Source organism: Bradyrhizobium lablabi (genome assembly GCF_018129385.1).
Classification (GTDB): domain Bacteria; phylum Pseudomonadota; class Alphaproteobacteria; order Rhizobiales; family Xanthobacteraceae; genus Bradyrhizobium; species Bradyrhizobium lablabi_C.
Genome location: NZ_JAFCLN010000009.1, coordinates 1 through 230,686, shown reverse-complemented (window position 1 = coordinate 230,686; position 230,686 = coordinate 1). Strand labels below are relative to the sequence as shown.

194 protein-coding genes, 1 tRNA gene, 1 pseudogene and 1 riboswitch (1 of these 197 cut by a window edge) are annotated in these 230,686 nt (G+C 63.2%); of the genes and pseudogenes, 91 read left to right on the top strand and 105 right to left on the bottom strand.

The features are described 5' to 3' along the window. A protein-coding gene (locus JQ628_RS19175) for an aspartate aminotransferase family protein (RefSeq protein WP_212224489.1) crosses the window boundary here: on the bottom strand, nt 1–1,088 show its 5' portion. It extends 121 nt beyond the left edge of the window; 1,088 of the gene's 1,209 nt are visible here — the first part of the coding sequence; the start codon lies at nt 1,086–1,088; the stop codon falls past the left edge of the window. 467 nt (nt 1,089–1,555) lie between these two features. Between JQ628_RS19175 and JQ628_RS19170 the strand changes: the two genes are divergently transcribed. Both JQ628_RS19170 and JQ628_RS19165 read left to right on the top strand, forming a co-directional pair. Then, on the top strand, nt 1,556–2,065 hold the full coding sequence (locus tag JQ628_RS19170) for a GcrA family cell cycle regulator (RefSeq protein WP_212224487.1): 510 nt from the start codon (nt 1,556–1,558) through the stop codon (nt 2,063–2,065). A 429-nt stretch (nt 2,066–2,494) separates the two neighbouring features. Next, the gene (locus tag JQ628_RS19165; protein ID WP_212224485.1) at nt 2,495–2,779 is read left to right on the top strand and encodes a DUF1127 domain-containing protein; all 285 of its coding nucleotides are present in this window, start codon (nt 2,495–2,497) and stop codon (nt 2,777–2,779) included. A 106-nt stretch (nt 2,780–2,885) separates the two neighbouring features. Here the strand turns inward: JQ628_RS19165 and phoB are convergent, their stop codons facing one another. The 10 genes from phoB to JQ628_RS19115 form a co-directional block, all read right to left on the bottom strand. Beyond that, on the bottom strand, nt 2,886–3,593 hold the full coding sequence (gene phoB / locus JQ628_RS19160; protein WP_212224483.1) for a phosphate regulon transcriptional regulator PhoB: 708 nt from the start codon (nt 3,591–3,593) through the stop codon (nt 2,886–2,888). A gap of 14 nt (nt 3,594–3,607) precedes the next feature. After that, nucleotides 3,608–4,324, bottom strand: a complete 717-nt coding sequence (gene phoU / locus JQ628_RS19155; RefSeq protein ID WP_212224482.1) for a phosphate signaling complex protein PhoU — start codon at nt 4,322–4,324, stop codon at nt 3,608–3,610. 133 nt (nt 4,325–4,457) lie between these two features. Then, entirely contained in the window at nt 4,458–5,273 is an 816-nt protein-coding gene (pstB, locus tag JQ628_RS19150) for a phosphate ABC transporter ATP-binding protein PstB (RefSeq protein WP_212224481.1), read from the bottom strand. Beyond that, nucleotides 5,270–6,115, bottom strand: coding sequence for a phosphate ABC transporter permease PstA (pstA, locus tag JQ628_RS19145; RefSeq protein ID WP_212224480.1), 846 nt, complete (start codon nt 6,113–6,115; stop codon nt 5,270–5,272). The genes pstB and pstA overlap by 4 nt, the downstream gene beginning before the upstream one ends. A 3-nt stretch (nt 6,116–6,118) precedes the next feature. After that, the gene (pstC, locus tag JQ628_RS19140; RefSeq protein WP_212224537.1) at nt 6,119–7,108 is read right to left on the bottom strand and encodes a phosphate ABC transporter permease subunit PstC; all 990 of its coding nucleotides are present in this window, start codon (nt 7,106–7,108) and stop codon (nt 6,119–6,121) included. Nucleotides 7,109–7,323: 215 nt separating this feature from the next. After that, the gene (pstS, locus tag JQ628_RS19135; protein ID WP_212224479.1) at nt 7,324–8,334 is read right to left on the bottom strand and encodes a phosphate ABC transporter substrate-binding protein PstS; all 1,011 of its coding nucleotides are present in this window, start codon (nt 8,332–8,334) and stop codon (nt 7,324–7,326) included. Nucleotides 8,335–8,478: 144 nt separating this feature from the next. Further along, a complete protein-coding gene (locus JQ628_RS19130) occupies nt 8,479–9,777 on the bottom strand; it encodes an ATP-binding protein (protein ID WP_212224478.1) in 1,299 nt (432 codons plus the stop codon). A gap of 96 nt (nt 9,778–9,873) precedes the next feature. Beyond that, the gene (locus JQ628_RS19125; protein WP_212224476.1) at nt 9,874–10,941 is read right to left on the bottom strand and encodes a lysylphosphatidylglycerol synthase domain-containing protein; all 1,068 of its coding nucleotides are present in this window, start codon (nt 10,939–10,941) and stop codon (nt 9,874–9,876) included. Nucleotides 10,942–11,338: 397 nt separating this feature from the next. Beyond that, nucleotides 11,339–11,635, bottom strand: a complete 297-nt coding sequence (locus JQ628_RS19120; RefSeq protein WP_212224474.1) for a hypothetical protein — start codon at nt 11,633–11,635, stop codon at nt 11,339–11,341. Between the two features lie 16 nt (nt 11,636–11,651). Further along, entirely contained in the window at nt 11,652–13,046 is a 1,395-nt protein-coding gene (locus JQ628_RS19115) for an OmpA family protein (RefSeq protein WP_212224473.1), read from the bottom strand. A gap of 166 nt (nt 13,047–13,212) precedes the next feature. On the opposite strand from JQ628_RS19115, the gene JQ628_RS19110 reads away from it, so the two are divergent. Both JQ628_RS19110 and JQ628_RS19105 read left to right on the top strand, forming a co-directional pair. Further along, complete coding sequence (locus JQ628_RS19110; RefSeq protein WP_212224472.1) at nt 13,213–14,271, top strand: polysaccharide deacetylase family protein; 1,059 nt, start codon at nt 13,213–13,215, stop codon at nt 14,269–14,271. Nucleotides 14,272–14,482: 211 nt separating this feature from the next. Beyond that, complete coding sequence (locus JQ628_RS19105) at nt 14,483–15,286, top strand: SDR family NAD(P)-dependent oxidoreductase (protein ID WP_212224471.1); 804 nt, start codon at nt 14,483–14,485, stop codon at nt 15,284–15,286. A gap of 174 nt (nt 15,287–15,460) precedes the next feature. Here JQ628_RS19105 and boxB read toward each other — a convergent pair whose 3' ends face one another. From boxB to JQ628_RS19080, 6 genes are all read right to left on the bottom strand, one after another. Further along, the gene (gene boxB / locus JQ628_RS19100; protein WP_212224536.1) at nt 15,461–16,897 is read right to left on the bottom strand and encodes a benzoyl-CoA 2,3-epoxidase subunit BoxB; all 1,437 of its coding nucleotides are present in this window, start codon (nt 16,895–16,897) and stop codon (nt 15,461–15,463) included. A 133-nt stretch (nt 16,898–17,030) separates the two neighbouring features. Then, on the bottom strand, nt 17,031–18,719 hold the full coding sequence (boxC, locus tag JQ628_RS19095) for a 2,3-epoxybenzoyl-CoA dihydrolase (protein WP_212224470.1): 1,689 nt from the start codon (nt 18,717–18,719) through the stop codon (nt 17,031–17,033). A 204-nt stretch (nt 18,720–18,923) separates the two neighbouring features. Further along, nucleotides 18,924–19,169: a DUF6894 family protein gene (locus tag JQ628_RS19090; RefSeq protein ID WP_212224469.1), complete on the bottom strand. Its 246-nt coding sequence runs from the start codon at nt 19,167–19,169 to the stop codon at nt 18,924–18,926. 106 nt (nt 19,170–19,275) lie between these two features. Beyond that, the gene (locus tag JQ628_RS34535) at nt 19,276–19,479 is read right to left on the bottom strand and encodes a hypothetical protein (RefSeq protein WP_249128090.1); all 204 of its coding nucleotides are present in this window, start codon (nt 19,477–19,479) and stop codon (nt 19,276–19,278) included. A 156-nt stretch (nt 19,480–19,635) separates the two neighbouring features. Next, complete coding sequence (locus tag JQ628_RS19085; RefSeq protein ID WP_212224468.1) at nt 19,636–20,451, bottom strand: alpha/beta fold hydrolase; 816 nt, start codon at nt 20,449–20,451, stop codon at nt 19,636–19,638. 154 nt (nt 20,452–20,605) lie between these two features. Further along, complete coding sequence (locus JQ628_RS19080) at nt 20,606–22,138, bottom strand: benzoate-CoA ligase family protein (protein WP_212224466.1); 1,533 nt, start codon at nt 22,136–22,138, stop codon at nt 20,606–20,608. A 125-nt stretch (nt 22,139–22,263) separates the two neighbouring features. Between JQ628_RS19080 and JQ628_RS19075 the strand changes: the two genes are divergently transcribed. Together JQ628_RS19075 and JQ628_RS19070 are read left to right on the top strand one after the other, a co-directional pair. Continuing rightward, entirely contained in the window at nt 22,264–23,151 is an 888-nt protein-coding gene (locus tag JQ628_RS19075; protein ID WP_249128088.1) for a helix-turn-helix transcriptional regulator, read from the top strand. 128 nt (nt 23,152–23,279) lie between these two features. Continuing rightward, a complete protein-coding gene (locus JQ628_RS19070) occupies nt 23,280–23,564 on the top strand; it encodes a GYD domain-containing protein (protein WP_212224462.1) in 285 nt (94 codons plus the stop codon). Between the two features lie 3 nt (nt 23,565–23,567). Here JQ628_RS19070 and JQ628_RS19065 read toward each other — a convergent pair whose 3' ends face one another. After that, the gene (locus JQ628_RS19065) at nt 23,568–23,945 is read right to left on the bottom strand and encodes a glyoxalase superfamily protein (RefSeq protein WP_212224461.1); all 378 of its coding nucleotides are present in this window, start codon (nt 23,943–23,945) and stop codon (nt 23,568–23,570) included. A 30-nt stretch (nt 23,946–23,975) separates the two neighbouring features. Next, nucleotides 23,976–24,755, bottom strand: coding sequence for an IclR family transcriptional regulator domain-containing protein (locus JQ628_RS19060; protein WP_212224460.1), 780 nt, complete (start codon nt 24,753–24,755; stop codon nt 23,976–23,978). A gap of 194 nt (nt 24,756–24,949) precedes the next feature. Between JQ628_RS19060 and JQ628_RS19055 the strand changes: the two genes are divergently transcribed. Next, entirely contained in the window at nt 24,950–26,308 is a 1,359-nt protein-coding gene (locus JQ628_RS19055) for an aromatic ring-hydroxylating dioxygenase subunit alpha (protein ID WP_212224459.1), read from the top strand. Between the two features lie 109 nt (nt 26,309–26,417). Continuing rightward, a complete protein-coding gene (locus JQ628_RS19050) occupies nt 26,418–27,854 on the top strand; it encodes a glutamine synthetase family protein (protein ID WP_212224458.1) in 1,437 nt (478 codons plus the stop codon). 352 nt (nt 27,855–28,206) lie between these two features. On the opposite strand, the gene JQ628_RS19045 is transcribed toward JQ628_RS19050, so the two are convergent. From JQ628_RS19045 to JQ628_RS19010, 8 genes are all read right to left on the bottom strand, one after another. Then, entirely contained in the window at nt 28,207–28,935 is a 729-nt protein-coding gene (locus tag JQ628_RS19045; protein WP_212224457.1) for an ABC transporter ATP-binding protein, read from the bottom strand. Beyond that, nucleotides 28,928–29,695 carry an ABC transporter ATP-binding protein gene (locus tag JQ628_RS19040; RefSeq protein ID WP_212224456.1) on the bottom strand — a complete coding sequence of 256 codons (768 nt, stop codon included), beginning with the start codon at nt 29,693–29,695 and terminating at the stop codon, nt 28,928–28,930. The genes JQ628_RS19045 and JQ628_RS19040 overlap by 8 nt, the downstream gene beginning before the upstream one ends. Then, nucleotides 29,688–30,635 carry a branched-chain amino acid ABC transporter permease gene (locus tag JQ628_RS19035; RefSeq protein ID WP_212224455.1) on the bottom strand — a complete coding sequence of 316 codons (948 nt, stop codon included), beginning with the start codon at nt 30,633–30,635 and terminating at the stop codon, nt 29,688–29,690. The genes JQ628_RS19040 and JQ628_RS19035 overlap by 8 nt, the downstream gene beginning before the upstream one ends. After that, entirely contained in the window at nt 30,632–31,549 is a 918-nt protein-coding gene (locus tag JQ628_RS19030) for a branched-chain amino acid ABC transporter permease (protein WP_212224453.1), read from the bottom strand. Before JQ628_RS19030 ends, JQ628_RS19035 begins: the two co-directional genes overlap by 4 nt. Before the next feature lie 161 nt (nt 31,550–31,710). Beyond that, nucleotides 31,711–32,889 carry an ABC transporter substrate-binding protein gene (locus tag JQ628_RS19025; protein ID WP_212224451.1) on the bottom strand — a complete coding sequence of 393 codons (1,179 nt, stop codon included), beginning with the start codon at nt 32,887–32,889 and terminating at the stop codon, nt 31,711–31,713. A 298-nt stretch (nt 32,890–33,187) separates the two neighbouring features. Beyond that, entirely contained in the window at nt 33,188–33,850 is a 663-nt protein-coding gene (locus tag JQ628_RS19020) for a flavin reductase family protein (RefSeq protein WP_212224449.1), read from the bottom strand. A gap of 16 nt (nt 33,851–33,866) precedes the next feature. Further along, entirely contained in the window at nt 33,867–34,778 is a 912-nt protein-coding gene (locus JQ628_RS19015; RefSeq protein ID WP_212224447.1) for a fumarylacetoacetate hydrolase family protein, read from the bottom strand. Between the two features lie 8 nt (nt 34,779–34,786). After that, entirely contained in the window at nt 34,787–35,914 is a 1,128-nt protein-coding gene (locus JQ628_RS19010; protein ID WP_212224445.1) for a cupin domain-containing protein, read from the bottom strand. 67 nt (nt 35,915–35,981) lie between these two features. On the opposite strand from JQ628_RS19010, the gene JQ628_RS19005 reads away from it, so the two are divergent. Continuing rightward, nucleotides 35,982–36,761, top strand: a complete 780-nt coding sequence (locus JQ628_RS19005) for a GntR family transcriptional regulator (protein WP_212224443.1) — start codon at nt 35,982–35,984, stop codon at nt 36,759–36,761. Nucleotides 36,762–36,763: 2 nt separating this feature from the next. Here the strand turns inward: JQ628_RS19005 and JQ628_RS19000 are convergent, their stop codons facing one another. Both JQ628_RS19000 and JQ628_RS18995 read right to left on the bottom strand, forming a co-directional pair. Beyond that, nucleotides 36,764–37,630 (bottom strand): sigma-70 family RNA polymerase sigma factor, encoded by an 867-nt coding sequence (locus JQ628_RS19000; protein WP_212224441.1) that lies wholly within the window; start codon nt 37,628–37,630, stop codon nt 36,764–36,766. Beyond that, the gene (locus tag JQ628_RS18995) at nt 37,630–37,938 is read right to left on the bottom strand and encodes a hypothetical protein (protein ID WP_212224440.1); all 309 of its coding nucleotides are present in this window, start codon (nt 37,936–37,938) and stop codon (nt 37,630–37,632) included. Before JQ628_RS18995 ends, JQ628_RS19000 begins: the two co-directional genes overlap by 1 nt. Before the next feature lie 227 nt (nt 37,939–38,165). Between JQ628_RS18995 and JQ628_RS18990 the strand changes: the two genes are divergently transcribed. Further along, on the top strand, nt 38,166–39,440 hold the full coding sequence (locus JQ628_RS18990) for an NAD(P)/FAD-dependent oxidoreductase (protein ID WP_212224438.1): 1,275 nt from the start codon (nt 38,166–38,168) through the stop codon (nt 39,438–39,440). Nucleotides 39,441–39,539: 99 nt separating this feature from the next. After that, nucleotides 39,540–40,061: a MarR family winged helix-turn-helix transcriptional regulator gene (locus JQ628_RS18985; protein WP_212224436.1), complete on the top strand. Its 522-nt coding sequence runs from the start codon at nt 39,540–39,542 to the stop codon at nt 40,059–40,061. On the opposite strand, the gene JQ628_RS18980 is transcribed toward JQ628_RS18985, so the two are convergent. Beyond that, complete coding sequence (locus tag JQ628_RS18980; RefSeq protein WP_212224435.1) at nt 40,058–41,923, bottom strand: feruloyl-CoA synthase; 1,866 nt, start codon at nt 41,921–41,923, stop codon at nt 40,058–40,060. The genes JQ628_RS18985 and JQ628_RS18980 overlap by 4 nt on opposite strands. A gap of 169 nt (nt 41,924–42,092) precedes the next feature. Here JQ628_RS18980 and JQ628_RS18975 point away from each other — a divergent pair, with 169 nt between their 5' ends. Continuing rightward, the gene (locus JQ628_RS18975; protein WP_249128087.1) at nt 42,093–42,611 is read left to right on the top strand and encodes a MarR family winged helix-turn-helix transcriptional regulator; all 519 of its coding nucleotides are present in this window, start codon (nt 42,093–42,095) and stop codon (nt 42,609–42,611) included. Between the two features lie 199 nt (nt 42,612–42,810). After that, the gene (gene atzF / locus JQ628_RS18970) at nt 42,811–44,607 is read left to right on the top strand and encodes an allophanate hydrolase (RefSeq protein WP_212224433.1); all 1,797 of its coding nucleotides are present in this window, start codon (nt 42,811–42,813) and stop codon (nt 44,605–44,607) included. Between the two features lie 106 nt (nt 44,608–44,713). Here the strand turns inward: atzF and JQ628_RS18965 are convergent, their stop codons facing one another. From JQ628_RS18965 to ugpB, 9 genes are all read right to left on the bottom strand, one after another. Next, the gene (locus tag JQ628_RS18965; protein ID WP_212224432.1) at nt 44,714–45,451 is read right to left on the bottom strand and encodes a GntR family transcriptional regulator; all 738 of its coding nucleotides are present in this window, start codon (nt 45,449–45,451) and stop codon (nt 44,714–44,716) included. An 18-nt stretch (nt 45,452–45,469) separates the two neighbouring features. Then, the gene (gene hpxZ / locus JQ628_RS18960) at nt 45,470–45,862 is read right to left on the bottom strand and encodes an oxalurate catabolism protein HpxZ (protein WP_212224431.1); all 393 of its coding nucleotides are present in this window, start codon (nt 45,860–45,862) and stop codon (nt 45,470–45,472) included. Nucleotide 45,863: 1 nt separating this feature from the next. Further along, nucleotides 45,864–47,258: an AtzE family amidohydrolase gene (locus JQ628_RS18955; protein ID WP_212224430.1), complete on the bottom strand. Its 1,395-nt coding sequence runs from the start codon at nt 47,256–47,258 to the stop codon at nt 45,864–45,866. 7 nt (nt 47,259–47,265) lie between these two features. Beyond that, entirely contained in the window at nt 47,266–47,448 is a 183-nt protein-coding gene (locus tag JQ628_RS18950; RefSeq protein WP_212224428.1) for a DUF4089 domain-containing protein, read from the bottom strand. 22 nt (nt 47,449–47,470) lie between these two features. Continuing rightward, nucleotides 47,471–49,255: a dipeptide ABC transporter ATP-binding protein gene (locus tag JQ628_RS18945; protein ID WP_212224426.1), complete on the bottom strand. Its 1,785-nt coding sequence runs from the start codon at nt 49,253–49,255 to the stop codon at nt 47,471–47,473. Between the two features lie 95 nt (nt 49,256–49,350). Continuing rightward, the gene (locus JQ628_RS18940; protein ID WP_249128121.1) at nt 49,351–50,187 is read right to left on the bottom strand and encodes an ABC transporter permease; all 837 of its coding nucleotides are present in this window, start codon (nt 50,185–50,187) and stop codon (nt 49,351–49,353) included. A gap of 158 nt (nt 50,188–50,345) precedes the next feature. After that, on the bottom strand, nt 50,346–51,359 hold the full coding sequence (locus tag JQ628_RS18935) for an ABC transporter permease (RefSeq protein ID WP_212224424.1): 1,014 nt from the start codon (nt 51,357–51,359) through the stop codon (nt 50,346–50,348). Nucleotides 51,360–51,364: 5 nt separating this feature from the next. Next, nucleotides 51,365–52,984, bottom strand: coding sequence for an ABC transporter substrate-binding protein (locus tag JQ628_RS18930; RefSeq protein ID WP_212224423.1), 1,620 nt, complete (start codon nt 52,982–52,984; stop codon nt 51,365–51,367). 293 nt (nt 52,985–53,277) lie between these two features. Then, nucleotides 53,278–54,585, bottom strand: coding sequence for a sn-glycerol-3-phosphate ABC transporter substrate-binding protein UgpB (gene ugpB / locus JQ628_RS18925; protein WP_212224535.1), 1,308 nt, complete (start codon nt 54,583–54,585; stop codon nt 53,278–53,280). A gap of 232 nt (nt 54,586–54,817) precedes the next feature. Between ugpB and JQ628_RS18920 the strand changes: the two genes are divergently transcribed. The 14 genes from JQ628_RS18920 to JQ628_RS18855 all read left to right on the top strand — a co-directional run bounded on the left by JQ628_RS18920 (nt 54,818) and on the right by JQ628_RS18855 (nt 68,212). Further along, complete coding sequence (locus JQ628_RS18920; protein ID WP_212224422.1) at nt 54,818–55,813, top strand: TRAP transporter substrate-binding protein; 996 nt, start codon at nt 54,818–54,820, stop codon at nt 55,811–55,813. Between the two features lie 94 nt (nt 55,814–55,907). Then, nucleotides 55,908–57,899, top strand: a complete 1,992-nt coding sequence (locus tag JQ628_RS18915; protein WP_433996145.1) for an ATP-binding protein — start codon at nt 55,908–55,910, stop codon at nt 57,897–57,899. Beyond that, nucleotides 57,869–59,608: an ATP-binding response regulator gene (locus JQ628_RS18910; protein WP_212224420.1), complete on the top strand. Its 1,740-nt coding sequence runs from the start codon at nt 57,869–57,871 to the stop codon at nt 59,606–59,608. Before JQ628_RS18915 ends, JQ628_RS18910 begins: the two co-directional genes overlap by 31 nt. Next, a complete protein-coding gene (locus JQ628_RS18905) occupies nt 59,605–60,345 on the top strand; it encodes a response regulator (RefSeq protein ID WP_212224418.1) in 741 nt (246 codons plus the stop codon). Before JQ628_RS18910 ends, JQ628_RS18905 begins: the two co-directional genes overlap by 4 nt. Before the next feature lie 299 nt (nt 60,346–60,644). Next, nucleotides 60,645–61,256: a sigma-70 family RNA polymerase sigma factor gene (locus JQ628_RS18900; RefSeq protein WP_212224417.1), complete on the top strand. Its 612-nt coding sequence runs from the start codon at nt 60,645–60,647 to the stop codon at nt 61,254–61,256. A 173-nt stretch (nt 61,257–61,429) separates the two neighbouring features. Next, nucleotides 61,430–61,630 (top strand): hypothetical protein, encoded by a 201-nt coding sequence (locus JQ628_RS18895; protein WP_212224416.1) that lies wholly within the window; start codon nt 61,430–61,432, stop codon nt 61,628–61,630. A 184-nt stretch (nt 61,631–61,814) separates the two neighbouring features. Next, the gene (locus tag JQ628_RS18890; protein ID WP_212224415.1) at nt 61,815–62,294 is read left to right on the top strand and encodes a hypothetical protein; all 480 of its coding nucleotides are present in this window, start codon (nt 61,815–61,817) and stop codon (nt 62,292–62,294) included. 106 nt (nt 62,295–62,400) lie between these two features. Continuing rightward, nucleotides 62,401–63,090, top strand: a complete 690-nt coding sequence (locus tag JQ628_RS18885) for a cytochrome c biogenesis CcdA family protein (RefSeq protein ID WP_212224414.1) — start codon at nt 62,401–62,403, stop codon at nt 63,088–63,090. Between the two features lie 24 nt (nt 63,091–63,114). Then, nucleotides 63,115–63,681 carry a thioredoxin family protein gene (locus JQ628_RS18880; protein ID WP_212224413.1) on the top strand — a complete coding sequence of 189 codons (567 nt, stop codon included), beginning with the start codon at nt 63,115–63,117 and terminating at the stop codon, nt 63,679–63,681. Between the two features lie 132 nt (nt 63,682–63,813). Then, nucleotides 63,814–65,223: a cytochrome ubiquinol oxidase subunit I gene (locus tag JQ628_RS18875; RefSeq protein WP_212224412.1), complete on the top strand. Its 1,410-nt coding sequence runs from the start codon at nt 63,814–63,816 to the stop codon at nt 65,221–65,223. Then, nucleotides 65,220–66,230 (top strand): cytochrome d ubiquinol oxidase subunit II, encoded by a 1,011-nt coding sequence (cydB, locus tag JQ628_RS18870; protein ID WP_249128084.1) that lies wholly within the window; start codon nt 65,220–65,222, stop codon nt 66,228–66,230. Before JQ628_RS18875 ends, cydB begins: the two co-directional genes overlap by 4 nt. After that, nucleotides 66,227–66,358: a DUF2474 domain-containing protein gene (locus JQ628_RS18865; RefSeq protein ID WP_212224410.1), complete on the top strand. Its 132-nt coding sequence runs from the start codon at nt 66,227–66,229 to the stop codon at nt 66,356–66,358. Before cydB ends, JQ628_RS18865 begins: the two co-directional genes overlap by 4 nt. 162 nt (nt 66,359–66,520) lie before the next feature. After that, nucleotides 66,521–67,114: a L,D-transpeptidase gene (locus tag JQ628_RS18860; protein WP_212224408.1), complete on the top strand. Its 594-nt coding sequence runs from the start codon at nt 66,521–66,523 to the stop codon at nt 67,112–67,114. A 57-nt stretch (nt 67,115–67,171) separates the two neighbouring features. Continuing rightward, nucleotides 67,172–68,212 (top strand): amino acid ABC transporter substrate-binding protein, encoded by a 1,041-nt coding sequence (locus JQ628_RS18855; RefSeq protein ID WP_212224407.1) that lies wholly within the window; start codon nt 67,172–67,174, stop codon nt 68,210–68,212. 160 nt (nt 68,213–68,372) lie between these two features. Here the strand turns inward: JQ628_RS18855 and JQ628_RS18850 are convergent, their stop codons facing one another. Continuing rightward, nucleotides 68,373–69,512 carry an acyl-CoA dehydrogenase family protein gene (locus JQ628_RS18850; RefSeq protein ID WP_212224406.1) on the bottom strand — a complete coding sequence of 380 codons (1,140 nt, stop codon included), beginning with the start codon at nt 69,510–69,512 and terminating at the stop codon, nt 68,373–68,375. Nucleotides 69,513–69,688: 176 nt separating this feature from the next. Continuing rightward, nucleotides 69,689–70,873: an acyl-CoA dehydrogenase family protein gene (locus tag JQ628_RS18845; RefSeq protein WP_212224405.1), complete on the bottom strand. Its 1,185-nt coding sequence runs from the start codon at nt 70,871–70,873 to the stop codon at nt 69,689–69,691. A gap of 164 nt (nt 70,874–71,037) precedes the next feature. On the opposite strand from JQ628_RS18845, the gene JQ628_RS18840 reads away from it, so the two are divergent. Then, a complete protein-coding gene (locus tag JQ628_RS18840) occupies nt 71,038–71,583 on the top strand; it encodes a carboxymuconolactone decarboxylase family protein (RefSeq protein ID WP_212224404.1) in 546 nt (181 codons plus the stop codon). A 135-nt stretch (nt 71,584–71,718) separates the two neighbouring features. Beyond that, nucleotides 71,719–72,213 (top strand): VOC family protein, encoded by a 495-nt coding sequence (locus JQ628_RS18835; RefSeq protein ID WP_212224403.1) that lies wholly within the window; start codon nt 71,719–71,721, stop codon nt 72,211–72,213. A gap of 9 nt (nt 72,214–72,222) precedes the next feature. On the opposite strand, the gene JQ628_RS18830 is transcribed toward JQ628_RS18835, so the two are convergent. Continuing rightward, nucleotides 72,223–73,074 carry a class I SAM-dependent methyltransferase gene (locus JQ628_RS18830; protein WP_212224402.1) on the bottom strand — a complete coding sequence of 284 codons (852 nt, stop codon included), beginning with the start codon at nt 73,072–73,074 and terminating at the stop codon, nt 72,223–72,225. 74 nt (nt 73,075–73,148) lie between these two features. On the opposite strand from JQ628_RS18830, the gene JQ628_RS18825 reads away from it, so the two are divergent. Next, a complete protein-coding gene (locus JQ628_RS18825) occupies nt 73,149–73,568 on the top strand; it encodes a helix-turn-helix domain-containing protein (RefSeq protein ID WP_212224401.1) in 420 nt (139 codons plus the stop codon). Here the strand turns inward: JQ628_RS18825 and JQ628_RS18820 are convergent. The 3 genes from JQ628_RS18820 to JQ628_RS18810 form a co-directional block, all read right to left on the bottom strand. Then, the gene (locus JQ628_RS18820) at nt 73,565–74,791 is read right to left on the bottom strand and encodes an MFS transporter (RefSeq protein ID WP_212224399.1); all 1,227 of its coding nucleotides are present in this window, start codon (nt 74,789–74,791) and stop codon (nt 73,565–73,567) included. The genes JQ628_RS18825 and JQ628_RS18820 overlap by 4 nt on opposite strands. A gap of 256 nt (nt 74,792–75,047) precedes the next feature. After that, nucleotides 75,048–76,292 (bottom strand): MFS transporter, encoded by a 1,245-nt coding sequence (locus JQ628_RS18815; protein ID WP_212224398.1) that lies wholly within the window; start codon nt 76,290–76,292, stop codon nt 75,048–75,050. 101 nt (nt 76,293–76,393) lie between these two features. Further along, nucleotides 76,394–77,059 (bottom strand): DUF938 domain-containing protein, encoded by a 666-nt coding sequence (locus JQ628_RS18810; protein WP_212224397.1) that lies wholly within the window; start codon nt 77,057–77,059, stop codon nt 76,394–76,396. A 122-nt stretch (nt 77,060–77,181) separates the two neighbouring features. Between JQ628_RS18810 and soxC the strand changes: the two genes are divergently transcribed. The 10 genes from soxC to JQ628_RS18760 all read left to right on the top strand — a co-directional run bounded on the left by soxC (nt 77,182) and on the right by JQ628_RS18760 (nt 85,146). Beyond that, on the top strand, nt 77,182–78,468 hold the full coding sequence (gene soxC, locus JQ628_RS18805) for a sulfite dehydrogenase (RefSeq protein WP_249128082.1): 1,287 nt from the start codon (nt 77,182–77,184) through the stop codon (nt 78,466–78,468). Continuing rightward, nucleotides 78,452–79,117 (top strand): c-type cytochrome, encoded by a 666-nt coding sequence (locus tag JQ628_RS18800; protein ID WP_212224396.1) that lies wholly within the window; start codon nt 78,452–78,454, stop codon nt 79,115–79,117. Before soxC ends, JQ628_RS18800 begins: the two co-directional genes overlap by 17 nt. A gap of 34 nt (nt 79,118–79,151) precedes the next feature. Next, nucleotides 79,152–79,502 carry a sulfur oxidation c-type cytochrome SoxX gene (soxX, locus tag JQ628_RS18795; protein ID WP_212224529.1) on the top strand — a complete coding sequence of 117 codons (351 nt, stop codon included), beginning with the start codon at nt 79,152–79,154 and terminating at the stop codon, nt 79,500–79,502. Nucleotides 79,503–79,521: 19 nt separating this feature from the next. Further along, a complete protein-coding gene (gene soxY / locus JQ628_RS18790) occupies nt 79,522–80,004 on the top strand; it encodes a thiosulfate oxidation carrier protein SoxY (protein WP_212224395.1) in 483 nt (160 codons plus the stop codon). A gap of 20 nt (nt 80,005–80,024) precedes the next feature. Next, nucleotides 80,025–80,336 (top strand): thiosulfate oxidation carrier complex protein SoxZ, encoded by a 312-nt coding sequence (gene soxZ / locus JQ628_RS18785; protein WP_212224394.1) that lies wholly within the window; start codon nt 80,025–80,027, stop codon nt 80,334–80,336. Then, a complete protein-coding gene (gene soxA / locus JQ628_RS18780) occupies nt 80,333–81,196 on the top strand; it encodes a sulfur oxidation c-type cytochrome SoxA (protein WP_433996144.1) in 864 nt (287 codons plus the stop codon). Before soxZ ends, soxA begins: the two co-directional genes overlap by 4 nt. Before the next feature lie 2 nt (nt 81,197–81,198). After that, nucleotides 81,199–81,501, top strand: a complete 303-nt coding sequence (locus JQ628_RS18775) for a hypothetical protein (protein ID WP_212224527.1) — start codon at nt 81,199–81,201, stop codon at nt 81,499–81,501. A gap of 136 nt (nt 81,502–81,637) precedes the next feature. Beyond that, complete coding sequence (gene soxB, locus JQ628_RS18770; protein WP_212224392.1) at nt 81,638–83,386, top strand: thiosulfohydrolase SoxB; 1,749 nt, start codon at nt 81,638–81,640, stop codon at nt 83,384–83,386. Beyond that, nucleotides 83,383–83,838, top strand: a complete 456-nt coding sequence (locus JQ628_RS18765) for a hypothetical protein (RefSeq protein WP_212224390.1) — start codon at nt 83,383–83,385, stop codon at nt 83,836–83,838. The genes soxB and JQ628_RS18765 overlap by 4 nt, the downstream gene beginning before the upstream one ends. Before the next feature lie 267 nt (nt 83,839–84,105). After that, nucleotides 84,106–85,146, top strand: a complete 1,041-nt coding sequence (locus JQ628_RS18760; RefSeq protein ID WP_212224389.1) for an MBL fold metallo-hydrolase — start codon at nt 84,106–84,108, stop codon at nt 85,144–85,146. Nucleotides 85,147–85,283: 137 nt separating this feature from the next. Here JQ628_RS18760 and JQ628_RS18755 read toward each other — a convergent pair whose 3' ends face one another. Genes JQ628_RS18755 through JQ628_RS18745 form a run of 3 tightly spaced genes read right to left on the bottom strand, consistent with a single transcriptional unit; the run spans nt 85,284 to nt 87,921 of the window. Beyond that, nucleotides 85,284–86,108, bottom strand: coding sequence for an ABC transporter substrate-binding protein (locus JQ628_RS18755; protein WP_212224388.1), 825 nt, complete (start codon nt 86,106–86,108; stop codon nt 85,284–85,286). After that, on the bottom strand, nt 86,105–86,881 hold the full coding sequence (locus tag JQ628_RS18750; RefSeq protein WP_212224387.1) for an ABC transporter ATP-binding protein: 777 nt from the start codon (nt 86,879–86,881) through the stop codon (nt 86,105–86,107). Before JQ628_RS18750 ends, JQ628_RS18755 begins: the two co-directional genes overlap by 4 nt. Further along, complete coding sequence (locus tag JQ628_RS18745; RefSeq protein ID WP_212224386.1) at nt 86,878–87,921, bottom strand: FecCD family ABC transporter permease; 1,044 nt, start codon at nt 87,919–87,921, stop codon at nt 86,878–86,880. The genes JQ628_RS18750 and JQ628_RS18745 overlap by 4 nt, the downstream gene beginning before the upstream one ends. A 117-nt stretch (nt 87,922–88,038) precedes the next feature. Next, nucleotides 88,039–88,237, top strand: a riboswitch (cobalamin riboswitch). Between the two features lie 114 nt (nt 88,238–88,351). Here JQ628_RS18745 and JQ628_RS18740 point away from each other — a divergent pair. The 4 genes from JQ628_RS18740 (at nt 88,352) to JQ628_RS18725 (ending at nt 92,258) form a co-directional block, all read left to right on the top strand. After that, nucleotides 88,352–90,628, top strand: a complete 2,277-nt coding sequence (locus JQ628_RS18740) for a TonB-dependent receptor (RefSeq protein WP_212224385.1) — start codon at nt 88,352–88,354, stop codon at nt 90,626–90,628. Between the two features lie 126 nt (nt 90,629–90,754). After that, entirely contained in the window at nt 90,755–91,759 is a 1,005-nt protein-coding gene (locus JQ628_RS18735) for a DUF6925 family protein (protein ID WP_212224384.1), read from the top strand. A 98-nt stretch (nt 91,760–91,857) separates the two neighbouring features. Beyond that, entirely contained in the window at nt 91,858–92,019 is a 162-nt protein-coding gene (locus tag JQ628_RS18730; protein ID WP_212224383.1) for a hypothetical protein, read from the top strand. Between the two features lie 29 nt (nt 92,020–92,048). Next, nucleotides 92,049–92,258, top strand: a complete 210-nt coding sequence (locus tag JQ628_RS18725) for a hypothetical protein (RefSeq protein WP_212224382.1) — start codon at nt 92,049–92,051, stop codon at nt 92,256–92,258. Between the two features lie 76 nt (nt 92,259–92,334). On the opposite strand, the gene JQ628_RS18720 is transcribed toward JQ628_RS18725, so the two are convergent. Both JQ628_RS18720 and JQ628_RS18715 read right to left on the bottom strand, forming a co-directional pair. Continuing rightward, nucleotides 92,335–93,579, bottom strand: coding sequence for an ATP-grasp domain-containing protein (locus tag JQ628_RS18720; RefSeq protein WP_212224381.1), 1,245 nt, complete (start codon nt 93,577–93,579; stop codon nt 92,335–92,337). 16 nt (nt 93,580–93,595) lie between these two features. After that, nucleotides 93,596–94,012 carry a hypothetical protein gene (locus JQ628_RS18715; protein ID WP_212224380.1) on the bottom strand — a complete coding sequence of 139 codons (417 nt, stop codon included), beginning with the start codon at nt 94,010–94,012 and terminating at the stop codon, nt 93,596–93,598. A gap of 203 nt (nt 94,013–94,215) precedes the next feature. Here JQ628_RS18715 and JQ628_RS18710 point away from each other — a divergent pair, with 203 nt between their 5' ends. Continuing rightward, nucleotides 94,216–95,457, top strand: a complete 1,242-nt coding sequence (locus tag JQ628_RS18710; RefSeq protein ID WP_212224379.1) for an MFS transporter — start codon at nt 94,216–94,218, stop codon at nt 95,455–95,457. A 28-nt stretch (nt 95,458–95,485) separates the two neighbouring features. Here the strand turns inward: JQ628_RS18710 and JQ628_RS18705 are convergent, their stop codons facing one another. Continuing rightward, the gene (locus tag JQ628_RS18705) at nt 95,486–95,938 is read right to left on the bottom strand and encodes a hypothetical protein (RefSeq protein WP_212224378.1); all 453 of its coding nucleotides are present in this window, start codon (nt 95,936–95,938) and stop codon (nt 95,486–95,488) included. Nucleotides 95,939–96,268: 330 nt separating this feature from the next. Then, entirely contained in the window at nt 96,269–96,490 is a 222-nt protein-coding gene (locus JQ628_RS18700; protein WP_212224377.1) for a hypothetical protein, read from the bottom strand. A 241-nt stretch (nt 96,491–96,731) separates the two neighbouring features. On the opposite strand from JQ628_RS18700, the gene JQ628_RS18695 reads away from it, so the two are divergent. Then, nucleotides 96,732–98,471 carry an N-acyl-D-amino-acid deacylase family protein gene (locus tag JQ628_RS18695; protein ID WP_212224375.1) on the top strand — a complete coding sequence of 580 codons (1,740 nt, stop codon included), beginning with the start codon at nt 96,732–96,734 and terminating at the stop codon, nt 98,469–98,471. Nucleotides 98,472–98,591: 120 nt separating this feature from the next. Here the strand turns inward: JQ628_RS18695 and JQ628_RS18690 are convergent, their stop codons facing one another. After that, nucleotides 98,592–99,863: an MFS transporter gene (locus JQ628_RS18690; RefSeq protein ID WP_212224373.1), complete on the bottom strand. Its 1,272-nt coding sequence runs from the start codon at nt 99,861–99,863 to the stop codon at nt 98,592–98,594. Between the two features lie 209 nt (nt 99,864–100,072). Here JQ628_RS18690 and JQ628_RS18685 point away from each other — a divergent pair, with 209 nt between their 5' ends. The 8 genes from JQ628_RS18685 (at nt 100,073) to JQ628_RS18650 (ending at nt 109,841) form a co-directional block, all read left to right on the top strand. Then, a complete protein-coding gene (locus tag JQ628_RS18685; protein ID WP_212224371.1) occupies nt 100,073–100,726 on the top strand; it encodes an ABC transporter ATP-binding protein in 654 nt (217 codons plus the stop codon). After that, on the top strand, nt 100,723–103,182 hold the full coding sequence (locus JQ628_RS18680) for an ABC transporter permease (RefSeq protein WP_212224369.1): 2,460 nt from the start codon (nt 100,723–100,725) through the stop codon (nt 103,180–103,182). Before JQ628_RS18685 ends, JQ628_RS18680 begins: the two co-directional genes overlap by 4 nt. After that, nucleotides 103,172–104,254, top strand: a complete 1,083-nt coding sequence (locus JQ628_RS18675) for a lipocalin-like domain-containing protein (protein WP_212224367.1) — start codon at nt 103,172–103,174, stop codon at nt 104,252–104,254. The genes JQ628_RS18680 and JQ628_RS18675 overlap by 11 nt, the downstream gene beginning before the upstream one ends. A gap of 154 nt (nt 104,255–104,408) precedes the next feature. Continuing rightward, the gene (locus tag JQ628_RS18670) at nt 104,409–104,888 is read left to right on the top strand and encodes a class I SAM-dependent methyltransferase (RefSeq protein WP_349628088.1); all 480 of its coding nucleotides are present in this window, start codon (nt 104,409–104,411) and stop codon (nt 104,886–104,888) included. Between the two features lie 580 nt (nt 104,889–105,468). After that, a complete protein-coding gene (locus JQ628_RS18665; protein WP_212224522.1) occupies nt 105,469–107,106 on the top strand; it encodes a porin in 1,638 nt (545 codons plus the stop codon). A 186-nt stretch (nt 107,107–107,292) separates the two neighbouring features. Beyond that, nucleotides 107,293–107,733 (top strand): GlcG/HbpS family heme-binding protein, encoded by a 441-nt coding sequence (locus JQ628_RS18660; RefSeq protein ID WP_283815809.1) that lies wholly within the window; start codon nt 107,293–107,295, stop codon nt 107,731–107,733. A gap of 80 nt (nt 107,734–107,813) precedes the next feature. Further along, complete coding sequence (locus JQ628_RS18655) at nt 107,814–108,830, top strand: Gfo/Idh/MocA family protein (RefSeq protein WP_212224363.1); 1,017 nt, start codon at nt 107,814–107,816, stop codon at nt 108,828–108,830. Between the two features lie 27 nt (nt 108,831–108,857). Further along, the gene (locus tag JQ628_RS18650; RefSeq protein WP_212224361.1) at nt 108,858–109,841 is read left to right on the top strand and encodes a Bug family tripartite tricarboxylate transporter substrate binding protein; all 984 of its coding nucleotides are present in this window, start codon (nt 108,858–108,860) and stop codon (nt 109,839–109,841) included. Between the two features lie 69 nt (nt 109,842–109,910). Here the strand turns inward: JQ628_RS18650 and JQ628_RS18645 are convergent, their stop codons facing one another. From JQ628_RS18645 to JQ628_RS18630, 4 genes are all read right to left on the bottom strand, one after another. Continuing rightward, nucleotides 109,911–111,104, bottom strand: a complete 1,194-nt coding sequence (locus JQ628_RS18645; RefSeq protein WP_212224360.1) for an ABC transporter substrate-binding protein — start codon at nt 111,102–111,104, stop codon at nt 109,911–109,913. A 249-nt stretch (nt 111,105–111,353) separates the two neighbouring features. Next, nucleotides 111,354–114,515 carry an efflux RND transporter permease subunit gene (locus JQ628_RS18640; RefSeq protein ID WP_212224359.1) on the bottom strand — a complete coding sequence of 1,054 codons (3,162 nt, stop codon included), beginning with the start codon at nt 114,513–114,515 and terminating at the stop codon, nt 111,354–111,356. Continuing rightward, nucleotides 114,512–115,627 carry an efflux RND transporter periplasmic adaptor subunit gene (locus JQ628_RS18635; protein WP_249128077.1) on the bottom strand — a complete coding sequence of 372 codons (1,116 nt, stop codon included), beginning with the start codon at nt 115,625–115,627 and terminating at the stop codon, nt 114,512–114,514. Before JQ628_RS18635 ends, JQ628_RS18640 begins: the two co-directional genes overlap by 4 nt. Before the next feature lie 306 nt (nt 115,628–115,933). Next, a complete protein-coding gene (locus JQ628_RS18630) occupies nt 115,934–116,932 on the bottom strand; it encodes a LacI family DNA-binding transcriptional regulator (RefSeq protein WP_212224357.1) in 999 nt (332 codons plus the stop codon). Between the two features lie 107 nt (nt 116,933–117,039). Between JQ628_RS18630 and JQ628_RS18625 the strand changes: the two genes are divergently transcribed. The 12 genes from JQ628_RS18625 to JQ628_RS18570 all read left to right on the top strand — a co-directional run bounded on the left by JQ628_RS18625 (nt 117,040) and on the right by JQ628_RS18570 (nt 131,565). Next, nucleotides 117,040–117,909, top strand: a complete 870-nt coding sequence (locus JQ628_RS18625; protein WP_212224356.1) for a phytanoyl-CoA dioxygenase family protein — start codon at nt 117,040–117,042, stop codon at nt 117,907–117,909. Between the two features lie 152 nt (nt 117,910–118,061). Continuing rightward, the gene (locus JQ628_RS18620; RefSeq protein ID WP_212224355.1) at nt 118,062–119,408 is read left to right on the top strand and encodes an MFS transporter; all 1,347 of its coding nucleotides are present in this window, start codon (nt 118,062–118,064) and stop codon (nt 119,406–119,408) included. A gap of 78 nt (nt 119,409–119,486) precedes the next feature. Further along, a complete protein-coding gene (locus JQ628_RS18615; RefSeq protein WP_212224352.1) occupies nt 119,487–120,350 on the top strand; it encodes a sugar phosphate isomerase/epimerase family protein in 864 nt (287 codons plus the stop codon). A 416-nt stretch (nt 120,351–120,766) separates the two neighbouring features. Beyond that, a complete protein-coding gene (locus JQ628_RS18610) occupies nt 120,767–121,888 on the top strand; it encodes a matrixin family metalloprotease (protein WP_212224351.1) in 1,122 nt (373 codons plus the stop codon). Nucleotides 121,889–122,079: 191 nt separating this feature from the next. Continuing rightward, nucleotides 122,080–123,234 (top strand): iron-containing alcohol dehydrogenase, encoded by a 1,155-nt coding sequence (locus tag JQ628_RS18605; RefSeq protein ID WP_212224521.1) that lies wholly within the window; start codon nt 122,080–122,082, stop codon nt 123,232–123,234. 71 nt (nt 123,235–123,305) lie between these two features. Further along, nucleotides 123,306–124,856, top strand: a complete 1,551-nt coding sequence (locus JQ628_RS18600) for an AMP-binding protein (RefSeq protein ID WP_212224350.1) — start codon at nt 123,306–123,308, stop codon at nt 124,854–124,856. 35 nt (nt 124,857–124,891) lie between these two features. Then, nucleotides 124,892–125,779: a TauD/TfdA dioxygenase family protein gene (locus JQ628_RS18595; protein WP_212224349.1), complete on the top strand. Its 888-nt coding sequence runs from the start codon at nt 124,892–124,894 to the stop codon at nt 125,777–125,779. A gap of 209 nt (nt 125,780–125,988) precedes the next feature. After that, a complete protein-coding gene (locus JQ628_RS18590) occupies nt 125,989–127,584 on the top strand; it encodes an ABC transporter substrate-binding protein (protein WP_212224348.1) in 1,596 nt (531 codons plus the stop codon). A gap of 45 nt (nt 127,585–127,629) precedes the next feature. Continuing rightward, the gene (locus JQ628_RS18585) at nt 127,630–128,577 is read left to right on the top strand and encodes an ABC transporter permease (RefSeq protein WP_212224347.1); all 948 of its coding nucleotides are present in this window, start codon (nt 127,630–127,632) and stop codon (nt 128,575–128,577) included. An 89-nt stretch (nt 128,578–128,666) separates the two neighbouring features. Further along, on the top strand, nt 128,667–129,560 hold the full coding sequence (locus tag JQ628_RS18580) for an ABC transporter permease (protein ID WP_212224346.1): 894 nt from the start codon (nt 128,667–128,669) through the stop codon (nt 129,558–129,560). Continuing rightward, entirely contained in the window at nt 129,560–130,576 is a 1,017-nt protein-coding gene (locus tag JQ628_RS18575; RefSeq protein ID WP_212224344.1) for an ABC transporter ATP-binding protein, read from the top strand. Before JQ628_RS18580 ends, JQ628_RS18575 begins: the two co-directional genes overlap by 1 nt. Then, nucleotides 130,573–131,565: an ABC transporter ATP-binding protein gene (locus tag JQ628_RS18570; RefSeq protein ID WP_212224342.1), complete on the top strand. Its 993-nt coding sequence runs from the start codon at nt 130,573–130,575 to the stop codon at nt 131,563–131,565. Before JQ628_RS18575 ends, JQ628_RS18570 begins: the two co-directional genes overlap by 4 nt. Here the strand turns inward: JQ628_RS18570 and JQ628_RS18565 are convergent. The 10 genes from JQ628_RS18565 to JQ628_RS18520 all read right to left on the bottom strand — a co-directional run bounded on the left by JQ628_RS18565 (nt 131,537) and on the right by JQ628_RS18520 (nt 143,623). Continuing rightward, nucleotides 131,537–132,346 carry a hypothetical protein gene (locus JQ628_RS18565; RefSeq protein ID WP_212224340.1) on the bottom strand — a complete coding sequence of 270 codons (810 nt, stop codon included), beginning with the start codon at nt 132,344–132,346 and terminating at the stop codon, nt 131,537–131,539. The two genes, JQ628_RS18570 and JQ628_RS18565, sit on opposite strands and share 29 nt — an antisense overlap. A gap of 264 nt (nt 132,347–132,610) precedes the next feature. Then, nucleotides 132,611–133,510, bottom strand: a complete 900-nt coding sequence (locus tag JQ628_RS18560) for a PHP domain-containing protein (RefSeq protein WP_212224338.1) — start codon at nt 133,508–133,510, stop codon at nt 132,611–132,613. Between the two features lie 78 nt (nt 133,511–133,588). Further along, entirely contained in the window at nt 133,589–135,559 is a 1,971-nt protein-coding gene (locus tag JQ628_RS18555) for an acetyl/propionyl/methylcrotonyl-CoA carboxylase subunit alpha (protein WP_212224336.1), read from the bottom strand. 6 nt (nt 135,560–135,565) lie between these two features. Then, nucleotides 135,566–136,594, bottom strand: coding sequence for a biotin synthase BioB (gene bioB / locus JQ628_RS18550; RefSeq protein WP_212224335.1), 1,029 nt, complete (start codon nt 136,592–136,594; stop codon nt 135,566–135,568). Between the two features lie 86 nt (nt 136,595–136,680). Continuing rightward, nucleotides 136,681–138,297 (bottom strand): acyl-CoA carboxylase subunit beta, encoded by a 1,617-nt coding sequence (locus JQ628_RS18545; RefSeq protein WP_212224334.1) that lies wholly within the window; start codon nt 138,295–138,297, stop codon nt 136,681–136,683. Between the two features lie 164 nt (nt 138,298–138,461). Continuing rightward, on the bottom strand, nt 138,462–139,328 hold the full coding sequence (locus JQ628_RS18540) for a 3-keto-5-aminohexanoate cleavage protein (RefSeq protein ID WP_212224333.1): 867 nt from the start codon (nt 139,326–139,328) through the stop codon (nt 138,462–138,464). A 98-nt stretch (nt 139,329–139,426) separates the two neighbouring features. Beyond that, nucleotides 139,427–140,245, bottom strand: a complete 819-nt coding sequence (locus JQ628_RS18535) for an AraC family transcriptional regulator (protein WP_212224332.1) — start codon at nt 140,243–140,245, stop codon at nt 139,427–139,429. 118 nt (nt 140,246–140,363) lie between these two features. Beyond that, the gene (locus JQ628_RS18530; protein ID WP_212224330.1) at nt 140,364–141,020 is read right to left on the bottom strand and encodes a glutathione S-transferase family protein; all 657 of its coding nucleotides are present in this window, start codon (nt 141,018–141,020) and stop codon (nt 140,364–140,366) included. A 148-nt stretch (nt 141,021–141,168) separates the two neighbouring features. Further along, nucleotides 141,169–142,332 (bottom strand): acyl-CoA dehydrogenase family protein, encoded by a 1,164-nt coding sequence (locus tag JQ628_RS18525; RefSeq protein WP_212224328.1) that lies wholly within the window; start codon nt 142,330–142,332, stop codon nt 141,169–141,171. 136 nt (nt 142,333–142,468) lie between these two features. Further along, complete coding sequence (locus JQ628_RS18520; protein ID WP_212224326.1) at nt 142,469–143,623, bottom strand: acyl-CoA dehydrogenase family protein; 1,155 nt, start codon at nt 143,621–143,623, stop codon at nt 142,469–142,471. Between the two features lie 229 nt (nt 143,624–143,852). Between JQ628_RS18520 and JQ628_RS18515 the strand changes: the two genes are divergently transcribed. Next, entirely contained in the window at nt 143,853–145,052 is a 1,200-nt protein-coding gene (locus JQ628_RS18515; protein ID WP_349628089.1) for an ABC transporter substrate-binding protein, read from the top strand. A 1,031-nt stretch (nt 145,053–146,083) separates the two neighbouring features. Then, on the top strand, nt 146,084–147,634 hold the full coding sequence (locus JQ628_RS18510) for an acyl-CoA synthetase (protein WP_212224322.1): 1,551 nt from the start codon (nt 146,084–146,086) through the stop codon (nt 147,632–147,634). Between the two features lie 147 nt (nt 147,635–147,781). On the opposite strand, the gene JQ628_RS18505 is transcribed toward JQ628_RS18510, so the two are convergent. Both JQ628_RS18505 and JQ628_RS18500 read right to left on the bottom strand, forming a co-directional pair. After that, a complete protein-coding gene (locus JQ628_RS18505) occupies nt 147,782–149,281 on the bottom strand; it encodes a flavin-containing monooxygenase (RefSeq protein WP_212224320.1) in 1,500 nt (499 codons plus the stop codon). A 115-nt stretch (nt 149,282–149,396) separates the two neighbouring features. Next, nucleotides 149,397–150,182: a S1 family peptidase gene (locus tag JQ628_RS18500; protein WP_249128073.1), complete on the bottom strand. Its 786-nt coding sequence runs from the start codon at nt 150,180–150,182 to the stop codon at nt 149,397–149,399. An 84-nt stretch (nt 150,183–150,266) separates the two neighbouring features. On the opposite strand from JQ628_RS18500, the gene JQ628_RS18495 reads away from it, so the two are divergent. The 3 genes from JQ628_RS18495 (at nt 150,267) to JQ628_RS18485 (ending at nt 153,358) form a co-directional block, all read left to right on the top strand. Beyond that, nucleotides 150,267–150,899: an HAD-IA family hydrolase gene (locus tag JQ628_RS18495; RefSeq protein WP_212224318.1), complete on the top strand. Its 633-nt coding sequence runs from the start codon at nt 150,267–150,269 to the stop codon at nt 150,897–150,899. 122 nt (nt 150,900–151,021) lie between these two features. After that, complete coding sequence (locus JQ628_RS18490; protein ID WP_212224316.1) at nt 151,022–151,969, top strand: AAA family ATPase; 948 nt, start codon at nt 151,022–151,024, stop codon at nt 151,967–151,969. A gap of 6 nt (nt 151,970–151,975) precedes the next feature. After that, complete coding sequence (locus JQ628_RS18485) at nt 151,976–153,358, top strand: vWA domain-containing protein (protein ID WP_212224314.1); 1,383 nt, start codon at nt 151,976–151,978, stop codon at nt 153,356–153,358. A 28-nt stretch (nt 153,359–153,386) separates the two neighbouring features. On the opposite strand, the gene JQ628_RS18480 is transcribed toward JQ628_RS18485, so the two are convergent. The 3 genes from JQ628_RS18480 to JQ628_RS18470 are packed head-to-tail and all read right to left on the bottom strand — an operon-like array spanning nt 153,387 to nt 158,158. Then, complete coding sequence (locus JQ628_RS18480) at nt 153,387–154,484, bottom strand: DUF2235 domain-containing protein (RefSeq protein ID WP_212224312.1); 1,098 nt, start codon at nt 154,482–154,484, stop codon at nt 153,387–153,389. Nucleotides 154,485–154,515: 31 nt separating this feature from the next. Then, the gene (locus JQ628_RS18475) at nt 154,516–155,739 is read right to left on the bottom strand and encodes a hypothetical protein (RefSeq protein ID WP_212224310.1); all 1,224 of its coding nucleotides are present in this window, start codon (nt 155,737–155,739) and stop codon (nt 154,516–154,518) included. 13 nt (nt 155,740–155,752) lie between these two features. Further along, nucleotides 155,753–158,158 (bottom strand): S8 family peptidase, encoded by a 2,406-nt coding sequence (locus JQ628_RS18470; protein ID WP_249128070.1) that lies wholly within the window; start codon nt 158,156–158,158, stop codon nt 155,753–155,755. A 200-nt stretch (nt 158,159–158,358) separates the two neighbouring features. On the opposite strand from JQ628_RS18470, the gene recQ reads away from it, so the two are divergent. Next, entirely contained in the window at nt 158,359–160,227 is a 1,869-nt protein-coding gene (gene recQ, locus JQ628_RS18465) for a DNA helicase RecQ (RefSeq protein ID WP_212224309.1), read from the top strand. Here the strand turns inward: recQ and JQ628_RS18460 are convergent. The 4 genes from JQ628_RS18460 to JQ628_RS18445 all read right to left on the bottom strand — a co-directional run bounded on the left by JQ628_RS18460 (nt 160,179) and on the right by JQ628_RS18445 (nt 165,934). After that, nucleotides 160,179–162,533 (bottom strand): molybdopterin-dependent oxidoreductase, encoded by a 2,355-nt coding sequence (locus JQ628_RS18460; protein WP_212224308.1) that lies wholly within the window; start codon nt 162,531–162,533, stop codon nt 160,179–160,181. The two genes, recQ and JQ628_RS18460, sit on opposite strands and share 49 nt — an antisense overlap. A 153-nt stretch (nt 162,534–162,686) precedes the next feature. Further along, a complete protein-coding gene (locus tag JQ628_RS18455; protein ID WP_212224307.1) occupies nt 162,687–163,697 on the bottom strand; it encodes an amino acid ABC transporter substrate-binding protein in 1,011 nt (336 codons plus the stop codon). Between the two features lie 15 nt (nt 163,698–163,712). Continuing rightward, nucleotides 163,713–165,062 carry an aspartate aminotransferase family protein gene (locus tag JQ628_RS18450; RefSeq protein ID WP_212224306.1) on the bottom strand — a complete coding sequence of 450 codons (1,350 nt, stop codon included), beginning with the start codon at nt 165,060–165,062 and terminating at the stop codon, nt 163,713–163,715. Nucleotides 165,063–165,067: 5 nt separating this feature from the next. Next, nucleotides 165,068–165,934, bottom strand: coding sequence for a MurR/RpiR family transcriptional regulator (locus JQ628_RS18445; RefSeq protein ID WP_212224305.1), 867 nt, complete (start codon nt 165,932–165,934; stop codon nt 165,068–165,070). Between the two features lie 131 nt (nt 165,935–166,065). Here JQ628_RS18445 and JQ628_RS18440 point away from each other — a divergent pair, with 131 nt between their 5' ends. The 4 genes from JQ628_RS18440 to JQ628_RS18425 all read left to right on the top strand — a co-directional run bounded on the left by JQ628_RS18440 (nt 166,066) and on the right by JQ628_RS18425 (nt 170,649). Next, nucleotides 166,066–167,214, top strand: coding sequence for an amino acid ABC transporter permease (locus JQ628_RS18440; RefSeq protein ID WP_212224518.1), 1,149 nt, complete (start codon nt 166,066–166,068; stop codon nt 167,212–167,214). A gap of 3 nt (nt 167,215–167,217) precedes the next feature. Continuing rightward, a complete protein-coding gene (locus JQ628_RS18435; protein WP_212224303.1) occupies nt 167,218–168,348 on the top strand; it encodes an amino acid ABC transporter permease in 1,131 nt (376 codons plus the stop codon). 118 nt (nt 168,349–168,466) lie between these two features. Then, entirely contained in the window at nt 168,467–170,218 is a 1,752-nt protein-coding gene (locus JQ628_RS18430) for a flavin-containing monooxygenase (protein WP_212224302.1), read from the top strand. 158 nt (nt 170,219–170,376) lie between these two features. Next, entirely contained in the window at nt 170,377–170,649 is a 273-nt protein-coding gene (locus JQ628_RS18425) for a PilZ domain-containing protein (RefSeq protein ID WP_212224301.1), read from the top strand. 47 nt (nt 170,650–170,696) lie between these two features. Here the strand turns inward: JQ628_RS18425 and JQ628_RS18420 are convergent, their stop codons facing one another. Next, entirely contained in the window at nt 170,697–171,710 is a 1,014-nt protein-coding gene (locus JQ628_RS18420) for a 1-aminocyclopropane-1-carboxylate deaminase (protein WP_212224300.1), read from the bottom strand. A 160-nt stretch (nt 171,711–171,870) separates the two neighbouring features. On the opposite strand from JQ628_RS18420, the gene JQ628_RS18415 reads away from it, so the two are divergent. Beyond that, the gene (locus tag JQ628_RS18415; protein WP_212224299.1) at nt 171,871–172,335 is read left to right on the top strand and encodes an Lrp/AsnC family transcriptional regulator; all 465 of its coding nucleotides are present in this window, start codon (nt 171,871–171,873) and stop codon (nt 172,333–172,335) included. Between the two features lie 15 nt (nt 172,336–172,350). Here JQ628_RS18415 and JQ628_RS18410 read toward each other — a convergent pair whose 3' ends face one another. The 6 genes from JQ628_RS18410 to JQ628_RS18385 form a co-directional block, all read right to left on the bottom strand. Beyond that, nucleotides 172,351–174,519: an SLC26A/SulP transporter family protein gene (locus JQ628_RS18410; RefSeq protein WP_283815811.1), complete on the bottom strand. Its 2,169-nt coding sequence runs from the start codon at nt 174,517–174,519 to the stop codon at nt 172,351–172,353. A gap of 91 nt (nt 174,520–174,610) precedes the next feature. Continuing rightward, on the bottom strand, nt 174,611–175,558 hold the full coding sequence (locus tag JQ628_RS18405) for an SGNH/GDSL hydrolase family protein (protein WP_212224297.1): 948 nt from the start codon (nt 175,556–175,558) through the stop codon (nt 174,611–174,613). A 114-nt stretch (nt 175,559–175,672) separates the two neighbouring features. Beyond that, nucleotides 175,673–176,923: an aminotransferase class III-fold pyridoxal phosphate-dependent enzyme gene (locus JQ628_RS18400; protein WP_212224295.1), complete on the bottom strand. Its 1,251-nt coding sequence runs from the start codon at nt 176,921–176,923 to the stop codon at nt 175,673–175,675. A gap of 48 nt (nt 176,924–176,971) precedes the next feature. Then, complete coding sequence (locus JQ628_RS18395; RefSeq protein ID WP_349628086.1) at nt 176,972–178,840, bottom strand: dihydroxy-acid dehydratase domain-containing protein; 1,869 nt, start codon at nt 178,838–178,840, stop codon at nt 176,972–176,974. A 277-nt stretch (nt 178,841–179,117) separates the two neighbouring features. Continuing rightward, nucleotides 179,118–179,501: a hypothetical protein gene (locus JQ628_RS18390; RefSeq protein ID WP_212224293.1), complete on the bottom strand. Its 384-nt coding sequence runs from the start codon at nt 179,499–179,501 to the stop codon at nt 179,118–179,120. Between the two features lie 140 nt (nt 179,502–179,641). Next, a complete protein-coding gene (locus tag JQ628_RS18385; protein ID WP_212224291.1) occupies nt 179,642–180,631 on the bottom strand; it encodes a Gfo/Idh/MocA family protein in 990 nt (329 codons plus the stop codon). A 308-nt stretch (nt 180,632–180,939) separates the two neighbouring features. Here JQ628_RS18385 and JQ628_RS18380 point away from each other — a divergent pair, with 308 nt between their 5' ends. Both JQ628_RS18380 and JQ628_RS18375 read left to right on the top strand, forming a co-directional pair. Further along, complete coding sequence (locus JQ628_RS18380; RefSeq protein WP_212224289.1) at nt 180,940–182,133, top strand: LysM peptidoglycan-binding domain-containing protein; 1,194 nt, start codon at nt 180,940–180,942, stop codon at nt 182,131–182,133. Between the two features lie 215 nt (nt 182,134–182,348). After that, nucleotides 182,349–183,053 (top strand): hypothetical protein, encoded by a 705-nt coding sequence (locus tag JQ628_RS18375; protein ID WP_212224288.1) that lies wholly within the window; start codon nt 182,349–182,351, stop codon nt 183,051–183,053. 110 nt (nt 183,054–183,163) lie between these two features. Here the strand turns inward: JQ628_RS18375 and JQ628_RS18370 are convergent, their stop codons facing one another. After that, nucleotides 183,164–185,692: an FG-GAP-like repeat-containing protein gene (locus JQ628_RS18370; RefSeq protein ID WP_212224287.1), complete on the bottom strand. Its 2,529-nt coding sequence runs from the start codon at nt 185,690–185,692 to the stop codon at nt 183,164–183,166. A 482-nt stretch (nt 185,693–186,174) separates the two neighbouring features. On the opposite strand from JQ628_RS18370, the gene JQ628_RS18365 reads away from it, so the two are divergent. Next, nucleotides 186,175–186,786, top strand: coding sequence for a biliverdin-producing heme oxygenase (locus JQ628_RS18365; RefSeq protein WP_212224515.1), 612 nt, complete (start codon nt 186,175–186,177; stop codon nt 186,784–186,786). 202 nt (nt 186,787–186,988) lie between these two features. Further along, nucleotides 186,989–189,358: a TonB-dependent hemoglobin/transferrin/lactoferrin family receptor gene (locus JQ628_RS18360; RefSeq protein ID WP_349628085.1), complete on the top strand. Its 2,370-nt coding sequence runs from the start codon at nt 186,989–186,991 to the stop codon at nt 189,356–189,358. Between the two features lie 182 nt (nt 189,359–189,540). Here the strand turns inward: JQ628_RS18360 and JQ628_RS18355 are convergent, their stop codons facing one another. Genes JQ628_RS18355 through JQ628_RS18330 form a run of 6 tightly spaced genes read right to left on the bottom strand, consistent with a single transcriptional unit; the run spans nt 189,541 to nt 195,935 of the window. Next, nucleotides 189,541–190,479: an acetamidase/formamidase family protein gene (locus tag JQ628_RS18355; protein WP_212224285.1), complete on the bottom strand. Its 939-nt coding sequence runs from the start codon at nt 190,477–190,479 to the stop codon at nt 189,541–189,543. Between the two features lie 31 nt (nt 190,480–190,510). After that, a complete protein-coding gene (urtE, locus tag JQ628_RS18350) occupies nt 190,511–191,209 on the bottom strand; it encodes an urea ABC transporter ATP-binding subunit UrtE (protein ID WP_212224284.1) in 699 nt (232 codons plus the stop codon). Further along, a complete protein-coding gene (locus JQ628_RS18345; protein WP_212224282.1) occupies nt 191,206–191,931 on the bottom strand; it encodes an ABC transporter ATP-binding protein in 726 nt (241 codons plus the stop codon). Before JQ628_RS18345 ends, urtE begins: the two co-directional genes overlap by 4 nt. After that, nucleotides 191,931–193,022, bottom strand: coding sequence for an urea ABC transporter permease subunit UrtC (gene urtC, locus JQ628_RS18340; protein ID WP_212224280.1), 1,092 nt, complete (start codon nt 193,020–193,022; stop codon nt 191,931–191,933). The genes JQ628_RS18345 and urtC overlap by 1 nt, the downstream gene beginning before the upstream one ends. Next, entirely contained in the window at nt 193,019–194,626 is a 1,608-nt protein-coding gene (gene urtB / locus JQ628_RS18335; protein WP_212224278.1) for an urea ABC transporter permease subunit UrtB, read from the bottom strand. Before urtB ends, urtC begins: the two co-directional genes overlap by 4 nt. A 58-nt stretch (nt 194,627–194,684) precedes the next feature. Continuing rightward, nucleotides 194,685–195,935, bottom strand: coding sequence for an urea ABC transporter substrate-binding protein (locus JQ628_RS18330; protein ID WP_212224276.1), 1,251 nt, complete (start codon nt 195,933–195,935; stop codon nt 194,685–194,687). Between the two features lie 299 nt (nt 195,936–196,234). On the opposite strand from JQ628_RS18330, the gene JQ628_RS18325 reads away from it, so the two are divergent. The 4 genes and pseudogenes from JQ628_RS18325 to JQ628_RS34530 form a co-directional block, all read left to right on the top strand. Beyond that, on the top strand, nt 196,235–196,615 hold the full coding sequence (locus tag JQ628_RS18325; RefSeq protein WP_212224274.1) for a transposase: 381 nt from the start codon (nt 196,235–196,237) through the stop codon (nt 196,613–196,615). A gap of 858 nt (nt 196,616–197,473) precedes the next feature. Further along, a complete protein-coding gene (locus JQ628_RS18320) occupies nt 197,474–199,636 on the top strand; it encodes a TIGR02594 family protein (protein ID WP_212224272.1) in 2,163 nt (720 codons plus the stop codon). A 78-nt stretch (nt 199,637–199,714) separates the two neighbouring features. Then, nucleotides 199,715–200,146 carry a peptidoglycan-binding domain-containing protein gene (locus JQ628_RS18315; protein WP_212224270.1) on the top strand — a complete coding sequence of 144 codons (432 nt, stop codon included), beginning with the start codon at nt 199,715–199,717 and terminating at the stop codon, nt 200,144–200,146. Nucleotides 200,147–200,293: 147 nt separating this feature from the next. After that, a pseudogene (locus JQ628_RS34530) lies at nt 200,294–200,644 on the top strand (SOS response-associated peptidase family protein); the annotation flags it as partial. Here the strand turns inward: JQ628_RS34530 and JQ628_RS18310 are convergent. The 6 genes from JQ628_RS18310 to JQ628_RS18285 all read right to left on the bottom strand — a co-directional run bounded on the left by JQ628_RS18310 (nt 200,625) and on the right by JQ628_RS18285 (nt 214,434). After that, a complete protein-coding gene (locus JQ628_RS18310) occupies nt 200,625–201,302 on the bottom strand; it encodes a LuxR C-terminal-related transcriptional regulator (protein WP_212224268.1) in 678 nt (225 codons plus the stop codon). The pseudogene JQ628_RS34530 and the gene JQ628_RS18310 sit on opposite strands and share 20 nt — an antisense overlap. Nucleotides 201,303–201,437: 135 nt before the next feature. Continuing rightward, nucleotides 201,438–201,734 (bottom strand): hypothetical protein, encoded by a 297-nt coding sequence (locus tag JQ628_RS18305; RefSeq protein WP_212224266.1) that lies wholly within the window; start codon nt 201,732–201,734, stop codon nt 201,438–201,440. Between the two features lie 61 nt (nt 201,735–201,795). Further along, entirely contained in the window at nt 201,796–203,151 is a 1,356-nt protein-coding gene (locus tag JQ628_RS18300) for an HlyD family type I secretion periplasmic adaptor subunit (protein ID WP_212224264.1), read from the bottom strand. Nucleotides 203,152–203,171: 20 nt separating this feature from the next. Next, a complete protein-coding gene (locus JQ628_RS18295; RefSeq protein WP_212224262.1) occupies nt 203,172–205,454 on the bottom strand; it encodes a calcium-binding protein in 2,283 nt (760 codons plus the stop codon). Beyond that, nucleotides 205,451–207,280, bottom strand: a complete 1,830-nt coding sequence (locus JQ628_RS18290; protein WP_212224260.1) for a type I secretion system permease/ATPase — start codon at nt 207,278–207,280, stop codon at nt 205,451–205,453. The genes JQ628_RS18295 and JQ628_RS18290 overlap by 4 nt, the downstream gene beginning before the upstream one ends. A gap of 86 nt (nt 207,281–207,366) precedes the next feature. Then, the gene (locus JQ628_RS18285) at nt 207,367–214,434 is read right to left on the bottom strand and encodes a peroxidase family protein (protein WP_249128098.1); all 7,068 of its coding nucleotides are present in this window, start codon (nt 214,432–214,434) and stop codon (nt 207,367–207,369) included. A 663-nt stretch (nt 214,435–215,097) separates the two neighbouring features. On the opposite strand from JQ628_RS18285, the gene JQ628_RS18280 reads away from it, so the two are divergent. Together JQ628_RS18280 and JQ628_RS18275 are read left to right on the top strand one after the other, a co-directional pair. Beyond that, the gene (locus JQ628_RS18280) at nt 215,098–216,486 is read left to right on the top strand and encodes a sensor histidine kinase (protein WP_212224258.1); all 1,389 of its coding nucleotides are present in this window, start codon (nt 215,098–215,100) and stop codon (nt 216,484–216,486) included. Nucleotides 216,487–216,695: 209 nt separating this feature from the next. Then, nucleotides 216,696–217,382 (top strand): response regulator, encoded by a 687-nt coding sequence (locus JQ628_RS18275; protein ID WP_212224257.1) that lies wholly within the window; start codon nt 216,696–216,698, stop codon nt 217,380–217,382. Between the two features lie 192 nt (nt 217,383–217,574). On the opposite strand, the gene JQ628_RS18270 is transcribed toward JQ628_RS18275, so the two are convergent. The 3 genes from JQ628_RS18270 to JQ628_RS18260 form a co-directional block, all read right to left on the bottom strand. Then, entirely contained in the window at nt 217,575–217,778 is a 204-nt protein-coding gene (locus JQ628_RS18270; RefSeq protein WP_212224256.1) for a hypothetical protein, read from the bottom strand. A gap of 669 nt (nt 217,779–218,447) precedes the next feature. Further along, nucleotides 218,448–220,238: an adenylate/guanylate cyclase domain-containing protein gene (locus JQ628_RS18265; RefSeq protein WP_212224255.1), complete on the bottom strand. Its 1,791-nt coding sequence runs from the start codon at nt 220,236–220,238 to the stop codon at nt 218,448–218,450. 471 nt (nt 220,239–220,709) lie between these two features. Beyond that, nucleotides 220,710–220,799 (bottom strand) — tRNA-Ser (locus JQ628_RS18260). A gap of 193 nt (nt 220,800–220,992) precedes the next feature. On the opposite strand from JQ628_RS18260, the gene JQ628_RS18255 reads away from it, so the two are divergent. Beyond that, nucleotides 220,993–221,328: a hypothetical protein gene (locus JQ628_RS18255; protein ID WP_212224254.1), complete on the top strand. Its 336-nt coding sequence runs from the start codon at nt 220,993–220,995 to the stop codon at nt 221,326–221,328. Between the two features lie 86 nt (nt 221,329–221,414). On the opposite strand, the gene otsA is transcribed toward JQ628_RS18255, so the two are convergent. The 3 genes from otsA to JQ628_RS18240 all read right to left on the bottom strand — a co-directional run bounded on the left by otsA (nt 221,415) and on the right by JQ628_RS18240 (nt 225,476). Further along, nucleotides 221,415–222,869 (bottom strand): alpha,alpha-trehalose-phosphate synthase (UDP-forming), encoded by a 1,455-nt coding sequence (otsA, locus tag JQ628_RS18250; RefSeq protein ID WP_212224253.1) that lies wholly within the window; start codon nt 222,867–222,869, stop codon nt 221,415–221,417. Nucleotides 222,870–223,121: 252 nt separating this feature from the next. Then, entirely contained in the window at nt 223,122–223,931 is an 810-nt protein-coding gene (gene otsB, locus JQ628_RS18245) for a trehalose-phosphatase (protein ID WP_433996143.1), read from the bottom strand. A 48-nt stretch (nt 223,932–223,979) separates the two neighbouring features. Beyond that, a complete protein-coding gene (locus JQ628_RS18240) occupies nt 223,980–225,476 on the bottom strand; it encodes an MFS transporter (protein WP_212224252.1) in 1,497 nt (498 codons plus the stop codon). A 180-nt stretch (nt 225,477–225,656) separates the two neighbouring features. Here JQ628_RS18240 and JQ628_RS18235 point away from each other — a divergent pair, with 180 nt between their 5' ends. Next, nucleotides 225,657–226,025: a DUF3175 domain-containing protein gene (locus JQ628_RS18235; protein ID WP_212224250.1), complete on the top strand. Its 369-nt coding sequence runs from the start codon at nt 225,657–225,659 to the stop codon at nt 226,023–226,025. A gap of 268 nt (nt 226,026–226,293) precedes the next feature. After that, nucleotides 226,294–227,532: an acyltransferase family protein gene (locus JQ628_RS18230; RefSeq protein WP_349628083.1), complete on the top strand. Its 1,239-nt coding sequence runs from the start codon at nt 226,294–226,296 to the stop codon at nt 227,530–227,532. 88 nt (nt 227,533–227,620) lie between these two features. On the opposite strand, the gene JQ628_RS18225 is transcribed toward JQ628_RS18230, so the two are convergent. The 3 genes from JQ628_RS18225 to JQ628_RS18215 form a co-directional block, all read right to left on the bottom strand. Further along, the gene (locus JQ628_RS18225; protein ID WP_212224249.1) at nt 227,621–228,130 is read right to left on the bottom strand and encodes a methyltransferase family protein; all 510 of its coding nucleotides are present in this window, start codon (nt 228,128–228,130) and stop codon (nt 227,621–227,623) included. A gap of 381 nt (nt 228,131–228,511) precedes the next feature. Beyond that, nucleotides 228,512–229,066, bottom strand: coding sequence for an RNA polymerase sigma factor (locus tag JQ628_RS18220; protein WP_212224248.1), 555 nt, complete (start codon nt 229,064–229,066; stop codon nt 228,512–228,514). After that, nucleotides 229,063–229,269: a YgaP family membrane protein gene (locus JQ628_RS18215; protein WP_027558682.1), complete on the bottom strand. Its 207-nt coding sequence runs from the start codon at nt 229,267–229,269 to the stop codon at nt 229,063–229,065. The genes JQ628_RS18220 and JQ628_RS18215 overlap by 4 nt, the downstream gene beginning before the upstream one ends. Nucleotides 229,270–229,578: 309 nt before the next feature. Between JQ628_RS18215 and JQ628_RS18210 the strand changes: the two genes are divergently transcribed. Then, nucleotides 229,579–230,532 carry an alpha/beta hydrolase gene (locus JQ628_RS18210; protein ID WP_212224247.1) on the top strand — a complete coding sequence of 318 codons (954 nt, stop codon included), beginning with the start codon at nt 229,579–229,581 and terminating at the stop codon, nt 230,530–230,532. The last annotated feature ends 154 nt before the right edge of the window (nt 230,533–230,686 follow it).

Below are 230,686 nucleotides of genomic sequence, written 5' to 3'. Positions count from 1 at the left end.
TTGTCGCCGGCCCCGACCGTGAGCAGCTTCTGGTCACGCAGCGCATTGACGAGATCGCCCGAGGGCACCACGGCCTTGACGCCGATCAACAGCCCCTCGCCGCGCACTTCGGACAGCACGGCGGGATAGCGGTCGACCACCGATGCCAGCTTCTGCTTGAGCAGCAGCGACATCTTCTGCACATGGTCGAAGAAGCCGGGCTTCAGCATGACGTCGAGCACGGCATTGGCCGAAGCGATGGCCAGCGGGTTGCCGCCAAACGTCGAGCCGTGCGAGCCGGGCGTCATGCCGCTTGCCGCTTCCGCAGTGGCCAGACACGCGCCGATCGGAAAGCCGCCGCCGAGCGCCTTTGCCAGCGACATGATGTCGGGCGTCACGCCGATGCGCTTATAGGCAAAGAGATCGCCGGTGCGGCCCATGCCGGTCTGCACTTCGTCAAAAATCAGCAGCAGCCCCTTTTCGTCGCAGAGCTGGCGCAGCGCCTTGAAGAAGGCATGCGGCGCACTTCGCACGCCGCCCTCGCCTTGCACCGGCTCGATCAGGATGGCGGCGGTGTTCGGGCCGATCGCCTTCTTCACGGCTTCGAGGTCGCCATGCGGCACCTGGTCAAAACCGTCGAGCGGCGGGCCAAAGCCTTCGAGATATTTTGCCGAGCCGGTGGCAGCTAACGTGCCGAGCGTGCGGCCATGGAAGGCGCCTTCGAAGGTGACGAGACGATAGCGCTCGGGATGGCCCTTCATGGCGTGATAGCGGCGCGCAACCTTGATCGCACACTCCATCGCCTCGGCGCCGGAATTGCAGAAGAACACGAAGTCCGCAAAGCTCTGCTCGCACAGCCGCGCGGCGAGCCGGTCACCGTCGGGGCTCCTGAACAGGTTCGACATGTGCCAGAGCTTTGTCGCCTGCTCCTGTAGCGCCTTGACGAGGTGCGGATGCGCATGCCCCAGCGCATTCACCGCGACGCCCGAGGTGAAGTCGAGATAGCGATCGCCGTTGGTGGCGACCAGATAAGCGCCCTCGCCGCGCTCGAAGCCGAGATCGACCCTCGCGAAGACGGGGAGCAGATGCGACGTGGCACTGTCGGTCATGGCAATCACTGACGGTTGGAGGCCGGCCGGGATGCTGCGCATTGCACTGATAGCATCGACGACGAAGCGCTCGGAAAACAAAACGTGCCGCCTTTGGGAGGCGGCACGTGGGAACATTCTAGGCGCGCCGCGATGGCTGTCAACATGCCATGAAGCCGCCAACGTGCACTGCAAAAGCCGCTTTTTCCGTAGGATTCCGGTGAACGGTGCATGAGCGACGGAACATGTGGACTTGGCCGCGCGGACTCTTGCGCGGGAGTCACGGCATATTGTAGCGTTCTGGCTGTCGGGTACGACATCTCGTGCGGCGGTTCTGATCCCTTAAGTACCTTTTGTTCGGCGTAACGTTCGGGCAGCGCTTTTCGCGCCCGGCGAGGGCTAAGGGATTCTGTCCGCAGGGATATTTGAGATTTGACATCGCCAGCGCCGCCCCTTTTTGGCCGGCGTGATGCGAAGGGAAGAATGCGATGACGGTTTTGACCTGGTCCGACGATCGCGTCGAGCAACTGAAGAAACTCTGGGAAAACGGCCTCTCCGCCAGCCAGATTGCCGCAGAGCTCGGCAATGTCACGCGTAATGCCGTGATCGGCAAGGTGCACCGGCTGGGCCTCTCCGGCCGCGCCAAGAGCCCGTCCACGGCGGTGCCGCGGCCGCGCAAGGCGCGGCCTGCGCAGCAGATGGTGCGGGTGTCGCGCCCGATGTCGCGCGGCAACACGGCGCTCGCGCAGGCCTTCGAGGTCGAGATGGAGCCCGATCCGATCGCCTACGACAATGTGGTGCCGATGAGCCAGCGCCTGTCGCTGCTCGAATTGAACGAGGCCACCTGCCACTGGCCGGTCGGCGATCCCGCCAGCCCCGAATTCTTCTTCTGCGGCGGCAAGGCGCTCACCGGCCTGCCCTATTGCGCGCATCACTCGCGCGTGGCGTATCAGCCCGCGGCGGACCGCCGGCGCCAATCACCGAAGACGACGCGGTAAGGTCCGGTCATAAAATCTCAAAGTTGGAGAAATCCCGGCCACACAGCCGGGATTTTTTTACGACTGTTCCGCTGCTCGTCATACCCCGCCACCGGGTCGCGCGAATGCGCTCCCGATGACAGGCTCCGCGACGAAGCAATCCAGCTTTCTTCGTGGAGCAAAGCTGGATTGCTTCGCTTCGCTCGCAATGACGGCTGAGGCGTCGCGGCTCATGCGACGGCACGACGTCCAGGGATCACGCGGCGATAACGCATTCGTGCGACGCGCGTGAGCTGAAAACCGCACGAAATCGCCTGCAAATCAGCGTCTCAGGCGCACCTCAAGCTCATCTCAAGGAAAAATCCCGCGTATCTGAAAGTCTTCGACAGGCGCTGCATGCATGGTGCAGGCGGGGAAGCAAACCTGCCTCTTCGAAGGATGAGAACTACCATGAGCATGTTGAACACGTTTTCGGACTATTCCACGACGCCGGTTGCGGTCCGCAGATCGATCCAGATTCTCGCACGCGGATTTTTCCGCGCCGTCCACGACGCATTCGCGGCCATCATCGCGCAGCGCGAATACAGGGCGAACCTGGAAATCCTGCGTCGCTTCACCGACCGTGAACTGAGAGACATCGGTCTCGACCGCGGCCGGATCGGCGCCGGCCTCGCTCAGGCAGCCAAGGAGCGTGCACTGAACCAGCTCTCGCTTACGCGCCCGTCGCGGAAATGACGCCGGGTTCGGCGCGAGAGTGCAGCTCACCCCTTGCAAAGGGTCAGCAAAAGAAAAATCCCGGCTGCAAGGCCGGGATTTCTCATTGGTCGGGCGTCGTGGTTTCCTACTGCGGCTCCGCTTTCGCGAAGCGGTCGTCCAGCGCGTAACCGGCGCCGCGCACGGTGCGGATCGGATCCTGCTCGCGGCCCGGATTGAGCAATTTGCGCAGGCGGCCGATATGCACGTCCACGGTGCGCTCATCGATGTAGATGTCGCGGCCCCAGACGCTGTCGAGCAATTGCTCGCGGCTGAAAACCCTGCCCGGATGCTCCAGGAAGAATTCCAGCAGACGATACTCGGTCGGGCCGAGATCGATCGGCCGGCCGGAGCGCGCCACGCGGCGCTTTTCCCGGTCGAGCTCGATGTCGCCATAGGTCAGCACGGTGGCGAGCCGTTCCGGGCTCGCCCGCCTGAGCAGGCCTTTCACCCGCGCCAGCAATTCCGGCACGGAGAACGGCTTGACGATGTAGTCGTCGGCGCCGGTCGCAAGACCACGCACCCGTTCGCTTTCCTCGCCGCGGGCGGTCAGCATGATGATCGGCAATTGCCGCGTCTCAGGCCGCGCCCGCAGGCGCCGGCACAGCTCGATCCCGGAAAGACCCGGCAGCATCCAGTCCAGTACGATCAGGTCCGGTACGCGCTCCTTCAGTCTCGTGTCGGCATCGTCGCCGCGTCCGACTGTTTCGACATCATAGCCTTCGGCGTCGAGGTTGTAGCGCAACAGCGTTGTCAGCGCCTCCTCGTCTTCCACCACCAGAATGCGTGCGCTCATGAGCGTTTGGATTCCTAGTTATTGGGGACCGTCGTGGCAAAGGTCGTCATGTCGCCCTTCGGGCGCTTGTCGAGGATCTGCTGACCCTCGATCATGTAGAACACGGTTTCGGCGATATTCGTGGCGTGATCGCCGATACGCTCGATATTCTTCGCGCAGAACATCAGATGGATACAGAACGAAATGTTGCGCGGGTCTTCCATCATGTAGGTAAGCAACTCACGGAACAAAGAGGTACAGATGGCGTCGACTTCCTCGTCGCCCTTCCAGACGTTCATCGCCGCCGGCAGGTCGTGCGAGGCATAGGCGTCGAGCACCGCCTTGACCTGCGACTGCACGAGGTCGGTCATGTGCTCGAGGCCGCGGATCAATTTGAGCGGGTGGAAATCGCTGTCCAGCGCCGCGACGCGCTTGCCCATGTTCTTGGCAAGATCGCCGATCCGCTCGAGGTCGGTGGCGACGCGCATGGCGCCGACGATCTCGCGCAGGTCGACGGCCATCGGCTGGCGGCGTGCGATGGTCAGCACCGCGCGCTCCTCGATGGTGCGTTGCAGATTGTCGATTTCGACATCGGAAGCGACCACGCGTTTTCCCAGCGCGACGTCGCGGCGGATCAGCGCGTCGACGGAATCGGTGATCATGCGCTCGACCAGGCCGCCCATCTCCGCGACCAGCCGGGTCAGTTCCTGCAAGTCGGTGTCAAACGCCTTGGCGGTATGTTCAGTGACCATTTGTGTTCTCTCCTCAGACCACGATCCAACTGGATGCAGTCACGAACTCGTTTCCTTGTTTGAGCATGATCCCTCGGGTCGAGCCCGAGGGCATGCTTTTCAAAAACCGGTGCCCACTTTTCCGGATCATGCTCTAGCCAAAGCGGCCGGTAATGTAGTCCTGGGTCCGTCGATCACTCGGCGAGGTGAAGATCTTGTTGGTGTCGTCGAACTCGACCAGTTCGCCCAGATACATGAACGCGGTCTTGTCGGAGACGCGCGCCGCCTGTTGCATGTTGTGGGTGACGATCGCGATCGTGTAGTTCTCGGACAGCTCCTGGATCAGCTCCTCGACCTTGGCGGTCGAGATCGGATCGAGCGCCGAGCACGGCTCGTCGAACAGGATCACTTCGGGCCGCACCGCGACGGTGCGGGCGATACAGAGGCGCTGCTGCTGGCCTCCGGAAAGGCTGAGGCCGCTGGCATTGAGCTTGTCCTTGACCTCATTCCACAGCGCGCCGCCGCGCAGCGCCTTCTCGACCCGGCCGTCCATCTCCGACTTGGAGATCCTTTCGTAGAGGCGGATGCCGAAGGCGATGTTCTCGTAGATCGTCATCGGAAACGGTGTCGGCTTCTGGAACACCATACCGACCCGCGCGCGCAGCAGGTTGAGGTCGAGCTTGGGGTCGAGGATGTTGGTTTGGTCCAGCATCAACTGGCCGGTGGCCTTCTGGCCCGGATAGAGGTCGTACATCCGGTTGAAGATGCGCAGCAGCGTCGACTTGCCGCAACCGGACGGGCCGATGAAGGCGGTGACCCGGTTGGTGCCGAGCGACAGGTTGATGTCCTTCAGGGCGTGGTGCTCGCCGTAATAGAAGTTGAGACCACGCGCGGTGACTTTGGGTGCGGCGTCGGGCAATACCGCATGAGCGGGGGTGCCTGCACTCACGGAAACAGAAAGATCGTTCATTTTGCGGCCCTTTCGGCACCAAGGATGCGTGCGCCAATGTTCAAAGCAAGAACGGTGAGAGTGATGAGCAGTGCACCGGCCCAGGCAAGTTCCTTCCAGTAGGCGTAGGGGCTCTGCACGAAATTGTTGATGGTCACCGGCAGGTTGGCCATCGTCCGGGTCAGGTCGAGGCTGAAGAACTGGTTGGAGAGCGCGGTGAACAGCAGCGGCGCGGTTTCGCCGGCGACGCGCGCGGTCGCCAGCAGCACGCCGGTGATGAGGCCGGCACGCGCGGCGCGATAGGCGATCCGCTTGATCACCAGCGAGCGCGGCAGGCCGAGCGCGGACGCCGCCTCACGCAGCGGTCCCGGCACCAGCAGCAACATGTCCTCGGTGGTGCGCAGCACGACCGGGATCACAATCACGGCCAGCGCCAGACAGCCGGCGATCGCCGAGAAGCCGCGCATGGGCACTACGACGGCACCATAGATAAACAGGCCGATGATGATCGAGGGAGCGCTGAGCAGGATGTCGTTGATGAAGCGGATCACCGAGGTCAGCTTGTCGTGCCGGCCGTATTCGGCGAGATAGGTGCCGGCGAACAGGCCGAGCGGCGCGCCGATGCCGACGCCGATCACCGTCATGATGATCGAGCCGACGATGGCGTTGAGCAGGCCGCCCGTGGTCGATCCCGGCGGCGGCGTGCTTTCGGTGAAGACCTGAACGGAAAGCCCGGCCAGGCCGTTGTAGAACAGCGTGAACAGGATCAGCGCCAGCCAGGTGACGCCGAAGGCGGCAGCACCGAAGCAGAGGGCACGGATGACGATGTCGTAGCGGCGGCGGCGTGCGTAGATCGGGTTCATGGCTTATTTCCCCGCCTTGGTCTCGAGACGCATCAGCATCAGCCGGGCGCAGGCGAGCACGATGAAGGTCAGCACGAACAGCAAGAGGCCGAGCAGGATCAGGCCCGATTGATGCAGGCCGTCGCTTTCGGCGAATTCGCTAGCGATCGCCGCCGAGATCGTGGTGCCCGGCGCGAAGATCGAGCCCTGGATCCGGAACGAGTTGCCGATGATGAAGGTGACCGCCATGGTCTCGCCGAGCGCGCGGCCGAGCGCCAGCATGACGCCGCCGATCACGCCGACCCTCGTGTAGGGGATCACGACGTTCTTGACGACTTCCCAGGTGGTGCAGCCGACGCCGTAGGCGGCCTCTTTCAGAACCGCCGGCACGGTCTTGAACACGTCGACCGAGATCGCGGTGATGAAGGGGAGCACCATGATCGCCAGGATCAGCGAGGCGTTGAACAGGCTGAGATAGGACGGCGGACCCGCGAAGATCGTGCCCAGGATCGGAACGCCGTCGAAGATGCGGATCATGAACGGCTGGAACGTGTTGGCGAGGAACGGCCCCAACACAAAGAAGCCCCACATGCCGTAGATGATCGACGGAATGCCGGCCAGCAGTTCGACGGCAATGCCGATCGGACGGCGGGCCCATTGCGGGCAAAGCTCGGTGAGGAACACCGCAATGCCGATACCGACGGGAATCGCGATCAGCATGGCGATGAAAGAGGTGATCAGCGTTCCGTAGACCGGGCCGAGCGCACCCAGCACCGGCGGATCGGCCGACGGCGCCCAGCGTTGCGTGGTCAGAAATGCGAAGCCATATTCCTTCAGCGCCGGCCAGGCGCCGATGATCAGCGAGATGATGATGCCGCCCAGGATCAGCAGGACCGAAATCGCGCTGGCGCGCGTGATCCAGTAAAAGGTGATATCTCCGAGCTTGAAGGCGCTGAGCGCCTTGGCGCGATCGTAAGGCCCTGCAGCTTCCATTACGTCGCCCTGAACGGCCATATCTGCCACCGTTATCCCCTCTCTCTTAGTTCAACGCCACCTGAACCGCCACGATCCCGAAGCGATCTGCACGACGATTTTCTCGTCTTGTGAGTTCTTGGCGCCGCGAGGCGCCGGGCCGGATTCCATTGCAGCGTTGCGAGAATGGATTCCGGACCCGTCGATCACACCGGTGGCCGCGGCCGGAGCCGCAGCCACCGAAACGCACGTCAGACTTAGCTCTTGATGTCCGAGGACCAGGTCTTCTCGATCAGCTTGACGACCGGCTCCGGCATCGGGATGTAGTCGAGTTCTTCAGCCATCTTGCCGCCCTTCTCGAAGGCGTACTTGAAGAACTTGATGGCTTCCTGCGAGGCCTTCTTGTCGGTGGCATCCTTGTGCATCAGGATGAAGGTCGCCGCGGTGATCGGCCAGGAGGCATCGCCCGGCTGATCGGTGAGGATCACGTAGTAGCCGGGAGCCTTGGCCCAGTCGGCATTCGAAGCGGCAGCCTGGAAGGCTTCCATGGTCGGCTGCACGGGCTTGCCGGCCTTGTTGATCAGACCGGTGTGGGTCAGCTTGTTCTGCTTGGCGTAAGCATATTCGACGTAGCCGATCGCGTTCTTGGTCTGGCCGATGTTGCCTGCAACGCCTTCGTTGCCCTTGGCGCCGACGCCAACCGGCCATTCAACGGCGGTACCGGTGCCGACCTTGCTCTTCCACTCGGCATTGGTCTTGGAGAGGAAGTCGGTGAAGTTGAAGGTGGTGCCCGAGCCGTCGGAGCGGCGGACGACGGTGATGGCGTCGGAGGGCAGCTTCACTTTCGGATTGAGCTTGGCAATCGCGGCATCGTCCCACTTCTTGATCTTGCCGAGATAGATGTCACCGAGCACTTCGCCCGAGAGCACGAGCTCACCCGGCTTGACGCCTTCCAGGTTCACGACCGGCACGATCGCGCCCATCACCATCGGCCACTGAACGAGACCGTCCTTTTCGAGCTGCTCGGCCTTGAGCGGCGCGTCGGTGGCGCCGAAGGTCACGGTCTTGGCCTGGATCTGCTTGATGCCGGCGCCCGAACCGATCGACTGGTAGTTCAGACCATTGCCGGTCTCCTTCTTGTAGGCGTCAGCCCACTTCGAATAGATCGGGAACGGGAAGGTCGCGCCCGCACCAGTGATATCGGCGGCGAAAGCCGAGGTCGAAGCCGCCACCAAGCTGGCCGCGACGATCGTTTTAATGAAATTCATGGGGTGGTCTCCATTTGGGTGAGCGAAGCGCCAGACGCGCCCGATCGCGCTCACCGCCGGTCCATCTAGGAGCGGTCGGTGCCGGTTTTATAAAGGTTTGATGACAGTTGGATGACACAGCTAAGCGATTGAAATCGCTTGCATTCACCCTGCGACGGAAGGTCTCACCTGGGGAAAGCAGGCGGTGAACGTTGCCCCGTTTCTGGGCACGCTTTCGATCAGCAGACGGCCCCGATGGCGGGCCAGAATGTGCTTGACGAGGGACAGGCCGAGCCCGGTTCCGCCCTGGTTGCGGCTGTCGCCGACGTCTACCCGGTAGAACCGCTCGGTGAGCCGCGGCAGGTGCTCCGGGGCGATGCCCGGGCCGAAATCGCGCACCATGACGCGATATTCCGGCGCGCCTTCGCCGGAACTTGCCGAGGAGAGCGAGACGATCACCTTGCCGCCCGAGGCGCCATATTTCAGCGCGTTCTCGATCAGGTTCTCGAACAGGCGCAGCAATTCCTCGCGATCGCCGGCGATCGCCACCGGCGTCTCCGGCAGGTCGATCTGGATCACCACCTGGCGTTCGCGCGCCAGCGGCTCGAGGCCATCGGCGACCTGGCGGATGATCGGCACGAGATCGATCAGCGTGTCCGGGCGGACATGGGCTGACAGCTCGACGCGCGACAGCGACAAGAGATCGTCGATCAGGCGCGCCATCCGGGTGGCCTGGGTATGCATGATGCCGAGGAAGCGCTCGCGCGCCCGCGCGTCGTCCTTGGCCGGCCCCTGGAGCGTGTCGATGAAGCCCGACAGCGCCGCCAGCGGCGTGCGCAGCTCGTGGCTGGCATTGGCGACGAAATCGGCGCGCATTTCCTCGACCCGCCGCAGCGGCGTCTGGTCGTGGAAGGTCATCAGCATGCATTTTTCGGCGCCGCCGAACAGCGTCGGCACCGGCACCGGCGTGATGATCAATTCCATCCAGCGATCGACCGGTACCTGGTCGAGATAGCTGGTGCGGCGCGGTTCGGAGGTGGCGATCGCCTCACGCAGCGCGGTGATGATCTCGGGCGAGCGCAGCGCGAATTGCGCCAGCTCGTTCTTGCGCAGGGCCGGCGCCAGCTGCGCCGCCGCCGCGTTGAGGTGGATGACGCGGCCAGCGCGGTCGAGCAGCACGGCGGGATCCGGCATGCCGGCCACCACGGCGCTGACGGCGGCGGCCTCCACCGGATTGCCGCCGCGGACGTCCTCGTGCGAGGCCGCAACATGGTGCAGCCGCCACGGCACCAGCGCAGCGGCAGCGATGCAGGCAAAAACCATGGCGGCGCCGATCGGCGGGAATTCGCCGAATGCCACCAGCACGCTCAGCGCGAGGCCTGCGGCCAGCAGAATAATGGCCGAATGCCGCAACCGCTCCGGCCATGGCGAGAAAAAGGAAGAGGGAGAGTCGTCTATCGCCATTGCGCCGGTCTTCTCCAGATCACTCCTTGCAGGTCTTCCCTTGGAAGGTCGTCCATCGACGCATCCATTGCGCGGACCGGCACCCGCTTCGCCTGGTCAGGCGCTGCCGTCTCTACGCTCCCGCACATAGACGGCTTCGTGCCTCGGTTCGGCCATCGGCTGAACGTCGGCAGCCGACGCCAGCCGTTGCAGCCGCTTGGATCGGGCGCCGATGATAATCTCCCGAAGCGTCAGCAAGATTACAGATAGGACAAATGGCGTAATATAATAGAGGACGCGAAACAGCAGCATTCCGGCCAGCAGTTCCTCCCGGTCCATCTGCCAGAGCCCGACCAGCATGGCGGCGTCGAACACGCCAAGACCGCCGGGCGAGTGGCTGGCGAATCCGAGCAGGGTCGCCGAGACGAAGATCACCGCAACCACGACGAAGCCGACGTTCGGCTCGTCGGGGGTCAGCATGTACATCGCCAGCGCACAGAAGCTGAGGTCGACGATCCCGATCCCGATCTGGAGCAGCGTGAGCGGCCCCCCCGGCAGCGTCACGGTCCACGGGCCGCGGCCGACCCCGCGCGGCTGCACCCAGACCCAGGCGACATAGCCGATCAGGCCGAGAATGATCGCAAATGCCGCCGTGCGGTTGAGCCAGACCGGAAGCTGGTCGATCGAGGCCGCCGCCTCCGGATGATAGGCGATGCCGAGGCCCAGCACCGCGGCATTGCCGAGCCAGAAGGTCAGGCCGGCGAGAAAGCAGATCTTGGCGACGTCGATCGCGTTCAATCCCCATGCCGAATAGATGCGGTAGCGCACCGCACCGCCGGTGAAGACGCTGGCGCCGACATTGTGCCCGATCGAATAGGAGGTGAAGGCGGCAAGCGCGTTGATGCGATAGGGGACATCGGTGCGGCCGATCGCGCGGACCGCGAACCAGTCGTAAAAGGTCAGAGTGAAATAGCCGGCGGCCACGAACAGCGCGGCGAGCACGATCTGGCGCGGCTCGGTGCCCTTGATGGCGTCGATGACCTCGTTGGTGTCGATGCCGCGCAGCATGTGATAGAGCACGTAGCAGGCAACGGCGATCACCGAAATGCTGATCACAACGCCGAGCTTATGCAGGACTTGCTTCTGGCGCAGAAACGAGATCGCCCTGCGTATTGCTTCCAGCATCTAGACCCTCGAATATGATCCAGCAGCGATGGCATAGGTTGAACCCGCCGCTGCCGCCGCTGCGCTTGCTCCCTGCCCGATGTGGTAGCGCGTTTCGGGCCGGAGTGGAATTCACCTGACGGAGAATAAAACGCGATTCTTCAACATATTAGGTGACGTTCATGACCGCGAATGCACAGATTTGCTGCATTGGCGCCACCCCGACAAACTACGGACATATCCGCAAGAAGCCGCCGGCGGCGGAATCCGACGGCGGATTTAGCGCCAAACGCCGCAAAAACACAGATCGAATTTTCGGACGGCCGCCAGCGAGGCGGCCGGGATCGCGACCAATGCCGGGCGGCGGACACCGTTCCTGCCGGGTTGCCGGGCGGCGACTGAGGGTCTGGCGTCCGGTTCAGGCCCGCGGCAGGCCGCGCGAAACGACCCAGTCGCGCAGCCACGACCCGATCGCGCATCCGATCAGATACAGCGCAAACATGATGAGGCCGAGATCGAGCCAATAGCCGTAACGGCCGGGGACGATGCGCGCCAAAGCCGCCGCCAGCAGCGCGGCAACCAGCACCGAAAGCCAGAGCGCCAGGCGCCGGGATACCGCCGGGCCGCGGTGCACGACCGCGATCCAGCCCATGGCAAAGCCGAGCAGCAGCGACGTCAGCAGCCAGCCCCAGAAGAATGTCGCAAGATAAGCCATTTCCATTTCGTCCTGGCTATTTCACCACGAAATCGATGCGGCGGTTCTGTGCCTTGCCCTCGTCGGTATCGTTGCCCGCGAGCGGCTGGCTGGCGCCATAGCCGACCGCGGTAAAGCGGTTCGCGGGCAACCCGGCGCGCACCAGAAAATCCATCACGGTCTGCGCGCGCTTTTCCGACAGCGCCTGGTTGGCGGCCGGATCGCCGTCGGCATCGGTATGGCCGGCGATCTCGATATTGGCGTTCGGGCAGCGCATCGCCGTTTCAGTCAGGCGATCGAGCAGGCCGAGCGAATCCTGCGAGAGCTCGGCACTTCCGGATTCGAAACGGATCCGGGCCTTGGTCAAAAGGTCGGCGAACAATTGCTGGCACACGGTGGCGTCGACCGCCGAGGGCTGCGGCTTGACGGAGATTTCGGCCTTGAACTGCCAGCCCTGCGGAAAATCCTTGCCCAATCCGGCACGGATTTGCTGCGCGGCCGCGTCATAGAGCGCATCGCCCGAGAGCTTGACCTCGCGGTCCGACACCACCAGCGTGCCGGTCGAGAGCCGCGACAGCGCGCCGAGCGCCGGCACCACGGCTTGAGCGAAACCGGCGGGCGCACCGACGCTTGCCTTCAGATTGTCGACGACCTTCTCGCTGAAGAATTTGCGGCCCGCATTGGCCACCAGCGCTGCGTGGACATTGTTGTCGGGGACGTTGCCGGTCAGCGTCAGCGTCGACGCCACCGGATCCTTGTAGGCCTGGAACACATAAGGCGGCGCCTTGATGTCGTTGGCCGCGACCGAAAAGCCTTCCGGCAGATTGCGCAAGGCGGCTGCGATCGCTTCACGGCCGCCGAGCTCGCGCGCCATGCCGGCAAGACTCACTTTGGTGTCCGACAGCGTGATCTTGCCGTCCTTCAATTTTGCGATCTGGTCGATCAGCAGCGCAGCCGCGTTGTCGAAACGCGGCGGCGCGCCGCGCGCGAGACTCATCTGATCGGCGACTTCAACGCCGCCAAGCGCGTTGCGCGCGGTTTCCAGCAAGCGCGTCTTGCTCGCCGGCAGCGGCGCGGAGCCGCCGAGCGTCACGCGCGCCACGTCGCGCTCGGCCGACCACACGAACGGCTTTGCTTCGGGAACGAGCCGGGTGTTGTCGTTGACGAGCCGCACGCCCGGCACCGCCGCGACCGACCCTACCGCGTGCAGCCTGCCTTCCTCCGAAAAGGCCTCGGCGGACAGGCCGACGTCACGGCCAAGTACGGAAATCCGCTGCTTGTCGAGGACGGTATCCTTGAGTGCGGCATTTGAGCGCGCGGCCAGATCGGTTTCCAGCGGAATCGTGCTCGTCCAGGCGGCGAAAGCCCAAAAGACGACCAGCGGAATGACGCCCGGCCACCATTTGCTGCTCCACCTGAAAAGTCCGTGCATCCGAGTTCCCGCGGCCTCTGGGAGCGCAGAGAAAACAAACCCTTGCCGGGCTGTCAAACCCGAAATAACACCAAATGGTAAGGGTTCGGGCAGACGACGGACTAATGGTTTGTTCAGCGGTCTGTCGCTAACGTCGAATCGGAATGAACCGGTCTTTCGCCCCCCGATGAAGCAACTTCGCTCTGCCGTCATCCGCGCCGGACTCGAAGCGCTCTACTTTTCCGGTGCGCACTACCTGATGCGTCCGATTTTCGCCGGAGTCGGGGCGATTTTCATGCTGCATCACGTCCGCCCGCGGCGCGCGGACGCGTTCCAGCCCAATTACCACCTCGAGATCGCGCCGCAATTCCTGCGTGCGATGCTGTCGCATCTGCGCGCGCACAAGGTCGACATCGTCACGCCCGACGAAATGCACCAGCGGCTTTCCGAACGGAATTTTTCGAAGCGCTTCGCCTGCTTCACGCTCGACGACGGCTATCGCGACAACCGCGATCACGCACTACCCGTATTCCGCGAGTTTGACGCGCCCTGCACGGTCTATGCCGTCAGCGATTTCGCGGAAGGAACGGGACGGTTGTGGTGGGTGGCGCTGGAGCGGGTGATCGCGAACACCAATTCGATCGAGGTCAAGATCGGCGGCGCGGCGGTTCGCATCGACGCGTCTTCCCCGGCCGCCAAGCAAGCCGCGTTCGACCGATTGCACGAGTGGCTGCGTGTGCTGCCGGGCGAGCATGACGTCCGGCGCGAGATAACGGCGCTGTGCGAGCGGCACGGCGTCGACGAGACGGCGATCTGCCGGGAGCTCTGCCTGTCCTGGGACGAGCTGAAATCGTTCGCCGACGATCCGCTGGTCACGATCGGCGCGCACACGATCACGCATTGCAATCTCGCCAAGCAGAGCGAGGACGTCGCGCTGCACGAACTGACTGAAAGCCGCAAGCGCATCGAGCAGGCGATCGGCCGCGAGGTGCTCCATCTCGCCTATCCCTACGGCGACAAGATCGCCGCCGGCACGCGCGAATTCGCACTGGCGAAGGCGGCCGGCTTCAAGACCGCGGTCACCACGCGGCCCGGCATGATCTTCCCCGAGAGCGCCGACCACCTGACCGCGCTACAGCGGGTCTCGCTCAACGGCAATTACCAGGAGGCACGCATCCTGCCCGTGCTGACCTCCGGCGCGGCCACCGCGGTATGGAACGGTTTTCGCCGGATCGATGCGGCGTGATCCTGCCTTCTCCCCTTGTGGGAGAAGGTGGCGCGAAGCGCCGGATGAGGGGTTGCCAGCCTCAAGCACTGCCGTTGCGGAAACAACCCCTCACCCGTCCGCGATGCTGCGCATCGCGTCCACCCTCTCCCACAAGGGGAGAGGGGAAGAGCCCCTTCCTTGACTCGCTCTCTTCCCCGCTTCACACAGAAGCCAAATCAGGGAGAAACGCATGTTCAAGGATCTGTTCTCGCTCAAAGGCCGCGTCGCGCTCGTGACCGGGGGATCGCGCGGCATCGGCAAGATGATCGCGGCCGGATTCCTCGCGCAGGGCGCCGCCAAGGTCTACATCACCGCGCGAAAAGCCGGGCCTTGCGAAGCGACCGCAAAAGAGCTCTCCGCCGCCTGTGACGGCGAGTGCATCGCGATCCCGATCGACATGTCGACGGTCGAAGGCTGCGACAAGCTTGCGAGCGAAATCATCAAGCGCGAGCCGAAGCTCGACATCCTCGTCAACAATGCCGGCGCGGCCTGGGGCGCGGAGTTCGATGAATTCCCGGAAAGCGGCTGGGACAAGGTGATGGACCTCAACGTCAAGTCGCTGTTCTTCCTGACCAAGGCGCTGGCAAAGCCGCTGCGCGCGGCGGCAAGCGCCGAGAAGCCCGGCAAGGTCATCAACATCGCCTCGGTCGACGGCATCTTCGTCAATCCCGGCGAGACCTATTCCTACGCCGCGAGCAAAGCCGCGGTGATCCACCTGACGCGGCGCATGGCGACCAAGCTGATCAAGGACCACATCAACGTCACGGCGATCGCACCGGGCGCGTTCAAGTCGGACATGAACCGCGCTGCGCGCGATCATGCCGATGATGTGGCCAAGCGCGTACCGGCCAAACGCATCGGCACGGATGAGGATATGGCGGGGATTGCGATCTATCTGGCGTCGCGGGCCGGCGATTATGTGGTCGGCAACACCATCGCGGTCGATGGCGGCGTGGTGTATGCGAATGCGGGGCTGGCGATCGCGAGCGAGTGACGCTCGCTCTGGCGGAGAGCTCGGCTCGCCGTTTCGCCCTCAGTCGTCATACCCCGCGCATGCGGGGTATCCAGTACGCCGCGGCCTCTCGATTCCTGCCGCACGGCCTCTGGAATACTGGATCACCCGCCTTCGCGGGTGATGACGGCCGTGGGTGCCGCGCGCGTCAGCGCCTCACGTCTCGATCTTCACGTACTCGAAGTCGCCGGGCTTGTTGTCGATGCCGACTTTGGGCGGCGAGATCCAGGAAGCGAACTGGCCGATTTCTGTCACCGGCTTCATCAGCGAAGCGATGAAGTCGCCGTCGGAGGTCGACGGCAGCCATTCGCCCTTGCGCTGATTCCAGGTGGCGTCGTCGATCAGCACGCCGTCGGGCGTCGCGTGCACATCCTTGAACTCGCCGATCTGGCGATGGAAGGCAACGTTCGGCAGCGTCAGCTTGTACTGATAGCCGGCGGTGGAAATGATCTTGTTCCAGCGCAGCATGCCCTTGACGCAGTCCTGGGTGTAGTCGTCGCGCAGGCGCATGTTGAGCGCGGTCAGCGCCGGCTCGTCGACGCGCTTGACCTCGCCGTTGACCAGCTTGAGCACCGGATAGGTCGCGTTCTTGAGCTGGTGATCGTCGTCGATCTGGGTTTCCTTGTAGCGGCCCTTGATGCCGGCGTTGAAGGCGTTCGCCGCGTTGGTCGAGACTTCCGATCCGAACAGGTCGAGCGACAGCGAATAGTGCAGATTCAGCTTCTTCTGGATGGTCGGAAGGTCAATGACGCCGAGCGCGCGCACTTTTGCGATGTCGGTGGGATCGGTGATGCCGGCTTCCTTCATGGCTTCACAGGTGCGCTGCACGACGCGGCTGATGCCGGTCTCGCCGACGAACATGTGATGGGCTTCCTCCGTCAGCATGAAGCGGCAGGTGCGCGACAGCGGATCGAAGCCGGACTGCGCCAGCGAGTGCAACTGCATCTTGCCGTCGCGGTCGGTGAAGTAGGTGAACATGAAGAACGACAGCCAGTCCGGCGTCGCCTCGTTGAAGGCGCCGAGCATGCGCGGGGAATCCGCATCGCCCGAGCGGCGGCGCAGCAACTCGTCGGCCTCCTCGCGGCCGTCGCGGCCAAAATACTTTTGCAGCAGATACACCATCGCCCAGAGATGGCGGCCCTCCTCGACATTGACCTGGAAGAGATTGCGCAGGTCGTAGAGCGAGGGCGCGGTCTTGCCGAGATGGCGCTGCTGCTCGACCGAGGCCGGCTCGGTGTCGCCCTGGATCACGATCAGGCGGCGCAGCGTGGCGCGGTGCTCGCCCGGGACTTCCTGCCAGGCCGGCTTGCCGTAATTCTCGCCGAAGGGAATGACGCGGTTCTCTTCCTGCGGCGCCAGCAAAATGCCCCAGCGGTATTCCGGCATCTTGACGTAGTCGAACTTGGCCCAGCCGCGCGGATCAACCGAATAGGCGGTGCGCAGGTACACCAGCGACTGCTGAAAGCCCTCCGGCCCCATGTCGCTCCACCAGTCCATATAGCCGGGGTGCCAGCCTTCGAGGGCCTTGAGCACCTGGCGGTCCTCGGACAGATTTACGTTGTTGGGAATCTTGGTGGAGTAATCGACGTTCATGTAATTCATGGCGTGCTCCTCTGGAGGCATCTTCCGTCATGCCCGGGCTTGTCCCGGGCATCCACGTCTTGCTTTCATCGAGCGAAAGACGTGGATGGCCGGGACAAGCCCGGCCATGACGCAACAAAGATTGTCAAACCCGCGTCATATCGAACTGCGCCTTCTGGCCGGTGCCGTAGCGGCGCAGCGCGCCCTCTTCGCCGACTGCGTTGGGGCGCTGAAAAATCCAGTTCTGCCACGCCGTCAGGCGCGAGAAGATTTTCGATTCCATGGTCTCCGGCCCGACGAAGCGCAGGTTTGCTTCCATGCCGGTGAGGCCGTCGGGCGAGAAGCTGGTGCGCTCTTCCAGGAACACCCGCACCTCGTCGTCCCAATCGATGTCGTCGAGCGCGAAGGTGACGAGCCCGAGCTCTTCGGCCTCTTCCGCGTCGAGCGCAGTGCCGATGGTGGCCTCGGCGCGATCGAGGTCGGACGGATCGGCCTGGAAGCGCGACTGGAGCCGCGTCAGCCCATGGCTCATCGGATAGGGTCCAAAGTTCATCGCGGTCAGCTCGATCGCCGGCGGCGGGCGGTTGTCGCCCTGGCGCGTGCCGATCAGCATGTAGGAGCGGTCGGCGGCGAACACGAGTTCGGCCAGCGTGCCGGCAAAGCAGGAGCCGGGCTCGACCAGCGTCACCAGCGTGCGCGAGGTGACGTCGATGCGCTTCAACACTCGCTTCCAGTAGTGCCTGATCTCGTTGACCAGCCAGTGCGCCTTGTTGGCTTCGAGGAAGCCGTCATAGGCCAGCACGTTGGCGCGCTCGCCATGCGACTTGAACACCAGCATCGCGATCTCGAGCTCGTTGATGCGCAGATGCAGGATCGCATCGTCAAGCTCGCGCGCGACCTGCAACGGCCAGAACGCGGCGCCCTGCCCGATCAACCCATCGATGTCGGCCGGCGGTGCGCCCTCGGGCGCCTTGATCGAGATGGTGGCGATGCGCGCGGCGCGATCGATGTCGACGCCGACAAATTCGTATTGAACGCTGTTTTCGTCGATGGTGCGCTTGAGCGGCGTCAGCGCAATCCCCTTGCCGTTGCCGTTGCGCTTCGAAGAGCCGGCGAATTCCTTCGCCCGCTCGGCGATCTTCGCTTCGAGCTTGCTATTCGGCGCGATCTCGTCGACCAGCCGCCAGGCGACGGCGCGCTTGCCCTTGATGCCTTCCTCGATGGTGCAGAAGAAGTCGGCATGGTCGCGGCGCACCTTGCGTTTATCCACGACGCGCGTCAGCCCGCCGGTGCCAGGCAGCACCGCCAGCAGCGGCACTTCCGGTAGCGCGACGGCGGCAGCGCCGTCGTCGGCGAGGATGATGTGGTCGGTCGCGAGCGCCAGCTCATAGCCGCCGCCCGCCGCCGTGCCGTTGACGACGGTGATGAAGCGCTGGCCGGAATTTTCCGAGGAATCCTCGATGCCGTTGCGGGTCTCGTTGGTGAACTTGCAGAAATTGACCTTGTGGGCGTGGGTCGAGCCCGCCAGCATGCGGATGTTGGCGCCGGCGCAGAACACGCGGTTCTTGCCGGAGCGCACCACCACCGCCTTCACCTCGGGATGCTCGAACCGCAGCCGCTGCACGGCGTCGGCGAGTTCGATGTCGACGCCGAGGTCGTAGGAATTGAGTTTGAGCTGATAGCCCTCGAACAACCCGCCGTCCTCGTCGACGTCCATGGTGAGGGTTGCGACCTCGCCGGCCACATCCAGCTTCCAGTGCCGGTAACGCGACGGATCGGTCTGAAAATCGATGTACTTCGCGCCGCCTGCGAGCGCGCGATCTTCACCAGCCATGGGCCACCCTGGGTCTTTTTGATCTATCTCGTTGATCTATTTCGACATGCACAATAGTGCATGTTTTGGAGCGCGTCTAGTCCCAAACGCGAGAACATGCATTTTGTTGCACATTGCCATCCCTAAGAATTGTCATCCCTAAGAAAGCAGGGCCCGCGCCAGTCGAGAACGGCCTGACCTGGAGGCGAGCCAATCGGGGCTGCCCTACTGAAGGCGCTTAAGCTCGAACAAGAATTTGGCGTGCAATACCTGACCGCCGCCGTCGCGAACTTCGATCACCAGGTGGCGTGCGAGGGGGTTACCATTGGTGGCCCTCACTTCGTCCCTCAGCATGTCGGCAAGCGCGTAGGCTGCTTCGTTTTGCACGTCATCCATCGAGGAAAGGTCTGTTCCCTCTTCGTCGGCGGACAGTTGGTCCCCATTGCGCAGATCAAAATAATAAAGGGGCATGGCTGCGCTCCTTATCGAGGCGGGAGCGCAAGGTCTCTCAGCCACCGACGCCTGCGGGTCGCGTGCCGGTGATGAGAGGTGAACGAGCGCGGCGCTGACTTCGTTCCTATCGCGGCGGCTGTAGACCGGGAGATCGCAGCCACTCGCTGATGTGGGAACCCGTTTCGCACTGCCGGGCCTTCCGCAAGACTTGCTCGCGGGTAGTGCCGGGTGGAAGCAGTTTCGCTTCTTCACGCAAGCGTTTCGCCTCTTCAGCGAGACGTTCTTCCAGGGGATCGGATTGTTTGAAACGGCGGCGGTGTTGTGACATCGCGCTGCTCCATTCCGCAAGAGGAAGGCGGGAGCGCGATTGGTCTCTCTGTCACCGATAGCTGCCAAAGACCGCGCGGTGATAGCCGAAGTGTGCGCCTCAAAAAGCCGGAACGCGAGTCAATTATTCAACAGCACAGGGGACGATTCTCACCCCCTACGCGGCCCGTCCGCGCGAGCCTTCGTCATCGCGCAAAACGGCGTTTGCGAAATCCGAAATCGCATTCAGCGTCGCCCCGGGCGCTTCGCGATGCGGCGAGTGGCCCGCCCCCAGGACCTCGGTCACATCAACCGGACAATAGCATTCCTCCCTTGCGACCTCGATCTGGCGCATGGTGCCGTATTCATCATCCGCTCCTTGCAGGATCGCGATCGGCACGCGGATATAGGCGAGGTATTCCGAAATATCCCAGTTGCGGAATTTGGGGTCGAGCCAGGCGCCGTTCCAGCCGTAGAAGGCGTTGTCGACATCCTTGTGCCAGCGCGCCAGCTTGGCCTTCAGCTCGGTGGTCTCATAGGCCGACTTGATCTTCGCGATCGAGGCCACCGAAATATCCTCGACGATGAAATGCGGGGCGATCAACGCAATCCCCTGCACGCGGTGATCCTGGTGGCTGCCGGCATAGATCGCCGCGATCGAGGCGCCGTCGGAATGACCGACCAACAGGCCGCGGCGGAAACCGATGGCGCCAAGCAGTTTTGGCAGCACATCGAGCGCTTCGATGTGCATGTAGTCGACCGGCCGCGGCAGTTTTACCGGCGTGGAAGCGCCATAGCCGGCGCGCGAATAGACGAACACGCCGGCGCCGGTGCCGGCCTGGAGCTTCTCCGGAAAATCGCCCCACAGGCCGACCGAGCCGAGGCCTTCGTGCAGCATGACGATGGTCGGCGCCTTGTCGGGCGCGGGGCCGATCATGCGGTATTCGAGATCGGATGCGCCGATGCGCAGGAAGCCGGTAGGGGCGAGGGTCATGCTCTTCAATCTCCACTCTCGCGTCGTCCCTGCGAACGCAGGGACCCATACTCCGCGGCAGATGTTACGGAGCGGGGATGGCCGACAGCCTTCTCAAACAATGAAGGCCGGTGGTTATGGGTCCCTGCGTTCGCAGGGACGACGATAGACTTTTCTAGTTCGCGCCCTCGCGCAGCTTGAAGCGCTGGATCTTTCCGGTCGCGGTCTTCGGCAGCGTCTCCACGACGTCGATCCAGCGGGGATATTTCCACGGGCCGATCTTCTGCTTGACGTGCTCCTTCAGCGCATCGTGCAGGCCGTCGGTCTTGCAGTCGGCGCGCAGCACGACAAACGCCTTTGGCTTGAGCAATCCTTCCGGATCGGCTTCCGGCACCACGGCCGCTTCCAGCACCGAGGGATGCGTGATCAGCGCGCTCTCGACCTCGAACGGCGAGACCCAGATGCCGGATACCTTGAACATGTCGTCGGCGCGGCCGCAGAAGGTGAAGCGGCCTTCGGCATCCCTGATGTACTTGTCGCCGGTGCGGGTCCAGTGGCCCTCAAAGGTCTGCCGGCTCTTGCTGCGCTGATTCCAGTAGCCCTCGGCGGCAGAAGGCGCATCGACCAGCAACTCGCCGACCTCACCATCCGCCACATCGGCGCCTGCTTCGTTCACCAGCCGCACCTTGTAGCCCGGGACCGGACGGCCGGACGAGCCGTATTTGATGTCGCCGGGCGCATTGGACAGGAAGATGTGCAGCAGCTCGGTCGAACCGACGCCATCGAGAATGTCGACGCCGAAGCGCGACTTCCAGCTATTGCCGACCGATTCCGGCAGCGCCTCGCCGGCCGAGGTGCACATGCGCAATTTTGCGCCCGCACGCTCGTTCCTGGCGGTCTCGTCGTTCAGCATCGACGCGAACAATGTCGGCACGCCGTAGAAGATCGTCGGGTTGTACTTGTTCAGAAGCTCGAACATCCGCGCCGGTGTCGGCCGGTCGGCATTGAGCACCGTGCTGGCGCCGACCGACATCGGAAAGGTCAGCGCGTTGCCGAGGCCATAGGCGAAGAACAGTTTTGCCGCGGAAAGGCAGAGATCGTTCTCCCGGATGCCGAGCACCTGGCTCGCATAGGTTTCCGCGGTGGCCTGGAGATTGGAATGCAGGTGGCGCACGCCCTTGGGCATGCCGGTCGAGCCTGACGAATAGAGCCAGAACGCCGGCTCCTCGGCATGGGTGTCCGCCGTGACGAAGGAATCATTTTCCTTCGCGAGCTCTTCGGAGAGCAGCTTGTGGCCGAACGCATTGTTGCCGGATACCACGACGCATTCGAGATCCGGCATGCGGCCGACGATATCCTTGACGACGGGATAGAGCGCCTCGGAAACGAACAGCACGCGCGCGCGGCAGTCCGCCAGCACGTAGGCATACTGATCCGTCGTCAACAGCGTGTTGAGCGGCACCGGCACAATGCCGGCGCGGATCGCGCCCAAAAACACGACCGGAAAATCGACCGTATCGAGCATGATCATGGCGACCCGCTCCTCGCGGCGGACGCCGAGACGGCGCAGCATATTGGCGGCGCGGCGGCTCTGGCGTTGTAGATCGCCATAGGTCAGTTCGGAAACGGTGTCGGTGAAGGCGAGCTTGGCGCCACGGCCCTCGTCGACATTGCGGTCGAGCAGCCAGGTCACTGCGTTGTAGATCATGCCCCGCTCCCAACACGCGTCACGGCGCTTCCCCTTGCTTCAGAATTATAATTCATACAAAGACCACCGCATCGGCTTGCTGTCAATCCTCTCCGGCACTATGTTTCCTAAATATGACGACTCAGATGGGCGATCCCGAAGACACCTTTCTGGAACAGCTCGGCCAGCGCGTCCGCACCATGCGCGCGCTGCGCGGCATGTCGCGAAAGGTGCTCGCAAAAGTTTCCGGAATTTCGGAGCGCTATATCGCGCAGCTCGAGAGCGGCAAGGGCAATGTCTCGATCGTGCTGTTGCGCCGCGTGTCGAACGCGATGGGCGCGCATCTGGAAGATCTCATTCCCGACGGCGAGCCCGCACCGGACTGGCCCGTCATCCGCGATCTCCTGCGCAAGGCGACCGCAAACCAGATCGCACAGGCCAAGGACATTCTTGCCGGCCACGCCGTCTCCGCCGCGCGCCGGCCGTCCTTTGCCGGCATCGCGCTGATTGGGCTGCGCGGCGCCGGCAAGTCCACGCTCGGCAGGATGCTGGCAAAAAAGGTCGGCTGGAGTTTTGTCGAGCTGAACAAGGAGATCGAGGCGCAGAACGGGCTGTCCGTCGCCGAGATCATTGCGCTCTACGGCCAGGAAGGCTTTCGCCGCATGGAGCAGGCCGCGCTCGGGCAACTATTGGCGCGCAAGGAATTGATGGTGCTGGCGACCGGCGGCGGCATCGTCTCCGAGCCGCTGACCTTCGACCTGATCCTGTCGTCGTTCTACACCATCTGGCTGAAGGCCGAGCCGGAAGAGCACATGATGCGCGTGCGCAAGCAGGGCGACCTTCGCCCGATGGCAGACGACCGCTCCGCGATGGCGGAGCTACGCAACATCCTCGTCAGCCGCGAGCCGCTGTATTCGCGCGCTTCGGCAGTCGTCGATACGGCGGGACTGTCAGTGGATGCGGCCGCCGCCCGCCTGTTCAACGCGGTGACGCCGGTGCTGGAGCAGGACGCGCGAATGTTCGCGCGGGGCTGACGCCTCCACACTTCTCATACCTCGACTCCTGTAGTTCCGTGCGCGGAACGGCATAGGCACTGCGCGCTGGAAGGCGTATAATTTCGGGGTCCTTCGCGGAAAATGACCAACGTGACGTGGAGGTGGCCATGAAATATGTGCTGCTTGGTAATTTGAGCCCGGAGTGGGCGAGCAAGCAATCGGACCGGATCGGCAAGGCCAAGACAAAGCTCGACAAGCTGGGCATCAAGATCGAGTCGATCCATTACACGCAGGGCTACTACGATTTTATCGACATCGTCGATGCCCCCAATCCGGAGGCCATGCTCGCGTTCTCCGTCTGGTACGCGACCCAGGGCATGGGACGGATCCAGAGCATGCCGGCCTTCGATGCAAAGAGTTTTGAGACCGCGATCAAGGGCGCCGCGGGCTAGCGCTTAAGGCGCTTCGATCCGCTCGCAGAAGCGGATGCGATTGCTGAACGGATCAGTCACGCCGGTCTCCAGCGTGCCCCATGGCGTCTTTTCGAGTCCCGGTCGCATGTAACCGTAGCCCTTGGCGCTGATCTCGCGATGGAAGGCTTCGACACCCTGCATCATCACCCTGATTTGGGCGCCCGGACTGCAATCGCCGTGATGCTCGCTCAAGTGCAGCAGCAGGCCGCCGCGCGAGACCTGGCGATAGAGCGGCAGGCCCGGCTCGAAGCGATGATCGAAGTCGACGGAGAAGCCGAGAAAGCCCAGATAGAATTCGTCCGCCTTTGCGATGTCGAAGATGCGCAGAATGGGGATGACCTGATTGAAACTGATTTCCATGGCTTTCGAACCCCAAGACATTCTTCGGTTTCACAGCAACTGGTCTTTGACGTCCTCCGCCCCCTCCCGCAGCAGCGGCAGGAAACGGTCAGTCAATTCGCGCGCCGGCACGCGATCGACATGGGCGCCCATGTTGATGGCGGCGACGATGGTGCCGTCGTAGCGACGGACGGGGACCGAGATCGAGCGGAAATGCGCCTCGGCCTCGCGGTCGACTAGCGAATAGCCCTGCTTGCGGTCTGCGATAATCGCGGCAAGCACGCGCTTCGGATCGGTTACGGTGTGGGGCGTCAGCGCCTCGCGCCGCATTCCCTTCAATCGCTTCGCAAGATCGGCGTCATCGAACTGGCCGAGCATGGCGCGGCCGACGGAGGTGCAGAACGCCGGCAGGCGATAGCCGACATCCAGCCCGCCAAACATCCGTGCCGGCGTGCCGCGGGCGATGAACACGACCTCGTCGCGGTCGAGCAGCGCCAGCGAACTGATTTCCTGCGCCGCACCGGCTATGCGGTCGAGCACCGGCTGGAGCACCGCCACGATCTGGTTCGAGCGGAGGTAAGAGCCGGCAAGCGTCAGCACATGCGGCGTCAGCGAAAACAGCTTTCCGTCGGTCGAGACGAAGCCGCCATGCGCCAGCGTGAACAGGATGCGGCGCGCGGTGGCGCGCGGCAGATCGGCGGCGCGCGCGATGTCGCTCAGCGTCATCGGCCCGGCGATGTTGCCGAAGGCTTGTAGCAGCCGCAGGCCGCGGTCGAGGCTCTCGACGAAATCGGTGGCGCGCTCCTCGCCTTCGCGCTTCAGCTTTGGCATATCTGTGTCTCGTTAGTTTGAGCGTGACCTCCGCGCAAACGCTCCGCGCTTGTCGCGAGGGAAAACCGGTCCCCACTTTCCGGGTCGCGCTGTCTCGAACCGTTCAAAATTGTGCTTGGCCGTCAAATCCAGACATGGCATAATTCGCACATTCGTTCAATAGACGAACAAATTTGCAAGCGGGAGATGCCACCATGATGAGCCAGGAGCAGAACGACCTGATCACCCGCACCTCGCGCAAGGACCCATGCGGCAGGCTGATGCGGATGTACTGGCAGCCGGCGGCGCTGGTCGACGAGCTACAGGGCGAACGCCCGGTGCGGCCGGTGAAATTGCTCGGCGAAAACCTGGTGCTGTTCCGCGACGAACAGGGCCGCTACGGCCTGATCGACCGCCATTGCGCGCATCGCGGCGCCGACCTCGCCTTCGGCCGACTGGAGAATGGCGGCTTGCGCTGCGCGTTTCACGGCTGGCTGTTCGACACCTCAGGCCAGTGCCTGGAGACACCGGCCGAGCCAAAGGGCTCGCAGCTCTGCAAGGGCATCAGGCAACGCTCTTATCCCGTGATCGAGAAGAGCGGCATCCTCTGGGCGTATCTCGGCGAAGGCACCCCGCCCGCCTTTCCGGAGATCGACTGCTTTGTCGCGCCCGACAGCCATACCTTTGCGTTCAAGGGCCACATGAATTGCAACTGGCTACAGGCCCTCGAAGTCGGCATCGACCCCGCGCATGCTTCCTTCCTGCACCGCTTCTTCGAGGACGAGGACACCTCCACCGCCTACGGAAAGCAGTTCCGCGGCGCGTCAGCCGGGTCCGAGATGCCGATGACAAAGATTTTGCGCGAGTACGACAACCCGATCATCAATGTCGAGCACACCGAGTACGGCCTGCGGCTGATCGCGCTGCGCCAGATCGACGAGGAACGCACCCACGTGCGGGTGACCAACCAGCTTTTCCCGCACGGCTTTGTCATTCCGATGAGCACGGAGATGACGATCACGCAGTGGCACGTGCCGGTCGATGACGAGAACTGCTACTGGTATGCGATCTTCACCTCCTACACGGCGCCGGTCGACAAGAAGAAGATGCGCGACCAGCGGCTCGAGCTCTACGAGCTGCCCGACTACAAATCGCGCAAGAACAGGAGCAACGATTACGGTTTCGATCCGCACGAGCAGGCGACCGAGACCTACACCGGCATGGGCACCGACATCAACGTGCACGACCAGTGGGCGGTGGAATCGATGGGCGCGATTCAGGACCGCACCCAGGAGCACCTCGGCCAGAGCGACAAGGCGATCGTGCAGTATCGCCGCCTGCTACGCGCCGAGATCGAAAAGGTTTCGGGCGGCGAGAAACCGATGCTGTTCCTCGATGAGGCGCATGCGCGCAGCATTCAGGGCCCCGCCACCATGGACGGCATCGGGCCGACGTTAGGCTGGGAGCTCTACTGGATGGAAGTCGACGTCAAGCGCCGCCGCGGCGCGCCATGGGCCGCGCCGGTGCCGAAGGAGATTTCCGGGAAGATCCATCATCTGACGGCGGCGGAGTAGTAGTTGCCGTCATTGCGAGCGAAGCGAAGCAATCCATCGTGCCTCAAGGGAAGTGTGGATTGCTTCGTCGCTTCGCTCCTCGCAATGACGGATACATTGGGGGACAGCGTTGAGTTTTGTCGAGCGTCACGGCCTGTGGTCGGATGAACAAAGGGAGGCCGCCGGCCGCCTCCGCAAGATCGTCGAGGAGAAAAAACTCGAGGTCATCCGCCTCTCCTTTCCCGACCAGCACGGCATTTTGCGCGGCAAGACGCTGATCGCGAGTGAAGCGGTCAGTTCGCTCGAAAGCGGCTGCTCCATCACCACCACCATGCTCGCCAAGGACACCTCGCACCGCACGGTGTTTCCGGTGTTCACGTCCGGCGGCGGTTTTGGCATGAAGGAGATGGAAGGCGCCGCCGATGTGCTGATGGTGGCCGACCCCACCACCTTCCGCGTGCTCCCATGGGCACAGAACACTGGCTGGCTGATGTGCGACCTCTATTTCGCCGACGGCCGCCCGGTGCCGTTCGCGACGCGCAACCTCTATCGCGGCGTCCTCGATCGACTGGCCAAGCGCGGCTACGACTTCGTCGCGGGGCTGGAGGTCGAATTCCACCTGTTCAAGCTGGAAGATTCGCAGATGGCGCCGGAGCACGCCGGGCAGCCCGGCACGCCGCCGGCGGTCAGCCTGCTCTCGCACGGCTACCAGTATCTCACCGAGCAGCGCTACGACCAGATGGAGCCGGTGCTGGAGATCATCCGCCGCGACGTGCTTGCGGTCGGCCTGCCGCTGCGCTCGGTGGAAGTCGAGTTCGGTCCGAGCCAGTGCGAATTCACATTCGCGCCGACCAGGGGGCTGGCGCCAGCCGACAATATGGTGCTGTTCCGATCGGCGGTGAAACAAATCGCGCGGCGGCACGGCTATCACGCCACCTTCATGTGCCGGCCAAAGCTGCCGAACGTGTTCGCCAGCGGATGGCATCTGCACCAGTCGCTGGTGTCGCGCACGACAGGCGAGAATGCGTTCATGGGCAAGGAAGGCGGTGAGCCACTGAGCCCGCTGGCGCTCGGCTACCTCGCCGGCCTGCTGGAGCACGCCCGCGCCTCCACCGTGTTCACCACGCCGACCATCAACGGCTACAAGCGCTACCGCTCCTATTCGCTGGCGCCGGACCGCGCGATCTGGGGCCGCGACAACCGCGGCGTCATGATCCGCGTGCTCGGCGGGCCGAACGATCCGGCGACACGGCTGGAGAACCGGATCGGCGAGCCCGCGGCCAATCCCTATCTCTACATGGCCTCGCAAATCCTCTCCGGCCTCGACGGCGTCGACCGCAAGCTCGATCCGGGTCCGTCAGCGGATACGCCCTATGAGACCAAGGCGGCGCTGTTGCCGAAGAGTCTTCGCGAGGCTGTGTTCGCACTGCACGACGATCCCTTCTTCCGCGAGACGCTGGGCAAGGAGTTCGTCGACTACTACGTTCACATCAAAAATGCCGAGATCGACCGTTTTCAGGCCGAAGTGTCGGACTGGGAGCACCGCGAATATTTCGAGATGTTTTGACGAAGCTCTCTCCTCGTCATTGCGAGGAGCGTAAGCGACGCGGCAATCCAGAGTCCCGCACGTGACTCTGGATTGCTTCGCTTCGCTCGCAATGACGGTTGAGGCAGTTCGGCCTCGATCCTTCGAGACGCCGCTTCGCGGCTCCTCAGGATGAGGGGATAGTGCGACGGCTGAGACAGACTATGACCCTCATGGTGAGGAGCGCGGCAACGCCGCGCGTCTCGAACCACGAGGCCCGGCTATATCTCCGTCATTGCGAGGAGCAACGCGACGAAGCAATCCAGCTTTCTTCGCTCCGGCAACAAAGCTGGATTGCTTCGCTGCGCTCGCAATGACGGTCGAGAGAGCTGGGCTAAATCCCCAGATACCGGTGCTGTAGCTCCGGCTCGGCGATCAGCTGGTCCGACGTACCGTTCCACACGGTGCGGCCGCGCTCGATCATGTAATGGCGGTCGGCGATGCGGGTCAGGTTGCCGACGTTCTTGTCGATGACGAGCACCGACTGGCCCTGCCCTTTCAGCATCGACAGGCAGCTCCAGATTTCCTCGCGGATCAGTGGCGCAAGGCCTTCGGTGGCCTCGTCGAGGATCAGGAGTTTCGGATTGGTCATCAGCGCGCGGCCGATCGCCAGCATCTGCTGCTCGCCGCCGGAGAGCGTGACGCCCATGTTGTTCGAGCGCTCGGCGAGGCGCGGAAACAGCGCGTGGATCTTGTCGATGGTCCAGGGATCGCGCGCGCCCTGCCGGTTGCCGGAGGCGGCGACGAGGTTTTCGTGAACGGTGAGATTGGGGAATATCTGGCGGCCCTCGGGCACCAGCCCAATGCCGAGCTGTGCGATCTTGTAGGACGGCAAGGTGCGCACGTCCTGCCCGGCGAAGCGGACGGTGCCGGCGCGCGCGGGCGTCAGGCCCATGATGGAGCGAATGGTGGTGGTCTTGCCCATGCCGTTGCGGCCCATCAGGGCGACCATCTCGCCGGAATGGACTCTTAGCGACAGGCCGAACAGCACCTGGCTGAGGCCATAGCAGGTCTCGATGCCGTCGATTTCGAGCAGGGTTTCAGCCGTCCTGGTATCAGCCACGGCGCGTCACCGCATGCTGGTCGCCGAGATAGGCGCGCTTGACCTCTTCATTGTTGCGGATTTCGTCCGGTCCGCCCGAGGCGATGACGCGGCCATAAACCAGCACCGTGATGCGGTCGGCGAGCGCGAAAACCGCCTCCATGTCGTGCTCGACAAGCACGATGGTGACTTCCTTGCGCAGCTCCTTCAGCAGGCCGACCATGCGGGCGGATTCGGTGACGCCGAGGCCGGCCATCGGCTCGTCCAGCAGCAGGAGTTGCGGTTTTGTGGCGAGCGCCACCGCCAGCTCCAGTTCGCGCTGCTCGCCATGGCTGAGCTCGGAGACGACGACATTGGCGCGCTTCTCCAGCCCGACACGCCTGAGCGCCGACAGCGCGGCCTCGCGCAGGTGCTGTTCCTTCCGCGCATCGCCCCAGAACCGGAAGGAGTGGCCGTCATGCGCTTGCGCTGCGAGCGCGACGTTGTCGATCGCGGTGAAATTCGGCAGCAGCGAGGTGATCTGGAACGAACGCGCCAGGCCCAGCCGGCTGCGGCGGTACGCCGGCAGCCGCGTGACATCCATGCCGGCGAAATGGATGGTGCCGGAATTCGGCGTCAACTGCCCGGTCAGCTGGCTGATCAGCGTGGTCTTGCCGGCGCCGTTCGGGCCGATAATGGCATGCAGCTCGCCCGGAATGACGTCGAGCGAGAGGTTGTCGGTGGCGAGGATGCCGCCGAACCGGCGCACGAGATTTTGCACGCGCATCAGGGGTTCAGCCACGTGAAAACCTCCCCAGAATACCCATGATGCCGCCGCGCGCGAACAGCACGATGAGGAGCAGCAGCGGCCCCATGATCAGCGCCCAGTATTCGGTGAATTGCGACAAGAACTCTTCCAGCAGGAGAAAGGCGATGGCGCCGATCACGGGCCCGAACAGCGAGCCCATGCCGCCGAATATCACCATCACCATGAGATCGCCGGAGCGGGTCCAGTACATCACGGCGGGGCTGACGAAATCGGTGTTGTTGGCGAGCAGCGCGCCGGCGAGGCCGCAGATGGTGCCCGAGATGACGAAGCAGACCAGACGATAGCGATAGGCAGGAAAGCCGATCGCCTGCATGCGCTGCTCGTTGGAGCGCACGCCCTGCACCACCATGCCGAAACGCGAATTAACGATGCGCCAGATCAGATAGACGCCGCCGAGCAGACAGGCGAGGCACACATAATAGAACTGCACGCGATCGGAAAGATTGATCAATCCGCCGAAATCACTGCGCTTGTAGATGGTCAGGCCATCGTCGCCGCCGTAACGCGACAGGCCGGAGGCGACGTAATAGGCCATTTGCGCAAAGGCGAGCGTGATCATGATGAAATAGACGCCGCGCGTGCGAAGCGAGAGCGAGCCAATCACCAGCGCGAACAGCGCGGAGGTGATCAATGCAACCGGCCACTGGATGAAGCCGGAGCCGATGCCCTCATGGGCGAGGATGCCTACCGCATAGCCGCCGATGCCGAGATAGGCGGCATGGCCAAAGCTCATCATGCCGCCATAGCCCATGATGAGGTTGAGGCTGGCGGCGGCGAGCGCAAAGATGATGATACGGGTGAACAGCGTCAGCACGAATACCTTGCCTGACAGCGCCGAATAGACCGGCAGCAGCAACAGGCCGGCAATCACCAGCACGACGACGACATTACGCGCGTTGAACGAAAGCTTCATCGCTTGGCGGCCGGGAACAGCCCCTCCGGCCGCACCACCAGGATGATGGCCATCAGGAGGTAGATTAGCATCGAGGACAACGCAGGTGCGGCGGTGGAGGCCGCGGTGGAGCTCAACACCTTGCGCAACAGGTCCGGCAGGAAGGCGCGGCCGAGCGTATCGATCATCCCGACAAAGATCGCGGCCATGAAGGCGCCGCGGATCGAGCCGATGCCGCCGATCACGATGATGACAAAGGCGAGGATCAGGATGTTCTCGCCCATGCCGATCTGCACGGTGAGGATCGGCGCCTGCATCAGGCCGGCAAGGCCTGCGAGCGCAGCGCCGAGGCCGAATACCAGCGTGAACAGCAGCTTGATGTTGATGCCGAGCGCGCCGATCATCTCGCGGTTGGAGGCGCCGGCGCGGATCAGCATGCCGATCCGGGTGCGCATCACCACGAAATAGAGCATGGCCGCGACTGCCAGCGCGACGATGATGATGGAGAGACGATAAGCCGGATAATACACACCGGGCAGGATCTGCACCGGCACCGTCAGCCAGGAAGGCAGCGGCAGCGCGAGGCCCGCCGGTCCCCAGACCAGCCGCACCAGATCATTGAAGAACAGGATCAGGCCGAACGTCGCCAGCACCTGGTCGAGATGGTCGCGACCGTAGAGATGTCTCAGCGCCACCGATTCCAGCAGTATGCCGAGCAGCAATGTGGCGCCGAGCGCCAGCACTACGCCGAGCACGAAGCTCCCGGTCCAGGCGACGAAGGTCGCCGCGAAATAGGCGCCCATCATGTAGAGCGAGCCATGGGCGAGGTTGACGAAATCCATGATGCCGAACACCAGCGTCAGCCCTGCCGCCAGCAGGAACAGCAGCAGGCCGAACTGCAACCCGTTCAGACATTGTTCGACAACGACCAGCATGACCCCTTCAAGCCTTTGCGCCTGATCCTACCGGAAAACCGGCACCCACTTACAAAACAGCGGCAGCGCGAGCCGCGCCGCCGCCTATTGTTGTTGGGCGCATCAACTCCTGCAAGCTCTCTAAGGTTTAAGCTCTTGCAAGAATCATGCGCCGATAGAACTCACTTCATCGGGCACTTGCCGGCAAAACCGTCCTGCGCGTCCTTGACGATGGTCGCTACGGTCTTCAGCGCAAGCTGGCCTTCCGAATCCTTCACCACGTCCTGTAGATAGAAGTTCTGGATCGGGATGTGGTTGTTGCCGTACTTGTAAGGGCCGCGCACCGACTTGAAGTTGGCCTTCTCCATCTCGGCCTTCATCGCGTCCTTCTTGGTCAGGTCGCTCTTGACCGCCACGACGGCGCTGTTGATCAGGTTGGCGGCGTCATAGGACTGCGCACCGTAGAAAGTCGGGCGCAGGCCGGGATACTTCTTGCGGTAGTCGGCGACGAATTTCTTGTTTTCGTCATTCGGCAAATCGTTGACCCATTGCTGAGCGCCGGGAACACCGAGCGCGTTGTCCTTCTGGAGCGGCAGCGACAATTCGTCGATGGTGAAGGCGGTGTAGAGCGGAATCTGCGCCTTGATGCCGGCCTGGGCGTACTGGTTGAGGAACTGCACGCCCGCCGCACCCGGATAGAACACGAAGATCGATTGGGCGCCCGAGTTCTTGGCCTTGGTCAACTCGGCGGAGAAGTCGAGCTGGCTCGGCCACACCGTGTATTCCTCGCCCTTGACCTCGCCCTTGAAGGTACTCTTGACGCCAGCCAGCATGTCCTTGCCGGCGGCATAATTCGGACCGATCAGGAATACCGACTTCACGCCCTTCTGGTTCATGTAGAGGCCCATGGCCTGCGGCGTCTGGTCGTTCTGCCAGGAGGTCGAGAACACGTAAGGCGAGCAGAGTTCGCCGGCGAGCTGCGACGGGCCGGCATTGGCCGAGATCAGGAAGGTCTTGCTGTCGACCGCGGTCTTCAGCGAGGCCAAGAGCACGTTCGACCAGATGTAGCCGACGATGAAATCGACCTTGTCGGACTGGATCAGCTTTTCGGTCTTCTGCTTGCCGACGTCAGGCTTCTGGCCGTCATCCTCGTAGATCACCTCGACGGGCTTGCCGTCCATCTTGCGGCCGAGATGGTCGAGCGCGAGCTCGAACGAATTGCGCATGTCGTTGCCAATCGCAGCGGTCGGGCCGCTGAAGGTCGAGACGAAGCCGATCTTGATGGTGTCGGCCGCGAGCGCAGGCTGCGCCACGAATGCCAGCGCGGTGACGCCCGCCAGCCAGAATGCCGTTTTTCTCATATTCAATCCCCTCCTGAATGATCGAATTGTTCGTGCCCGGCCGGTTGTCCGGCCGTGCACGGCGCGCCGATCGCGGGCCCTCTTGGTGGCTGTTTTGTGCGCGAAATCGCCAGCCCGCAGCAAGCATGAACCGATGGGTCTTGCTTAGAACCTTCGGCCGATGCTTTCGACAGCCTGAACCATAATTCGCCACCGCTGGGGATGGCAAGAATTATAGTGCCGGTTGCCGGGGCAACAAATGTCGCAGTTGGAGGGCGGCGGGAGTGGCGGCCCGGCAACGAAGGGCTTGCGATGGCGGTCATGGCGTTTCGCCTGCTGCAAGGCGGCTCGCGGCGCCGTTGCGCTGCCATTCCGCCCAGGTCGGCCGGTCCATCTGAAACAGGTCGCTGCTGCGGGCGTACCAGCCGCTGCCGTGCATGCGGCCGATCAGGCGCAGGCCTTGCGTATCGATGTGACAGCGCTCACTGTCCTGCACGAAGGCATCCTCGACATGGGCGCAAACGATGCGGCCGATCACGATGGTCTGGCGCGGCCCCGTCACCATCGAGGTCAGGACGCGGCACTCGAACGAAACGGGGGATTGCGCGATGCGCGGCGGCCGCACGGCGTGCGAGCGCGCCGGCTTCAGGCCGGCCAGCGCCAGCTCGTCGATCTCGGGCGGCGCATCGATGCAGGTGACGTTCATGGCCTCGGCGTTTTGCTCCGACACGAGATTCACCACGAATTCGCCTGTAGCAAGGATGTTGGTCGCGGTGTCCTTGAAGCGGTCCTTGCCGGCGAGAAGCCCGAGCGCGAGCGTCGGCGGCTCATGTCCCAGCACGTTGAAGAAGCTGTAGGGCGCCGCATTGATCACGCCGTCTTCCGACAAGGTCGTCACCCAGGCGATCGGCCGTGGCGTCACGGTGGCGGTGAGTACCTTGTAGCGGTTTTGCGCTTCCATCCACTCCATGTCGAACAGCATTGCCGGCCTCGCTGCCTCAGACCGCCACCACCGGATGACGCAGCCGGCCGATGCCGGACACTTCAGCCTCCACGACATCGCCCGGCCACAGCCATTCCTGCGGCGTGCGTCCCGCGCCGACGCCGTCGGGCGTGCCGGTAGCGATGATATCGCCGGGCTCGAGCGTGATCGCGGCCGAAATATCGGAGATCAGCAGCGGCACCTTGAACAGCATATGCCGGGTGTTGGAGCGCTGCTTCTCGACGCCGTTCACCGTCAGCCAGAGATCGAGCGCATGCGGGTCTGCGATCTCGTCCGATGTGACGATGCAGGGCCCGAACGGCGCGTAGGTGTCCTGCCCCTTGGAATAGATCCACTGGCCGGCGCGGCGGTTGTCGCGGGCGCTGACGTCGATCATCACGCTATAGCCGAACACGAAATTCAGTGCTTCTTCTTCCGATACGCGCCGCGCGGTCCGACCGATGACGACGGCGAGCTCGACCTCCCAGTCGAGCTGCCGGGTGATCGCCTTGTTGTGCTCGATCGCGTCGTCCGGGCCGATCACGCTGGTCGGCGGCTTGGAGAAGATCACCGGCTGCTTCGGCAATTCCTTTGCCGTATCGAGCGTGCGGGACGATTCCGCGACGTGCTCGACATAGTTGAGGCCGATGCCAAAAATGTTCTTGCGGGGCCGCGGAATCGGCGCGAGCAGTTTGACGTTAGCCAGCGGCAGCGCGGCGCCGACCGGCCAATAGTCGTTGCGGTCGCCGAGGATCTTCTTCAGAGCAACCAGGGCTACCGGCCCCAGATCGATGAAGGCCAGCATCGAGGAAGGCAGCGAAACCCCGGCATGCGCGCCGATCTTCTCGACGTCGATGACGAGGTCATCGACAACGGCGCCAAGGCGCGCGGCGGCTTCGATGGAGTCGCGGTAAGTTACAAGACGCATCTTAATTCCTAGGAAGCGAGCGGCTGCCGCCCCTCATTGTCGCCGAATGCTTCCTCGCGGTGGAGGCCGAGCGAGTGCATCACCGGCAGGTCGTTGAAGGCGAACAGGCAGGCGTCGTCGCTACCAGAGGCGTTGGCGTGTTCGTGCCAGGCCCAGGACGGCACGCAGAAGATGTCGCGCTCCTTCCAGTCGAAGCGCTTGCCGTCGATGATGGAGTGCCCGCTGCCCTTGGCCACCTGGTAGATGAAGCTGCCGGTGTGGCGGTGTGCGTGCGTCGCCTCGCCCGGCCGCAGCATCTGCATGGAGGCGCCGATCGTCTGCATGACAGGCCCGCCGGTGACGGGATTGACGTAGTTCATCAGGAGGCCGTCATAGGGCGAACCGGCGGAAGCCTTGGCGTAGCGCTGCAAGGCCTCGTAGGTCGGGCCCCATTCGTATTTCAGGAGCGGCGAATAGCCCTTGCTCCATTCGGCGCCGGCCGGCCGCAGGCCGGGAGCGCCCCAGGCATGCGACATGTCGTCGACCGGATGGCCGACGGTCTGCTGCATGTTCGGATGCACCGCGTAGAAATTGGCTTCGAGGCAATTCACCAGCGGAATGTCGAGGCCGTCCTGCCAGATGCAGGGCGTGCCGTCGCCGGAAACGCCATGCTCGTGCCAGGTGCCGTTCGGCGTCAGCACGAAATCGTTGGCGCCTAAGGTGAGCTTATGCCCGTCGACGATGGTGTAGGCGCCCTCACCTTCCATGATGAAGCGCAGCGCGGACGCCGAATGGGCGTGCGCAGAGGCGACTTCGCCGGGATGCATCACCTGTAGGCCCGAATAGAGCCAGCCAACGGCGGCGGCATGGTCGCGGCGGCCCGGATTGTTCAGATAGATGACGCGGCGGCCGGCCTTCTCCGGCGACACCAGCTCGACGGAGCGCAGCACATGCTTGCGCAAATCCTCATAGCGCCACAGCACCGGCACGGAAGAAGACTTCGGCTGCCACGGCTCGATCTTGTTGGCGACCGTCCACAAGGCGCCGGCATCGAGGCCTTCCAGCTCATCGTAATAGGCAAGCAGTTCGGGCGTGTCCTCGACATTGGCCCGGCCTGCGACGTTTTCCCGATGGTTTTCGCGACGTGCTGTTGCCATCCCGCTCTCCCTGTAGGATGATATAAAATCATTCCTTCGTTGGAAGCAATCGGAAATTTTCGAAAATATGGCAGTTCATCGAAAGGCGGGCCGAAATGCTTCAGCCGCGGGCGGCGAGCGCGGGGCGGCCGGCGAGAGCGCCAGTGGACCGGCGACGCTGGGCGAAGCAGCCTATCAGCGTTTGCGCGCCGACATTGTCGTGGGCGCTTTCAAGGCCGGAGAGCCGCTGCGGCTCGAGGCGCTGCGTCAGCGTTACGGCTTGAGCTTTTCGCCGCTTCGCGAAGCCCTGATGCGGTTGCAATCGGAGCGATTGGTAGCCTCCACGGCGCTGCGGGGCTTCTCGGTCGCGCCGTTGTCGCGCGAGGAGATCGAGGACGCGACCGAAACGCGCATCCTGATCGAAAGCGAGGCGCTGCGCCGCTCCATGCGCAACGGCGACGATGATTGGGAAGCGGGCATTGTCGCCGCCTTCCATGCGCTCAGCCTACAGGTCGAACGGCAGTCGAAAGTTGCGGGCTCGGTGGCGACGGCCGACCTGTTCGCGATGGAAGAGCGGCATCATCATTTCCACCGCGCGCTGATCTCGCATTGCAGATCGCCGCGCCTGCTCGAACTCGCGGAGCGGCTTTACGTCGAGACCCAGCGCTACCGCCTGCCGAACTATTTCGGCGGAGTGCTGGGGCAGCGGCGGCGCGATGCCACGGCCGAACACCGCGAGATCATGGACGCCACACTCGGCCGGAGCGAAGAGGCCGTGCGCCTTTTGGCCGACCATTACCGGAAGACGGCTGCGATCATCGAAGCTTCGATCGAGTGGCCGCCGGTCTCCGGCAAGGCCGCGCGATAGGATCAGATACGGTACTCCGCGCCCTCGATCGCATAGGGCGCGTAGCGAAAATCGCGGATGGTCGCGACCTTCTCCCCGTCCCATGCGAGCAGCATGAAATATTTCGGCGGCCCGTCCGGCGTATTCGGATCGAACACCAGGATGGCGGCACGGCCCTCGACCAGGCCCGGCACCAGGTGCCAGTCGCCGACGCCGGAATAATTGCCGAAATAGCGTGACACCTCCAGCTTGCCGCGCATGCGGGTCTTGTTGACGAGTTCGAGTCTGACGTCGTCAGCAATCATGTCGCGGATCGCGTCGAAATCGCGCGCATTGAAGCGCGCGACATAAGCGGAAAGCCGCGCGCGGTCGGCATCGGACAGCGCCGGTACCGGTGCATCTTCCGGTTCGCCGGAAAATTCGCGCAATTGCGTGCGCCCGCGATGCAGCGATGCCTTCACCGCGGGCAGGCTGACATCCATGATCTCGCACACTTCCTGCAAGGAGCAGCCGAGCACGTCGCGCAGGATCACGCTCGCGCGCTGCGCCACCGGCAGCCGCATGAAAGTGCGCAAGGATGCGCTCGCAATCTGACGGCTCAAAACCGCATCGAGCTGATCGGCCACCATGTCCACCTCGCTTTGCGAATGCAGCGCCTCCTGCCGGCTTCGGCGGCGCAGGAAGTCCAGCGCCGTGTTGTGCGCGATCCGGAACAGCCAGCCCTCGGGATTGCCGATCAGACCGGCGGAAAGGAACGCTTCCACCGCCTTGATCAGGGCGTCCTGCACCACGTCCTCGCCATCGATGACGGAGCCCACCATGCGCGCGCAATAGCGATGCAGCTTGGGCCGCATCGCAATCAACAGGCGTTCGAGATCGATCTCCGGCATCACGTCTCGTTCAGCATGCGATAATTACCGACAACAACCGCCGCGCGGGGCATCGGCGGCTCCGCGCAGCGGTCGCGAATCCCGCTCTGAAAAGCCTGGAACGCCGCCAGCTTCGGCAACGGGCTCGATCCGTCCTCGGCCGAGGTTTCGACCAGATGCACAAAACTGTCGTCTTCCAGCCGCAGCGTAAGATAGCGCACGCCGTCAGGCTTCGTCGCCTTCAATTCGGCAAACACCGCGGCCACAAGTTCGGCATTCTTGTCGGCGGCTTCCGGCCGGGCTTTGTACCTGATCAGGGTCCGTCTCATCGCTCTCTCCATTGGTCTTGCGTTGCGTAACCTCTCCATGACGTCTGTGCAGGCATGAAAGATTCGGGCTTAGAGGAAATATTTTTGGCAGCGCCGCAATTACCAATGGCAGGACAGGCGCAGTCGATAGGCGTCCGCTATCGATCGATTGGCGAATTCGCCTTGGATCGCATGCGCGAAATCACTAGATAAACCGAAGCGGATATATTCACGGAAAGGCCCATGCCATGACCGATGCCCCGGCAAAACCTCACCGCGTGGTGATCGTTGGCGCCGGCTTTGGCGGCCTGGAAACCGTCTTTGGGCTGAAGGGCGCCCCGGTCGAGATCACGCTGATCGACCGCCGTAACCACCATCTGTTCCAGCCGCTGCTCTACCAGGTCGCAACCGCCTCGCTCGCGACGTCCGAGATCGCCTGGCCGATCCGCCATGTCCTGAGCGACCGCAAGGATGTCACGACCCTGTTCGCCAATGTGAACGGCGTCGATGCCAAGGAAAAGCGCGTGCGGCTCGAGGACGGCGAGACCATTCCCTACGACACGCTGGTGCTCGCCACCGGCGCGCGCCACGCCTATTTCGGCCATGACGAATGGGAGCCGTTTGCGCCCGGGCTGAAGACGCTGGAGGACGCCACCACGCTGCGGCGGCGCATCCTCGTCGCCTTCGAGCGCGCCGAGCGGGAAACCGATCCGCAGCGCCGCGCGGCGCTGCTCACCTTCGTCATCATCGGCGCCGGGCCAACCGGCGTCGAGCTCGCCGGCACCATTGCCGAGCTCGCAAAGCACACGCTGCCGCCGGATTTCCGCCGCATCGACACGCAGAAGGCGCGCGTGGTGCTGATCGAGGCCGGCCCGCGGGTGCTGGCGGGCTTCGACGAGAATCTGTCGGCCTATGCGCAGCGCGCACTCGAGGACAGCGGCGTCGAGGTGGTGCTGGGCCAGCCCGTCACCGAATGCACCGCCGACGGCGTCACCTATGGCGGCCAGCAGCTCAACGCCCGCACCATCATCTGGGCGGCGGGCGTACGCGCCTCGCGCGCGGCCGAATGGCTCGGCGCACCCGCCGACCGCGCCCATCGCCTCAAGGTCAATCCCGATCTCACCGTGCCCGGCCATCCCGATGTCTTCGCGGTCGGCGACACCGTGACGATTGCGGGGCCCGACGGCAATCCGGTGCCGGGCATCGCGCCGGCAGCGAAGCAGGAAGGGCGCTATGTGTCGAAAGTCATCAAGGCTCGGCTCAACGGCACGACGGTCGGCCCGTTCCGCTACAACCATTCCGGCAGCCTGGCGCAGATCGGCAAGCGCAAGGCCATCATCGATTTCGGGCGGATCAAGCTGCGCGGCACCATCGCCTGGTGGATCTGGGGCATCGCCCACATCTACTTCCTGATCGGCCTGCGCCACCGGCTCAGCGTTGCCCTGAGCTGGCTCTGGGTTTATGCGCGCGACCAGCGCGCCGCCCGGCTGATCACGCAGGGAAGCAGCAAGGTGACGGGGTAAAGCCGCAATCGGACCTTGCCGAACCGCAGGCCCTGTCTCTATCACTGCTTGAGGCCGCCGGAGCGGATTCGGCGCGCGGAATCGGGGCGGTTCACCGGCATGGGCAGAGCGAGGCAGGCACGCGGGACGCCCTCGGGCAGAACGGGCAAGGGCGGCGGCAAGATCCTCGATCTCGACCGCTATGTGCCGGCCCTCATCACCTTCATCGGCAACAAGCTCTCCAACAGCGCGACCGTGACCTACCAGAAGCGGTTTGGCGTCAACGTCACGCAGTGGCGCATCCTGTCACAGCTCGCGATCGAGCCCGGCATCTCCGCCTCGCGCATCTGCCAGGTCATCGGCTTTGACAAGGGGCCGGTCAGCCGGACGCTTGCGGTGATGCAGGACGAAGGACTCGTCAGCATCAAGCCCGGGCAGGACGGGCGCACGCATGCGATCTCGCTGACATCGAAGGGGTGGACGACCCATGATCACGTCATCAAGGTCGCGCTCGAACGCGAACGGCGCCTGTTGTCCTGCCTGAGCAGGCAGGAGCGCGACACGCTGATCGGACTGCTGCAACGAGTTCACGGCAACCTCGATGCCGTGAAGGGCGTTGGCGACGGGGCGGACGAGGATTAGCCCGCGCAGCCGATCCACGCGGCGGATTTGTGGTCATCCAGAATCGCCACCGCAGCGGCCCGCCGCGTCAGCACCGCGCGCTGGTTGATGTAGCCCTTGTCGGTGATCTCGCCGCCGTCGACCGAAGCCGGCTCGGCGAGCAGCAATGCGCGCGTGGCGTGGCCCGACGAGTTGCCGCTTTGCGCCTTTAGCCTCGCAAGCCCCTGCCCGATCGCGCTGCGGACCTTTTCGTGCGCGATCGCCTCATCCGCGCTTGCGCTCTCGGGCAAGCCTGCATGCGCGCGGCAGGCGACGATGTTCGCAAACACCAGGAAGCGCACCTCGTCGCCGCCATGGCCGGTCACGACGATATCCTGCGCCAGCGGCGCCAGCGCGGCGATGCCGGCCACCCGCAGCGTGCCGACGCTGACCCAGGTGCCGGAATTGAGCTTGAAGTCTTCCGCGACGCGGCCGTCGAAGAACAGGCCTAGCCCGGGCCGCATGGGGTCCGCGAATTTCACGGCATCGCCGATCAGATAAAATCCCTCTTCGTCGAACGCCTGCGCGGTGAGCTCCGGCGCCTTCCAGTAACCCGGCGTGACGTTGGGCCCGCGCACCCGCACTTCCAGCTTATCGCCCGATGGAACCAGCTTCAGCTCGGTGCCCGGAATCGGCACGCCGATATTGCCGGATCGCTCGGCCAGGAAATGGCAATCGGCCGCCAGTGGTGAGGTCTCGGTGGAGCCCCAGGCCGACACCATCGGCAGCGCGCGGCCGACGGTCTTGATCGAGAGTTCCTCCAGCGCGTCCCACAGATTCTGCGGCAGCGCCGCGCCGGCATAGAAGGCGAACCTCACCTCGGCGAAAAACTTCCGGCGTAGTTCGTCGTCGCCCCGCAGCGCCGCGATCAGCATGTCAAAACCGCGCGGCACGTTGAAATAGACCGTCGGCGTCACGCTGCGCAGATTGGCGAGCGAGGTTGCAAACAGCCCGGGCGCCGGCTTGCCGCCGTCGATATAGAGCGAGCCGCCGTTGCGCAGCACCAGGTTGAAATTGTGGTTGGCGCCAAAGGTGTGGCTCCATGGCAGCCAGTCGAGGATCACGAGATCGTTGTGCGACGCATCGAGGAATGACCACGTCTGCGCCTTGGCCTGCTGGCTCGAGGTCAGCATGCGCTGGGTGTTGATGACGGCCTTCGGCGTGCCGGTCGAGCCCGAGGTGAACAGGAATTTTGCGATCGTATCAGGCGTCACCGCCGCAAAGGCTTTTGCGACGTCGGGTGTCTCCGGCGTTGAAGCAATCGCGGCGAATGGGATGGCATCATCATCGCCGGCATTGCCGCTGACGATCTTTGCGTGATGCAGTGGCTTGATCGCCGCCAGTGCCGATGCGAACGGCTTTATGCCGGAAACATAGATCGCGCCCGGCTCGAGCAGGCCGATCATGCTCTTCAGCTTGTCGAAGTCTTTGGACATCAGCGAATAGGCCGGCGAGATCGCGGCCGAGGGCACGCCGGCGTGCATCGCCGCCAGCGCCAGCAGCGCGTGATCGATGCTGTTGTCGGAGAGGATGACCAGCGGACGTTCGGCGCTCAGTCCTTGCGCCAGAATCCACGATGCGATCGAACGCACCTGCCGCAGCGTGTCCCGGTACGAAACGGTCGTCCATGGCGTATCGATATTGCCGCGCTCGCCGAGAAAGACCCGATCCGGCGTTTCGCGCGCCCAATGCTCCAGCCAGTCGCCGACGCATCGCGCGTATTCGCCGAGCGGCACCGTCGAGCGCAGCAAGATGCTGCCGTCGGCGCGGCTGATAGCCACGATCGAGGGCGTTGCGAACGGCGTGTCGGAATTGTCGCGGCTGACAACGGCTGATGTCGTCATCGGGCTTCCTCCTCGTGCTCCTCAATGACCGCAGGCGGTGCAGCCATCGTCGCAGCCTCTTGCGGGCCGCTCCGGGCATATTGTTCATTCGAACAATTGTTGTCGTCAGCAACAATCTTTCCCTCTTCGTCCTGCTCCGCTACATTGGATGCGATGCTGGAGAAATGATTTGTCCAACCGGGCGACCCAGGCGACGTTGAAAATCCCGAAAAACTCCGGCGCAAAACGTCGGGCGGGCGGCAAGCCTCGTCCGACGGACAACAGCAGCGCGATCGAACTCGACGGGCTGCTTGGCCATGCCGGCTATGCGGTGCGGCGCTTCCAGCTCTGGATCTTTCAGGATTTCATCCGCACGCTCGCCGCCGTCGACATCACGCCGACGCAATATTCAGTGCTGACGGTGATCGGCGCCAATCCCGGCCTCAGCCAGATGGCGGTGGCGCAGCGGCTCGGCATCGAGCGCGCCCGGCTGGTGCATCTGCTCGACAGCCTCGAAGACCGCAAGCTGGTGAAACGCATCCGCTCAAGGACCGACCGGCGATCGCATGCGCTGCATTTGACCGCGCAGGGGACCGTGTCGCTGCGGCAGTTCAAACTGCTTGCCGCCGAGCACGAGCGGCATGTCGCCGAGAAGATCGGCAAGGAGAACCGCGAGCAATTGCTGCGGATTCTCTCCGGCTTTACCTGAGCCAGGGGCTGCCGGCCTGCTCTGCTGAATAATTGTGCAAGCATGCTTGCGGAAATGCGCGCGGCGCGTGCCATTTTTTCTGATAATTGGCTGTAAAGTCTGTCTTATTTGACAAATCCGGTTTCGCTCTATCGATGTACACAATGGCACATCGCTTGCTTCGTTGATCAGGCAAGATTCCGCGTTGAAGGGGCGTTCATTGACCGAGACCGTAGCCGAGATTATCGCCGCCCACCGCGCCGGTACCGCGTCGCCCGTAGAGACCGTGGCGCGCAGCTTTCAGCGCATCCGCGACCATAACGATCCCGCGATCTTCATTTCGCTGCGCGATAAAAAGGACGCGCTGGCGGAAGCCGAAGCGCTGGCGAAGAAGGATGCCGCAACACTGCCGCTGTTCGGCGTCCCCGTTGCGGTCAAGGACAATATCGACGCGCAAGGTCTTGCGACCACCGCAGCCTGCCCGGCCTTCTCCTACATGCCCGCGCAGGACTCGACGGCGGTGGCAAAACTGCGCGCGGCCGGCGCCATCGTCATCGGCAAGACCAATCTCGACCAGTTCGCCACCGGCCTCGTCGGCGTGCGCTCGCCCTATGGCATTCCCAGGAATCCGATGCGCGGCGATCTCGTTCCGGGCGGATCGAGTTCGGGATCGGCCGTCGCGGTGTCGGCGGGCCTCGTGCCGCTCGCGCTCGGCACCGACACCGCGGGAAGCGGCCGCGTGCCGGCGATGCTCAACAACATTGTCGGCCTCAAGCCGAGCCTCGGCCTGATCTCGAACGCCGGGTTGGTGCCGGCGTGCCGCACGCTCGATTGCATCTCGGTGTTCTCGCTCACCGTCGACGATGCGATGGCCGCGCTGAAGGTGATGGCCGGCTCCGACAAGGCCGATCCGTTTTCGCGCGAGCGGCCGCTCGCGGAAATGACGGCGTTTCCTGCAAAGCTCCGGCTGGGCGTTCCCCGCAACGGGCAACTGATTTTCTTCGGCGACAAGCATTCGGAGAAGGCCTATGGCGAAGCGATGAAGCGCTGGGCCTCGCTCGGCGCGGAGTTGGTCGAGTTCGATCTCGAGCCGTTCTATGAAACGGCGCGGCTGCTCTACGAAGGTCCATGGGTCGCCGAGCGCTATCTTGTCATTCGCGACCTGCTGGCATCGTCGCCCGATGCAATCCATCCCGTGACGCGCGAGATCACCGCGGCAGGCTCGCGGCTGACAGCAGCCGACACCTTTGCGGCGCTCTATCGCCTGCAGGGGCTGCGGCAGACCGCCGAACGCACGTTTGCCGGTATCGATGCGATCGTGCTGCCGACCGCGCCGACCGCCTATTCCACCGCGCAGGTGCTGGCCAACCCAATCGAGCTCAACAGCCGGCTTGGCACCTACACCAATTTCGTCAACCTGCTCGATCTCTGCGGCCTCGCATTGCCGGCTTCGATCCGTGCCGACGGCATTCCGTTCGGCATCACACTGCTGGCGCCCGCCGGCAAGGATGCCATGCTCGCCGGCATCGGCCGAGCGTTCCACGCCGGCACGGGACTTCCGGTCGGCGCCAGGGGCGTGAAGCAACCAATACTGGCGCCGCTACCGAACGCGGCCCATGACGACGAAATCGCGATCGCGGTGGTCGGCGCGCATTTGTCAGGCATGGCGCTGAACGGTGAATTGCTGGCGCTTGGCGGACGGCTGCTGGAAGAAGCGAGCACCGCGCCCGATTACAGGCTCTACGCGCTCGATACGACGCCGCCAAAGCCCGGCATGCTGCGCGTCGAGCAAGGCACGGGCTCGACGATCAAACTCGAACTCTGGGCGCTGTCGGCGGCTGCGTTCGGAAAATTCGTCGCCGCGATACCGCCGCCGCTGTCGATCGGTACGATCAGGCTGAGTGATGGCCGCGGGGTGAAAGGCTTTATCGTCGAGCCCGCCGAGATCTACGGCGCTCGCGACATTTCCTCCTATGGCGGCTGGCGCGCGTTCATGAAGGAAAAGGCGGCGGTGTAGCGTCAGCCGTCATTGCGAGCGAAGCGAAGCAATCCAGCTTTATCTCCGCGGCGAGAAAGCTGGATTGCTTCGTCGCTATGCTCCTCGCAATGACGGAGAGAAACACCTACACCGACACCGCGTAGATCTCGTACTCGCCGCGCACCAGCTCGATATGCGCGCGCATCGCAGCCGCCGCGCCGGTCTTGTCGCCGCGCATGATGGCGACCACGACGCGGTCGTGCTCGGCGTGCGATTTGGCGAGACGCCCGAGATTGCGGAACTGGGCGCGGCGGAAGGGTTGCACGCGCACGCGCGTCGCCAGGGTCATTTCGGCGATATAGGCGTTCTGCGAGCCGGCATAGATCGCATTGTGAAACCGCTCGTTGACCTCGTGGAAGCGTTCGGGATTGCCGGCATGGCTCAGCACGCGCAGTTCCTCGTGGATCGCCTCCAGCCGCGCGCGATCGGCGGCCGGCATCCGCTCGGCGGCCAGCGCAGCACAAATCGCCTCCAGCTCGGCCATCGCCTCGAACATCCCGGTCAGCCGGTCCAGCGTCGGCCGCGCCACCACCGCGCCGCGATGGGCGCGCGCTTCGACGAGCCCGCTCGCCGCGAGCTGCCGCAGCGCCTCGCGCACCGGCGTGCGCGATACGGAAAAACGCCGCGCGAGGTCGGTCTCGTCGAGCGGCGCGCCCGGCGCCAGCGTGCCACGGACGATTTCGTCGGCAAGCTGCAACCGCAACTCTTCGGCGCGGGTGATTTTTGCCTGCTGCGGAGAGGCACGGTCGACGCGACGGACCACCGGATCGGCCGCTGCGCCGCTCCGTTGCAAACTGCCTGCCGGGAGGTCGTCGAGACTCATGCCTTGCGATCCCTGCCCTCAGGTCTTCGGTTCATCGATGATGCTGACATGGGCGGCGACGATCCGCCATCCTTCGGCAAATCGTATCCAGGTCTGCATCTGCCGACCGACTTTGCTGCCGGCCCACGCGTCGCGATAGAACAGCGTTGAAGCCACTGCCGTATCGCGGCCATAGGTCGTTATCAGGGTCTTGTCGGTCTTGCGCATCAATCCAACTGGCGATCGCGCTGCGCGGAAGGCCATGATGGCCTCATAGCCGTAGAGATTTTCGCCGATGCCGTAGCGCAGCGTTCGCTTGTCATTGCGAAAGAGCTCGTCGAGCACGGCAACGTCGTTACTGACGAGCGCCGCCTCATAGCGCGCGAATTGCGCGGTGACTTCGGCGAGCACGTCGGGCAGGTCGATTTCCATTTCAAATTCCTCGCGGCGCCGGCGCTGCGGCCACGCCCATCTTTTCCAGCGCATGCGCCGCGCGCAGCGCGATGTCCTCGCGCCAGGGCGCAGCAATGATCTGCACACCGATCGGCATCGGCTCCAGCGGCACCGGCACGGCGACCACCGGCAGGCCAATGAAGGAGATCGGTTGGGTGTGAATGCCGATATTGGCGCGCACCGGCAGTTCGACGCCGTCGAGCACGAAGTTGACCTGCCCAAGCTTCGGCGCGACGCATGGCGTGGCGGGCGCCACGATCACGTCTACAGACTTGAAGATTTCCAGCACCTTGGCGCGGTACCAGCGGCGGAATTTTTGCGCCTTGTCGACATAAACCCCCGGGATCATCGCGCCGGCGATAAACCGGTCGCGCACCGCCGGATCGAAGTCGTTCGGCCGTTTTCGCAGGCGATCCAGATGCAGCGAGGCGCCTTCGACCGTCGTGATGATGTAGGCGGCGGCGCGGGCGCGCGCAGCCTCGGGAAGTTCGATGGTGTTGGTAGCACCGAGCGCCTTCGCGACGCGCGCAACGGCCTCCTGCGCTTCGGGAAACACGTTCTTCTGGAAATAGCCGCCGGCCACCGCGACGCGCAGACCGCCAACGCCTTGCGCGAGCTGCGCCGTCACCGGCTCGACCGGCCGCGCGGAGCAGGCAGCATCAGCGGCGTCCGGGCCCTGCATCGCGTCATAGGCGAGCGCGAGATCGGCGACGTTGCGCGCGAACGGGCCGAGGTGATCGAAACTGCCGACGAAGGGATAAGAGCGCGCGCGCGACAGCCGCCCATAGGTCGGCTTCAGGCCAAAGATGCCGCAGAACGACGACGGCACCCGGATCGAGCCGTTGGTGTCGGAGCCGAGCGCGAGCGGCACCAGCGCACCGCCGACGGCGCTGCCGGAGCCGCCGGAAGAGCCGCCGGTCATCCGCGTCGTATCGTGCGGATTGCGCGAGGGACCGTCATGCACGTTCTCGCCGGTGAAGTCGTAGGCGTATTCGCCCATGTTGAGCGCGCCGACCAGTACGGCGCCCGCCGCCTCCAGCCGCTCGATCAGCGTCGCATCGCGCGGCGAAGGCGGCAGGTCGCGGTTGATCTTTGAGCCCGCGCGGGTGGAGAGGCCCTTTACGTCGAACAGGTTCTTGACGGCAAAGGGCACGCCCGCGAGCGGACCGACGCTTTTGCCGGCCGCGATGGCAGTATCGATCGCCCGCGCCGCGGCGCGCGCACGATCGGCGGTGACGTCGGTGAAGGAATTGAGAACGGAATCGTGCTTGGCGATTCGCGCCAGCGCGGCTTCGGCCACCTCAAGTGCGGACATCTTGCGGCTAGCGACCGCTTGCGCGATCTCGGCGGCGGACAGATTATCGGAAACGGTCATTGCGATATCAGGCGCTGAAGACACTGGCCGACTCGGTTTCATCCGGCAGCGGGAATTCGTCGACCAGCTTCGCCAGCCGCAGCGACACCTGGAGATTGGCCCTCACCGCCGGCCGCCAGCTTTCGTCCATCGGCAGCGCCATCGCCTTGCCAACGGCGTCGATGTAGTCGTCAAGCGGATCGCTAGCCATGCCTTGTCCCCGTCGTTTCTTCTTAATGCACCGGCAACGGCGGATGCGGGATCGCCGTCAGCAGCTCTTTTGTATAGGCGTCCTGCGGATCGCCGAGCACCTTTTCGGAACTACCCTGCTCGACGATTCGTCCCGCCCGCATCACGATGACACGATCGCACAGCAAACGCACCACGTTCAAATCATGGGAGACAAACAAATAACTCATACCCATCGACGACTTGAGGTCCTGTAACAGGTTGAGCACCACCGCCTGCACGGAGACATCGAGCGCCGCGGTCGGCTCGTCGAGGATGACAAGCTTTGGATGCAGCGCGATCGCGCGCGCGATGCCGACGCGGGCCTTCTGGCCGCCGGATAGCTGATGCGGAAAACGATCCAGCAGGTTGACCGGCAGACCGACCAGCCCGGCCAGTTCCTCGCAGCGGGCGCGCAGCGCGTCGCGCCCCCTGATGTCGCCGAGTTGCATAATCGGATCGGCGATGGCGCGCGCCGCGGTGAAGCGCGGGTTGAGGCTGTCGGTCGGATCCTGGAATACCATCTGAATGCTCTTGCGCAGCGGCAGCCGCGCAAAGGCATGCGGCATGATGGCGCCGATCTCTTCACCGTCGAACAGGATGCGGCCGGAGGTCTGGTCGAGCAGCCGCATCACCATCATCGATGTCGTCGACTTGCCGCAGCCGGATTCGCCGACGAGCCCGACGCTCTCGCCATGGCCGACCTCAAAGCTGATGCCGTCGACCGCGCGGAAAATTTCCTGCTCGACGGGCGGCTTGCGCGAGAACAGCTTTCCGAGCACGGCGGTCGCGCCCTGGCGGGGATATTCCTTGACGAGCTTTTCGACCGTGAGGAGTGGTTTGGCCTCGCCGCCCATTGAGTCGTCACCCCCGGGCTTGACCCGGGGGTCCATCTTCTCAAGAGAAGAGTCTTGCGAAGAAGGATGGATGGCCGGGTCAAGCCCGGCCATGACGGGCGTACCTTCCTCTTCCGGCAGCAAATCCCGTAACGACACCCCGAGCCGCGGCGTCGCCCGCATCAGCTTCTTGGTGTAGGGATGCTCCGGCTTCGCAAAAATGTCCGCGGCGGTCGCCGTCTCGACCACCCTTCCCTTCTCCATCACCACCACGCGGTCGCAATAGGCCGCGGCGAGCCCGAGATCATGTGTGATCAGGATCGTCGACATGCCGCGCTGCTTGGTCAGCTCGACAATCAAATCCATCACCGCCTTCTGCGTGGTGACATCGAGGCCGGTGGTCGGCTCGTCCGCGATCAGGAGCTGCGGATTGCAGGCGAGCGCCAGCGCGATCACCACACGCTGGCACATGCCGCCCGATAGTTCGAACGGATAGGCGTGATAGCGCTCGCGCGGACGGGCGATCTTGACCTGCTCCAGCGCCTCGATCGCCTTCTCTCCGCGATCGGCGACCTGCGATTGCTGCACATGCTGGCGCAGCACGTCCTCGATCTGGTCGCCCACCTTGCGGATGGGGTTGAGCGCGGCACGCGGGTTCTGGAAGATCATGGAGATTTCGCGGCCGCGCAAATCGCGCATCTCGCTTTCGCTCGCCGCTTTCACATCAATGCCGGAGAACATCACCGAGCCCTCGGCGATCCTGCCGGCGCGATCGAGGATCCGCATCACGGCGTAGGACGTCACCGACTTGCCCGAGCCGGACTCGCCGACGATGGCCAGCGTCTCGCCCTTGGCCACGCTGATATTGACGTGTTGCACCGCCTTGACGATGCCGCGCCGCGTGGTGAATTCCACGGTGAGGTCGTTGACGTCGAGCAGCGGTTTGGCGGTCATGAAGGCCTCCGCGCCTGCGCGTCATCCAAAAACTCGCAAAACAACCCCATGCACAGTAGACAAACGGTAATAGGGTATGGCTTCGGGACCATCATTTACGTCCTCCGCTGCGGATCGACGATATCGCGCAGGCCGTCGCCAAGCAGGTTGAAGCAGAACACCGCGATCATCAGCGCAAGGCCGGGGAATAGCGCGATCCACCATTCGCCCGACACCATGAAGCCGGCGCCTTCGGCGACCATGATGCCCCATTCCGCGGTCGGCGGCCGCACGCCGAGGCCGATGAAGGACAGGCCGGCGGCATTGAGGATGGCGTAGCCCATGGTCAGCGACATCTGCACAATCATGATCGGCATGATGTTGGGCAGGATGTGAACCAGCAGGATGCGGCCCTCGCTGTTGCCGGACAGCCGCGCCGCCTGCACGAAGCCGGCATTGCGCCGGACATTGGCCTCGGCGCGGGCGACGCGCGCATAGAGCGGAAAATTCACGATCGCGGTGGCGATGATGATGTTCTGCACAGTGTTGCCGAGCGCCGCGACGATGCCCATCGCCAGCACGAACAGCGGAAAGGCCATGATGGTGTCGGCGATGCGGCCGACGATACGATCGGTCCAGCCGCCGAAATAGCCGGCGGCGATGCCGGCAAGGCCGCCCATCAAAAACACCAGCAGCACGGAAGATATCGCGATGAATGTATCGAGCCGCGTTGCGACGATGACGCGGCTGAAGATGTCGCGTCCGAGCTGGTCGGTACCGAACCAGTGCGCCGCGGAGGGCGGCTTCAACGCCTGCGCGGTGTTCGACGCCAGCGGATCGTACGGCACGACATAAGGGCCGAAGAGCGCCGCAAACAGGATGACGACCAGCAGCCCGAAGGCGAACGCCGTGACCTTGTTTTCGCCAAGCACGTATCGGGTGTGCTCGAACATCGAAACGAGCGGCGACTTGCGCTTTTCAGTTGGGGCTGTTGTGACGGAATCGGCCGTGACGCTGCTCATGACTGCACCTCAGATTTGAGCATGATCTCCGCGCAAACGCTTCGCGTTTGTCGCAGGGAAAACCGGTTCCCACTTTTCCGGATCATGCTCTACCCTTCCAGCCGCACACGCGGATCGATGATGCCGTAGAGAATGTCGATCGCCAGATTGAGCAGCACATACATCACCGCCATGGTCAGCACGAAACCCTGCACCGGCGCGAAATCTGACGAGATCAGCGCTTCGACCGCGTAGGAGCCGATGCCGGGCCAGGCGAACACCTTTTCCACCAGCACGTTGGCGCCCAGCAGGAACGAGAACACCATCGACAGCGTGGTGATGACGGGCAGCATCGCGTTGCGGAAAGCGTAGGTGACGATCACCGTGCCGGGCGACAGCCCGCTGGCGCGCGCGGTGCGGACGAAATCCGATGCCAGCACCGCCAGCATCGAGGCGCGCGTCATGCGCGCGATCGGCGCCAGTGAAAAGATCGCCAGCGTCAGCGCCGGCAGGATCAATTGCCGGAGCGCGGAGCCGAACGCCTCGGTGTCACGCGCCAGAAGTGTGTCGATCAGATAGAAGCCGGTTACCGTCGGCGGCGCGCTGTAGAATACGTCGAGGCGGCCGAGCGGTGCGGGCGACCAGCCGAGCCGGAAATAGAAGACGTAGACCAGCACGAGGCCGGTGAAGAACACCGGCAAGGAGACGCCCGCCGTTGTCGTCACCCGGCATAGATGGTCGATCCACGATCCCGGCCTGGTGGCGGCAAGCACACCGAGCGGCAGCGCGATCGCGATCGAGACGAACAGCCCGAGCAGCGTCAGCTCGGCGGAAGCCGGCAGGCGGTTGCGGATCTCGGTCGCGACCGGCTGACCTGTGGTCAGCGAGTTGCCGAAATCGCCATGCGCGAGATCGTTGGTGTAGCGAAAGAACTGCTCGATCAGCGGCCGGTCGAAACCAAGCTTCTTCCTGATTTGCTCGATCGCTTCCTTGGTCGCGGCGGGGCCGGCGAAATATGCCGCCGGATCGCCCGGCAGCGCACGCGTCAACAGGAAGGTGACGATGACGACCCCGATCAGGCTCGGGATCGCGAACATGAGCCGCTTGCCGATCATCGTCAGCATGGGAGTTACGCCTTCACAAGCGCACGATAGTCGAGGCGGCGGTGGAACCAGTATTGATAGCCCGAAATGTTCTTCTGCATCGCGACGTTGACGAACGGCTGATACAGCGGGATGCGCGGGATGTCGGTGAAGGCGAGATCGACAAAGCCCTTCACGTCCTTGTCGTAGGCAGCAGTGTCGCCGGTTGCGGCCGCGGTGCGCGCGCCGTCGATCAGCTTGTCCATCTCCGGCGACTTGTAGCTCATGGTGTTGAAGATGGAATTGTTGCCGTGATAGCACCAGTAGAAGAAGTATTCGGGGTAATCGAGCCAGCCTGAGAACACGTTGGTGTAGAGCGGCAGCTCCTTCTTGGTGAGCTCGGTGCGCCAGTTGGCGCCGGGGATCTTGTTGATCGTCGCCTTGATGCCGATCTGCGCCAGGCTCTCCTGCACCAGGATGCAGAGCGGCTCGTTGACGTTCGCAAAATTCAGGTCGAACGACAGCGTGGTCTCAAAGCCGTTGGCGTAGCCGGCCTCGGCCATCAGCGCTTTGGCCTTCTCGATGTCGGTATTGAACTTGGTCGGCTGTGGCCAGGCGACGTCGGTCGTCTTGCCCGCGGCCGCGCCGAACATGGGGTTGGCGAGGCCGAACAGCACGGCGTCGATGATCTTCTGATAGGGGATCGCATAGGCAACGGCCTGCCGCACTTTTGGATTGTCGAACGGCGGCTTGGTGACGTTCATGCCGATGTACTGGATGCCGTTGGAGAACGGCAGCGACACCACGTCCAGCTTGCCGTTCGCCTTCATCTCCTGAAAGTCCTTGAACGGCAATTCGTAGGAGATGTCGGCATCGCCGCGCTCCAGCAGCGCGCGGCGGTTGCCGGCCTGCGGCACCATGCGCCAGATCACGCGCTTGACCTTCGGCAGGGGACCGCCGACCCAGGCGTCGTTGCGCTCCATGATCACTTCGGTACCGGCGGTCCACTTGGTCACCTTGTAGGCGCCGGAGCCTGCGGTCTGCTGTTTTGTGTATTCGAGCCCCCACGGATCCTTTTCGGATGCGTTCTTCTTCACCAGCTCCGAATTGACGACGGCGGGCACGATCACCGCGAGATCGGGAATCGTCAGCTTGTCCTTTTTGAGGAAGTCGACACGCACCGTGTGGTCATCGACGACGACGAACTGCTCGGTCTTGGTGAGCGAGCCCGCGCTCATCTGGAACGTCGGAAAGCCGCCAACGCTCACCGCGCGGTCGAGCGACCATTTGACGTCCTTGGCGGTAACAGGTGTGCCGTCGTGGAATTTGGCGTTCTTCTTCAGCTTGAACGTCGCCGACATGTCGCCGACATTCATATCCTCGGCGAGTTCGCCCTTGAATTTGTCGCGGTCGTAATAGGGCACGCCGCCGGGACCGCTCTTCATCTCGTGGCTGATCAGGCGGTCGTAGCAATTCCACGACACTTCATAGCCAGGCACGTTGGTGCCGATGCCATGGATGTCGAGATTGTTGGGCCCGCCTTCCGAGACGATCAACAGCGTCTCCGAACGCGCATCGGCCTTCGCCGCCGACCAGATCGCCGGCGCCGGCACCATGGCGCCGGCAGCCAGACCAGAAACAGATTTGAGGAAATCGCGACGCTTCATGTGATGCTCCAAAGACGCTGAAATACGGACCGGCTTTTGGAGCTGATGTCGCAAGGTTCGTGCCAGACCTTAACGGAAGGCTAATTTCCGAATAAACGAATGATTTTGCTTGTGAAAGGCCGGATTAGGCATTGCCCGACATCCGGTCCATGTGCATACAAAGAGGCTTATTTGCCTAATTATTCATCCGAAATTTCAGGCAGCCCATTCATTGGGCGAAATTGTCGCACGCAGTAGTGCGAGGTCCTCCCCTGACGAGGACTCCGAAATTGAACGCCGAGACGGCATGCGACCTATCGGTCCGGGTTGGCGCGCTCGAACTGGCGCAGCAGGCGGTTGCCGCGCTCGACGGCGGCATCGAGTCCGGCCTGCGCCGACTTCTTGCCCGCGAAGACAAGCTCGAGCTCGTCCTCGATGGCGTCGCGCACCAGCACGAACGAGCCGAGGCGAATGCCCTTTGAATTGTCGGTCGGCGGCTTCAGCGTGATCTGCTCGATCGAGATCGCAGCCCCCGGATTGCGGTCGTAAAAACCCTGCGCGCGCGAGAGGTCGAAGGCGGCGCGCGTGATCGGCAGATAGCCGGTGCTCCGGTGCCAGGCGGCCTGCACTTCGGGCTTCGACAGGAAGGCGAAGAATTTTGCCACGCCGGCATATTCGGCGCGCAGCCGGTCGCGCAGCACCCACAGCGTCGCCCCGCCGATGATGCTGTTTTGCGGTGCGCCTGAAACCTCGGGCCAGTAGGGCAGCATGCCGTAGCCGACTTCGAATTTCGAATTGGCCTGGATGTCGGCGCGCGTTGCCGACGAACCAATGAAGATGGCGCACTCGCCCTTCTGGAACCGCGGCTCGGCCGATTGGCCGCGGCCGCTATAGTCGAACACCTTTGTGGTCTGCCATTCGGCGAGTTGCGCGATGTGGCGCACCATCAGCGGATTGTTGAACGTCAGCTCCGCATTGAGTCCGCCAAAGCCGTTGGCCTTGGTCGAGACCGGCAGATTGTGGAAGGCAGAGAAATTTTCCACATTGATCCATGACGGCCATGACGTGGTGAGGCCGCACGCGGCGCCCGCCGCGCGCAGCCGCTTGGCCGCCGCGCCGATGTCCGGCCAGGTTTTCGGCGGCGCTTCCGGATCGAGTCCGGCTGATCGGAACAGGTCCTTGTTGTAATAGAGAATGGGCGTCGAGGCGTTGAACGGGAACGACAGCATGTTGCCGGCGGTGTCGGCATAGTAGCCGGTGATGGCCGGAAGATAGGCTGAAGGCGAGAACGGCACGTCCTGGTCGCGCATCAGCTCGAACACCGGATAGATCGCGCCGCGCGCGGCCATCATGGTCGCGGTGGCGATCTCGTTGACCTGAACGATGGCGGGCTGGCTGCGTGAGCGAAACGCGAAGATGGAAGCGGTGACGGTCTCGGTGTAGTTGCCCTTGTAGGTCGGCACGATCCGGTATTCGGATTGCGATGCGTTGAAATCGGCCGCGAGTTTTTCCAGCGCCTTGCCGAGCTGGCCCGACATCGCGTGCCACCACTGGATTTCGGTGACCGCATATGCCGGTGAGGCAAACGCAATTGCGGCCGCGCATGCGGCGAGCCGCAACATCTTCCGTGCCGTTGTCACGACAAAACCATTCCGATTCGTTTCCGCGCTTTTTCGTCCGGCGCCTTCAATAGGACGCCGCATTCGCGGTTGCAATCCGGTAACGCCCGCACGCGCTGCACAATAAACCGTTTCAACCTTTCCGGGCGGGATAGCCACGCCTCGTCTGCTTCTGCTAAAAAGTGTTGAACCTTTTCTGGTCTCGCCAGACTCCATCACCAAGGGGAAGAGTTTTTTGCCAGTGTCCAGCCGCGCCGACCTATCGCGGACGGTAATGTTCGTTGTTGCGCTGTGTCTGACGGCGGCCGCAACGGCTGCTCACGCGCGCGAATTCCGCGCTGCGGACACCCAGAACGAGGATTATCCGACCGTCCAGGCACTGCGTTTCATGGGTCACCTGATTTCCGAGCGCACCGGCGGCCGTCACCATATCAAGGTGTTCCATTCCCGCCAGCTTGGCGAGGAGAAGGAAACGCTGGCGCAGACGCGGGCCGGCGCAATCGACCTCAACCGCACCAATGTGGCGCTGATCGGAAACGTCATTCCGTCGATGAATGTGCTGGCGATGCCGTTCCTGTTCCGCTCCATCGAACATATGCAGAAGGTGCTGGACGGCCCGATCGGCAAGGAAATCCTTGATAGTTTCGAGCCGTACGGCTTCGTGGGGCTGGCGTTCTACGATTCCGGCGCGCGCTCGATCTACAACAATGTCCACCCCGTGCGCTCGCTGGCCGACATCAGAGGTCTTCGGCTGCGCGTGCAGCAATCCGAACTGATGTCGGAGATGATCCGCTCGCTCGGCGCAGAGCCGGTCGAGTTACCATATGGTCAGGTTCTCACCGGCCTCGTGACGAAACTGATTGACGGCGCCGAGAACAACTGGCCCTCCTTCGTCACCACCGGCCACTACAAGCATGCCGGCTACTATTCGCTCACCGAACACACGATGAGCCCCGAGGTTCTCGTGATGTCCCACAAGGCATGGATGATGCTGTCGGCGGAGGACCGGAAGATTTTCCGCGAGGCGGCGCTGCGTTCCGGCCAGTTCATGCGCGAGAAGTGGCGCGATCTGGAGGAGCAGTCGCGCAAGCAGGCCGAAGGCGCCGGCGTTGTCATCGTGACCGACATCGACAGGAAGCCGTTCGAAGCGGCCATGGCCGGCCTCTATGTCAAGGCGCAGCGCGATCCCGCCGCCGCGCAATTGATCGAACGCATTCGCAAGGTGGAGTAAGTTGACCCCGGCCGCACCCCGCAACGATGCCTTGGAACGCCCGGCGAGCTTTGCCGTGCGCGCCCGCGTCCGCATCGTGCAGCTCGTGCGTGCGGTGCCGATCCGCTGGCGCATCCTGTCGATCGCGCTGCTCAACTCCGCCGTGGTGGCCGTGCTGGCGCTCTTGATCTGGAACGGCGCAAAGGTGCTGGGCTCGGCCTGGGACGATGTCCGCGCGGTGCGCGAATCCGACAAGATCCTCGCGCTGCTGGAAAGCGAGAACAGCCGGCTGCATAATTTGATCCACCGCTATATCAACCGACCGAGCCCGGAACTGTTCGCCGAGATCCTGCTGCTGCGCGAGGCCGTGCTGGGAACGCTGACCACACGGGCGGCGACCGACCCGATGCTGTCGGGCTCGGTGGAAGAGCTCGAACGCGTCACCAGCAAATTCCTCGACGGTTTTGGCGAATTGCGCACGGTCCAGGCCACCATCACCAGGACCTATGAGGAGCAGGTGCTGGCGCCCACGCGCGACATGGCCGGGCTCTATTCGGTCATCGAGGGCGCCACCGGCCACCGCGATGCGCTGATCTGGCCCGCGCTCGGCAAGTCGCGCGAGGCATTCACCGCGCTGCTGGTCGCCGCCAACGCCTATTATCTCTCGGTGGCCGCTTCCGCCGAGGAAGACGCCCGCCGCAATATCGATACCATCGACAAGACGGTCCCCGTGATGGCGGACCTTGCCGAAAACGACCTGCAACGCCTCGCCTTGCAGCGCCTGCAACTGCGCAATGCCGCGCTGCGCGAGGGCCTGCGCAAGCTTTCGGAGCAGATCGCAAACCGCACCGAATTGTTGCGCAACACCATCGACGCCAGCCAGGCCGAGGCGATCGGCGCCATCGACGATCTCTCGGTCAAGATGCGCCAGCGCGAGCAGAAGGCGCAGGCGACCTTCGATCGCACGCTGTCGGACATTTCGCGCCGGGTGCTGTCGATCGCGGTGATTTTCCTCGGCGTGATCCTTTCCGCCGGCGTCATCATCGCACTGTCGATCCGCCTGCCGCTCCAGCAGATCATGACGGCGATGCGCGCCATCGCCTCCGGCGACCTCGACCGCGAGGTGCAGGGCACCAAAACCAAGGACGAGGTCGGCGCGATGGCGCGCGCGGTGGAAGTGTTCCGCGAAAACGCCATCGCCAAGCAGAAGACCGAAGAGGAGCTGCGCACCGCCAAGGAGCGGGCCGAAGGCGCGCTGCTCGAGCTCAACACCGCGCAGCAGAACCTGATCGATGCCGAGCGGCTGGCCGCGCTCGGCGGCCTCGTCGCGGGCGTCGCGCACGAGGTCAACAACCCGATCGGCATCAGCCTGACGGTGGCATCGAGCTTCGCCCGCCGCGCCGAAATCTTCGATCAGGAATTGAGGACCGAGCCGCTGCGGCGCTCGAAACTCGACGAATTCGTCAAGGCTTCGCGCGATGCCGGCCAGCAATTGGTGGCCAACCTGCACCGCGCCGGCGAGCTGATCCAGTCGTTCAAGCAGGTGGCGGTGGACCGTTCGCACGCCGAACGCCGCCAGTTCAGCCTTGCCGAGGCAACCGACCAGATCGTGGCGAGCCTGCGGCCGGTCCTGAAGAAATCAGCCATCCAGCTCTCGGTGGACGTGCCGGAAGGGCTGCTGATCGACGGCTATCCCGGCTCCTACGGGCAGATATTAACCAATCTGTTCCTCAACGCCGCCAATCATGCCTTCGCCGACGGGCGCTCCGGGACCATCGCGATCACGGCGCGGCCGCGCGGCAGCGATGACGTCGAGATCATTTTCGCCGATAACGGCGCCGGCATGACGCCGGACGTACAGCGGCAGGCCTTTGACCCGTTCTTTACCACCCGCCGCAACGAAGGCGGCACTGGCCTCGGCCTGCATATCGTCTATAACCTCGTCACCCAGCAACTGGGCGGCCGCATGATGCTGGAGTCAAGACTGGGACAAGGCACGACTTTTCGCATTATTATGCCAAGGGTCGCCCGGGGGACCCCCTCGATCCCTGACACAGTAGCCGACGGAACCCAGCAATGGCCGAACAGGACGATGTCCTCCACCTGATCGACGATACCGGAGCTGCTCCGGAGGACGCATCCGCCCGCAAATGGAAGATCGCCGTCATCGACGACGATGCCGCCGTGCATGAAGGCACGCGCTTTGCGCTGAGCGACTACAATCTGAACGGCGCGACGCTGGAAATCCTGTCGGCCTATTCGGCCGCCGAGGGCCGCGAGTTGATGCGCAAGCATCCCGACATCGCCGCCGTGCTGCTCGACGTCATCATGGAGACCGATGTCGCGGGGCTCGAGCTGGTCGAGTTCATCCGCAACGAGATCAAGAACGAGACCGTGCGCATCATCCTGCGCACCGGCCAGCCCGGCCAGGCGCCGGAACGCCGCATCATCGTCCAGTACGACATCAACGACTACAAGGCCAAGACCGAGCTCACGGCCGACAAGCTGTTCACCTCGCTGACCGCGGCAATCCGCAGCTACCAGCAGCTCGAGCGCATGGTGCAGACAAGGCGTGGGCTCGAGATCATCATCGACGCGGCGTCCACCCTGTACGACTTCAAGTCGATGCAGCGGCTTGCCGAGGGCGTGCTGACCCAGCTCGCCTCGCTGCTCAATGTTGAGTGTGCGGGAATCCTGGTGCTGCGTGACGACGGCGCCGGCTCGGAGTTGTCGGTGCTGGCGGGGTCGGGCTGCTATAGCCGCTTCATCGGCACCACCAGCTCGAAATCGCTCGATCCGGATTTGCGGGAGATGGTGGAAGCCGCATTCTCCCGTCGCAAGAACGAATTCGCCGACCACCGCAGCGTGCTTTACCTGCGCACCGGCAGCGGCCGCGAGGTGGTAGTGCTGCTACAGGCCGAGCGCCAGCTTTCCGACACCGACCGCGCGCTGGTCGAGATCTTTTCCAGCCGCCTGTCGATCGCCTTCGACAACGTCATTCTTTACCAGCAGCTCCACGAGGCCAATACCCAGCTCGAGGACCGCGTGGCGCAGCGCACCCGCGCGCTGATGCAGGCCAACCGCCGCCTCTCGTCGCAATGGATGCGGCTACAGCGCGCCAACGGCTTCAAGAACGAAATCCTCGGCACCGTCGCCCACGACCTGAAGAATCCGCTCGGCGTGATCCTCGGCCGCACCGAGATGCTGACCGAATTGATCGGCGCCGGCTCGCCCAAGGAAAACGTCACCGCGCAGGTCGATCATATCCGCGACGCGACGCGCCGGCTGACCAACATGGTCGATCACCTGATTTCGGATGCGATGGCGGATGCCTTCGACATCACCATCCGTCGCGAGCCGGTCGATATCGCAGCCCTCGTGACCGAGGTCACCGATGCCAACCTGCCGTCGGCCGTCAACAAGCAGCAGAGCATTTCGGTCTCGGCGCCGCCGCATTTCGTCACCATGTGCGACGCCGACCGCATCCGCGAAGCGATCGACAATCTGGTGAGCAATGCCATCAAGTATTCGCCGATCGGCGGCAAGATCACGGTGGGTGTGACGCATGAAGGCACCAATACGGTGATCCGCATTGCCGACGAGGGCGCGGGCCTGTCGCCCGAAGACCTCGGCCGGCTGTTCGGCCGCTTCCAGCGGCTGTCGGCCAAGCCGACCGCGGGCGAAAGCTCGACGGGCCTCGGGCTGTCGATCGTCAAGCGCATCATCGACATGCATGGCGGCCATGTGGCAGCCCATAGTGCGGGACCCGGACAGGGCTCGACGTTTACGGTTACATTGCCCGCAACAGAGACATGACCCAGTCACCGCACATCATCATCGTCGACGACGAGGCGCCCGCCCGCGAGATGGTCGGCGATTACCTCAAGATGCATGGCTTTGGCGTCACGCTGTGCGATGGCGGCAAGAGCCTGCGCGCCGCGATCGAGACCAGCGTGCCGGATCTGGTCGTGCTCGACCTCAACATGCCCGAGGAAGACGGGCTTTCGATCATCCGCGACCTCAAGAGCCGGATCAACGTCCCCGTCATCATGCTGACGGCGACCGCGAGCCCGATCGACCGCGTCGTCGGCCTGGAGCTCGGCGCCGACGACTACATAGCAAAGCCCTGCGAGCTGCGTGAGTTGATGGCGCGCATCCGTTCGGTGCTGCGGCGGAGCACGCCGGCCAAGGCGGCAGCAGCGCCGGAAGCGGCAAGCGCGAAGTCGGCCAAGGATCAGCTCGTGCGGTTCGGCACCAAATGGCTCGACCTCGAGGCCCAGGCGCTGCGCGACGACGAGGGCAACGAGCATCCGCTGACCGCTTCCGAATTCGGCCTGCTGAAAGTATTTGCGGCCAATCCCAAGCGTGTGCTGTCGCGAGAGCGGCTCCTCGAGCTTGCCAATGCCCGCGATGCCGAAGCCTTCGACCGCGCGGTCGACCTGCGCATCATGCGCATCCGCCGCAAGATCGAGATCGACCCGACCAAGCCGGCCGTGATCCGCACGATCAGAGGCGGTGGCTATTTGTTCTCGCCTGCCGGCGAGAAGGCTTGATTATCGTTCCGGCGGGACGCCGCCGGCTCTTTGGGACCGGCATAGCATCATCCAAAAAGGTGCCCCCTAACCGTTGAAACGAAGAATCGTTCCCGCCCGGCGGCATCCGCTCCCTCCAATTTTCCGCATATTGAAATCGTTCACATTTCCGCCGCGAATGTTTCGCCGCAGGCCACCTGACGAAACAATTCCCTGACCGGCGAAACCATTTTCCGCCTTTGGCGCAGACATCCCGAAACGCAGCCTGACTATCACTGCTCCCAACGAAACGACGCCGAACGGCGAACTGGGAGCCTGTCATGTCGAACGTCATTGCCATCAACGCCGCAGCCAGCAAGCACATCGACGCTGCGCGTGCGACATCGGATGAGATGCTGCTGGCAGAGATCGCCAAGGGCGGCCGCACCGCAATGCACGTGCTCTATTCGCGTCACAACGTTCGGGTCTATCGCTTCGTGCTGCGCATCGTGCGCGACACCACGATGGCCGAAGACCTCGTCAGCCAGGTGTTCCTGGATGTCTGGCGCACCGCCAAGCAGTTCGAAGGCCGCTCGCAGGTTTCCACCTGGCTGCTGTCGATCGCCCGTTTCAAGGCGCTGACCGCGCTGCGCCAGCGCCGCCATGAAGACATCGACCAGGAAGAGATGCTGGAAATCGCCGACGATGCCGACACGCCCGAGGCATCGCTCGACCGTAGCAGCACCTCCGAGATCCTGCGCGCCTGCGTGGCAAAGCTGTCGCCGGCGCACCGGGAGATCATCAACCTCGTCTACTATCACGAGAAGAGCGTGGAGGAGGCCGGCCTCATCATCGGCATTCCCCAGAGCACGGTGAAGACCCGCATGTTCTACGCCCGCAAGCAATTGGCACAGTTGCTTAAGGGCGCCGGCGTCGACAGCCTCGCCGCGTAAAATCAAGCAATTACAGCATCTTATGTAGCGCGAAGGCCCGGGAAACCGGGCCTTTTTGGCTGCCGGCAGTTACCCGCGACGAAACAATTGAAACAATTGGCGACATCACCCGGAAAAACTCTCTGCTTAAGAAGACAATCACTGACGCAACGCCAACCGACCGGGAGACCGAAATGCTGAAGCCGTCCTTCCGCTACTTCATCATCCCCCTCGGCGCGATCTCCACGCTGGCCACGCTGTCGGCCCAGGACGTCGCCCCCCGCGCCCAGCGCGATACCGGGTCGATGATTGTCCGCGAGCGGGTCGTGGATTGCGGCACGAAATCTCCCACGCAGGTCTGCGTGATCACCTACGACAGCGAGGCCCCTCGCTGAGACGATCTCAACCAGACTTCCAGTGACCTCCAAGCGACCCGGCCGGGATGCCCCCCTCCAGCCGGGTCGTTCTACGTTTGGGACCCCGGCATCCCGGCCCAGCGACGATCTGCCGCTACCGGATTAATTGCAACTAATTCGCATTTGCATAATCTGATCTCCTTTCGCGCCCCGGGGGATCGTCATGACCGTTTCATATCGCGCGGCGCTTGCCGCTCCCGCCCTTCTGGGTCTCGCCTCGGGCGCGGCGATCGCCGCGGGGGATCTGTCGCGGCAGACGCCGATCGAGGTGACGGTCGAGCTCGGCGCGCCCGGCAAGCATGAATTCACGCCGAAGCAACTGCGCTTCGAGACCGGCAAGCTCTACAAGCTGATCCTGCGCAACAGTAGCAACGATCCGCATTACTTCACCTCGCACGCGTTCTCGCAGATGGTGTGGACGAGAAAAGCCCAGGTCACGCAGCAGCGCGACGGCAAGAGCGTGACACTCGCCGAGTTCAAGGGCGCGATGCGCGAGATCGAGGTCTATCCCGGCTACACTGCCGAATGGTGGCTGGTGCCGGTCGCGGCCGGCAAAGCCTCCGATCTGCGCTGCGACATCAAGGGCGCCGACGGCAAGACCCACGCCGAACTCGGCATGACCGGCGAGATCATCATCGAATAGTGAGGCTGCGGGCCGTCAACGTCACGGACACGTGACGCGAGGTGACGTAACGCCTCCCGCCAACATGCGAAGAGCCTCAGGAGACGTCTTCTGAAGAGCTCCGCTAATGTTGAATCTCGTTCTCGCGCTGCTCGCAGGCGTCATCACCATCGCCGCGCCTTGTACGCTGCCGATGCTGCCTATCCTGCTCGGGGCATCGGTGGGCCAGACCAGCAAGGCGCGGCCGGTGATGATCGCGCTCGGCTTCGTTCTGTCGTTCTCGATCGTCGCGCTTGCGCTGAGCGCGATCACCCGCGCCTTCGACTTCGATCCTAACGTCCTGCGCAGCGCCGCCGCGATCCTGCTCGTCGGCTTCGGCCTGCTGATGATCTGGCCGGCACCGTTCGAATGGCTGTCGATCCGCTTCGGTGGATTGTCCGGCGGTGCTGCCGCCTCCCGGCAGGACATGCTCGGCGGCTTCGTGCTCGGCACCACGCTGGGCCTCGTGTGGACACCCTGCGCCGGTCCGGTGCTGGGTTCGATCCTCACGGTCATCGCAACCTCGAAAGACACCGCATGGGCCAGCGCGCTGCTGGTCGTCTACGCCATTGGAGCTGCGATCCCCATGCTGTTGATCGCCTATGGCGGCCAGGCCGTCACCACCCGCGTCCGCAGCCTCGCGCGCATCACGCCACGACTACAGCAAGGCTTTGGCGTCGTGGTGATCGGCTTCGCCCTCGCCTCTTACTTCCAATACGACACGCTGATCGTGGCGTGGCTGACCTCGTTCTACCCCAACGGCCAGATCGGCCTCTGACCAATCCTCTTCAGGAGAATTTTGATGAGCCTGCGTTCCCTCGCCGCCACCGCCTCGGTGATCGCCTCGTGTCTCGCCGCCACCGCTCTGCCCGCCATCGCCGGCGAACCGCCGCGCGACCTCACTGCACCGCTGGCGGTCGCCGCGGTCCAGGATGCTGCACCCAACTTCGTTGGCATCAACAAATGGTTCAACTCCGCGCCGCTCAACATGGCCGACCTGCGCGGCAAGGTCGTGCTGGTGGATTTCTGGACCTATGGCTGCGTCAACTGCGTGAACACGCTGCCGCATGTCACCGCGCTCTACGAGAAATACAGGGATCGCGGCCTTGTCGTGGTCGGCGTCCACACGCCGGAATTCCCGTTCGAGCGCTCGGCATCGAACGTACAGGCTGCGCTGAAACGTCACGGCATCACCTATCCGGTGGCGCAGGATAATGATTCCCTGACCTGGAATGCCTGGCGCAACCAGTATTGGCCGGCGCAATACATCGTCGACCAGAACGGCAAAATCGTCTTCCAGCACGCCGGCGAAGGCCAGTACGAGGAGATCGACCGCACCGTCGCAAGGCTGCTCAACGCGAATAGCTGAGCCAACTACACCCTCGGTACAGTACTATCGTTACAGCCGGCGTGATAAGTTCACGTCGGCGGGCGATCCCGAAAGGCGGGCATCTGCCTTTGGGATAAAATCGCCGCAGCGTAACGGTATTGGATGGTGCCGATGTTCGAAGGCTGGGATGCCGTAGTGCTGGCGCGGGCGCAATTCGCCTTCACCATGTCGTTTCACATCATATTCCCCGCCTTCTCGATCGGGCTGGCCAGCTACCTCGCGGTGCTGGAAGGCCTCTGGCTGTGGACCGGCCGCGAGGTCTTCATCAACCTTTTCAATTATTGGCTGAAAATTTTCGCGGTCGCCTTCGGCATGGGCGTGGTGTCGGGCATCGTGATGTCCTACCAGTTCGGCACCAACTGGTCGGCGTTTTCCGACAAGGTCGGGCCCGTGATCGGGCCGTTGATGGCCTATGAAGTCCTGACCGCGTTCTTCCTCGAGGCAGGCTTCCTCGGCGTCATGCTGTTCGGCCTCCAGCGCGTCGGCAAGCGCTTGCACTTCTTCGCCACGTTGATGGTGGCGGTCGGCACGCTGATCTCGGCATTCTGGATTCTGTCCGCCAATTCCTGGATGCAGACCCCGACCGGCCATGCCGTCAATGCCGCCGGCCAGTTCGTGGCAGCCGACTGGTGGCAGGTGATCTTCAACCCGTCCTTCCCGTACCGGCTCGTGCATATGGTGCTGGCGGCGTATCTGACGACGGCCTTCGTGGTCGGCGCGGTCGGCGCCTGGCACCTGCTGCGCGATTCCCATCTGGCAGGTCCGCGCGTGATGTTCTCGATGGCGATGTGGATGGCCGCGATCGTCGCGCCGATCCAGATCCTGGCCGGCGACCAGCACGGCCTCAACACGCTGGAGCACCAGCCGGTGAAGATCATGGCCATGGAAGGCCATTTCGAAAGCCACAAGGACGGCGCGCCGCTGATCCTGTTCGGCTGGCCCGACGAGGCCGCGGGCAAGATGAGATTCGCGGTCGAGATCCCAAAGCTCGGGTCGCTGATCCTGAAGCATTCGCCGGATGCGCCGATGGCCGGTCTCGACACCGTACCGCGCGAAAACTGGCCGCCGGTGCATATCACCTTCTGGTCGTTCCGCGTCATGGTCGGCATGGGCATGCTGATGATGGCGCTCGGCTTCCTCAGCCTGTGGATGCGCTGGCGCGGCACGCTTTATGAGTCGCGCCTCCTGCACATGTTCGCGGTCGCCATGGCGCCGTCGGGCTTCATCGCCGTGCTCGCGGGCTGGATCACCACCGAAACCGGCCGGCAGCCTTTCACCGTCTACGGCCTGCTCAGGACGGCCGATTCAGTGTCGCCGCTGGCGGCGCCGGCGGTGGCGTCGTCGCTGATCGCCTTCATCATCGTCTATTTCATCGTATTCACCGCAGGCGTGATCTATCTGCTGCGTCTGATGGCCGCCCCGCCGCATCACGACGAGCCCGGGCCTGCCAAGGACGTGCCGGCGCGCGCCGCCGGCATTACGCCGGCACCCGCCGCCGTAGCCAAGGGGGCCACGCCATGATCGCGATCGACCTTCCCGTCATCTGGGCCTTCATCATCGCCTTCGCCGTGTTCGTCTATGTCGTGATGGACGGCTTTGATCTTGGCCTCGGCATCCTCTTCCCGCTGTTTCCCCGGAAGGAAGACCGCGACGTCATCATGAACAGTGTCGCGCCGGTCTGGGACGGCAACGAAACCTGGCTGGTGCTCGGCGGCGGCGGCATGATGGCGGCGTTTCCGCTCGCCTACGCCGTGCTGATGCCGGCGCTCTACACGCCGATGATCGTGATGCTGCTTGGCCTCGTGTTCCGCGGCGTCGCCTTCGAATTCCGCTGGCGCACCACGCGGAACAAGCAAAATCGCTGGGACCTCGCCTTTACCGGCGGTTCGCTGCTGGCCGCGCTGGCGCAGGGCATTGCGCTCGGCGCGATCCTCCAGGGCATCCGTGTCAGCGAGCGGGTCTATGCCGGCGGCTGGTGGGACTGGCTGACGCCGTTTTCCATCCTGACCGGCATTGCACTTGTCATCGGCTACGCGCTGTTGGGAGCCACCTGGCTCGTGATGAAGACCGAAGGCGAACTGCGCGACCGGGCCTACGGCCTCTCCTGGGCGCTGCTGTTCGCGATGCTGGGCGCGATCGGCGCGGTCTCGCTTGCCACGCCTTTCCTTGCCGTGCAGTACACGCAGCGCTGGTTCACCTGGCCCAACATCATCCTGACCGCGCCGGTGCCGGTAGCGGTGGCTGGTGTCACCGTGCTGCTGCTGCGCAGCCTCGCCAACAGATATGACTACCAGCCGTTCTTCCTGGCGCTGGCGCTGTTCGCACTTTCCTATGCCGGCCTCGGCATCAGCATGTATCCCTATATCGTGCCGCAGAGCATCACGATCTGGCAGGCGGCCTCGCCCGAGAACAGCCAGCTCTTCATGCTGTTCGGCGTCGCGATCCTGATCCCGTTGATCCTCGCCTATACCGCCTGGGCCTATTGGGTGTTCCGCGGCAAGGTGAAGGCGGAGCACGGCTACCATTGACGCCGCAGCCACCCGATCCACGGCCGCTGTGGCAGCGCCTGTTCTGGTTTGCCGCGCTCTGGCTGGCGGGCGTCGGCACAGTAACGCTGATCTCCTATGGATTGCGGCTCTGGATCGCGCCGAAATGACGGCTTTGCGACGCCTGGCTGCGAACTGGCTTCTTGAAAATCGATGACTTTCCAGTGGCCTAGAGAACAGGTTGGCCATGAACTTGCCATATGCTAGCCCTGAGATTTGATGGTCTCAGACGCGAATTGATTTGGCCGGCACGCCCTTAAGGAGAGCTTTGCATGACGACGTTTCGTCACCTGACCTGGATGTTGATTGCCGCGGTTGGATTGGTGTTTTCGACATCGCAAAGCCAGGCACAAAAGCGGCCTGATGCGGACGAACCCGGGCTCGTCGCCGACGACAGCTACGAGCTCGACCCGCAATTCCGCAAGCAGGTGGTTTACTACCGCACCTCTGAAGCGCCCGGCACCATCATTGTCGTCACCGCGGAACGCCACCTTTACCTGGTGCAGGGCAACGGCCGCGCCATTCGCTATGGCATCGGCGTCGGCCGCGAAGGTTTTACGTGGCAGGGCCTCGTGAACATCACCCGCAAGGCGGAATGGCCGGACTGGACGCCGCCGCCGGAAATGATCGCGCGCCAGCCCTATTTGCCGCGCTTCATGGCCGGCGGCCCCGGCAATCCGCTCGGCGCCCGCGCGATGTATCTCGGCACCACCGTCTACCGCATCCACGGCACCAACCGGCCCGACACCATCGGCACCGCCGTGTCGTCCGGCTGCTTCCGCCTGGTCAATGCCGACGTCGCCGATCTCTACGAGCGCGTGCCCGTCGGCACCAAGGTGATCATCCGGCAGAAGCCCGAGCTGTAACCGCAAGGCTCCCTTGCGACGCTAATCCATTCCCTCAAGAATTTTGGTGAGACAATCATGTTGCGCACATTCACGGGCGGCCTGCTGATCGGGCTTGCCGTGGCCATCGCGGTCGCGGCTGCCGCAATCACCTACGAGCGCTACGACACCAAGACGCTGAAGCGCACGGTCAAGCGCGGTGAGGTGTTGTGCGGCGTCAATGCCGGCCTGCCCGGCTTCTCGATCCCCGACGACAAGGGCAACTGGACCGGCTTCGACGTCGACTTCTGCCGCGCGGTGGCGGCCGCGATCTTCGACGATCCGAAGAAGGCAAAATTCATCGCGCTCGACGCCAACGAGCGCTTCAGGGAATTGCAGAACCGCAAAGTCGACATCCTCTCGCGCAACACCACCTGGAGCATGTCGCGCGAAACCAATTATGATCTCTATTTCCCGGCCGTCGCCTATTATGACGGCGAAGGCTTCATGGTGCCGGCCTCCCGCAAGATCGATTCCGCGCTCGACCTGAACGGCAGCAAGATCTGCGTACAGGAAGCCACGACGACCAAGCTCAATGTCGCCGATTACTTCAAGGCCAACAACATGAAGTACGAGGAGATGAAGTTCAACAAGCTGGACGACGTGGTCAAAGCCTACAACGAAGGCAAGTGCGACACCTTCACCGCCGACGTTTCGCAGCTCTATGCGCTGCGGCTCAACCTCGCCAAGCCGAACGACCACATCATCCTGCCCGACGTCATCTCCAAGGAGCCGCTTGCCCCGGTGGTGCGCCAGCGCGACGACGACTGGATGATGATCGTCAAGTGGACGCTGTACGCGATGATCAACGCCGAGGAGCTCGGCATCACTTCGAAGAACATCGACGAGGCGCTGAAATCGAAAAAGCCCGACGTGATGCGGCTGGTCGGCACCGAAGGCAATTACGGCGAAGTAGTCGGCCTGCCAAAGGACTGGGCCGCCCGCATCATCCGCCATGTCGGCAATTACGGCGAGATGTACGACCGCAACGTCGGCGCCGAGTCGAAGCTGCAAATCCCGCGCGGCCTGAACCAGCTCTGGAGCGCCGGCGGCATCCAGTACGCCCCGCCGATTCGTTAAGGGCGCACGCTGCCCGCGTTGCCAAGGGTCGTGTCCCCCGGCTTGACCGGGGGACCCAGTACGCCGCGGCCCCTCGATTCAACAACGAACGTCTCTGGAATACTGGATCGCCCGCCTTCGCGGGCGATGACGAGTTGTTTTGCGGCCGCGGCTGCGCGCCTCAATAACTCCGCGACCGCGCCAGTTGGTCGGCGTGGAAATTGGAGTCCCCGAACAGTTCCTCGCACACCCGCGCGCGCTTCATGAAGAAGCCGATGTCGAACTGGTCGGTCATGCCCATGCCGCCATGCATCTGCACGCCCTCCTGCACGGCGCGCGTTGCGGTGGTGCCGGCTTTCGCCTTGGCGACCGCAACAGCGGAAGCCGCCTTCCCGATGTCGGCATCGAGCGCCTGGAGCGCCTTCAGCACGGCGGCGCGGCTGATCTCGATGTCGACATAGAGCTGTGCGGCGCGGTGCTGTAGCGCCTGGAATTCGCCGATCAGCTTTCCGAACTGCTTTCGTTCTTTCAAATAGGTCACCGTGCGGCCGAACACCTCTTCGCTCAGCCCCACCATTTCCGAGGCGACCGCGCCGCGTCCGATATTGAGCACGCCTTCCAGCAGCGCCCCGCCCTGATCGACCTCGCCGAGCACGCTGTCCGCGTCAACCTCGACATTGTCGAACACGATGCGCGCTGCGTTATGCGCATCGACCATGATCGTGCGCTCGGTCGCGAGGCCCTTTGTCTTTGGATTGACCAGGAACAGCGTCAGCCCCCTGGCTTCACCGGCAGAGCCCGCGGTGCGGGCCGCGACGATCAGGAGATCGGCGGTGTGGCCGTCGACCACAAACGCTTTCTCTCCATTCAGCTTGAAGCCATTACCTGAACGCACCGCCTGCATTTTGGTATTCAGCGGCCGATGCTTTGCGCCCTCGTCAACAGCGAGCGCCGCCAGCAGCGAACCGGCCGCAATCTTCGGCAGGTGTTCCGACTTCTGCGCCTCGCTGCCGCCGCGCAGCAGCGCGGAAGCCGCCACCACGCTGGTGGCGAGGAATGGCGATGGCATCAGCGTACGGCCGATTTCCTCCAGCACGATGCCGGCTTCGACCGCACCGAGCCCGCTGCCGCCGAACTGCTCCGGCACCAGCAGTCCGGAAAATCCCATCTCGGAAAATTCTTTCCAGAGATCACGCGAGAAGCCCGTGGCGTCCTTGCTGTCGCGGAGGTGCCGCAGATGCGACACCGGCGCCTTGTCGCTGATGAGGCCGCGCGCGCTGTCACGCAGCATGGATTGTTCTTCGGTGAGGACGAGTGCCATGGGAGGATGGTTCCGGTCTAGAAATGAAACGAGTTGGTTCGTCGTCCCTGCGAAAGCAGGGACCCATACGCCGCGGCGCCGCGATATACAGCTGGAGCTGGCGTCATACTCAATACTCAACAGCGATGGTTATGGGTCCCTGCTTTCGCAGGGACGACGAGTGGTAAGACTGGAGGCTACGCCCCCGGCAGATCGAGGATGCGCTTGGCGACGATGCCGAGCATCACCTCGCTGGTGCCGCCTTCGATCGAATTGGCCTTGGTGCGCAGCCAGGCGCGCGGGCGGGCGCCGCCGCGCGAGCGTTCGCTCTCCCATTCGAGCGCGTCGATGCCGCCGGCCGACATCAGGATTTCGTAGCGGCGCTTGTTGAGCTCGGTGCCGTAATATTTCATCGCCGAGGAAAACGCCGGATGCGATTGCCCGGCCTTGGCAAGGTCAACGGCGCGCTCGGCGGCCGCGGCCAGCGCCGCTTCATCCACCTCGAAGGCCGTGATCTGGCTGCGCAGCATCGCATCGTCGAGACGTCCCTGCTCGTCGGTGCCGACCCAGTCGGCGGCGACCTGGCCGAGCGGCCGGCCGACGCCGCGCTCGCCCATGCCCGAGATCATCGCGCGCTCGTGTTGCAAGAGATATTTTGCGACATCCCAGCCGCGATTGACCTGCCCGACCACATGCGACTTCGGCACGCGCACATTGTCGAAGAAGGTTTCGCAGAACGGCGAATAACCCGAGATCAGCAGGATCGGTTTTGTGGACACGCCCTTGGAGGCCATGTCGAACAGGATAAAGCTGATGCCATCATGCTTCTTCGCCGCAGGATCGGTACGCACCAGGCAAAAGATCCAGTCCGCGTAGTTGGCATAGGACGTCCAGATTTTCTGGCCGTTGATGACATAGTCGTCGCCATCGCTTTCGGCGCGGGTCTGAAGTGAAGCAAGATCAGAGCCGGCATTCGGCTCGGAATAGCCCTGACACCAGCGGATCAGGCCTGCCGCGATCTTCGGCAGATGCTCCTTCTTCTGCGCCTCATTGCCGAACTTGAGCAGCGCCGGACCGAGCATCCAGATGCCAAAGCTCGACAGCGGCGGGCGCGCGCCGATCCTGGCCATCTCCTCGCGCAGCACCTTGTGCTCGGCCCCATCGAGGCCGCCGCCGCCATATTCCTTCGGCCAGTCCGGCACCGTCCAGCCCTTGTCGCGCATGCGCTCGAACCAGACGCGCTGCGGCTCCGAGGAGAATTTGGCGTTGCGGCCGCCCCAGAACACATCGCCATCGGAGGTGGCGGGCTTTCGCATTTCCGGCGGACAGTTCGCCTCCAGCCAGGCGCGGGTCTCTTTTCGGAATTGTTCGAGATCGGACATCGGCGTTTCCATCCGGATTTGACAGGTTGGAATCGACCTTAGTCGCGGCATCGCGGAATTCAATATCTCATCGGGTGCGTCATGCATGCCACGCGATGGCCATCGATTGCGAAGGGGTGTATTCGCTAGCTGCGGTAACGATTGAAAAACAAGAGGAAACGGTCATGCGGCTGAAACTGCTTTCGCCAGGCGAAATGAACGCCGAGCAAAAAGAAACCTATGACGAGGCGATTGCCGGCAAGCGTGGCGCGCCGCCGGCGCCGATGATGGCCTGGCTCAACAGTCCGGAAATGGCCAGGCATGCCACGCGCCTCGGCGAAGTGATGCGTTTCAACACCATCTTTCCGGCAAAGCTTTCCGAGATCGCCATCCTCGTCACCGCACGGCACTTCACCTCGCACTACGAATGGTTCGCCCACAAGCGCCTCGCGCTGAAGGGCGGCATGGATCCCAAGATCATCGACGATATCCGGGACCGCCGCACGCCCACCTTCGACGATCCCAGGGGCAAGATGATCTATGAGCTCGCAAAATCGCTGCACGAAGGCCGCGGCGTGTCGAAAGGTCTTTACGATGAAGCGGTGAAGATTCTCACCGAACGCGGCGTGGTCGAGGTGATCGGCCTGTGCGGCTATTACACACTGGTCTCGATGACGCTGAACACCTTTGAGTTCGGACTGCCGGAGGGAGAAGTGTCGGACCTTGCCTAATTGCGGACGGTGCTTACGTCTCCCTCTCCCCGTTCTTCACGGGGAGAGGGTTGGGGTGAGGGGCTGCCTCCGCGAGTCGTGATCTCTCGATAGACCTGTACCCCCTCACCCGGAAACAGTCGCGAAGGAAGCATCATGACTGACAATCCGCCCGTCATAGCCGGCACCCGCATCGGGCATGTGCACCTGAAGGTCGCCGATCTCGATCGCGCGCTCGGCTTCTATTGCGGCGTGCTCGGCTTCGAGCTCCAGCAGCGGCTCGGCTCGGGCGCTGCGTTCATTTCGGCCGGCGGCTATCATCACCACATCGGGCTCAACACCTGGGAAAGCAAGGGCGGCCATCCGCCGCCGCCCGGTACCACTGGCCTGTATCACACGGCGATCCTCTATCCGACCCGCGCGGCGCTGGCCGATGCGCTGCATCGCGTGATCAACGCCGGCATTGCACTCGACGGTGCCAGCGACCACGGCGTCAGCGAAGCGCTGTATTTGCGTGACCCCGACGAAAACGGCGTCGAGCTCTATCGCGACCGGCCGGAAGCCGAGTGGCCGCGCAGCCCGGACGGCAAGCTCGCGATGTTCACGAAGCGGCTGGACCTGGACGATCTGTTGCGGGCGCGAGGAACGTAGCCCCGCAGCTCATCCGGCAGGCGCCCGCGCGCGAACCATCCAGCACGCCGCGGTGAAGCTGACCTCATCGCCCACCACAAACGGATCGAAGGCGCCGCGAACCTTGTCGACGACCTGCGCGCGCGTTTGCTCATCGGCATCCTGGAGCACCCGGCCGACCGGCCCGAGCCAGGTGAGATAGCGAACCAGTTCGTTCTCGGCAAAGCTGCAGGCAACGTCGATCGGCCGGATATCGATCTCCGCCCAGCCGCCCTGCTCGAGGATGGCGCGGACGCGGTGGCGGTCCGCGAAGCCGAACTGCCCGGGCGCATCCGGCCGTCGCGGCGGGAGGCTCGGCAGCAGCGGCGCCGCCGCGCGCTCAGCCGCCGTCATGAACGAATTCTCTGCGGCATCGCGCCAGGCGACAAACCGGAGTTCCGCATCCACTCGCGTGGCGCGGCGGAGGTTGGCGAAGGCCATGACCGGATCTTCAAAGAACATCACGCCGAAACGCGAAATGATCATGTCAAAGCTTGCGCGATCGAACACGTGGCCCTGCGCGTCCGCGCAAACGAAGCTCGCCCGCGCACTTTCGCGCGCCGCACGCTCGCGCGCCATCGCGATCATCGCTTCCGAAATGTCGATGCCGGTGCAGCGACCTCCCGCTTCGAGCTGCCGCGCAATGGCAAGCGTGAGGCCTCCCGTGCCGCAGCCGACCTCGAGCACCTCGCTCGCGCCGGCAGCAGAAACTGCCCCGGCCAGCAAATTCTCGAACCGCCGGAACATCGTATCGATCACGTCCTGCATCTCGATCCAGGCCCGGCCCGAGGAGCCGTTCCAGAGCAGTGCCTGCTCACCGTCGCGCTGCTGTGCGCCATCCATGATCAACTCCTTTTGCCTGGCGTTACGAAACGGAAGCGTGCATCCTGCCAGTTCAAGTCAACTTGAGGTCAAGCGTGAACTGCATCGATATTGCGGAGCTGGCGCAGCGGTCCGGAGTTCCCGCCGCCACACTCCGGTTCTACGAAGAAAAGGGGCTGATCGCCTCGATCGGCCGACGCGGCCTGCGCCGTCTGTTCGACACCAATGTGCTGGATCGGCTGGCGCTGATCGCATTGGGACGCGCCGGCGGCTTTTCGCTCGACGAGATCGCCCGCATGTTCGCCCCTGACGGCCGGCCGCGCATCGACCGGCGCATGCTGGCGGCCAAGGCCGATGAACTCGACCGGACCATCCGCCGGCTGCACGCCATGCGTGACGGGTTGCGCCACGCGGCTGCCTGCCCGGCCCCGAGCCACATGGAATGCCCGACTTTTCGCCGGCTGCTGCGCGCCGCAGCTTCCGGCGCCATCGGCCCGGAAAAGAGGGCGAACTAGTGCGCGGCTTTTCGCCCGCGGACCATGATCAACCCTGCCGCGGTGAGCTCGATCGCGATACAGCAGTAGAACGGCAGGGCATAGCTGCCGGAAAAATCGCGCAAGAGGCCAACGACGCCCGGCCCGAACGCATAGGTGATCTGGTTGATCGCCGTGATCAGACTCACCAGCACGCCGAACGAGCGCGGATCGAATTCGCGCTGCACGATCAGCGCCGGCAGCGTGATCAAATTGCCGACGGAGAAGCCGAACAGCGCGCAGGCCGCGATCAGTGCAATGTCGTTATGCACATTGATGATGATGGCGAGCGCCACTGCCTGGCTGATGAACGACAACGAGGACGCCAAGCGCTGGTTCATTCGGTCAATCACGAAGGAGAACAGCACCCGCCCGACCACCGCCATTGCGGTCAGGAACGCCACGGCCACGGCAGCGCGCTCGCGCCCGATCACCGAATCCAGGAACGAGATCAGATGGACGATGAAACCGACCTGCGCGAACAGCACCAGCGCGAACGCTGATGACACCGACAGGAACGCGATGTCGCGAAAGGCCCGGGCGCGGATTTGCGTCGAGGATGGCGCATCGGCAGCCGCTGCCACCGCTGCATGCGCCAGTACGGGCGGCTTGCCGACAAAAATCAAAGCCAGCGGCACCATCAATACGACCAGCGCAATCGCCGCAGCCGTCATCCCGCCGGGGAAACCGAAATGACCGATAGCTGCAATCAGCAAGGGAACGCCGACAATGCCGCCGAAGCTGGCGCCATTGAGCGCCAGGCTGATCGCCATGCCGCGCTTCTTGTCGAACCACAGCCCGAGCGTATTGGTGATCATGCCGAGGCTGGTGCCGGCCCAGCCGAACGCGAGCACGGCATTGGCAAGATAAAGTTGCCATGGCTCGCGCACCTGCCCGATGGCGACGCCGCCGGCGGCCATCACGAGCGCGCCGGCGATCATGCAATTGCGTGGCCCGGCCGCCTTGATCGCCTCGCTGATAAAGGCCACCAGCGCCGCGCCGAAAAGGTAGAAGAAGGTGGTAGCCGAGGAGATCAGCGAGGCCGGCCAGCCGTGCAGGCGCTGTAGTTCGGCGACATAGACGCTTTGGCCGTAGAAGCCGAATGCCCAGCCGAAGGTCGCGAGCAGGAAGCAGACCGCGACGATGCGCCAGCCGTCGTAGTGGATCGAGGTTTCCGGAACGGGGGTGTAGCTGGATGCGTCCATATTGTTCTTGTTCTCTCGCAACGGACGCGTGTCCACCCGCTTTCCGTATCGCACACATTCGTCATGGCCGGGCTTGCTCTATCCGTCATTGCGAGCGAAGCGAAGCAATCCATTTCTCGACTTGTGGACATATGGATTGCTTCGTCGCTGCGCTCCTCGCAATGACGGTGGAGCAAGTCGGTCATGACGGTGAATAACAAACTTCGACGACAATCGCTTCGACCGGCACCGAACTGTCAGCAGATGTCACCAGCGCCTAGGCGCCATGGTCGGGAAATTCATCCACCGCCCGCAACTGCGCGCGGCGCTTTGCGAAGGATGCGAACGACAGCACCGCAAGGCCCAGCAGCACCGGCGGGAACACCACCATGTTGACGGCGCTCCAGCCGTAATTGGCGAGCAGTTGGCCGGACGAGAACGATCCGATCGCCATCATGCCGAACACCAGGAAATCGTTGAACGCCTGCACCTTGTTGCGTTCCTGCGGCAGGTGCGTTTCCAGCACCAGCGCGGAGGCGCCGACGAAGGCAAAGTTCCAGCCTACGCCGAGCACGATCAGCGTCGCCCAGAAATGCGGGGCGGTGATGCCGGACAGGCCAATGCCTGCCGCAGCCGCTTCAAGCACAAGGCCGAGCGCGACGATGACGGGCGCACCGAAACGCGCGATCAGCGAGCCCGTGAAAAAACTCGGGCCGTACATCGCCACGATGTGCCACTGAATGCCGAAATTGGAATCGCTCACCGTCAGCCCGCACATCTGCATGGCGAGCGGCGCCGAGGTCATCACCAGGTTCATCATGGGGTATGCGATCACGCCGCACAGGGCGGCCGCGATGAAGCGCGGCTGGCGCGCGATCGTCAACAGCGGCCGTCCGCCATGCAAATCGGCGGCTTGCGGCTTGGGCGCATCGACGCCCGCCAGCACCGCCATCGCGACCAGCGCAACGGCCGCCTGCACCACAAAGCTGAAAGCGAACAGATAAGGCGGCCAGATATCCATGGTCCACTGCACGAGCTGCGGACCGAGTACGCCCGCGAACACGCCGCCCGCCATCACCCACGACACCGCCTTGGGACGGAACGCAGCGCTGGCGCCGTCGGCGGCGGCAAAGCGATAGGATTGCGACACCGCGCCATAAAGCCCGCCGAGGAAGGTCGCAAAGCAGAACAGCCAAAATGAAGCATAAAGAATCGCAACGGACGCAAGCACGCCGGTGAGCACGCCGCATCCGGTGCCGATAATGAAGGCGACACGCCGGCCATAGGCCCGCGAGATCGCGCCGGTCGGCAGCGTGCCGGCGGCGAGGCCCAGCACATACATCGAGAGCGGCACCGTCGCGAGCGAGATGCTTGGGGCCAGCGTCGCACCGACGATCGAACCGGTAGTGAAGATCACGGCGGAGTTCGCGCCCGTCAGCGCCTGCGCCGCCGCAAGACGCACGACGTTGGCGCGCGCCCGCGCGTCATTGGCGATCTCCTCGCTCGCTGTCACGTCGATCATCGGCATTTCCGCCCGCAGGCTCTTTATTCCCGGCACTATGGAGAGCGGGAGCCATGCGATCAACCGCTGCAAATGGACAAGCCCCATGCGCGGGCGCGCGCCTAAGCTGAACGCTGGAATTCCAGCATCAGATTGTTCGAGGGCATCGGCACGATCTCTCGCAACGCCAGCCCGACGCTGTTCGCCAGCTTCTCGACATCGCCGACATCGCGCACGCCCCATTCGGGATCGCGCTCGCGCAGGCTGGTGTCGAACACGGCGTTGCTGATGGCGGTGTGCTTGCCGTCGCGCTTGAACGGCCCGTAGAGAAACAGCCGTCCGTCATCGCGCAGATAACGCGAGGCGCCGGCCAACAGTCCTTCCGCCACGCGCCAGGGCGCGATGTGGATGACATTGGCGCAAAACACCGCCAGCAATTTTTCGGGGCCGTCTGCCGGAAACCAGTCGGCCTCGGTCAGATCGATCCGCAGCGGCGGACGGATGTTCGATAATCCCGCATGTGCGGTCCACGCCGCGATGCTGTTTAGATGCGCCTCGTTGAGATCGCTCGGCCACCACGTAACCTCAGGCGTATGGCTTGCAAAATGCACGACGTGCTGCCCGGTGCCGCTGCCTGCCTCCAGCACATCGCCCGATTTGCCCGCCAGGAACTTCTCCAGCACGGCCCAGATCGGCTGATGGTTGCGGTGGAACGCCGCCGCATCGAGCCGCCCGTCCGCCTCGACCGGACGGCCGTCCTGGCCGAACTGAACCACGAATTCAGCCATGGCAATATCTCGCTTCAGATCGCCGCAATCGATTTTCCCAACGCATTGTTCAGTATGGGCTAACTTAGTAGAGAAGAACGTTTGGCCGCGATAGCGGTCGCGCGATTTTGAAGCGAGGAAACATGGGGCCCAACCTCCGGCGCATGGCTGCGGCATCCCGGCATCTGCTTGGGCGGCGCAGCTTTCTCGGGCTTGGCGCCGCGCTGACCGGCAGTCTTGCGCTGGGAAGACCGGAGCAAGCCGACGCGCAACCCGCGTCCCCGCCGGCAGATGCGCCATGGTCGCAAACCGCGGGCTCCGGCGTGGTCGACCGGCCCTATGGAAAACCTTCCGATTTCGAGGCCGGCGTCATCAGGCGCAATGTGCCCTGGCTCACCGCCGGCAAGGAATCTTCCGTCAGCTTTACGCCTCTACAGGACCTGCACGGCATCATCACGCCGAACGGCCTGTTCTACGAGCGCCATCATTCGGGGCGCGCGGATGTCGATCCCGCGCAGCACAGGCTGATGATCCATGGCCTGGTCGGGCGGCCGCTGCTGCTGTCGATGCAGGACATCCTGCGCTTTCCGCAAGTAACGCGCACGCACTTCATCGAATGCAGCGCCAATGGCGGCATGCACTGGCGCACATCGCAACTCAACTCGCTACAGTTCGCCCATGGCATGATCGGCTGCGCGGAGTGGACCGGCGTGCGCCTGTCGACGCTGCTGGAAGAAGCCGGCATCAAGAAAGAAGCGCGCTGGGTGATGGTCGAAGGCGCCGACAGCGCGCACATGAACCGCAGCCTGCCGCTCGCAAAATGTCTCGACGATTGCCTCCTCGTCTATGCGCAGAACGGCGAGGCGCTGCGTCCCGAGCAGGGCTATCCGCTGCGGCTGGTGGTGCCGGGCTGGGAAGGCAGTGTCAGCATCAAATGGTTGCGCCGCATCAAGCTCGGCGACAAACCATGGTACTCGCGCGAAGAGACCTCGAAATACACCGACCTGATGCCGGACGGCACCGCGCGCGGATTCTCGTTTCTGATGGAAGCCAAATCCGTCATCACTTCTCCCTGTCCTGAAAAGCCATTTCCCGGCCCCGGCCTCCACGAGATCAGGGGCCTTGCATGGACCGGCAACGGCAAGGTGAAGCGCGTCGATGTGTCGATGGATGGCGGCAGCAACTGGCAGAGCGCGCGGCTGCACGAGCCGGTGCTGTCGAAGGCGCTGACCAAATTCACGCTGCCATGGCGCTGGGACGGCAAGCCCGCTTTGCTGCAATCGCGCGTCATCGACGAGACCGGCTATGTGCAGCCAACGATCGCGGAGCTGCGAAAGCAGCGCGGCTCGAATTCGGTCTATCACAACAACTCGATCCAGACCTGGCAGGTGAAGGGCGACGGGAGCGTGTTCGATGTTCAGCTCGGCTAGATGCCTGCTGCTTTGCACCGCCATCACGATGGCGAGCACGGGCTTGGCGGCCGCCGCGGAACCCGGCCATTTCGGCTATGGCGAGAAAGCAACGCCGGAGCAGATCGCCGGATGGGACATCGACATCCGCGGCGACGACGGCGCCGGCCTGCCCGCGGGCAAGGGCACGGTGGCGCGCGGCGGCGAGATCTATGCCGGGCAATGCGCATCCTGCCACGGAACCTTCGGCGAGGGCGAAGGCCGCCTTCCCAAACTGGCGGGCGGGGCCGGAACGCTGCGGGCGGAGCGGCCGGAATTGACGGTGGGCAGCTACTGGCCGTTCGCGCCGACGCTCTGGGATTACATTAACCGCGCCATGCCGATAGCCGCCCCGCACACATTGTCATCGGATGACGTTTATGCTTTGACCGCTTATATTCTGCACCTGAACGACATCGTCGGAAGCGAGTTCGTGGCGGACCAAAACAGCCTGCCGAAAGTCAAAATGCCCAATCGCGACAATTTTGTCTGGACCGATCCGCGGCCCGATACGGCAGCGAAACCCTGCATGAGCGGATGCGCTGCTGATGTCGCGATAACGTCCACGGCCGAGGGCAAAAACCTGACGCCGCGCACGTCAGGCCCACTCGACACGATGTCTTCCAAGTAAGGCACGATCCCGGGAAGAAACGCCTTTGACCGATATGCTGACGAGAAAAATCTTCCTGACCGCCGCGCTCGCCGCCGGCATTGCCGCTTTTTCCGCTCCGGCGTTCGCCCAGTCGAACGTTGCCGAGGGCAAGAAGCTCGCCTTCGACCGCGGCAAGGGCAATTGCCTGGTCTGCCACGTCATCAAGGGCGGCGAATATCCCGGCACGCTCGGGCCGGAGCTGGTCGACATCAAGAGCAAGTATCCCAAGCGCGAGGAGCTCGTCGCCATCATCTATGATGAGACCAAGCGCAATCCGCTGACCGTGATGCCTCCGTTCGGACGCAACCGCATCCTGAACGCCAAGGAAATCGACGCGATCGTGGACTTTTTGCAAACCCTTTGAGATGCCCGGAGAGATTTGGATGACAACCAATAACCACCAGTTCTCGCGCCGCCTGATCCTGCAAGGTGCAGGCGCGGTCGCGCTGATCGGGCTCGGCAATTTCGGCCTTGCGCCGGCGCTTGCGGCCGCCAACGACAAGTACCCGGAAGAGGCCTTCAAGGCGAAGAACGAAGCCGACGCCATCAAGGCGCTCTACGGCAAGGCGCCCGAAGCCTCCGACAAGGTCAAACTGGATGCGCCTGAAATCGCCGAGAACGGCGCGGTGGTTCCAGTGTCGGTCTCGACCTCGCTTTCCGACGTGACTTCGATCTCGTTCCTGGTGGCCGAGAACCCGGTGGCGCTGGTGGCGTCGTACAAGATACCGGCCGGCACCATGCCGGCCATCGCCAACCGCATCAAGATGGCGAAGACCAGCAATGTGATCGTCGTCGTCGAAGCCGGCGGCAAGCTCTACAGCGCCGCCAAGGAAGTCAAAGTCACCGTCGGCGGCTGCGGCGGCTAAACCAATAAGGAAATCGCAAGATGGCATCGACCATTCGCGTGCGCGCCACCTCAAAGGACGACATCACCGAAGTGCAGGCGCTGATCCAGCACCCGATGGATTCCGGCTTCGTCAAGGATTCCAAGGGCGAGATCATTCCGCCGCACTTCATCCAAAAGCTGACCTTCGAGCTTGACGGCAAGACGGTGTTCGCCGCCGATTGGGGCGGGGGCATCTCGAAAGATCCCTACATCAAGTTCTCGTTCAAGGGCGGCAAGAAAGGCGACGAACTGAAAGTGAGCTGGTCCGACAACAAGGGCGCCAGCGACCAGACCACGGCGAAGATCGGATGATGACATTGCGCGCCGCCATCCGCTTTGGCTTTTCCGCGCTGGCGCTGGCTGCGCTGGCTGTTTCGCTGCCCGCGCTCGCCGCCGACAAGATCGATCCCGTTGCCGACGCCAAGGCGTTCAAAAAATTCTTCTACGAAAAATTTCCAAAACTGAAGCCGGAAGATTTCGTCAACGGGCCCTATTCGATGGACGAGGGCCTGCACAAGCAATGGGTCGAGAAGGAAGAATTCCCGCCTTACGAATTCGCCGTCGATCTCGGCAAGGAGATGTTCACAAAGCCGTTCAAGAACGGCAAGACCTATGAGGACTGTTTCCCGAACAAGGGCATCGGCATCCGCCAGAACTATCCTCTCTTCGACGAGAAGCAGGGCAAGGTCGTCACGCTCGAGCTGGCGCTCAACCAATGCCGCGAGGCCAATGGCGAGGCACCCTACAACTATGTGCGCGACGAGATGGCGGCGCTCACGGCCTATATGGCCTTCACCTCGCGCGGCAAGCCGATGGACATCAAGATCCCGGACGATCCGCGCGCGCTGGAGGCGTATCAAATGGGCAAGGAATATTTCTACACCCGCCGCGGCCAGCTCAATTTTGCCTGCTCTACCTGCCACGTGCAGAGCCCGGGCGAGCGCGTGCGCACCGAGGTGCTGGCGCCCGCGCTCGGCATCATGAATGCGATGCCGATCTACCGTTCGGAATGGAACAGCATGGGCACCACCAGCCGCCGCTTCGTCACCTGCAACAGCCAGACGCGCGGCGTGCCGCTGACCCCGCAGGACGACGAATACCGCAATGTCGAGTACTACCTCTCCTATGTCGCCAACGGCCTGCCGATCTCCGGCCCGGGAGCGCGGCCATGAGCATGCATAGAATCGTGCTCACGGCACTGTTCCTGCTCGCCGGCACGGCTGTTGCGCTCGCGGCATCCGAAGCCGACTACAAGGCCGCCTACGCCGCAGCAGACGCCGCCAACAAGGAGGCCGGCGCGCTGAGGAACCAATGGACCACGACAGCGTCAATGCTTGCGGCTTCGAAGAAGGCGGCCGACGCCGGCGACTTCGACAAGGCGGTGGACGCGGCCAGGGAAGCCGAAGAGTTGGCAAAGGCCTCGATCTACCAGGCGAAATCAGAGAAAGAACTCTGGAAGGACATGGAAATACGCTAGAGCATGATCTTCGCGCAAACGCTTCGCGTTTGTCGCGGGAAAGCCTGCCCCGCATCTGGCGCGGGGTGGCAACCGGTTTTCCGACAAAGTCATACTCAAACATAATGGCCTGTTTCGTTCGCTCAGAAGACAACACATGACCATCCGGCGCAGGGATTTTCTCAAGGCTACAGGCGCCGCTACCCTATCGGCTGGGTTCCCGCGCCTCGCCCGCGGCGCCGACAACGCCAGCGTCTACGACATCGAACGGTTCGGCGACGCGCGCATCCTGCACATCACGGACACCCATGCGCAGCTCAGGCCGGTGTTCTTCCGCGAGCCCAGCGTCAATCTCGGCATCGGCGCGATGGCAGGCAATCCGCCGCATCTGGTCGGCAAAGCCTTTCTCGACCGCTTTGGCATACGCCCCGACAGCGCCGATGCCTACGCCTTCACCTGCCTGGAATTCGAAAAGGCGGCGGGCCGTTTCGGCAAGCTCGGCGGCTTCGCGCATCTGAAGACCCTGATCGACCGGCTGCGCGGCGACGTCGGCATCAATCGCTCGATGCTGCTCGATGGCGGTGATCTCTGGCAGGGCACCGGCCTTTCCAACGAGATGCAGGGCGCCGACATGGTGGAAGCCGCCAATTTGCTCGGCATCGAGGCGATGACCGGCCATTGGGAATTCACCTATGGCGAGAAGGCGCTGCGCGACAACCTCGCCCGCTTCAAGGGCGAGTTCCTGGCGCAGAACGTGTTCCTCACGGAAGAAGCCGCCTTCAACGATGCCAAGGCGTTCGATCCGGCGTCGGGCCGCGTCTTCAAGCCCAACATCATCAAGGAGATCGGCGGCTACCGCATCGCCGTGATCGGCCAAGCCTTTCCCTATGTGCCGATCGCGCACCCCAAGCGTTTCACGCCGGACTGGAAGTTCGGCATCCGCGACGAAGAATTGCAAAAGCTGGTCGATGGACTGCGCGGCAAGGACAAGGTCGATGCGGTGATCCTGCTGTCGCATAACGGCATGGATGTCGACCTCAAGCTCGCCAGCCGCGTCACCGGCATCGACGTGATCCTGGGCGGCCACACCCATGACGCCGTGCCGCAACCGATCGCAGTAAGAAATGCGGGCGGCGTTACGCTCGTCACCAATGCCGGCTCGAACGGGAAATTCCTTGGCGTGCTCGACCTTGATCTATCCAAAGGCAAGGTTGCCGATGTGCGCTACCGCCTGCTGCCGGTATTTTCGGAGCTATTGAAGCCGGATGCCGCGATGGCGGCGCAGATCGACAAGACGCGCGGCGCGCAGGCAATGGCCTGGAGCGAGAAGATCGGCACCGCCGACCGCCTGCTCTACCGCCGCGGCAATTTCAGCGGCACCATGGACCTGTTGATTTGCGACGCGCTCCGCGAAGAGCTCGACGCCGAGATCGCGCTGTCGCCGGGCTTTCGCTGGGGCACCACCGCGCTCGCCGGCCAGCCGCTGACGATGGAAGATGTGTTGGCGCAGACCGCCGTCACCTATCCCGCCACCTATGTGCAGCGCATGACCGGCGGCCAGATCAAGGACATCCTCGAAGATGTCTGCGACAACCTCTTCAATGCTGATCCCTATTACCAGCAGGGCGGCGACATGGTTCGCACCGGCGGGCTGCTCTACACCTGCGCGCCGGCCGAGAGCGTCGGCCACCGCATCTCCGACCTGAAACTGGAAAGCGGTCACAGGCTCGAAGCGGGCAAGCACTACAAGGTGGCGGGATGGGCATCGGTCAACGAGCAGACCGGCGCTCCGGTGTGGGACGTGGTCGCAAAGCATCTGCGCTCGGGCAAGCCGCCGAACCGTCAGCCGTCGGGCGTCACCATCAAGGGCGTCGACGACAATCCGGGCATCGCAGGACAGGGATGAGCCACCTTCTCGCACATCCGCGCGCCGCGATCGCAGCGCTGCTGCTGATGCCCTCGCTCGCCGCGGCCCAGCAGATCCCGCTTCAGGACAAGCCGTTTGCCGAGCACAAGATCGTGCTACAGCTTTCCGACAACGACCCGAAAAAGCAGGGCCTCGTGATCTCGGTCGCCAATAATCTGATGAAATACTACGACCCGGACAAGGTGGCGATCGAGGTGGTGGCCTTCGGCCCCGGCATCGATTTGCTCAAGCCCGATAACCCGAACCGCAAGGCGGTCGAAAGCATCGTGGCCCAGGGCGTGCGCGTCGACATCTGCCTCAACACCGTCGACACGATCGAGCGCGACACCGGCAAGCGCCCGGAATTTTTGTCCGTGGCAACGCCGGTGCAGGTTGGCGTCGCGCAAATCCTGCATCTGACCGAAAACGGCTATACGCTGGTGAAGCCGTAACCCCGCCACGCCCGTCATTGCGAGCCAACGGGTCGCGCGAATGCGCGCCCGATGACAGGCTCCGCGAAGCAATCCAGCTTTGCCGCAGCAAGAAAGCTGGATGCTTCGTCGCTTGGCTCCTCGCAATCTCGAAATCGAGAGGTCCGCTCGCGAAAAGCGGCGCAACGACGCGACAGAACGCACCTTAGCGTGAGAAGGAAAGGTTTGAGAACACGGTCGGAATAGAATATTATTGCCCTGATACTTCATCAGGAAGCAAATCCTGCCATGATCTTCCGTCAGCTATTCGACAGCGTCTCCGGCACCTATTCCTATCTGCTGGCGAGCCGGGCCGGCGGCGAGGCGCTGATCCTCGATCCCGTGCTGGAAAAGGCCGACCGCTATTGCCAGTTGCTGCGCGAGCTCGATCTGAAACTGGTCAAGGCGGTGGATACGCATCTGCATGCCGACCACGTCACCGGCCTCGGTGAACTGCGCGACCGCACCCACTGCATCACCATCATGGGCGAGCAGAGCAAGGCCGACGTGGTCTCGATGCGCGTCTCCGACGGCGACCGGGTGACGATCGAAGGCCTTGCGCTCGACGTGATGTACACGCCCGGCCACACCGACGATTCCTACAGCTACCTGATGGGCGACCGCGTCTTCACCGGCGATACGCTGTTGATCCGCGGCACCGGCCGCACCGATTTCCAGAACGGCAGCGCCCGCGCGCAATACGATTCGATCTTCAACCGGCTGCTGAAGCTCCCGGATGAGACCATGGTCTTCCCAGCCCATGACTACAAGGGCGACACCGTCTCCACCATCGGCGAGGAGAAGCGCTTCAATCCGCGGCTACAGGTGAAATCGGTCGACGATTACGTCGAGCTGATGGGCAAGCTCAACCTGCCGAATCCAAAGCTGATGGACGTGGTGATCCCGGCCAACATGCATGTCGGCCTGCATCAGGACGAACTCGCCAAGGAAGGCCTTGCCCTGAGCGCGCGCGATGCGATCGCAAGCCTCGGCCGCCCCGACATTCTGCTGGTCGACCTGCGCGAGAGCGGCGAGCGCATCAAGCACGGCATGCTCTCCGGCGCGCTGCATGCGCCTTATCCAAGCATCGACGAAAGTCTGCGCCCCGGCGGCATGCTGCGCGAAGTCGCCGCCGCCACCGGCCGCCGCGTCGTGTTCTTCTGCGCCTTCGGCGAGCGCTCCGCGATGGCGGTGCGGGCCGCCAAGGAAGCGGGGCTTGCCAACACTGTCCATATTGAAGGCGGCATCGACGCCTGGAAAAAGGCCGGCGGGCCGGTGGTGCAGGGGTAAGCAATCCCGTCGTCCCTGCGAACGCAGGGACCCATACGCCGCGGCGCTGTTGTTAGAGCAGGATGGTTGACGGCTTCGCTTCAACAATCGCCGCCAGTGGTTATGGGTCCCTGCGTTCGCAGGGACGACGACGGAGTTTACTTCACCACCCGCCTCAACTCCCTCGTCAGCGCCTCCAGCGCATCGGCCAGCAGCACGCCGCCGCATTCCGTCATCCGTCCCGGGATCACGATGCGCTTGTCGCGCGGATAGAACCGCTCCAGCGCCGGGTGCAGCAAAAACGCGCTGCCGTCGTCCTCGGCGCGCTCGCCGGCATCGGAGACCACCAGGAAATCCGGCTGGAGCTGCACGATCTGCTCCAGCGAGGCAAAGCCGCCAAAATCGACGCCGAGCTCGCCGGCCGCATTCGCCAGCCCCGCCTCGGCCAGGATCGCGCCGACAAAACTGTCGCGGCCCGGCACCCAGCCGCGGCGCGAGACCGGCAGCACGCGAAAATGCTTGCCGCCCGCCGCCTTGCGCGCTTCCGCAATCGCCGCATCGAGCCGGGCGATTTCGGCGGTGGCGCGCTCGGGATGTCCCGCGATATTGCCCATCTCGCGGATCTGATCGCGCACCTCGGCAAGCGTGCGCGGCACCGGCAGTTCGATCAGGTTGACGCCGTTGGCCTTGAGAATCTCGCGGGTCGATCGCTTGTCGAACTGGCTTGCGGTGACGACATCGGGCTTCAGCACCAGGATGTCCTCGGCGCCGCCAGACAGGATCGGGAATTTTCGCGCGCCTTCGACCCAGCCCAGACGCCCATCACGCGCAAAGCGGCTCAAGCCGATAACCTGCGCAGGGTCCGCCAGCGCCAGCAGGTTCTGGTCGGTACAGATGTTCATCGACACGATGCGCGGTGCCGCCGCTTGCGATGCACCGGCGGTCAGCGCCAACGTGACGATGGCAAGCAGCGCCCGTCTCATCGGCTTTCCGTCCACGGCACGATGACAGCCTCGCGCTGGTACTCCGCGCGATAGGCGCTGATGCGGAATACGTTTGCCATCACCTCTTCCGACAGCGCCTCCGCAGGAGCGCCCTGCGAGGCCAGCTGCCCGTCCGAGAGCACCAGCACATGGTCGGCAAAGCGCGCGGCAAGGCCAAGGTCATGCGTCACCACGATCACCAGCACGTCGCCATCGGCGGCGGCGCGCAGATTCTTCATGACGTCGAGTTGGTGCCGCGGGTCGAGCGAAGCCGTCGGCTCGTCCGCCAGGATCACCGGCGCCTCCACCGCGAGCACGCGGGCCAGCGCAACGCGGCTGCGTTCACCGCCGGAGAGTTGGGTGACGAGGCGATCCGAAAACGCCACCACGTCGGTCGCCAGCATGGCGCGCAGCACCACCTCGGCATCCCTGGGCGACAAGCGCGCCGGATCGGTGACGCCATGCGGATAGCGACCGAGCGCGACGATGTCGCGCGCCGGCAGCGGCCAGTGCACGATGTGACCCTGCGGCAGATAGGCAAAGCGTTTTGCCCGCTCGCGCAGCGGCAGCGACGACAGCGCTTCGCCGCCGACCTGGATCGCGCCTTCGGACGGAATGAGGCCCGCGAGCGCGCGCAGCAGCGTGGTCTTGCCGGCGCCATTCGGCCCAACCAGCGCAACCAGATGACCCGAGGACAGCGACAGCGAGACATCGCTGAGCACAATGCGGCCACCCAACGCCACGTTCAGATTTTTCGCCGTGAGCATCGTCATATCACGCCTCCGCCGAGTGCGCGGCGTTCGCGCATGATCAGATAGAGGAAGAACGGCACGCCGATGATCGAGGTCAGCACGCCGACCTTGATATCTGATGTCGATGGGATGATGCGCACCGCGATATCGGCGGCGAGTAATAGTGCGCTACCCGCCAGCGCACTCGGGATCAACAGCCGCGCCGGATCGTGTCCGATCAGCGGCCGCATCAGATGCGGCGCGACGAGGCCAATGAAGCCGATGGTGCCGGTCACCGCCACCGCGCCGCCGACGCCGAGCGCGACGCCGAGGATCACCGCGAGCCGCAGCCGGGCGACATCGACGCCGAGGCTCTGCGCGGTCTCCTCGCCAAGGCTGAGCGCGCGAAATGCGCTGCGCTGACTGAAAAGAATAATCGCGCCCAGCACGATGAACGGCAGCGCCAGCGCCACGTGCTGAAAGCTGCGGTCCTCGAGCGAGCCGAGCAGCCAGAACGCGATCTCCAGCACCACGAACGGATTTTGCGATAGGTTCATCACCAGCGCGGTCGCCGCTCCCGCAAAGCTCGAGATCGCCAGCCCAGACAGAATCAGGATCAGCAAGCCCGCATTGCGTCCGGCAATCGACAGCAGCACGAATACCGAGCCGAAGGCCGCCGCGATCGCCGCGACCGGCAGCGCGTAGGAGCGCACATCGGCAAGGCCGAACGCGATCACCACCACCGCGCCGAACGCCGCCGATTGCGGCGCACCGAACAGCGAGGGCGAGGCCAGCGGATTGCGCAGCAGCCCCTGCAACGCCGCGCCCGATAGTCCCAGGATCGCGCCGATCGCCAGCCCCAAAATCGTCCGCGGCAGGCGGATCTCGCGCACGATCACCTGCGACACGTCGCTGCCGCCGCCGAACAGCGCCTCCGTCACCGCGAGCGGCGACAGCCGCACCGGCCCGATCCCGAGCGAGACCAGCGCTAGCAGCACGACGAGCGCGGCCATGGCGGCGGTCACGCCGAGGCGGCGGCGCGCGGCGATGTCGGCCGCCGGCATCACGCTCTCAACGCTCATCGATCATCCTGTTGCAGGAAAGTCGCTTCATCGAAGAATCTCATGGCAATGAATGGGGCCGGGCACAAGCAAGCCCGAACAAAAGGCGTACCCGCATTGACTCCGGTTCCGCCACCCTTCTTAGATGATCGTGACGGTTCCTTGATTGGGATCAAAAGGGAATGCGGTGCGGGGCGTTAGCCCCAATGCCGCGGCTGCCCCCGCAACTGTAAGCGGCGAATCCTTCGCCATATGCCACTGGGAATCTCGGTCCCGGGAAGGCGGTGAAGGGTAGCGACCCGCGAGCCAGGAGACCTGCCGTCAACCGTGGTCACACGCGAAGATGTCGGTCGGGGAGTACAGACATTAGCTTCGCCGGAGCTTTTGACAAAGCGATGGTGGGCCCTGGTTCGCTGTGACGTGCCACTGACGTCATGCCGAGGCCCGAACCATGTCTGCCACATCAAAACCCGCAAAGCGGCGCCGCCCGTTTCTGCTAGCCACCTCCATTCTCGCGCTCAGTAGTCCGATCGCCTGGGCGCAAACACCGCCGACGACCCTGCCACCGGTCGAGGTCAGCCCGCCCACCGATCAGAACAAGACCCGCGCCAGGCCGCTGGACAGCGACGGCGGCGGCGCGACGCGCCCGGCACGAACCGCGCGGCCTTCGCGCGGCGCCGGCACCGGAACCGCCGACGGAGTAAGCACCGGCGCAGGGACCGGCGACGGCAGTGGCACCGGCGGCGGCGGCCGCCAGTTCAACGGCATCGTCGGCGCGTCCTCGACCGTGATCACCGCCGCAGACATCGCCCATTCGCCGTCGAACAATCTGCCCGACATTCTCGGCCAGGTGCCCGGCGTGCAGCTCACCACGCTGTATGGCGTCCCGGCCAACGGGGCCAAGACTTCGGTCGACCTGCGCGGCTTCGGTGCTTTTGCGACGTCGAACACGCTGATCCTGATCAACGGCCGCCGGCTCAACGACGTCGACATGGCGCAGGTCGATCTGTCGACCATTCCGCTGCCTTCGATCGAGCGCATCGAGATCACCCGCGGCAACAGCGGCGCGGTGCTCTATGGCGATAACGCGGTGGGCGGCGTCATCAACATCGTGCTGAAGAACGGCGTCGGCGGCCCGCCGGCCGCGATCCGCGCCGAGGCCGGCGTCGGCTCGTTCAACACGCGGCTCGGCAATCTCTCGGTGTCCACCAATCAAGGGCCGTGGTCGACCTCGTTCTACGGCTATGCCATCAAGTCCGACGGCTATCGCCAGAACAACGCGCTCGACCAGCGGAGCGGCGTCGGCAACCTCAACTACACGACGCATGATCTGAAGGCGTTCCTCACCGTCACCGGCGACGATCAGAAACTCGGCTTTCCGGGCGGACGGCTGGTCGATCCGAACATCGGGCTCAATGAGCTCGCCACCAATCGCAGGGGCGCCGCAACCCCGTTCGATTACGGCAACCAGCAGGGCAAGAGCGCCACAGCCGGCTTCACCAAGACCATCATCGAGGGCGTCGACCTGATCGTCGATGGCGGCGTGCGCAACAAGAAGAGCCAGGGCGCATTCTTCGGCACCGACCCGCTGCCGAGCTTTGCCTCGACCTATGTCGACGCCGACCTGACGACCTGGTCGATCACCCCGCGCCTGAGCGTCAAGAATGTGATCTTCGGTCTGCCGTCGCAAATTCTGACCGGCATCGATTATTACAGCGCGGACTTCGACCAGAGCCGCGGGGCATTCAAGGGTTTTGTCCCGGACCATGTCTACAATCTGTCGCAACAATCGCTGGCCGGATACTGGCAGCAGACGATCGGCCTGTTGCCGACGACCGACTTCGCCTACGGCGGCAGGATTCAAAATACCTGGCTGAACGCCCGGGATCGCTACGATCCCTTCGCGCCCGGCTGTGTCAGTTTCTTCAATTGCGGCGCCCAGGCCCTTCCGCTCGACCAGAGCGAAACCAACTACGCGCTGCATGTCGGCATCGAGCATCGCTTCACCGACGTGTTCTCGGTGTTCGGCCGCGCCGCACACGCGTTCCGCACGCCGAACGTCGAGGAACGAGTGGCCTCGGGTCCGGCGTTCGACGAATTCTTTAATCCGATCCCCGGCGACTTCAGGCTGAAGACGCAGACTTCCTGGGATGTCGAGGGCGGCTTCCGCGTCAAGACCAACCGCTTCCAGGCGCAGGCCAGCATCTACAACATGGACCTCGAGAACGAGATCCATTTCATTCCGGCGCTGTTCTTCAACGTCAACCTCGACCCGACCCGCCGCTACGGCGCGGAGGCCAGTTCGTCGCTGCGCGTCAGCGATACCGTCACCTTCCGCAGCGGCATGGCCTACACCCGCGCGGTCTTCCGCGAAGGACCGTTCGCCGGCAGCGACGTGCCGCTGGTCTCCCGCTACACCGGCAGCGCCGGCGTCACCTGGAACATCTGGCAGAACTATCTGGTGCTGGACGGCACGCTGCGGGCCTGGAGCTCCCGCTTCATGGACAACGACCAGGCCAATCAGCGCAGCACAATCCCGGCGAATGCCACCATCGATCTCAAGCTGAGCGGCGCCTACCAGAACTTCTTCTGGTCGTTCGCCGTCAACAATCTGCTCGATGCGCTCTATTACGACTATGCGATCCAGAGCTCCTTCACGCCGGGCCGCTTCTCGGCCTATCCGCTGCCGGGCCGCAGCTATCTGTTGAAGGCGGGCGTGACGTTCTAGCTCGGGACAGCCGGCCCGAAAGCCCTTCGGACCGGCTTGTTCCCGTCCATCCAAACGGTATTCTTCCGGCACCATGCCGGGAGAACGCCTTTTTATGCCTTGCGCGTCCTGCGGAGAGCCGCGGCCATGACGCCGGCCGCAGCGACGCTTGCGCTGTTGCGGCAGGCGATGGCCGATCCCGACACGCAATGGAGCCTCGGCACGTTCGGGGCGATCGCCGAATTCTCGCGCGATGAGGATGAGCCGGCGCGGTTAAGCATGACGGCAAACGTCCTCTCCGCGGTCACCGGGCGCGGCGGCATCGCGATCCGGCCCGATGCGGCGATCCGCCCGTTCGCCTCCGAGGGCATCACCAAGACCGGATGGAGTCAGCGGGTCGCGCTGTGCCTGCCGCAAGATGCTTGCGCGATGAGCCGCCGCTCGGCGCTGACCGAGATCGGGCCGGATCGCGACGCGCTGCGCGAAGAAGACCGTGACGGGCTGCTGTTCGATCTCGGCCTTGACGCGTTGCAAGCCGATTTCTGTGTCCGCATCGACAACGAGGAAACCGCCGCGCAATTGCGTGCGCATGCCGGCCGCCCGGTGTTCGAGCCCGGCAATCCCGCGATGGGCATCATCCTGCACGCCAATCCGCATCGCGTTTTCATCAGCCGCATTGGCCGCATCGAGGTCTATCAGCCGATCCCGCCGCCGTCAGGCAAGAGCCCGGACGGCCCGCACACCCATGTGCTGCCAAAACTGCTCAGGAGCGGCCGGACGCATCCGGCGACCGAGCCGATTCCGACGGGCTGGATTCCCTGCGCGCATATCTATCCACCCCATCCCGCGCGCAACGGGTTGGGCGAGCCGCACCCGTTCGATCCGGGCCGTCATGTCGCCTTCCAGCAGGTGATGGCATTATGCGGCGATCCCGAAATTGTCGCGATCAAGCAGCGCGCATTGGAAGCGGTGGCCGCCGGCGAGCCGCCGCCGGGCACGGCGGTAGATCGTCACCGCCGCACCGGAATCCGCATCGCGTTGCGGCAAATGAAGGCTGAGGGACAGACGTCGTCGGCCCTGAGCGCATGGCTTGCACACCTCGATCAAGGTATTATCGACGACAATGACGACGAGGCCCTCCAGCACGGCTAGGGCATGATCCGGACCCGCAGGGCCCCGCTAGTGCAAAGCGGGCACCGGTTTTCCGGATCATGCTCAAACGAAGATGGGAGGGGCGCGAGGAGACCAGGATGGGTTGGATTGGCAGGAAGAAGAGCGAACCTCCGAAGAGCGAGGACGACAAGCTGAAGAAGCCGTCGCCGCCGAAGCGGGCCGACGATGACGACTACGAGGACGGCGACTTCGTTTCGCCGAAGCGCGACCGCTACGGCAATGACGACGAGCCGTTGTAGCTGAACCTCTAGTCGCCGGGGCAACGGGCATGCAGAAGGTGAGCTGGGCGCAAGTGGGAAAGGTGACCGAACCCGGCCGCTACATGTTCAGGTTCGGCTTCGTGATCGTCACCGCGGATGATCTTGCGATCTGGCAAAAATTTCCCGACGCCGCGTTCACGCTGATCCCGACGTTCTCCGCGGGCCCGCAGGAGGAATACAAGCTCGGCGCGTTCGATGTGTCGGGCGGTGGTGGATAATCGTAGGGTGGGTTAGCGAAGCGTAACCCACCGCTTTGGAAGAAGAATGGCGGGTTACGCCTTCGGCTAGCCCACCCTACGGATCCCAACTCTCAATCTCGCGAATACTCTTCAAATCCAGCAGATGCGCGCCAAACCCGCCGCGCGCCAGTTTCGTTGCTGCCGCGGGCGATGCCAGCATCAAGGCAAACGTCGTCCCCAACGGCACAGCACTGTACCAATCGTGCGAGAGCGGCGTCAGCTCTTCGACACTCCCCGCATAGGGCCCGCTATGATCCAGCAGCCGCCCAAACTCCCGCGCGACCGCGCGCCGCGATCCGCCGCGCGAGGCGAACCCCAGCAGTGCCTGCATCGAAAGATGCGTGAGCACACGCTCGCGCCCTTCCGGCAACGCCTCCGGCTCCTCGCCGAGCGACACCCGCAGCAGCAGCGTGACGAGATCGACGCCGGAAACAAAGGCGTTGAACGGCTCGACCAGCCGCGGGTTGCAGTCGATCAAGAGCGGCGCCGTGCCGTCATCCGGCATGATGTAGTCGACGGACAATCCGCCGTGCCAGCCAAGCTCGGCGCCGAGCTTTTCCAGATCGCCGCGCACCACGGGCCGGCGCACGCTCTCCTTGATCGCCTCGCCGCCGCCGATGCCGGGCGCGACCTGCCGAAACGCATGGAAGCCGAGCAGCCGGCCGCGGCAAAACACCGACTGCGCCTTTTCGGTGGTGCCCGCGATCATGTCCTGCACCAGCACCTCGTCCGCAAACCCGCCGCCGGCTTCCAACTCGTGCAGCGCGCTCGCCAGCTCGCTCTCATTGTGCACGAAGCGGATGCCGCGGCTGGCGGTGCCGACCGACGTCTTCACCACCGCCGGAAAGCGCGTCGCACCGCGCGGTTCGCTCTGCGATTTCAAAATCCTGGTCGGCGGCTGCGGCAGGTCGAGGCGATCAAGCAGGCGGCTGAAACCCGCCTTGCTGTGCGCCATGCGATAGCTCTCGAACGACGGCAGCGCGAACGCGATCTTTCCGGCAAGGCGCTCCTGCACCCGCGCAAACAAAAATCCCTGCTCATGCGTCGGCAGCAGCACGTCGAAGCGCCCGCTCGCGATCAGGCCCTCGACAAAGGCGAGGAATCCGGCGGGATCGGTCCGCAAGCCCGGACAGCGGTGAAATTTGCGGACGAAGCGCGAGTAGCGCGCCAGGCACCATGGCGAGGGATCGCAGACCTCCACATGATGGCCCGCCAGCCCCAAAATGGTGACAGCCTCACGGCCCGAGGTCGACGAACCCTCGGGGATCAGGATGCGGAGCTGTTGTGCGGGATCGATCATGTGGCTCCAAACCTGATCACCCGAGAGCGTGGTTTGAATATTGGCCCGTGCCGTCGGGAAACAGGATCGTCCAGATTTCATAACCAGTGAAGCTGAAAACTTCGAACCTTGTCGTTTCGCTGAAGATTAGGATCAAGTCCGCCGTTTCACGATCAAATCGCACGTGGCTGCACACTTTTCTTTTCAGCAGGCGGGATACCTGTTCTTTCGCGTTGATTGGCGCGGGGAGTCCGTACTTCTGTTGATGATCAAAGCTGCTCAGCACGACACGCCCGTCCTGAATCAATCGCCAATACGCAGTTTTCAGTGTCGTACCGTCCGCAAATGACACGATCACTGACGCGGTTCCGTGTGCGTCAGGAATATCGTCGGCCGCAACCGACATGTTAATATTTTGCAGTCGAGCCAGATTCATCTCGAAGGAATTTGTCACCGCTGTTCCTGTCTTCCGCGTATCTCTTGTAATCTAACAGACTTTGCCATGGCCCGCCCCCAAGGGGGTCTCCCAGCTCCGAGGGGCCAAAAAGGAGGCAGCCATGCAGCGCCGTTCATGGACAAATAACCCCTCTGGCCGATAGTTTCGGCCTCGTTTCGAGGGCCCTGCCGGGCGGTTTTCAACCGGGTTTTCAATCAGATATGGTCGACGTACTGGCCACGCCGCAACACGCGAAAGCCGATGGCGCGATCCGCACGCTGACGGCGGTTTCGGTCGCGCACTGGCTGAGCCATTTCCACATCTTCACGCTGCCGATGCTGTTGCCGTTCCTGAAGCAACAGCTCGGCGTCGGCTATATCGAGCTCGGCTTTGCGCTGACGGTGTTCGGCCTGGTCTCGGCCCTGACTCAGGCGCCGATCGGCTATCTCGCCGACCATATCGGCGCGCGCAAGGTGCTGCTCGCGGGCCTTTGTCTGGGCGGCTTGTCGCTGATCCTGCTCGGCCTGAATCTGTCCTACAATTCGCTCATCCTCTGCGCGGCGCTGCTCGGTCTTGCCAACAGCGTCTATCACCCCGCCGATTACGCGATCCTGTCGACCCATATGGACGAGGCGCGGATGGGCCGCGCGTTCTCGGTGCACACCTTTGCGGGCTTCCTCGGCGGCGCGGTGGCGCCCGCGATCATCGCAGGCCTGGTCGCGACCATCGGCGGCCTCGGCGCGCTGATGGTGGCAGGTGCGCTCGGGCCGATCGTGGCGTTGCTGATGGTGGCGATGAGCCTGCCGGATGCCAGCAAGGCCGATCGCCATGCGGGCGGTGCGGCTGCGCAGAAGCAGAACATCATCACGCCTGCCATCATCATGCTGACGATCTTCTTCATGCTGCTCGGCCTCTCCAACGCCGGCATCAGCAATTTTGGCGTGGTTGCGCTGATGAGCGGCTATGGCGTGCCATTCGCCACCGCCAACATGGCGCTGACGGCCTTTCTCGGCGCCAGCGCGATCGGCGTGCTGGCCGGTGGTTTTCTCGCCGACCGCACCCAGCGCCATGGCCAGGTCGCCGCGGCCTGCTTTGCGATCAATGCCGGCCTCATTCTCGTCATCGCGATCTTCACGCTGCCCCCGGTGCTGCTGACCGCGTTGATGACATCAGCCGGATTCCTCAGCGGTCTGATCGCGCCCTCGCGCGACATGCTGGTGCGCGATGCCGCGCCGCCCGGCGCAGCCGGCCGCGCCTTCGGCATCGTCTCCACCGGCTTCAATTTTTCCGGCATTCTGGCGCCGCTGCTGTTCGGTTGGATCATGGACCAGCACATGCCGCACTGGGTGTTCGGCGCTTCCGTCGCCTTCATGCTGCTGACCGTGCTGCTGGCGCTGGTGACGGACCGCAAGCCGCGCACTGCCGCAGCCGCGCCTGACGCCAGGCAGCTCGATCAGGGCTGACGCATCGAACGCCGTCTCCGAGCGCACTTCAGCGTGGCGCGAGCGAGACCGGCCCTGGTGCAGGCGAAGGACGGGGCGCCGAGGATGCCGATGGCTTTGGCGGCGCGGGTTTGGGCTGCGGCGCAACCGCGGCCGCGGGCTGAACCGGAGCGGGCGGCGGCGACGACACCTTCTGCCTGATATCCTCGTCGATCGCCTGTAGCGCCGCGATGTTCTTGGCCATCTGTTCCTGGTTGAAGGCGAGCTGTTCGACGCTGCGCCGCACGATCTCAAGACTGGACGCCAGCGGTTCAAGCTGCACGGTCGGAATCGCAGGGGCTGCGGCGACCGGCTTTGGCCTGGCAGCGGGCGCCAACCAGGCCAGCTCCGGCGCGCGCGCCGCGAGCGTCTCCCTCGCCGTATCGCCGTAGGCCTGCCAGCCAAGCGTGGCGCCGACGCCGATCAGAACCGCAATCGCGAAGCGGGTCACCGCACGAAACATTCGCCTGCCGATCGACCGGGGGCGTGGCGGAGGCAGCGGATGGATCGACGCGGTCGTGGACCGCCGGCCGAACCGCGGTTCGCTGCGGTCCTCATGGCCGTGCGAAAATCCGCGGGGCGAATTTTTGGGTGAATTTTCCTGGGTATTATCCGCAAGCGGCGGGCTTTGTGAGTAAAGCATGGCTACCTCTATTGGCGTTTCATCCCCATCGTCTCCGATGGGCTCATCCGGTTTTGACCGAACGGCGGCAGACGCGCAGCAACCCTGCGGCGATTCCGAGATCGGCGCACGAGAGGTCGTCGCAGTGGCGAAAATGTCTCACACGGCAGGTCACGCCGCGGCGCGGACCTTCGAATCCATCAGCGCCGCCCGCCGGAGCTCTTCCGGATCCCGCTCACCCGTGGAAGCACAGGCCAGGATGTTCATGGCAAGCGCCGTGCGATTGTAAGCCGTCCGCAAATTCGCGGGCAGCGCCTGCATCACCTCATCCAGGATCGTTCCGAACAAGGACAGCTCTTCGGGATAGTAGACAGAACATTCATCGGGCAACATGACGCTTTCCCCTGGTTATCGTCCATTATTGCCGCGCCGCTGATTTTAGATTTGTTGAGGGGTTTGTTCCTGTCAGGGCGGAAAAATGGCCACCCCGGCGTCGTCTGTTGACGGAAGGTTGGCAGCGCCGAACCGACCCTCAAGGGCCGAACGCATCCCAGAACCTCATTCCCGGACGTTGACGGTGCGCGGCCATGCCTCATGATACCGGCAACAAAATTACCACCCGGGATGAGACGCCATGACCGACAGTCCAGACCTCGTGATCCGCGGCGGCAATATTGCCGATGGCAAGGGCGGCGACCTCTATGAGGCCGATGTCGCCATCACCGGCGGCCGCATCAGCGAGGTCGGAAAAGTCTCGGCAAAGGGCAAGGAAGAGATCGACGCCAAAGGCAAGCTGGTCACGCCCGGCTTTGTCGACGTGCACACCCATTATGACGGGCAGGTCACCTGGAGCCAGGACATCACGCCCTCCTCGCAGAACGGAGTCACCACCGCGATCATGGGCAATTGCGGCGTCGGCTTCGCGCCGTGCAGGCCTTCCGATCACCGCCGGCTGATCGAATTGATGGAAGGCGTCGAGGATATTCCCGAGCCGGTCCTGAGCGCCGGCATTCCTTGGGAATGGGAGAGTTTTCCGGATTACATGAACTGGTTGTCGAAGCGGAATTTCGACATGGACATCGGCGCGCAACTGCCGCATGCGGCGCTGCGCGTCTATGTGATGGGCGAGCGCGGTGCGCGCCGTGATCCCTCCACGGCTGACGACAACAAGGCGATGGCGCAGCTCGCGGGCGAGGCGGTGCGCGCCGGCGCGCTCGGCTTCTCGACCTCGCGCACGCTCAACCACCGCACCTCGACCGGCGATTTCACGCCGACGCTGAAGGCCGGCGAGGATGAGCTGACCGCGATCGCCGCGGCGATGCACGGCCAGGGCCGCAGCGTGCTGCAATTCGTGCTGGATCTTTCCACCATCCACGAAGACCTGCCGATGATGCTGCGGGTCGCCGAGAACACCAGATGCCCGATCTCGTTCTCGATCACCCAGAACGACCGCGCGCCGCGGCGCTGGCGCCAGACGCTGGACGAGATCAACGCGGCAAGCGCGCGCGGACTGTCGATCACCGCGCAGATCGCCGCGCGCCCGGTCGGGCTGCTGCTCGGCCTCGAACTGTCGCGCAATCCCTTCCAGACCCATCCGAGCTACCGCGCCATCGCAACGCTGCCGCTGGCCGAGCGCCTCGCCAAATTGCGTCAGCCCGAAGTGCGCGCCGCGATCCTGGCCGAAGAGCCGCACGCGACCGACGATCCGCTGTTCTTCCGGCCGAACTACGACAAGATGTACCTGCTCGGTAATCCCCCGGACTACGAGCAACCGCCGGAGAACGCGCTCGGCGCGCAAGCGCGCCGCCAGGGCCGGAAGCCGGAAGAGCTCGCCTATGACGCCATGCTCTCGGACGAGGGCCGCGGCATGCTCTATGTGCCGTTCCTCAATTATGCCGACGGCAATCTCGATGCTACGCGCGAAATGCTGACTGATCCGAATTCCGTGCCGGGCCTTTCCGACGGCGGCGCGCATTGCGGCATCATCTGCGACGCCAGTTTTCCGACCTATCTGCTGACGCACTGGACGCGCGACCGCAAACGCGGCGAAAAACTGTCGATCCCGTTCGTGGTCGCGGTGCAGTCGCGCAAGACCGCGCTCTCGGTCGGCCTCTACGATCGCGGCGTGATCGCCCCGGGCTTCAAGGCCGACGTCAACGTGATCGATTACGACCGCCTGCATTTGCATCCGCCAAAGGTGCACTACGATCTGCCGGTCGGCGGCCGCCGCCTGATGCAGCAGGTCGACGGCTACGACGCCACCATCATCTCCGGTGTCGTCACGCGGCGCGGCGGTCAGGCCACCGGCGCCAGGCCGGGCCGCCTCGTGCGCGGCGCGCAGGGCGAACGGCAATTTGGCGCGGCGGCGGGCTAACGGGCCTGCATCCTTCGAGACGCGGCGCAAGCGCCGCTCCTCAGGATGAGGGTCTTAGTCCCTCATGGTGAGGAGCGCGGCAACGCCGCGCGTCTCGAACCACGAGGCCCCATGCCACCCTCACGCAAATTTCGGCTGCTGCGCCGACGCCGCCAGCCGCGCGCGTTCCGTGTTCGGCCACAGCAACAGCAGCCCCAGCAATCCCGAAGCCGCCATGATCACCGCGTTGATGGTGAAGCCGGTCATATAGCCCTCGAGCGGCGTCGTGGCATGCTTGATCACGGCGCCCATCACCAGCGGCGCGATGATGCCGGCCAGCGTATAGAGCGCGCCATAGATCGCGATCACGGCGCCGCGCTGCGACACCGGCGTGAACTCGCCGATCATCGGCGGGCACATCACGTAGATAGAGCCGCACAGGCCAGAGCCGACCACCAGAAATGCGATCTGTAGCCCCGCGCCGTTGACATGCGGCAGCACGGCGAGGATGCAGCCGCCGAGCACCAGCGGCGCCGCGCCGAGCACGCCGCGCGCGCCGCGGGTGGTGTAGCCGCGCGTCAGCATCACCTGCGAGATCCAGCCCGACAGCAGCACGATGGTGGCGCCGAACACCCAGGGCAGCACCGAAACCCACCCCGCATCTTTTTGCGAGAAGCCGAGTCCCTGCACGATGAACGGCGTGAACCAGGTCAGCCCCAGCGACAGCGCCCAATAAGCGCCGAAGGTTGCGGCCACGCAGCCGATGAAGGTGCGCGAGGTGAGCAACTGGAAATAGGGAATGCGCGGCTCGTTCGCAGCTTCCGCCACGGTCGAGACCAGCGGGCCTTCCTTGCCGAGCAGCAGCCAGGCGACGACCCACAGCAGCCCGACAACGCCGAGCGCGCCGAAAGCATGGTGCCAGGAATAATTGACGATGATCCAGTTCAGCGCCGGCACCGCGAGGATCACGCCGAACGCAGAGCCTTGCGACAGGATCGCCGTCGGCAGCGTGCGCTTTTCGTCGGGAAACCATTTGTAGATCGCGTGCGCCGCGACCGAGAACGCCGGGCCCTCGCCGGCGCCGAGGATGATGCGGCAGATCAATAGCGTCGTGAAGCTGACGGTGCCGACCATCGGAAACTGAGCCAGCGACCAGATGACCGCCATGATCAGCAGCACCCAGCGCGTCGGAACGCTGTTGACGATGAAGCCGACGATGATGGCCGAGATCGAGAACAGCAGGAAGAACGAGGAGCCGAGCGTGCCGAACTGTTCGGCATCGAGCTTGAGATCGTTCATGATCGGCACGCCGGCGAGCCCGACCACGATCTTGTCGGCAAAATTGACCAGCATGAACAGGAACAGGAGGAAGGTGATTTTCCAGGCGCCTTTCGGCACCGGTTGCGCGGTCATGTCAGTCTCCCCGTCGTCTTTTTCGGCCTCTTGAGATCGGCCTTGGACCAGACTAGCCACGCCTTTCCCGCCAAGGCAACCCGGCATTTGCACTGGCTGCATGCCATGCACCGGATCACGATCATGTCGGAGCCGGATCGATTGCGTGATCTGCCGCGGCGGCCTTGCTATGCTACTTCGCAACGCAAAATACGAGTGAACCCACCTCCGTGCTTGCCGTCTCCAACCTCACCAAAAGCTATCGCTCGGCCAGCGAGACCGTTGCCGTGCTGCGCGGCGTCAACCTCCAGGTCGCGGCCGGCGAAAGCGTCGCGCTGACGGGAGAGTCGGGCAGCGGCAAGAGCACGCTGTTGCATCTGATCGCCGGGCTCGATTCCGCCGATGGCGGCGAGATCAGGCTTGCGGACGTCGTTCTCTCCGATCTGACCGACGCAGGCCGCGCCGAATTGCGCCGCGACCGGCTTGGCCTCGTGTTTCAGCAGTTCAACCTGATCCCGAGTCTTTCGGTCGAGGACAATCTCAAATTCCAGTCGCGCATCGCCGGCCGGCATGATGCAAAATGGCATGATGAGCTGGTCGAACGGCTCGGCCTCCGTCACCTGCTGCGGCGATATCCCGAGCAACTCTCCGGCGGCCAGCAGCAGCGCGTCGCGATCGGCCGTGCGCTGGCGCCAAGGCCGCTCTTGCTACTGGCGGACGAGCCGACCGGCAATCTCGACGAAGAGACCGCCGACGAGGTGCTGGCGCTGGCCCGTGACCTTGTCACCCGCTCCGGCTGCGGTTTTCTGATGGTGACGCACAGCACGCGGCTGGCCGCGACGCTCGACCGGCAAGTGCATCTGCATGCGGGGCTGATCGCATGAGCCGCGCGGTCTGGACGCTCGCCGTGCTGCTCAGCCACTGGCGGCGCCATCCGATGCAGCTCGCGACGCTATTGATCGGCCTGATCTCCGCGACCGCGTTGTGGAGCGGCGTGCAGGCGCTGAACCAGCAGGCGCGCAATTCCTACGACCGCGCAGCGGCCACCTTCGGCGGCACGCGCACCGCCATGCTGGTCGGCAGTGCCGCGACCTTCCCGCAAAAACTGTTCGTCGATCTCCGCCGCGCCGGCTGGCCGGTCTCGCCGGTGCTGGAGGGGCGCATCCAGATCGGCGGACGCAGCTTGCGCCTGCTCGGCATCGAGCCGGTGACAATGCCCACGCAAGTCGGCAATGCGCCGACCCTTGGCACGGCCAATCTGCAAGCCTTCGTCACTCCGCCCGGCCAGATGCTGGTATCGGCCGAAACGCTGGCCGATCTCAAGCTTTACGAGGGCGCAACCCCGCTGGCCAATGACGGCACGCAACTGCCGCCGCTACGCGTGCAGGCGCAACTCGTGCCTGGTGTCATGGTGGTCGATATCGGCATCGCACAGAAACTGTTGAACAAGCCGGATCAGCTCTCGCGCCTCTTGATCGGCAAGGACCGCGGCCCTCGCGCGTCATTGCAGAGCATCGCGGGCGATGCGCTCCGCTATGTCGAGCCGGATGCAGCGACCGACCTCGAACGCCTCACCGACAGCTTTCATCTCAACCTGACCGCTTTTGGCCTGTTGTCGTTCTTCGTCGGCCTGTTCATCGTCAACTCGTCGATCGGGCTTGCCTTCGAGCAACGGCTGCCGATGCTGCGAACGCTGCGCGCCTGCGGCGTGTCGGCGCGGATGCTCAACACGGTATTGGTGGCCGAACTGGTGTCCCTGGCGCTGGTGGCGGGCCTCGCCGGCCTCGTCTGCGGCTACTTCATCGCCGCAGCGCTGCTGCCCGACGTCGCCGCTTCCTTGCGCGGACTCTACGGCGCGCAAATTCCGGGACAGCTCTCGCTCAAGCCGGCATGGTGGCTCGCGGGCGTCGCGATCTCCGTATCAGGCGCGCTGATCGCCGCATGCGCCAGCCTGGTGAAGGCAATCCGCCTTCCGGTGCTCGCCTCCGCGCAACCGCAGGCCTGGCACCAGGCGCAGCGCCGCTGGCTGAAGTTTCAGAGCGCCGCTGCGCTCGCTGTATTCATCGCCGCGGGATGCTTCCTGTGGCTCGGCGATTCCCTGCTCGCGGGATTCGCCATGCTCGCCGCCTTGCTGCTCGGCGCGGCACTGCTGCTGCCGGCGATCCTCGAGCGCGTGCTCTCGCTCGGCGAACGCGGCGCCACGCGGCCGTTGCCAAAATGGTTCTTTGCCGACAGCCGCCAGCAATTGTCGGGATTGTCGCTGGCGCTGATGGCGCTCTTGCTCGCGCTCGCGGTCAATGTCGGCGTCGGCACCATGGTGGAAAGTTTTAGCCGCACCTTTGTCACCTGGCTCGACGGCCGCCTCGCCGCCGACGTCTATGTCAATGCGGCCAATGACCGGCAGGCGACCGAGATGAAAACCTGGCTGCGCGACCGGGACGAGGTGCAGGCGGTCCTGCCCGGCGGCCGCGCCGATACGCAGTTTGCCGGCGCGCCGCTCGAAGTGCTGGGCCTGCCAGATCACACGACTTACAGCGACCACTGGCCGCTGCTGGAGTCCATCAGAAATCCCTGGGTACGGCTGCGGGCCGGCGACGCCGCCCTGATCAGCGAACAGCTTTCGCGCCGAATGAATCTTTCGATCGGCGACCGCATCGAGGTATCTGCGCCCGGCGGCGACTGGCCGGTCGAGATCATCGGTATCTATGCGGACTACGGCAATCCCAAGAGCCAGATCGCGGTCAACTACGCCGCGCTGACGCGGCGTTTTCCCGGCACGCCGCAAACCAGATTTGGCCTTCGCGTCGCGCCCGAAAAGATTCCGCCGCTGCTGACGGCGATGAAGGAGCAGTTCAGCCTCGACGACCGCAACCTCGCCGATCAGGCGACGATGAAGGCGGAGTCCAAACGCATTTTCAACCGCACCTTTGCGGTAACGGCGGCGCTCAACACGTTTACGCTTGGCGTCGCCGGCATTGCCCTGCTCACCAGCCTGCTGACACTGGCGAATTCCCGCCTGCCGCAACTTGCCCCGCTCTGGTCCATCGGCATCACCCGGCAGCGGCTGGCGCTGATCGAACTGGCAAGGACCATGTCGGTGGCGCTGATTACCGCCCTGCTCGCGCTGCCGCTCGGACTATTGGTGGCGTGGTGCCTGATCGCGGTGGTGAACGTCAAGGCGTTCGGCTGGCGGCTACCGTTTCACGTCTTCCCGCTGCAACTCATGCAGTTGCTCGGCGTTGCCCTGTTCGCGGCGCTGTGCGCGGCGCTGCTGCCGGTCATCCGCCTCGCCCGCATGCACCCCGCCGCCCTGATCCGGATTTTTGCCAATGAGCGCTAGCGGAAAAATTTCGCGCCGCGCCTTTGCAGGTGGCGCACTCGCCCTGCTCGGTGGCAGGGCCTTTGCGCAAGGCTTTGCCGGTCTCTCCGAGACCGCGGATGGATATGCCGCTGTCGTGCCCGGCAAGCGCTTTGTGTTTCCCGCCGATCACGGCCCGCACCCGGAATTCCGCATCGAGTGGTGGTATGTGACCGCCAATCTGAAAGACGCCGCCGGCGCCGCCTACGGCGCGCAATGGACCCTGTTCCGGCAGGCCACGCAGCCGGGACCGGCGCTGGAAGGCTGGGCCAACCGCAATGCCTGGATGGGCCACGCCGCGGTCACCCGCGCCGACACCCATCGCTCCACCGAAACATTCGCGCGGGGTGGCGTCGGACAGGCAGGCGTCGAGACCGCGCCGTTCCAGGCCTGGATCGACAACTGGCGGATGCGCGGCCTCGATGCGTTCGATGCCGACCACGTCGCCCCCGTCGAGCTCACGGCATCATCGACCGACTTCAGCTACAGCCTGCGGCTCGATGCCGACCGGCCGCTGGTGCTGCAAGGCGATGCCGGTTTCAGCCGCAAATCGGATCGCGGCCAGGCCTCCTATTACTACAGCCAACCCTTCTTCAAGGCGGCGGGCCGCATCGTCATCGACGACAAGCCGGCCGACGTCACCGGCCTTGCCTGGATGGACCGGGAATGGAGCAGCCAGCCGCTCGCCTCCGACCAAAGCGGATGGGACTGGTTCTCCCTGCATCTCGATACCGGCGAAAAGCTGATGCTGTATCGCCTGCGCCAGAAAGACGGCGCCAACAACCTGTTCGGCAACTTCATCACACCCGACGGCCGCTCGGTCGAGATCGCCGCCGCCGACAACAGCATGACGCCAACGAGCTTCACCGACATCGCGGGACGCAAGGTGCCGACCGCATGGCGCGTGGCTATTCCCGCGCGTGGCCTCAACATTGAGACCGTGCCGCTCAACCCGAAGAGCTGGATGTCCACCGGCTTCGCCTATTGGGAGGGGCCGATCAGTTTTACCGGCAGCCATCGCGGTGTCGGCTATCTCGAACTGACCGGCTACTAGCCTGTTACCGCAACCATGAACGATCTCTCCGAAAAGATCATCGCGCATTACGAAACGCCACGCCGCCGATTGGGATACCGATCGCAGAAGCCGCGGCTGGAACGACCGGACGTGGCACGACAGGTTCCTGGCGCTGCTGCGCCATAAAGCCGCAGTGCTCGATCTCGGATGCGGCGGCAGTACGCCGGTCGCACGCCATCTGGCTGATCACGGCGTGCGCGTCACCGGGGTCGACGGTTCGGCGAGCCTGATTGCACTGTGCCGCGATCGGCTGCCGGACCACGAGTGGATCGTGGCGGACATGCGCAGCCTGCGGCTTGCCAGAACCTTCGACGGCATTCTGGCGTGGGATAGTTTTTTTCACCTCAGTCCCGGCGCGCAACGCGCGATGTTTTCCATCTTTGCCGCGCATGCGCACCAAAACACTCTCCTGATGTTCAACACCGGGCCGACATTCGGCGAAGCGATCGGCAGCTATCGCGGCGATCCGCTCTATCACGCGAGTCTCGATTGCGCCGAATACGAGCAACTGCTCATGCGACACGGCTTTAACATCATCGATCATGTCATCGAAGATCGGCAGGCCGGCGGCCGCACTGTCTGGCTTGCCAAAACAGCCGATATTTCCCGATGATTTTCGCGCTGGTTGATTTCCACACGCGCGTTGAACGCACGACGCGTCGGAGGTGAGTGAAAACAGTTTTGCTCACCGCATCTTTGCGCAGAACGAATCTAAATCCTCGATCACGCACTTGGCATCGCGTTGTCGTTTTCCGATCATGTTCGAGCGGCTATATGGGGCAGGCAACGCGCTGAACCACGCGGTGCTCTTGCTCTGAGTCGCCCCGTCCGTCACCTCCAAGCGGACGGGGCATTTCATTTCCGCCGTCACAAGACGGTGATGCCCCTGCATATCGTACCGCTTCGGCCATTTGTGCAGGCGATTTCATTCCATCGAAACGCTCAATAACGGCGCTCCCATCGAATTTCTCCGCAGCAGATTGAAATGATGGACGTCATTTTGTGCTGCTTTGATCAGCCTGCGGGAAAGAAAATTCCCATCATGACTTCTCACGTTGCGCAAAAAACACAGTCAGCCACGAAGTAGCCCAATTCACTTCCCTGTCATGTTGCGCAGCGACTTCCACGCTAAGAGATGCACGCATGCGTTCAAGCTTTTGAAGAGCGGGCGTGTATATCAATCCGGAGAGTCACTGATGACGATAAGAAAACTAATCCTCGGCTCGGCGGCGGCGCTTCTCGCCACCGGCGCAGCCCAGGCCGCGGACCTTCCCGTGAAGGCCAAGGCGGTCGAATACGTTAAGGTCTGCTCGCTCTACGGCGCCGGCTTCTTCTATATCCCCGGCACCGACACCTGCATCAAGATCGGCGGCTATCTGCGCGTCGACACCACCTTCAACGGCGGCGCTCACGGCCAGCCGGCCTGGAGCGGTGACTTCGGCCAGCAGAACCGCTTCCGCGACTACTTCGTCGGCCGCTCGCGTTTCGCGCTTCAGATCGACACACGCACCGCGACCGAATACGGCGTGGTCCGCACCTTCGGTCAGGGCGACTTCCAGTTCAACAATTTCGGCAACAGCAACCCGGCCGCTCTCGGCGTCGCGCCGGCTTCGCCGTCTTCCGGCACCCCGGGCGGCCTCAACAGCTCGCTGCTCTCCACCGCCGGCGGCGGTTACGTCGCGGTCGAGTTCGTGTTCATCCAGTTCGCCGGCTTCACCTTCGGTAAGTCGGCTTCGGCCTACGCCACCCCCTGGCATGGCGTTCCCGGCAACATCGACTCCAACCTGCTCGGCGGCCACACCACCGACACCGGCGTCAACAACATCCAGTACACTGCCGAATTCGGCAACGGCGTGTCGGCCAGCATCGGTCTCGACGACCCGACCGTGTGGAACCGCACCCAGGTGTGGAATACCTCGCTCGGCGTCGGCGCCAACGGCACCGGCACCCAGTCCTACGGCGGCACGCATGCTCCCGACATCGTCGGCCGCATTCGCGTCGATCAGGCCTGGGGTCTCTTCCAGGTGTCGGGCGCGGCTCATCTCGTGAACGCCTCGTACAACACCTTGGGCGCCGGCGGCGCTCCGACCAACCTGTCTGAGATCAGCGGACATCCCGAAGACAAGTGGGGCGGTTCGGTGATGGCTGCGTTGCAGATCAAGAACATCCCGACCGGTCCGGGCGACGACATCAAGATCGATGCTTCGTATGCCGTCGGCACCACCAAGAACGTCATCTCGACCTCGGGCACTTCGCCAAGCTTCGCGATGTTCGGTGGCAGCGGCCTCGGCTACCAGAGCGTCGGCTTCGGCGCGACCTCTGACGCCATCTATGCTCCTCCGGGCTCGTTCGGCGGCGGTCCGCTCGGCGGCTCCGGCTCCGGCCTGCTCCTGACCAAGGCCTGGGGCATTCGTGGCGCCTTCAACCACAACTGGGATCCTTACTGGTCGTCCAGCATCTTCGGCAGCTACTCCCAGGTCAGGTATGACGGCGGCGCCGACGATAACCGCCGCGGCATCGCCTCGGCCGCCGGCATCTACTGCCAAGCCTTCGCGGCCAGCCATGGCGGTCTGGCAGCCCAGACCGGCGTTGCCGGCACCGGCACCTACTCGTGCAACCCCGACTGGGCCGTCTCTCAGCTCGGCGTGGTCACCCGCTGGACTCCGGTCAAGAACCTGACGTTCTCGGGCGAAGTCATGTGGACCCACCTCGACCAGAAGATGGCGGGCAGCGCGGTGTTCGCCGCAAGTGCTCCGAAGCCGGCCGCGCTCTACGAGTTCAAGGACCAGGACACCTTCCTGCTCCAGATCCGCGCCCAGCGTAACTTCTGATCGCAACACCTCAAGGCAAGAACGCCGCGCCGTCGAAAGACAGCGCGGCGTTTTTCTTTTGTCGCGAGCCGGCCGTCTGTCGCCATCCTCACCGGGCATTTCGCACCCGGACTGAAAATGGCTTGATGGCGGCTAGACGCTGACGCACAATACAACCTCCGATCCTCCCCAGTCTGGACTCTTGGAATGTATGTCGCCGAGAGCAAACGCCTCACACATCAGGGCGCGAAGAAGATCATGACGGCGGCCGTCGACATGGCGAGCCAGGCCGGGATCGCCATCTCCTGCGCGATCGTGGATGCCGGCGGGCACATGATCCTGCTCGAACGCATGGATGGCGGCCGCTTCCATACGGTCCATTCCTGCACCACCAAGGCGGTATGCGCCGCATCGAACCGCCGCCCGACCACGGCAAAGGGAGCGGCCGGTCAGGACCTCGACGTCAGCCATGCCATTGGTCTGGCGCTCGCCGCCGGGCCGGAGCGCTGGACGGCGATGGAAGGCGGCGTGCCCGTGCTGGTCGACGGCCAATGCATCGGCGGTGTCGGCGTCAGCGGCGGCGACTGGGAGACCGATTTGCGTATCGCAAAGGCAGCCGTCGAATCGATCGGAGCAAGCTGGACATAGAGCGTTTTCAAGCGAAGTGGGAACCGGTTCGCGTCAAGAAAACGAATCAAATCAAGAATCGGGCGGCGGAAGGAAATGTCGTGAGTAGTGGTCCCCTACGCGTCGGCTGCATCGGAATCGGATGGTGGTCGGATGTTCTGGCCGACGCCATCCAGCGCTCGGGCAAGCTCGAGATCGTGAGCTGCTACACCCGCTCCGAGGAAAAGCGAAACGCCTTCGCCGCAAAATACCGCTGCCGGCCCGCCGAAAGCTACGAGGCTGTTCTGGCCGATAGCGGGATCGAGGCCATCATCAACACGACGCCGAACGACGTGCATCTGGCCACCACCCGTGCGGCCGCCGCGGCCGGCAAGCACGTCTTTCTCGACAAGCCGATCGCCAACAGCATCACAGATGGCCACGCCATCACCGAGGCCTGCCGCGCGGCGGGCGTGGTGCTGGCGCTCGGCTATCAGCGGCGGCGCGAAAACCATTTCCGCTGGATCAGGCGGCAGATCGATGCCGGCCTGTTCGGCAAGCTCGTCAATGCCGAGGCCAATATCAGCCGCGACCGCCTCGGCAAGATCGATCTCTCCTCCTGGCGCTACCAGGCCGCAGGCATGCCCGGCGGCGTGATGCTCCAGATCGGCATCCACTATGTCGACGTGCTGGAATATCTGATCGGACCGGTCCATGCGGTGCGCGGACATTTGGCGCAGCTCGTGCTGCCCGGCGACAATCCGGATGTCGCGAGCCTGATCCTGGAACACAAAAACGGCGCGCTCTCCACGCTGAATGCGAGCTACGCATCGGCGTCGGAATATTACCTGATGAACATCTACGGCAAGGACGCCACCGCCTATTACGATCTGCACAATGGCTTGCGCATCCTCAAGCGCGGCGAAAACGCGCCTACTGCGGTGGCGTGCGCGAACAACGACACGCTGGTCGAGGAGCTGGAGGAGTTTGCGGCCGCGGTTCGCGGACAGGGCCAGCACGAAGTCGGCGGCGAATACGCGACGCTATCGCTTGCCGTCATTCGCGCCGGCATCCTCTCGGCGCGGGAGGGACGCCGGGTCGAAGTCGCCGAGATGCTGGACGCCGATCGAAACTCGTGACCGCGCAAGCGCGGACAGGAGCCTGTCATGAAAACAAATACGCGCATCGCCCCGGCCATCCTCATCGCGATGGTGCTCGCTATCGGCATCCTGCCGGCACGCGCGCAGGACTATCCGTCGCGCCCGATCACCGTGATCGTTCCGTTCCCGCCGGGAGGCGCGAGCGATGTGGTGGCGCGCATCGTCACCAACCAGATGTCCAAAACCCTCGGGCAATCCTTCATCATCGAGAATGTCGGCGGTGCCGGCGGCACTGTTGGCGGCGCGCGTGTGGCGGCCGCTGCACCGGACGGCTACACCCTGCTTGCAGCCGCCATGGGCTCGCATGTCGCCGCTCCCGTGCTGACGCCGAACGTCAAGTACGATCCGGTTGTCGATTTCGTGCCGATCGGCATCACCGCTCATTCACCGGCGGTCGTTATCGCGCGCAAGGATTTCCCGGCGGCAAACCTGAAGGAGTTCATTGCGGTGCTGCGGCAACAGGGCGGCGCCGTGAGACAGGCACATGGCGGCATCGGCGCATCTTCCCACATGGCCTGCCTGCTGTTCACCGCGGAGATCGGGGCAAAGCCGACGCTTGTGGCCTATCGCGGGTCCGGTCCGGCATTGAATGACCTGGTGGGAGGTCATGTCGACTTCCTGTGCGAGCAGTCGGTCAGCGTGGCGGAGTCCGCTCTCGCAGGCTCGGTCAAGGCCTACGCCGTCTCCGCCGCCGAGCGCCTGACGACGCTGCCGGATGTGCCGACGGCCCGAGAGGCGGGCGTGAACTATCAAATGAGCGTCTGGGCCGGACTGTTTGCGCCCAAGGGCGTGCCGTCAGAGGTGGTCGCCAGGCTCGCCGATGCGCTCGACAAGGCGCTCGATGAGCCTGCGGTCCGCGAGCGTTTGGCCCAGCTCGGCGGCTCGATCCCCGCCAAAGCCGAGCGCAATCCGGCGGCATTCGATCGTTTCGTGCGGTCGGAGATCGCGCGCTGGGCGCCCATTCTTGCCGCGGCCAAGGTGGAAAAATAAGACGCGGCGCTGTCCCGGCAGGACAGCACCGCGTGCAGCAATCAAATCGCGATCAGGCGATCGCTGCGATCACTTCGTCAGCGGGCAACCGCTGTCCTTGGCGCTCGGAAACGCCTGGTCGCCAGGCACCACCGCGAGCTGCTTGTAGTAGTCCCACGGCTTCTTGGATTCCGACGGCTTCTTGACCTCGAACAGATAGAGGTCGTGCACGAAGCGGCCGTTCTCCAGCACCTTGCCCTTGGCAAAGAGGTCGTCGACCGGCAGCTCCTTCAGCTTCTTGGCGACCGCTTCGGTGTCCTTGGTGCCGGCGGCTTTCACCGCCTTCAGGTAGGACAGCACCGACGAATAGGTGCCGGCCTGGATCATGTTCGGCATCCGCCCGGTGCGCTTGAAGAAGCGGTTGGCGAGATCGCGGCTCTTGTCGTCGCGGTCCCAGTAGTAGGCTTCGGTCAGCACCAGGCCCTGCGCCGCATCGAGCCCGAGGCCATGCACCTCGGCAAGCGTGAGCAACAGGCCCGCCAGCTTCTGGCCGCTCTTGACGATGCCGAACTCGGCCGCCTGCTTGATCGAGTTGGTGGTGTCGAGGCCGGCATTGGCAAGCCCGATGATCTTGGCCTTCGAGGCCTGCGCCTGTAGCAGGAACGACGAGAAATCCGACGAATTGAGCGGGATGCGGACCGAGCCCAGCACCTTGCCGCCGTTCGCCTTGACGAAATCGCCGGTGTCCTTTTCCAGCGCATAGCCGAACGCGTAATCCGCGGTCATGAAGAACCAGGTGTCGCCGCCGGTCTTCACCAGCGAGCCGCCGGTGCCGACCGCGAGCGCATGGGTGTCATAGGCCCAGTGGAAGCCGTAGGGCTGGCAGGCATCGCCGGTCAGGCGCGAGGTCGCCGCACCCACCACGATGTCGATCTTCTTCATGTTCTTCGACAGCTCGTGGATCGCGAGCGCGACCGAGGAAGTCGTCAGCTCCGTGATCATGTCGACGTTCTCGACCTCGTACCAGCGCCGGCCGATGGCCACCGCGAGATCGGGCTTGTTCTGGTGGTCGGCGGAGATCACCTCGATCTTCTTGCCGAGCACTTCACCGCCAAAATCCTCGACCGCCATCAGGGCTGCTTCATAGGACCACTTGCCGCCGTAATCGGCGTAGACGCCGGACTGGTCGTTCAAAATTCCGATCTTGACGCCCTGGGCCGACGCCGGCGCTGCGAACAGCAACGCGCAGGCCGAAACGGCCGCCAACAACATTCCCGATTTCATTTTTATCTCCCGGAAGTTTCTGGTCGGAAAAACCGCGCAACAATATTTAATAACCCTGCGGCTGCCCATCTATTTCGGGTAGGCCAATAGTATGGGGAGATGAGGGCGCGGGCGCGCCACAACTCCGTCGTCATTCCGGGACGCGCCTCGGCGCGGGCCCCGGAATCTATAACTACGATCGGGAGTATGGACTCCATGCTCGCGCTTTGCGCGCCCGAATGACCGGACAGAGTTGGCAGTGCGCTACAATCAAGCCGCGACGGCCGGCTTCTCCTTGGGCTTGCGCCCCTCGGCCAGGTTCCGCACCACCATGTAGAAGATCGGCGTGAAGATCAGGCCGAACAGCGTGACGCCCAGCATGCCGAAGAACACGGCGACGCCGACCGCCTGCCGCATTTCCGACCCCGATCCGGTGGAGACCACCAGCGGCAGCACGCCGAGGATGAAGGCGAACGACGTCATCAGGATCGGCCGCAAGCGGAGGCGGCAGGCCTCGATCACCGCTTCCAGCCGGTCGCGTCCCTCGTTCTCGATGTCGCGCGCGAACTCGACGATCAGGATCGCGTTCTTGGCCGCAAGTCCCACCAGCACCACAAAGCCGATTTGCGTCAGGATATTGATATCGAGCCCCATGATGCGCACGCCGATGGTGGCGGCGAGCAGGCACATCGGCACGATCAGAATCACCGCGAACGGCAGGCTCCAGCTGCCATATTGCGCGGCCAGCACCAGGTACACGAACAGCACGCAGATCGGGAATACGTAGAGGCCGGCATTGCCGCCGGTGACCTGCTGGTAGGACAGGTCGGTCCATTCGAACGAGAAGCCGCTGGGCAGCGTATCCTCCGCCAGCTTCTTCATGACGTTGATAGCGGTGGTCGAGCTTATGCCCGGCATCGCCTCGCCCTGTAGCTCCGCCGTCGGATAGAGATTGTAGCGCGCGACGCGATCGGGGCCGGAGACATCGCGGAAATCCACCACGCTGCCGAGCATCACCATGTCGCCATTGGCGTTGCGGGTACGCAGCCGCGCCAGATCAGATGCCTCTTTCCGGAACGGCAGGTCGGCCTGCGCCGTGACGTGATAGGTGCGGCCAAAAATGTTGAAGTCGTTGACGTAGGTCGAGCCGAAATAGGTCTGGATGGTCTCGTTGACGCCTGCAATCGGCACGCCGAGTTTCTGCGCCTTGACCCGGTCGATGTCGACGAACAGTTGCGGCGTGTTGGCGGTGAAGGGCGAGAACACCTGCGTCAGTTGCGGTGATTTGCGCGCCGCGTTGACGAGTTCATCGTTGGCGGCGGCCAGCATTTCGGCGCCGCGGCCCTGGCGATCCTGCACGCGCATCGTGAAGCCGCCGCCGGTACCGATGCCCGGAACGGGCGGCGGCGGAATGACGATGATGAAAGCGCCCTGAATCGCCGACAGTCGCTTGCGCAGCTCGGCCGTGATCGATGCCGCGGTCAGGCCCTTCTTCAGGCGCACTTCCGGTTCTTCGAACACCGGGAAGAGCGCCGCCGCATTGCCCTGCTGCGTTCGGGTCGCGCCCGAGAAGCCGGCGAACGCAGCGACCTTGATGATGCCGGGGGTATCCAGCGCCGTTCTCTCGATCTCACGCACAACGTCGGTGGTGCGGGCCAGGGACGCGGCCCCCGGCAGTTGCACCGATACGATGACGTAGCCGCGGTCCTGCGCCGGAATGAAACCCTGCGCCGTGGTGACGATCAGCCAGCCGGCGCTGCCGATCAGCGCCACATAGAACAGCAGCATCACCACCGAATGCCGGATCACGAAATTGGCGACGCTGGCATAGCCGTGCGACAACCAGTCGAAGCCGCGGTTGAAATAGCCGGTAAATACGTTCCAGCCGCGCGCGAGCAGATTCCAGCGCGCCGGCGGCTTCTTCTGTTCGCCCGGCACCAGGATCAGCGACGCCAGCGCCGGCGACAGCGTCAGCGAGCAGAAGCAGGAGATTGCGGTCGCGACCGCAATGGTAACCGCGAATTGCTGGAAGAACTGCCCGGAGATGCCGCCGAGGAATGCGGTCGGCACGAACACCGCGCACAGCACCAGCGCAATCGAGACCAGCGCACTGCCGACCTCCTCCATGGTCTTGAGCGCCGCATCGCGCCGACTCATGCCGTGCTCGAGGTGCCGCTCGACGTTTTCCACCACCACGATCGCATCGTCGACCACGATGCCGACCGCGAGCACGAGGCCAAACAGCGTGAGATTGTTGATGGAGAATCCGAGCGCCGCCATCACCGCGAAGGTGCCCACCAGCGACACCGGTATGGCGATGATCGGAATGATCGCCGGCCGCCAGCCCTGCAAGAACACCAGCACGACGATGATGACGAGCAGCATCGCCTCGTAGATGGTCTTGATCAGCTCATGGATCGACTGCGCAATGAATTCAGTGGGGTTGTAGCCGATATTGTAGTCGAGCCCCCTCGGAAAGCGCGTCTTCAGCTTCTCCATGGTGTCGGAGATGTTTTTCGCGGTCTGTAGCGCATTCGAGCCCGGCCGCTGCGTCACCAGCAGCGCGACTGCCGATTTGCGCAACAGAAAACTGTTGGTCGAATAGGACAAGGCGCCGAGCTCGACCCGCGCCACGTCGCGCAGCCGCACGGTGCGGCCGTCGGCGCCGGCCCGGACCACGATGTCCTCGAATTGTCTTTGATCCTTCAGTCGTCCCGTAAAGGTGAGATTGGGCTGGAACGCGCGGTCGGCGATCGGCGGCTCGCCGATCTGCCCGCCGGTGATCTGAAGGTTTTGCGCGCGGATCGCCGCAATCACCTCGGTAGACGTCAAGCCGAGCGTGGCAATCCGGTCGGGATCGAGCCACAGCCGCATCGAATAGTCGCGGGCGCCGAACATCTGGATGTCGCCGACGCCATCGAGGCGAAGCAGTTCGTCGCGCACCTGGAGCAGCGCATAATTGGAGATGTAGAGCTGGTCAAAGCTGTCGTCCGGCGACAGCATGAACACCACCATCAGGATGTCGGGGCTGTTCTTGCGGGTGACGACGCCGTTGCGCTGCACCTCTTCCGGCAGCCGCGGCTGCGCGATCGCGACGCGGTTCTGCACCAGCACCTGCGCCTTGTCGAGGTCGGTGCCGAGCTTGAAGGTGACGGTGATGGTAAGATTGCCGTTCGAGGTCGCCTGGCTGTAGAGGTACAGCATGTCCTCGACGCCGTTGATCTCCTGCTCGATGGGAGCTGCCACCGTGTCGGATACGGTCTGCGCGGTGGCGCCCGGATATTGCGTGGTCACGACGACGGTCGGCGGCACCACTTGCGGATATTCCGAGACCGGCAGCGTCGGATAGGCGATCGCGCCGACGATCAGCAGCACGATCGACAGCACCATCGCCAAAATGGGCTGGTTGATGGAGAGCCTTCCGAGATTCATGACTTGTTACCGGCAGGTGCTGCGGTGTGCGGCGTCACTTTGGCGCCGACCCGGGCGCGCTGGATGCCGTCGACGATGACGCGGTCTTCCGCCTTCAGCCCCTCGCGGATGACGCGCAGGCCCTCATCGAGCGGCCCGAGCGTGACGGCTTTGGCTTCGACGGTGTCGTCGTCCTTCACGACGAACACGATCTTGCGCGACTGGTCGGTGGCGATGGCGGTATCGGGCAGGAGCAGCGCCTCATAGGGTGAGGAGCCGATCAGCCGCACGCGGCCGAATTGCCCCGGCAGGATCGAAAAATCCTTGTTGGGAATGATCGCGCGGCTGCGCAGCGTGCCGGTCGAGACGTCGAGCCGGTTGTCGAGGAAATCCATCTTGCCTTCCTTCGACGGCTTGGCTTCGCCGGTCAGCGCCACCTGCACCGGGTTCGGGGTGTCGCGCGAGCTTGGCCGCCGTCCCTCGAACCACAGCCTGTTGTTCTTCAGGTAGGTCGCCTCGTCGACGTCGAAATAGATGTAGATCGGATCGAGCGTGACGATCGAGGTGAGCAGCGTGGCATTACCTTCGGCGCCCTGCACGAGATTGCCTGGGCTGACGAGATGGCGGCTGACGCGGCCGGCCATCGGCGCGAGCACGTGGGTGAATTCGATGTTGAGTCTGGCCGCTTTCAGCGCGCCTTCGGCCTGCATTTCCGCCGCGTGGGCCGCCTGCAAGGTCTGGCGGCGCTGGTCGACGATCGACTCCGAAACCGCCGAAGTCACAACCAGTGTGAGCGCGCGGTCGAGTTCGCGCTTCGCCAGTTCCGCCCTGGCGCGCGCATCCGACAACTGGCCGTCGGCCTGCAATGCGGCCGCCTCGAACGGGCGGGCATCGATCGTGTAGAGCAGGTCGCCGGCGCGCACGATGGCGCCGTCGCGGAATTCGACGCTGTTGACGAAGCCGCCGACGCGGGCGCGCACCTGCACCTCTTCCATCGCCTCGAAGCGGCCGGTGAATTCATCCCAGTCGGTAACGGTGCGCTTGGTCGGCTGCGCGACCGTGACGGCCGGCGGCGGCGCCGCAGCCTGCGGCGGCGGCTGCCCGCAGCCCGACAGCGCAAAGGCCAGAAGCATGACCGGCGCGAGCCCAAGACGCACAGAAGAAGAGAGACCTGGATGTCCTGCTCGCGCCAAACACCCCCATTGTTCAGCCGCGCTCATTCCATCTCCCCGACATTACCGGCAACAGTCCCACAAACAGTGTCGCCTAGATGAGATCGGTCATGAGTGACCGCAAGACGCTGGCAGGATCAAGCAAAATCGTTGCGGGTTACAGTGTACGCGCAGCATACGATTTTGTGATCGTGCGATTTGGCAAAATGTTGCACGTTTTGTGCAAGCAAGTGGGCAGAGTGCAGGCAATCGCATACCGCGGCAATATCAGCCGCTATCGCGCAATACCAGTTCAAAGCCGAGATCGACGTGGCGCGGCCCCTCGCGCGTCAGGATCAGTTTGGCCGCGGTCCGGCCGATGGCGTCGCCATGGACCCGGATCGTGCTCAGACTCGGCGCGATCAGCCGGCCCATTTCCAGATCGCCAAGGCCGATCACGGCGACCGGCTGCTCGGCGGCCGGGCCGTTGCGCAACAGGCCGGCATGTCGCAATCCCGACATGAAGCCGATCGCATGCGCATCGTTGGCTGCGAACACCGCGTCCACGTCGGGCAAATCGGCGAGCGCCGCAACGCTGCCCGATGCATTGCGCTCCAGCACCAGTCGCCGCGGCGGCTTCGCGCCAAGCTCGGCAAGCGTGTCGGCAAAGCCGCGCCAGCGGCGGGTGGCGCGCGGATCGTCGCCGCCGATGAACGCAAAGTTCCGCCGGCCCTGCGCCACCAGGTGCTTCGCCACCGCAACGCCGGCCTGGTAGTTGTCGAATCCCGCCACCGCATCGATCGGGGTGTCAGGCAGTTCCCATGTCTCGACGATCGGAATGCTGGCGCGCCGCAATAGCCGCGCGCCGTCTTCGGTGGCCGGCGAGCCCACCATGATGATCGCCTCGGGACGCCGCGACAGCAGCTCGGCGAGCATATGGTCTTCGCGCGCGGCGTCGTAGCGCGACTGCGCCAGGATCACGGCGTAGCCGAGCGGCTCCAGTTCATCCGACAGGCCCTGCACGGTATCGGCGAAAATCGAATTCGCGATCGTCGGCACCAGCACGCCGACCGAGCGGGTGCGGGCGCTGGCGAGTGCGCCGGCGAGCTGGTTCGGCACATAGCCGAGCTCCCGCATCGCGGCCTCGACCCGGTCGCGGGTCTCCGGCGCGACAAGGTGCGGCACGCGCACCACGCGGCTGACGGTGATGGATGACACGCCCGCCAGTTTCGCTACGGCCGACAAGGTCGGGGCGGAAGGAGGCGCGTCCGGCTCGGTACTGCTCATCGGTCGGAACCCTAATCAATACCTGTCAGCTATGCACGATTCGGCTTGATCTGGATCAAATGTTAGCGCAATCATATGGAATGTTAGCGCAAACATGGGAACCGCCAATGATTTCAGAACAACAAGTGCAGGCCTACAAGCGCGACGGCGTCATCGTCGTCCCCGAGGTCCTGGACGCCGGGACGCTCGCCAGGGTGCGCGCGGTAATCGCCGAACTGGTCGCCGGCGCGGCCAAGACGACCGAACACACCGACGTCTACGACCTCGAGCCCGGCCATACTCCGGAAAACCCGCGCGTCCGCCGCATCAAGGCCCCGCAGAAGGTACACCCGATCTTCGACGAGATCGTGCGCAGCGAGCCCGTCATCGCCATCCTCAAGAAGCTGATCGGGCCGGGCCTGCGGCTGCACGGATCGAAGCTCAACATGAAGTCGGCGCAGTATGGCTCGCCGGTCGAGTGGCATCAGGACTGGGCGTTCTATCCACACACCAATGACGACATACTCGCGATCGGCGTGCTGCTCGACGATTGCGATCTCGCCAACGGCCCGATGCTGGTGACCCCAGGTACGCATACCCGCGAAGTCTGGAATCACCACGGCGAGGACGGCTATTTCGAAGGACTGATCGACCCCGACACCATCAAGGATGAAATCGGGCGCGCGGTGCCTTGCATGGGCAAGGCCGGCAGCATGTCGTTCCATCATGTCCGCGCCCTGCACGGCTCGGCCCAGAACACCTCGGACCGGCCACGCAACCTGCTGCTCTATGAAGTCGCCGCCAGCGACGCCTGGCCACTGGCCGGCGTAAAGGACTTCGACGAGTTCAACAGCCGCCTCCTGACGGGCGATCCCGTGATCGTGCCGCGGATGGCCGACGTGCCGATCCGCATGCCGCTGCCGCCGGCCAAGCGGCAAGGATCAATCTACGAAAACCAGGCCAGCTCGAAGAAATCCTACTTCACCCGAGCAGCCTGAGTTTTCGAGACGCGCCCGAGCCAGCCCCCGGGCGCGTTTCTCTTTCCGAGCATGATCCCGGAAAAAGTGGGAACCGGTTTTCCGAAAGGATCATGCTCAACCAAAGAGTACGACCACTAAGACAACGACAATAATTCATAACGGGGGAGACCATGACTGACATTACCGCCCATGACAGCCGTTCGCGCCTGCGCGTGATCCTTGCCGCCAGCATCGGCTCCGCGCTCGAATGGTACGACTTCTTCCTGTACGGCACCGCCGCCGCGCTGGTGTTCGGCGAGTTGTTCTTTCCCAAAAGCGATCCTGTGGTCGGCACGCTGCTGGCGTTCCTGACGTTCGGCGTCGGCTTTGTGGTGCGGCCGCTCGGCGGCGTCCTGTTCGGCATTCTCGGCGACCGGCTCGGGCGTAAACCGGTGCTGGTGGCAACGCTGCTGATGATCGGCGTCGGCACCACGCTGATCGGCGTGCTGCCGACCTATTCGCAGATCGGCATCTGGGCGCCGATCCTGCTGGTCGCGATGCGCGTCGTGCAGGGACTGGGCGCCGGCGCCGAATATGGCGGCGCGGTGATTTATCTGGTCGAGAATGCGCCCCCGCAGCGTCGCGGCTTCTGGGGCAGCTTTGCGCCGCTCGGCGTCTCCGTCGGCAATCTGCTTGCGGCGGCAGCGTTCGCGCTGGTGACGATGCTGCCGCGCGAAGACCTGATGTCGTGGGGCTGGCGCCTGCCGTTCCTGGCAAGCTTCCTGCTGATCCTGGTCGGCATCTATGTCCGCATGAAAGTGGCGGAAACGCCGGTCTATACCGAGGCGGTGGTCGCGCGCGGCAAGATCGAAAAGAACCCGGCCGTGGAAGCGCTCAAGCGCCATCCGCGCAACTTCCTGGTGGTGCTCGGCTCGCGCCTTGGCGAGAACGGGCTCGGCTATCTCTTCCCGGTATTCGGCCTTTCCTACTGCATCACCACGCTGGGCATACCGAAATCCGAGGCGCTCAGCGCGCTGATGCTGGCTTTCGGGGTCGAGCTCTTCACCATCGTCGGCTTTGCCTCGCTCTCCGACCGCATCGGGCGGCGTCCGGTCTACATGTTCGGCGCGCTGTTCGGCATCTTCTGGGCCTTCGCCTTCTTCTGGCTGGTCGGCACCAAGGAGTGGATCTGGATCGCGGTCGCCTTCATCGGCGCACGTGCTATCGTGACGGCCGCGATGTTCGGGCCGCAGGCGGCGTACTTCGCCGAACTGTTCCCGCCGCAGCGGCGCTTCGCGGGCTTTGCCTTCGCGCGCGAACTCGGCTCGCTGCTGGCCGGCGGACCCGCGCCGTTCGTCGCAGCCGCACTGGTGGCGGCGTTCGGAAGCTGGTGGCCGGTCGCCTGCTACGCGGCCCTGCTGGCCGCGCTAACCGTGATCGCGATCTGGTTCGGGCCCGAGACTTACGAAGAAAATATCACCGTCGACAACACGGCCGACGGTGCGCTCAACGCCGCAGCGATGCCAGCGCGGGCCTAGAGCATGATCCGGAAAAGCCTGCCCCGCACTTGATGCGGGGTGGGCCCGAGGACATGCAAACAAAAAAGATAGAGCCCAATGGCGCAAAAACTCCGCATCCTACAGTCGCTCTGGGCGATGGAGCGGCGGCTGGCGGATGAAGCGGAGTGGCCGCTACAGACGCAACTGAAGATGATCCGCGACGCCGGCTTCAATGGAGCCGGCGTCCGTTTCATCGATCCCGCCTTCGCCACCGAAGTCACGTCCTTCCTGCGCCCGCATGGCATGATCTGGCAGGCGCAGTGCTATCCCAAAAATGTCGACGACCTGAAGCCGGTGCTGGAGCTGGTGGCGAAGCTGGGTGCCGATCACGTCAACCTGCAACCGGACGTGCGGCCGTACCGGATCGAGGACTGCATTCCCTTTATCGAGGGCTGGCGTCGTCTCGCGGACGAGGCCGGCGTTGCCGTGCATGTGGAAACCCATCGCGACCGCATGACCACCGACCTGTTCTTCACGCTGCATCTGCTCGACCTGTTTCCCGATCTGCGGCTGACCGCGGACGTCTCGCACTATCTGGTCGGGCGCGAATTCGCCTGGCCGGTCGACGAGGTCAATCACGGCCTGATCCATCGCATCCTCGACAATAGCTGGGGCATTCACGGCCGCATCGCGAGCCGCGAGCAGGTCCAGATCTCGCTTGGTTTCCCGCAGCATCAAGGCTGGGTCGACCTGTTCATGGGCTGGTGGGAATACGCCATCCGCTCCTGGCGGAAGCGCGCCGGCCCCGATGCGGTGCTGACATTTTTGTGCGAGCTCGGCCCGCCGCCCTACGCCATCACCGGCCCCGACGGGCGCGAACTGTCCGACCGCTGGCAGGACGCGCTCGTCATGAAGGACATGGTGCGCGCACTGTGGCAGCGCATCGAAGATGACGAAGCGAGTCTCCTGCTGCGCGCCTAACGGCGATGGCAGGACATGACAAACGCTGATCCAATCCGGGACATCGCAATCTCATGACAGCCGTAACCGCATGTGACGGACCCATGACGATCACGAAACTTCTTCCGCTTCTTGCGCGGCACCCGCGCCGTCAAGGTTAACGCGCGTCGAAAGACCGTTAACAAAGCCTCAACATTGACTCCGGTTTGCGCCGCAGTAATGGTTGCTGATGCGTAAACGTTTTGACTGATCGCTTTCTTGAACATTCATTGCTTTGGCGTCGTGTGTGGTGGTTGGAGTGTGTTGCGTCATGACAAAGGCAGGCTGGGTTGCCGGCCCTAGCGCTGCGCACTCCACGAAAAACTCCAATTCCGGCCAATCAACAAGCGTTCTGAACCGTACACGCATCGCGATGTAACGCGAGCGGAGGAGTGCCCATGCCCACCATCATTCCTGCGCAGTATATCGGCTCTTTGGTCCGGCCGAAATTGCACATCGATGACAGCGGGCAATTCGTGCTCGACACCGCCGAAGGGTTGCACTCTCTTTATATTGGCCCGCCCGCCAGCATGCCCTATCCGCCGATTTTCTTTGCGCCAGATGCGGCCGTTACCGCCTATCCGGATGCTTCGGGCACCATCTCGGCGCTCAGGCCCCAGTCCATGTTATGTCCGCTTCCGACCGCGCCGACGCCGCTGCGCGCGGCCGACGGAGGCGTCGAGGGCACTTCGCCGACCGCGGGTGAAGCCCACCTGACCCAGACCCAACTCGATTTCGCCGTGGCGACCGCCATCACGCAATGGGCGCAGGCCGGAGCATCCGCCGCGCAACTGGCAAAACTATCAGCCATTGCCTTCACCGTGGCCGACCTTGCGGGCGACGCGCTCGGCAAGCACACCGCCGGCCACATCGAGATCGATGCCGACGCGGCCGGCCATGGCTGGTTCATCGACCCGACGCCCAACGACAATTCCGAATTCGCGCACGCCGGGAATGCCGCCGGCACCGACCTGTCCGCGGACCCGGCCAGCGCCGCGGCCGGCCATCTCGATCTATTGACCGCCGTGATGCACGAGATGGGCCACGAACTCGGGCTCGACCACACGGCGGACGCTCACGACCTGATGTACGCCAGCCTCGCCGATGGCAAACGGCGGCTGCCGGCGATATCAGACGTGGCGCAGGCCGACGGCACGGAGATATTTTCCTTCGAGCACATCGGCGTCACCGCGCCGGCTCCGCCGGCCGATTTCGCCGGTGTGGCGCTCACAATCAGCACGGTCAATGCCGGCCATGCCGGCGGCACGCTGACCGTCACCGCGGGCGCCGACGGCTTTGTGTTCGCCGTTACTGGCGTCGGCGCGATGGCGCCGTCTTCAGCACCGCTGCCGATCCCGCAGCTCGCCAATTACAATTTTGCCGACGGCGATCATGTCGGTTTCTCGGCGCTGACGGCGCCATTTCACGCCTGGGTGGACATTGCGCAAATCGCCGGCGATCATCTCAACATGCTGGTCGACAGCCACAACGCCGCACATCACCTCGACCTGCTGATCTAGCACCCGGAAAGCTTGCCGCACACTCGATGCGTATCCCGGCCCGCCACCTGTCGGTGGGATGACGATCATTGGTCGCCCGGCTGGCATCCCACCATCCAAAGCGCATCTTCAGGCATGACGCGGCACACTTCCTCCGCTAACCTTCACCTCAAGGCGGCAGCCAAGCCGCCATGTCCGGGGAGGACAAGCGCGTGCACAAGGGCCGGGTCGCCTTCGGCGCCATGGATGAAGTCGTGTTTGGCCGCCATGCGGCCGAGGCCATCCCCGAGCAGCTCGATCGGCTCGGCGCTGTCAGCGCGTTCCTCATGGTCAGCGGCACGCTCAACCGGGAAACCGGCGAGATCGACAAGATCCGTCAGGCGATCGGCGAGCGCTGCGCCGGCACCTTCGACAACATGCCGTCGCATACGCCGCGCGAAGCCGTCATCGCCGCCGCCAACCAGGCCCGCGCCGCCAAGGCCGACCTGATCGTCACCGTCGGCGGCGGCTCGATCACCGACGGCGCGAAAGCCGTGCAGCTTTGCCTCGCCAACGATGTCTCCACCATCGAAGGCATTGACGCCATCCGCGTCCGCGGCGGCGAGGAACCGCCGCTCAAAGCCCCTCACATTCGTCAGATCAGCGTGCCCACCACCATCGCCGGCGGCGAGTTCAGCCATATCGCAGGGGTCACCGACGAACGCACGCATGTGAAGCAGATGCTACGCCACGCCCTGACCATCCCGCGCGCGGCCATCCTCGATCCCTGGCTGTCCGTGCATACGCCGGAATGGCTGTTCCTCTCCACCGGCATCCGCGCCGTCGATCATTGCGTCGAGGGCATCTGCGCCCGCGAGGCGCATCCTTATTCCGACGCGCAGGCGATCAAGGGCCTGTCGATGCTGACGCAAGGCTTGCAGCGCGTGAAGGCCGACGCCGGCGATATCGAGGCGCGGCTGGATTGCCAGATCGGCACCTGGCTCTCGATGGCGCCGTTGTCAGGCGGCGTGCCGATGGGGGCGAGCCACGGCATAGGCTATGTGCTGGGCGGCGGCTTCGGCGTGCCGCACGGCTACACCTCCTGCGTGATGCTGCCCGCCGTGATGCGCTGGAACAAGCCGGCCAATGCGGAGCGTCAGGCGATCGTCGCGGAAGCAATGGGTCATCCCGGCAAGGATGCCGGCGACGTGCTCGACGATTTCATCAGGGGACTCGGCATGCCGCGCAGCCTACAGGACGTCCGCGTCGGGCCCGAACACTTTGACCAGATCGCCGAACAGGCGATGCGCACGAACTGGGTGCCGCGCAACCCACGCAAGATCGACGGGCCGGCGCAGCTTCGTGAGATTCTTTTGATGGCCGCGTAGAGCATGATCCGGAAAAGTGGGAACCGGTTTTCCGAAAAGATCATGCTCCAATAAAAGAGACTGGAGAAACAATGTACACCGGCAAGCATGCTCACCTTCGTCCGCTGCAACCCGCCTTCATCATGGCCTCTACCGGTGAGACCGTGACCTATCGCGAACTGGAGGCGCGCTCCAACCGGCTGGCGCATCTGTTCCGCAAGCAGGGCCTCCAGCGGCTCGACCACTATTCGATCTTCATGGAGAACAACAGCCGCTACCTCGAGGCCTGCGGCGCCGGCGAACGTTCCGGCCTCTATTTCACCTGCGTGAACTCCTACCTGACGCCTGGTGAGCTTGCCTACATCCTGACCAACAGCGAGTCGCGCATTCTCATCACCTCGAAGGCAAAGCTCGACGTCGCCCGCGAGGCGATCAAGGAGTGCCCCAGGATCGAGCTCTGCATCGTCGCCGATGGCGACGACGAGAGCGACCGTATCGTCGGGCTGGAGCAGGCGACGAAGGGATTGCCGAAGACGCCGATCGCCGACGAATATAACGGCACGGCCATGCTCTACTCCTCCGGCACCACCGGCCGTCCCAAGGGCATCTTGCGGCCGCTGCCGGAACAGCCGCCGTCGCAGCAACTGCCGCTGTTCGATTTCCTGCAAAAGCTCTGGCAGTACCGCGAAGGCATGATCTACCTGTCGCCGGCACCGCTCTATCACTCGGCGCCGCAGGCCGCGGTCAATCTCACCATCCGGATGGGCGGCACCGTCGTCATCATGGAGAGCTTCGATCCCGAGCGCTACCTGCAACTCGTGGAGCAATGGGGCATCACCCATACGCAGCTTGTGCCGACCATGTTCTCGCGCCTGCTCAAGCTGCCGGAAGAGGTGCGCCAGCGCTACGACCTCTCCTCGCTGGAGATCGCGATCCATGCCGCGGCGCCCTGCCCTGCGGCGGTCAAGGACGACATGATCAAATGGTGGGGGCCGATCATCCACGAATATTACGGCGCCACCGAGGGTCTCGGCTTCACCGCCTGCAACAGCCAGGAATGGCTGGCGCATCGCGGCACGGTCGGCCGCGTGCTGCTCGGCGATCTGCATATCCTCGACGAGAACATGCAAGCGTGCCCGAAGGGAACGCCCGGCACGGTGTGGTTCAAGACCGCCTCGCCGTTCGAATATTTCAACGACCCGACCAAGACCAAGGAGGCGCGCTCGGCGGACGGCAGCATGAGCACGGTCGGCGATGTCGGTTATGTCGATGACGACAATTTCCTCTACCTCACCGACCGTGCCACCTTCATGATCATCTCGGGCGGGGTGAACATCTATCCGCAGGAATGCGAGAACCTCCTGATCACGCATCCCAAGATCGCCGATGCCGCCGTGTTCGGCGTGCCCAATCCCGATCTCGGCGAGGAAGTGAAGGCAGTGGTGCAACCGATGCCCGGCATTTCGCCGTGCGACGAGCTCGCCGCGGAGCTGATCGCCTTCTGTAGCCAGTCGCTGTCGCGCCAGAAGGTGCCGCGCTCGATCGACTTCGAGGCCGAGCTGCCGCGGCTGCCGACCGGAAAACTCTACAAGCGCCTGCTCCGCGACCGCTACTGGGGCAGCAAGACGTCGAGGATCGTGTGAGCACGCTCTGACAATAAGAAAATGGGAGAACCTCCATGGAAATCGTTCCCCTTCGTCCCGGATTCGGCGCCGAACTCCGCGGTGTCACGCTCTCCGATGTTGCGAGCGACGATGACGCCTACAAGGCTGTGCGCGCCGCGTTCGAGGAATATTCGGTGCTGGTGTTTCGCGGCCAGGAGGTGACCGACGACATCCAGCTTGCGTTCTCGCGCCGCTTCGGCCCGCCCGAGGTGACGAAGGTCGGCTCGATGGGAACGGGCTCGCACTTCGTGATCCTCTCCACCATCGGCCCCGACGGAAAGGTCGTGCCAGCAGATCACCGGCAGGCAATGCGCGCCAAGGCCAACCAGCTCTGGCACACCGACTCGTCCTTCAAGCGCGTGCCGGCGCTGACCTCGATCCTGTCGGCGCGCACCATCCCCGAGCATGGCGGCGAAACCGAATTCGTCTCGATGCGCCTCGCCTTCGAGAAGCTCGATGAGGGCATGCAGAAGAAGCTCGAAAACTCCTTTGCCTGGCACAGCTATGCGCATTCGCGCGGCCAGATCGCGCCGGGCCTTGCGACGCCTGAGGAGCAGGCGGCGTTGCCGCCGGTGTGCTGGCGCATGGTGTGGAAGAACCCGGTCAACGGCCGCGGCGCGGTCTATCTGGCCTCGCACGCCTACGCCGTCGAAGGCATGGATGCCGCCGCGGGCAAAAAGCTGATCGACGAACTGACGGCGGCCGCGACCGCGCCGGGGACGAGCTACCTGCATCAGTGGAAGCAGGGCGACGTCGTGATGTGGGACAACCGCGCCACCATGCATCGCGGCCGGCCGTGGCCGGCCCATGAGGCACGGCTGATGATCCGCACCACGATCTCGGCCACCGAGGCCGACGGCGTCGCCAATATGGGCCTGCCCTCGCCACAGGCGGCGGAATAGCTCGGGAATTGCCCCGTGAAAATGAACGACAGGACGGCGGTTCCGGACCGAACGTCCTTGCACAACTGCCGTGGCGCGGAATGCCGCGCTGCATTCATAGTCCGAAGTAGCAAGTCTGCCGCAGCCGCTGTGGGTTGCCCGGTCTCGCCGTCATGGTATCGTTGATGCCAATCGGGACGCTGAGACCGAACATATCGAGGGAGGACTACATGCGGAGCGTGCAAGCGCTTGCCGTCGCGATATTGGCTATGCTGACGGCTTACGATCCGACGCTCGCAGCCGAGCCCAAACCGGGCGGCATCTTCCGAATCTATCACCGCGACAGCCCTGGCAGCGCCTCGATCCACGAAGGCGCGACCTATTCGCTGAACGTGCCGTTCATGCCGATCTTCAACAACCTCGTCCTGTACGACCAGCACAAGGCCCAGAACAGCCTCGATACGATCGTGCCCGAACTGGCGCAGAGCTGGGCCTGGAGCGGCGACGGCAAGAAGCTGACGTTCAAGCTGCGCAACGACGTCAAATGGCACGACGGCAAGCCGTTCACCGCGGCCGACGTCAAGTGCACCTTCGACATGCTGATGGGCAAGTCGCAGCAGAAATTCCGGCAGAACCCGCGAAAGTCCTGGTATGACCAGGTCGAGGACGTCACGGCCAACGGGGATTACGAGGCGTCCTTCAACCTCAAGCGTCCGCAGCCGAGCCTCTTGGCGCTGCTCGCTTCCGGCTATACGCCGATCTATCCCTGCCACGTGTCGCCGGGCGACATGCGCACCAAGCCGGTCGGCACCGGCCCGTTCAAATTCGTCGAGTTCAAGGCGAACGAGTCGATCAAGCTCACCAAAAATCCCGACTACTGGAAGAAGGGCTTGCCCTATCTCGACGGCATCGAGTTCACCATCATCACCAACCGCTCCACCGCCGTGCTGGGCTTCATCTCCGGCAAGTTCGACATGACCTTCCCGACCGAGGTGACGATCCCGCTGCTCAAGGACGTCAAGGCGCAGGCGCCGAATGCGGTATGCGTGCTGGAGCCGAACAACGTTTCAACCAACATCATCGTCAACTCGTCCAATCCGCCGTTCGACAATATCGACGTGCGCCGCGCGCTGGCGCTGGCGCTCGACCGCAAGGCCTTCATCCAGATCCAGTTCGAGGGCCAGGCCGATATCGGCGGCACCATGCAGCCGGGTCCGGCAGGCCTGTGGGCGATGCCCAAGGAAATGCTGGAGACGATCCCCGGCTACGGCCCCGACATCGAGAAGAACCGCGACGAAGCGCGCAAGCTGATGCAGAAGGCCGGCTTCGGCCCGGACAAGCGCCTCGCGATCAAGATCGCCACGCGCAACATTCCGATCTATCGCGATCCCGCCATCGTCCTGATCGACCAGATCAAGAGCATCTATATCGACGCCGAGCTCGACGTCGTCGACACTGCGCAATGGTTCCCGAAGGTGGCACGCAAGGACTATTCGCTCGGCCTCAACCTGACCGGCAACGCGGTGGACGATCCCGACCAGTCCTTCTACGAGAATTATGCCTGCGGCTCGGAGCGGAACTACACCGGGTATTGCAACAGGGAGATCGAAAAGCTGTTCGACCAGCAATCGGCCGAGCCGGACCTCAACAAGCGCAAGAAGCTGGTGTGGGAGATCGACAAGAAGCTACAGGAGGACGTCGCCCGCCCCATCATCTTCCACAGCCGGAGCGGAACCTGCTGGCAGCCCTACGTCAAGAACATCACGATTATGTCGAACAGCTCCTATAACGGTTTCCGCTACGAAGACGTCTGGCTGGACAAGTAAGGTCCGCCGGCCCAAGGTTACGAGCAGCTAAAAGGGAGCCACAAGGTGTTTGCCTATCTCGTGCGACGCCTCGCCCTGATGCTCGTGACCCTGTTCGGGATCTCGGTCATCGTCTTCGTGCTGCTGCGCATCGTGCCCGGCAACATCGTCGATATCCTGTTCGACGCCGCCGGCTTCGTCGATCCCACCGACAAGGCCAACCTCGAAAAGGAGCTTGGCCTCAGCGATCCCATCGTTGTGCAATACTTCAAATGGATCGGCGGCCTGCTACAGGGCGATCTCGGCTATTCCTACGTCTCGGAAAAGCCCGCGCTACAGGAAATCCTGCCGCGGATTCCGATCACGGCAAAGCTCGCCGGCCTCGCGCTGTTGTTCTCGGCGTCGATTGGCATTCCCCTTGGCGTCATCAGCGCCGTGCATCAGGGAACCAAGCTCGACTACACGCTTCGCGTCATCAGCCTCAGCGGCCTGTCGCTGCCTTCGTTCTGGCTCGGCCTGTTGATCCTGATGGCGTCGGTCTCGATGTTCGGCGCCATGCCGATCTTCAACCCGAACCCGAGGATGTGGACGGAGGCGTTTGCGATCTACGCGGTGCCGGCGATGGCCGTCGGTTTCCGCAGCGCCGCGCTGACCATGCGCATCACCCGCTCCTCGATGCTGGAGATTTTGCGGCAGGATTATATCCGCACCGCGCGCGCCAAGGGCGCTTCGGAAGCGTCCGTCAACTATCACCATGCGCTGAAGAACGCGGTGCTGCCCGTCATCACCGTGATCGGCATCGAGGCGGCGTTCCTGATCGGCGGCCTGATCGTGACGGAAACCGTGTTCAACATTCCCGGCATCGCCCGCTTCCTCGTGGAGGCGCTGCGCTGGCGCGATTATCCGATCGTGCAGAACCTCGTGATGTTCATCGCGGTGGTGGTCGTCACGGCGAACTTTATCGTCGACATGCTCTATGCGGCGATCGATCCGCGCATCAGGTACGGGGATTAGAGTATGACCCGGAAAAGTGGGAACCGGTTTTCCCTGCGACAAACGCGAAGCGTTTGCGCGGAGGTCATGCTCAAGACGAAGAGAGTCCCATGACCGCTGTCAATTTCGACAATGAACTGCGGCGGGCCGGGGCCAACGCCACCCATGGCTGGCGGCGGCTGGCATTCCTCGCCCGGCGCTACGTGCTCGGCACGTTCGGCCTCATCATCATGGTGCTGTTCGTGTGGACGGCGCTGTCGGCCGACCTGATCTCGCGCTACGATCCGCTGACGGTCGATTCCGCCCATCGCCTTGCGCCGCCAAGTTGGCAACATTGGCTGGGAACCGATTCCTTCGGCCGCGATGTCTGGGCCCGCATCATCCACGGCGCACGCATTTCGCTTGCGGTCGGCATCGGCTCGACCGCGCTCGGCGCGACGCTGGGTGTCATCGTCGGCCTTGTCTCCGGCTATCTCTCCGGCTGGGTCGACCTCGTGTTCCAGCGCATCACCGACATCCTGCAATCGCTGCCGCTGCTGGTGCTGGCGCTGGTGATGACCGCGGCGCTCGGCCCCTCGCTGCCCAATGTGATCATCGCGATCGCCATTCCGCTGATCCCGACCGTGTCGCGGGTGATCCGGGCCAACACGCTGGCGCTGCGCGAGCAGCCGTTCGTGGAGGCCGCGAAATCGATCGGCATGAGCGAGACCCGCATCGCCATCCGCCATGTGCTGCCGAACACGCTGGCGCCGCTGATCGTGCTCGCCACCGCGCAGCTCGGCTCCACCATCCTGACCGAAGCCTCACTGTCCTTCCTCGGCCTCGGCATTCCCGAACCCTATCCGTCCTGGGGCCGCATGCTCTCCGAATCCGCCGCCGAATATGTCCGCACCGCGCCGTGGCTGGTGATCTTCCCCGGCGTTGCCATCAGCCTCGCGGTGTTCGGCACCAATCTGTTCGGCGACGCCCTTCGCGACATCCTCGATCCAAGGCAGCGCGGCTGATGAACGCGCCGGCTTCCGAAGATTTGATCCTCGACGTGAAGAACCTGAAAACGGTGTTCTTCACCAATTCCGGCCTGTTCAAGGCGGTCGACGACGTCTCCTTCAACGTCAAGCGCGGCGAGACGCTGGCGATCGTCGGCGAGTCCGGTTGCGGCAAGAGCGTGAGCGCGCTCTCGATCATGCGCCTGGTGCCGAACCCGCCCGGAAGAATCGTCGGCGGCTCGGTGACGCTGGAGGGTACCGACCTGCTCGCGCTTGGCGAGGACGAGATGCGCGCGATCCGCGGCAACCGCATGTCGATGATCTTTCAGGAGCCGATGACCTCGCTCAATCCGGTGATGCGGATCGGCGACCAGATCACCGAGGCGCTGCGGCTGCACCAGGACATGACCAGCAAGCAGGCCTGGAAGCGCGCGGTCGAGATGCTGAAGCTGGTGAGGATACCCGAGCCCGAGCGGCGGGCGCGTGAATATCCGCACCAGCTCTCCGGCGGCATGCGCCAGCGTGCGATGATCGCGATGGCGCTGGCCTGCCGGCCGGCGCTGCTGATCGCGGACGAGCCGACCACCGCGCTCGACGTCACCATTCAGGCGCAGATCCTGGCGCTGATCGTCGATCTACAGAAGGAGCTCGGCACCGGTCTGATCCTGATCACCCACGATCTCGGCGTGGTGGCGCAGACCGCGCAGCGCGTGATCGTGATGTATGCCGGCAAGAAGGTCGAGGAAGCCAGTGTCGAGGATTTGTTCGAGAATCCAAAACATCCCTATACGCGCGGACTGATGGCCTCGATGCCGGCGGTGATCGCGCTCGGCGCGCGGAACGATACGCGGTTGACCGAAATTCCGGGCATGGTGCCGTCGCTGACGAATCTGCCGGTGGGTTGCGCTTTCGCACCACGCTGCAAGATGGCGATCGACCGCTGCCGCGAGCAATATCCGCCGCTGGACGAGTTCGGCGACAAGCATTTTGCCGCATGCTGGCGAGCGGCTGAAATCGAAGGAGCGCCGGTATGACCGCCACCCGTCCGCTCCTCGAAGTCACCGATCTCGTCAAGCATTTCGCCGTGCGCGGCGGCATCTTGCGCCGCCAGGTCGGCACCGTGCACGCGGTCGACGGCGTCAGCTTTTCGCTTCAGCCTGGCGAAACGCTGGGGCTGGTGGGCGAATCCGGCTGCGGAAAGTCGACGGTGGCGCGGACCGTGCTGCGACTGGTCGAGCCGACCAGCGGCGCGATCAAGCTGAACGGCGAGGACATCGCTGGTATCAGCAAGACGGAACTGCGTCCGTACCGTCGCGAGATGCAGATCGTGTTCCAGGACCCGTTCGCATCGCTCAATCCGCGCATGACCGCAGGCGACATCGTCGGCGAGCCCTTGACCGTACATGGTCTCGCCGCCGGCGACGAGAAGCAGGCGCGGGTCGCAGAACTATTCCGGCAGGTCGGCCTGCGGCCCGACCAGATGAAAAACTTCCCGCATCAGTTCTCCGGCGGCCAGCGGCAGCGTATCTGCATCGCCCGCGCGCTGGCGCTGGGGCCGAGCCTGATCGTCTGCGATGAGCCGGTCTCCGCGCTCGACGTCTCGATCCAGGCCCAGGTGATCAATCTGTTGATCGACCTGCAACGGCAGAACGGCTTCTCCTATCTGTTCATCGCGCACGACCTCGCCGTCGTCGCCCATATCAGCCACCGCGTCGCCGTGATGTATCTCGGCCGCATCGTCGAGATATCAGACAAGGCCGAGCTGTTCGCCAATCCGCGTCATCCCTACACGCAGGCGCTGCTGGCCTCCGTGCCGGTCGCAAATCCGAAGACGAAGCGGCTGAGGCCGATGGTCGACGGCGACGTGCCGAGCCCCATCAACCCGCCCTCCGGCTGCGCCTTCCACACCCGTTGCCGCTACGTGATGGACCGCTGCAAGACGGAGCGGCCGGTATTGGCGGACGCAGGCACCGGTCATCAGGTGGCCTGTTGGCTCAATGAGGGAACGGGGCGCGGCCAGTAGACCGCAGCGCCCGGATCACCGGCCAGGCCGCCAGCGCGGCAGCCAGATGCTTGAGCGTGTGGCCCGAGACAATGTGCCCTGTCGCTTCGAACACGGTCGCATCGCCGAGCTCGAACAGCTTGGCCAGCACGTAAAAGAATATTACTCCGCCTAACGGCACGCCAACCGCGCCAGGCCGCGGCCGTGTCAGCGCAAGTCCGACGGCAAGCGCCATGCCGCCAAACTGCACGGCCACCCACGGCATGAGGTTCTCGCGTGCCACCCAGGCCGCGAGCGGCCCCGCAACGACCATCAGCAGCATCACCACCCGACCGGCGCGCAGGCTGACGCGCTCGGCGGCCGCGATGCCCAGGAAGCCCGCGAACGCCACCGCCATGCCGAGACGATCGGCCACCAGCCGCTGCGGCGCCTCGGGATCGAGATGATAAATGGTCGATCCTGCGCAAGTGAGGATCAGGCCGACGAAGAGGCAGTTCGCCCCCACAAGCGCATCGTTGCGGGCACGCAGCGTCAGGCCCCAGACACCCATCGCCAGGAAGGCCAGGTTGCTCAGCACATCGCCGATGTTGGGGAGACCGAGCCAGTTGCGCGTGTCGACATAGTGCGGGATGGGCCAGGCGGACGCGGGCAGCGCGGGCGCGAAGAGCGCCACCATCACCAGGGCGAGCAGCGCTGCGAGCAGATATTTTTCGCGGACGTGCGAGGGAACGAATGGCAGTCGGCGAGACGCTGAGGGCAGCGTGCCGTCGGTCTCTCGGGCGGGATCAGTCGCGTGCAACATGCAGGCCTTCACAAAATTTGAGCAATGCTCAGAATAAACATTAAAAATGAGCGATGCTCAAGATAAAAATGATGCCCACGACAATTCTCACGTACCGCTCTGAAATTATTTCCATTTTCGGCTTCTCGGCCTGCGAAGGTGCCGAAGGCGAGAGGTGTCCAGCGGAGCGCACCCAACTTTGCAAGGGCCGTCGCGTGCCGACCGAAGCCCCCGGTCATCAAGTCATGGGCTGGCTCAGTAGTGGGACGGGGCAGCTCAGCCGAGCTACCACCAGACCGGGTTAGTCCACGCGCACCGGCCTTCGCGATCGACCACCACGACCCGGGCGTAGCCGCCGGGCCTTATCGTCTCCAGCGGCAGCGTCACGCGCGTGAGGCCATCGCCAAGCTCCTGCTTGGCCCGCGAGCCGCGGCCGAGCACCATCACCACGCTGGCAGGTGAGCACGCCACTTCGACCGAGTCTTCGCCATACACAACGCTCTCGATCACCGGCCCCTGGCTGGAATAGTACGCCCCCGCCTTCAGACTCCCAAGCAGCGCCTCCGGCTCGTTGGCGGACGCCTTGACCATCACAAAGCCGCCAAAGAAATCGCGGCAATGAAAATGCGCGTCATCGACCGCGCAGATATTGATGCGGCGGCCGGCGGCATGAAGCTGATCGATCAGCGCGCCGCCGTCGCCGCGGTCGGTGCGGACATGGCTGGTGTGATTGTAGATCTCGGCCGCATGCGCGCCCTCGATGGTGTCGGCATCCGCCTTGGTCAGCGCGTACCAGCCGGGATGGGCGATGGCGAGGAAGGCGCCGGCCTCCAGGCATCGCCGCGCCAGCGCCGGCGCGTGTTCGTCCGCCGGAGTCTGCGCAAACTCTTCCGGCAGGCCGACCGCCAGCAGATGCCAGAGTTCGCCGAGCGACGTCGCGGGAGCATGCACCTCCGCGCCCAAAATGGTCGTGAAGCGGTTGGTACGATAGCGCCGTGTATCAACGATGGGGAATCCGTACTTGCCGAGGAAATGATCGGTCAGCGAGAGGAAGTCGTAACCGGCGTCCCGATAGGCCTCACAGACCGCCTCCGGCGACAGGGCGCCGTCGGAACGGTTGGAATGCGTGTGAATGTTTCCCTTGAAGAAACGGCCGGGCACGGCGAAGGCTGGGTCGACAGGCAAGCGGGGCTCCCAAGGGTGAGGCAAGCAGGATGCTTACGCGCCGTTATTGACCGGAGGATGAACCCGCCGGAACGGCAATCAGGCCGCCGCCTCGATCTCGACCACGATTTTGCCGGTCGTCACCTGCTCGCCCTCCGAAACATCGATGGCGGAAACCGTGCCCGCGACACCGGCCGTGTGGACGTGCTCCATCTTCATCGCCTCCAGCATCATCACCGGCTGGCCGGCCGCGACCTTCTCGCCCGGCTTGACCAGCACCGCGACGACGCGGCCGTTCATTGCGGCGCGAACCTTGCCGTCGCCACCAGCGGCTGCCGCAGTCTCCGGCGGCGCGAGCGTCAGATCGCGGACGGAAAGCGTTAGGCCCGTGTGGAGGACATACAGCCGATTGTCCTGCCGCAGAAACCTTGCGCTCTCTATCAGGCCATTGCTGCGGAAGCGGATGGTGTCGCGGCCAAGTTCCTCGATCTCGAAACGGCGCTCGTCGCCGTTGCGGCCCGTGACATAGGTGCCGTCGCGCTCGCGCACGATCTCGATCTCATGGATATGCCCGCCAAGATCGACACGAAGCGCCAGCGGAAATGTTGCGGCGAGCGAGCGGCCGGCGCGCCATGGCGGCGAATGTGGATTGGTCACGTAGAGCAGCAGCGCCGCCAGCGCGACTTCCGCGTTCTGATTGGCACGCGGCGCCAGCAGCTTGTCGCTGTTCTCTGCGATGAAGGCCGTCGTCGCCTCCCCCTTCGCAAAGACAGGATGGCGCAGGCAATCGATCAGAAATCCCTGATTGGTGGTGACGCCGAACGCAACCGTTTGCTCAAGCCCGCAAATCAACCGGCCACGCGCCTCATCGCGGCTGGCACCGTGGCTGATGATCTTCGCAATCATCGAATCGTAGAACGGCGGAATTTCGGAACCGGATTGCAATGCGTGCTCGACGCGAACTCCCTCCGGCATCCGCCACAGCGCCATGGTGCCGGATTGCGGCATAAAATCATGGCTCGCGTCCTCCGAGCAGAGCCGGACCTCGATGGCATGGCCGGAGAATGTGATGTCGTCCTGCTTCAGCCCAAGCGGCTCTCCGCTGGCGATGCGCAGTTGCAGCTCGACCAGATCGAGCCCGGTGATCGCTTCCGTCACGGGATGCTCGACCTGAAGGCGCGTGTTCATTTCCATGAAATAGAACTGGCCGCTGCCGTCGAGCAGGAATTCGAGCGTGCCGGCGCCTTCATAGCCAATCGCCTTCACCGCCTCCACGGCCACCGCCCCCATCCGCGCGCGCAGTTCCGGCGACACCGCCGGCGACGGAGCTTCCTCGATCAGCTTCTGATGCCGCCGCTGTACCGAGCAATCGCGCTCGCCGAGATGGATGGCGTTGCCGTAACGGTCGCCGAACACCTGGATTTCAATGTGGCGAGGATTCACGATAGCTCGTTCAAGGATGACGGTGGCGTCGCCAAACGCGCCCTGCGCTTCCGAGCGCGCGCTGCGCAGCGCGTCGGGAAGAGCCGCAGCCTCGTGAACGAGCCGCATGCCGCGGCCGCCGCCGCCGGCGACCGCCTTGATCATCACGGGAAAACCGATCTTCTTCGCTTCCGCCAGCATCGCGGCGTCGCTCTGGTCGGCGCCCTGATAGCCGGGCACGACCGGCACGCCGGCCTTCTGCATGATCGCCTTGGCGCCGGCCTTGTGGCCCATCGCCTTGATCGCTTCAGGAGAAGGCCCGATGAAGACGAGACCGGCATCGCGGCAGGCTTTTGCAAAATCCTCGTTCTCGGCGAGAAAACCGTAGCCGGGATGCACCGCACTGGCGCCGCTGGCCTTTGCCGCCGCAATGATCGCATCGATGCGGAGATAGGATTGCGCCGGCAGCGCCTCGCCGATGTGAACGGCGGTATCGGCCTCGCGCACATGCAAGCTCTCGCGGTCGGCATCCGAATAGACGGCGACGACGCCATAGCCGAGCCGCCGCGCGGTGCGCATGATGCGCAGCGCGATCTCGCCACGGTTGGCGATCAGGATCTTGAAAAACGATGTCCGTCTCGCCCCCATCCAGACCTACCCTGCCTTGGCCGTGCGCGCCGGCTCTTCGCCTGCGAGCGGGACAAGCCCGAGTTGCGCAAACAGGCGGGCATCCGCGGCCGCGCCGGCATTGCCTGATGTCAGCAGGCGATCGCCCGTGAAAATCGAATTGGCGCCCGCCATGAAGCACAGCGCCTGCGTCGAGGCGGACATGCTCTCGCGCCCGGCCGACAGGCGAACCATGGAGCGCGGCATCGTGATCCGCGCCACTGCGACCGTCCGCACAAATTCGATATCGTCGATCCGCGCCTCGGCTGCCGCCTGCACGCGGTCGCCGAGCACGGTACCCTTGATCGGCACCAGCGCATTGACCGGCACGCTCTCAGGGTGTTGCGGCAGCGTCGCGAGCGCGTGGATGAAGCCGACGCGATCGGCGCGGCTCTCGCCCATGCCGACGATGCCGCCGCAGCATACGGAGATTCCCGACGCGCGCACCCGCTCCAGCGTATCCAGCCGGTCCTGGAACGTCCGCGTCGAGATGACGTTGCCGTAGTTCTCGGGACTGGTGTCGATGTTGTGATTGTAATAATCAAGCCCGGCTTCCTTCAGCCGGCGCGTCTGGTCGTCGGTCAGCATGCCGAGCGTCATGCAGGTTTCGAGCCCGAGCGCGCGAACGCCCCTGACCATCTCGACCACCTTGTCCATGTCGCGATCCTTGGGCTCGCGCCAGGCCGCGCCCATGCAGAAGCGCTGGCTGCCGGCCGCCCTCGCTTCTGCCGCCGCGCTCAGCACGTCGGCGACATCCATCAGCTTGCCGGCATTGAGACCCGACTTGTGATGGACCGATTGCGAGCAGTAGCCGCAATCCTCGGGGCAGCCGCCGGTCTTGACCGACAGCAGCGTGCAGAGCTGAACCTCGCCCGCCGCATGCCATTTCCGGTGGGTCTCTTGCGCTCGCCACATCAGTTCGAGGAACGGCAGGTCGAACAGTGTCGCGATCTCGCTTCGCGTCCAGTCGGTTCGCAAGGTATCGGATTCGGTTGCGGTATGATCATGCAGAGTCATCGGATGCTCGTTTGCTTCGCGGCCGGCCGGCGCGGGAGGGAGGGGCCGCTGTGAAGCACAGGAACGCCTGCTCTGCAAATCACCTTTCATGGCCGCGCCACCGAGAACTGCATGCGCTGCGGATTGCGCGCCTCGGCCTCCCGGCAGATTGCCAGCACCTCGGAGAGCACGGCGCGGGTGTCGCGCGGATCGATCACGCCGTCATCGAGCACGCGCGCGCTGGTGGCGAACACGTCCATCTGGCCCTCGAACACGCCCGATATCTGCGCCTTCATCGCCTCCAGCTTTTCCTTCTCGATCGGCTTGCCGCGTCGCGCGGCGGCGGCTTCCGTCACGATCGCCATGGTCTCGGCCGCCTGCTCGCCGCCCATCACCGCGGTCTTCGCGTTGGGCCATGAAAAACAGAAGCGCGGGTGAAAGCCGCGGCCGCACATGCCGTAATTGCCGGCGCCGAACGACGCGCCGCAATAGATCGTGATCTGCGGCACGGTCGCCGACGTCACCGCCTGAATCATTTTCGAGCCGTGCTTGATCATGCCGGCCTCTTCATAGGCCTTGCCGACCATGTAGCCGGTGGTGTTGTTCATGTAGAGCAGCGGCGTGCGCGACTGGCAGCAGGCCTGGATGAAGTGGGTCGCCTTGTTGGCGCCGGGAACGTCGAGCGGACCGTTATTGGTGATGATGCCGATCGCCTGCCCTTCGATGCGGGCGTGGCCGCAGACCGTGGCCGGGCCGTAATTGGGACTGAACTCCAGAAAATCGGAATCGTCCACGAAGCGCGCGATCGCCTGGCGCATATCGACGGGACGCTTGTGGTCCATCGGCATGATGCCGAGCAGCTCTTCCGCGTCATAGCGCGGCGGGCGAAAATTGCCCTGCTCCGCCTTTGGCCGGTCCCATTCCATATTGACCATGATGTCGCGCGCGATCCGCAGCGCATCGCGGTCGTCCTCGGCGAGGTAGTCGCCGAGGCCGGAGATCGAGGTGTGCATCTCGGCGCCGCCGAGCTCTTCCTCGGTTGCGATCTCGCCGGTGGCGGCTTTCAGCAACGGCGGCCCGGCCAGGAATGCACGGGTACGTCCGCGCACCATCACGATGTAATCGGACAGGCCCGTCTGATACGCCCCGCCCGCGGTGGATGAGCCGTGCGTCACCGTCACGACAGGCAAACCCGCCGCCGACAGCCGTGCCAGATTACGAAAGATGTTGCCGCCCCTGATAAAATCCTCGACGCGGTAGCGCAAGAGATTGGCGCCGGCGCTTTCGACCAGTTGCACGTAAGGCAGCTTGTTCTCCAGCGCCAGTTCCTGCACCCGCAGCGTCTTGTCGAGGCCGTAGGGTTGTAGCGCGCCGGCATCGATGCCGGCATCGTTGGCGCTGACCATGCAGCGGATGCCGGCGACAAAGCCTATGCCGGCGATTCCGCCGCCGCCCGGAATGCTCTTGTCGGCATCCGGCACGTCGAACATGTAGCCGGCCAGCGTCATCAATTCGAGGAACGGCGAGCCGGGATCGAGCACCAGCGCGACGCGCTCGCGCGGCAGCAATTGCCCGCGCTTGTGAAAACGGTCCTTGGCCGCGGCCGAGGCGGCGCGGGTGCGCTCTTCCAGCATGCGCAGCCGCGCGATCAGCGCCAGCATGCCGTCGCGATTGGCCTTGTAGGCCGCGCTGCCGGTGGCGATGGTGTTTTCGATGATGGCCATGGATTAGTGCCCTCGTCCCGCACCACCGTCATTGCGAGGAGCCACCGGGTCGGCGCAACGCGCCGCCCGATGACAGGCTCCGCGACGAAGCAATCCAGCTTTCTTGTCGCGGCGGCAAAGGAAGCTGGATTGCTTCGCTTCGCTCGCAATGACGGTAGGACGGGTCAATGCCTGGTCCCAAAAATCTGCCGCGCTTCGGCCGGCGATGCAATTGAACGGCCGGCGTTGCGGGCGCAAGTCGCGATGGCCTCGATCAACTGGCCGTTGGAGGTCACCTTTCGGCCGTCGCCGAGATAGAACGTATCTTCAAGTCCGGTGCGCAGATGGCCGCCGAGATCGGCGCAGCGCTGATGCAGCGGCCAGATTTCGCCGCGGCCGATCGCGGTGACCTGGAAGCGCCCTTCGGGCCGCTTGAGCTTGATGAGGATCGGCAGCAAATCGGGATCGGCCGGCATGCCGGAGGCGACGCCCATCACGAAATTGTATTCCAGCGGCCCCGAATACATGCCGGTCTGCACATACATCCCGACCGAGCGCACGATGCCGACGTCAAAGCATTCGAACTCCGGAATGGTGCCGGCGTCCTTCATGGCGTCGAGAAAGTCCTGCACCTTCTCGACCGAATTGTCGAACATCATCGGCGGCCAGGCCCAGGTGTTGTCGGCCTTCACCTTGAGATAATTGAGCGAGCCGGCGTTGCAGGCGGCGATCTCGGGCTTTGTCTCGCGCACGCAGGCGAGCGGACCTTCGTAATGCGGCCCTGATGTCCCGGTGGTGTGGTTGATGATCACGCCCGGACAGGCTTCGCGGATCGCCTGCTGGATTTCCTTGCTGACCGCAACCTCCCACGACGGCAGATGTCCCTTGCCCGGCGCCTGCTGGCGCAGATGGACATGCATCACGCTGGCGCCGGCATCGAACGCGGCTTTTGCCTCGCGCGCCATCTGCTCAGGGGTAACGGGAACGTTGTGCTGTTTCGGGTCAGTCAGCACGCCGTTCAGCGCGCAGGTGATGACGGCCTTGTCGCTCATGGAGGGCTTTCATTTCTGCGCATGATCTTGTTCGGAAAACCGGTACCCACTTTTCCGGATCACGCGAAGCTTTCGATCGCGCGAGTGTGCGTTGCGCCTCAACTGGCTTCTTGCGTCAACGCGCTATCGCCTGATGTGCGCATGCTGCGGTAGATCGCCAGATCCCGCGAGCCGGAAAAGATCGCGCGCGGCTTCAAGCCGTAGAAGCGGCGGATCGAGTGGCTGAAATGGGTGGAGTCGGGATAGCCGATGTCCTGCGCCAGATGCGCCAGGTTGATGTCCTGGTTGGCGTAGTGCAGGAGATGCCGCGCCCGCTTCCAGGCGCGGAACGAGCGGAAGGAGATGCCGGTCTCTTCCTTGAACAGATGCAGGAAGCGCGAGGACGAGAGCCCTGCTTCCGTCGCGCAGCTTGCCGCCGTGACCGGCTCGCCCGAAAATCGGCCGATCTGCACGATCGCGCGGGCCACGCGCGGATCGAGCGCGCGGCGCGGCAAGGCTTCGCCGAGGCACATGACGTCGAATTCGGCGCTGGTGATATCGTCGCCATATTGGCGCTCGCGGAGCAGCGTGTAGGCGGCGCGAATGCGTGCGGCGAAGATATCCGCTTCCGGTCCCGACAATCGCTTTGCCAGTTCCTCGAACGTGCCGGCTTGAACGCTTTCGGGCTCGATCACCACGCAGATCGCGGAACGATGATCGCTGGCGATGGTGTGCCGGACATTCGGCATGACAGGCAGCAGCTCGCCATGGCGGTCTCCGCTTTCCGAAGTGGTGAGCCACAGCCCGCCCTTGACCGAGACATAGATGTTGAATGCGCCCTGGCAGCGCTCGCGCGGACGTCCGAGCAGCCCGGCGTAAAACACCCGCTCGGGCGTGATCAGCATCAAATGGCCGGATTCGCTCGTCTTCGCGTCCATGGTTCGTCCCTCCCGCGCGGCTCTTTTCTGGCCGCTGCGACGAGGTCACCATAGCGCAAAATCGGGGTCTGTCACGGACGGCAAAAGCCCATTTCGAGGTATGCCAGAGCGCGATAAATCACGCCCGGACGCGCGGCGCGACATTCTGCTCGACGCCGGCCTTGCGCTCAGCGGCGACCGCCCGCTTGAAACCGTCGCGCTGCTGTAGCCGGGCCCAATAGGCCGCAACATTCGGCCCGAAATCCTTTGCCAGGCCAATGTTTTCGGCAAGCCGCAAGGCGTAGCCAATGACGATGTCGGCGGCGGTGAAGCGGCCGGCGCACAGCGTCTCGGAACCCGCGGTCGCGGCTTCCACCGCCCGCAAGCGGCCGAGGAACCATTTTGCGTAATCGCTGGCGACCTGCGGGTTGCGGCGCTCCTCCGGCTCGAGCTGGCTGTAGCGGAGCACCAGCGTCTGCGGAAAGGTCAGCGTCGCATCGGAAAAATACATCCAGTTGAGAAACGCGCCATAGGCGGCCTCGTCCTGCCCGACGATCAGCGGCGTCGGGCCGTATTTGGTGCCGAGGTAATAGCAGATGCCGGATGACTCCGTCATCCTGGTCTCGCCGTCGATCATGAACGGAATGGTGCCGAGCGGATTGAGGGCGAGATACTCCTTCGCGAACACCCGCGGCGGAAACGGCAGCATCTTCAGCTCATACGGCAGCCCGAGCTCTTCCAGCATCCAGAGCGGACGGAACGAGCGCGCGGCGTCGCAGTGATACAGCGTGATCATCAGGCGTTTCCCTTTTCTTTCCGCACCCACCAACCTCATCCTGAGGAGCACGCGTTAGCGTGCGTCTCGAAGGATGGCCGCAGGCACCATCGGCCTTCATCCTTCGAGACGCGGCCAAGAGGCCGCTCCTCAGGATGAGGATCAACCACTATTGCTTCTTCTTCGCACCCGGCAGGATACCCATCATCTTGCAAAGCACCATCAGCATCACCTCGTCGGCGCCACCACCGATCGAGGTCAGGCGGAAATCGCGATAGGCGCGGCTGACGCGCGTTTCATTCATGAACCCCATGCCGCCCCAATATTGCAGGCAGGCGTCGGTGACTTCGCGCCCCAACCGCCCGGCCTTCAGTTTTGCCATGCTGGCAAGCTTCGTCACATCCTCGCCCGCGACCAGCGCCTCGGCGGCGCGGTAGATCAGCGAGCGCAGCAGCTCGACCTCGGTCTGCATCTCCGCCAGCTTGAAATGCACGACCTGGTTGTCGAGAATGGTGCCGCCAAATGCCTTGCGGTTGCCGGTGTACTCGATGGTCTCGTCGATGATGAATTCCAGCGCCTTCAGGCAGGAGGCCGCGCCCCACAGCCGCTCTTCCTGGAACTGGATCATCTGGTAGGTAAAGCCATTGCCCTCCTCGCCGATGCGGTTGCGCCTGGGCACGCGCACATTGTCGAAATAGATCTGCGCGGTGTCGGACGAGCGCATGCCGAGCTTGTCGAGTTTTCGGGCGATCTGCACGCCCTTGCTCTTCATGGGCACGCAGATCAGCGACTTGTTGCGGTGAGCCGGCCCGTCGCTGGTATTGGCGAGCAGGCAGATCCAGTCGGCCTGCGTGCCGTTGGTGATCCACATCTTACCGCCGTTGATGACGTAGTCGTCGCCATCGGCGCGCGCCTGCGTCTTGATCGAGGCGACGTCGGAACCCGCGCCCGGCTCGGAGACGCCGATGCAGGCGACCTGATCGCCCGAGATCGCCGGAGCCAGGAATTCGCGCCGCACTTCGTCGGAGCCGAACCGCGCCAGCGCGGGCGTTGCCATGTCGGTCTGCACCCCGATCGCCATCGGCACGCCGCCGCAAGTGATGGCGCCGAGTTCTTCCGCCATCATCAGCGCGTAAGAGTAGTCGAGCCCCTGGCCTCCGAACTCCACCGGCTTGTTGAGGCCGAGGAAACCGAGATCGCCGAGTTTCTTGAACAGCTCATGCGCGGGGAAGATGTCGGCCTTCTCCCATTCGTCGACATGCGGATTGATTTCCGCGGCGATGAATTTTTGCAACGCGCGGCGCGGTTCGTCATGGTCGGCGGTGAAGAGCATTTTTCTATCTATCCTTCGTCATTCCGGGATGCGCCCTCTTGGGCGCAGGCCCGGAATCCATACTCCCGATGGTGGTTATGGATTCCGGGCTCGCGCTTCGCGCGCCCCGGAATGACGCCAAGGTGGTGGACATTCATCACAACCCCATCTGCCGCGACGCCAGATCCTTCATGATCTCCTCCGTGCCGCCGCCGATGGCGTTGACCTTCACTTCCCGATAAATGCGCTCGACCTTGACGCCGCGCATGAAGCCAGCGCCGCCGAAAATCTGCACGGCCTCGGACGCGCAGAACGCCATGGTTTGCGTCGCCTGGTTCTTCATCATGCAGATTTCGGCCACGGGATTTTCGCCCTGTCCGAGCCGCCAGGCCAGCAATTCCAGCATCGACTGGCTGGCCGCGACCTTCTGCGCCATGTCCACGATCTTGTGGCGGATCACCTGGTGCTGGGAGATCGGCTTGCCAAAGGTCCTGCGCTCCTTGGCGTAGGCGATGGCTTCCTCGACGCAGACGCGGGCATAGGCCGTGCAGCTTGCCGCCATGCCCATGCGCTCGCTGTTGAAATTGTGCATGATGATCTTGAAGCCCTGCCCTTCCTCGCCGATCAGGTTTTCGGCCGGCACGCGGCATTCGTCGAAATGCAGCGTCGCGGTATCGGAGGCCCACCAGCCCATCTTCTTCAGCTTGGTGCGCGACAGGCCGGGCGTATCGCCCTCGATCAGCAAGAGGCTGACGCCGCCGGCGCCCTCGCCGCCGGTGCGCACGGCGACCGTGAGATAATCGGCGCGCACGCCCGAGGTGATGAAGGTCTTCTCGCCGCTGACGACATAATGATCGCCGTCGCGCCGCGCCTTGGTGCGCAGGTTCGCGACATCGGAGCCGCCGCTCGGCTCGGTGATCGCGAGCGCTGATATCTTCTGACCCGACAACACCTGCGGCAGCACCCGCGCCTTCACCTCCGGCCGGGCAGCGCGCGCAATCGGCGGCGAGCCGATGGTGTGGCTCATCAGGCTGGACGAAACGCCGCCGGCCCCGGCGCGCGCCAGCTCCTGCGAAGCCACGATCTTCATGAACTGGTCGGCGGGAACGCCGCCATATTCCTCAGGGAAGCCGAGGCCGAGCAGGCCGATCTCGGCAGCCTTCGCATAAAGCGACCGCGGAAATTCGCCGGCTTCGTCCCATTCGCTGGCATAGGGCTCGATCTCGCGCGCAACGAAGCGGCGCATCACGTCGCGGAACGCTTCGTGGTCCGCCGTGTAGAACGGGCTTTGCGCCTTCGTGCGCTCCAGCATGGTATCCTCCCAAGAGGCTTAGAAAGGCATTTAACGTTGCCTTGATTTGGTGGCGGCTCACTTGCGTTAAGCCGCTGGCACAAGCCCGCTTCATTCCGTCATCATCGCACGGATGCGGCCGCAATGTCGCGCCAGCCTGTCAACACAAGACCGGTTCCGCACGCCTCCCTTAGCCTTTCCGGAAAAGAACCAGCATACATCGGCAATCAGCCGGGGAGGATACGCCGTGATCCGATCGCGCCAGCTCGCCTTTTCTGCCCTGCTTTCCCTCAGCCTGTGCGCGCCGGTGGCAGCGCAGCAGCCCGGCATCACCGACACCGAGATCAAGTTCGGCAATATCATGCCCTATAGCGGCCCGGCCTCGGCGCTATCAGTCACCGGCAAGGCGTTTTCCGGCTATTTCGACATGGTCAACGAAAAGGGCGGCGTCAACGGGCGCAAGCTCAACATGATCTCGCTCGACGACGGTTTTTCGCCGCCCAAGACGGTGGAAGCGACGCGCCGGCTGGTCGAGAACGACAACGTCGCCTTCATGTTCGGCACCATGGGCACCGCGCCAAGCTCGGCCACCGCAAAATATCTCAACGGCGCAAAGGTGCCGCACCTGTTCCTGATCAGCTCGGCCTCGAAATGGAACGACCCGCAGAACCAGCCCTGGCTGATGGCGCTGCCGTGGGCGCCGAATTATGTCGAGGAAGCCGGCATCGAGGTGCGCTTTGCGCTGTCGAAAAATCCCAACGCGAAGTTTGCGATCCTTTACCAGAACGACGACGCCGGAAAGGATTATCTCGCCGGCGTGAAGAAGGCGCTCGGCGCGGATGCCGACAAGAAGATCGCGATGGCCACGAGCTTCGAGGTCGCCGATCCCACGGTGGATTCGCAGATCCTCACGCTCGCCAACACCAAGGCCGATGTCTTCCTGATCTACAGCGTGACGCCGCGCGCCTGCGCGCAGGCGATCCGGAAAGCACATGAGACCGGCTGGCGGCCGATGCGCTTCATCTCCTCGGGCTGCGCCAACAAGGAGACGGTGATGGTGCCGGCGGGCCTCGACGCCGCGACCGGCATCATGTCGGTCGGCTCGCTGAAGCCGTACTCGGCCGACTCCAGGGATCCGGACCTGATCGCCTATCGCGATTTCATGAAGGCGCGGGTGCCCAATGTCGACCCCGCGAACTTCGCCGCCGGCTATGGCTACATGGTGGCACAGGCGCTGGTGGTGGTGCTGGAGCAGTGCAAGAACGACCTGAGCCGCAACAACATTATGAAGCAGGCGGCAAACCTGAAAGACGTGTCGCTGCCGCTGCTGATGCCCGGCGTCAAGCTCAACACCTCACCGACCGACTACCGCCCGATCAAGGACGGCTACATGGTCGAGTTCCGCGACAACCAGTTCGTGGTGATCAGCGAGTTGCTAAGGGGATCGTGAGGGGCGCTTCCGTCGCAGCCCGTAGGATGGGTAGAGCGAAGCGAAACCCATCATGCTCGCAGGTCCTGGCGATGGGTTTCGCTGCGCTCTACCCATCCTACGAATGGCGCCCCACCCACCGACCTCATCCTGAGGAGCCGCAAAGCGGCGTCTCGAAGGATGGCCGCGGGGGAGATTCGGGCCTGCATGGTTCGAGACGGCGCTTGCGCGCCTCCTCACCATGAGGGGAGAGACGTACGGCAAAACAACCCGGCGGGCAATTTTCGACTTCCGATTTTCCGAATTTTTCTTGACAGCACCCCCAAATCAGCGATATACCCGGCTCGTCCCGACCCGGGTACGAGGGGCGTTTCGCGATCGTCACAAGCGCGGGACGGGATGCGGTGGACGCGGATGCGCCTTTGACGAATGGCGCCAGACGCGTACGGCGAAGTCGTGTGGATCTGACGCCGCGATGCTGGCGTCAAGCTTGCGGGAGGTGTCCTGCGGGTGACGGTGACAACAAGCCCGCTCCGCCGGGATGAGCACGAAGTAAGCCGTAAAGCCATTGCGCAGGGGATGTCGGAATGCCTCCGCTCACCTGTATGCTCGTGTGCGCCTTTTTTTGCTTGCGCATCAGGCGCACGAGACCTCGGGTGCAGCGTGCACCCGGCATTCCCTGCGCCCTCTCTTCGAAGAGGGACAACGAATTTTGGAAAACTCGGACGCTCGATGCGTCGCGAGAACGCTGCCACATACTCACCCGTCATCATCCGCGAAGGCGGATGATCCAGTATTCCAGAGGCCGCAGTGATAGGACCGACAAGCCGCGGCGTACTGGATCCCCGCCGGAGCCTGTCATCGGGCGGCCATTCGGCCGACCCGTTGGCGGGGATGACGGTGGAGAGAGACCTGACGCCGCAGAGTCGCCGAGCCAGGTTCACAACCACTCAACGCAAGACGATATCGCGATTCGACCGCCTCATTCGACATAGCGTAAAGTGAAGCCGATACCAGGCGGCGCAAGAACCGCGAGACATCAGGAGGCAACCTTGTCCGTCCGCTACTACGACTGGATCGCCCATTTCAGCCGCCGCACGCCGGACAAGATCGCATTGATCGATCTGGCAAGCGGACGCCGCTTCTCCTATGCGCAGCTCGACGCCCGTGTCTCGCGGCTCGCCACGCATCTGCGCGACCGGTTCAGGATCGCGCGCGGCGACCGGGTCGCGGTGCTGGCGCTGAACACGACAGATACGCTGGAGGTACAATTCGCCTGCTTCCGGCTGGGCGCCGTCTTCCTGCCGCTGAACAACCGGCTGACCGTTCCCGAGTTGCAGTTCATCGTCGGCGACGCATCGCCGAAAGTGATGATCCATGACAGCGATCTCGCCGAGACCGCGCTGACGGTGGCAAGACTCTGCAACGTCTCCGCCTCGCTGCTGTTCGGGGCCGGCGGCTCCTATGAGGCGGCGATTGCAGATGCAAGGCCGTTGGAACAATTCGAGGACGTCAGCCTCGATGACATCTCGACCATCATGTACACCTCGGGCACCACGGGCCTGCCCAAGGGCGCGATCATCACCCACGGCATGACGTTCTGGAACTGCGTCAATCTCGGCGGACCCGCTTATATCTCACCAAGCTCGGTGCTGCTCACCGTGCTGCCGCTGTTCCACACCGGCGGGCTGAATTGCTACACCAACCCCGTGCTGCATGCCGGCGGCACCGTCTACATCATGCGCGCCTTCGATCCCGCTCTCGCACTTCAATTGATCAGCGATCCTGCGCAGGGCATCAACGTGTTCTTCGGCGTGCCCTCGATCTACCAGTTCATGGCGCAGCATCCTGCCTTCGCGACATCCGACTTCAGCCGCCTCGTGATCGGCGGCGTCGGCGGCGCGCCGATGCCGGTGCCGCTATTGAGAGTGTGGGAAGCGCGTGGCGTCGCCCTGCAACAGGGTTACGGCATGACCGAGACATCGCCGTCGGTGATGGTGCTCGACAAGGAAGATGCGGGACGCAAGGCTGGCTCCTCCGGCAAGCCGGTGCTGCATACGGAAGTGCGGATCGTGCGGCCCGACGGCACGGATGCCGCGGTCGGCGAACTCGGCGAGCTCTGGGTCAAGGGGCCGAACGTCACGCCCGGCTACTGGAACCGGCCGGACGCCAACCAGTCATCCTTCACCGACGGCTGGCTGCACACCGGCGATGCCTCGCGGATCGATGAAGACGGCTTTTACTACATCGTCGACCGCTGGAAGGACATGTACATTTCCGGCGGCGAGAACGTCTATCCCGCCGAGGTCGAGAGCGTACTGCATCAGCTCACCGCCGTTGCGGAGGCCGCCATCATCGGCGTGCCCAATGAGCAATGGGGCGAGGTCGGCATGGCGATCGTCGCGGTCAAGCCGGGCCAAACGCTGACGCCGTCAGAGATTCACGCGCACTGCGCCGCCAATCTCGCAAAGTTCAAATGCCCGCGGCTGATCGAGTTCGTCGATGCCCTGCCGCGTAACGCGACGGGCAAGATCCACAAGCCGACGTTGCGGAAGCAGTTCAACGTGTCGAAGCCGACGGACGCGAGCGCGGCGGCGTCGTGAGCCACCGCTCTCTCCACGTCATTGCGAGCGAAGCGAAGCGACGAAGCAATCCATCTATCCCTTTGCCGCACTATGGATTGCTTCGCTCCGCTCGCAATGACGGGGATAGAGCGCGCACTTCATTGGCACCGCGATCGTAGCGCCGCCTCAGCCGTACGCGAACGCACTGTCATCGAGATCAATCGCCGGAATCTCGTCCTTCTCGGCCCAGTAATCCTGCGTATGCGACCACTCCGCCTTGTCACCACGCTTCGGCAACAGATGCATGTGGCGTAGCATGTAGCCGGGATTGAAATTCTCTTCATCGATCCACGGCAGTTTTGGCATGTTGTCGTCCTGCACGCGCAGTGTCGGCACCACGCGCCTGACGCCCTTGTCCTTCATATGCGCCAGCATGCGGCAGACGAAATCGGCGACGAGATCGGTGCGCAGGGTCCAGCTCGCGCGGAAATAGCCGAACACCCAGGCCATGTTGGGAACGCCGGTGAACATCATGCCGCGATAGGTGACGGTGTCGGAAAAATCGAGCGGCTTGCCGTCGATCTCGAAGGCGATGTCGCCGAGGATACAGAGGTTGAAGCCGGTGGCGGTCACGATGATGTCGGCCTCGAGCTCCTGCCCCGACTTGAGCAGGATGCCCTTCTCGGTGAAGCGGTCGATATGGTCGGTGACGACGGAAGCCTTGCCGTCCTTGATCGCCTGGAACAGGTCGGCGTCCGGCACGAAGGCAATGCGCTGGCGCCACGGCCGATAGCTCGGCGTAAAGTGCTTGTCGACGTCATAACCTTCCGGCAGCACCGCGCGAACGGCGCCGAGCAGTTCCTTCTTCACCGCGTCCGGCTCGCTGAAGGAGCGCTTGGTGAACCAGTCCTGCTCGAACAAAATCTTCCGGCGCACGATCTCGTGGATCCATTCCTCCTTGACCTGCAACCGGCGCAGCTCTTCAGCGAGCTCGATCGCGTTGCGGCCGGTGCGGAAATAGGTCGGCGAACGCTGGAGCATGGTGACATGCTCGCATTTCAGGTTCGGAATCAGCGTCGCGGCGGTGGCGCCGGAGCCGATCACGACGATCCTCTTGCCCTCGGTGACGAGATCTTCCGGCCAGGTCTGTGGATGGACGATCTGGCCCTTGAATTTGTCCATGCCGGGCCATTCGGGCGTGTAGCCTTCGGAATGGCGATAATAACCCTGACACATCCAGAGGAAGTTTGCGGTGAACTGCAGCGCGTCGCCGGTGACCTTGTTGACGACGTCGACGGTCCAGAGATTGGTCTCGCTCGACCAGCTCGCCGAGTTGATATGGTGGTTGTAGCGGATATGCCCAGCGAGTTCGTTCTCCTCGATCACTTCGCCCATATAGGCGAGGATTTCCGCGGCGGTCGCGATCGGCGGGCCCTTCCACGGCTTGAAGCTGTAGCCGAAGGTGTGCAGGTCGCTGTCGGAGCGGATGCCCGGATATTTGTGCGTCCACCAGGTGCCGCCAAAGGTCTCCTGCTCTTCCAGCACCACGAAGCTGGTTCCCGGCATCTGCTTCGTCAGATGATAGGCGCTGCCGACGCCGGAGATGCCGGCGCCGACGATCAGCACGTCGAAATGCTCGACTTTCTGCGCGGCGGAAATCGTGCGGGAAGGCGCGGTGACGTTCATGCGTTTCAATCTTTGTTTGAACGGTGAAGCCTTGCTCGCAAATTTTGTAGCGATCAATCACAGATCACACAAGATCAATCACGGATCACACAGGACGCATGGCGCTGCGCCAAACCTAGAGGGCAGCACCCCATTGCCGCGCCGTCTGCGCTATCCAGTCGCGATAGAGCGTCAGCGGCGTCACGCCGGTCATGCCGCCGCAGCCCGCGCTGCCGTTCGGCCCGGTGGACCAGCTCACGACACCGACGATGACGGGGCCGTTCGGCTTGTCCTCAAACACAGGCGCGCCGGAATCGCCGGTGCAGGCGCCGAGTCCATCGCGCGTGCCCTGTCCGACGGGATCGACAAGACGGATTTGCAGCGTGCCCGGCCTGCCCGTGGCGACCAGGCCGGCGACGCGGATGGTGCCGCCGCTCTTGCCGTCGCCGCGCAAGGTGACGCCGATGCCGGCGATGGTGAAGCGGCCGCCAACCGCAATCGGGATATTTGGCATGCCAAGCGCGGCCGGGATTTTTGCCTTCGCCGGCGCATCGAGCTGCAACAGCGCGACGTCGGCGGTGGCGCGGTGCGCGAGCATCGCATCCATCTTGAAGGCGGGATGGATGGCGACGCTGCGCAGCGTCTGCAAGACAGGCTGGCCCGAGCTGCTGTCCACGAGCCGGTATTCCGCACCCGGCTGCACGCAATGCGCCGCCGTCAGCACGATCCTTGGCGCGATCAATGCGCCGGTGCAGAAATTGCCGCGCGATCCGATGATGGTGACGACGGAACGCGCGACGCCCTCGGTGGACGGCGCGCCGCCGCCGACGATGGCGTGCGCCGGTGCGGCGGACAGCAGTGCAGCGGCAACAACAAATGGCTTTGCGTATTTCATGCGGCAGAAATAGCCGGTCGCGCTCATGCCGCCAAGCGTCCGAAAGACTGGCTTGCACGGGATTTCCGTGTTAGCCGCACGCCAACGAATTTTTCGAACCGGCAGGGTGGAATGATCGAAGCGGTGATCTGGGATTTTGGCGGGGTACTGACCTCTTCGCCGTTCGAGGCGTTCGCGCGGTTCGAGCGCGAGCGCGGTCTGCCCGCCGACATCATCCGCCGCACCAACGCCGCCAATCATCTGGAAAATGCCTGGGCAAAATTCGAGCGCGCCGAGGTCGATATCGAGGCGTTCGACCAGTTGTTCGCCGACGAGTCGCGGGCGCTCGGCGCCGAAGTCCGCGGCAAGGACGTGCTGCCGCTCTTGTCCGGCGACATCCGGCCGGAAATGGTCGAAGCGCTCAAGCGCATCAAGCAGAAGCACAAGACCGGCTGCATCACCAACAACCTGCCGGCCAACGCCATCGGCAGTGCCACCGGCCGCTCGCTCTACATCGCCGAAGTGATGGTGCTGTTCGACCACGTCATCGAGTCCGCCAAGATCGGCTTGCGGAAACCCGATCTGCGCATCTACCAGATGATGGTCGAGACGCTAAAGGTCGATCCGAAAAACTGCGTCTATCTTGACGATCTCGGCGTCAACCTGAAGCCGGCGCGTGGCATGGGCATGACGACGATCAAGGTGCTGAGCGCATCGCAGGCGCTGGAGGAGCTGGAGGCGGCGACGGGAATGGCGCTGCGCTAGCATGCTCGATACGCGCTGGCGCATGCCAAAACGTCAGCCCGGGCGACCCAATCGGCGCTTGTCCTTTGCCGGGAACGCAGGCAGAACAATTGTAACCCGATACCCATCCGGAGCTGAACATCGTGGCTGAGAACCGGCCTGCGGCCTCGATCGAGGCAGTCGAAAGCGGCCTTGCGGCGCAGGGCTACATCGCGAGCCGGCAGATCGCGACCGCGGTCTATCTCGCCCAGCAAATCGAAAAGCCGATCCTGGTCGAGGGTCCTGCCGGCGTCGGCAAGACCGAACTTGCAAAAGCGATCGCGGCCTGGCGCGGCCAGAAGCTGATCCGTCTGCAGTGCTACGAAGGGCTGGACGAAGCCAAGGCGCTGTATGAGTGGAAATACGCCAAGCAATTGCTCTACACGCAGATCCTGAAGGACAAGCTCGGCGAAGTGCTGGGGGGAGCCGCGACGCTGCATGCCGCGCTCGATCAACTGCACGATTTCGGCGACGTGTTCTTCTCCAAGGAGTTCGTCGAGCCGCGGCCATTGTTGCAGGCGCTGGAGCAGCCGGCGGGGTGCGTGCTGCTGATCGACGAGATCGACAAGTCGGACGCGGAATTCGAATCGCTGCTGCTGGAAATCCTCAGCGATTTCCAGGTCACCATTCCCGAGCTTGGCACCGTCTCGGCGGTGGCGCCGCCGACGGTGATCCTGACCTCCAACAGCGAGCGCGACCTTGGCGATGCGCTGAAGCGGCGCTGCCTGCATCTGCATATCGGCTTTCCCGAGCAGAGACTGGAAGAGCGCATCGTCGAGAGCCGCGTGCCCGGCATCTCGCAGGTGCTGCGCAAGCAGATGGTCGGCTTCATCCATGAGGTCCGCACCCTGGACCTGAAAAAACTGCCGTCGGTGAGCGAGACCATCGACTGGGCGCGCGTGCTGGTGTTGCTCCAGGCTTCCGAACTCGGCCATGAGATCGTCACGGATACGCTCAACGTGCTCCTGAAATACGAGGCCGATATCGAGACAACTCAGCCTCAAATCAGCACCTTCATCGCCAAGGCTGCGCGTCAAAACGTCTTCGGTTGACATGGGATGAGAGAAAACCTGCATCGCTTCTTTCGGGCGGCGCGGGGAGCCGGGGTCCGGCTCTCGCCCGCCGAAAGCATCGATGCGATGCGGGCGGTCTCGAAAGTCGGCATCGACGATCGCGCCATCCTGCGCGACACCTTCCTGCTGACACTCGCCAAGACGCAGGAGGAGAAGCGCGCGCTCGGCGACTGCTTTGACCTGTTCTTCAGCCAGCCCGAGCCGCCGCCGTCCGCGCCGGACAACGACAACACCGATGAGAATGAGGAGACCGGCGAAGCGCCGCAGGGCGGCGGTCAACCGGCCGAAGGCGGCGCCGACGCTCAGCCGACCGAGGGTCTCGGCGCGTTGGCCCAGATGCTGCTCTCGCAGGACCGCAATGCGATTGCAGCGGCGATCGCGAACGCAGCCAACGCGGCGTCCCTGTCGAACATTCGCTACTTCACCCAGCGCGGCATCTTTTCCACCCGCATCCTCGACCAGATGGGGATTCAGCGGCTGCGCGACGACCTCGACAATCTGACCGCGTCAAATCCCGGGCTGGCCGAGCGGCTGGCGGCCGCCACCGACGGCCTGCGCGATGCGGTGCGCGAAACCGTCTCGCAGGCGCTGCTTCTCTACGGCCGCGAGGAAGCCGAGAATTTGCGCAACGAAATCCTGCGCAACGCCCCGCTGGCGCGGATCGAGCCGCGGCAGGTCGAGCAGATGCGCGCGCTGATCCGCCAGATCGCGCGCCGCCTGCGCGAGCGCTACTCCAAGCCGCGCAAGCGCCAGCGCCGCGGCCATCTCGACGTCCGCCGGACGCTCCGGCGCAATGCGGCCTGGGGCGGCGTGCCCTTCCTCACCGCATGGAAACGAAAACATCGCGACCGGCCAAAGATCGTGGCGCTGTGCGACGTATCCGGCTCGGTCGCGCGGGTATCCGACTTTTTCCTGCTGCTGATCCACAGCCTGCACGAAGTGGTCGACGACGTCCGCTCCTTTGCCTTCTCCGGCCACCTGATCGAAGTCAGCGACATCCTCGAGAAGAAATCGCCGGAAGCGGCGATGGCCGAGATCATGTCGAAGGTCGGCTTCGGCTCTTCCGATTACGGCTCTTCGCTCGCCGATTTCGAGGACGAATGGATGAACGCGATCACGCCACAGACCACGGTGATCGTGCTCGGCGATGCCCGCAGCAACAATCTCGATCCGCGCGCCGATATTTTGCGGCGGATCAGCGAGCGCTCAAAACGGCTGGTGTGGCTCAATCCCGAGGGGCGCATGGCCTGGGGCTTTGGCGATTCCGAGATGCCGCGCTATGCGACCTTCTGCTCCGTCGTGCGCCAATGCGCCACCGCAAAGCAGCTCGAGCGCGCGGTGTCGGATATCGTCGCGACGTATCAGTAGCGGGCGATGAAGCTCCGATAGCGAAGGATCAATGTTCGATCACTGCGTCCGGCGGCAGCAGTTTGATATAATCGGGTCCCCGCTCGAAAGCAGAATGATGCACGAGGGAGCCGGACGGTATCGTGCGCCGCCGGAACTGGTTCATGCGCTTGCCTTCCTGCTTCGTGCTGTAGTCATAATGCCGCTTGGGAATGTATTCGGCGGCCCACCAGGCCGGCGTCAGCGACTCGTGCATTGCGGCCGTCGGATTGGGCGGAACGTAACCGCCGCCGGACCGGCCCAGCACCAGATCGACTCTCGCTTGATTCACGAGCAAGCCGGCGGCGATTGCTTCCCGGAGCATCCAGTCGAGCGCGAGTTTGGAAAGCCCGCTCTCCGCTTCGGGGTAGCCGCCGCCAACGTCGCAGTGCACGCCGGGGAACCAGACTTGCTTGATGTCCTTCGGTCCGCCGGTAGGCGTCGGGTGCCAAAGATTTGTACGGAAAAATGCACGCCGCTCGTCGATGGCCACGGCGTGACGGCCGATGGCGATATCCGGATTGTTGGCCGAGTAAGGCAGCCGGACCGGATTCTCGATCCAGCCAACCGAACTCACGGTATCCCACACACCGGCGAAATGCGGGTTGCATGTTTCGATGCAGAAGTGCTGCTTGAATTCGCCGGCGAGATCGAAATAGCGCTTGATCTCGTCCTCGTCGCTCTTGCGCTCCCTCAGCTTGGTGATCGCCATCATCATCCGGATCGCATACGGCACCAACGGCTCGTTGCCGGGCCGGATCAGGCCGTACATGTGAAGCAGGCCGGTGAGGGCGCGGACGGTGTATGCACCGCGGCTGAAGCCGAAGAGAAACACACGATCGCCCGGCTGGAACTGGTTCATCAGGAAGACGTAGGCATCGCGAATATCTGTCTCGAGTCCGTATCCGATTGCCAGGCCAAGCAGCTTGGTCACCTTGCGTCCCGCCGTGGTGACGGCGCCGACGGCCTCCATCGTGCCAACGCCCGGGTGGTAGTAGGTCTTCTGCGTATCGTGCGCGAGAGTGTAGAACAGCTTCACCACGTTGGTGTTGTTCTGTTTGAACTCATTTGCAGTACCGTCACAGCAGACGATGATGTTCTTGCTCATGCATTCCCCCGATTGCAGCGCAATAAAATGTCTAGGACAATTCCACGACGACTGACTTTTCGGCTGCCTTGCGCGCGTTTGCCTTCCACGGCCCGGGATAGGCGGTGCGCAGCGCCTCCAGCATCTCCTTGAGGTTCTTCACCCTGGCGCCGTCCTTTTCGAGTGTATAGCCGGGGGCCTTCCAGGTCACGTCCTCGTTGGTGAAATGCATGGTGATGTCGCGATTGCCGTGCATCTTTATCAAAGCTTCCAGCGTCGGCGCGTCGGGATTGTCGAACTTGCCGTTCGCCGAGAAAACGTAGTGCTTGGCTTCGAAGGTTCGCAGGAATTTTTCCGAGCAATTCCGGATACTGCCGTGATGCGGCATTTTCAGCACATCGAGCACCGGAGCCGGCCCGAGATCAAGTTCGCCCCAGGCCGTCACGATGTCGTTGCCATTGGCATCGCCGGTAAGAAGCAGCTTCTTGCCGCCGACCTCGACGAGAACAACGATCGAAGAAAGGTTCGCAACGGAACTGTCCATCAACTTCTGCGGCAGGAATAGCTCCTGCAAGGCGGCCTGGCGCGCCTCCTTGGTGGGCTTTTGCAGCGCCTTCTCCCACTCCTTGCGCAGCTTATCGAGCCGCTTCTGCAACGGGCCGATCACGGTGACCTTTGCGCCCTCGATATTGAACGGCTGTTGGCCCTGCTTGGCGACAACCAGGCCGCGGACCGGCGCGTTACCTTGCAGGCCCAATGTGGTAAGACTGCTCGCCAGCGTGATGCCCTGGCCCACGCTCTCCATGATCATCCGCGCGTGCTCATCGGCGACGCCGGGCAAGTTCTGTACGCTGACCAGCGATTGCAGCGAGGCCGTTTGCGCATCCGCCGGCATGCCGGCCGGCTTCGGCCCGACGAGCCCTTCGAAGGAGTTGAACCAGAAGCGGTCAAACTTGACCGCCGCGGGGTCGGCCGCTGTTGCCCCAACCAGCTTTTGCATCAGGTTCATGATGCCGAAGATGTGGTCGTCGTCGATATGGCTGACCATTCCAAGCGCTACCGGCAACGGCTTGTTCGGATCGGCGTTGATTTCGTCTTTGATGTCCTCGATCCTCGGCAACAACACATCCAGCCAGACCGAGATTTGCTGTCCGCCGGAATCGCCCGCACGCGGCCCGCCATCGATGATCCAGAATCGTTCCTTGCCGTCAGGCCCGGGATAGCGCAGCAGGAGGCAATCGCCGTAGAGGGCATTCAGCGCCTCGAGAGCCACCATGGGTCAACTCCTCCTATACCGACTGTAGCGCCCTCAGCACGTCGAGCAGGCCCGTTCCCTGGAAGCTCGACTCGCGCTTGAGGTCGGTCGTGGTCTGCAACAGGATTTCCTTGATGCGCAATGGCCTGCCAATCAGTTCCGGATAACGCGCCATCAGCATGGCGGTCGCACCAGCGACATGCGGCGCAGCCATCGACGTTCCGTCCATGCGCTGGCTCCGGCCATTGCGAATCGTCGACGTGATCTTTTCGCCGGGGGCCAGCAGATCCGGCTTTCGCCGGCCGTCGCCGGTCGGCCCCCGGGCCGAGAAATAGCTCACGCCGTAGAGGTGAGGATCCCGGCGATGCGTGGAGCCGACGGTGATGACGTTGTCGGCATTGCCCGGATCGGTGATGGTGATCGCCCGATAACCGTTGCCGAGGCTCTGCTTTTGCGGGCCCTGGCCTTCGAATCCGGTATTGCCGGCCGCCGCGACGACCACGGTGCCGGCGCCGACCAGATGGTTGCAAGCTTCGCAAATCGGCGTCTGACCGCAGGCAAAGCTATCGACGTCATGCGCCAGCGCCAGCGACAGGTTGACGCCGTGCACCACGGGATTCGCCCGGTCCCGATTCAGCCATCCGACGAACTCGATCGCACACAGGATCGCGAACTCGTCGCCGCGGCCCTCGGAGTCGAACACCCGCAGATCGTACAGCGTCAGATGCGGGCACATGCCGGTCAGTTCCCTGCCGGTATCGCGATCCTTGGGAAGGTTCGCCGCAAGGATGCCGGCTACGTGGGTGCCGTGATCGGTGCCGGGGACACGATAGCCGTCTTCAGCTTCCGGTGCGTCGACGATAATCGTATTCCCGTCATGCGGCACCTCGATCAGCGGGCTGACGATTTCCCACTCGATATCCCGGGTGTTCTCGCTCCGCATTTTCAGATGCAGCAGCCGATCCTTGTTTGTCTTCTCGGCAAGCACGCGATTGACCGCGGCTTTTTTCGACGGTTCGACCCCCTCGGGACTTCCGGCATGAGCGACGATGTCGCGCACCATCGTGAAGTCATATGTCTTCACGACCCTGGAAAACTTCAGGCAATCCGGCCGCTCAGGATACGTGCCGGCCTTGAAGCGCTCCCTCGTGGCGTCGTCCAATCTCTTGTGCGCCAGGTTCAGGAAGGCCGGGTGAGTGGCATCGATGCCGCCGTCGATCACGGCGAACGTGATGCCTGTCGTGTTGATGTTGAACACGCGCTGTGCCGCATCGGCCTTCACCGTGTTGCGCGATTCGAACAGCGTCTGCGTTGCCGGTCTGTTCAGGCTGATCAGGTACACGCCCTTGTCTTCCTTGGGGTCGATGCCTCTCGTGTTGTGCATTAAGTTCCACGCGAGCTTGTACAACGCATGCAGATCGTCCTGCGAGACTGGCGGCTGATCTTGCTCGGCGTCGTTATCCTCGGGGGCCGGCCCCAGCCGGTACGCAAGCCCCGCCAGCCTCCATAACTCTTCCTTGGTGTCGGCCGCGCGGAGAAACTCGATAAATCCGACCAATGCCAGATATCGGGACAGCTCGTTTTTCGGTGCACCAGGATCATTGACGATTGCCTGGTAGGCCGCATCGAAGCTACGGAAGTCGCTGTCGCTGTCTTGCTGCCCCGGTATGCCCAACGACGACCACCACCAGCTGGACATCGGCACCAGGTAGCAGACCAGCATGTCGAAATTTGCGCAGACGACGACGCGGCTGTCGCTGCTCGCGATTCGCGCAAAGGCCGGCCAGACGCCTCTCCCGAATTGCCGGATATTTTCATTCAGCCGCCCGCGCAGCCATTCGGCTATTTGACCCGGCCTGACCCCCGACCACGGGGTCACGAGGAGGTCGAGCGGCGGCTCGGTCGGCGTGGGGTGCTCCGGATCGATGCGCGCCCAAGCCATTCTTTCCGCGATGCGGATGTAGCGAAGCCAGACATCCGGCATCACCGGGCTGTCCTGCGTCCTGCGGGCGCGTCCAAATGTTTGAAAGACGAAACGCCGGAGGGTCGCCTCATCCAGCCTGCCCTTTTCATCAATACCGGTCGGCGGCGGAGATGGTGGCTTTGGCGGAGTCAGCGGCGGAGGTGGCGGTGGCGGAGGCAGTGGCCCTGATGGGGGCGGCGGGTCCGACGGAGGTGGCGGCCCCGGCGGAGGTGACGGTGGTTCTGGCGGGGGCGGAGATGTGCCTGACGGCTCCTGAGAGGCAGCAGATGAATCTTCCACAGACACGGGCGGCTCTGAGGATGCAGCGTCAGCCGATGCCCTCTTCCGGCCCTTTTGTGGCGTGGATTTCTTCGCCATCTGGCTCCCCAGCGCGTAGCCGCAGACCGAACCCAAGCAATATGGCGGCATTACTCCCCTAATGCCCGCTAGAGTTGCATAAGGAACAGCGGTCCGCAATAGACGCCATTATTTTCCATCGCTCTCCGCAACGCCAAGGGCCAACGCTCGGGTCGTCAACTCACCACCATGCCCTTACGGGATGCGGCCTCGAGGCCGAATGACAATCGTTCCCTGCGCGGAACGATCTCCGCCCTTCTAAATGGCAACCAAGCCTGCCATCATCGCTTAATCAGCCCCTGTTCGACGACCACGCCTCCATGTATGCATCACCGATCCCGGATCGCGGATCCGAAAGCCCTGCCACCGCCCTTTCCGTACTCAACTCCGTCTTCGGCCTCACCGCCTTCCGCGGCGAGCAGGAAAAAATCGTGCGGCATGTCGCCGATGGCGGCAATTGCCTGGTCTTGATGCCGACCGGCGGCGGCAAGTCGCTGTGCTATCAGTTGCCCTCGCTGCTGCGGAAGGGCTGCGGCATCGTGGTATCGCCGCTGATCGCGCTGATGCGCGACCAGGTCGCAGGCCTGATCGAGGCCGGCGTCAATGCAGCGGTGTTGAATTCGACGCTGTCGTTCGAGGAAGCTTCCGAAGTCGAGCGACGGCTGCTCGCCGGCGATCTCGACCTGCTCTACGTCGCCCCGGAGCGGCTGTTGACGCCGCGCTGCCTCAACTTGATCGGCCAGGCAGACATCGCGCTGTTTGCGGTCGACGAGGCGCATTGCGTCTCGCAATGGGGACATGACTTCCGGCCCGAATATATCGGGCTATCGGTGCTGTCGGAAAAATTTCCCGAGGTGCCGCGGATCGCGCTGACCGCAACCGCCGACGAATTGACGCGCAAGGAGATCGCCGAACGGCTGTCGCTCACCGATGCGCCGTGCTTTGTCGCGAGCTTCGATCGCCCGAACATCCGTTACGAGATCGTCGACAAGCAGAACTCGCTCAACCAGCTCAAGACCTTCATCGCCGAGCGTCACGCGGGCGAGGCCGGCATCGTCTATTGCCTGTCGCGCGCCAAGGTCGAGGACGTCGCATCGGCGCTGTCGGAAGCCGGCATTCCAGCGCTGCCCTATCATGCCGGGCTGGATGCTTCGTTGCGTGCGCGCCACCAGGACCGTTTCATCAACGAGGACGGCATCGTCATCGTCGCCACCATCGCGTTCGGCATGGGCATCGACAAGCCCGACGTGCGCTTCGTCGCGCATCTCGACCTGCCCAAGAGCATCGAAGCCTATTACCAGGAGACTGGCCGGGCCGGGCGCGACGGAAAACCGTCCAGCGCCTGGATGGCCTACGGCCTGTCCGACATCGTGCAGCAGCGGCGAATGATCGACGAGTCCAGCGGTTCCGACGCGTTCAAGCGCGTCTCGATCGGCAAGCTGGACGCGCTGGTCGGGCTTGCCGAAACCGCGCATTGCCGGCGCCGCCGCCTGCTCGGCTATTTCGGCGAAGCGGTGGAAGCGGAAAGCTGCGGCAATTGCGACAATTGCCTCACCCCGCCAAAGATGCGCGACGGCAAGGTCATCGCGCAAAAGCTCTTGTCCTGCGCCTATCGCACCGGCCAGCGGTTTGGCGCGATGCATCTGATCGACGTGCTGGTCGGCCGCATGACCGAAAAGGTCACGCAATTCGGCCATGACAAGCTCTCGGTGTTCGGCATCGGCCGCGAGCTCAACGAGAAGCAGTGGCGCGCGGCGCTGCGCCAGCTCGTCGCGATGGGCCATCTGCGCGCCGACGGCGAGGCGTATGGCGCGCTGAAGCTGACGGAGACTTCGCGCGGCGTGCTGAAGGGCGAGACCGAGATCTGGCTGCGGGAGGCGGCGCCCAGCACCCGCAACCGCGCCATCCGGGCCAAGTCGCGACGCGGCGAGCTTGCGCCCACGCCTGCGAATGGCGCGGCCGCCGATCCGGCGTTGCATGCGGCGCTAAAGGCCTGGCGTTCGGAGATCGCGCGTGCGCGCGGCGTGCCGGCCTATGTGGTGCTGCACGATTCCACCATCGACGGCATCGCCGCCACGCGGCCGGCAACGCTGGGTGAACTCCGTGGCATCGCCGGCATCGGCGACAAGAAGCTCGAGCATTATGGCGAGGAGCTGCTCGCGTTGGTGAGAGCGGGCGCGGCTCCCTGATGAATACGCTCTGACGCGCGCTGGAAAGCGGCGGCTTCCGCGGCCGATAGCGCCTTCAACCGAACCGCGACGTGCTTGTGATAGGGCGTGCCGGCGATGGGATCGCGGTTGCCGCTCTCTGTGAGTAGATTGATGCGCGGGCCATTGACGAGGCGTTCGCCATCCGCTGCCGGATAGGACTGGCCAAAGCCATGGGGCAGCGCGAGCTGGCCCCTGCGCATGGAGTCGTCGGCCTTGCAGCGGGCGACAAGGCGGCCGGTCGTCGATTCGACGGCCACCCAGTCGCCGTTTGCGACGCCGAGTTCGCCGAGGTCGGACGAGTTGATCAGCAGCGCACCGTCGCGATCGTCGCGGCGCCAGGCCGGATCGCGAAAAATCTGGTTGGCGTTGAACATGCGCCGCTGGCCGGCGGCCAGCATGAACGGAAATTCCTTTGGCGCGCCGGCGGTGCGCGGGTCGAGGCTCGAGAGCCATTCCAGCATGCCGGGCACCGCCAGGCGAATCTTGCGGTCGGGATGGCCGACCAGCGACCACACCTCATCATATTCATGCTGCGTGATGACGGTGCCCTGGCGGGCCGACACGATCGCATCGAACAGCATGTCGCCGAGTTGTGCATCGGGAATTTCGGCCGGAGCGCCGATCGCGCGCCGGACCGCCAGCGGCGAGCGCTTGGCGCATGACAGCGCCGCGTTCCACATCGGAGCCGCGGCGGCGGTTCCGTCGGGAAGAGTCCGGCCCAGCGTGTGGTAGAGCACCAGCGCCCCCATCGCCGCGAGGTTTGGGTTTTCGCCCATAAAGGCGCGGAAGGCCAAAGCGAATTCCGGCCGCGAGCGCTTGGCCGCATCCCGCAATGGCGCCAGCACATTGTCGCCCGGAAGCAGGCCCATCGCCCGCGCCAGCCGGGTGTAGATTTCGGGCTCGGGCAACGTGCCTTCGAGCGGCGGCACGACGCCGGCACGGACGTGGAAATAATTGGTCGGGAATTCGAGGTTGAACAGCGTGAACTCGGTCTTCTCATATTGAGAGGATGCCGGAAGGACGTAATGCGCAAGCCGCGCGGTCTCGGTCATGGCGACGTCGACGACGACGCATAGTTCGAGCGAACGCAGCGCGCGTTCGACCGCTTCGGTGTTGGCGGCAGTGTTGGCCGGATTGGAGCTGTCGATCCAGACGCCGCGCAGGCGGTCGGGATGGTTGCCCAGCACCGCGTCGGGAAAGATGTTCGGCGGCAGCAGGCCGGCGATGACCTCGTCGCCGGTCGGCGAAAATTTCTGGCCGGGCGAATTGCCCCACAGCGGCTGTAGCCAGCTATGCAACTGGTTGGTGCCTTTGCGGCCAAAGCTGCCGGAGAGCATGATCAGCAACTTTTCGAGATAGGAATTGAGCGTCGAATTGACGCCCTGCTGGATACCGAGCTCGACCCGCACCACCATCGCCCTGGCGGCGGCGATCATCGCGGCACAGCGCTCAATGTCGGCGAGCGGGATTTCGGCGGCCGCTGCCCATTCCTCCACCGGAATAGCCAGCAAGGCCTGCTTCACTTCATCGAAGCCGACGGTGTGTTGCTCGATGAAGTCATGGTCGATGGCATCGGACCGCACCAGCGTCGCAAGCAAGGCGCCGAGCAGGAACGCGTCGGTGCCGGGACGAACGGCGAGATGCAGGTCGGCCATCTCTGCGGTTTCCGAGCGGCGCGGATCGACCACCACAAGCTTTCGTGACGGGTCCTTGCGGATCTGGTTGAGATGATCACGTGCATTCGGGAAACCATGCGCGATCCACGGATTGGCGCCGATCACGAGCAGGAGATCGCAATGGTGCACGTCCTCGGCGGTATGGCAGGTCTGGCTGCCGAACATGTGGCCGTTGATCCAGAAGTCGCCGGTCTTCTCCTGCGACAGCGCATTGAAGACGTGGCGCGAGCCGAGCGCGCGCAGGAACGCATTGGCATAGGCGCCGCCGGCATGGTTGCCCTGCCCGCCACCGCCATAGAGCGCCAGCGCCTTGCCGCCGTGCCGGTCGACCAGATCGCGCATCCGGCCGGCGATCTCCGCAATGGCGACGTTCCATTCGATGGGCTCGAAGGAGCCGTCGGCGCGCCGGCGCAGCGGCGTGGTGAGCCGGTCCTTATGATGCGCGTAATAGGGAATGCGCGCGGCCTTGTTGCAGAGATAGCCTTGCGATTTCGGGCTGGTGCGGTCGCCGCGGACCTTTTCGATGCGCCCGTCGTCGACGAGGACCTCGATGCCGCAGTTGACGTAACAGAGATTGCAGGCCGTCTTGTGCCACGTTCCCGTGCTCATGACCGTCTCCTTGCATTGGGCGCGGCCGGATCGAACGGAACTGGCAGCCGCCTTTATTCTCCTTTATATTATAAATGTCATACCATGCAAAGCTGAAAAACACCGCGCCGTCTCACGACGCGGTGTCCCAGCCGAATCCAGCCTGTCGTGCCCTTACTTGAAGGGCGTCGCGTACATCAATCCGCCCTTGTTCCAGGTCGCGTTGAGGCCGCGATCGAGTTTCAACGGGCTCGCCTTGCCGACATTGCGTTCGAATATCTCGGCATAATTGCCGCCCGCCTTGATGGCCAGCAGGATCCATTTGTTGTCGAGCCCGAGTCGCGAGCCGAGATCGCCGGAGGCCCCTAACAGGCGTTGCACGGCCGGCACCTGCGACTTCGCCATCTCGTCGGCATTGGCCTGGGTGACGCCGAGTTCCTCCGCCTCGATCAGGCCGTAATGCAGCCAGGTGATGATGTCGCTCCACACCTCGTCGCCGTTGCGGGTGAACGGGCCGAGCGGCTCCTTGCTGATGGTCTGGGGCAGCACGAGATAATCGGCGGGATTTGGCGATGCGGTCGCGACCGCGCCGGCGAGCGCCGACGCATCCTGGGTCATGGCATCGCAGCGCCCGCCGAAGAAGGTCTGATACATGGTGTCGATGCGGTCGAACACCAGCGGCTTCCAGTCGATGTTGTTGGCGCGGCCGTAATCGCCGAGCGTGACTTCATGGGTGGTGCCCTGTGCGACGCAGACAGTGGCGCCCTTCAGGTCCTTGACGTCTTTCACACCGAGGTCCTTCTTCACCACAAACCCCTGGCCGTCGTAGAAATTGACCGGCCCCTGGCGCAGGCCGAGCGTGACGCCGCGCAGATAGGTCTGCGTCGAGTTGCGGTAGAGCACGTCGATCTCGCCGGATTGCAGCGCGGTGAAACGGTTCTGCGCGGTCAGCGCGACATAGCGCACCTTGGCGGGATCGCCGAGCACGGCGGCGGCAAGCGCGCGGCAATAGTCGACGTCGAGGCCCTTGTAATTGCCCTGCGAATCCGGCGCGGAGAAACCGGCAAAGCCGGCGCTGACGCCGCACACCAGCGTACCACGCTGCTTCACCGTGTCGAGCGTGCCCGCCGACGCCATGGACAGCGATGCGGCGAGCACGCCGATCGCGAAGACGATCCTCTTCATGTTGCTACTCCCTCCCTAGTGACCAACATTCTTCAACGCTTCGTCGACGGCCTGGCCGAGCCGGTCGACGATCATGTCGATGTCCTCTTCGCTCGCGATGTAGGGCGGCGCCAGCAGGACGTGATCGCCGATACGGCCGTCCACGGTGCCACCCATCGGATAGCAGCCAAGTCCAAGTTCGAAGGCTTTTGCCTTGATCCGCGCATGGAGCTTGAGCGCGGGATCAAATGGCGAGCGCGTAGCGCGGTCGGCGACGAGTTCGATCGCGTGGAAAAGGCCGCGCCCTCTGATGTCGCCGACGTGGCGATGATTGCCAAAACGCTCGGTGAGCCGCCGTTCGAGGCGGCGGCCCAACTCCCTCACCCGATCAAGCAGACGTTCCTCGCTGACGATCTTCTGCACCTCGAGCGCGGCCGCGCAGGCCATGGGATGCCCCATGTAAGTGTGGCCGTGCTGGAACGCGCCACTGCCATCGCGGATCGTGTCGACGACACGCGAACTCGCCAGCATCGCACCGATCGGCTGGTAACCGCCGCCAAGTCCTTTGGCGATGGCCTGGATATCGGGCGCGATACCCTCCTGCTCCCAGGCGTGCAGGGTGCCGGTGCGGCCCATGCCGCTCATGACTTCATCGAGGATCAGAAGCGCGCCATGACGATTGCAGATCTCGCGCACCGCGCGGAAATACCCTTCCGGCGGCGGCACGCATCCGGAGGTCGCGCCGACCACCGGCTCTGCCATGAAGGCGGCCACGGTATCGGGGCCGAGCCGCTGGAATTCCGCTTCCAGCTCTGCCGCCAGCCGCGCGACGAAATCGGCCTCGGTCTCGCCCTCGCGCTGCTCGTGATAGGCGAAGGCCGGCGTGACGTGGCTGAAGGCATCCGACAGCAGCGGCGCATAGGGCTCGCGCCGCCAGGCATTGCCGCCCGCGGCCAGCGCGCCGAGCGTGTTGCCGTGATAGCTCTGGCGCCGTGCGATGAAGCGTTTTCGTCCGGGCTCGCCGCGCTCCATGAAATATTGCCGCGCGATCTTGATGCTGGCTTCGACTGCTTCCGATCCGCCGCTGACGAAATAAGCGTACGCAAGTCCGCCGGGCTCATGGCCGACCAGCCGTTCGGCGAGTTCTTCCGCAGGCGCCGACGAGAAGAAACCGGTATGGGCATAGGCGAGGTTCGAGGCCTGCCGTTTCATGGCCTCGATCACGCGCGGATGCTGGTGTCCGAGACAGGAGACCGCGGCACCGCCGGAGGCGTCCAGCACGCGGCGTCCGTCCTCGGCAATCAGCCACACCCCCTCGCCGCCAACCGCCCTGGGCGGAGTCTGGCGAAGACTCCGGTGCATCACACGACTGGTTCGCTGGGCCATGATTGTCAGCCTTCTTCGGCAACATATTGAGAGGTGTCGGCAAGGCGCGCTTCAGTTTCTTCCAATCGCCGCTTGGCGCCGACGCCGCCGAGCATGAAGGTGGCCGCCGCCAGCGATTGCGCAACCGCGATGGCGCCGGTCAGGCTTGGGAAAAAACCGGGCGAGGCCGCTGCTTCGAACTGGAGCAGATGATCGGCGCCTTCCGCCATCGGTGCGGAAACCTTGTCAGCGATCGCGATCAGCGTGGCGCCTGAAGCGTGCGCCGCACGTGCGGAGAGCACGCTGGGAGTGGAGTAAGGCGCAAAGCCGATCACCACGACAGCATCGCCGCTGCGGAAGGCGCCGAGGTCGAGATCTTCCGGCCCCGATCCGCCGACCAGTTGCACAGTGTCGGGGCGGAACAGGCGGAGCTGATAGTTGAGGAGCTCGGCAACGCTGCGGCAACTACGAAAGCCGGCGATCCAGATTCGCTTTGCGCCATGCAACGCCTTGGCCGCGCCGGCGATGGCGCCGGGCGAGATGCGTGCGAGGCCGGCGGCTTCCGCCTCCAGCTTGTCCGAGATCAGCGACATCTCGGGATTGGGGCCGGAACGGCGGCCCCTGGCGCGGCCGGAGAAGGGCGAGGACTGCTCGGGCCGCCGCGCTTCCGTCAGGGCGGCGCGCAACTCGTCCCAGCCGGAATAACCGATCGCCTTCGCAAGCCGAGTGAACGCGGCGGGATCGGCGCCCGCCACCGAGGCCAGCTCGCGCATCGAGCGCGTGGTGGCGTCGTAATCGTTGGCGGCGACGAAGCGGCCGACCTGCTGTAGCCGCGAGGGCAGCGACGGAATTGCGCTGCAGAGTTCACTGAGGGGCGAGGGTCTGGCGCTCATGAAACATTTGTTTCATATCTTGCACCATTTTGCAACATATGAAATAGTTATCCCGTTCTGCACGCTGCCGCCACCGTTTCAAGGATGCTCGCGCCGTGACGACGAAACCCGCTTCTCCTCCGTCCCGGCGAATGCGCATCTCGCTGAAGGACAGGAATTTCTCCGGACTGATCTGGCAGATCCTCGTCGTGGCGATCGTGATCGCCATCATCGCGTGGCTGTGGTCGAACACGGTGCACAATCTCTCGGTACGCCGCATCTCGACCGGCTTTGCCTTCCTCGGCCGCGAGGCCGGTATGCCGATCGCCGATAGCTGGCTGCCCTACAGCCCCAAGGACACCTATCTGCGCGCCTTCATCGTCGGGATATCGAACACGCTGCGCGTCGCCGTGATCGGCATCGTGCTGGCGACGGTGCTCGGCACGCTGGTCGGAATCGCGCGGCTTTCCGCCAACTGGCTGCTGTCGCGCCTTGCGGCGGTTTATGTCGAAATGCTGCGCGACATCCCGCTGCTGCTGCAACTTTTGTTCTGGTACGTGCTGATGCAGGGACTGCCCGCGGCGCGCCAGGCATGGAAGCCGGTCGAGGGCGTCTATCTGTCCAATCGCGGCCTGGTGCTGCCCTCGATCCCGCTCGATACGGCGAACCTGTGGGTGCTGCTCACGGCCGCAATCGGCCTCGCCGTGACCTTCTTCATTCGCAAGCGGCTCACCGCGCGGCAGATGCTGGACGGCAAACCGCGGCATAGCTGGCCCTATGCGCTGGTGCTGGTGATCGCCATCCCAGCGCTGTTGTCGCTCATGCTGGGCGCGAGTTGGAGCATCATGCTGCCCGAGCTACGCGGATTCAATTTCGTCGGCGGGCTGACGCTGGCGCCGGAATATTTTGCGCTGCTGATCGCGCTCGTCACCTACACCTCCGCCTTCATCGCCGAGATCGTGCGCAGCGGCATCCAGTCGGTACCGAGGGGACAGTGGGACGCCGCCAAGGCGCTGGGCCTGCGCCGCAGTTTTGCGCTCCAGCACATCGTGCTGCCGCAGGCGCTGCGCGTCATCATTCCGCCGATGACGAGCCAATATTTGAACCTGACCAAGAATTCCTCGCTCGCGGTCGCGGTCGGCTACCAGGACATTGTCTCGATCGCCAACACGACGCTGAACCAGACCGGCCAGGCGATCGAGGCGATTGCGCTGATCATGGCCGTGTTCCTCACCATCAGCCTCGGCATCAGCTTCTTCATGAACTGGTACAACGCGCGCATCGCGCTGGTGGAGCGCTGAACCATGACGGTCGTGACCGACATTCCCGATAGCCCGCTCCCCTCGGCTCGTCCCCGCACGAACAGGACGTTCGCCGGCATGGCCATTGCCTGGCTGCGCGCCAACCTGTTCGCCACCATTCCCTCCACCATCATCACGCTGCTGCTTCTGCTCGTGCTCGGCAAGGGCCTGGTAAGCCTCATGCAATGGGGCTGGCTCAACGCGGTCTGGAGCGTTCCCGACAGCAACAACACCGCCGCGTGCCGCGCCGTCCGCGGCATTGGCGCCTGCTGGGCGGTGATTCCAGAAAAGCTCCGCTTCATCCTGTTCGGCACCTACCCGTTCCAGCAGCAATGGCGGCCCGCGCTGGCCGTGCTGCTGTTCATCGCGCTGTTCGTGGTGTCGAGCCGGCGCTGGGCCTGGCGCAAGGAACTGGCACTGGTGTGGGCCGGCGCGCTCGCATTGATCGGCCTGTTGATGTGGGGCGGTATTCCCGGCCTGCCGTTCGTGTCGCAGGATCGCTGGGGCGGGCTGCCGGTGACGCTGATCCTCGCCACCTTCGGGCTCGCGTTCGGTTTTCCGCTCGGGATCCTCGTCGCGCTCGGCCGCCGTTCCAAACTGCCCGCGATCCGCTCGCTCTGTGTGCTGTATGTCGAGCTGATCCGCGGCGTGCCGTTGATCAGCCTGCTGTTCATGGCGAGCGTGATGTTCCCGCTGTTCATGCCCGACGGCGTCAACATCGATAAATTGCTGCGCGCGCAGATTGCGTTCATCCTGTTCGCTGGCGCCTATCTTGCCGAAGTCATTCGCGGCGGCTTGCAGGCCATTCCCAGGGGGCAGCATGACGCCGCCGATGCACTCGGCCTCTCCTACTGGAAGAAGCAGGGGCTGATTATCCTGCCGCAGGCGATCCGCCACGTCATCCCGCCGCTGGTGAACACCTTTATCGCCTTCTTCAAGGACACCAGCCTCGTGCTGATCATCGGCATCTTCGACCTGCTCACGACCGCCAAGACCGCGATCATCGATCCGGCCTGGCAATCCTTCAGCGTCGAGGTCTATATCTTCGTGGCCCTGATCTATTTCGCCTTCTGCTTTGCGATGTCGCGTTACAGCCGCAGCCTCGAGGCGCAGGACAGCCACGCGGCGCGATAATTCCCGCCGAAACGGCGCGCTGCATGGGTGCCATTCGTCGCGCCTGCCCTGTACCCGCTTGCGGTGCCGAACCGGGCAGCCATAATCGCAAGAAAACCAAACGGGGAAGAAGCGGACCATGGGTGCGGACAGCACAGCGCAAGGGCCGATGCGTCCTGCGGAAACGGGAACCGTGTACGACGCCATCGTCGTCGGCGCGGGCTTTGCCGGAATGTACATGCTGCACCGCCTGCGCGGGCTCGGCTTTTCGGCAAAAGTGTTCGAGGCCGGCGGCGGGGTTGGCGGCACCTGGTACTGGAACCGCTATCCGGGCGCGCGCTGCGATGTCGAGAGCCTGCAATATTCCTTCTCGTTCTCGGAAGAGCTGGATCAGGAGTGGAACTGGTCGGAAAAATATTCGCCGCAGCCCGAAATCCTTGCCTATGCCAATCATGTCGCCGATCGCTTCGATCTGCGCCGCGGAATCGTATTCGACACGCGCGTGACAGCGGCAACCTTCGACGAGAGCAGCAAGACCTGGCTGATTGAGACGGACCGCGGCGACAAGGTCACCGCAAGGTTCTGCATCATGGCGGTCGGGTGCCTGTCGGCGCCGAACCGGCCGGCGTTCAAGGGCATCGAAGATTTTCGCGGGCCGATCTACCACACCGGCGAATGGCCGCATGAGGGCGTCGATTTCACCGGCCTGCGCGTCGGCGTGATCGGCACCGGCTCGTCGGCGATCCAGTCGATCCCGATCATCGCACAGCAGGCCAGGCAGCTCACCGTATTCCAGCGCACCGCCACATGGTCGGTGCCCGCCTGGAACGAAAAGCTGACGCCGGAATTTCTCAAGGCCGCCAAAGCAGACTATCCTGCGTTACGCGCCAAGGCGCGGGCGCGGCCGACCGGCTTTTATTTCCTGTTCAACAGCAAGCCCGCGCTCGAGGCGCGGGAAGAGGAACGCGAACGGCAATATGAAGAGGCCTGGCAGCGCGGCGGCCTGCCGTTCCTTGGCGCCTATGGCGACCTCTTGTTCGAAAAGGCCGCCAACGACACCATCGCCGATTTTGCCCGCAAGAAGATCCGCAACATCGTAAAGGATCCCGCGACTGCGGAGCTGCTGTGCCCCGAGAACGTATTCGGCTGCAAGCGCCTTTGCGTCGATACGGATTATTTTGCGACGTATAACCTGCCGCATGTGAAGCTGGTCGACGTCTCCAAGACGCCGATCGAGCGCTTTACCGCAAAGGGCCTCGAGGTGAACGGCGTCGAATATGAGTTCGATGCCGTCGTCTCCGCCACCGGCTTCGCCGCCATGACCGGTGCATTCGAGAAAATCCACATCACTGGCCGCGGCGGGCGTACGCTTGCGGAAAAATGGCAGGCGGGCCCCCGCACCTATCTCGGCCTTGCGTCGGAAGGCTTTCCGAACCTGTTCATGATCACCGGGCCTGGCAGCCCGTCCGTGCTGGCGAGCATGATCCAGGCGATCGAGCAGCATGTCGACTGGCTCGCCGATTGCCTCGGCCATATGCGCGACGTTGGCGCTGCGTCGATCGAGCCGACACGCGCGGACGAGGACGCCTGGGTCGAACACGTCAACGATGTCTCCACCGTGTCGCTGCGCTCGACATGCAGCTCCTGGTATGTCGGGACCAATATTCCCGGCCGGCCGCGCGTTTTCATGCCCTATATCGGCGGCTTTCCGGTCTATGTGCAGAAGTGCAACGAGGTCATGAGCAATGGCTTTAGCGGGTTTGTGCTGGAAGGCGGGCACAAGGCGAATGCCGAGCCGCAGGTGCGCTTCACTGAACGCTGGCGCGTGCCGCTGGATATCGAGGTGATCTCGCCGGCGGCGGTTGCCGCCAAACGGGTGCCGGTGGTGTGAGGCCGCGTCTCGTCCCGGCCCCCGAACGGTGCAAACCGATAAACTTCAACATATTCCGCTAAGTCTGATTTTACGGAATCGGCTTCTAATCAGTCGCTATTTCTTAATGCATTCCGGAGCGATCTCACTCCGGTGATTCCGACCATGGGGCGATGATCATGACCCTGGAAGAGCCTAGGGTAAAGGTACAGCGTGAACCGCGACGCCAGCTCCCGCATCATTCGGGCTGGATGACGGTCGACGATGGAGTGACGCGCCGCCAGTGCATCGTGCTGGACGTCTCGCCGGGCGGCGCCAAGATCGTGGCCGACATCGCCATCGAGGTCCGCGACCATTTTGGCCTCGCACTCGCGCAGGATCATTCGATGCACCGGCAATGCGAAGTCGTCTGGCGCCGCGGCAGGACCTACGGCGTCAAGTTCGTGCAGTGAGGCGCGCGGTCGCCGGCAAACCCGGAGCATGATCTCCGGATTATGCGCTAGCCGTTGCGAAACGCATAGGCGTATCCATTGAGCGCCGGTGCGCCGCCGAGATGGGCGTAGAGCACCTTCGATCCCGCGGGAAAGTAACCCTTGTTCACGAGGTCGATCATGCCCTGCATGGATTTTCCCTCATAGACCGGATCGGTGATCATGCCCTCGAGCCGCGCACACAGCCGGATCGCCTCCTTGGTTTCCTCTGAGGGCACGCCATAGGCGGGATAGGCATAATCCTCGATCAGCACGACATCGTCCGCGACGATCTCCTTGCCGAGTTCGACCAGTGCGGCGGTATTGCGGGCGATATCGAGCACCTGGGCCTTGGTCTGCGCCGGCGTGAAGGAACCATCGATACCGATCACGTTTCGCGCGCGGCCATCCCTGGCAAAGCCGACCAGCATGCCGGCATGGGTCGAGCCGGTCACCGTGCAGACCACGATGTAGTCGAACGAAAAGCCAAGCGCCTTCTCCTGCGCCCGTACCTCTTCGGCGAAACCGACATAGCCGAGCCCGCCATATTTGTGCACGGAAGCGCCGGCCGGAATCGCGTAGGGCTTGCCGCCCGCGGCCTTCACCTCGTCGATGGCCTGCTGCCAGCTCTTGCGGATGCCGATATCAAAACCTTCGTCGACCAGCCGGACGTCGGCGCCCATCACGCGGCTGAGCAGAATATTGCCGACGCGGTCGTAGACGGCATCCTCATGCGGCACCCAGCTTTCCTGCACCAGGCGGCACTTCATGCCGATCTTCGCCGCGACGGCCGCCACCATGCGGGTGTGGTTGGACTGCACGCCGCCGATCGAGACCAGCGTATCGGCATTGGAGGCGATCGCGTCGGGAATGATGTATTCGAGCTTGCGCAACTTGTTGCCGCCATAGGCGAGACCCGAATTGCAGTCCTCCCGCTTGGCATAGATCTCGACCTTGTCGCCGAGATGTTGGGTCAGCCGCTCCAACTTTTCGATGTGCGTCGGCCCGAAGGTCAGCGGATATCGCTCGAACTTTTCCAGCATGGCTAGCCCCGTTGATGTCTGAACTCCGGGCCAGCGCCTAGCATCGATGCGGCGAAATGTGCTCTCTTATTGGATCTTCCTGTAATCGCTATTCTTATCTTTCTGACCGCCTATGTTACCATTCTCTCCATCCATTCCCTTATTTTCGGAAGATTCTTCCATGGCCAGTCGACTCGACCGTATCGATCTCAAGATGCTGCGCCTGCTTCAGAATTCCGGGCGGCTCAGCAATGCCGAGCTCGCCGAAATGGTTGGTGTCAGCGCCGCGACCTGTCATCGCCGCACGCAACGACTGTTCGACGAGGGCTTCATCACCGGCGTCCGCGCGCTGGTGGCGCCACGCCGGGTCGGCAAAGGCGCCCTCGTGATGGTCGGCGTCGTGCTCGACCGTTCCACGCCGGAGAGTTTTGCCTCGTTCGAAACTGCGATCGCCCGGCTGAAGTTCGTGCTCGATTGCCACCTGGTGGCCGGCGACTTCGACTACTTCCTCAAGATCCGCGTCGGCGATATGGAGGACTTCAACCGCATTCATGGCGAACAACTGATCGCGCTGCCCGGTGTGCGCCAGACGCGAACCTTCTTTGTGATGAAGGAAGTGGTCGACAACGCGCCGCTGGAGTTTTGATCGCTGTTGAGCCACTCACGTCTCCAGTTGCTGGATCGTCAGGTTGGCGTAGCGGATGCGCACGCTCAGTTCGCGCCCGAGCGCTTGCAACAGCTTGATCGCGATATCCGGCTGCTCGCGGCACAGCACGGCGAATGCCGCCTCGCTAAGCCCAAAGCCCTGCATGTCCTCATCCGCCGTGACGGTCGCCGAGCGCGGGCCGCGATCGAGCAGCGCCAGCTCACCGAATACCGCGCCGGCGGCAAAGGTGATGAGTCGGATATCGCCGCCGTCGTGCCGGATGTGGATGCTGGCGCGGCCTCTGGTGACGAGATAGAGGGCCGAACCGGGATCGCCGCTGCGGAAGATCACGTCGCCCGCGGACCACGACACGGGCTCCAGCCAGCCGCGCAAACGCTCGACCTGTTGTGCATCGAAATCGTCGAGCAGCGGCACGCGGTCGAGCGGCAGCGCCTCAGACGGCGCCGCCCTCGCGCTGACGACCAATTCATCCTCGGCCCATTCGATCGCCCGGTCGATGTCAGGGAAGAGGCGATCTCCCTGGAAGACATCGGCAAGTCGGGCCGCGGTTTCGGTGCGGCTGGAAAGGATCAGCGCGAGCTTGACGCCCCGGATCTTCAACGCGGCATCGAGTTCGCCGAGGATCCGCGCGCCGGTCGAGTCTACTTCGGTGACGCGCCGCATCTCCAATAACAGCGCGGTGGTGTCAGCTTCGGTCTCGCAGTCGACGATCTGTGAGAGGCGCTCGGCGCTGCCGAAGAACAACGCGCCTTGCAGTTCGATCACCAGCACGGAACTCCCCGCCTGGCGCAATACCTCGAGTTCGGCCGGGTCACGGTAACGCCGCGAGCGCACGGTGTCGCAGCGATAGAGTCTTCGGATGTTGGAACGGCTCATGCGGACCACGAACAGCAGCACTGCCAGCGCAATGCCGATGAACACTGCGAGCACGATGTTGATGGTGATCGACAGCACCGAAACGAACAGTGAGACGCCGAGATCGAGCGCGATGGCGCCGCGCTGCGGTGTGCCTGGTGTGATCAGCCGCACCGCCAGTTGCTTGGTCCATGGCTCGATATGCTGGATCGCGATCACCATGATCGTGGCCGACAGCACCGCGCGGGGAATGTAGGCCAGCAGCGGAAACAGCACGGTCGCCGCCAGCAGCACGACACCGGCATTGACGAGCACCGAGACAAAGCTCTTTCCGCCAAAGGCGCGATTGACGAGGCTTGGCCCGATATTGATGCCGTTGGTGATGCCGCCAAATCCGGCCGACACCGCATTGGCAATGCCAAGGCGGATCAGCAGGCGGTCATCCCCGGCGCGAAGCTCGCCGGGCTGGCTGGCAAGCTTGGCGCAGAGCAGCGCATCGATCGAGGCGATGATGGCGAGCGCCAGCGCGCCCGACAGGATCACCGTTACCGAGTGCTCCAGCGACTGCGCCATGGCGAGGCCGGAGAAATCGACCAGCACAGTGCGCATCGCGGCACTTGCGGTGAGCTCGCCGATGACGGGGCCGAGCAAATCCCCAAGGCCGATGGCAACGAGCGCATAATAAAGGACGATGCCGCAACCGAGCCCGACCAGCAGCGGCGGCACCTTGGTCGTGATCCGCCGCGCGTGCCACATCGCCAGAAACGTCACAACGGCCACCACGGTGCACAGCGGCTTGGCCTCCCCCATCGCGCCGAGTACGCGCGTGAAGCCGATATTGCGGTCGAAGCCAAGCACGTTGCCGAGCTGGACCAGGAACAGCAGCACCGCCGCCATGTTCTGAAAGCCGGCCATCACCGGCTGCGGCGCGAACTTGATCAACGTGCCGAGCCGCAGCAGGCCGAACAGCGCCTGCAATAGGCCACCGAGCAGGACGATGGCGAAGAACACCAGAAGCAGCGCGGAAATGTCTGTTGCGCCGAGGTGTGCCGGATCGCGGTGCAGCAGCGTGTAGAGCAGCAGACCGAGGAAGAACGTCGTCGTGATGCGCGGGGCGTAGACCCGCGTCGAACGATCGCCGAGCAGCACCGAAATGACCCCGGCAACCACCGCCGAGATCAGCCCGGCCATCGCGCCATAGGCGAAATATTCGTCGCCCAGCGAGACGAAGGCGAACATGCCGAACGCCATCGCCAGCGGAATGGCGACGGTCGAGGACACGAGACCAGCAATGAATTCGCTGCGCAGCAGCTTGGCGACTCCCGTTCGGGACTTGCGCGATTAATGGTTCAATTCAGGTTGCAGATAAAGGATTTTCAATTCTCAAAGCGTGCACGGGTTAGTTGCTCTTCGCAGCCGGGCCGCTACGGGCGATACCGTTGGCCGTCAGCGTCCCCAAAATGCGGTTCGCCACATCCTGCTGGCCCTCCGGCGTCCAGTGCGGACCCCATCCACCCTGCGTATAGAAATCCGCTCCCCCGAGTTGCACGAGCGGAATCTTGTTCGCCTCGAGATAACGGGTCAGCGCCTCGTCATGGTACTGGATGCCGACCATGAATTTGGCGCCGTTCTTCTCAACGAAATCGCGGATCATCCCGACCAGCTTCTCGGTGGGATCGGGCACGGTCAGCCGTGGGTATCTGAGCCGCACATAGACATTGGTTGCCATGCGCGCGAGCCACAGGTTTCGCACCAACCAGTCTTCCACGATGTAGAGCATCTGGGATCGCGGCACCGGCTGGTTCATCAGCTTGAGCGAACCGTCGGGCTCGGTCGCGAAATACGGCTTCTGATAATCCTCGTAGCGAATGTTGCTGCTGTTATCGAGCCGATCGTTTTGGGCACAGACAATCAGCACCACGACCGCCGGCTTGATCTTCGGCCACAAGCGCTTCAGCAGCAGATATTCCTGATCAGTGCCGTATCCTGAAACGCCGGCCGGCACGATCTTGTAGTCCGGCAGCTTGGGCTTCAGCAGTTCGGTAAAGCGTTCGTCAGCCTGCGAATCGAGACCCCAGACGAAGGAGTCGCCGAGGAACATGATGGTCGGCTTCGAATCGAGCGTGAACTCCTCGTCGCGCAGGCCAAAGCTGTTGTGCTTGTATTGGGTGGTACGGAACGTCTTGATGACGCCGGTCGAATTCGGCACCGGCATCCAGCCGAGTTCGGCGTCATAGCGGTAGCCGAGCGAGCGCTCGGTCAGCTCCTCGCGAAACTCCTTGAAGTTGGCTACGCGAAGAAAGATCTCCAGTCCGATCAGCGTCAGGAGGACCATACCGATGGTCACGGAGACATCGTAAAGCCGGCTGCTTTTCTTGGGTTCTGTCATGTCGGGGGAACTGGAAGGATGCTGCTCTATCTTCCTGCCTAGCGCAAAGCACTGCTGCGGTCCATCGGCGCGCTACGGCCGCAGCTCCCGGACGGCCTTGAAGCCGTGCGATGCGGCTTCCAGCGCCGCGTCTATATCGGATGGACCATGCGCGGCCGACAGGAACATGTTGTGCTGGGGATGAAGGAACGCGCCGTGGCGCAGCGCCGCCGAGCAGAACGCACGGCCCTTTCGGACTTCCGGATCATCGTCAAACAGCATCAGCGGCATTTGCGGCGGACCGCTTTGCCGGATCGCAATGCCGTGCCGGTCGGCCAATGACGCCAGCCCCTCGCGCAATCGCAAGCCCATCGCGCGGATATACGCGGGAACGTCGGTCTCGCGCGCAATCCGAAGCGTGGCGCGGGCTGCGGCCATCGCCACCGTGCCGCACCAGAATGATCCGGTGACGAAGACTTTTGTGGCCGCTTCGCGGAACCGGTCATTGCCGGAGACGGCAGCCAGCGCGTAGCCGTTGGCGATCGCCTTGCTCCATGCACATAGGTCGGGGCGCACGCCGAGCGTCTCCCAGCTTCCCCTGATGTCGAGGCGCAATCCGGTGCGAACCTCATCGATGATAAGCGCGGCGCCGGTATCATCGCATGCGTGACGCACGGCTGCGGCGAACTCTGCCGTCGGCAGTTCGAGATCGCGGCCCATATCGTGCCGGAAGGCTGTCACCAAAATCGTCGCGAGATCCTTTCCCGCCTGATCGACGGCGGCGCGCAGGCTCGCCACGTCGTTGTATTCGAAGTGCAGGAGATGCGCGCGATCCTCGGTCGTGACTCCGGCAACGCTCGGCGTACACCACGGCAGCGCGCCGTGATAGCTGCCCCGCGCCACCAGCACCTTGCGGCGGGAGGTCGCCGCGCGGGCGATCGTTACGCAAGCCGTGGTCGCATCGCCGCCGTTCTTCTGGAACATGACCCAATCGGCGTGCGGCAGCATCGCCACGAAATCCTCGGCGAGATCGACCATGACCTCGCCGGGGCCGTTGAGGCAGTCGCCGAGCGCGGCTTGCGCGCGGACGGCTGCTTCGACATCGGGATGCCGGTGGCCGAGCAGGACCGGCCCCCAGCTGCACATGAAATCGATATATTCGCGCCCGTCGACGTCGCGCACGCGGCAGCCTTCTGCCGAGGCAAAGAATTGCGGATAGCCTGCCGGCAGCCGCGCCGCGTTCAGATGACCCCACATGCCGCCGGGAACGACGCGGCGCGCCCGCTCTCGCAGCATCGCGTCTGCCGATTGGGTTTCGCTGAGCACCGCCGCCTGTTTGGTCATGACCTCCCCCTTGCCGGTTGCGAACTCCCATCGCGTCGATCGCCGCGTCTAAAACGCCTTCGCGGTCTCCGGCCGGTGCTTGTTCGCCGGTACGAATCCCGACGGCGTTGCCTTGCGCGGCTCGCGCACCCAGACCTCGCGGTTCGGATGCAATCCGCCGCCGCGGGTGGCGGGAACGGCGGTCAACCGCGCACGATGCAACAGGCGGGTGTCCGCTTCGCCGCAGTTCGGATGGATGCCGCCGTTGTCGGCCACGACTTTTTCCCAGGCCGCCTTGCGCTGCTTGAGGATGGCAGGATCGGACAGCGCGGTACAGTTGAGCTCGTTCTTGTTGAGATCCGCGACGATCTCGTCACCATCTTCAATGAACGCGATGGGACCGCCGAGCGCCGCCTCGGGACCGACATGGCCGATGACGAGACCGACCGATCCGCCGGAGAAGCGCGCGTCCGTCATCAACGCGACCACGATGCCGCGCTCGCGGCACAGCGTGGTGATGCGCGAGGTCGGATCCAGCATTTCGGGCATGCCCGGCGCGCCGCTCGGTCCCTCATAGCGCACGATGATCATGTCGTGATTCTCAAAACGCTCCGGCGTCTTGTCGAGCGCATCGAGCAGGCCCTGCTCGCCCTCGAACACGCGCGCCTTGCCGCGGAACAGGTTGTTCTCCAGCCCGCCTTCGACGCCCGCCAGCTTCAGGATGGCGGAAAATTCCGGCGACAGATTGCCGCCGAGCACGCGCAGGCCGCCGGTCGGCTTGTAGGGCTTTGCGACCGGATAGATCACCTTGCCGTCGACGGCCTTGGTGCCGAGGCGCTTGACCTGCTGCGCCAGGGTTTCGCCGGTGCAGGTCATCACGTCGCCGTTGAGCAGGCCGGCTTCCAATAGTTCGCGGACGATCACCTGCACGCCGCCGACCTGGTCGATATCGACCATCGAATATTTGCCGTACGGCCGCGCGTCGGTGAGGACGGGGACGACATGCTGCGACAGGTGATTGAACTCCGCCGGCGTCATCACCTCTTTCCAGAAGTCGCCATAGCCGGCGGCGCGCGCGATTTCCGGCGCGTGCAGCGTGACGTTAGTCGAGCCGCCGATCGCCATCGCGACGATGACGGCGTTGCGGATGGAGTCGCGCACCACGATGTCGCGCGGCTTCAGGCCCTTCGCGATCATCTGCGAGAGGTATTCCACGAGCTGGTCCGGGAATTCCTTGAGACGGCGCGGATCGTCGGAGGGCGGCGCGACCATGTGCAGCGGCTGCATGCCGACCACGCCGATGAAGGTCTGCATCGTGTTGTAGGTGAACATGCCGCCGCAGCTGCCGATGCCGGGACAGGCATGGCAGGCGATGTGGTGGCGGAATTCGGCGTCCGGGTTGCCGGCGACCTGATAGGCGCTGACGATGTCGAGCTTTTCGCCGGTGTTCGGATCGGTGCCGGGATGGATCGGCCCGTCCGACATGATGATCGCGGGCTGGTTGTGCTCCAGCAGCGCGGCCAGCGTGCCGACCGGCGGCTTGTCGCAGGCGACGACCGCGATGGTGCCGGCAAGCCCGGTGGCTTCCAGATGTTCGCACAGCGCATCGTTGGTGATTTCGCGCCCGATCAGCGAATAGCGCATCTCGCGCGTGCCGTTGCGGATGCCGTCCGACGTCGCGATGGTGTATTCCGGCTGCACCAGGCGCAGCTTGAGCTGGCCCGCGCCCTTGCCGATCCGGCGCTTGAGGCTGGCGTGGATCGCATCGACCTTCGCCATCACGCCCATGTAGCACTGGCTGTCGCCCTTGGTGCCGACCACGCCCACCGACGGCTCGTGGATCAGATCCGGATCGGTGCCAAGCTCGCGCGCGATCCCGATGGTCTGGGTGGAGCGGCCTGGATGGCGGTCGATGATGACGGGCTTTGACGTGGACACGGCGTTCCTTCCGAGCGTGGCTTGTTTAGACACTCTCTAGAGCGCGCGGCTGCGGTTTGTCACCTGTCTTGGGCGCATCGGCCGGGCGCGCAGCCATCCGGAATCGAGGTGGCTGGGCGAGACCGTGGATCACGGTGCAGGGCCTGAATCCAAAAGTGTGAAAACAACCCCATGCACAGTAGAATGGACCTTCGGCTGCCTGGCGACGCCAAGGCCTTCAACATATTGAAATTAATGAGATATTTCTGAAGAGGAAGCAAAACCCGCAATTCGCGCGTCAAACGGGCTTAGAGGCCTCCATCGATGACGCGGACGGGGCGACAGGCCATGTCTGAGATGCGCGTGCCCGCCAGGCCGCAGCGGCCAGCTTTGCCATCAAGGCGCCCTTGCGCTCCACGGTAAACCCCTGCGCGGCCTTGTATGACTTGCACTCGATTCGGGCCCATTTGACGGCCTCGTCGTAATCGCGACACCTCAGCGACAATTCTCGCCCGCGAAACATAATGATGACATCGCACTCGGGCGCATCGCTGTACTGTCGTATGCAAATCTCCGCGCGATGCGCTGCGATCGGCGTCGCGGTATCTGCACGACCGGCGGCGGCAAGTTCTTCAAGCGACGTCAACGCGTCGAGAGACAACCCTTCGGAATTGTGCTCCATGTCCGCCCCGTCCACAGTTGCCGCTTCATTCAGGGCGACCGTTGAGGGTTTATTTTGGACGCATGGTGGGCGCTTTGTGGTCAACCCCGGGCAAATACCAAGACCCTGGCTGCCTGCCGCAAGCTCCATCCGCCTGCGCGTCACGCCGCGACCGGCACGTCCCTTTGCTCGCGTGCCGAAATCATCGCGGCCTCGATGCATGCGATGATGTGCCGGCCGTAGTCGCCGGATACCGGCACCTCGATATCGTTCTCAATTGCCGACAGCATCGCCTGCCATTCCCTGATAACGCCGTTCTGCATCCACTCGGGATCGCGCGAGTTCGGGACTTCAGACCATTGGCCGCGCTGCCCGATCGAAACACCGCGATCGAGGTCGATCCTGAGCGTTCCATTCTCGCAGACGAGGTCCAGGTCGAAAACGCCTGCTCCGTTGCGATAGCCGACGCTTGCGACCTGCCCATATCGTCCGTCCGCGAAACGCAGCAGCATCATGGCGCTGTCATCGGCTTTCTGGTCATGAAACGAGGTGCTGATTGCTGCCGAAACAGAGCGCACGCGAGAGTCCATCAGCCATACCAGTTGATCCAGCGCGTGGATGCCGGCCGTCCTCAGCATGCCGCCGCCTGTTGCGGGATCAAGGTGCCACCCCCGCCGGTTGGGCTCCATCCAGGTTTTCAGCAGGGAGCTTGACCCGGCGACAGGCTTACCCAGATCACCGCGATCCAGAATCTCGCGCGCGACGATGCAGGGCCGCATGAAATGCATGATCTGCCCGATCATCAGCTTGCCGGAGCTCGCTTCAGCCGTTGCGATGATGCGGCTGCACTCGGCAACCGACAACGCCATCGGCTTCTCCAGCAACACATGCTTGCCGGCCTGAAGCGCAGCCATCGCCAATTCACAATGCAGGTGATGCGGCGCGGTAATCGCAACCACGTCGACGGACTTGTCGTCGAGCATCGCGCGCCAATCACCGTAGGGCTTTCCCTCATGCTCCGCAGCGAAGGCTTCAGCGAGCGACAATTGTTCCGCGCACACCGCGGCCAGGCGAGCCCCATCGAGAGCAGCAATCGCGCGTGCATGGTAGGCGCCAAAAAAGCCCGCACCTAGAATTCCAACTCCCAGCATCAAATTTCCTTTTGACTGTAGTCCGCAGGATGCAGCCCGGTGTCACCCGCGGCCATCCTTCGAGACGCAGTTGCCCAACTCCTCAGGATGAGGTCAGTGGATGTCAGCGCTTCTTGCGCCAGATGTCCAGCAGGGCGCCGACCTTGGTTTGCAGCGGCAGCCGTTCATTGGTCAGCGCATAGAGCGTGAGCGGTGGCGCTGCTCCGCCCTATTCACTGTTCAAGGCGTTGAGCGCTTTAAAAAGCGCTCACAACCCGATCGAAAAAAGCTAATATGGGAAGCTCTCGTTTCAGCGCCGGAAGGACCTGATGATCGCTCTCACGACAAGCCGAACCATTCCAGCTCTTGCAGCGCTTGCCGCGGCCTGCGGGTTGACGGTGGTCGTCGTCATTCAGAATCTCCAGCGTGAGCCACCGGTCGAGACCAAAGTCGCATCTTCAGGACCCGCGGCCTTGACGCCAGCCTCGGCCAAGCCGGAGCCGGCGGCGCTCGAATCGGCACAAGCCCAGGCAAATGCCTTGATCGCGGGCCTGGGCGGATCGCCCGCACTCCCGAAGGGCGACGCCGGCGAACCGACATTCGACGTTGCCCGCGTCGAACCGACGGGCGAAGCCGTCATCGCAGGCCGATCGACGCCGGGTGCGACAGTAGAACTGCTTCGCAACGGCGAACTGCATGATCGCGCCGTTGCGGATCAATCCGGGCAATTCGTTATCGTCCCGTCGTCCAGGCTTCCCTCAGGCAATTACGATCTTACGCTGCGCTCCAGGGAGCCGAACGGCAAGCAGTCGATCTCCAAACAGAGCGTGGCAGTGGCAATTGAGCCGAGGTCGACCGACCGGCCCGTCGTGGCGCTGATGACACCGGACAAGCCCACGGTGGTCCTGTCGCAGCCGGATCCGCAAAAACTGACGCCCGGCACGGTCGTTGCGGAAGCGGTCGAGATCGAGCCCGGCGGCAAATTCCATGCGAGCGGCCGCGCGCGTCCCGGCGGCACCGTGAGGCTCTATCTCAATGAAGCCTTCATCGCGTCGGCTACGGCCGCCGCTGATGGGCGTTTTGCGTTCACCATCAATGAGGGAATTTCCTCCGGCAACTATCGCGTCAGGCTGGATGAAGTGGACCCCAAATCCGGCGCGGTTCACGCTCGCGCCGAGGTGCCGTTCAATGTTCCTACCGGCGATATCACCGGATCGTCCGCGACCGCGAGGGTCGCAGCGGCCAAACAGCCGGCCATCGCCGCCGCCCAGCAGCCCCAGTTGGCCGCCGCCGGGACAACGGTTCTGTCGGACCAGGGTTCACCGGCTGCGGTGGTCGTGCCCAAGGTCTTGACGACCAAGGTCTCCCGCGGCGACAGCTTGTGGCGCATCAGCCAGCTCAATTACGGTTTGGGCACGCGCTACGCCACGATTTACAAGGCGAACCGGGAGCAAATACGCAATCCCAATTTGATCTATCCCGGCCAAGTCTTCGTTATTCCTTCCGGAGACGCACATCGATAGCGATGAGCCGGGAGCCTTCTGTTCGGGCATCGTCCGGCGATCGTCGAAGTGAGTGTCTCGTGGATGCCTCTCGCCCCAGGGCGTCGCCACGCCCAGCGCACTCGCTGCGGGCATCGCTGATGGTGCGGGCATCGAACACGAGGCCGGCAAGAGGAAATTTCTTAAGGTTTCCTTTAGTCCTAAGCGTGATCATTGTTGACCCTGGAAGGGTCGCAATGATGCAGGTCCAGCAACCAAGCAGCTTCGGCGATATCGGCTCGGTTGGAGACGTGGCTGGCAGTCTTCTTCCGCCACCGCCCGAGAGCATGGACTCGTCGGATTACCTCAGTCCCGTTCGAGAAGAGGCCTTGCAGCTTCTGAAACCCGACGTCCGTCAGGCGCGCATTCTCTGCCTTGCCGTCACGGGCGCGCTGGCGCTCGGGTTTGGGCTCGGCTGGGCCGGCAGCTCAAGCTGGTATGGCGTTCCGACGGTCGTCGCATCAAACCCAATAGCTCAGAAAGATACCACCTCCCGCCGACCAGAACTGAAGGCCAACAAGATTGAAAGTGGCCGAAAACAAATGGCACTCGGCACTTCGGCGAATGCGCCTAAAGCTCAGAGTCTGCCAACAGGAGCCTTATCTCGTCCGGATGTGGAGAGTTCAAGAACGGCTCCTGCCGTTTCCTCAGCAGACCTCACCACTGCTTCGATCCCGGCTCGGGATCCGCTTTCGCCAGCGCCGGAGACACGACCGACTACAATCGACGGCTGGATGGTTCGTGACGTTCGCGGGGGAGCGGCTGTGCTCGAGGGACCGCATGGCATCTGGACCGTAATGGTCGGCGACACTGTGCCCGGAGCTGGGCGAGTCGATTCGATCGTGCGTTGGGGCAACCGCTGGATCGTCGCCACGGCAAATGGATTGATTGCATCGCCCTGACCCCCCGGGAGCTGCGCCTCAATGACCTATGGCCACTGAGCGCAGGTCAGTCCGTCGGGCTTCTCAGCGGGATCAGCAAGCTCAACTGATGCCGTCAGCTCTCAGCCCCTTCAGGCGATGATGTGCCAGTTGTCCGGGATCACGCCGAGCGAGGTGGCCTGGGTGATGGCGCCGTCGTTCATCTCCCACATCTGGGTGACGCCGGAGTCGTTGCGCCAGACGATGTCGCTCATGTGGTCGCCGTTGTAATCGCCGATCGCGCCGACCTCCCATGTCGTCGGGATCACGCCGAGCCCACGGGTGCTGTCGATGGTCGCGTTATTCATGTTCCAGATCTGTGTGACGCCGCTATCGTTACGCCACAGAATGTCGCTCTTGCTGTCGCCGTTGAAATCGCCGACGCCCGCGACCTGCCAGTTGGTCGGGATCGAGCCGAGCGAAGTGGCGCTGAGGATATTGCCGCCATCCATGTCCCAGATTTGCGCCACGCCGTTGTCGTTGCGCCACAACAGATCGGTGTTGCCGTCGCCGTTGAAGTCGCCGGTGCCGGCGAGCTTCCATGCCGCCGGGATCACCCCGAGGTTATGGGCGCCGACAATGGCGCCGTCGTTCATGTCCCACATCTGCACGGTGCCGTTGTCGTTGCGCCAGAGCAGATCCGCCTGGCCGTCACCGTTGAAGTCGCCGGCGCCCAGGACATTCCAGTTCGTCGGGATCACGCCGAGCGAGCGCGTGCTGGCAATGGCGCCGTCGTCCATGTTCCATATCTGCGTGACGCCGGCATCGTTGCGCCAGAGCAGATCCGCCTTGCCGTCACCGTTGAAGTCGCCGGTGCCGGCGACGTTCCAGTTGGTGGGCACTCCCCCGAGCGAGTTGGCATCGAGGATGGTGGCGCCGTCCATGTCCCATATCTGCCCGACGCCGGCATCGTTGCGCCAGACGATGTCGCTCTTGCCGTCGCCGTTGAAGTCATGCGGCACGCCCCCGACCGGCACGCCTTCCAGCGTGATGCCGAAGGTGCCGTTGACGTAGTCCTTGATGGTGACGACCTCGTTGCCGGCAGTCAGCGTCAGATCGCCGCCGGGGCTCCAGCCCAGCGCGAAGTGCTTGGTCGCGCCGCTGTCGTCGACGACGGCAAGATCCCACACACCCGCGCTTACTGCGGTCGCGGTACCGTGGATCTGGTAGCCCGCGTTGGCGGGCGGCGTCGAGGTCCAGCCTGCGGGGATGGTTGCCGGACGGGGCGCGCCATTCCACAGCACGCCGTCGTTGTCGATGATCGTTACCGTGCCGGTGTCGAGCGTGCCGCTTACCGTATTGGCGAAGATGCGGATGCCGTAGGTGTCGGTGCCGGCGCCGCCGATCAGCGTGTCGTTGCCGCTGCCGCTGCGCAGGATGTCGTCGCCGGCATTGCCTTCGATATAGTCGTTGCCGCCGGCGCCGAAGATAACGTCGTTGCCTTCACCGCCATAGAAACTGTCGGCGCCCGCTGTCATCGGATTGCTGGAGCCGCTGAGATAGTCGGCGCCGGCGCCGCCGTCGACCTCGACGGGCCCGACTGCGACCGCATCGGCGACGAAGGCTTCGTCGGCCGAGGTCAGCGTGAGCTTCGCCGCGACGTTGATGTTCACCGTCACCTCGTTCGAGATGAGGCCGTCATTGTCCTTCACCGTATAGGTGAAGCTGTCCGCGCCGACATAGCCGACCGTCGGCGTGTAGGTGATGACGCCCGTCGTCGCGTTGACGCTCACCGAGCCGTGGGCCGGACCGGTTCCCACCGCGACAGTGGTCGGGTCGATCGTGCCATCCGAGTCCGTATCGTTGGCCAGAACGTTGATCGTCGCCCTGATGTTCTTGCCGGCTGTGGCGCTGTCATTTGCAGCCACGGGCGCCACGGTGGTCAGCGATACCGTCTGGTCGGCGAACTGCGCAAACCTGAAGCTGGTCAGCGTGTCGACGCCGTCGGGCGAGCCGCCCCGGTTGTCGGTGATCGTCCAGTTGCCGCCGCCGTTGTCGGTGACGGTATAGTCAGCCCGGTTGCCGCTGTAGACCGCGGTGTTGGTGCCGCCGCCGCCGTTGAACGTGTCGTTGCCACCGCCACCGGTGACCGTGTCGTTGAATGCATAGCCGGTGAAGGCGTCGGCGCCCGTGCTGCCCACGAAGTTGATCGCATTGGCGGCGAGCAGGCTGCTGAGATGCGTGATCGAGCCGATTCTGCCGTCGTTGAGCAGCTCCGATACCGTGCTGTCGGCGCCGGTTTGATTGACGAGGCCAAGCCCCGAAATCCGCAGGTCGAGCTGGGACAGCGGAAAGCTGTCGGTACCGCTGGTATAAGTCAATCCGTAGCCGAACGAGATCGCATCGAGATCGCCGCCCACGACGTGAGTCGCGAAGTCATAATCGATCGAATTTCCACCGCCGCCGGATTCGAAGACGATGGCCTGCTTGCTCGGATCCGGAAGGAGGTTTGTCTGCTCCGTGACGGCGTATTGATTACCGGAAAAATCGCTCGGATCGCTGGAAAAATACCCAAAGCCGGCAGGCGAGTAGTTTGGAGAGACGAAGGTCGCCAGATAGGCCGATACGTCGATGCCGGTGCTGTCCGCATTGAAATTATTAGCAGTAATCGTAATCGCCATAGCCAACCCCTTGAGACTTGCGACGCGGTTGGCTGGCTACCAAAGGGCTGGCTAGCGTCAAATGTTACAGGCGTTCTGCTACAATCGAAGCAAGAGACAGGGCAACGTCTTTCTTCCTTCTTTGTAACGATTCTCGTTTGTCGCCATTCTCGATCTGCTCGAATTTAGAATTATTCTTAGCTTGGTGCTGACTGGACTCGCAGGGATTCCTGCGGTGGCTTTGCGGCGTTCTGCCGCAAGGATGCGCTCGGACTTCGTTCTCTCAACATCACGCCATACACCAACGATCCGCAGATCATCGACAATCGCGCGGCGCGTGAATCTTTTTTCGACGAGCGAGATACGCCGCCGGCCTCTCCCGCAAACGCTTGACGTGCCTGCGGCTTTGGCTGAAAGAATTTCACCCGCACCGACAAGGCCTGCACCGTTTAAGCAAGCGCCTCAATATTGAAGGAGAAATTATAGTGAGTGGGCCATTGGACATGCATGCGTTGCGAGCAACCTCCGACACGAATGAATCCAGCCGCGCCAAGCGCTTGAAAGACGCAACACATGAGACACATGATCGGCTCGACAAGTCGATCATGGCGCAGAGGCCGTTCGAGAGCCAGGCGCGCTATGGCTTGTTCTTGAAGGTCCAGCATGAATTCCATCGGGAAATCGCGGGACTTTACGCAAGTCCGCTGCTCGACAGGCTGTTGCCCGATCTTGCGAAACGCGGTCGTTTCGGCCTGATCGAACAGGACCTTGCAGATCTTGGAATAGCCGCGCCTTCTTCAAAGCACACGCCCACATTCGCAAACAGTGCCGCGCTGGACGTTCCGACGGCCTTCGGATGGCTCTATGTTTCGGAAGGCTCCAACCTCGGCGCGGCCTTTCTGCTGAAAGCAGCACAACAACTTGGGCTCTCCGAAGCCTTTGGCGCACGTCATCTTGCGGCAGCGCCGGAAGGACGCGGTTTGCACTGGAAGACCTTTACTGCCGCGCTGGACGCTGTGGTCCTGACCGGGCCCGAAGAAGAACGTGTTACTGTTGGCGCGCGAACCGCCTTCGCACGTGTCGAGAGCCTGGTTAGCCAATTTTACGCCGGTTGATCTGTGATCCATTCAGATTCCAATCAATCGCCAAGCAAATGAAATCGCTTCAGGATTGACAGCGAATTGTTCAATGTAATAGTTGCCAATTGTCGGCGCGTCGTTAGCTAGCCAGCCAGCACCTCCCAGCCAGCCAGCCTCCAGCAAGAATCGAGCTTCGTGAGCTTGGTTCGCGCAATGCCGCGAAGGCCTGGGGATCAAGGTGTTGTGCACAAAGGCTGGGTCCGAAGTTTTTTGGAGCTTCGTGCGACGAACGATTGGCGTGGCCGCCGTGTCGGTGGTCGCGACGCCAGCGTTCGCGGAGGAGGTCTCTGAGCTCCCCCCGATTGAAGTGGCCGCCCCGCAAAAAAAGCCTCGCCCCGCACAGAAGAAGCAAATCGTCACCTCCCAACGTCCGCGGAACGCGCCGGCAGTCAGAGCACCTGCGCCTCAGCCAGTCACCGCGCCTGCCGTCGCGACCGGCGAGTCGCAGGACAAAGGCTTTCAGGGAACGCCTGACTGGGTGTACTCCACGCCGGGCTCGGTCAGCGTGCTCAGCCGCCAGCAGATCGAGCAGCGGACGCCGCGCAATTCCAGCGATCTGTTCCAGGACATGTCAGGCGTGTTCACCGCGACTGACCGGCAAAATCCCGGCACGACGGTCAACATTCGGGGTCTACAGGAGCAGGGCCGCGTCAACGTCATGATCGACGGCGCGCGACAGAATTTTCAGCAGGCCGGTCATGATGCGTCGAGCTTCGTCTATTTCGACCCGGAACTGATCGGTGGCGCCGTCGTCGAGAAGGGTCCTACCTCGACCGTCGGCGGCGCTGGCGTGATCGGCGGCGTCGTCTCGCTGCGCACGCTGGAGGCCGACGATATTCTTTTGCCGGGCAAAAACTACGGTGTCCGCTCGCGCGCCACCGCCGGATCCAACGAGTACCGCTACACAGCGAGCGAGGCAGTCGCCGCACGGAGCGACCAGGTCGACGTCGTCGCGGCGGTGTCACGCAAGGAAACCGGCCCTTACCTGCCCGGTCAGAATGGTACGCTGCAATATGTCGGCCCTGGAGCGCCGGTGACATTTACCGGCCAGGACAACTGGTCGGGGCTAGGCAAGGTCACCTGGCGACCGACGCCGGATCAGAAATTCAAGCTCGGCTACGTCGCGCTCAACAACAATTTTTCGACCGGACAGGGCGAGTTCATCGATACGAACCAACTGTTCACGCAGACCGCGACCGCCGACTATTTCTGGAAGCCGGCCAATCAAGCGATCGATCTCGCCGCCAAGGCATGGTGGTCATCGACCGACAATCATCAGTTTCGACCTGCACGTACGGCCTACGGGTCTTTTGACTTGCGATACGGGCTCACCTCTTTCGGCGGTAGCCTGGCCAACACCTCGCGCTTCGACATTCCGCTGTTCAACGTCACGTGGACGAATGGTCTCGAGTACTTCAAGGACCAGACCAAGACGGGCGTCATTTCCGATCAGACCAATCCCTCCGACAACGAGTGGTTCTCGGGTCCGACACCCGCCGGGATGCGCGACATTTCGAGCGGCTTCAGCGAGATAAAGTTCAAGCAGGGAGAATGGCTCGAACTGATCGCCGGCGGACGATACGATCTTTATTCGCTGAAAGGCTCGGGCAATTTCATCAATGCGTGCGGCGCCTTCGCGACCGAATGTACGCAGCCGTTCTCGGTCGACAAGTCGGAAGGACGTTTCTCACCCAAGGTCACTGCTGCGGTGACGCCTGTCAAAGGCTTCCAGGTCTACGGCAGCTACGCCGAGGGCTTTCGGCCGCCGCAGATCATGGAGACGCTGCAATACGGACGCCACATCGGCAACGGCGTGGTTTTCGCGCCCAATCCGAATCTGCTGCCCGAAACATCGAAGAATCTGGAGGCCGGCGCCAATTTCAAATTCGACAACGTATTTTTTCAGGGCGACGGCTTCCGCGCCAAGGCCGCCGTCTTCGACAACACCATCACCAATTTCATCACCACCGGGGTTGGGCGCTATCCGCAGGCGGGCACGTTTGGCGATCTCGTCCAGACGGCTTTCGTGCATGTCAACCTGCTCGGACCATCGACCAAGATAAAGGGCTTCGAGCTGGAAGCATCCTACGACACGGGAAAGGCCTATATCGGAGGAACCTATACCCGTCTCGATACGCGCTATGACGGCGTCTACAATCCTTTCTTCGCCGGACCGCCGAACGGCAATGCCTACCTGCCATTGCTGCCGAAATGGGAGCGTCAGTATTTCTTCATCTTCGTGCCGCCGAAGGAGAAGCTCGCGTTGGATGGCGGCGTCCGCTTCCTCGATCGCAAGGTCACGCTGGGAGCCCGCATGCTCTACGTGGCGCCGACGGTGCCGTTGACCACCCCGGACCTGCTGCTGACCTACAAGCAGGAGAGCTACCAGCTCTACGGCCTCTATATGTCGGTCGCGTTCAACGAGAATCTGACCGGCCGCATCAACGTCGATAACCTGCTGGACAAGGCCTATGTCGACGCGATGGGCGTGCCGACCTATCCGGCCCCGGGACGCACGGTGACTCTCTCGCTGCAAGGCAAGTTCTGAGCGCCGCTAATCTGGCTGGCGGAGAGAGTGTCAGTCGATCCCCATTGATGTACAAGCGTTTTTCATTTCAGCAAGTGCCTACCTGCGGTTCTCGCCGCCGGTCACCGTCTCTGTCCGTGCGGCGAACTGCGCCTCAAGCCTCCGTGCAGGATGGCGTGCTAATCAACTGTAATTCGCATCTCTTAGAGATACGCTTTCGGCAGCAGCATGTGAATGCCTTTATTGCCGTCGACGAGTTGCGTGACGCGCAGATTGCCGACCAATGAGCATAGCATGTAGGCTTGGTTGCGCGACAGGTTGGTACGGTCGCAGACGTGCTTGACCATCTCGCGAACCGCCTGCTTGGCAGCGTCGTCGAGATCTTCGTCGAGGCCGATCGACATCAGGTGCGTGGCGCTTTCGGCGAATGGCCAGGTCAGATCCATGTCTTTGCGAACCGTCAGCCTGAAAGTGCCGGTAACGCCGGTCTCCAGCGCGGTGATGCAGACTTCTCCATCGCCCTGCACGCCGTGGCCGTCGCCGGCGAAGAACAACGCGCCTTCATTGAACACCGGCAGATACAACGTCGTGCCGGCGCGCAGTTCCTTGTTGTCCATGTTGCCCCCAAAGACGCGTGGCACCGGCGAGCCGCACCGGCCCCAAGCCGGCGGCGGGGCGGTGGCGATGATGCCGAAAAAGGGATCGAGCGGGATCTCCGTACCCCACGGCATGACGCAAACATTGCGATCGTGATCGACCTTAGGGTGAATGGTTTCATACTCGGTAAACTCGTCCGGCAACGTACCGAGCAACGGCAGGATCGACACAAATCCCCAATCCTGGCGCACTTTGACGCTGAGGATGTCCACCTGCAACACGTCGCCGGGCTTGGCGCCTTTCACGTGCACCGGGCCGGTGATGAAATGCGGGCCCGGCCCCTGCAACATGGTGTCGAGCGCGTTCAGATAGTCCGCCGGCACGATGCTGCGGTCTTCCGGCAGCGTTTCCTTGCCCCCAGCCGGAAACGAATGCAACGTCACGGTGTCGCCAGAGGCGACCTCGAGCACCGGCGGCGTAGTGCTGTCGAGATAGCCCCACACCATGTTTTCGGGCGTCGCTGGAATTTCGTGGCGGCGGGACATCGCATAGCTCCGTTGGGATGTTAAACAGGGATCAGATCGAGATATGGCGGGCAAGTGTTTCGCGGCTGGCACGATCGATGCGGCCGGTCTCGGCGACGCTGCCGCGCGAGAGCACCACGAATGAATCGGCGAGGCTGACGGCAAAATCGAGATACTGCTCAACCAGCAGCAGCGACATCCGCCCCTTGAACGTGGCCAGCACGTCGCGGATCATCGCAACCAAGTTGGGTTGGATGCCTTCGGTAGGCTCGTCGAGGATCAGCAGGCCCGGCTTCGTCACTAGCGCCCGCGCGATCGCGAGTTGTTGCTGCTGGCCGCCGGACAGCGAGCCGCCGGGCCGTCGCCACATCTGGCTAAGCACCGGAAAGAGCCCGATCGCCTCGTCCATGGACGGCGTTCCGAGCGTGCCATGCGCGCGCGCCGCGGCCTCGATGTTCTCGCCGACCGTCAGCTCCGAAAAGATTTCGCGGCCCTGCGGCACATAAGCGAGGCCGGCAGTTGAGCGGCGATGCGACGACCAGCCGGTAATGTCGGTGCCGTCGACAAGGATTTTACCACGCGTCACCGGCAGCACACCCATCAGGCATTTCAGCAGCGTGGTCTTGCCGGCGCCGTTGCGGCCGAGCACGGCAAGGCATTCGCCCGGGGCGATTTCGAAGTCGACGCGGCGCAGCACCTGCGCGCTGCCGTAGTGCTGGTCGAGACTTTCGACGCGGAAGCGCATCGTCATCGCCCCAGATAGACGTCGACGACTCGCGCGTCGGCGCGGGCGTCTTGCATCGAGCCTTCGAACAGCGTCCTCCCCTCATGCAACACGGTAACGCGATCCGCGATTTGCTCAACGAAGTCCATGTCGTGTTCGACCACCACAATGGCGCGATCAGGACGTCGAAGCTTGCGGACCAGCGCGACGGTGCGCTCGGTCTCCTCGTCGGTGAGGCCCGCGACCGGCTCGTCCAGCATCAGCACCTTGGGTTGGGAGGCCAGCACCATGCCGATCTCCAGCCACTGCTTCTGGCCGTGCGCCAGTTCGGACGCCGGGCGGAGCGCAAGATCGGCGAGCCCAACCTCCGCCAGCACGTCGTCGACGCGCTGCGCGAGAGCGTAAGGCGACAATATCCGCCGTAGCCCGCCTTGCGCGCCGATCGCGATATGCTGACGTACGTCGAGCCCCTCGAAAATGCTCGGCTTCTGGAATTTACGGCGCACCCCGGCGCGCGCGATATCGGATTCGCTCGACCGGGTGATGTCGATCGTATCGTCGAATACCACCCGCCCCTGTTTGGCGCGCGTGATGCCGGAAGCGACGTCGAGCATGGTGGTTTTGCCGGCGCCGTTCGGACCGATCACGGCGCGCACTTCGCCGTAATCAATCGCAAGCGACAGGCCGTCGATGGCGCGGAAGCTGCCGAACTCCACCGTGACATCGTCGATCAGCAGCGCCGCCGCCATCAGCGCAGCTCCGGCTCGGAGGCGAGACGCTTGATACCCATTGGCCGCGTCAGCTTCAACTTGGCGAGATCTACCAGGCCGTTGGGAAATACGAGCACGACCAGGACGATCAGGCCGGACAGGATGAACGGCCACAATTCCGGCGCCGCCGCGGACAGCCAGAACTTCAGCGCGTTGACCAACATGGCGCCGATCACCGCGCCGATCAAATGACCGCGTCCGCCGATGGCGACCCATACGGCGATTTCCAAGGACAATTCGGGCGACAACAGCCGCGGATTGATGATGCCGACCTGCGGTACGTACAGCATGCCGGCAAGCGCAGCGATCAGCGCCGACAGGCACCACACCGCAAGCTTCAGCCGTAGGGTCTCATAGCCCAGTGTGCGCAGCCGCACCTCGTCGTCCCGCGTCGCAATCATCAGCACGCCGAAATTGCTGCCGAGTAACAGCCGGCAGCCAAGCAGGACCGCTGCAAGCAACAGCACGGAGACCACCGCCATTGCAATCACCACACCGCTGCCGCCGATCGGCCAGCCGAACAGCACCAAAAAGCCAGTCATGCCGTTGTTGCCTCCGAAGCCCGTATCATTGCGGAACATCAGCAGCATGGCGACATAGACCAGTGCCTGGGTGATGATCGCGAAATACACGCCATCGACCCGCGAGCGAAACGACACGTAGCCGAACACGCCGGAGATCAGAATCGTCACCACCGCCGCGACCAGCAAAGCGTACGGGAAGAAGCCGAGCCCGGCCCAGTAGAACGGATAGCTCGACCAGCCCATGAACTGCATGAAGTCCGGTACCCGGCCGGTGACTTCGCTCGAATGCTTCAGCAGATGCATCGCCACGATGTAGCCGCCAATGCCGAAGAACAGTCCGTGGCCGAGCGACAAGATGCCGAGATAGCCCCAGATCAGGTCGAGCGCGAGCGCCAACACGGCGAAGGCCGCGAGCTGCCCGATGGCGTTCGCAAGATAGGCCGAGATGCCGAGCGGCGTGACCATAGACACGGCGAGCAGCGCCGCGACCGCCAGCACGACGGCGAGCAGGAGCTGAAACGGGCGGTCGGATGCCAGCGGCTTCATTTGCGGCGCCCCTTGATGGCGAACAGCCCTTCAGGTCGCCATTGCAGAAAGGCGATGATCATCAGCAGCACGATCACCTTGGCGGCGACCGCGCCCCACAGCGGCTCGATCAGCACGTTGACCTGGCCGATGCCGAGAGCCGCGACCACGGTGCCGACGATGGTGCCGACGCCGCCGAGCACCACAACCATGAAACTGTCGATGATGAAGTTCTGCCCCATCTGCGGATTGACGCTGTAGATCGGCGCCAGCGCCAGGCCCGCAAGCCCCGCAAGCCCCGAGCCCAGCCCGAACGCCAGCATGTCGACACGGCGGACCGGAATGCCGATGCAGCCCGCCATGGTGCGGTTTTGCGTCACAGCCCGAATGTTGAGGCCGAGCGGCGTCAGCCGGATAAGGCTCCAGGTCAGCCCCAGCGTGACCGCCGCGAAGGCGATCGCGAACATCCGGTTCCACGTGAAGATGAAATCGCCGATCACCGGCACGCCACCGGTGACGTAGAAAGGCGTGACAAAGTTCAGATTCTGCGTGCCGAACGTCACTCGGACGATATTGATCAGGAACAGGCTGACCGCCCAGGTCGCCAGGAGGCTCATCAACGGCCGACGATATAGATGCCGCAGCAGGACCGCTTCGAGCGCGATGCCGATCGTGGCGGTGACCAGGAACGCGACGGGAGCGGCGATGATCAGGTAGTATTCGGTCAGCGCCGGCGCGAACCGCTGCAGCGCCTCCTGTACCAGCCAAGTGGCGTAGGCACCGATCATGATCAGCTCGCCTTGTGCCAGGTTGATCACGCCCATCAGGCCGAAGATCACCGCGAGTCCGATCGCCGCCATGAACAGGATGCTGGCGAAGCTCAGGCCATTATACAGCGTCGCCAGCACGTCGCCGATCCTGATGCCACGCTCGATCTTTCTGACCGTCGCGTCGACGGCACCTTTGAAGGCGGGATCGGCGGCATAGGCGGGGTCCTTGGTCAAAGGCCCGACCTTGGCGAGCGCGCGCCGGTCCGGGGTCGCAGCGATGCGCTGCAATGCTGCGATCCGCTTCGCCGGGTCAGCGGAATTGAGCGCCGCGGCTTCCGCAACCGCGGTGATCTGCGCTCTCAGCACCGGATCGCTTTCCTCCGCGGCCGCGGACTCGAACAGGAGCTCCGGCAGGGTTACGGCGTGCCGCTCCAACGTGCGAAGCGCCGCCGCGCGCCGTCCCAGGTCGGACGAGCTGCGCAGCGCCAGCGCCGCATCGGCCATCTCGAACACGCTGCGGTTCTTGAGGCTGAGCAAGGGCGAGCGACCACTCTCGGCAGCGGTGCGCGGCGCGCCGCTGAGCGCATCCCGGCTGCCATCGGCGGTCATGGCCACCGCGCCCGCGCCGTCGCATGTCAGCTTACGGTCCATCATCGCCCGCGCGATCGGAGCGGCCCAGGCGCGATCGGCTGCGGAGCCCTCAGCGGCGACACCCATCAAGGAGCGACCCGCCTCGCCCAGCGCGGCGGCATCACCGCACAGCCGGTCGATCAATTCCGCGCGATGCAGCTCGGCGGCCGTGGACGAGCCGACGGCCGCAGACAGGAACAACAGAATGAGAAATAAGCGCCGCATCAAGTCCGCCGATTCTGCCGGCCTGATCCCTGCCGACAGTCGCTCATCCACGGCATCGTCAGCTGTATGGGCTGAACGGCACCGGCTTCGGTGCATCCTTCGACTGCCACAGCACGTCGAAGCCCTGCTTCTCGTTGACCGAGCCGATGAACACGCCGCGCGACGCGTAGTTATTCTCGCCGGTCATCTGGATCTTGTAGCCGGACGGACAATCGAAGCTGAGCCCTGCGAACGCCTTTCGCACCTCCGGCACGTCGAACGAATTGGCCTTGGCAGCCGCCATAGCCCACAGATGCACGGCGTCGTAGGCCGAGACCATCGGATCGATCGCAACGTCGGCCTTGAACGGCACGTTCTTCGTCTTGACGTAGTCCGCCCACTGCTTGAGGAATTTGGCGTTGGCGGCGCCCTTGGCGTTCTGCAGATACGCCCAGCAGTTGAGGTGGCCAACCAGCGGCTCGGTGTTGAGGCCTTCGAGATCGGCTTCCACCATGTCGAGGCCAAGCACCGGCACGTCGGTCGCCTTGATGCCCTGATTGGCGAACTCGCGCAGAAAGTCCGGGATCGACGAGCCGACCACCGTCAGCACCACGATCGGCTTGCCGCCGCCCTGATCGGCGAAAGCGCGGATCTGATTGACCAGCGTCTGGAAGTTGGAGAAGCCGAGCGGGACGTATTCCTCCTTCCACGCGCTCTCCGGGATACCCTTCGACTTCCAATACCCCTTGAGTTGCTTGTTGATGGTCCGCGGCCAGACGTAGTCCGAGCCGAGCATGAAGAACCGCTTGGCGCTGACACCGTCCTCGCTCATCAGGTAGTCGACCGCGGGCAGCACGGAACTGGCTGGCGGCGAGTTGACGTAGACGACGTTCTTGGAATTCTCGTCGCCCTCGAAGTGCAACGGATAGAACAGCAGCCCATTGGCCTGCTCGACCACCGGCAGCACCGACTTGCGCGAAACCGAGGTCCAGCAGCCGAACAGCGCCGCAACCTTGTCCTGCTCCAGCATCTGTTTGCCGATTTGCGCATAGAGTGGCCAGTCCGAGGCGGGATCGGACACCGCAACTTCGATGGTGCGGCCGTTGACGCCGCCCTTGGCGTTGATCTCGTCGGCGGCCATGCGCACGACGTGATTGAGCCGACCTTCGATATTCGCCATCGTACCGGATGAGGAGAACAGACAACCAAGCTTCACAGTGCCGGCGGCCTGTGCGGAGCGGATGATCGAAGGCGCGCCCAGCGGCGACGTCAGCGCTGCCGCTGCAAGTCCGGTGGTCTGAAGAAACGAACGCCGCGTAAATCTGCTCATGTGCCAACCTCTGTAGTGGAAGTGGCGCGAGTGTTTGCCGCGGGCGACGAAGCGGCAACTCCAAATAACCTGCAACGCTGCTTAATCAGTCAGCAAAAGTGCTTCTCCGACACGCTTGATGTCAATTTTGCCATTTTGGATCGCCGGCGTTTCGCTGTAGTCTTTTCGGCATCATCACGGCGTCGCACTCGATACGGTCGACGCCGCGAATGATAATCGCCGCAGGTGACTGCACAGGCGTGTTGCGCCGGGCGGGCGGTTTTCGTTCTGCAGCTACGCAACGATGAAAGCGTGAGCCCATGCGCCACTCGCAGCACACCGACACCGAGATCCTGTATCTGTTGCACGAGGCCGAAGCCGGTATTTCAATACCGGAAATCTGCCGGACAGCCCACATTTCCGAACGGACGTTTTATCGCTGGCGCAAGCGCTACGGCAGCCTGACGCCACCGGCGCTCTTGGCCATGAAGGAATTACAGTCCGAGAACCGGCGACTGCGCACGCTGCTGAGCAGGCTGTTGGAAAGCGCGGACACAACAGTCCGTACAACATCCGAAACTCCGCGGGCACCTGTCCGTTCCGACTGCGGGTTCGCGCCGCAGCCTGCTCCCTGCGACATACCCGGTCAGGCGCGCGGCGCATCGCTCGGCCGCTTCGCGTTCGTGCGCGGCACACGCTGAGCCAGAAGGTTAGGTTGGTCGATGGAGTTCGGCGGCAATCGCCGGCAGACGCAACGACATGCATGGCGTTCACTGGTACGGCTGGAAGACGAGACGATCACACGCGGATCCGAGCACGCGATATGGGCTTGGGCCGCGCGCTCCAGCGTGTAGATCGCATCCGGCTTGATCGGAAACGGCTTGAGCGCACCGCTGGCAGAGCCTGAAACCAGTTCGCGCGGAATTTCGCCCGCGTCGGATGACGACAACGAAAGCGAGTCGGCACCAAAGTAGGTATGCCTCCCGCGGCAGAAAGCGAAAATGTCGAACGGCCACCGGCGTTTCGCGGAGGCAATGAAGATTGCCGACCGACAGATGAATTACGCTTCGCTACCGAAGGCGGAAACGAGAGCAAGCGAACCGCAAATTTGCAGGGCGGGGAGGCGGGCGCCAGGTCGCGCAGCCTGCCGAGCGATCACACCAATGCTGCAGCAATGTAACGAACCCAAGCGCACGAAATCGTCGTTTGGCGTGCAAAATCGCGCAAATGGCGGAGGGAGAGGAACTGGGATCGAACCTTCTCCCGCATAACCCATACTAGCCTGTCGCATGCGGCGGCCACCCTCCGGACGGCCGGTTCTGTTGGTGATTTCGGCACGCCTCCCATTCAGATTTCCTTACAGAGGGTATTCTCGGGATTCTGTACCACGCCGCGCGAAGCTGCTCTGATCAATCTGAAACAACGTCACGACGCGACGCGCCACTTCCCGACGTCCGCGACAGCTCAAGCGAGAATCTTATTTGTGATCTCTTTCATACGAAGATGGATCGCACCAACCTAAAATAGAAAAGGAGCAAACGCAGGCCGGGAGACTTCTCATGGCTCGTGTGGTCGATATTCTGCGGCAAGTGGCACCGAAAGCGAGCCCGAAATACTTGGCCGCGTTCGAGCGCGGGAACTCGTTGCTACAACGGCACCAGATCATCACCCCCGATCGCCTCGCGCATTTCCTTGCGCAAATCCTGCACGAATCCGGCGGTTTGACGCTCGAGCGCGAGAGCATGAAGTATAGGACGGAGCGGCTCCTCGAAATCTTTGGCGTTGGCAGGCACTCCGCGGCGATCACGCCAGCCGAGGCGCAGAGCCTCGCCCGTGACGAGCAGGCGATCGCTGAACGCGTTTATGGCCTCGGCAATGCGCGGAAAGCGCAGGAACTCGGCAACAAGGATCCAGGCGACGGCTTCAAATACCGCGGCGCCGGCCTCATGCAGACCACCGGCCGCGCCAACTACCGCCGTATGGGCCTACTCTGCGGCGTCGATTTCGAGAAGAAGCCGGATCTGGTCTTTTCGGCCCGGCACGCCCTGAAACCCGCACTCGCGGAATGGTCTGAAGCGGGGCTGAATGTGTACGCCGACAACAACGACATCCTGGCGATCTCGCGCGCCATCAACTGCGGCAGCCCCAGGTCGAAGACGATCCCCAACGGCATGCAGGACCGCACCACTTGGTTTGCGAAGGTCCGACCGCTGGTCGATGATATCAAGTTCAGGACGCGTAAAAAGGCCGCAACCGAACTGACGAAGACATCAGCGACAGGCAAGCCTCGACCGGAGGCGGGCTCCCAAGAGCCAGGTCTCCAATGTGCGCTTGCCGACCTGCTGGGCGAGCAAATCCTTCGCCTCGGCGACGAGGGCCCACTTGTGCGTACAGTGCAACTGGCGCTCGCCAGGCTCGGTTATCCCTTGCGCGGAAGTGGCAGCTTTGCCGCCAGGACGCTGAGTGCGGTAAAGGATTTCCAGCAGGCTCACGGCCTCGGGGCGGATGGCGAGATCGGGAAGGAGACCGCGCAAGCGATCGATCGCGCACTTGCGGAGCGGAGTTCGCCAACCGCCGCTTCCGCCTCTGCGATTGCCGGGCTTGTCGGAGATCAGATTCTGCGCGTTGGAGATGCAGGCCCTATCGTACAGGCCGTTCAGCTTCGGCTCGCCCGGCTGGGCTATCCGCTCAAGGGCACCGGCAATTACGGCCCGGCGACCGAGCAGGCCGTGCGGGATTTCCAGACCCGTCGTGCCCTCGAGGTCGACGGCGAGGTGGGACCGGAGGTCGCCACCGCCATCGACCGTGCGCTTGATGCGCTCTCGCGCTCCGCCGCGCCTCGGCCTCGGGCCGATCAGGATCGGGCTCCGCCAGTAGCCGACAGCCCGACTATGAGGTCACAGCCGGCGCAACCCGCCGCCGGCTCGCTGGCGGATCTGCTCGGAGACGGTGTTCTCGGCCTAGGCGATCAGGGATCTGTTGTGACTGCACTTCAGCTCGCGCTAGCAAAACTCGGCTACCCCCTGACCGGGACCGGCTATTTCGGTGGCGCCACCGAAGCCGCCGTGACAGATTTCCAGCAGCAACGGGGCCTCGAGGTTGACGGAGAGGTCGGGGCCGAGACTGCGCAAGCGATCGACGGGGCCGTGACTGGAGCGCCGCGTCCGCTGCAGCCCTCGAACGACGCGCAGCCATCTCTGAATCTACCCGGCACCGACACGCGGCCGCTCTGGGTGATCGAAGGTCTGAAATGGCGGAACCTACGGGAGGGCCGCGGGGCGGCCGAAAATCCTGATATCCTCAAATGGGCAAGAGACGAGGGTGGCGCGATCGCCGAGGCGTACAAGCATGACGAAATCCCGTGGTGCGCGCTTTTTGCGAACATGGTGCTGACCAAGGTGGGCATCAAAGGCACCGAGACCCTGTGGGCCCTCGATTGGGACAAGTGGGGGCAGAAGCTTCCTGGTCCGGCTGTCGGCGCTTTTGCGCCGATGAAACGCGATGGCGGCGGCCACATCGCGATCGTGGTCGGGCGAGATAAGCAAGGCAACCTGATGTGCCTGGGTGGCAACCAGAGTGACGCCGTAAGCGTCATTCCATTTCCAGCCAAACGGCCGCTAAGCTTCCGCTGGCCTGTTGGCGTGCCGGTACCGTCCAAGTCCAGCGTCGAGTCGCTGCCGCTGATGGAATCGGATGGACGGGTTTCGGCTAAGGAGTCGTGAGCACCAAGTGACGCTCCCATGCGACGATGAGGCCGTCGTCTGCGGTGCAATTCCGATTACTGACGAACGGAGGATTCCATGGAAATGACTCTGCTAATCAAACTATTACCAATCGTCTTCCGAGCGATTAACGTTGCGCCACAAATTCAGGAGGCGATGCGAATTGGAACGCCGATCGTTAAAGCCGTGGAGGAAAACGCGGGTGATCTCCTGCCCTTATTGAAGGAGATCGGGAAACAGAAATTTCCGGAAATTGATGAGAAGTTTGCGCCGGCCGCAGCCGCCTCAACGATGTTTGATCCAATCAGGATAAAGTGGCTTCAAACCGCGCTAAATGTCCTCGGTGCCACCCCACCGCTCGATGTCGATGGTGAGTACGGGCCAATGACGAAAGATTCCGTGTTGCAGTTTCAAAAGGCCCACGAGCTTGTGGCTGACGGCTGGGCTGGCGATACCACCCACGCCGCACTGCAGCTTGCGCTTTCCAAAAGATCAACAGCCTCAGCGTAGAATTCCTGGGGAGCAGAAGCATTGGTTTGGGAGCCTGTTGCAGAACGTGCAGGCTCGCTCGGGTCTTGCATCGATTGCATTCGACCTGGAGCCAGCCGAAGCCGCCGCTGATTCATTTGCCCATTGTTGGGGAGGGCCAAGCGGATCTTCGCGGAATACGCACCAGAGCCCAATCCTGAGACGAAGAAAAAGGACGTCGTCTGGTTCGCGCTGAACGATGACCGGCCGCTAGCAGCCTTCGCCGGCATCTGGACCGCGTACCGCGGCGACCGGGGTACTAAGTCTAAGCCAATTCCCGGCCCGCTCGACGTCTACGGCTTTCTGACCACGTTAGCGAATGCCGTGGCGGAGCCGATTTATCCTAGAGCAATGCCAGTCATCCTTGCGACCGAAGAGGAGCGCGACGTTTGGATGCGTGCCCCTTGGGACGAGGCGAAAGCCCCGCAGCGACCTTTGCAGGACGAGGCACTGAAAATCGTTATGCGTGGCGCTGATAAGACCGGAAGCGCGCTGAAACCGCCGTATCGTTATGACATGCGAGCGCCGCGAGCGCCGTCCGATTCCGGATTTCAAGCTTCTGATATATGTGATGAAGGTGTACCTTGATGGTGCCTTGGGAAATGTTCAGCCGGCGCGCAATCGCCTTGTTCGACAGCCCTTCGGCCACCAGATGCATGATTTCGCGCTCGCGGTCCGTCAGCAACGCCAGCACGTTTTCGATTTTGGCAACGTTTACTTCCCTCCCCGTTGGCGCCAATTCCGGCGACGGCTCCGGCAGTAAGCTGACTCCCTCCGCCACCAGCCTCAGGGATCGCAGCAGCGTTTCGTTGTTCGCGTACTTCGAAATCACATTGCAAGAACCGGCCGCGATTGCTGCGGCCAGATCGCCGTTTTCGACGGCTGCTGTGAAGAAAACCAGCTGGATGGGAAAGTTCTCGTCGTCGGCAATCGCAAGAATTTCAGATGCCGTCACATCAGGAAAAGAATCTCCTAGAAGCGCGATATCAGGCGCCAAATTCCGGATTGCTTCAAGGCAGCTTGTTCCGCTGTTGCACCATGCGACGATGTTAAAGTCGCGCTGCGCTGCGAATACTGACATCAATCCCTGCAGAACGATCGGATGCCGATCTGCGATCACCAGTCGGGTACCACGCATAAGCCTTCCCTGCCCTTCCCCTAACTCGGCGTACCCAAGCAACGCTCTCGGAGCATCTCAACGCAGCTCCAGAGTATCCATTCCGACCAAGTGGCAACGCTGCGAAGTAAGAACGCCCTTCTACTTGGCTGATGGTCAAGAGAGCCATGGAAAGAAGGGGGCCGCATCGTGGGACGGTTCCTCGATGATCACACCCCGAAACTGCTGCGCGAATTTGGCTGCATTCGCCGAATCCTGAAAGCAAAACAAGAGCAGGGCTTCGCGGCCCGAATTCCTCAGCATCCAACCTACTCGCAGCTGTTCGCCGTGCTCTAGAAAAAATTCGACCATTATATCCAGCGTCTGACCAAAACCATACTCAGGCATAGTCAGTTGAACTAGATGTACATCAGGAACGGCAGCTTCAATTTCGCTTTGCACTGAGCCAAGCATGCCGAACGTCCCCCTCTCGACCGGCAGTCACCATCTCTAACGCTCGACGACAGTCACATCTCTAACGCTCGCGGAAGGCTCGATTTACCTGATCGGTGAATGGCTTCGCCAGATAGGAGACAACTGTTCTTTCCTGGGTCGACACGAATACTTCTGCCGGCATGCCGGGGACCAGCTTGATGCCATTTAGCTTGGCGATCGCATCTTCCGTCGGAAGCAGGTTGATGTATGCAATGTAGTGCTCCTGGCCATTCGTGGGATCACGCGCCGAGGCGGGAGAAACCATGACGACTGCACCCTTCATCTCAGGTGTTGTGTTGCGGTTAAACGCGGTAAGACGAACGCGGGCGGATTGACCTGTCTTTACCTGATCGATGTCGGCTGGCGAAATTCGAATTTCAAACTTGAGTTCCGCGTTTTGCGGAACGACTGTCGCAATCTTTGCAGCGGGCGTAATGACGCCACCGACCGTATGAACAAAAAGTTCGTTGACGTAGCCTGAAACCGGTGACCGAATTTCCGTGCGCGACAAGCGATCCTCGATCGCCAACTTTCGTTCACTTAGTTCGGAGATGCGGGCATCGACCGTTCGAAGATCGCGCTGCGCTTCCGTGCTCGCGTTCTGATCTACCGCGATGATTTGGAGCCTGATTTCGCTGGCGCGCACTTTTGCTCGAGCGATGCTCGCAGAAATCTCTCCGCGCTCGCCTAGAATTCTGGCCCAATCGCGGTGCGCCGAATAGACCCTAGTGTACTCGACAATCTTTTTCTCGAAGAGAGCGTCTAGTTTGTCGCGCTCGGCGCCGACCAACTTGATCTCTTCCTCTTTGGCAGCCAGCCGCGCCTCCATTCCCCTGATTTCCTCCAGGGTTTGATTGACGCTCAGTTCGAGTTGCTCTTTCTGGCTGTCTCTCCCCAATTTATTGCCCGTGAACAGGCGGCTTTCCCCGCGGACCACGATGTCCGCTGCGGTCGATATGCGTCCGAGGTCGGCTGGAAACTCTATCGAGGCAAGATTGTCGCGTTCCGCTATCAGACGCGCTTGGCGGCCAAGGGCTTCGCCCAACTGCGACCTGACGATCAGAAGTTCTGCCTTGATTTGAACGTCGTCGAGCGTCGCGAGGATCTGCCCTTCCTTGACGAGATCGCCCTGACGGATGGACAACGACTTCACGATCCCACCGTCTCGATGTTGGACCTCCTTCAGGTTCTGGTCGACCTTCACGGTACCAGCGGCGACAATGGCGCCCTCCAGCCTTGCGATCGCAGCCCATCCGCCGCAGCCGATCACCAGGAGAACGACCAGTGCCGATCCGCCGAGTATTCTCGGCCAAAGCCGGAAGGACTGTTCATTGGCCTGAGCAACGTTCGACGGCGGTGCGTCGAGGGAGACTTCCTTGAGATCAAAAAGTTTCATTTCCCGATCCCCTCGATGTCTCAACTGACGGCGACGGTGAATTGAAGGTTATGGTGTCCGGAAAGCTCAATCGTGAAGAACTCGTCGGTATCGGGGCGATCGTGAATATCCACCATCGTCCTCTTGTCGTTGTCGGTCTCCTCAAACCGGAACCGCACCGGTCTTCTGCCTCCGGTTGACGACAGGTAAATATCTTCGAACATGTCGGAAATTGCCTCGTCGAAGTCACCGTCCTCGGAGTAGCTGATCTCGAAAGTCGCGGCCACAATCCGGTCCCCGACCGTGAAGTCGGTAATCTTGCGGACCGTCATCGCCTCGTGATCATCGTTCTTTCTGTGGAATTCGAAGGTATCATCACCATCACCGCCCGTCATCGAAACCGACGTTGATCCTGCAACGACATGGTCATTGCCGGATCCCGCGATAACCTCTTCGAAGGCAGCAATCAGGTCGTGTCCTACCTCAACACCGTTGGCTGTACCTCTTCCGAGGTCTACCGTGACGCTTAGCGTTGCGGTCGAGTAGTCCAGCCTGTCGTGTCCGTTGCCTCCATCATAGGAATCATTGGCCGCGTCCATTGCTGCTACGACATGATCATCGCCATCGCCGGCTGCGACCGTATCCACTCCTGCGCCGTCTGAAAGGGTGTCGTTTCCCGCGCCGCCGTCGAGAGCGTCATTTCCTGCACCGCCGCTCATGCTCACGTCCGTGGACGCCGCGCTCGCATTAATAGCGTCGTCGCCGCTTCCGCCGATGACCACCTCGAATTCCGCGATCTCATCGTGACCGATATCGTCGCCCACAGCGATTCCACTTCCGACGTCAACGCGGACGCTCTCCGTGGCCGCCGAGTAGTCGATCGTATCCCGGTCGGCACCGCCATTATAGGTATCAGCGGCAGCGTCGGCTGCGGCAAGGACATGGTCGTTGCCCGCGCCGCCCAGGGCGGTGTCGCTGCCCGCTCCGTCCGCGAGTACATCGCTGCCGTCGTCCCCCAATAGCAAATCGTTGCCGGCACCGGCGGTTATCGTGTCACGCCCGGCGCCGCCGGCAAGGTTATCGCTGCCGTCGCCCCCGTCGAGCGTGTCGTTGCCCGCCTCGCCCTGAACGGTATCGTGGCCGCTACCTGCCAGTAAAATGTCCGCACCATCACCACCCGACAAGGAATCGTCGCCGTCCTCAGCCACGATGATGTCGTCGCCTTCCTCGCCATACAAACGGTCGTTGCCAGTTCCGCCGAAAATGATGTCGTTGCCCGAACCTGCGAACACAATGTCGTTGCCCGCTCCCGCATAGACGACATCGTTGCCTGCACCGGCAATGATGTGATCGTCACCGGCTCCTCCGATGACAATGTCGTTGCCTCCGCGGGCATCGATATTGTCGTTACCTGCAAGACCGTCGATGGTCTCGCTGCATTGCGTGCCAAGAAGATTGTCGTCATTGGCAGTTCCGATGATCGGCGGCGCATCTACAACGCTGAAGTAGGCCGTCTGCTTGATGGACATTGAACCGTCGCTGATCATGTACGTCAACGTCACGTCGCCACGCATGCCGTCGTCGCGTTCAAAGATCCAGCCGCCGTCTTCAGTGGGCGTGAGGGTTCCGGATGTGGATGAGATGCTCGTTATGGTCAGCCGGTCGCCATCCGGGTCGGTGGTGCCGGCCAGGAGCGTCAATAGGGGAATCATCATCACTGTCTGACAGCCGACCACGTCCGCCAATTGCACCGGCCCGTTGGTTCGCGGCGCGCGGTTCCGAGGTTCTTCGGTCGGCGCGCGCGGCTTTTCACTGCCGCCACCACCGCCGCCGCCACCGCCGTTTCCCTCTCCACCTGAGTTCGGCTGAGCGGATTGGCGATTGTCGTTGCCACCCCGAACAGCGTCCGCGGTCGCGGTGTTTGCGACACGCGGCGGTGCGGCAGACGCCGGCTGGATGGACCCAGGGCCAACCGCCGGCTGACCGTCGCTCTCCCGGAATAGCCGAATCGGGACAACGTTGTCAGACGATTTGGAGACGTGGCGTGACTCTGTCTCTATATCCTCCTCGGTCGCGGCGCTGATTTGATCCTCGCGCGGCGCATCGCTCTGATCTGCATCTTCACGCTTAACTTCCTGTTGCCGTTCGCCGGCCTCCAGCTTGACCGGCAGAAAACTCTTCAGATACGCGGCACATCCGGTCAGGAACACCAGAAAAGCAAGCGGGAGGAACGACCCCTTCTTTTGATCCGACTCGGCATAGTCCTCGCGCGTTGGTCGGGATGCCGATTGGGAGGCGGGCCTGAATGCTTTGGCTGTGATCATGCGGGCCTCCTCACTTGCGCTTGGAGTTGGTCGAGCATGGCCCGCATTGTCGGCTGCTGAGGCGATACCGGTTGCTGCGGCGATGCCGGCTGCTGCGGAGCCGCGGACTGCTGCGGAGCCGCGGGCTGCTGTATTCCGGTCGGCGTCATGATGTCCTGCTTCTTGCCGAAGGCGGTGATGCGACCGTTCTGCACGATCGCAACGAGATCGACGGCGACAAGCGCGCTCGGACGGTGCGCGATGACGATTGCGATACCGCCTCGCGCTCTGATGCCGGCGATCGCCTCGGCAAGAGCCTGCTCTCCCTCGCCATCGAGGTTGGAATTGGGCTCGTCCATGACGACAACGAACGGATTGCCGTACAGCGCGCGCGCCAGCGCAATGCGCTGCCGCTGCCCTGCCGACAGGGCCGTGCCCTGCGGGCCGAGCTGGGTTCGATATCCGTCCGGCATTTTCAGGATCATGTCGTGCACGCCGGCCGCCTTCGCCGCCTCGACAATCTTCTGGGAGTCCGGATTTGGCTCGAAACGGCAGATGTTCTCCTCGATCGTCGCGTCCATCAGGCTGACTTCTTGCGGGAGATAACCGATGTGCTTTCCGATTTCATCCTCGCGCCATTGAGCCAGATCGGCGCCATCCAGCCGGACGCTGCCGCGCAGCACCGGCCAGATGCCGGTAAGGGCGCGTACCATGCTCGTCTTTCCGCCGGCGCTTGGTCCGATGATGCCAAGCGCCTGGCCAGCCTGTAGTTCGAAGGCAATTTCACTCAGGATGATCTGACCGGAACCAGGCACCGCAACCGTGATCTTCTCCACGCTGAGACGCTGGGTGGGTGCGGGCAACTTCATCGGCTCGTCGGTAGCGGCAATTGCCACTACCGTGTCCCGAAGCCGCTGATAGGCCATGCGCGCCGCAACGAACGGCTTCCAGTTGCCGATCGCGAGGTCCACTGGCGCAAGAGCGCGAGCAGAAGCCACCGAGCAAGCGATGATGGCGCCGGCGGTGAGCTCGCCCTTGATCGTGAGATAGGCACCGAGGCCAAGCACCGCCGATTGCAGCACCATGCGAAGCACACGTGACACGGCGGCGAAAGTGCCTGTGATGTCGTTCGCCCTGGTCTGCAGTTCCAGATGCTCGCGATTTGCATCGTTAAAGCGATCCACGGCCCGACCGGCGAAGCCCATTGCCTTGAGAACCTCCGCGCTGCGCGCGTTGCTATCGGCGATCGTATTGCGCGCAGTGGCCGCCTTCCGCGTCGAGAGGCTGAGACGCTTCGTCATGATTTCGCTGACGACGGTCAAAACGGTCAACACGAACGCGCCTGCGAACGTCAGCGCGCCAAGTGCCGGATGCAGCAGGTAGACGAAAGCCAGATAGATCGGCATCCACGGCAGATCGAACAGGGCTCCCGGCCCCTGACTGCCGAGGAAGCCGCGAACCGTATCTACGTCGCGTCCACGTTCGAGAGCTTCGGATGTCGAGAAGCCGAATCGCGGCATGTCGATTGCAACCCGGTGCGCCAACGGTGCCACCTTCCGATCCAGCCGCGCGCCGATTCGCACCAGCACCTGGGAGCGGATGACGTCGAAGCTGCCCTGAAAGAGATATAGGCCGATGACCAGGCTTGAGAGAACGAGAAGCGTGGGAATGCTGCCGCTGGTCAGTGCCCGGTCGTAGATCTGCATCATGTACAACGATCCGGTCAGCGCCAGTATGTTTATCATCCCCGAGATGAGAAACAGGAAGATAACGATGCCACGAAAGCCGCGCGTCAACTCGGCAAGCTTGCGGCGCTTTGCGGGAGTCAGCTCTTTTGAGGTAGCCATGTGATGCGCCCGGAGGTTGGACAGTTCGGGAGAAACGGTTCACGGGAGGCAGACGCATCTGCCTCCCGTAGCGCTTTCGAGACGCCTTAGAGACCGAGATTCGTGTTGGTCAGGTTCTGATGACCTGCGATCTCGATCGTGAAGTCGGCATCAGTACTGCCGCCGATGTTGCCTTGGACAACAGTGAAGTTGCCGTCGGCGCGGGTTTCATACGTCACCGCGAGCTGACCTGCTGCGGTGAAGGCACCGGTGACCAGTGAGAAGCTCTGATCACCGGCAGTACCCAGGTTGGCATCGATCGCCGTCAGATCGATGCGGTCACCAGCCTCGAACGTGAGGATGGTGTCGCCGTTCGCCGCCGAAGCCGATGTGAACTTGTAGGTATCGTTGCCGGAGCCGCCGTTCATCACGTTGGCGGCGTTGCTCGCGGTGATGGTGTCGTTGCCCGAGCCGGTATTGACGTTCTCGATGCCCCAGATCGTGTCGTTGCCGGTCTGCGAGCTCACCACCGTGCCGTTCGACAACGGGCCGGATCCGAGGTTGACGGTAACGTTCGCCGTCGCCGCCGAGATGTCGAGCGTGTCGACACCGCTGCCGCCGCCGCCTTCGTCACCGAAGTAGACGTCGTTGCCGTCGGCGGCTTCCGCCACGATCAGGTCGTCTCCGGCGCCGCCGAAGACCGTATCGTCCCCGGCTCCAGCATTGATCAGATCGTTGCCCTGATCGCCGAAGATGCGATCCGCCCCGGCATCGCCGTAGACGATGTCGGCATCTGCGCCGGCGAACACCTGGTCGTCGCCTGCTCCGGCGAAGATCACGTCCCGGCCGCTGCCGCCGCTGACGAAATCGCCGCCTTCGCCGGCCGATATCGCATCGGCGCCGGCATTGCCCATGGCGACGTCGTCTCCCGCAAAGGCGATGAGGTTATCGTCGCCTGCCGTCCCGACCAGCACATCGGAGTTTGGCGTACCCGTCCCGGGAACCGCCCCCGGTGTGCCATCTTCGTCCGAGCCGGCACCGGCGACGCGAACCTCCGGAGCACCCTCGCCCGAGTAGGTGATCGAGGTGGTCGCATTGGCGAGGGTCTTGGTCCCGTCGTTGTTCTCGGTGACCACGTAGTCTGCGAGAACCGATCCCTGCGGCAATTCGATCACGTCCTGGGGACGCAGCGTGCCGATGATCCTGTCGCTGCCGCCGTTGGAGCGGAACACGATGCGATGGTCGGAAGCGAGACCGGTGATGTCGATCGTGTCGTCGCCGGCATTGCCGTCGATAGTGATGGTGCTGAAGTTCAGGCTGGTGAACGGAGAGTTGAAGTTGCCGATCACCTGGATGGTGTCGCCGTCGGCGGTACCACCGTCAGGCGTATTGGGGTTGTTGCCGTTGTTGGCCGTGGTGTTCAACCCGTTGATGCTGATTTCCTCGATGTTGTCGAGTTCAGCGATAACCGTCGTGTCGCCCAGAACCGTGCGGGTGATGACGATTTCCGAGTTGAGGCCGACCACCGGAATGCCGGCATCGATAGCCTCCGCCCTCGCGTAGATCCGGAATGTCTCGGCCGTGCCGGCCCGTCCGTTCAGGACAAAGGTGTCGGTGCCGCCCTCTTGGCCATCGATGATGTCGAAACCATCGGTGGCGCCCGTACCATTGGCGTTCCAGGTGATGGTGTCGTTGCCGGTGCCAGCCGCAATGATGTCGTTGCCGGTGCCGCCAGTGATCGAGTCACTGCCATCGCCCGCATTGATGTTGTCATTGCCTCCGGCGCCGGCGATCACATTGGCAGCAGCGTTGCCGATGATGATTTCAGCGTTGGCTCCGCCGGTGAGATTGGCGGTCGTGACGCGGGTGAGACCGACCGTACTGTTGGCAGTCGCAGCGCCGTCGCCGGCCACGTAGGTAAACGAACCGTTGGCGGTAGCGTTGTCGCTGAGGGTGACGACGCCGGCCGTCAGGGTCGGCCCGCTTGCGAGGCCGTTGGCGCCACCCACGCTGTTCAGCGTGACAGCCTGTCCTTCCGGATCGGTGTCGTTGGCGAGCAAGGCCGCAGCCGACACGGAGATCGTGGCACCCGCCGCCAGGTTGGTAAGTATCGTGTCGGCGCCGGCGGTCGGTGCATCGTTCTGCGGCACGACGGTGACCGTCGTTGTGGCGACCGCGCTGGTGAGCAAGCCGTCATTGACGGTAACTTGCAGGACGCGCGGCGCAGCGTCCGGATTCTGCGATGTGTTGTTAAACCTCACCTGCGCCAGGGCCGTCTGGTACGCGGCGGGCGATGCGTTGCCCGTCAGGTTCAGGGTGATCTGGCCAGCTACGCTGTTGTCAATCGTTGCGTTGATACCGCCCGGCAAACCGCCGACGGTGCTGAGCACGTCACCGGCACTAGCGTTGGTCAGGACCACGCGGGCCGAGACGATTGTGGGACCGTCATCGGTGACCACTGGTCCAGCAACGATCGCGACGGCTCCCCCATCTTCGGTGAAGGTCGTCGTGTAGTTGTTGCCGGGGCCGCCGGGAACAGTAGTCGTCGTCACCGTTGTCGTAGCAATATTGAAGTTATTGATCAGCACGTATTCGCCGGCGTCGATACCGGTGGAGACGAACCGTATGGCTGAATTCGCCCCTGCTCCTGTGAGGTTCAAGTTGAAACTGCTCGTATCCGCGCCGTCAAATCCTCCGGAGGTGTCGTTTATCGTTTGCAGCACCGTGAAGTTTCCGGGCGTGAACGATCCCGATGCCGAGTACTGTACCTGAACGGTCTCGCCGGCATCGATCGAGCTGGTGCCGTTGTTTCGATCATAGCTGAACGACAAAGTCGCGGTCGTCAGGCCAGCGAGATTGACAGTTCGCGTGATCGAAGCACCGTCGCCGCCGAGGAAGCGCAGTTCGTTCGAGCCTCCCCCGTCGATCTGGATCTCTCCAGTGGTAACGCCGCTGTCGTCTCCGGTTTCGGTCCATGGGCTCAAGGTCCAATCCACCGTACCGTTGCTGTTGTTGTGCGCAGCAGTGTCGAATGTATCGCGATAGGCCTGGGGAGCCGAAGCGGTGCTGGTGGTCGTCACCGGCCCATGCAGGTCCAGCGTCGGCGCCTGCAACAGGATGTCCTGGTCGGTGAAGTCGAGCACCTCGACATTGCGGACGGTGTCCGTACCGTCGGTCGCCAGACCACCGGTGTGCGCCACCGTGATGGTGCCGTCAGGATTGAAGTCGATGTCGTATTCGTCGCGGGCGCCGGAGAATACCACGCGATCGACATCGGCGATGCCGTCGCTGTCGGTGGTCTCGCCGTTCGCTTCCTGCGTGGTGCTGTTGCGGATCGTCCGCACGATGCCCAACTGGCCCGGATTGATCGAGCCGTTGAACATGCTGGCAGCGAGTGTCGTCATCGAGCTGTGGAGGGCGATCGGCGTGCCGGTGTGGTCCGCATCGCCGGGGGCAAAGACGCCGATCTGCACGTCGAGCCACTTGTCGCCGTCAATGATGTCGTCGCCGCCATTGCCGGTGATGGTATCGCTGCCGTCACCGCCCAGGATGATGTCGCCACCATCGAAGGACGTGAGGCCACCAAGGACTTCCTGCAGGCCTGCGATGAGAGCGATGCCTTCCTCATCCAGCACGCTGCCAAGGTAACCGGTCGTGCCGCCGGCCAACAGCGGTGCGCGATCCGCTGCCACGTCGTCGGTACCCTTGAGCACGTCGCTGAACTTCGTGCCGGAGAGCCCTTCCACGGACTCGTACTCGTCGAGCGCCGCGTTCTGCGGCAGCGTGGGCGCCTCGTCGAAGATGATCGGGATGGACAGGTCGGCGTTCACGCCAAGTGTGTTGTCCTTGTAGGTTGCCCAGTCAAAACCGGACATGCCGACCATCTTGCCGCGACCGGCGCTGCCGACCATGATGTCGTCGCCGCCCTCGCCGATGAATTCGTCGAAGCCACCGTCACCGAGGAACACGTCGTGACCCTTGATGCCGTCATGGGCGAATATTTCGTCGAAATTGTCGCCGGGAGCGCCGTCGAAGGTGCCGGTTTCGATCCAGTCGTTACCCTCGTTGCCAAGGATACGCTCGGCATTCCTGTTGCCGTAGATGAAGTCGTTGCCTTCACCCGCGAAGACTTCCGAGCCTTCGTCGGTTCCGAGGAAGATGAAGTCCTGGCCGGCATTGCCCATGACCAGATCGAGGCCTGGACCTGCATGGACGACGTCGTTGCCAAGGCCGGCCTTGATGTTGTCGTCGCCGCCGGCGTCCTTGATGATGTCGTCGCCGTCGCCGCCATTGATGATGTCGTTGCCGAAGCCGCCCTCAAGATTGTCATCGCCGGCGTCGCCGTACAGGGTGTCGTCGCCGATACCGGCGATGATGATGTCCTCCCCGTCGGTGCCGCCCATCACCACGTGGTCCCCACCGGTGTAGCGTAGATAGTTCGTGTCCGGCCCGACGGTTCCGGGATTGTTGCGGACAACGAGCTGCGTGAGGATACCGCCGCCGACGGGGTCTCCGCCCTCCAGCGTGCCGTCGCCATTCAGGTCGTTGAACTGGCGGGTCGGATCGACTTCAAGAATCAGACCTGGAGTCGAGAAGACGTCGGACGGCAGATGCGTCGCATTGGTGTTGCGCATGATCATCGCGGCGAAGGAGTTGTTCTCCATCTCGCCGAAGAGATGCAGGCCGTCGAGCCGCTGCAGGTAGTAGAAGCGGTCCCCGTTCTGCAACATCTCCATCTGCACTTCGAACACGAAGTTGAAGGTTGCGCCGAGCATGCCACCGAACGGCATGATCTCTTCGGCCAGACCGCCAATCCAGAGATCGACGTTCTCGAGGCCACCCAGGTCAGTGGCATAGTCGCCCAGACCATTGAGGAAATCGGTGGCGTCGGCTGGCGGACTAATCGTACGGTCGACGATTCCGTCGCCGTTGTCGTCCACATCCTGGTCGACGCCGAGGATGATGGCCATGGCGGCCGCCCTCTTGCCGACAATCGTGGTTTCCGCCTCGATCAGTTCATGCGTGCCATAGGCCGCAATGAAGTTGATGATCGATGCTTCATGCTTGAGATGTCCGGCATAATCGACCCAGCTCTCATAGGGCTTGAGCCGGACGTCCTGGGCGGTCGCCTCGTAGAAGGTGCGGCGCGCTTCATTGAGCGAGGGCACGCCAGTATCGCGACCGCGTGCCAGGTTGATCGTTGCGAGGTCGAGCGGCAGGCCGAGCAGATTGTTGCGCAGGGCACTGGTCACGAACTCGTCGATCTCGTTGCCCACCTGACGGGTCATGCCGCGGATGATGGCGCCGGCGGCTACATCATCATCAATCGTGCCGCCAGGGCCGGTAAAGGCCGTCGGATTGAGGAAGCCCTGGATCAGGCTGATGTGGTTGGGCGCAAAGTTCGGATCGAACTGGTCGATCGACTCGGTCAGCATCGAGTGACCGAAGCGATAAACCACATGCGCGAATTCGGCGACGATAGACGGATCTATGGTCGTATCGAAGCCGTCGGGCACCAGGAACGTATTGATGGTCGGCTGCACCTTGCGGGCAAACTCCTCGAACACGAGATGCTGGTATTGCATTTCGGTGCCGAACTTGGCGGCCTGGAACAGGCGCTCGCCGTCCCACACCAGCCCGGTTGCGTTTGCCGGAACGTTCGCCACATCGACGGCCAGCCATTCGTTGAGGAAGGCAACCGCCTCGGCCTGCGACCCACCGCCATCGAGAATGGCCTGGGCATCGGCAAGGACGACTTCCTTGGTATGCTCGACGAGCCGGTTGTGTTCCGAATGGAACACATGATGGACGGCGGTCAGGCCGATATTCTCGTTGGCGCGGCCGTCACCGGCGATGAAGTGCGCGTCAAGCAGTTCGTTGTCATATTCCCCGTCTACGGGAATGTTGCCGCCGATTTCGGTGTCGCCATCGGCAAGTCCTTCCGGAGCCGCACCGTGCGCGATGTCGGCAAGGAAGGCGTGGTTGGTAAAGACCGACCGCACGGGAACAGTGGGCTCCGTCGTGCCGAAGACGTTGTGCGGATCTACCGGATCTGCGGGGTTACCCTCGATCACCACGTCGTCAGACGTATTGGGGATGTTGTCCGCGCCGATGCCGATGATCAGTTGCGGGTAGCCATTGGCGCCAGGGATGAAATTGCCGTAGGGGTCGGTCCGCATCAGCGGCACTGCGCCCACATCCAGGTCGGTGAGCTGGATGCCGAGGACATTGGCGGCCTGCGCCTTCACTTCGGCCCAGGTCGCCATGCCGCCATTGGCGCCTTCGATGAGCTTGCCGGTCGCCGCCGGACCGTTCGGCGTCGACACATACTGGCGCAGGAAGACCTGGTGCGAAGGATGCGACGTGTAGGTCTGGTTCTGGTCGACATACGACGTGGTTGTGTTGACCGGCCGGCCATCATCGAGACTTTCATCCACGCCGGGCGTCATGGGGTTGTCGCCCAGGTGGCCGTCCGCGCCGGGCGAGGTCGTGGCGCGAGTCAGGACCATGAAGTTTGCCGCGCCGGGGGTCGGATCGTAGAGCGGGTCATCGGGCTGCAACGGAATCATCACCGAGCCGTTGCCGCCTTTGTTGACGAGATCGAGCCCGTGATCGAAGAACTGGCCGAACAGGGTGAACCATGAGTTGAACGGCGCCGAGAGTCCCTCGTCCGGAGCAACGTTGGGAATGTGGAGGTTGGCGCCATCGAGCGTGATGCCATGCTCTTCGAGCAATTCGGTCAGTCCGCCCGGCACGCCAGCGGCAGCATCAAGCGCAGCTTGTGCGTCGGCCAGGTCTGCGTTGGCTTCGGCCAATGCAGTTTGCAGATCTCCGTTGGTCGGATTGGCTGCGGCTGCTGCTGCTGCCGACGCCTGCGCTCGCTGCGCTTCCGCGACATCGATGAAGAGCGGACGCAGTGGTGCATAAGCCGCCGAAATCTGCCCGGTGATGACCAGACCGGGATCGTCGACGCCTGCATTCTGCAGCGCGGTGAGGATAGCTGATGGGTTGCTCAACGTCTGATCGACGATGAGATTGGAAATGATGCGGATCGAGGGATCGATCACGTCGCCCGGAGTGGCGTTCGGTCCCGGTCCATCGACATCATTCCCGGGAGTGTAGGGCATCTGAACCGGCACTGGATCCGCACCCCCCGGGCCATCGAAGTCGACCATGGCGGTCACGGTACGATATTCGGGCTCCATGAGTTCCGGAAACTCGCGATCCGAGGCGCCCCATTGCTCCTGGCCAGGCAGCAGGTGATTGTAGGATCCGTCGACCGTCCGCAGGCCCCAGGCGATGTTGTAAGAGGGGATCGACGCGGGATTGCTGTTCTGGCTTTGCCCGAACAGCGGCGCGCCCTGCGTGCCGTTGCTTTGTATGTAGAGCGAATGATTTTCCGAGATCTTGATCTGGTCCAGGATGAATTTCAGATCGCTCTTGATATAGACAACCATGACGCCCTCACCTGTTTGTTGGTCCGGACCCCGGTCGTAGTGGTCCGCTCTACCGTGTCATCTGAGGCTTTTTGGAATGCGTCAGTAAGGGGACAAGGTCCCACGAAGCGCGAGGATCAAGGTCCCGGGAGAAATCAGGATCAAAGTCCCGGGCGAAATCGGGACCAAAGTCCCGAAGCATCGCCGGTCAATTTCGTTGCAGCGCTCGCATCGCTAGCGTCACCCGAATGGGGCAGACGAAACGTCATTTTGTCACAGGACCGATTTCCCAATCCCGTGGCGAAATACCCTAATGTTGATACCGAAAGGGGTCCAGAAAGGAGGCCTCTTGTCCGCGGATTTTCAGAACGTTGCTCCTCGCATTTCGCAAGGACAGACATAATGATTTGGCCGTCCGACAAAAGCAGCCCTTCTTCGTTCAAACTAGTTCACCAATTTTCTCTGGCTGCCGCCATCACGATAGCTGCGTCGATGGGATTGCTTGCGATCGCAATCTCGCAACGGATCGAAGCAAGCATGCTGCGAACGGCCGCTGAAGAAGGCGCCCTCTTCACCGAGGTCTTCCTCGGCCCCTCGGCTCAGGACCTTGGCACCGCGCGGCGGATGTCCGCCGAAAGTGTGCGGAAGCTCGACGAACTCCTCGCCGGAAAACTTGGCGATCGCGTCAGGTCCGTCAAAATCTGGTTGCCCGATGCCACGCTGGTTTACTCGACCAGCAACGGCCCGCTCGGAGAGCGATTTCCTTCTCCTCACATCACCGCAGCCGTCGCGGGCAAGGCGACCGGGGAATTCGATCAGCTCAATGACGCCGAAAATACTGCCGAGAAACAAGAGAGCATTCCGCTTGTCGAAATCTATGCACCTCTCTTCCGGACTGGAACACGGCAGGTCATCGCTGTCGGCGAGGTGTACACCGACGGCAGGAGGCTTGCAGCCGACCTGTTCTGGATCAAGCTTACATCCATCGGGATCGTTGGGGCGGTCTCGGCTCCAATGATGATTGTGCTGTTTTTAATGATCCGGCGCGCATCAAACCTCGTCAGCGCTTATCAATCATCGCTCATTCGAAATGCAATTGAGGCCAATAATCTCGCTGCGCAGAACGAACGGTTGCGCCGCGCGGCAGATGATGCCCGCTTCGAGGCCGCCAATTCCAACGAGAACCTGCTTGCCCGTATTGGGCAGGATCTCCACGACGGCCCAATTCAGCTCGTTAGTCTCTTGATGCTGAAGATAACGGCTCCCGCGGCTCCGAAATCAGACGCGTCCGGAGACGGCCGCGCACATGATTTGACCGTTGTCGCGCTGACAGAACGGATCTTGACCGAACTCCGCAACATTTCAACCGGTCTGGTCCTTCCGGAACTCCAGGGGTTGACGCCGAATGAAATCCTCCTGCTCGCCGTGAGAAATCATGAGGAGACGACGGGAACGAAGGTCAGCCGCCAAATCGGGGACTTGCCTGTTGACATTCCACTACCCGTAACAATCTGCCTGTACAGGATCGTGCAGGAAGGGCTGAACAACGCATTTCGTCATGGAAAGGCAATTGAACAGCGCGTTGAGGTGCAGGTTTGTGATCGAACGATCGTCATTGCTGTTAGCGATCGCGGGCCAGGATTTTTCGACGGCCATCAAGAACGTTCGCCGAAAAGGGGTCTCGGGGTAGCGGGTTTGCGCAATCGTGTGGAAGCCCTCAAAGGTACCTTCGAGTTCATATCGCGGGGCGATGTCGGCACCCAGATTCGAGCGGCACTTCCGATAAGTTGAGCGTCCGACCAAGCCGAACCAGGCGGTTCGCGCGGCAATGGACCAAAAATTGCGGCTGAGCAATTATGGTTAAAGGCTGCGGAGGTTGCGACATGATCGACGTTGCATGAAGATCAACATTTACATTTGCCGATCAATCGATCTATATTTGCAATATCTGAATTGAATTATTGGGTTTTGTAGCGTTTTTTTCATAGTTAGGAGGCCGCATGGTTTCCGTTGGTTTAGTTGACGACCATCCTTTGATGATTGAAGGGATCGTCACCCTCTTGTCGCGCGCACAGGGTTTGGAAGTGTTGTCGACCGGTTCGTCAGCCGGAGATCTCATCGATATTTCGTCTCGCCTTCAACCGGATGTCATCATCGCTGACCTCAACATGCCGGGCGACGTCTACGCAGCAATCGCATCGTCGATCAAGATTTCGCCAAACACGAAAATCGTTGCGTTCACTGCTGCGACCGGCGTGGATACCGCGATCCGCGCACTCGATGCCGGCGCAAACGGATACGTCCTGAAGGGAAGCAGCGCGCAGGAATTGATCCAGGCAATTGAAGCGGTGCGCCTTGGCGAGACGTATATTACACAAAACTTCGCGAGCCAGGTGATCGCGGCCTTACGAAATGCCGCGGTCCGACGTGTTGCGGCTGAAGCAGTAAAATTCAGCATCCGCGAAGATCAGATCGTCAGGCTACTGTTGCGCGGCTATACCAATAAGCAGATGGCAATTGCGCTCAAGATAAGTGAGAAGACCGTCAAAAACTACATGACGATCCTGATGCAAAAGCTCAACGCACGGAATCGTCTGGAGGTCGTCATCGCGGCACAAGCAATGACCGAACATGAAAGCGACGATTTCGCTGGTGTTGAAAGACGGCGGCCTCATCGACTTTGTTGAATGCAGGTGTTGTCGGTTTCGTCTTTTGCAGCAGGCATACCGGCTCGGCGGAAAACGAGATTCCGACACAGCGCGCCGGCCTTGCGGTCGAAATCGCAAATCAGATGTTGTGAATCTTATTATCGCCGCTAGGAGATGCGCCACTTAGTCCTGGTGCTGCTGATCATTTCCCGCGACGCTTTTCGGCCTCGACTATTCGGCCAGGATGGTGAGGGACTCGGCTGCGGCGAAACGCTCGGCATGGGCAAAGCGCACATCAAAGCGATTTAGCGTGTGCTCGCGGCTTTCACTTCGAGGAAGTATGTTTTCAGCATTCGGCAGGACGCGCAACATTGCGATGTCGTCTGCCCAATTTGGATCGCCATTAGAGCCGACGCCCGGTGAGGCAACCGGCATCGCATCCGGCCCGCCTTCGTTGCGAGAACAGCCTTATCAAGGCGCTCGCCAAAGCCCATCGCTGGCGGGCTCATCGAGAGCAGAAAGTACAACTCCGCGGCCGAACTTTCCCGCTCGGAGAAGATCAACGAGTCCTATCTATCCCGCATCCTTCGCCTGACCCTCCTTGCTCCTGACATTGTCGAAGCCATTCTGGATGACCGGCAGCCACGGACGCTGGAGCTAAAATCCTTGCTGCACCCGTTTCCAGCCGACTGGCGCGATCAGCGATCGATGCTCGGATTCGGGAGTGAGACTGATGCGGAAAAGAAGTGAACGAACGCACGTCGTTTGGGCCTTCGCCGATCGGCCGGGTGCTTGGACTCACTCGAAAGAATGAGCTGCCGGCCCCCATAGCAAGGCAGCTCTAGTTTCCCCCAGCGTCGGGAGAAGAAAATCGCCAGGGGGCCCCACGCGTACTGCCGCTAATGCACTGCATTGCTATCTGAGTCGGCCTGCCTCGCCTGTGATTCAAAACAACACATCGCAATGCGAAGTGTCCTCCATCGGGCATATCTCGCTTGAAAGTTGGTCGACGCGATAGTGACAGCTATCGTCCCCTGGTAGCTCCAAAGCGGATGTAATTGGTGGGAAAACGAATGTCTGCAAATGACGACCCGAAGCGGACCTTCACCCCTCCGGCACGCCAGCGAGGCGCATGCCCTTACAGAAGCGCTCGCGCCCAGCGAGATAAGTCGGATTGTCGCTTCGTTTGGTGGTGCGCACGCGACGGATGGTAAAGCCTGGATCGAGCGCAAGTCCCGCCTTTGCAGCGGTTCGCGCCTCCTCTACAGCGCCGAGCAACCCCAAGACAGCGGCTAACGAAAAATGGGCAAGAGGATAATTGCGGTTGGCCTCAATGCTTCGTCGGTGCCAAGCCGCGGCTTCGGCATCCGCGCCGAGCTGTAGCTTGGCTCGGCCTACAAAATGCATCCACCGGTAGGCAAAGACATCGCGAGGGGAGAGACGGAGAGCCTTGAGTACACGGCCTTCGGTCTCGGCTGCGCGACCCATATAATACTTGGCAAAACCAATACCGCTGTGAGCGTGGGCCAAATTGCGATTGAGTGCTAATGCCTGCTCGCATTCAGCAATCCCTTGCGCGGCACGGTTTGTATAGATGTAGACATAACCCAAAACCAAGTGGGCCCCTGCATGGTCCGGGGCCAATGAAAGCGCTTTGATCACATTCGTTTCGGCTACCGAACAGAGCGCGGCCGAGTCGTCCGTTAACAGGTCGGCCCCCATTCGAAGATCGACCATTGCGATGCCGACCAGCGCTCCGATACTTCGGGGATCGATGACCAAGGCACGTTCGAAAAAGCCGCGTGCCTGGTTCATGTGCTCGGGGGTCGCCCCCTTGTAGAGGCAGCCAAAACCTTGAAAGCTTAGGTCCCTTGCATCGGGATGCAGCGAACGCTCCGCTCGTCTCGCCTCGGCTACCACAAGTTGGGCACCCAGCGCATTGGCGAGTCTCGGTACGATTTCGTCCTGCAACTCGAAAGGATTGGCGACGGGCTCCTCGAAGCGCTCGGCCCAAATGTGCTTACCGCTCTCGGCATCGATCAACTGAACGTTCACCCGAAGCCGCTTGTCGCTGCGCTGCACTGAGCCTTCGAGCACGTAGCGGACGTTCAATTCGCGGCCGAGTTGCCGTACGTCGATTGCTTTGCCTTTATATGAGAACGCACTATTCCGGGCGATTACGAACGAACCACTGATGCGCGACAAGTCCGTGGTCAAACTCGCAGTCACGCCATCCACGAAGTAATCTTGTTCTGGGTCTCGACCGATATTCGCAAACGGGAGCACCACGATTGACAGATGCGGCGCCGAAAGCGGGGCTGGTACCGCGCTGTCATTCTGGATCTGCGCGCCAAGTCCATCCCGGATTGCGGCATAGGCCCGTACCGGGCGGGCGATGTTTTTGAGGCTTTGCTCTCCTAGATCAGCGAACTCAATCCCGACCTTGCCTCGAACTTCATCATAGGCGGAATGCGAAATGCAGATACCACCGGGTTCGGCAACGGCCTGAAGTCGTGCCGCGATGTTGACGCCGCCCCCGAAGATGTCGTGCGCCTCGACGATTACGTCGCCGATGTTGATACCCACACGGAAAACAAGGCGTCCGTCTTCCGCATCATCCATTGCAAGTTCAAGGATACGGTTCTGGAACTGCATCGCAGCTCGGACCGCTTCAACCGCGCTCGGAAACTCCGCCAAGAACCCGTCGCCGGTGTTCTTCACGATGCGGCCGCCGTGTTCGGTGATTGCCGGGTAGACAGCGTCCGTTAGCAGCGCGGTCAGCTTGGCATGCGTGGCCTCTTCGTCATTCTGCATAAGCCGTGAATAGCCAGCCACGTCCGCGGCCAATATCGCCGATAATCTACGCTCGACCCGGACTGGCCGCTCTTGCACCATGGCCTGCAATCCAACGTAGAAGCCATTCTACTACGGATCAGACGGGATGCCCATCCAGCTAGCGTCGGTTGTTGGGCCCTTAGCGGACGTGTGCGCCACCGCCGGCTATTTCGGCTTTTTGACCAAAAGCTGACGTTGGCAGTTGACCCGCCGACCAGTGCTTCAAGGTCAGTGCCAATACGGCGAAGGTCGGGAAGGATGCATTCCTGATTGGATTTGAGCTTGCGTCGCCCGTCCGAGTGCAAATCGAAACGAATGCAAAGGACGGCTTCGGAAATACCTATTTCAGAAACGAAAATCGATTCCGTACTGAACAATCAAAGTACAGAGGTTTGGAGAAAAGCAGCCATTCAGAGAACAGAACGCGCGCACCGAGGCTTCCATGGTACGGACAGATCTCGGCAAGACCCTGCAGTTCTAGGCCAAAAGCAATCGCAAAGTTCCCGGGGAGAACCTGTTCGAAAATGAGGCTGGCGGAGAGAGTGGGATTCGAACCCACGGTACGGTTTCCCGCACACACGCTTTCCAAGCGTGCGCCTTAAGCCACTCGGCCATCTCTCCGGATGCCCTCTCTTGAAGGGGCGGGATGGATTTGGCAAGGGAGCGCGGGCGAGGGATCGGAAATTTCCCCAATGGCTTGAATTTGAAGGGAAATTTCGGTCGATTTCCGGCCTGGATTTGGGCCGCCGGCTTGAACCGAGAGGCGGCCAGGTGCGACGATTCACGGTGGCAGCCATGAAATGCGGAGGACGGCATGATCGCGCGGGCAATTCTTTTTTCGATTCTGGCGGCGGTGATCGCCACGGCCTCGCCCGCGATGGCGCAATCCTGCACCCGTCAGGGCACCGATGTGAGCTGCGACGACGGCAAGCGCGGCGTTTTCACCGGGGACGCCATCGTCTGGGCCGACGGGACGCGCTCGAGCCTCGCCTCGCCGCACCCGAGCGTCATTGTCGGCAACAAGTCCTCGGTGATTGTCGGGCAAGGCGTTTTCGTCGGCAACGGCAAAGGGGGCATGACGCAGATGCAAAACCCCAGCGCCAAGGCGGCGCGCTGCCCCGTGCTCGATGGCGTGGCGTATTGCTACTAACGAACGTCATTCCGGGATGGTCCGAAGGACCAGACCCGGAATCTCGAGATTCCGGGTTCACGCTACGCGTGCCCCGGAATGACGGGTCAGTGATAGCGCGCGCCCTGGGATGAGCGGACCGGCCACAGCGCGGGCTCGGTCACGATCGGCCCGATCTCGCTCTTGACGAACTGCGTCTCGCGCAGCGCTTCGACGAAATCGTTGAACCATTGCTCGATCGTGCCGGCGTTGAGCTTCTCCATCATCGCTTCCCAGCGCATCCGCCGTTCGGTCAGCGGCATCGAGACCGCGGTTGCGATCGTCTTGGCCATGCCGTCGATATCGTGCGGATTGACGATCAGCGCGGTATCGAGCTCATTGGCCGCGCCGGCGAATTTCGACAGCACCAGCACGCCGGGATCGGCCGGATTCTGGGCTGCGACATATTCCTTGGCGACGAGATTCATGCCGTCCTGCAGCGGCGTCACCACGCCGACCTGCGCGGTGCGGTAGAGGCCGGCGAGCACCGCCTGACCAAATCCCTTGTTGAGATAGCGGATCGGCGTCCAGTCGACCTCGCCATGGATTCCGTTGACGTCGGTAACGAGCTTTGCCACCTCGCTTTGCAGATTGCCGTAGGCCTCGATCGCGCCGCGCGAGGGGGTAGCGATCTGCAACAGCGAGATGGTGCGCGCAAGCTGCGGCTGCGCGGTCCACATCCGGTCGAACGCCTTGATGCGGTTGACGAGACCTTTCGAGTAGTCGAGCCGGTCGACGCCGATCGCAAGCTTTTCGCCGTTCAGGCTGCGGCGCAGCCGCGACACGTCGGGATGCGTCATGGCCTTCTGCGCAAGCTGCGCGAATTTTTGCGGGTCGATCCCGATCGGAAACACCGCGGCGCGCATGCGGCCGTGATGCGAGCGCACCACGCCTTCATTCACCTCAAGGCCGAGGTCGTGCTCGATATAGGACAGGAAATTCTCACGGTCCTCCTCGGTCTGGAAACCGATGAGATCATATGCAAGCATCGCCTCGATCAGCTCGCGATGATGCGGTACGCCGCCGATCAGCGCGCGCGAGGGCCAGGGCGTGTGCAGGAAGAAGCCGATCGGCTGCGTCACGCCGAGATCGCGCAGCTCGGCGCCGAGCGCCAGGAAATGATAATCCTGAATCCAGAACACGGAATCGGGCTTGCGGAATCGCAGCAGCGCACGCGCCATGAAGGCGTTCACCTCGCGATAGGAGACATAGTCTTCCTGCGTCGCGCGGATCAGATCGGCGCGCGAATGCAACGCCGGCCACAACGCCGAATTGGCGAAGCCTTCGTAGTAACCGCCATAATGCGCCGCCGGCAGATCGAGCATGGCGAGCGCACCCGCGCCCAGCGACTCGATTTCCGCAAACGGTTCTTTCAAGTTCCCATCACGGACCCGGCCGGACGAGCCGACCCAGATCGCACCGGAGTGCTCCACCACCGGCAGCAATGCAGCCGCCAGCCCACCGGTCATGGGTTCGTTGGGTTTTCCGCGCGCGACGCGGTTTGAAACAACGACGAGGTTCACAGGTCCCCTCCTGATGATTCCATCGTGTTAACAACCATTCATCAATATGGTTCCTGGCCAAGATTTCCGCCAATTGAAACCAAATTCGGGCGCAGCAAGCGGAACTCGCGTGGTCACACGAAAAGAAATTTCGCGCTATGTGCATTTGCATGCGCAAAAGAACCGCATTCAAATCGATGATGGAAAAACCCAGCAAGGATTATGGCAGCGGTGCGTCCCTTTCCTCACCGAGGAAAGACAGACGGATAGCGATCAGGTCGACAAAATTTCTCGCTCGTCGTCGAGCAGATGCGCGAGGAACTCACGCACGTCGCTCGGTGCATCGAAATGCCCGGCGACACCCTTGGCGCGACGGCCGACGGAAAACGCAAGGCCGTCGAGGTCAGGCATGATCGCAAACACGGTTTCGTCCGTGACGTCGTCGCCGATGAAGAACGGGCGGCGCCCCTTGAATGGTGCATGCGTCATCAGTTCCCGCACGCCGGTCGCCTTGGTGAATCCGGAATGCTTGATCTCGCAGACCTGTTTTCCCGGCAGCACCTCGATCGGCGCATTCGGCAGATCGGCGCGGATCAGCGACACCGCCTCATAGATCGCTCTCTCCGCATGCGGCGCGAGGCGATAGTGCAGCGCCAGCGAGTAGCCCTTGTCTTCCAGCAATATTCCCGGACTGAGCCGCGCGATCGCGGCAAGGCGCCGCTTCAACTCCTTGTCCATCGGCGGCGCATGGGCAGCGACCGCTTCGGCATCGGCTTCGAGCCGCATCTCTGCACCGTGACCGCCGACGGCGGGAAACACGTCGGGTGCAAAAATCAGATCGATGTCGTTGAGCGAACGACCGCTGACCAGCGCGAGCGCGCCGTTGGTGCGCTGATGCAGCCGGTGCAATGTTTTGGCGAGACCCGGCGGCACCCACACTTCGCGCGGGGTCGGTGCGAGATCGAGCAGCGTGCCGTCGATGTCGAGCAGCACGGCGGTCTGGCTCAAATGAGGGACAAGCGAGCTCGGCACCGGAACGGCATCCGGCGCCTCGTCGTCTTCGGGTAACAACTCGTCCGTCATCGGTTTCTCAGCCAAGTCCTGATCTACCATTTCCTGATCCGTCATATCCTACTCCAAAAATGCCAGCGGCTTTGCGACCGACTCAAGCGATTTCCGCTCGGCGGCGATGCAGTAGCGCCAGGCCACCGCGGCCGCCACGATCATCAAGGCCGCTCCCAAGAGATAGCCGGCAAATACGCTGTTGCGCGAGCCGGTATCGATCAGCACGCCGAACAGCGCAGGCCCGATCACGCCGCCGATCCCCGTTCCGATGGCATAGAACAACGCAATCGCCAGCGCTCGGACTTCCAGCGGGAAGGTTTCGCTCACGGTGAGATATGCCGCGCTCGCCGCGGGCGAGGCGAAGAAGAAGATCACCATCCACGCGATGGTCTGGGTCTGCGCGCTCAAGGCGCCGATCGAGAACAGATAACCCGACAGCGCCAGCAGCACGCCGGAAACGCCATAGGTGAACGTGATCATCTTGCGGCGGCCGATCGTATCGAACAGCCGGCCGAGCAGCAGCGGCCCCAAAAAATTTCCGGCCGCGAATGGCAGGATGTACCAGCCGACATGGTTGGACGGGATGCCGAAGAAATCGGTCAGCACCAGCGCGAAGGTGAAGAAGATCGCGTTGTAGAAGAACGCCTGCGCCGCCATCAGCACAAGGCCCACGAGCGAGCGCTGCCGATAGGTATGGAATAGCGTATGCGCGACTTCGGAGAGCGGCGTATGGTCGCGCATCCTGATTCTGACCTTCTGCGCTACCGGTTGCGCTTGCAGGCGTTCAGGCACGGACTTTTCGATCTCGTCGACGATCGCATGCGCCTCGTCGGGACGGCCATGGATCATGAGCCAGCGCGGACTTTCCGGGATCCACATCCGCATCACGAAAACGATAAGTCCAAGTACCGCGCCGGTGAGATAGGCGAGCCGCCAGCCGTGATCGGGCGCGAACCAGGCCGGGTCGAGCAGCACGATGGCGGCCACCGCGCCCAGGGCTGCGCCGAGCCAGAAGCTGCCGTTGATAACGAGATCGGTCCAGCCGCGATAATGCGCCGGCACCAGTTCCTGGATCGTCGAATTGATCGCGGTGTACTCGCCGCCGATGCCCGCGCCGGTGAGGAAGCGGAAAAACGCGTAGCTTGCGACGCTCCAGGACAGCGCGGTGGCTGCGGTGGCTGCGAGATAAAGCGCCAGCGTGATGAAGAACAATTTCTTGCGCCCGATCCGGTCGGTCAGCCAGCCAAAGCCGATCGCGCCGAGCACAGCGCCGGCGAGATATGCGCTGTTGGCAATGCCGACATCGAAATTGGAGAATTGCAGTGTCGGACTTTCCTTCAGCGCGCCCGACAACGCGCCGGCGAGCGTGACTTCAAGACCATCCAGGACCCAGGTGATGCCGAGCGCCAATACGACACGCGTGTGAAATCCGCTCCAGCGCAGATTGTCGAGCCGCGAAGGGATACTGGTCTCGATGACCCGGTCATTGCTCTGAGCGATAGTTGCGGGCGCTGGCGCACCCTCGCTCAATGCCGTATCGCGGCGCTTTCCCTGTAGATCCATTACATCAACCAATGAGCAAGCACCTCGGGAACCATTGCCCCAAGGTTCTCACTCTGTTTTGGCGACAGCCATGATGCCTGCCGCCAAGACAACGTCCGGACACTGCAAGGGTTCCCGCATTGCGGGATAGGAACGGATCGGCTTTTGCAGCGGTTTCAGAACGTTGTGAAGGAGACCGCCATGGCCGCACGTCGCAAAACTGCAACGAAGAAGACGGCGCGAAAAACGTCCGCACGCAAGACAAGCGCCCGGCGAAAGACCGGTGCGCGCAAGGCTCCGTCAAAGCGCTGGTCGCAACGCGTCACGCGGGAGAGCGATTCGCTCGATCTCAAGAAAGGCGTCTTCAAGCAGACCAGCGCGAAGAAGATCGCATCCTCGCTCAAGCGCTCCGCGGAGCAAAGCTCGCGCCGCAAATCCGGCGCCTATCGCTCGGCCCTGTCGATGCTGACCTTCTATATCAACCGTGCCGGCAAGACCCTGCCGAAAACACAACGCGCGCGGCTGGAGCGGGCAAAGGTCGAGCTGAAGCATCAGTTCGGGAAGGAATAGCCGGGCGCGGTCGATCGCTTCCGGCGCAGTCTCTGGGCAAACGTTCATTGACGCCGTGAGGAAGATCACACAGCGCGAAGGCGCCTCGCATGGCTGTATGCGGCTTCTGATCGCGATTACTTGTCCAGGGCGACATAGCGCTCGTTAATGCACGCGAAGATCCTGCGCATTTGAACCATGGGCGGCGAAAGTGTGACCAAGCTCAAAGAGCCCAATGAAGGGATCCAGTATCTGCAACAGGATCGTTTCATGGATTGGAAGCACTTCCGTGAAGAACCATTTTCCCCTGCTGGATCCGCTGCGCTTCGGGGCTGCCCTCGGCGTCGCCATTTTTCACCAGATGTTCTGGTCCTGGGCCTGGGTTTCGATTGGCGTCCCCGGTTTCGAGCGCTACGTCGCCGCCGATGTTCTATACCCGGCCGCCGCGCCCTTCACATGGTTCGGCTGGGTGGGTGTTGAGATCTTCTTTGTTATTTCCGGTTTCGTCATAGCGAATTCCGCGAGCAAGTCTTCCCCGACAGAGTTTCTTCTTGGCCGCGCTCTCCGGCTCTATCCGGCGGTCTGGGTTTGCGCCACCGCGACTCTCCTCGTTCTGGTCCTGTTTGGCACTGGTAAAGCATCCGAATTCATCCAGCCCTACATCCACGCCATGACGCTCGTTCCCAAGGGAGTCACGGGTGACTGGCTCGATGGCGTCTATTGGACACTGGCCGCCGAGATGGCGTTTTATGGGCTCGTGTTTTGCGCGATGCTGACGAAGAAGATCACGCTGCGGCACCTGGCTTTTGGTCTCACCATCTACAGCGCGGCGTTCAACGCTGTGGCGCTGCTGATCCTGTCATGCACGACGCCATCCGACCTGCCCTATCTCGTCATTCTGATGTTCCGGGTGCCGTGCGCGGCATTCCTGTTGACCCATGGCTGCTTCTTTGCGCTGGGCATCTGGCTTTTCATTTCGGCAAACAGGGAATTGACGGCGCTCGAACGGCTCGCCGTCGCCGTCACCTGTCTTTCGGGGGCCGCAGAAATCTACTTCTTTGCCTCGTTCTTTCTGACGAGCATACCGGCCATCTCTGGTCAATCAGCCCTTGTGCCGATCATGGTTTGGGCGGCGGCGGTGGGCCTTATTGCCTGGTGCGCGAACAGGAACAGGCGCTCTGCAGCCACCGCTTCGCCCGAAGCACCAGCTTACTGGAGAACGCTCGGGCTGATCACCTATCCGCTCTATCTCACCCACAACGTCGTTGGCACGGCGATTATTCGTGTCCTGGTCGATGCTGGTCTCGATGCCACCTCGGCCGTGTGGGTCCAGCTCGGCATGCTTGTCCTGGTCTGCTGGTTTATTTGCGCGAAGATCGAGCCGGCCATCAGAGGTGCGATGACGCAAGCCATTGCGTATTTCGGACAGCTTCCGGAAAGATTGCCGGCATCGAAGCGTCCGAAGTTTTCCCGGGGGCTGGGTCTTCGGCCGCCCGTCCCGGCAAAGGTGATCGCCACGCTGCGATAACCGGTGCCCTCAGACTGGGGCGCATGTGATCGTACACAACGCCCACGATCCGGCGACGATGGCCGCGGCACTCGCAAATCGCGGTCGATCAGGACGACGCCGACGTAGAGCCGGGCAAGCGTGGCAACCAGCGCGACACGTTGGCGCAATAGGCGTCGTACTCCGCTCCAAATGTCTCATGCAGCGTCGGCTCCTCATAAGCCAGCACGAAGATGTGGAAGCCTATCCACAGTAGCGCGCCGTAGACCAGAAGCCCTGCGTTTCCGAGGATCAGTCCTTGGCCCAGTACAATCGCCACCAGGGCAAGATAGATCGGATTGCGGACATAACGATTGGGGCCGGTGATCACCAAATGTTGCGGTGGTGCGACCGGCGCTGGCGTGCCGCCGCCTTGCAGCGCAAATCGCATGAAGGTTTCGACCAACACCGGAATGCCGAGCAGGATCAGAGCCACGCCGAACCATCGGATAGGCTGGAGATCGAAGAACGGCGCTTGCAGACGCCATTGCGAAATCCACCACGGCACGACACCGGCCACCGTCGTGGGCGCAACCGCAAAGAAGAGGGCAGAGCCCAATAGCGCGATCGTTTTCGGCATGGCACCTCCTTCCCGTCCCGTCGCAAGGCGGTCGGCAAAATTGAACCGCTGCATCATAGCGCCACGGCGAACAGGTAGTGCCCATCTTCATCGGCCACGGCGCGCCGGCCCCGACATCGAGGCGCCGGCTCATGCACGCCAACAACTATCCTAGCGTTGAATCGCGACGGCCCCGCGAAAGCGTCTCGACCAAGCCCACCGTCCAGCACATCGGGCATCCGCGTAGCGCGACGAGGGCGGCAACGCCCGCGCTTAGGGATAGCCAAGGGTGCGCGGTCTGGTGGACAATGGCCCACGCGAGTAGCGCCGCCGCAGCTGCGCCGCGCATCAGATGTGCGCCCAGGAAGGCACTCCCGAACATGCCGATTCCACGAAAGTATTTCATGTGCCCTCTCGTCCGCTGTCCGTTGTGCCGAGCAGGTATTCGCGCACCAATGTGCGGGCGCGGCGCAGGCGGCTTTTGGCCGCTTCGCGCGTCACGCCGAGCCGCCCGGCGATTTCCCCAATCGTCAGATCTTCGAGATCTCGCAGCAGCAGCACTTCGCGATGGGACGGCGAAAGCGACTCGATCGCATTGACCAAGTCCATGCGTAATTCGTCCGGCGGGACCTTTGCGATCTCGCGTGAAGCTTCCAGGCTGGCGAGTTCCTCGACTCCGCGCATCAGCATCAGCACCGGCAGCATGCAAAGGCGCGCGATGACGGTCACCAACCAGCCGGCGAGTGCGGCTGGACTGCGGATCGTGCCGACGCGCCGGTACACGACGATGAGTGCTTCTTGCACCACATCTTCGATGACCGAGGTGCGGTGGCAATGACGCCGGGCGTAGCGTCGAATGTCCGGCTGCAGCGCCACCAGGAGCTGTGTGAGCGCGTGCCGGTCGCCCGACTGTGCCGCGAGCAAGAGATCGTCTGATACGCGCGCCAAGGCGGTCATCCCTTCAGCGGCTCGCGCCCGGCGACCGCGCAAGCAGGACAATAGCCGAACACGCCAGTGACCAGCGTCACCACACCTGCACCGCTGAGCAGTAGCCCGAGCGGCGAAGCGTGCAGCGCAACCACGCCGCAGATGAGCATCAAGCCCCCGCCGATCAGCCTGGCCGCGCGCTCCCACCCGCCAACGTTCTTCCTATACCACATGGTTCTGTGCTCCGGTTCGTGACACGCCGCTATGGCGCATTCATTTAGACAGGAGGGCGCAAACCCGGCGCCGGGGTCGCGGCATTAAAAAATAATTTGAGGGGGTGGCAGCTTCAGCAGGCCGGCGTGGGCGTCGGGTGCGCCTGGGCCGCATTCGATCCGGCAAAACTCCCGCCCGCGCCGAAGAGGTGATCGAATCGGACGCTATTTGTTGCACTGCATTAGTCGCCAATTGGCTAAAAACGGACTTCGGCCGACACTACCCGTCGGATCGGAGAAGTTCTGCGAGTTGGGGGCAGGAAGCGCCGGATGAAGGTCACCAGAGACATGGTGGATAAGGACTTGCGCGGCGCATATGCCGTTGGGCGGATTATCGCGCGCTCTTTTCACACGAGATGGTTCTCTCTGCTCGTGTTCCGTTCCAGTGGGGCCGTGTTGCGGGGAAAGAACATCAGAGGACTTGTCTGCCAAGAGCGATACATTCCCAGCAGAAACGGCGGACCGCCTATTCGCGTGAGAATCTATCGGCCAACCGCGGCAGTTGGACCACTGCCGATCATGCTCTACTTGCATGGCGGCGGTTACGTTCACGGGGTGCCCGAGCAGTTCGGCTCAATCATCAAGGACTTCATCGAGACAGAGCCGTGCATCATCGTCGCGCCGGACTATCGAAAGGCCGTTGAATCGCCGTACCCGGCTGCATTCAACGACTGCTACGACACCCTCTTATGGATAAGGGACAATGCGGCCTCCCTCGGCGGAAGAGCCGACAGATTCATCGTGTCAGGCCATAGCGCAGGCGGAGGGCTTGCAGCGGCCGTCTCGCTGAAGGCCACAGATGCCGACGAAGCAAAAATAGCCTTTCAAATGCCGCTATATCCCATGATTGATGACCGGCAGAACAGCGCCTCCGCCACAGGAAACAACGCGCCCGTATGGGATGAACAAGCCAACAGGCTGGCATGGTCCCGTTATCTCGATGGCGTGGAGAACGTTACGCCTTACGCGGCTGCGGCACGCTGCACAGACTATACGAAATTGCCGCCGACGATCACATTTGTCGGCAGTCTTGAGCCGTTTCGAGATGAAACGAAAATCTACGTTGAGAACCTTCGTCGGGCCAACGTTCCGGTTGAGTTCGAGGTATTCGACGGAGCCTTTCATGGTTTTGATTTGATGGTGCCAGACGCTCCGATCAGCAGGCGAGCAAATCAGTTCCTGATGGAAAATTTCCAAAAGTTTGCTCAGCGATATTTCCCCTAGGACTATCAACACGGCTGCTCGCATCCTGCTCGTCCTGGCTATCTCATATGAGCAAGAACTTGATGAGGCGGCTTCCGTGTGGCCATCCTTCGAGACGCCCGCCTTTGGCGGGCTCCTCAGGATGAGGTCTTGTTTCGCGGTGAAATCCTGGACC

What these genes read in the sequence shown, in the direction of transcription:
- boxC (WP_212224470.1), bottom strand. Translation starts at nt 18,719, where the DNA reads ATGGCTGGTGAAGATCGCGCGCTCGCAGGCGGCGCGAAGTACATCGAT.
- JQ628_RS19110 (WP_212224472.1), top strand. Translation starts at nt 13,213, where the DNA reads ATGAAGCAACTTCGCTCTGCCGTCATCCGCGCCGGACTCGAAGCGCTC.
- JQ628_RS18210 (WP_212224247.1), top strand. Translation starts at nt 229,579, where the DNA reads ATGAAGGTCACCAGAGACATGGTGGATAAGGACTTGCGCGGCGCATAT.
- JQ628_RS18475 (WP_212224310.1), bottom strand. Translation starts at nt 155,739, where the DNA reads ATGGTGGCTCTCGAGGCGCTGAATGCCCTCTACGGCGATTGCCTCCTG.
- JQ628_RS18900 (WP_212224417.1), top strand. Translation starts at nt 60,645, where the DNA reads ATGTCGAACGTCATTGCCATCAACGCCGCAGCCAGCAAGCACATCGAC.
- JQ628_RS18880 (WP_212224413.1), top strand. Translation starts at nt 63,115, where the DNA reads ATGAGCCTGCGTTCCCTCGCCGCCACCGCCTCGGTGATCGCCTCGTGT.
- pstA (WP_212224480.1), bottom strand. Translation starts at nt 6,115, where the DNA reads ATGAACCCGATCTACGCACGCCGCCGCCGCTACGACATCGTCATCCGT.
- JQ628_RS18440 (WP_212224518.1), top strand. Translation starts at nt 166,066, where the DNA reads ATGCGCATCTCGCTGAAGGACAGGAATTTCTCCGGACTGATCTGGCAG.
- JQ628_RS19105 (WP_212224471.1), top strand. Translation starts at nt 14,483, where the DNA reads ATGTTCAAGGATCTGTTCTCGCTCAAAGGCCGCGTCGCGCTCGTGACC.
- JQ628_RS18625 (WP_212224356.1), top strand. Translation starts at nt 117,040, where the DNA reads ATGATTTCAGAACAACAAGTGCAGGCCTACAAGCGCGACGGCGTCATC.
- recQ (WP_212224309.1), top strand. Translation starts at nt 158,359, where the DNA reads ATGTATGCATCACCGATCCCGGATCGCGGATCCGAAAGCCCTGCCACC.
- JQ628_RS18955 (WP_212224430.1), bottom strand. Translation starts at nt 47,258, where the DNA reads ATGACCGTTTCCGATAATCTGTCCGCCGCCGAGATCGCGCAAGCGGTC.
- JQ628_RS18950 (WP_212224428.1), bottom strand. Translation starts at nt 47,448, where the DNA reads ATGGCTAGCGATCCGCTTGACGACTACATCGACGCCGTTGGCAAGGCG.
- JQ628_RS18720 (WP_212224381.1), bottom strand. Translation starts at nt 93,579, where the DNA reads ATGATCGATCCCGCACAACAGCTCCGCATCCTGATCCCCGAGGGTTCG.
- JQ628_RS18315 (WP_212224270.1), top strand. Translation starts at nt 199,715, where the DNA reads ATGGAAATGACTCTGCTAATCAAACTATTACCAATCGTCTTCCGAGCG.
- JQ628_RS18325 (WP_212224274.1), top strand. Translation starts at nt 196,235, where the DNA reads ATGCGCCACTCGCAGCACACCGACACCGAGATCCTGTATCTGTTGCAC.
- JQ628_RS18265 (WP_212224255.1), bottom strand. Translation starts at nt 220,238, where the DNA reads ATGGTGCAAGAGCGGCCAGTCCGGGTCGAGCGTAGATTATCGGCGATA.
- JQ628_RS18290 (WP_212224260.1), bottom strand. Translation starts at nt 207,280, where the DNA reads ATGGCTACCTCAAAAGAGCTGACTCCCGCAAAGCGCCGCAAGCTTGCC.
- JQ628_RS19130 (WP_212224478.1), bottom strand. Translation starts at nt 9,777, where the DNA reads ATGGCGATAGACGACTCTCCCTCTTCCTTTTTCTCGCCATGGCCGGAG.
- soxX (WP_212224529.1), top strand. Translation starts at nt 79,152, where the DNA reads ATGCTGACGAGAAAAATCTTCCTGACCGCCGCGCTCGCCGCCGGCATT.
- JQ628_RS18725 (WP_212224382.1), top strand. Translation starts at nt 92,049, where the DNA reads ATGCAGAAGGTGAGCTGGGCGCAAGTGGGAAAGGTGACCGAACCCGGC.
- pstC (WP_212224537.1), bottom strand. Translation starts at nt 7,108, where the DNA reads ATGGCCGTTCAGGGCGACGTAATGGAAGCTGCAGGGCCTTACGATCGC.
- JQ628_RS18505 (WP_212224320.1), bottom strand. Translation starts at nt 149,281, where the DNA reads ATGAACGTCACCGCGCCTTCCCGCACGATTTCCGCCGCGCAGAAAGTC.
- JQ628_RS18275 (WP_212224257.1), top strand. Translation starts at nt 216,696, where the DNA reads ATGGTTTCCGTTGGTTTAGTTGACGACCATCCTTTGATGATTGAAGGG.
- phoU (WP_212224482.1), bottom strand. Translation starts at nt 4,324, where the DNA reads ATGGTCACTGAACATACCGCCAAGGCGTTTGACACCGACTTGCAGGAA.
- JQ628_RS18380 (WP_212224289.1), top strand. Translation starts at nt 180,940, where the DNA reads ATGATCGCTCTCACGACAAGCCGAACCATTCCAGCTCTTGCAGCGCTT.
- JQ628_RS18305 (WP_212224266.1), bottom strand. Translation starts at nt 201,734, where the DNA reads ATGCTTGGCTCAGTGCAAAGCGAAATTGAAGCTGCCGTTCCTGATGTA.
- JQ628_RS18400 (WP_212224295.1), bottom strand. Translation starts at nt 176,923, where the DNA reads ATGACCAAACAGGCGGCGGTGCTCAGCGAAACCCAATCGGCAGACGCG.
- JQ628_RS19010 (WP_212224445.1), bottom strand. Translation starts at nt 35,914, where the DNA reads ATGGCAACAGCACGTCGCGAAAACCATCGGGAAAACGTCGCAGGCCGG.
- JQ628_RS18675 (WP_212224367.1), top strand. Translation starts at nt 103,172, where the DNA reads ATGAGCGCTAGCGGAAAAATTTCGCGCCGCGCCTTTGCAGGTGGCGCA.
- JQ628_RS18355 (WP_212224285.1), bottom strand. Translation starts at nt 190,479, where the DNA reads ATGTCCCGCCGCCACGAAATTCCAGCGACGCCCGAAAACATGGTGTGG.
- JQ628_RS18365 (WP_212224515.1), top strand. Translation starts at nt 186,175, where the DNA reads ATGCATGCGTTGCGAGCAACCTCCGACACGAATGAATCCAGCCGCGCC.
- JQ628_RS19065 (WP_212224461.1), bottom strand. Translation starts at nt 23,945, where the DNA reads ATGGAAATCAGTTTCAATCAGGTCATCCCCATTCTGCGCATCTTCGAC.
- JQ628_RS18530 (WP_212224330.1), bottom strand. Translation starts at nt 141,020, where the DNA reads ATGATCACGCTGTATCACTGCGACGCCGCGCGCTCGTTCCGTCCGCTC.
- JQ628_RS18890 (WP_212224415.1), top strand. Translation starts at nt 61,815, where the DNA reads ATGACCGTTTCATATCGCGCGGCGCTTGCCGCTCCCGCCCTTCTGGGT.
- JQ628_RS18755 (WP_212224388.1), bottom strand. Translation starts at nt 86,108, where the DNA reads ATGAGACGGGCGCTGCTTGCCATCGTCACGTTGGCGCTGACCGCCGGT.
- JQ628_RS18930 (WP_212224423.1), bottom strand. Translation starts at nt 52,984, where the DNA reads ATGAAGCGTCGCGATTTCCTCAAATCTGTTTCTGGTCTGGCTGCCGGC.
- JQ628_RS19120 (WP_212224474.1), bottom strand. Translation starts at nt 11,635, where the DNA reads ATGGCTTATCTTGCGACATTCTTCTGGGGCTGGCTGCTGACGTCGCTG.
- JQ628_RS19085 (WP_212224468.1), bottom strand. Translation starts at nt 20,451, where the DNA reads ATGACCCTCGCCCCTACCGGCTTCCTGCGCATCGGCGCATCCGATCTC.
- JQ628_RS18545 (WP_212224334.1), bottom strand. Translation starts at nt 138,297, where the DNA reads ATGGCCATCATCGAAAACACCATCGCCACCGGCAGCGCGGCCTACAAG.
- JQ628_RS19165 (WP_212224485.1), top strand. Translation starts at nt 2,495, where the DNA reads ATGAGCATGTTGAACACGTTTTCGGACTATTCCACGACGCCGGTTGCG.
- JQ628_RS18835 (WP_212224403.1), top strand. Translation starts at nt 71,719, where the DNA reads ATGACTGACAATCCGCCCGTCATAGCCGGCACCCGCATCGGGCATGTG.
- JQ628_RS18450 (WP_212224306.1), bottom strand. Translation starts at nt 165,062, where the DNA reads ATGGCCCAGCGAACCAGTCGTGTGATGCACCGGAGTCTTCGCCAGACT.
- JQ628_RS18615 (WP_212224352.1), top strand. Translation starts at nt 119,487, where the DNA reads ATGGCGCAAAAACTCCGCATCCTACAGTCGCTCTGGGCGATGGAGCGG.
- JQ628_RS18285 (WP_249128098.1), bottom strand. Translation starts at nt 214,434, where the DNA reads ATGGTCGACTTCGATGGCCCGGGGGGTGCGGATCCAGTGCCGGTTCAG.
- JQ628_RS19080 (WP_212224466.1), bottom strand. Translation starts at nt 22,138, where the DNA reads ATGATCTACAACGCAGTGACCTGGCTGCTCGACCGCAATGTCGACGAG.
- cydB (WP_249128084.1), top strand. Translation starts at nt 65,220, where the DNA reads ATGATCGCGATCGACCTTCCCGTCATCTGGGCCTTCATCATCGCCTTC.
- JQ628_RS18990 (WP_212224438.1), top strand. Translation starts at nt 38,166, where the DNA reads ATGACCGATGCCCCGGCAAAACCTCACCGCGTGGTGATCGTTGGCGCC.
- JQ628_RS18600 (WP_212224350.1), top strand. Translation starts at nt 123,306, where the DNA reads ATGTACACCGGCAAGCATGCTCACCTTCGTCCGCTGCAACCCGCCTTC.
- JQ628_RS18375 (WP_212224288.1), top strand. Translation starts at nt 182,349, where the DNA reads ATGATGCAGGTCCAGCAACCAAGCAGCTTCGGCGATATCGGCTCGGTT.
- soxB (WP_212224392.1), top strand. Translation starts at nt 81,638, where the DNA reads ATGACCATCCGGCGCAGGGATTTTCTCAAGGCTACAGGCGCCGCTACC.
- JQ628_RS18965 (WP_212224432.1), bottom strand. Translation starts at nt 45,451, where the DNA reads ATGAGTCTCGACGACCTCCCGGCAGGCAGTTTGCAACGGAGCGGCGCA.
- JQ628_RS18810 (WP_212224397.1), bottom strand. Translation starts at nt 77,059, where the DNA reads ATGGCTGAATTCGTGGTTCAGTTCGGCCAGGACGGCCGTCCGGTCGAG.
- JQ628_RS18640 (WP_212224359.1), bottom strand. Translation starts at nt 114,515, where the DNA reads ATGAATCTCGGAAGGCTCTCCATCAACCAGCCCATTTTGGCGATGGTG.
- JQ628_RS18555 (WP_212224336.1), bottom strand. Translation starts at nt 135,559, where the DNA reads ATGGGGGCGAGACGGACATCGTTTTTCAAGATCCTGATCGCCAACCGT.
- JQ628_RS18710 (WP_212224379.1), top strand. Translation starts at nt 94,216, where the DNA reads ATGGTCGACGTACTGGCCACGCCGCAACACGCGAAAGCCGATGGCGCG.
- JQ628_RS18895 (WP_212224416.1), top strand. Translation starts at nt 61,430, where the DNA reads ATGCTGAAGCCGTCCTTCCGCTACTTCATCATCCCCCTCGGCGCGATC.
- JQ628_RS18430 (WP_212224302.1), top strand. Translation starts at nt 168,467, where the DNA reads ATGGGTGCGGACAGCACAGCGCAAGGGCCGATGCGTCCTGCGGAAACG.
- JQ628_RS18820 (WP_212224399.1), bottom strand. Translation starts at nt 74,791, where the DNA reads ATGGACGCATCCAGCTACACCCCCGTTCCGGAAACCTCGATCCACTAC.
- JQ628_RS18935 (WP_212224424.1), bottom strand. Translation starts at nt 51,359, where the DNA reads ATGCTGACGATGATCGGCAAGCGGCTCATGTTCGCGATCCCGAGCCTG.
- JQ628_RS18660 (WP_283815809.1), top strand. Translation starts at nt 107,293, where the DNA reads ATGTATGTCGCCGAGAGCAAACGCCTCACACATCAGGGCGCGAAGAAG.
- soxC (WP_249128082.1), top strand. Translation starts at nt 77,182, where the DNA reads ATGGGGCCCAACCTCCGGCGCATGGCTGCGGCATCCCGGCATCTGCTT.
- JQ628_RS18690 (WP_212224373.1), bottom strand. Translation starts at nt 99,863, where the DNA reads ATGACCGCGCAACCGGTGCCGAAAGGCGCCTGGAAAATCACCTTCCTC.
- JQ628_RS18460 (WP_212224308.1), bottom strand. Translation starts at nt 162,533, where the DNA reads ATGAGCACGGGAACGTGGCACAAGACGGCCTGCAATCTCTGTTACGTC.
- JQ628_RS18215 (WP_027558682.1), bottom strand. Translation starts at nt 229,269, where the DNA reads ATGTGGTATAGGAAGAACGTTGGCGGGTGGGAGCGCGCGGCCAGGCTG.
- JQ628_RS18575 (WP_212224344.1), top strand. Translation starts at nt 129,560, where the DNA reads ATGAACGCGCCGGCTTCCGAAGATTTGATCCTCGACGTGAAGAACCTG.
- hpxZ (WP_212224431.1), bottom strand. Translation starts at nt 45,862, where the DNA reads ATGGAAATCGACCTGCCCGACGTGCTCGCCGAAGTCACCGCGCAATTC.
- urtB (WP_212224278.1), bottom strand. Translation starts at nt 194,626, where the DNA reads ATGCGGCGCTTATTTCTCATTCTGTTGTTCCTGTCTGCGGCCGTCGGC.
- JQ628_RS19025 (WP_212224451.1), bottom strand. Translation starts at nt 32,889, where the DNA reads ATGAGAAAAACGGCATTCTGGCTGGCGGGCGTCACCGCGCTGGCATTC.
- JQ628_RS18255 (WP_212224254.1), top strand. Translation starts at nt 220,993, where the DNA reads ATGATCGCGCGGGCAATTCTTTTTTCGATTCTGGCGGCGGTGATCGCC.
- JQ628_RS18385 (WP_212224291.1), bottom strand. Translation starts at nt 180,631, where the DNA reads ATGCTGGGAGTTGGAATTCTAGGTGCGGGCTTTTTTGGCGCCTACCAT.
- JQ628_RS18570 (WP_212224342.1), top strand. Translation starts at nt 130,573, where the DNA reads ATGACCGCCACCCGTCCGCTCCTCGAAGTCACCGATCTCGTCAAGCAT.
- JQ628_RS18500 (WP_249128073.1), bottom strand. Translation starts at nt 150,182, where the DNA reads ATGAGCGCGACCGGCTATTTCTGCCGCATGAAATACGCAAAGCCATTT.
- JQ628_RS18995 (WP_212224440.1), bottom strand. Translation starts at nt 37,938, where the DNA reads ATGAGACGGACCCTGATCAGGTACAAAGCCCGGCCGGAAGCCGCCGAC.
- JQ628_RS19015 (WP_212224447.1), bottom strand. Translation starts at nt 34,778, where the DNA reads ATGCGTCTTGTAACTTACCGCGACTCCATCGAAGCCGCCGCGCGCCTT.
- JQ628_RS18310 (WP_212224268.1), bottom strand. Translation starts at nt 201,302, where the DNA reads ATGCGTGGTACCCGACTGGTGATCGCAGATCGGCATCCGATCGTTCTG.
- JQ628_RS18800 (WP_212224396.1), top strand. Translation starts at nt 78,452, where the DNA reads ATGTTCAGCTCGGCTAGATGCCTGCTGCTTTGCACCGCCATCACGATG.
- JQ628_RS18830 (WP_212224402.1), bottom strand. Translation starts at nt 73,074, where the DNA reads ATGGATGGCGCACAGCAGCGCGACGGTGAGCAGGCACTGCTCTGGAAC.
- JQ628_RS18700 (WP_212224377.1), bottom strand. Translation starts at nt 96,490, where the DNA reads ATGTTGCCCGATGAATGTTCTGTCTACTATCCCGAAGAGCTGTCCTTG.
- JQ628_RS18940 (WP_249128121.1), bottom strand. Translation starts at nt 50,187, where the DNA reads ATGTTCGAGCACACCCGATACGTGCTTGGCGAAAACAAGGTCACGGCG.
- JQ628_RS18905 (WP_212224418.1), top strand. Translation starts at nt 59,605, where the DNA reads ATGACCCAGTCACCGCACATCATCATCGTCGACGACGAGGCGCCCGCC.
- JQ628_RS18345 (WP_212224282.1), bottom strand. Translation starts at nt 191,931, where the DNA reads ATGGCGGCGGCGCTGCTGATCGACGATGTCACGGTGGAGTTCGGCAGC.
- JQ628_RS18565 (WP_212224340.1), bottom strand. Translation starts at nt 132,346, where the DNA reads ATGTTGCACGCGACTGATCCCGCCCGAGAGACCGACGGCACGCTGCCC.
- JQ628_RS18645 (WP_212224360.1), bottom strand. Translation starts at nt 111,104, where the DNA reads ATGAAATCGGGAATGTTGTTGGCGGCCGTTTCGGCCTGCGCGTTGCTG.
- JQ628_RS18980 (WP_212224435.1), bottom strand. Translation starts at nt 41,923, where the DNA reads ATGACGACATCAGCCGTTGTCAGCCGCGACAATTCCGACACGCCGTTC.
- soxY (WP_212224395.1), top strand. Translation starts at nt 79,522, where the DNA reads ATGACAACCAATAACCACCAGTTCTCGCGCCGCCTGATCCTGCAAGGT.
- phoB (WP_212224483.1), bottom strand. Translation starts at nt 3,593, where the DNA reads ATGAGCGCACGCATTCTGGTGGTGGAAGACGAGGAGGCGCTGACAACG.
- JQ628_RS18860 (WP_212224408.1), top strand. Translation starts at nt 66,521, where the DNA reads ATGACGACGTTTCGTCACCTGACCTGGATGTTGATTGCCGCGGTTGGA.
- JQ628_RS18985 (WP_212224436.1), top strand. Translation starts at nt 39,540, where the DNA reads ATGGGCAGAGCGAGGCAGGCACGCGGGACGCCCTCGGGCAGAACGGGC.
- bioB (WP_212224335.1), bottom strand. Translation starts at nt 136,594, where the DNA reads ATGACTCTGCATGATCATACCGCAACCGAATCCGATACCTTGCGAACC.
- JQ628_RS18320 (WP_212224272.1), top strand. Translation starts at nt 197,474, where the DNA reads ATGGCTCGTGTGGTCGATATTCTGCGGCAAGTGGCACCGAAAGCGAGC.
- JQ628_RS18750 (WP_212224387.1), bottom strand. Translation starts at nt 86,881, where the DNA reads ATGACGATGCTCACGGCGAAAAATCTGAACGTGGCGTTGGGTGGCCGC.
- JQ628_RS18425 (WP_212224301.1), top strand. Translation starts at nt 170,377, where the DNA reads ATGACCCTGGAAGAGCCTAGGGTAAAGGTACAGCGTGAACCGCGACGC.
- JQ628_RS18760 (WP_212224389.1), top strand. Translation starts at nt 84,106, where the DNA reads ATGATCTTCCGTCAGCTATTCGACAGCGTCTCCGGCACCTATTCCTAT.
- JQ628_RS18220 (WP_212224248.1), bottom strand. Translation starts at nt 229,066, where the DNA reads ATGACCGCCTTGGCGCGCGTATCAGACGATCTCTTGCTCGCGGCACAG.
- JQ628_RS18525 (WP_212224328.1), bottom strand. Translation starts at nt 142,332, where the DNA reads ATGCTCTTCACCGCCGACCATGACGAACCGCGCCGCGCGTTGCAAAAA.
- JQ628_RS18630 (WP_212224357.1), bottom strand. Translation starts at nt 116,932, where the DNA reads ATGAGCAGTACCGAGCCGGACGCGCCTCCTTCCGCCCCGACCTTGTCG.
- JQ628_RS18590 (WP_212224348.1), top strand. Translation starts at nt 125,989, where the DNA reads ATGCGGAGCGTGCAAGCGCTTGCCGTCGCGATATTGGCTATGCTGACG.
- JQ628_RS18415 (WP_212224299.1), top strand. Translation starts at nt 171,871, where the DNA reads ATGGCCAGTCGACTCGACCGTATCGATCTCAAGATGCTGCGCCTGCTT.
- JQ628_RS18445 (WP_212224305.1), bottom strand. Translation starts at nt 165,934, where the DNA reads ATGAGCGCCAGACCCTCGCCCCTCAGTGAACTCTGCAGCGCAATTCCG.
- JQ628_RS18815 (WP_212224398.1), bottom strand. Translation starts at nt 76,292, where the DNA reads ATGATCGACGTGACAGCGAGCGAGGAGATCGCCAATGACGCGCGGGCG.
- JQ628_RS19000 (WP_212224441.1), bottom strand. Translation starts at nt 37,630, where the DNA reads ATGCCGGAGATCGATCTCGAACGCCTGTTGATTGCGATGCGGCCCAAG.
- JQ628_RS18370 (WP_212224287.1), bottom strand. Translation starts at nt 185,692, where the DNA reads ATGGCGATTACGATTACTGCTAATAATTTCAATGCGGACAGCACCGGC.
- JQ628_RS18330 (WP_212224276.1), bottom strand. Translation starts at nt 195,935, where the DNA reads ATGAGCAGATTTACGCGGCGTTCGTTTCTTCAGACCACCGGACTTGCA.
- JQ628_RS18945 (WP_212224426.1), bottom strand. Translation starts at nt 49,255, where the DNA reads ATGACCGCCAAACCGCTGCTCGACGTCAACGACCTCACCGTGGAATTC.
- JQ628_RS18595 (WP_212224349.1), top strand. Translation starts at nt 124,892, where the DNA reads ATGGAAATCGTTCCCCTTCGTCCCGGATTCGGCGCCGAACTCCGCGGT.
- JQ628_RS18635 (WP_249128077.1), bottom strand. Translation starts at nt 115,627, where the DNA reads ATGCTTCTGGCCTTTGCGCTGTCGGGCTGCGGGCAGCCGCCGCCGCAG.
- JQ628_RS19170 (WP_212224487.1), top strand. Translation starts at nt 1,556, where the DNA reads ATGACGGTTTTGACCTGGTCCGACGATCGCGTCGAGCAACTGAAGAAA.
- JQ628_RS19060 (WP_212224460.1), bottom strand. Translation starts at nt 24,755, where the DNA reads ATGCCAAAGCTGAAGCGCGAAGGCGAGGAGCGCGCCACCGATTTCGTC.
- JQ628_RS18705 (WP_212224378.1), bottom strand. Translation starts at nt 95,938, where the DNA reads ATGTTTCGTGCGGTGACCCGCTTCGCGATTGCGGTTCTGATCGGCGTC.
- JQ628_RS18390 (WP_212224293.1), bottom strand. Translation starts at nt 179,501, where the DNA reads ATGGAGCACAATTCCGAAGGGTTGTCTCTCGACGCGTTGACGTCGCTT.
- JQ628_RS19075 (WP_249128088.1), top strand. Translation starts at nt 22,264, where the DNA reads ATGGGCGATCCCGAAGACACCTTTCTGGAACAGCTCGGCCAGCGCGTC.
- pstS (WP_212224479.1), bottom strand. Translation starts at nt 8,334, where the DNA reads ATGAATTTCATTAAAACGATCGTCGCGGCCAGCTTGGTGGCGGCTTCG.
- JQ628_RS19055 (WP_212224459.1), top strand. Translation starts at nt 24,950, where the DNA reads ATGATGAGCCAGGAGCAGAACGACCTGATCACCCGCACCTCGCGCAAG.
- JQ628_RS19090 (WP_212224469.1), bottom strand. Translation starts at nt 19,169, where the DNA reads ATGCCCCTTTATTATTTTGATCTGCGCAATGGGGACCAACTGTCCGCC.
- urtC (WP_212224280.1), bottom strand. Translation starts at nt 193,022, where the DNA reads ATGAAGCCGCTGGCATCCGACCGCCCGTTTCAGCTCCTGCTCGCCGTC.
- JQ628_RS18420 (WP_212224300.1), bottom strand. Translation starts at nt 171,710, where the DNA reads ATGCTGGAAAAGTTCGAGCGATATCCGCTGACCTTCGGGCCGACGCAC.
- JQ628_RS18295 (WP_212224262.1), bottom strand. Translation starts at nt 205,454, where the DNA reads ATGATCACAGCCAAAGCATTCAGGCCCGCCTCCCAATCGGCATCCCGA.
- soxA (WP_433996144.1), top strand. Translation starts at nt 80,333, where the DNA reads ATGATGACATTGCGCGCCGCCATCCGCTTTGGCTTTTCCGCGCTGGCG.
- JQ628_RS18435 (WP_212224303.1), top strand. Translation starts at nt 167,218, where the DNA reads ATGACGGTCGTGACCGACATTCCCGATAGCCCGCTCCCCTCGGCTCGT.
- JQ628_RS18745 (WP_212224386.1), bottom strand. Translation starts at nt 87,921, where the DNA reads ATGAGCGTTGAGAGCGTGATGCCGGCGGCCGACATCGCCGCGCGCCGC.
- JQ628_RS19030 (WP_212224453.1), bottom strand. Translation starts at nt 31,549, where the DNA reads ATGCTGGTCGTTGTCGAACAATGTCTGAACGGGTTGCAGTTCGGCCTG.
- JQ628_RS18765 (WP_212224390.1), top strand. Translation starts at nt 83,383, where the DNA reads ATGAGCCACCTTCTCGCACATCCGCGCGCCGCGATCGCAGCGCTGCTG.
- JQ628_RS34535 (WP_249128090.1), bottom strand. Translation starts at nt 19,479, where the DNA reads ATGTCACAACACCGCCGCCGTTTCAAACAATCCGATCCCCTGGAAGAA.
- JQ628_RS18885 (WP_212224414.1), top strand. Translation starts at nt 62,401, where the DNA reads ATGTTGAATCTCGTTCTCGCGCTGCTCGCAGGCGTCATCACCATCGCC.
- JQ628_RS18580 (WP_212224346.1), top strand. Translation starts at nt 128,667, where the DNA reads ATGACCGCTGTCAATTTCGACAATGAACTGCGGCGGGCCGGGGCCAAC.
- JQ628_RS19020 (WP_212224449.1), bottom strand. Translation starts at nt 33,850, where the DNA reads ATGCTGTTCGACATGGAGTGGATGGAAGCGCAAAACCGCTACAAGGTA.
- JQ628_RS18520 (WP_212224326.1), bottom strand. Translation starts at nt 143,623, where the DNA reads ATGCTGGAGCGCACGAAGGCGCAAAGCCCGTTCTACACGGCGGACCAC.
- otsB (WP_433996143.1), bottom strand. Translation starts at nt 223,931, where the DNA reads ATGACGGACGAGTTGTTACCCGAAGACGACGAGGCGCCGGATGCCGTT.
- JQ628_RS18495 (WP_212224318.1), top strand. Translation starts at nt 150,267, where the DNA reads ATGATCGAAGCGGTGATCTGGGATTTTGGCGGGGTACTGACCTCTTCG.
- JQ628_RS18540 (WP_212224333.1), bottom strand. Translation starts at nt 139,328, where the DNA reads ATGAGCGACAAGGCCGTCATCACCTGCGCGCTGAACGGCGTGCTGACT.
- JQ628_RS18280 (WP_212224258.1), top strand. Translation starts at nt 215,098, where the DNA reads ATGATTTGGCCGTCCGACAAAAGCAGCCCTTCTTCGTTCAAACTAGTT.
- JQ628_RS18730 (WP_212224383.1), top strand. Translation starts at nt 91,858, where the DNA reads ATGGGTTGGATTGGCAGGAAGAAGAGCGAACCTCCGAAGAGCGAGGAC.
- JQ628_RS19125 (WP_212224476.1), bottom strand. Translation starts at nt 10,941, where the DNA reads ATGCTGGAAGCAATACGCAGGGCGATCTCGTTTCTGCGCCAGAAGCAA.
- soxZ (WP_212224394.1), top strand. Translation starts at nt 80,025, where the DNA reads ATGGCATCGACCATTCGCGTGCGCGCCACCTCAAAGGACGACATCACC.
- JQ628_RS18610 (WP_212224351.1), top strand. Translation starts at nt 120,767, where the DNA reads ATGCCCACCATCATTCCTGCGCAGTATATCGGCTCTTTGGTCCGGCCG.
- JQ628_RS18480 (WP_212224312.1), bottom strand. Translation starts at nt 154,484, where the DNA reads ATGAGCAAGAACATCATCGTCTGCTGTGACGGTACTGCAAATGAGTTC.
- JQ628_RS18240 (WP_212224252.1), bottom strand. Translation starts at nt 225,476, where the DNA reads ATGGATCTACAGGGAAAGCGCCGCGATACGGCATTGAGCGAGGGTGCG.
- JQ628_RS18235 (WP_212224250.1), top strand. Translation starts at nt 225,657, where the DNA reads ATGGCCGCACGTCGCAAAACTGCAACGAAGAAGACGGCGCGAAAAACG.
- JQ628_RS18650 (WP_212224361.1), top strand. Translation starts at nt 108,858, where the DNA reads ATGAAAACAAATACGCGCATCGCCCCGGCCATCCTCATCGCGATGGTG.
- JQ628_RS19115 (WP_212224473.1), bottom strand. Translation starts at nt 13,046, where the DNA reads ATGCACGGACTTTTCAGGTGGAGCAGCAAATGGTGGCCGGGCGTCATT.
- urtE (WP_212224284.1), bottom strand. Translation starts at nt 191,209, where the DNA reads ATGACGATGCGCTTCCGCGTCGAAAGTCTCGACCAGCACTACGGCAGC.
- JQ628_RS18850 (WP_212224406.1), bottom strand. Translation starts at nt 69,512, where the DNA reads ATGGCACTCGTCCTCACCGAAGAACAATCCATGCTGCGTGACAGCGCG.
- JQ628_RS18845 (WP_212224405.1), bottom strand. Translation starts at nt 70,873, where the DNA reads ATGTCCGATCTCGAACAATTCCGAAAAGAGACCCGCGCCTGGCTGGAG.
- JQ628_RS18535 (WP_212224332.1), bottom strand. Translation starts at nt 140,245, where the DNA reads ATGGACGCGAAGACGAGCGAATCCGGCCATTTGATGCTGATCACGCCC.
- JQ628_RS19035 (WP_212224455.1), bottom strand. Translation starts at nt 30,635, where the DNA reads ATGAAGCTTTCGTTCAACGCGCGTAATGTCGTCGTCGTGCTGGTGATT.
- JQ628_RS18455 (WP_212224307.1), bottom strand. Translation starts at nt 163,697, where the DNA reads ATGAAGAGGATCGTCTTCGCGATCGGCGTGCTCGCCGCATCGCTGTCC.
- JQ628_RS18225 (WP_212224249.1), bottom strand. Translation starts at nt 228,130, where the DNA reads ATGCCGAAAACGATCGCGCTATTGGGCTCTGCCCTCTTCTTTGCGGTT.
- pstB (WP_212224481.1), bottom strand. Translation starts at nt 5,273, where the DNA reads ATGAACGATCTTTCTGTTTCCGTGAGTGCAGGCACCCCCGCTCATGCG.
- JQ628_RS18270 (WP_212224256.1), bottom strand. Translation starts at nt 217,778, where the DNA reads ATGCCGGTTGCCTCACCGGGCGTCGGCTCTAATGGCGATCCAAATTGG.
- JQ628_RS19070 (WP_212224462.1), top strand. Translation starts at nt 23,280, where the DNA reads ATGAAATATGTGCTGCTTGGTAATTTGAGCCCGGAGTGGGCGAGCAAG.
- JQ628_RS18840 (WP_212224404.1), top strand. Translation starts at nt 71,038, where the DNA reads ATGCGGCTGAAACTGCTTTCGCCAGGCGAAATGAACGCCGAGCAAAAA.
- JQ628_RS18695 (WP_212224375.1), top strand. Translation starts at nt 96,732, where the DNA reads ATGACCGACAGTCCAGACCTCGTGATCCGCGGCGGCAATATTGCCGAT.
- JQ628_RS18735 (WP_212224384.1), top strand. Translation starts at nt 90,755, where the DNA reads ATGACGCCGGCCGCAGCGACGCTTGCGCTGTTGCGGCAGGCGATGGCC.
- JQ628_RS18485 (WP_212224314.1), top strand. Translation starts at nt 151,976, where the DNA reads ATGAGAGAAAACCTGCATCGCTTCTTTCGGGCGGCGCGGGGAGCCGGG.
- JQ628_RS18855 (WP_212224407.1), top strand. Translation starts at nt 67,172, where the DNA reads ATGTTGCGCACATTCACGGGCGGCCTGCTGATCGGGCTTGCCGTGGCC.
- JQ628_RS18620 (WP_212224355.1), top strand. Translation starts at nt 118,062, where the DNA reads ATGACTGACATTACCGCCCATGACAGCCGTTCGCGCCTGCGCGTGATC.
- JQ628_RS18740 (WP_212224385.1), top strand. Translation starts at nt 88,352, where the DNA reads ATGTCTGCCACATCAAAACCCGCAAAGCGGCGCCGCCCGTTTCTGCTA.
- JQ628_RS18775 (WP_212224527.1), top strand. Translation starts at nt 81,199, where the DNA reads ATGCATAGAATCGTGCTCACGGCACTGTTCCTGCTCGCCGGCACGGCT.
- ugpB (WP_212224535.1), bottom strand. Translation starts at nt 54,585, where the DNA reads ATGTTGCGGCTCGCCGCATGCGCGGCCGCAATTGCGTTTGCCTCACCG.
- JQ628_RS18875 (WP_212224412.1), top strand. Translation starts at nt 63,814, where the DNA reads ATGTTCGAAGGCTGGGATGCCGTAGTGCTGGCGCGGGCGCAATTCGCC.
- boxB (WP_212224536.1), bottom strand. Translation starts at nt 16,897, where the DNA reads ATGAACGTCGATTACTCCACCAAGATTCCCAACAACGTAAATCTGTCC.
- JQ628_RS18300 (WP_212224264.1), bottom strand. Translation starts at nt 203,151, where the DNA reads ATGAAACTTTTTGATCTCAAGGAAGTCTCCCTCGACGCACCGCCGTCG.
- JQ628_RS19005 (WP_212224443.1), top strand. Translation starts at nt 35,982, where the DNA reads ATGGCAGTTCATCGAAAGGCGGGCCGAAATGCTTCAGCCGCGGGCGGC.
- JQ628_RS18910 (WP_212224420.1), top strand. Translation starts at nt 57,869, where the DNA reads ATGGCCGAACAGGACGATGTCCTCCACCTGATCGACGATACCGGAGCT.
- JQ628_RS18680 (WP_212224369.1), top strand. Translation starts at nt 100,723, where the DNA reads ATGAGCCGCGCGGTCTGGACGCTCGCCGTGCTGCTCAGCCACTGGCGG.